Below are 230,686 nucleotides of genomic sequence, written 5' to 3' on the forward strand. Positions count from 1 at the left end.
TTACACTTTGAACCGGTTGACCCCAACTTAAATCACCTCCCTGTTGTGGAAGCACTACCCGATTCCAGAGATGTTAGTCTGCTACAGGAAAAGCTCGACAATCACGACTGGCTCCGAGGCCGCTATATCATCCTTCCCAATGTCACACCTGATGGACATAAAACATTTCTACGGACAAGTTTTCAGTCGATATATCGAAACTTACCGTCAGTCGGAGGATATATTGATGGTTCTTTCGATGCGAAAAAGCTGGGCAAAAAACAGATCCTAGATGGCAAGAACCGGGAGTGGGGTTCTAAGCGTTTAGCGTTCTTCCAAACATCGGACACTCGTGACTCTGAGTTTTCGAAACTGGGTGAGCATACAACTTGGGTCAAATGGTCAAAGCCTACGGCCGAAGCCCTTCGCCAAGCTTGTCTTGCACAGGACTCGCGCATCTCCCAGGCGCCTCCGGCTATGCCTAATGCATGGATCTCACGTGTCATCGTGTCTGACAGCAAGTTCATGGGGCCAGTCGATGTCAAGATCAACCCGCAGTACACCGCCCTAATCGGAGGTCGTGGGACCGGAAAATCGACAATTATGGAATATCTCCGCTGGGCTCTTTGTGATTCCCGCGTGAATGAAAATGACAACGTCGAGGACACAGCGTTAGCGAAACATACACGCAATCTCATTGAGTCAACGCTCAAGGACCTAGATGCCTATGTGGAGGTTCACTGTGTAGTTAACGGGGTTACGCATGTCGTTCGCCGCTATGCTTCCGATGGCAAAGTTGATCTCAAGATAGGCGAGAGTAAGTTCGACAACGTCACCAGCTCGGAGGTTGAAAGCTTATTACCAATCCAGGCCTACAGCCAGAAGCAGTTGAGTAGCGTAGCGGTCCGTACTGATGAGCTCCTCCGGTTCCTAACCACACCAATCCAGCGCGAGTTGGAAGAAAATAGCAACCAAGAGAAGGAAGTGATTAGCCGGCTACGAAAAAACCACGACGCAGTTCAGCGCCACCAAACCGTCTCCTCCGAAATCAATAGCGAGACCCTTCGAAAAGACTCCCATACCACCCAGATACTAGCCTTGCGCCAAGGCCTTACAGGGCTATCCCAGGAGGATCATAGAATCCTCGACCACAAGCCCGACCTCGACCATCTAGTCTCCTTGCAGTCTGCCTGGCACCAACAAGCAGCTTCCACTCAAGACAGCCTAACGACCCTGTTCGACTCACTCGATTCATGGTTACAGCGAAACCCTACTCCACCAACTTTGCCAAAATCTTTGTCCACGGATCTATCTAATGACGTCGATGCGTTGTTCACTGCAACAAGAGAAGCTCTGGCCGTCCTTCATGAAGAAGGCAGCCGGCTGCTAGACAACTTTCGCGGACTCACTAGAGCAGGCGGCAAGATAGCTAAGCTCTCTCAAGCGCTGGAAAGCAAGCTCAGCGCGTGCCGCAACGAGTATGCGGCCGTGAAACAGCGCTCGTCTACCCACGAGACCACGCTAACCGAACTCGCTAGATTAGAAGCACAACAACAGACATCGCACCGGCGCTTGCAGGAGTTGCGCGTTGAGCTCGAGGGGCTTGGGGATCCCCACGGTGAGCGTCTTAAACTCCGCTCAAAGTTGGCAGGCGTCCGGGAGGAACGCGCAAAACTACTACACACAGAATGCGAGAAACTAAAATCGTCGTCGGAAGGCATGATTCGCGCAACTTTATCGAGCAATTGCGGGTTCCAAGCTCTCCAGGAAGAATTCAAAGGACTCATACAGGGGTCTCGCGTCCGCTCAGATAAGGTTGAGAGTTTTTCCAGAACCTTTCGTCCGAGCCGAATCCGCAGGATGCCTGGGAGCAAGTTTTGGTAGAGCTTGAATACCTAAGCCAACTGCAACAGGATGATGAGGTAGACCCAAAGCAGACCCCAACTCTCGACAAACTCGGTTTGCCAGCTGATGTTCAAAAACGACTGCGCCCCTATGTCACACCAGATAAATGGCTTGATCTATCTCTGATAGAACTGCATGTCATCCCTGAGTTTGAGTACCGCACCAAGGAAGGGGCATATATTTCTTTCAGCGCTGCCTCGGCTGGGCAGCAGGCCTCTGCTCTGCTTGGCGCTCTACTCTTACAAGAAGGATCTCCTTTGCTCATCGACCAGCCTGAGGACGATCTCGACAGCAATACGATTTCACAGATTGCCCCTAAAATTTGGGCTGCTAAAGGTCAACGTCAACTGATATTCACCAGCCATAACGCAAACATGGTCGTAAATGGCGATGCGGACCTCGTCCTGGTCTGCGATTACTTGACCGCAGACGATCAATCAAACGGCCATATCAAGGAGCAAGGTTCGATTGATGTCGCGCCTGTGCGGCGCAGTATCACCTCTGTTATGGAGGGCGGCGAGCGAGCTTTCCGTTTGCGCAAGGAGAAGTACCAGTTCTAGAAAGTCTTCTAGGCTATTACGCCCTATGGAATCTCTCACGACCCACTGGGACTGACGCGGCTAGGTTCAAGTAATAAAGGTCTGCCCGCAATAGAAAGGCCCCGGGATCGTTTTGAACTGCTCCCCATTAGTTGGACTGAGAAATCAGTTACCGATTAGTGGGGAGCAGTTTTATGCATTCACGTAGTTCGTTGAGTGAGTCTCAGCGTGAATGGTTGGTGGCGTGTTTCGAGCTGGGCATGGGGAGCCAAGCTGCTGCGAGGGTGGTCCGGGTTTCAAGAGATGCAACGCGCGCCCTCTATCGGCGGTTTCAGTTGCATGGCAGGCTGTGTCTTGTGGAGAAACGAACTAAACAGCAGTACAGCTTTGAGACCAAGAAAGAAGTTGTTCAGCGTTTCCTGGCTGGCGCGACACGGCAACAGTTAGCTCGTGAGTACCAGTTGAGTGCTGATGAGACCGTCACGAAGTGGGTAAGTGCTTGGCGTAAAGACGGTGACGAGGCGCTACGCCCGAAGCCGAAGGGCAGGCCCAAAGGCTCGACCGCGTCAAGGCCGCTTACCGAAGAGGAAAAGCTACGTCGCCAGGTTGAGCGGTTGGAAGCGGAAAACGCCTATCTAAAAAAATTGCGGGACTTGAGGAATCAGGGACACGCTTGAAAGTCCAGGCGATTGTCATCCTCAAGTCGCACCACCGCTTGGAATATCTCTTAGAGGCAGCAGGTATCCCACGGTCGACGTTCTTCTACCACCAGAAACGACTCAGCCAGCCAGATAAGCACGCGGCACTCAAGCAAGCGATCCGGGAAAGCTTCGAGCGCAACAAACATCGCTACGGCTATCGGCGAGTATTACTAGAACTGCGTAACCAAGGCTGGGTGATCAACCACAAACTCGTCTACAAGCTCATGTGCGAGATGGGGCTTCGAGCTAAGATCCGCCAGCGCAGGCCGTATGTTTCCTATGCTGGGACGATCAGTCATATTGCTGAGAACGTACTTGACCGTAAGTTCACTCCGGATAAGCCAAATACCGTCTTTGTCAGCGACGTCACCGAGTTCAGGGTCACGGGCCGCAAGGTCTACCTGTCACCGGTAATGGATCTGTTCGACCGCTCAATCGTTGCCCACACTGTGGCTACATCGCCGTCGACAGCGTTTACCGCTGACTCTTTGACCAAGGCAATCGCGGTTTCTACGCCTGAACCCGGGTGGATGATCCACACTGACCAAGGCTTCCAGTATCAGCATTCGTCCTGGCGCAACTTGATTCATAACAACGGTGGTATTCAGTCGATGTCGCGCAAAGCTAACTGCTACGACAACGCGGTCATGGAGAACTTCTTCGGCCACGTGAAAACCGAGATGTACCACGGCCAAGTCTTCGACACCGTCACAGAACTCACTCAGGCGATCGATGAGTACATCGGGTGGTACAACACCAAACGCATCCAACAACGACTCAAGGGCCTGACCCCGATGCAATACCGGAATCAGACCCTTGAAGCCTCAGCCGCCTAAAATAAAACCAGTCCAACTTTCGGGGGCTAGTTCATTTCGTTCCCGGGGCCTTCCGCCTACCTGGTTCACCGCGACCAAGCTAGGGTGGTGAACTGGACGCCAACGCCGCCCCGCCTACACAACCGAAGCTACACAGACTCAGCCACCACTGAGACACCAGCCATGTGCCTCACTCAGTGAAGAACCCGTTCGGGCCTACCGGCTTGCCGTTCTCGTCATAGATGTAGAAGCCCTTGCCGTCCGCGATACCGCTGAACCCGGCATCGATCGCTTCCTTGAGTTTTTTACCGAAACGCTGGCGGGTCTCATCCTCGGACGTGCTTGCGATGTTGGAAGCCACGTGGAAACCAACCACGTCGTACACCTCGAACGGGCCGCGGGCGAAGCCCGTTCCGAGCTTCCACGCGTTATCGATGTCCTCAGGGGTACCCACGCCGTTCATGTACAGATCGCTACCTGCGTTGAGCCATGGGATCAGCAACGAGTTCAGGAAGTAACCAGGGGTTTCCTTCTTCACGTGAGCCGGAACCATGCCGGTCTCCTTGGCATAGGTCAGCGCCTTCTCAACGAAGGCCTGCTCCGTCTTCGGGGTCTCCATGACCTCCGCGAGGTTCTGCTTCCAGATCCGGTTCGCGTAGTGGATCGCGACGAAACGCTCCGGAGCGCCCGTCGAGTCAGCAAACAGCGACGGCAACAAAGACGACGTGTTGGTCGCCAACACGGTCCGTTCATCAGCCAGCTTGCCGACCTTAGTCCAGGTTTCGCGCTTGAGCTCAAGGTTCTCCGGGACAGCCTCGATGATGATGTCGACGTCGGAAACCGCCTCTTCGAGGTCAGTTGTTGTCTTGATGCGCGCTACAGCTTCCTCGAACTTCTCATCCGTGAAGTCGGCCAGGTCCTCGCTATACCCCTTGCGCATCCACGCCCAGCGGGCTGGCAGCTTGTCGATTGACTCCTGGAACGGATCGTAAATAATGACGTCTTTACCGTGGTAAGCGGCCTGCATCGCGATCTGCGATCCCAGCACGCCTCCACCCAGAACTGTGACAGTTGTGAATTCAGCTGCGTTGTTAGATTCCGACATCATCCGCTCCTTCGCGAAGACCAACTTTACACTTGTAAGTTTACTCCTCCGTAGGTGCGTAGATTGCGTTTTCAACCCACAGCGAACCCAGCCGCAGGACTCATGCCGCTAAGGAATAAACCCGGTCCCGGAACCGGTTAAAACACATGAGCTTGCCTCATACGCAAACACCTACCTAAGGCCCCAACCGAAGGAGCGTCATGAGCACCACCGTTGACTTCTACTACGACCCCTGCTGCCCCTTCTGCTGGGTCACCAGCCGCTGGCTCGTCCGCGTCCAAGAAGACCGCGACATCACCGTCACCTGGCGCCCCTTCTCACTCGCCATCAAAAACGACGAACTCGGCAACGGTACCGCTGACCACAACGGCCGCGGGCACATCGCCGGCCACCGCGTACTGCGCGTCATCGCCGCCGCCGAAAAGAACGGTGCCGACGCCGGCGAGCTCTACACCGCATTCGGCCGCGCCTACCACACCCAAAACAGCAACATGGATGACACCCTCATCGCCACCGTCCTGGCGGACCACGGGCTCGACGCGTCCCTCGCCGACGCCGCGGACGATGACTCCTGGGACGCTTACCTCGAAGCCGAACAGCAAGCAGCGCTCGATGCGGTCGGCAACGATGTCGGCGTGCCAATCGTTCTCTTCACGAAGGACGGCGCGGAACCACAGGGCTACTTCGGGCCGGTCATCAACGCACTGCCAAGCCGCGAAGAAGGCCTCGACCTGTGGGACGGCCTCGAAAAGCTCGCCCCAGTCCCTTCCTTCTACGAGCTCAAGCGAACCCGGCCAAAGGGTGGGCCAGACACAACCGGTACCGACGCCATCTAGCCGCGGCTAGGCAACACACTCTGGGCGGGCCCGGTGACCTTCCCTTAGCGGAAGGTCGCCGCGGCCCGCTCGAAGTCTGGATACTCGAACACAGGCCCCACCACCTCAACCGCGTTCGTTTCCGCCTTCACACCATGCAACAGAAGCCCCGGCTCAAGCCCCGCCAACCCGCCAGCGGCACGCATCACACCAGCCGGAACCGGCAACCGAACACCCTCACCAGACTCGGAACTAAGTAGCCGTAGCGCTTCCGAAAGCCTGATCGGCTCCGGAGCCGCCGCCACCACAACCCGGTCATTCAACGCTTGGAGAGCACCAGCATCGGCCGTCTGCTCTTCCTGCATGAGTAACGCGTGCACAACAATCCGCGCCCAGTCCTCCACGTGAATCCAGGACAGCCACGGGTCCACGCTCGGCCGCACACGCGATGCCGCAACAGCCTTCAACCCTGCAAGCCCCGGCATCCCGGAACCCAGAACGGGCGCGGTCCGCACCACCACGGCATTTTCAGGTGCATCGTTCTCCCACTCACGCAACAACACGGCCATTCCCTGAACCGCTTCCGGCGCCCAGTCCGGCGCGGTCTGCGCGGTATATGCCGGGGCATCCACATCGGTAGTCAAGGCAAGGGCCGATGCGTGAACCCACCCCGTCACGCGCCTCGCCTTCTGCGCCGCCTGAGCCAGCGCACGCGCCGCCGTCAGTCTGGCCACGCGAAGTTCCGCCATCTTCGCGGCCGTCGCTTTCTTGAACATGCGCGGCCCCACCATGTTCACAACCGAAACCCCGGCAGGGTCAGCGAAAACCTCCGCCCACTCCCCAACGCTCACACCGTCCCACTGGCGCCGCGGAACCAAACCCCCAGTACGCCGCGAACGGCTCAAAACCACCACGCGGCGGCCCCGCGACATCAACGTGTGGGCAAGCCTGTTGCCCAAGAACCCCGTGCCGCCTGCGATCACAACCAGCGGCAACTCACGTGCGGCATCGTGATCGGCAGGCTCCGCGAGCATCTCGAAAAGACGCGCACCAACCTTGGATAGATCACTATCCAGCAAGCCACCGAAAGCCGCCCCACCAGCAGCTGACCCGAGAGGCCCCTCAGCCTCGATCCGCCGCTCGACCACGGTCCCGCGACCATCCGCGGAATCAATCAGCGACCACGTGACCCGCGTGAACCCGCCCGGCTGATCCTGCTGCCACGCAAAACGCAGACCCTCATGCACCTCCACAACCCGCGCAGGCGGTGCCGTCAAGGCGTGCACCGTGCCCCGCGCCACCGCGCGAGGAACCACCATGATCCGCTGCCCCACCGTCAGGTCACCGGTCTCACCCGCGGCCACATCGTCCAGAACCGTGCCATCCTCAGCCACCGGCGCGCAACGCTGAACCGCATCGTCCATGACCGGCCACACGTCCGGGGTCATTAAGGCACCCCATACGGCCTCACGGGGGACGGCAACACGAACCTGCTGTACACGCTGAAAGGTCATGAAACCAGCCTACCCACCAACAACCTAAGTCACTGTCACAGCCACAAGAACCAAAGCGACATCCGATGCCACATCTTGTAGTGTTATATATGATCGATCAGGGATAATCATGCATAGATCCAGCAAGGAGGTGACCCAGCCATGACGCCGATTCGCGAACGCGGCCAGCTGGAACGCGAAGTCCTGGACATTCTGCGGGAGAACGGCGCCCCCATGAGCGCCCGCCAGCTGCAGGACGCCTTCGAGGAACCCACGCCGGCATACACGACGCTGATGACGGTGCTCACCCGTTTAGAGAAGAAAGACGAAGTCACCCGCGGCGGTCCCTCTCCACGCAAGACAACCTTCCAAGCTGTCCGCAGCGATGAAGACGCCGCGAGCCACGGAATGCTCGCAGCCCTCGGCCAAGCCAATGACCGCAAGGCGGCCCTGCTCGCTTTCGCCGGTAACCTCGATGCCGCAGACGTCGCCCTGCTTAACCAAGCGTTCAGTTCCAAGAAGTAACGCCGTTTCCTGACATACTGCGACTATGCTCTGGTGGGTTCTCACGTGCTTCGGCACCGCAACAGCGCTCGCTTGTGTAGCACCCATCGTGCTCACCAAGGGCCACTGGCATGTACGCCGCCCGAGACTCGCCCTGACTCTGTGGTTCGGCGCGTTCTTCACCGGTCTTGGGTTGACTCTGCTCGGCCTCATCTTGAGCGCAGGTACCGCCGTCTCCACCCCTAAAGCGGAAACCGGGCTGGAATCACTCACGCTCTCGATGCTGGCGTGGGTTGGCCTGCTCGCGCTCGGGGCGGTCACCGCGCTGATCTATACCGCGACCGAACCACTCGTGGAAATCCAGAGATCCACAGTCTCGCATCTAGAATCAGCGAGCTATCAACGCATCCAGCACCGCGACTACGAACTCATCCTCTTCCACGCCGCCGAACTGCTCGCATGCGCAGTGCCCCTCAAGCACGCGACCGTTTTCATCTCCTCCGGCCTGCGCGAAGCCCTCACAGACGCGGAACTCGACGCGGTCATAGCGCACGAACACGCCCACCTCACCCAACGCCACGGGCTCGCGCTACGCATCGCCCACGTGAACTCGATTGCCCTCGGCGCGTTACGGGCCGGCCGCGAGCTACGCCGCGCCTCACTCCTGCTGGTTGAGCTAGCCGCCGACGACGCCTCAGCCAAAGCCACGAGCCCCACCGCACTCGCAGGGGCCTTAACCACGATGGGCACGCAGCTTGGTGACGCCGGCATGCTCGCACGCGCGCAACGGCTCTCAGCTAAAGCCAACGCCAAAACAGCGGCGGCCTAGCCGCGCTGGAGGCCTGGCCTCGCTGTGCGCTCCAGCGGCGCCCTGAGGACAGTTACGCGAAGAGGGTTTCGCCGATGAACCCGCCGTCTTTGCATCCTGGCGGGATCGCGAACACTGCCGAGCCGATGTGGGTGATCCACTCGTTGAGCAGATCAAGCTCATCAAGCCGCTTCTGTAGCGGCGCGTACTGGGTCACAGGGTTGTGCTGGAACGCGGTGAAAATCAACCCGGAATCTGAGACTTCGGTCCCGGTGGGGTGCACGTCGTAGTTATAGACGCGGCGGAAGATCCGCTCGTGCGGGTTATCCGAGCGTGCCCGGCGGATGTGCGCGAAGTCCGCGATCACCGGGAACCCGGCCGCGTTGTTGGCCTCAAAGTCAGGTTCGTCGTGCTCCTTCTGGCCCGTCAACGGGGCGCCGGAAGCCATGCGGCGGCCTACAGAGGCTTCGCGGCCATCGCGGTCCAGGCGGTCCCACTTATCCAGCATCATCTCGATGCGGCGGATCACCAAGCTCGTCCCACCATCAAGCCAGGCAGGGTTCGCCTTAGGCCCTTCCCACACGACGGAAGCGAAATCATCCGTCTCCGGCGCCATATTCACGGTGCCGTCCAGCTGCCCGAAAAGGTTGCGCTGCGTGTGAGTGTCTTTCTGCGATCCATAGGCGCGCCGGAAACCCTGCTGAACCCACGCGACATCCATAAAATGTCGCGAGTCCTTGAGCAACATGCGGGTTGCGTGAGCGACCGTCACCGGATCATCCGCTGCCACCTGAATCAGGAAGTCCCCGCCAGTCCACTCCGGTTTCAGGGTGTCACGTTTGTATTTCGGCAGCGGCTTGAGCCAGTCCGGCATGACCTTCGGGTCAGGGTTGATCCGCTTGACCATCTCAGAGCCGAAACCGAACGTCACGGTGAGCCGCGAGGGATAGAGCGCGAGCTCCGGCTCCGTATCCGCCAACGCACCGTCACCCTGCGTGAGGCGGGACGCATCGTCGGTAAGAATATTCAGCATCCGGTGGAGACCTTCGCGGTCCGCTGTCTTCTTCAGCGTCAACCCCACCAGAGTCTGATGCGCCTGCGGGTACATCTCGATGCCGGCTTGGTGTTTGCCATAGAACGGTAGCTTCTTGACGCCTTGGATGACGTCAGCATCCGCGAGAGCTTCTTGCCTCGCCTGATCTTCTCGATTGCTTGCGAACGCATCGACGCCGACAACGGCCGCAGCTCCCGCTACGGTCGCGGCACCCCCGAAGAGCAATGAGCGGCGTGATAAGCCACCCCGACCTTTCTGGTCGTCTTGTTCCGCGTGGGTCATACGTGCCTCATCCTTTCTGTCGACGCCGATGCGTAAGCAGGAAGGAACTTACTTGTCCTTCTTGTCTTCCTTGTCACCGTGATCATGGTCGCCGTGGTCGTGGCCGCTGTGATCGCTGTGCTCGTCCTTGTCCTTCTTATCGGACTTATCACCGTGTCCACCGTGATCGCCGTGGCCGGCGTGGTCGTCATCGTAGTTTTCGTTGGCGCCGGTGAATTCCTTGGCTGGGGCCTCAATGTCGAAGCTTTCGCCGTCGGTGGTCTTGAGTGTGATCTTGATCGTGTCACCCGGCTTGATCTCCTTGGACAAGCCCATGAACATCAGGTGGTCAGCGCCCGGCTCGAGAGTGATGCTCTTATGCGCAGGAACAACGAAGCCGCCTTCCTTCTCCTGCATCTTCTTGCTGCCATCCGGGGTGTCGATGACCTCGTGCAGCTCTACCTTCTTCGCGTACTCGCTGGTTGCGGACTCGATAGTGACGTCTTTATCAGTCTTGTTCTCGATGACGCCGAATGCGGCGGTCATGCCTTCAGAGGCCGCCTTTACCCAGGCGTCCTTGGCCACGAGCGCTTCCTGCGAGGCCTCCTGCTTGGTCTCTTCCTTCTTCGTCTCACCCGAGCATGCGGACAAGCCGAGAAGGGCGGCTGCACTCAGTGCGATTGCGGCGGAAATACGACGGTTCATGATGGTCCTTTACGAAGGTTGTGCCTCAGTTAGTTTTTTGGCCTCGGCTGGCGAAATACCAGACGGCCAGACCCGCTATCACAACGCCTGCGCCGGCGGCCGCGATAACCCAGACAGGGACACCAGATTCCTTCCCGGAATCAGCGCTAGCTGAGGCTTCGGCAGCACCGTCATAGATACTGCCGCTATCGACGTCCTTACCGTCAAGGGCAGGAACCTTGGGCGCGTCAGTGACATCACCTACAGAAAACGGGATAGTCCCCGAGATGGGGTGTCCATCCTCAGAAACCACACGCCACCGGATTTCGTAGTATCCATCCGGCAGTTTCCCGTCCAAGGGCTGGGTGACTTTGAAGTCCTTGATCTTCGCGTCAAGGCCCTCAGCGTGGTTCTTCTGTTCGGCATCCACCACCATGATCATGGTTCCCAAATCCATGGGGCGCCCCGAGAACTCAAGCGTGATGTCCTGCGGAGCCTGATCAAGTGCCTCTTGGCTGGCAGGGGTGGAGTCAACCAAACGGTCATGAGCGTGCGCGGCTGGCGCACCAAAGATCGAGGCGACGAGCAACAACAGCGTGAACGCCACCGCACCTAATGCGACGGCAAGGCGCTGTGCACCAACAGCAGAGGCCCATGCAGCGACAGCAGAGCCCGGTGTAGCGACGGGCGCCGATGCAGCGGTAGACCTCGCTAGTGTGCGCGTCATGCTTCCGATCTCCCCCATGAGTTATACATGTTTGAACACTGTGATATCGAGTACGCGCCTAACTCTACAAGATGTAGTCACTATTTCCTATTGGCGGTCACATCAACGCAGTCACTAAGCCCGCGCAGCCACCAGTTCCGCGCAGATCATCAAGGCGCACACCCACAGCTTTAATTATGGAGCATGCCTCGAACAGAAACCTGTTCCACGCTTGTAATATAGAGTTGATTATTTGGCAAGCCCTCGTTCACCTAGGGCCACAAGGCCGTTACCTACCCCATCATGTGCGCGCCCTCATTGTGAGTGAGCCCTCGTTCTACGTTTATGCAGGAGTCCTGTGGAAAAGCAGCTGAAGAAGTTCGCCCGTAAAATTTTCCGGTCCAAAGCCTGGAAAGCCTCCAGCCAGTGGCTGCGAGGCACCCGCGACTACAACCTGACCGCTAAAGAGTACGCAGACTCCGCCGCTCCGGAAGCACAGATCCTCGCATACTTCGGCGATACCCGCGCCAAGCTCTACCAGCTGCGCCAGTGGATCCCCGTGCTTGAAGAGCTCAACGAAACCGTACCGACCGCGATCTTCCTGCGCCGCCCATCGGCCATTAAAGCGGTAGAAGAAATGACGAGCCTACCGGTCGTCTACCGCGGCAGCTTCGACCGCATGATCAGCTACTACGAAGAACACAAGCCAAAGCTGTTCCTCTACGTCAACAACGGCCGCTCCAACTTCCAGACCCTCAGCTACGCACCAGCCGTGCACGTGCACATCAACCACGGCGAATCCGACAAGCTCTCGATGGTATCCAACCAGGCGAAAGCCTACGACGCCGTCTTCACCGCCGGCCCGGCCGCGCTACGCCGCCACCGCCGCGCACTCATCGACTTCGACGAATCCAAGCTCATCTCCGTCGGCCGCCCACAGCTGGACCTCGACTACGAGAACGAACTGCCAGAAACCACCCTGCGCACCATCATGTACGCACCAACCTGGCAGGGTGAAAACGACAACAACAACTACACCTCGATCGACTGCTACGGCCCACAAATCATCGAAGCCGCCCTCGCAACCGAAGGCACCCGCGTGATCTACAAGCCACACCCACGCGTGGCAGGGGCACGCCAAGCCGACATGAAGGCAGGCCACCGCCGGATCATGGAACTCATCGAAGCCGCAAACGAAGAAGGCGGCGAGCACCTCGTGTTGCGCAACGGCAACATCCTCGCGATGTTCGCTGACGTTGACCTCATGATCACCGACATCTCCAGCGTGGGCCTGGACTTCCTCTACCTCAAGGCCCACAGCCCGATGCTGTTGACCGACCGCCGCACCAACCGTAAACAGCTCACCGACGAATCCCCGGTCGCCTCCGCTGTACCAGTGATCGACGCAGACACCGTGGATACGCTGCCTGAGATGATCGCCGATGCGCTGGCCAACGGTGGCGATAAGGACGCTCGCGCTGAAGCCCGGGCACTGTACTTCGGTGACTACGGCGTCGGCGAATCCCGCGTCGCTTTCATCGACACCGTGCAGCGGCTCATCGCTGAACGCGCGGAGAAACTCAAGCACCTCGACCTCCCGGTAGCCACCGCAGCCGAAGCCGGCGACGACCCAGAGGAAGACAACCTCGAAGGCGAGAACACGGCCGCTGAAAACCCAGCCGAAGAACACTAAGCCACAGCAAGTCCAGCCCCAACCGGGCTAGGACTTACAACACAGCAACGCCCCGGGGCTAGTTCACTGCACCCCGGGGCGTTGCTGTATCGCTGTAGCTCTGTGACTCTGTGGCTTTGCGGCTAGTACGTGATGAAGTGGGAGCGGCTCAGGAATACACCGCGCCCGGTTTTGCTGTTCCAACAGGTGAGGCCGTGCTCTTCAGAGACGCACACGAAATCACCGTGGACAACGGATTCGCCGTATCCGAGCTTCTGACCCTTGAACCCGTCTTCACAGCCGTTCTTCTCGAAGCAGAACTTACCTTCGTGGGAGCCGCCGTAGCTCGCCAAAGACTTGTTGGCACCCAAGAACACGTACGGGGTGGTGCCTTGCTTAGGTTTCGGGTTCGCGGCTACCGGCGCCCGGTCCTTCCACGACTTCACGGAGCACGCGATCGAGTCGCCAGCATCCCCGCTGTCATCGTCACTGTTTTCACGCAGGCGAATGTCACAACCGATATTGCCGGTCGGGGTCATGACCGAGGCGATCGTCATGCCGTCCTTCTCGACCGTGGCCTGCGGCTGCTGGGCATCATCCGGGGCGGGGCCGCGAGCACCCGCATACACCTGCGGCGGCAACGGAGTCTGGTCCTTCTCCTCGGGCTCTTCCTCGTCCTCATCCTTCGCGGGCTCGTCGCTTGGCTCCTCGGATGGGCTCGCGTCCGTGGCTTCAGCGACCGTATTCGGCGCGGGGTCCTTGTCTTTATTGCCTCCAAAGAGAGTTGTCGCCGCAAAAACCACGGCAACGATCGCCAAGACCGCCACAATCACGATGGGCAACACGGCCCCGGAACGGCGGCGCGGCTCTCGATCTTCCTCAACATATTGGTCTTCCTCAACATATTCGTCGGAGTGATCATCGTAGGAATCCTCCGGCGGATAAAAGCCCGCGTACCGAGTGGGTTGCTGTGGAGCAGGTTGTTGGGCTGGTTGCTGCGGGTTTGAAAATTGTTGCGGGGCCGCTGCCGCTTGGGCGTTGAACTGCTGGGTTGCTTGCGCATCCCCGGACTGCTGGGCGCCGTATTGCCCAGCCCCATACTGCTGCGGGTTGAACTGTTGAGTAGCTTGATCGTCATGCTGCTGAGCATTGAACTGCTGCGTTGCTTGATCATCAAACTGTTGCGCAGCACCGTATTGCTGAGCCCCATACGACTGCGGGCTGTGTGGTTGAGCGTTGTGTGGCTGAGCTGGCGGGTTGGGAGGCATGTCCCCCACCGCCGCATCCTCTGGGTTGACCGGCGGCAGGATCGGGGAAAACACAGGCCCTTCGGCTGGGCGAGGAGGCTCGCTGACGGCCTGCATGTGCTGCGTAGCCTCAGCGTCAGAGGCGTCTGCCCCAGGGATTTCGGCGAGGATCTGAGCCACCAAACCGGCGGGGCAGTTCGGGTGCATGAAGACCTGGCTCCTCAGCTGAGGATATTGCTCAGCGATACGAACCAGTTCATCAGCAGAAAGTTGCGGATCTTGCAAACGCGAACGCGCCTCGTCCATCTCCCCATCCTCGAACACGACGTCAAAAACTCCTCAGCTGTGCTATTCACACAGCTAAAGAACAGTGCAAACATTGATTGTAGACTGTTTCGCCCCGCCCTGAGGAGAGCACTATGAACAGCCAGAACCCTCAACAGTCGGTGCCACCATCCTCCACCCCACCCTCTCGCGAGCAGAAACGCTCAGCCCGGGTGATAGCGATTGTGAGCGCCGTGGTCGCTGTTCTCGTATTGATTGCGGGGATCATATGGATCGTGGTTCGCGGCGGATCCGACGACAACGCGAAACAGCCTTCACCTGAAAACCCAGCCGCCACAGCAACCACTGGCGCAGAAAATGGCGGGGCGGCTCCCTCGGATACTCAGGCCTCGGCTACGGACGCCACCTCAGAAGAACCCGGCGAGAACGGCACCGGCGACGACGGCGGCGACGGCGGCGACCTGGGCAGCAACGAGCCCGGCGGCGGCTCGGACAGGAAGCCAGACACGGGCGTGGACGTTCAGGCCGGGAAACTACCGAAAGCTGGGGCACCCGCCCCACGCTCCGCTATCGAAGCGGAACGTACCCGTAAGGTACGCGGCAGCCTCGTTGCTTCGATCCAGGTACCGAGCGGCAACATCGGATGCAACATCTATAAACCTGAATCAGACCAAGACCGCATGGGCAATCAGCTGATGTGCACCGTCGACTCCTGGAAAACCAACCCGCCTAAGAACTTCAGCGAAGAAGCCCCGCACCATACCCCGGATGACGATGCGATGGTCGCGATCACCGAAGCCGACCGGAAACCGTTCTACGGAAGCGGCCGTGTAGAAGATAAGTGCTACAAGAAAGACGTGTGCGAGAAAGGTTTCGAAGGCCAGGTACTCGAGTACGGGACCGCCGTGAAACATGGAGACTACGTATGCCAGTCCGAAAAGGCCGGCCTCACGTGCTGGAACACCAAGACCGGCCGCACAGTATTCATGAGTAAAGAAGACCTGCGAGTCTTCTAGATTTATGAGCACAGAAGACCTCCGCGTTTTCTAACAACGAAGGTCTTCTGCGCTAGCTAAGCCCAGCGGTCTAGCTTCGGGGCTCAGTTCTTAGCCGAGTCTCAGCGCTTAGTCGGCGAATTCGTCAGCGAGTTTATCCATCGCCGCGGCTTCACGGGTGTATTCGTACTGCCGCTGAATGTAGGACTCGAGCTCGTCGCGTTCGATGCGCCAAATGCCGCGGCCACCAACCTTAATGGCTGGTAGAGCGCCTGTTCGCACCAGCGAGCGGGCCTGCTGCATGCTGACGTTCAACTCATCAGCTACGTCCTCTAGACGTAGGAAACGAGGCTGTTTTTTCTCCATACGGTTCTCCCCCAAACGGTTCTCCACAAGCTCACAACTATCCCCGATGGACAGGTCATCGAACAGATGTGGATGCACCCCACCAGGTCTTTCTTATGGAATTAGATACAGAATATCACCGCCAGGCGCCAGCAAGAAAGAGCTAACAGCATAAAAGAGAGGCAAAGCGGGCACACAGCCAGGCGCGGCGCTTCAAGGTGAATGTGACCGCCACATTAAGGCATGATGTGTGTGATAGGTCACAGCTTTACTACGGCCACTCCACGGACCACATTTCGAACAGTCACGGTCTAAACAGGCACAGCCTAACCAGACACAACCCAAGCAGATACAACCCAACTATGAGTACGGAGTCCACATGCGCATCGGTGTCCCCACTGAAGTCCTCAACAACGAGTCCCGCGTAGCGATCACTCCTGCCGGGGTATCCGAACTCGCGGCTCAAGGCCACGAGGTCCTGGTCCAGTCCGGCGCTGGCATCAACGCAGGCCATAGCGATGACGACTATGCGGCCGTGGGCGCCACAATCGTTGACGGCGCCACCCCAGCGTGGGACGCCGAACTCATCCTCAAGGTCAAAGAGCCACAAGCGAACGAATACGACCTGCTGCGCAAAGACCAGATCCTCTTCACATATCTGCACCTTGCCGCATCGCGCGCCTGCACCGAAGCCCTACTCGAAGCCGGAACCACCGCGATCGCATACGAAACCGTGACCCAAGGCCGCACGTTGCCGTTGCTGTCGCCGATGTCGGAAGTTGCGGGGCGCCTCTCCGCGCAGATCGGTGCGACGCTGCTGCAGCAGCCAGCCGGCGGATCCGGAATCCTGATGGGCGGCGTGCCCGGAACCCGGCCCGCGAAGGTCGTGGTGATCGGCGCCGGCAACGCGGGCGAACAAGCAGCGCGCACCGCGCAAGGCATGGGTGCCGAGGTCACGATCGTGGACATTTCAGCCTCGAGGCTGCACGACATCGACAACCTCGCGCGCGGCCACATCAAAACGATGGCCTCAACCAAGCTCGCGATCGCTGAGCTTGTGAAGGACGCCGACCTCGTGATCGGTTCCGTGCTCATTCCGGGTGCGGCGGCCCCTAAACTCGTGACGCTCGACATGGTCGCGACGATGCGGCCCGGTTCGGTGCTTGTGGACATCGCGATCGACCAAGGCGGCTGCTTCGAAGGTTCCAAGCCAACCACCCACGACAACCCGACCTACCGCGTCCACGACGCCCTCTACTACTGCGTGACCAACATGCCGGGCGCCGTCCCGCAAACCTCAACCGCCGCGCTGACCAACGCGACGTTGCCGTACGTTCTGAAGCTCGCGAACAACGGATGGCGCGAGGCACTGGCAGCAGATGAAGGCTTCACTTCCGGCCTCAACACGCACGACGGGAAGGTCACCAACCGCGGTGTCGCTGAGGCACACGGAATGGACTTTGTTGCACCCGCCGATGTGCTTGCTAGCTAACGCTGATGTGCTTGCTGGCTAAAGCTGGGGTGCCGCGCCGGGTTATTTGAGCGCCGGTGCCGCGCCGAGCGCGATGCACACGATCACCACGAGGACGATCACCACAGTCGAAGCCGCACCGAGCACGAGCGGGCGGCCGCCGAGCTTGATGAGCGACTTCACGTGCACGCCGAGACCGAGCGCGAACATCGCCGAAGCCAACAGGAGGGTTTGCGCGATCTTCGCGACATCCAGCACCGGCTGCGGAACGATGTGTAGCGAAGCGATCAGGACCATCACGATAAAGCCGAGAACAAACAGCGGCATGATCGGAGGGAGCTTCGTGTCCGCGCCCGCGCCACCGTCTGAGCCGTTCCCTGCGGCACGGCGAGCGCCAAGCGACACGGTCGCGATCATCGGCGCCAGCATCAGGACCCTCGCCAGCTTGACCGTCACGGCCGTCGACAAGATGACCCCGCCGCGCGCGATACCGCCGGCCGCAACCACCTGAGCGACCTCGTGAACCGTACCGCCGATGAACATGCCGGCCGCACCGTCGTCATATCCCAGCAACCGAACCAGCAGCGGAGCAAGCGGAATCATGAGCGTTCCGCACACCACCACCATCGCGACCGCAGCCGCAACCAGCTCCTGCTTAGCGCGAGTCACACCCTGCATCCCGGCGACGGCCGCGGCGCCACAAATCGAGAAACCGGCGGCCATCAGCATCCGCAGATCCTTCTCTATGCCGAGCGCTTTGCCGAGCCACAGCGTCGCAACAAAGGTGATCGCGACCGCCGCGACAGCGACCACAACCACGCCCCAGCCCAAGCCGATGACCTGCGTGAGGGACAGCTGCAAGCCAAGGAGCACAACGCCGAGCCGCAAAACCCTCTTGGCGGCAACAGCGATGCCGGGGTCGAAGATAGCGGGCACTGGCGCAACATTACGCCACACCGCACCCAGCAGAATCGCGACGAGCATGACCGGGATCGAAGCATTCAACGCACCCAATCCGATACACACAGCCCCCACCGCGAACGCGAGCCCAAGCCCCCACCACACCGATGGTTTCGCGGCTGCATTGCCGTTTTGTTGGGCTTGGATCTGGGCCACGTGGCGCTCCTTCGAAGGTGGCGGGCTGGAAGTGTCGCGATCTTCAGGCTAGACCTTGCCTTGTTCTTTCTCCACAGGCATGGTTCATGATTCTGCAAAAGAACTAGACTCAAGCCCATACCTGGCCGAACGGCGGCGACAAGAGAAAGGTTCCGGTGTGACAGGTTCGACTTCCGTGCGAGCTAAGAACTCGGCTTCTGTATTGCTGGTCCGCCCGGCCGCCAAGTCCAATAGCGGCGTTGGGGCCGGTAGCGGCGTTGAGGTTTTCGTTCACGTCCGCGCGAACAGCATGGAGTTCGCGCCGGGCGCGGTGGTGTTCCCCGGCGGAGGCGTTGATCCGAGCGATGCGGAAGGAACCGCCTCGTGGAGCTTGCCTGATGCCCTTGCTGCGTCCCTAACCGACGACGCCGCGGAAGCTTCCGGTGTCACCGCGGCTGATCGTGGTGAACCGGTCACGCCGCAAACCCTCGTGGCTGCCGCAGTGCGGGAAACCTTCGAAGAATGCGGTGTTTTGCTCGCCGAGCCAGCGAACCCAGCCACCGGCACTGAGCTGCATCCCGACAGGGAAGCCCGGCGTCGCGAGCTAGAAGAACACCGCATCGGAATCAACCAGGCCATGACCGCGCTCGATGCGGCCCCCTACCTTGAGAACATCGTGTGCGTTGACCGCTGGATCACCCCAACGGGGCTACCTAAACGCTATGACACCCGGTTTTTCGCGGCAGTTCTGCCGGAAGGGCAGATCGCGGACGGCCACACGAGCGAATCGGTCGATAGTTTCTGGATCCGCCCCGAAGAAGCGTTGCGCCGCTATAAGGAAGGCACGCTGATGGTCATGGCCCCCACATGGGCACAGTTAGAGCGGCTAGCGCGAGCAGAAACCGTTGAGGACGCCCTCAAACCAGCCACCACCGGCGTGACGATGCCAAGCATCACGCGCCAACCCGGTGCTAAACCTCGCATCGAATTCTGGGGCGAAGACGCCTACCGGGACGCCGGAAAACCGATCTACAGCTAACCTGCCCTGCATCTATCCCAACCAATCCGACCTCCACCCGAACGAACAGCACAAAGCGAGCGAAACCTTGAGCACCGAAGCACCACGTACCGTCTACGTTTTCAACGGCCCCAACCTCAACCTTCTAGGTACCCGCGACCCGGAAACATACGGGACCACGACCCTCAGCGACGTCAAGGATCTGTGCGAGGCCGCTGCCACCGAGCACGGGCTGACTCTGGATTTCCGGCAAAGCAACCACGAGGGCGAGCTCATCGACTGGATCCACGAAGCCGGCGCCGCCGTCATGGACGGAAACGCGGTGGGCGTTGTGTTCAACGCCGGGGCATACACGCACACGTCACTCGCGCTCGCGGACGCGATCTCGGGCTCCTTCTGCCCCACGATCGAGGTGCACATCTCCAACGTTCACGCGCGTGAAGAGTTCCGCCACCACTCCTACCTTTCTCCTGTAGCAAAGGGGATCATCGTGGGACTCGGGGTTGCTGGCTACGAGCTCGGGATCCGCGCACTCGCACAGTAAGGGCCGGCTCACACAGTAGAACCCGGCCGGCGGGCGCAGTAAGGCCTCAGAAAACCTCCCCCTCCTAGAGATAGTTGACAATATGCAACTACCTTGGGTTATTGTTGACTTTCGTCAACAACATACGTCATGGGCTCCGTGACCCTTCCAGGAGGTTGAGTGGCCAAAAACCCAGCGCCGGAATCAAAATCTGCAGCTACCGATAGTTCTGCGCCTGCAACTGAGACAACGCCGATGTCTCACAGCGCCAAAATCCAGTCCCTGACTGCGCTGATCATCGCGATGTTCGTGGGCATGATCGCCAACACGGTCGTCTCAACCTCGATGCCGCGCATCGTTCACGACCTCGGCGGTACACAGGCACAGTATTCGTGGGTCATCGCCGCTTCAATGCTCGCGATGACGGTCACCGTCCCCATCTGGGGCAAGCTATCTGACCTGCTGGACCGCAAAATGTTGATGCAGGTTTCGCTCGCGATCTTCGTCTCAGCAACAGCGTTCGCCGGCTTTTCACAATCCATCGACATGCTCATCGGTGCCCGCGTATTCCAGGGCATCGGCATCGGCGGAACCATGACGTTGTCGCAGATCGTGATGGCGGACGTCATCTCGCCACGCGAACGCGGCAAGTACATGGGTGTTTTCGGCGCCGTCATGGCGTTCGCTACCGTTGGCGGCCCACTGCTGGGCGGGTGGATCACCGACACGTTCACGTGGCGTTACAACTTCTACATCGCGCTCCCGGTTGCGATCGTCGCGTTCGTCATGCTCCAGACGCGCCTGCACCTTCCGGAGCAAGAACGTCGCCGTTTCCGCCTCGATGTGTGGGGCCTGGTTCTGCTCTCTGGCGGCATCTCCTTGTTCCTCATCTGGGTCACGATGGGCGGCAGCGGCCCCAGCGCGATGTTCCCTTGGAAGTCCGTTGAAACGCTGTGGATGACCAGCGCATCGGCTATCTTGCTGATCGCATTCGTGTTCGTTGAGCTGCGCACCGATGAGCCGCTTTTGGACCTGCGACTGTTCAAGAACCGTACGTTCACGCTTTCAGTGGTCGGTTCGATCGCTGTTGGGCTCGCGATGTTCGGTTCGACCGTGTACTTGTCTCAGTTCATGATCATGGCGCGCGGCGCAAGCCCAACCATGGCGGGTGTCATGACCATCCCGATCATGGCGGGAAGCATGATCTCCGGCAACGTCGTCGGTTTGATCATCACCCGCACGGGCGCGTGGAAACCGTATGTGATCGCGTGCTCGGTCATGTTGGTGGCGGGTCTCGGGTTGATGTCTGTGGTTCGCGCGGACACGAATTACTGGTTCATGGCGGCGCTCATGTTCCTCATGGGCGCGGGCATGGGCGGCACGATGCAGAACTTTGTACTCTTGACCCAGAACGCTGTGCATCCGCGGGTCATGGGGGTCGCGTCGTCGGCTGTGGCTTTCTTCCGTTCGATGGGCGGAACCGTTGGTATCGCGTGGCTCGGCGGTGTGCTCGCTAACCTTGCGCCGTCGTTGATCGCTGATCGTCAGCAGGATCTGATGGGCGCTATCGCTAAGCTTCCTGCCGGTGAGCGGGCCTCGATTATGGAGATGCAAAGATCGGGCGAGCTTCCGGCGCCAAGCATGTTGCCTGATTCGGTTGCGACCATCATCGAGCACGCCTACGGCGAAGCGATTGCGCATCTGTTCCTGTATGCGGCCCCGATTGCCGCACTTGGCTTGCTGGCGGCGATCTTTATTCCGAACCTGAGCTTGTCGACGCACACCCGTCATGAAGAGCTAGCTCGCGCGGCTGGAGAATCCGCCGATAAAGTTACGGATCATAGCGGCAAAGCTGAAGAGCTTGACGGCCGAGTAGCACGGCAGGAGGTGCGCGGCGATGTCTGATGTGCATAGCGATGAGTTCGCAGAGCAGCTGCGTTCACTGACCCGCGAGTATCGGATTTTGTTGGCTGCGGCTCGCCGGAGTTTCCGCGAGCAGGCGGCGGCTTTGGATGCGTCACTTCAACCGTTCGATGGGGCTGTTGCCTCGGCGCTGTACCGCCAGTGCATGGAGACCGATAGTGAGACCCCTGATACCGGGATGACGGTCACTGAGATTTCCGAGGTTGTTGACGCGGATAAGTCGATGGTTTCGCGTGCGATCAAGCGGCTGGAATCGGCGGACCTGTTGGTTCGGACCACGGATCCGAAGGATGCCCGAAGCTTCCTGTTGTCCCTCAGCGATGTAGCCCGGGAGCGGCTCCAGGAATATGCTCTGAAGCGGCAAAAAGAGTCGGCGGCCATGTTTGAAGAGTGGACTCTTGAAGAAGTTTCGACGTTCGCAGCGCTCATGAAGAAACTCAACGACAGCCGCGTCCGTCCCTTGGGCAAAGAGCCTCAGTAAACGGGCTTCGGTGTTCCACACTGGTCTTTCACGAGAGCTTTATCCACATTATGAGGCCAGCCTATTCCGGCCCCTCACCGTACTGAGAAGCTGGAAGTCCAACGCATAACTTAGACCTCCAGGAGACCACTGTGGATCAGCCAGCAACCGGCAGCGAGAACCGACCCCGCACAGCATGGGCATTGCAAGACCCGCTTCTCACCGAGTACTACGACACCGAATGGGGCCGCCCCGTCACGAGCGAGCGCGGACTCTATGAGCGGATAGTCCTTGAGTCCTTCCAGTCAGGGCTTTCGTGGCTCACGGTTTTGAAGAAGCGCGATGCCCTCCGCGAGGTCTTCGCAGGCTTCGATCCAGAGGTAGTCGCCGGGTTCACGGAAGAGGACATCGACCGGTTGCTGGGCGACGCTCGGATCATCCGCAACCGTGCCAAGATCGAGGCCGCGATCACCAACGCTCAAGCCACGGTTGCTCTGCGTGATGCGGGAGGGTTGCCAGCGTTTGTGTGGCGGCACACACCCGAACAGAGTTGCGTACCTACAACCGAAGATGAGATCCCGTCTCAGAGCGTGGAGTCACGCGAACTCGCGAAGGATCTTCGTAAGCACGGGTTCCGTTTCGTCGGGCCAGTCACCGCATTCGCGCTCATGTGTGCAGTCGGGATGGTCGACGCCCACGTCACGTCGTCCCACCTACGTGGCGTGTGCGGTCTGCGCGACGCCGCCGGCCAGCTGACCGAAGATGGCAGGCGCTTTGTATACGAGCTAACCGCTACTTCTCGCTGATGAACCCCTCTTCGACCATCCAGTCATAAGCCACATCCGCCGGATCCTGGCCCTCAACGTCGACCTTGAGGTTCAACTCCTGGAAGGTCTCGTTGTTCATCTCACAAACCCTTCGGGCGGGCAACATGTTCAACCACACGCCCCACCCCGTCGATAACCAAAGCCAGCAGCGCAACCAAAACCGCTCCGACCACAAGAATCGTGGTCTGTGACACGTTCACGCCAGACGTGATGAGCAAGCCCAGACCCCCGCCGTCAACGAAGGTTGCAAGCGTTGCGGTACCGACCAGCAACACCAACGCAGTACGGATGCCGGCGAGCATCACCGGAATTCAAATGCGATCAATCATTTCGATGTGACTCACACGGCCCGATGCGGCGCCCCCTTAGAACGCAAACGCCGGCTGCCACACAAAGGTGGCAACCGGCGTGAAAACGGCTCGGATAACTCCGCCTAGGACACTCGATTACTGACGATAGAACTCGAACGCAGACGGCCCAGCGCCCGTCGCGACGCGCTGCGTCGGGTTCAAAACCCCATGCTCGGTGATCCGGTACACACTGATGTGTCCCGAAAGCTCGCCGCCCACCAAAACCAGCTCACGGCCCGGCGCAACAGCAGCCGCACGCGGACGCTCCTCCGTCCGCGTCCTAGCCCTACGGCGAGGCTGAGCCCCCGTATCAAACACAGTCAACGCGCTCGTCGTGCGCTCGGTGGCCAAAATATAGCTCGCGTTACGCGCATGCATCAGCGCACCCGCCCACATAGGGCGCTCCGGAACCTCAACGCCCTCTGCCAAGCCAGCGTCGCCGCTATCGCGGGCGACACCCGGGGCAAGCTGATCCTCCGGCTCATCAATGCGAACCCGCGCGAACTCAGCCAACTCGCCCGTCTCGGCGTCGCGATGGAACGTGGAAACCTCACCGCTCATCTCCGTCAACAACGCAACATACGTGCCATCCGGATGAACCATCACATGCCGCGGACCAGAACCCTCAGCAACATTCACTGCACCCGCGCGCACCAACGGCGGCTCACCAGAGGCGCCCCGGCGATACATCACCAAACGGTCATCGCCCAGGCTCGCCGCATACACATGCTGGCCATCAGGCGACGGCACCACGCAATTCATCGCACGGCCAGCCGCATCATCGATCCACGCCGGTTGCCCCTCCTGAGGCAAACCCTGGGAATCCAACATGACACGGAACACCGCATCCCCGAAATAGCTCGCCCCCAGCAAGCCATCCCGGCCCACCGAACCAGCGACCGCCGGATGCTCATCCCCCGACGTCGGATCAAACGCCAAATACGCAACCGAACGCGGCAAATGCGCAGTCCCACGCAACGCCAAACGGCCGCCAGCCACCACAGTGAAAACCCACAACAGCGGGTTCTCATGCTCGGAGCCGCCCTGCGCCGCATACAAAATCCCGCGACGATGATCCATCGTCACAACAGCGACATCATCAAGGCCCTCGATGACCGCGAAACGGTTCAGTCGGCCCTCAGCCTCATCCAAAACATAGGCCTCGATGCTGCCCTCGTCACGGCACGCAACATACGTATACGTCGTCGACATCAGGCGTTCCACAACCCATACGAATCCGCGAGCTGCGCAATCTTCTGCGCACGCTTCAAACGAGGCAAATACGAGCCGTCCGTCATCGGCGCGCCCTCAGCATGCTGATCCAACAACTCATGAGCCCACTTCAGCTCATCTTCGCTCGGTGAGAGCCCAGCGTTCACACGGTCAACCTGATCAACATTCAAAACCAGCTTGCCCGTCATACCCATCTTCGACGTCACCGCGCAATCCTCGATGACCTCCGCATCGTCAGCGGAAGGCACCGACGGACCATCAATCGGGCCAGGCAAGCGCCCCACACGCGAAGCCACCACAAGCTTGCCGCGCGCATAGGCCAACGCCAACGGATCCCCACCAGCACCCGTATCCTTACGGAAATCATTCACACCGAACGCCAACCGGAACGTACCCGGCGCAGACGCGATCGCCGTCGCATTCTCGATCCCCAAAGCCGACTCAATCAAAGCCAACACCGGAGTACCAGCCGCCAACCGCATCGCAGTTAACGCAACCTGCTCAGGCTTCTCAGTCTCCGCAAGCATCACCCCACGCAAACCCGGAGCACCCTGCAAAGCCTTCAAATCATCAGCCCAAAACTCAGAACGAATCGGGTTCACACGAACCCAACCGCTCATCCCCGCATGCAACGCCTCCACGACATTCTGGCGGGCCTCTTCCTTCTGATCCTCAGGAATCGGCGCCTCCATATCGAAAATCACCGAATCAGACTCAGACGCCAACGCCTTGCCGAAAATTTCAGGCTTCAACGCGTTGACGAGCAGCCAAGACCTCGAAAGCTTGGCCGGAAGAGCAGCAGCACGAATATTACGGATGGGCATACCTCAACCCTATAAGGACAAGACGGCCGCGTGAACACTTAGCTGTTGCTGGCCATGAGGTTGTTGACGTTTCTTGGGGGTAGCGGCACAGACGGGTAGATTGGGACGCATGTCGAGCCCTGAATCGGACACTCAGGGGCTTTCGGTCACGCCGTCAGCCCCTCACCTTCGCTGAGCCCTCAGCTCTCTGCTGCCCTGTGCTGTGTGCAGCACGACATTCGGGTGTCCTCTGGGCGCTGACCGTAGTGACGAGACGTTCTCTTGTTCGCACTCTCGCTTCGGAGCTACCTCGATGCCTTTCGCTCTCTATCTTCTTGCCCTGGTGGTCTTCGCCATGGGTACTTCCGAGTTCATGCTCGCCGGCCTCGTGCCCGACATTTCCACATACTTCGGCGTTCCCGTGGGGACAGCTGGTCTCCTGACATCGGCATTCGCCGCGGGCATGGTGATCGGCGCACCTGCGATGGCCGCCCTCACTCGTCGCCTCCCCGTGAAATCGACACTCTTGGGTTGCGTGACTGTATTCGCGGCGGCTCATGTCGTCGGGGCGCTGACGCCCGACTTCACTGTTCTGTTCATCACGCGCGTGATCGCCGCGATTGTCAACGCAGGCTTCTTGGCGGTCGCACTGGGCGCGGCGACGAAACTCGTGGCACCCAACGCCAAAGGTCGGGCCGTATCGATTCTGCTGGCGGGCACCACCGTCGCAACCGTCGCCGGCGTCCCCGCGGGTGCCGTACTTGGTACGGCCCTTGGCTGGCAGTCGACGTTCTGGGCGATCGCTCTCCTCTGCGTCCCCGCTGCGATCGGCATTGCCGCGGGCTTCACCACTCAAGCTGGCGACACGTCCGAGAAGGATTCGTCCTCGCTGCGGATGGAGTTGGCGCAGCTTGCCTCTCCGCGCCTCGTTCTGACGATGATGCTGGCTGCCCTGGTGAATGCCGGCACCTTCGCAACGCTGACCTTCCTTGCGCCGATCGTTACGGGAACCGCCGACCTGAGCCAGTGGTGGGTGTCGGTGGCGCTTGTGCTCTTCGGCGTCGGTTCCTTCATCGGCGTCACCGTTGCGGGACGGCTCGCTGACGCCCGACCTCGCGTCGTCATCATGGGCGGTGGAAGCGTCCTTGTACTCGGCTGGGTCGCCTTGGCGCTCTTCGCGACGAACCCCGTTGCCCTGCTCGGGCTCGTTTTCGCTCAGGGTGTGTTGGGGTTCGCTGTCGGCAGCACGCTGATTACGCGAGTGCTCTATGCGGCGGCGGGTGCACCCACCATGGCGGGTTCGTACGCGACCGCGGCACTCAACGTCGGCGCAGCAGTCGGTCCCATACTTGCCGCTGCCGCGCTCGGCGTGATACCCGGTGCGCTCGGGCCCGTTTGGGTGGCCGTCACCACGACCGCAGCGGCATTGCTGCTCACCATTCCCCTTCTCCGGCTGATCGCGCCCGCCGAGAGCGAAGTGGTCAAGTGACGCACGCTAACTCGCCCTTGACAGTCGAAGGCCGTCGCCGACTCATTGAGCGCTGCCGCTCTCGACCCCTCGCGCATGTCGCCGCAGAGATGGGCATCTCCCGCGCAACCGCATCGAAGTGGGTAACCCGGTACCGCAAGTTCGGTCAACTCGGCCTGCTTGACCGCTCATCTGCTCCAATCCGGCAGCCAAGCGCGACACCTGGCGAGACGCTAGCGCGAATCGAGGAACTACGGCGCGAGCACAAGTGGTCAGCATCCCGCATCACCTTCGAACTGCATGGAGATGGCGTTGCGATCAGTCGGCGCACCGTCACTCGGCACCTAGCCGAGCTCGGCCTGAACCGCCGTCGATTCATCGACCCAAACGGCGAGACGAACCGGCAAGTGCAGACGATCACGGCAAAGCATCCCGGGCACATGGTGCATCTCGACGTCAAGAAAGTCGGACGCATCCCCAACGGCGGTGGTTGGCGGGCTCATGGCAAAGGCAGCCCTGAGGCTCGTGCCGCCGCCCGAGCGAGAACCCGCGGGGCACGCGCCGGGTACGCCTACCTCCATTCCGCAATCGACGGGCACACCCGCCTGGCATACACTGAATCGCTCGAGAACGAACGGGCCACCACCGCCGTCTCGTTCCTGAACCGCGCCCGGGTGTGGTTCGCCGCTCACGGCATCACCCGGATCGAGCGAATCATCACCGACAATGGCGCTTGCTACCGCTCCGCGGCATTCGCCGCCGCTCTGAATGGCGCGGAGCACCGCCGTACGAAGCCCTACACGCCCAAGCACAACGGGAAAGTCGAACGCTACAACCGCATCCTCGCTGAAGAGTTCCTGTACGCAAGGACCTGGAACTCAGAAGACCAGCGCGAGAAAGCGCTGGAAACCTGGAACCTGCACTACAACTACCACCGGCCCCACGGTGTGCATGACGGGAAGCCGCCCGCATCCGCGACACCATTACGCGTCAACAACGTCCTGGCCTCATACATCTAACCGTAGTGAGCCGGTTACCGAGCGGACAGTGAACCCGCCGAGGACTTTCGCGTCGATCAAGTCCTCCAAGTCTCTCGGGTCGCGTACCGCACGATCCAGGTCGTAGGCGACCATCACCTGCGCCTCACCAGTGCCCAAGTGTTTGAGCATGGCGCGGAACTGGGGCCGGATCACTCGCCGCACCCGCTCACCCGACGGCAACGTGATCGTACGCTGCTTGAACGCTGACGTGTCGTTCTCACGAAACACCGCCGCTACTTCCCACCCGTGCGCAGCGGCGTAAGCGCGACAGTCGACCTCCTGCCGGTCAACGCCACGCTCGCTACCCTCGGGATCGTCGCTGATCCTGACGTACACCACTGCCCGCAAAGGCTCCGTGGTTTGTTCTTGCTTGTTGTGGCCCATGCTTCGGCCCCACCTTCCTACTCGTGTGAGAGGTAGGTGCGTTTAGGGAACCTCGGCTAGCCCAGGTCGACGTGCTCGACGACGTAGCTCGCGGGCAGCGTGATCGTGGTGCGACGCCGTGACCCTGCCCGCCGTACGGTGAGGGATCCGTCGTCGTTCGCATGGGCGACGTTCCAGCGGTCGCCGTTTTTCACCCAGCTTCGCCCGAGCGAGAGGCGCCGATTGTTCTCCCGTGTGATGATGAGATCTCCGCGAGACGCCTCATTGCCGTCGTGAAGCTTGATACCGTCCACGGCGACGTCGCCCTGGAGGATTCGGTCGGTGCGGGCGCGGGTGTTGAGCGCGGAGACCGTGTCGAGGGTTTCCGCGATCAGCACCGTACTCTTTCCCGCTGCGAGGTCTGTGCGCCAGGCTTGGTAGGCGGCTTCGAGGATCTCGTCATATCCGCCCGGCGTAACGCGCTCGTGCGCAATGTAGGTATCGATGACGTCGGTGTCGCCGATCCGCAACTGCAGGGACGCCTGCTTCTCCCAGTCGTTCTTGAAGCGGCGCACATCGACCAGTTCCGGGGCGTCGCCGCGATCACGCACGAGCATCCCGAACGCGCCGCCCGCGTCGACGGCGGCGAGTTGCGCCCAATCGCCCACGAGCAGCACTTTCGCGCCGACCTGCTGGGCGTGGCTGGTGATGGCGTCGAGCGCGAACGTGCCACCGAGCGAGGCTTCGTCGATGATGACGAGCTGCCCGCGCGTGAGGTTCCATTTCCCGAGGCGATGCTCATGCAGCCACTTCGCCGTGTTCTCCGTACCGATCTCCAGATCCCCGGCGAGGACGTCGGCGGCAGCGGCAGAGGGTGCGAGCCCGGTCACCGAGCCCTGCCCGTAGCGTCGCTCCCAGGCGCGGCGCAGGGCACGCATCGTCGTGGTCTTCCCGGTCCCTGCGGGGCCGACGAGGACGTCGAGGACGCGGCCGGAGACGCCGATCTTCGCGATCGCCTGCTCCTGATCCACCGACAGGGTGTGCCCGTCGCGGTTCTTCGTTCTGGCGGCGTCCTCAATCCATGCCAGCGGCACGGTCGGCGCCGATCGATCATTCGACGCGGCAAGGAGCCGGTCTTCTGCCGCGAGCACCTGCTCGGAGGAGAACACCGTTCCGCCTTTGGGTCGGAACACGCTCGACCCGTCCGCACGGCGAAACCGCGATGAACTCGTCGCGAGCTCGGGCGGGGTGAGACGCAGCGAGACCCGTTCAGCGGCATCGACGATCTGCTGGGTGATAGCGTCCCGGTCGTTCGCGGACGCGAAGCGAAGATCCATCGTCTGCCGTATCGCCTCCGCGTGAAGGTTCCACCGTTTCCACGTCGCCCGCCGGTCACCTACCTGCTGCACCACAACCTCGGCGACCTGCTCGAGATCTTCCAACGGGATATCGTCCGCCCGCAGCAACGGTTCCTGCTCACTACCGGCGAGCAGTGCCGACGCCCAGGTTGGCGCGTCCTCACCCAGCAACGTGGTCGCGCGTTCTCGCCACTGGGAGGTGAGGTCGCTGAGGGAGTGCTGCTGCTTCGGGGGCCGGGTCTCGAGCGTGGCCTGCTGCCGGAACTGCCACACCAGCTTCGGGGATGGCTGCCTGCCATGCTTCGAGACGTACTCGTCGACCAGCCGGTCTTTGACCTGCTCGATATCGCGTGTGCGGGAAGAGAACTCATCCATCAGCTCTTGCGGCACGCCGACGATCTCCCACGCAGTGGAGCGTCCGGCTCCGCGGTCGCGGGCTTCCCACCCGACGCCGAGGATCTGGGTGAGATGGTCGGAGAGGACGGCGTTGTAATGCTCCGATAGGCCCGTGACGGCGGCGTGGATAGCGCGGGAATCGAGCGTGCGCCACTTCCCGTCATCGACGGCTTGGACGCGGTTGGCGATCACGACGTGCGTGTGGAGTTGCGGATCCGCGGCGCGGGAATCGTAATGATCGTAGGCGGTCGCAATCACACCCCGCACGTCGACTTGCGCGACAGCTCCGCGCGGCCCTTTCGCGCCGACCCTGGTCATCGCGACGTCGCGCTCAAGCAGGGCGATCACGTCTCGGATCGCGGCGTGATGGGCTTGAGCGACGAGTGCCTGAGTTCCGCCATCGGCAACTGCCCAGAGGGTCGACACGGACTTCGGCACCGAGAACGTGAGGTCGAACCCCGCGACCGGCGCATTGGTCGGCTTCTGTGCCTCCTCCGCCTCGATCAGCGCTTGCTGCGCGGCACGCTCACCTGCGGTGAGGGACTTCGGGAGCTGATCGAGGCGGCGCTGCGTCCGCTCGCCCGCGGTCGCGAACTTCCGGTACGGGCGCCCCAGTTGCTCGCCACTGTTCGGATCCTGCCCGTGCCCCATGAGGCGCCGTAACTGCTCCTCGCTCACCGAGGCACCGACGGCGATCTCTCCGGCGAGTCCTGGGAGGCCGGCCCCGAGCCAGATGCCGGGAGGCGTTCCTGCTTCAAGGTAGTACCTTGTCAGCGCTGACGACGCATCGCGATCCCCGTCGCCAGCGACAACTGCGTTCAGCAGGTACCGGTACCCGTCCCCAGCGGTCATGACCCTGATCGAAATCGTCACACTGGGCAGGTGCGCCGCAGATCTTGGGATCTACCCTCGGAAGGCGGAGAGCGCGATGTTTGCGTCAATGCAGGGAGATAGCGAAGAGCGCGCTTCAACGGAGATGCTCGAATGGGTCCACGACGGATTGGAGTCCGTGGTCGCGGCAGACGTAGATGATTCGCACGCCGTACCCGTCGGCGCCGCTCGGCTCGGGGTCGCATTCTGCGCGGCAGACGTTACAGAACCGGTGCTCGTTGCTCCCCCAGACCGTGACCTCGATATCGTCGGGGATCTCCATTCCGTCGAACTCCATATGCGGAGGTTAGCTGTCGCGGATTGAGTCGGGTCAAGATGCGGCACCGATGCTAAACCGCCGTTACCTATGGTCATCGCGCCGGTCGCGCACTCGACGCTTAGTTCTTGAGGTACTCGAGGACGGCGATGACGCGCTTGTTCCCTGTGCGCTCGTTAAGGTCGAGCATGGTGAAGATGCTGCTGATGTGCCGTTCCGCGATCGCGACGCGACATACACACGGTCCCTGATTTGCTCGTTTGTGAGCCCCGTAGCCATGAGCGAATCGTCAGTATCGCGGAGGAGGTGCTGCGGGAGCGGGAAAGGATTGACCTTACTGACGCAGAGACCCAAAGTGCGAGCATCCCTCATCGCTTTGATGCCAGCCCTTCAACCATTGCAACTAACCCGAACTCGAAATCTAGGTCTTGATCGACAGGCTCACATCCGTTGTCGAGCGCTGTTTGTTCTTCTAGTACGAAACCGACCGTATAGCGGCTGATAGCCATGAGAGCTCGGACCGCAGAGCCCTCAGCGAATCCTTCGGACACGAGAAACTCGATCTGACTTTCGGGGGCATCCGAGCCCGCTGGCATCTGGTCACTCTTTTGACGGTGAAACTCTGCGTGCAGCCGTGCTCCATCCCGGACTGCCAGAAGCGCTGTCCGGAAGCTCCGCGCGTTGCGCAGGAGAAAGTCGTCCCAGCGCTCCCCTGACTCTGGGAGTGAGGCGTGGTGTTCGCGATCAAGCACATCAGCTGCGAGCGATCCGAGCAGGTGGGCCTTTGTCCGAAAGTGCCAGTAGAGCGCTGGCTGCTGCACCCGCAGATGCGCAGCCAGCGCCCGCGTGGTGAAACCGTCGATCCCCGTGTTATTGAGCACATGCCTCGCACCGCGCAAGACTGCTGCACGATCGAGTCGCGCTTGTTTCTGAGCCATGCTTGCACTTTATCATCGATAACTTTATCGTTGATAAGGTGTCATTTCTCACTTCCGCTCGTGGCTCGTTGGCCACGGTCCTCATCACGGCTAGCCTCGACGCCGCCGGCATGGGCCTGGTGATGCCGATTCTTCCCGCACTGCTACACGAGGCAGGGGTCACCGCTGATGCGGTTCCGCTGAACGTCGGAGTGCTGATCGCGCTCTACGCGGTAATGCAGTTCATCTTTGCCCCCGTACTGGGAACGCTGTCGGACCGATTCGGCCGCCGCCGGGTGCTGCTTGTTTCCCTAGCCGGTGCGACCGTCGACTATCTCGTGCTCGCCACGACGTCCGCTCTGTCGGTGTTCTATATCGCCCGCGCAGTGGCTGGGATAACCGGAGCGACCAATGCGGTCACCGCCACCGTGATCGCCGACATCACGCCACCCCACCAGCGCGCCAAGCGTTTCGGTTTACTCAGTGCCTGCTATGGCGGCGGAATGATCGCGGGGCCAGCCATGGGTGGACTGTTCGGTGCCATCTCGCCACATCTGCCGTTTTTGCTCGCTGCTCTTCTCTCAGCGAGCAATCTGGCACTCACCTTTATCCTGTTACGCGAGACCCGTCCTGATTCCCCTGCGCGCTCTGCGTCGCTCGCTCAGCATCGTGGTCGCCCCGGCCTCAGCGCGGTGCCTGGGATTACCTTCCTATTAGTCGCATTCGGCCTTGTTCAATTCATTGGGCAGGCTCCAGGTGCGACCTGGGTGCTGTTTACTGAACACCGCCTCGACTGGAGTCCCGTCGAAGTTGGAATCTCCCTGTCCGTCTTCGGGATCGTACAGGTTCTCGTGCAGGCCCTCCTTACTGGCCGCATCGTGGAGTGGATCGGTGAGGCAAAAACAGTCATCATCGGGTGTGTTACCGACGCCTTGGGTCTCGTAGGCCTGGCGATAGTCACTGACGGATTGTCCATGGCGCCTATCTTGGCGGCATTGGGGATCGGTGGCATCGGCCTCCCCGCTCTGCAAACCCTTCTCTCCCAGCGCGTCGATGAACAGCGGCAAGGGCGCCTCCAGGGTGTGCTCGCCAGCATCAACAGCGTCACATCGATCTTCGGACCGGTCGCTTTCACAACGATCTTCGCGTTCACCTACATCAACGCCGACGGCTTCCTCTGGCTCTGCGCCGCAGCACTCTACGTGCCCTGCGTGATTCTCATCGTGCGTGGTACAGCGGCGTCCCCGAAGTTCGGCTCATGGGCGAGCGGCGACTCGATGTGAGTTGTGAGCAGGAGCAACATGACGGCGACACGTCTTCGCCACGGCCGACGAGCGAGTCGGTGCCACCGGGCAACTCGGCATCATCTGCCAAGGATAGGTCAGCTGGGAGTCTAAAGACCCATTGAAGTGTGCGTGCCGATCGCGGAGAAGGCCAAGGGAGAGCCGGAGGCCCTCTCCGAGTAGCTTGCCGATGACATGAGCTGGACGCTCATCGAGAAATCCACACACAGCGGCCCCAGTGCAGCCCGAGAGGTGCGCCCGCCGTCCTCCCGAGCGGGTGGAAGTCATTTCGGTCATCGCCCACGGACGACGCGCTTCCTACGATGGATACCTCGAGTCTGTAGGAAGGCACGTCCGTTTCAGCCATGCGTTCCGCTTCGTCTAGCACCCGAAGACCGCGATGTTCGCAGAACTGCGAAGCTACTGTATCGAGACGTAGGTTGGCTAAGGCCTCTGTGGACAGCATGAGCGACTCTTGAGTCCGTAATCTAGGAACCGCAGAAACCACCCGATCGAAACGCAACTGCTTTTGAGCCGCGACCGTGCGCAGAAGGTGCTAGTAGCCATCCCTCGCGATCATCACGCGCATCGAAACCGTCACGACGCCACTGCCTTCGAGGTCAGGTGAGCGGGAACTGATTGCGAACGCGCTGTCCACTCTGGTTGAAAGATTGCGCCGCTGTAGACGACCGCCATCTGGATCCCGACGGTGACCGTGCTCTCGAGTGTTCCACTACCCAGCATTAGCGCGGTCAGGGTCGGCTTCAGGTGATGAGTCCGTGTCGGTAGGCGGTGATGGCGGCGTGGACACGGTTGTCGATGCCGAGGGTGTTGAAGAGCTGGGAGACGTACTGCTTGACGGTGCCTTCGGAGAGGTGCATGGCCCGGCCGATCTGGGCATTGGAGAGTCCGCGAGCGATGTGGGTGAGGAGCTCGATCTGGCGCTCGGTGAGCAGGGCAGTGAGTTCGTCTCGCGCGGTTCGGGTGCGGTGGCCCGCCTGTTGCTCGGTGGCGAGCCAGCGGGCGACTCGGGGGGAGAACGCGCCGCCGCCGTGCGCGAGGGCCCTGACGCCGGCAATAAGCTGCTGAGGCTCGTCGGATTTGAGGAGGAAACCGAGGGCGCCGGCGTTGATCGCATCGGCGATGAGATGGTCGTCGGAAAAGGTGGTGAGCATGGCGATCGGAAGCTCGGGCTGTCGGTGCCGGATCTCACGGAGAGCTCCGATGCCGTCGAGTCGTGGCATCTGGATATCCAGCAGTGCGACGTCGACGCGGTGTGTTGCCGCGGCGTCGACGGCCTCGTGGCCGTTGCTGGCGAGGGCGGTGATGTCAAGGTCAGTGGCGGAGGCGAGAATAGCGGCGACGCCGGTGCGGACGAGCTGGTCGTCATCCGCGATCAGGACACGGATCGGTGGGGTGTCGGTGCGATCCTCCGGGGTCATGGCGCAGGAACCGTTCCGATCCTGCTGACCTGGTCGGAGGCGAAGCAGACGACGTGGACGTCGACTCGTTCGAAGAAGCTGATTTCCGCCTCGTAATAGTGGCAGGTCTCGTCGGGGCGAGGCGGGAACTCATCGCGTGGAGGATCGAGCATCTCCAGGGCGGGGAGGGAACGCTCGACCGTCTCCTGGGTGTCTCCGACGGAGATGTCCGCAAACTGTGCCGTGGTCATCACCGATAGCGTGTTGGCGAGCACGAAGTAAGCGACCGCGATGAACACGAGTGCGCCGAGGATGGCTGAGGGAACGGCGATGGCAGCACGCGTGGCGCGGGATCGAAGGGTCGCGGCATCGTCCTCGGCGGCGACGATGTCGCCATCAGATGCTGCGCTGTCCGCAGATGGGCGTGCGTGCGCCGGAAGGGTGAGAGTCAGTGCGAACTGGGTCGGCATCTGATGGACGGTGAGGGCGCCGCCCAGCATCGCGGCGCGATGCCGCAGGCCATGCAGTCCGAATCCACCATCGAGCGGATGGGCTGAGGACGCCTCCTCGTCACGCGGATTGCAAACGATCGCAGTGACAGTATCGCCCTCGACCTCGACGCGCACGGTGACCGGTTGCCCAGGAGCGTGCTTGGACGCGTTGGTGAGTCCTTCCTGCACCACCCGCGCGACAGTGTTGAGCGCTTCATCGCTGAGTCGGTCAGTCAGATCTGCGGCGATGTGCGTTTCCACGTGCATCTCGGCCTGACGAGCACCGATCACTGCTTCGTCGATGCTCGGGGCGCTCCATCCGGCAGCCGGGTCTTCGGACTGGCGCAGCAGTCGAACGGCGAGGCCGAGCTGATCCGCCGCGTCCGCTGCGATCGTGCGGATACCGGAGACCTCTGCTCGGTCGGTATCCGGAAGCGTGGGCGTGAGGGAGAGCTGTCCGAGCCGGACGGCGATGAGCGTCAAGGAGTGGCCGAGGCCGTCGTGCATCTCCGCGGCAAGGTTCATCCGCTCTCGTTGCAGGATCTCACGGGTCTGGCTTGCTCGTCGTCTGGATTCGATCGCGGCAAGCTCCCAGCCCCGGCGGTGAAACTCTCGCCGCTGCGACACCGCGCGCCGCGTGGTCAGCGGTGCGGCGAGCACCAGGGCGGTCAGCAGACCATACACGAGGCCCTCGACGATCTCCTCAACTCGCAGTTCGGGGAGTCTGACGACGGTAGCGGCGAGTACGGAACCGGCAAGGACCACGCACACCCGCGCAGCCGGGGTTGCGAACATGAGCACGATCGCAGCAGTCGCAATAAGGCTCAGCACCAGCACGGGAGCATCGGGCAACCAACGCGTCGACATGCCGCCGCTGATCGCGACGACGCATCCAACGATGGTCTGCCGACGGCGGAGTGCCGCAGGATCATTGGAGCTACCACTCATACTCCCAATCTATGCGCGCGGCTCCAACCGGTGAACTCACGATCGTTAGGTCATGAATGGGCATTCGGCAATATCGGCACGTTGACCCATGAATCTACCGTCGTATGCATGGTCGATCTTCTCCGCATGTTCCTTGCACAGGCAGGCGAGCACGTCACGCTCGTGCTCGCCTGCATGCTCCTGTTCGCGGCCGTTGACGCAGCCCTCGGTATCGGTGCTGTCCTCCCAGGGGAAACGGGCATCGTCCTGGCCGCGGTTACGCTCTCTGACCGTGCCGAGCTGCTCGCCGCCGGCGTGTTCGTCGCTGCGCTGGGCGCATTTCTCGGAGACCATGTGGGGTTCGCGGTCGGACGCGGTCTTGGAGCCCGCCTCGGCGACACCAGACTGATCAAGCGCCTGGGTCGGGATCGCTGGGAGAAGGCACGATATTACGTTGCCGGCCGATTCTGGATCGTGATCCTCGCCCGTCTGCTTCCGGGTATCCGCACCCTCGTCGCTGCTGCAGCTGGCGCCTCAGCGGTGCCATACTCGCGGTTCGCAACCGCTTGTAGTGTTGCGGCGTTGCTTTGGGCGGGGCTTTGGGTCGTGGGTGGTGCGCTCATCGGCAACGCACTGCTCGATGTCGTTGAGCGCTACACTCTGCCCGCACTCATCGTCGTGGCCGCTGCACTCGTCCTTTGGCTCTTCGCACGCCACAAGCGGGGGGTGCGCGCATGAACCGCATGTCCTCGGCACACCCGCACCCCGACTGGGCGACTCTGCCCAATCTCATCACCTTGCTGCGGCTTGGGTTCGTGGTTCCGATTGTCATCCTCGTCCTCAACCATGCCCAGCCCGTCCTCACTGTCGTACTCCTGGCGGTCTTCGGCGCAAGCGACTGGATCGACGGCTATCTCGCTCGCGCCCTGAACCAGGTCAGTGCCACGGGAGCGGTACTCGATCCTGTCGCAGACCGCATCGGCGTTGCGATGATCGCACTCGCCCTCGCCGTAGCAGGGCATCTCTCCCTCGGAGTCGTTCTCACCATCGCAGCCGTCGACGCTGCACTCGCCGTCACCTACCTGGTGACTCGTCCTGCACGAGCGCCGAAGGTCTCCCGCGTCGGCAAGGTACGTACCGCGGTGCTCATGTCAGGCCTCGCGCTCATCGGACTCAGCCTGGTCCCCGCGCTCCTTCCAGTCGGAACCGCAGGCAGAATCCTTTGCGTCATAGGAGCGTTCCTCCACGCCGTCGCAGGGTTTGGCTATGTCCGTGCTCTCCTCCGTGACAGCCACACAGATCCGCCCGATATGTGAGCTCAGGTTGTTCAACTATCTTCTCCGGCGTCCACGCTGAGAGCCTGGGGGCTGGCCGTTGAGCCGGGTGAAGGCGCGGTTGAATGCGGCCTCGGACTGGTAGCCGAGTTCGGAGGCGAGGCGGGCTATGGTGATGTCTTCTTCGCGCAGCCGTGATGAGGCGATGCTCATGCGCCAGCGGGTGAGGTAGGCGATCGGTGCTTCACCGGTCAGTGCGGTGAAGCGGCTGCTGAATGACGATCTGGACATTGTGGCGACCTTGGCGAGACGACCGAGGTTCCAGTCGTCGCCGGGGTTTTGGTGGATCGCTTCGAGTGCGCGACCGATCCTGTCGTCTTCGAGTGCGCGCAACCAGCCTGTGGGGGCCGTCGCGTCGCTGATGAGCCAGGAGCGGATCGCCTGTACGACGAGAACATCGGCAAGTCTGGTCGCAATGGCCTCGCCGCCGATCTGCGGGTGGCCGAGCTCGCCGGCCATGAGGCGCAGCGTGTCTTTGATCGAGGACGCAGCCGAGAGCGTGTCGCCACCGATGAACATCACGGCGGGAAGCGTGCGCATCAACTCTCGTGCGGCGGGTTCGTCGAAAGACACGACACCACAGATCAGCTGCGCTGTTCGACCACCGCCTCCGTGCTGGAGGATCGAGTAGTTGGTGCTCAGGTACTCCTGGGGCAAAAGGTCGACTCTTGGGCCACGACGCGCATCGGCTTCGCTCAGCAGGTGGTGGCCGAGGCCGTGCGGCACGAGTGCGAGGTCTCCGGCGCGCAGCTCGATTGAGTTGGCCTCGGGCAGGCGCAGCCAGCAAGTCCCTGCCGTGACGACGTGGAAGCTCACTGAGTCGGCGATCGCGGGCATTTCCAATGCCCAAGGCTCCGAGAGTTCGGCGTGGCAGTAGAAGGTGCTGCGCATCCGCAGCGTGTGGAGCACGCGCGCCACCCGAGCCTGGTGTTCGAAGCGTGGGATGACCTCCATGTTGCAATCGTGTCACACCTCTGAGCAAATACGCTCACTGAATCGGACGAATGAGCAAGAAATCTGGATATATAAGCATGCTCCTGCCGCATGGAGCCGCATAGCGTCGAAGAACAATCAATCGATGCTCACAGGAGGAAACAACATGTACATCATCGCTGGGGTCACAGGAAGGGTCGGATCGGTCACTGCACGAAGGCTGCTGGATGCCGGTGCCGACGTGCGTGTTCTGGTGCGCCGCCAGATAGATGCGGAAGCGTGGACAGCGCAGGGTGCCGAGACCCGCGTCGTGGAGCTGAGCGACCAGACGGCGTTGAGCGACGCGCTTGAGGGAGCGACCGGGGTCTTCGCGCTGCTGCCGTTCGATCTGACCGCCGACGACCTCGATGCGCACGCCGATGCCCTGATCGCTTCGATCAGCGGCGCGGTCGTGAATCGACGGGTTCCGCACGTCGTCATGCTGTCCTCGGGCGGGGCGGATCTGGCCGAGGGTACCGGTCCGATCGTGGGGTTGCATCGGCTCGAGCGGGCGCTGCTCACCACTGGTGCCGTGGTGACGGCCCTGCGTTCGGGGCACTTCCAGGAGAAGGTCGTCGACGTGGTCGGCGTCGCTCGTGACAGTGGCGTCTACCCGGTGTTCGCAGCGTCAGCCGAGGCGCCGATTCCCATGATCGCCACTCGCGACATCGGTGTCGCCGCGGCCCAGATGCTGCTCTCCCCGCCAGCTCGCAGCGAGAGCGTCGATATCGTCGGCCCTGCCTACTCGGAACGCGATGTCGCCAGGGTGCTCGGTACCGCCCTCGGGCGCGAGCTGCACGTTGCGACGATGCCCGAGGACACCTGGATCGAGGTACTGGTCAATGCGGGATTCCGTCCGCATATTGCCGAGAGTCTCGCCGAACTGTACCGGGCTGACGAGCAAGGGTTGCTTGCCCCGCGCGGAGACCGCATTATCCGTGGGGAGTCGAGCCTCGAGGTCACGATCGATCGTCTGCTCACCTCCGGCTTGGGGTGACGATTGTGTTCGACTGTATTTTCACGTCCGTGCTTGTCGCCGGTGTCGTCACCAACGGACTGCTGGCCGGGGTGTTCTTCGCGTTCTCCTGTGCGATCAACCCCGGCTTCCGACACATCGACGATCGCAGCTACGTCGGAGCCTTTCGCGCCATCAACGGGGTAATCCTGAACGGCTGGTTCCTCAGCGTTTTCCTCGTCGCACCACTCACTGCCGTCGCAGGCGCGATCCTGGCCGTCGGCCGAGAGGACGTCTCGGCTTTCGGATGGCTCGTCGTGGGCGCTGCCTGCTCGGTGCTCTCCTTCGGCATCACTGCCGCCGGGAACGTGCCGCTGAACCGCGCGCTCGACCGGGCACCCGCAGACACGGCACAGCGGCTCCGCGACACGCGCAAGGGTTTCGAGGCTCCCTGGAACAGATGGAACCACACCCGAACCGTCTTGAGCACTGGCGCACTCGTAACGCTGGTGATCGCCGCATCCGGTCAGAGTTGAAGGGAGCCTTCGCAACGCAGGCATATCGGGTTCAGATGAGTTCCATCACCGGCCCCTCGTGGACGGCGCGGTAGATCGTGTTGCGGATCGAGTTGGCCTGATCTGCGGTGAGTGTGCGGTCGATCGGGCGAAGCACGATCCGCAGCAGCACATTGACCTGCCCCGGCCGCGTCCCCAACCGCGCTCGTGCGGTCTCGGGTAGGTTCTCATGCTCGGTACGGCTGAGCACTGCGACGGTCTCGATCAGGTCAGTGTCGTCACCGAGCGCCGTGCGTATGCGATCGCCAAGGGTCTCCTCGTCCTCTTCGTCCGTGACGACTACGGAGATATCACGTCGGGCCGGTGGCAGCGAGGATACATGTTGCCACGGTTCCAGGGTCAGCATCTGCTCGGCTATCCTCGGGTCGGCGGCTCGCAGATAGCGGATGTCCGGGATCGCCTTGCGCAGCATGAGCGCCCGTTCGAGCCCCATCCCGAGCGCCAGTCCCGACCACTGCTCGGGGTCGAGCCCTGAGCCGCGCAGCACCTCTGGGTGAATGCGTCCGCACTCGGCGAGTTCGAGCCATTCACCGTCATGTCGAACATCAATCTGACGCCCGCCCACGGTGTAGGGGTGGTCGGCTTCGGTGATCCTCCACTCGGCTCCTGGGAGAACGGCATCGACCAGTTCTTCGATCATGTCGAGCATGTCCTCGTCTCTGGTGTCTGGTGTGCTGCGGATGCGCCAGAGGTCGACCTGGTGAGGTTCTCCTACGTGGCTGCGGTCGACGGCGTCGCGTCGATACACGAGCCCCGGCGCGACGATCAGCTCATCGACATCTCCGCAGCCGGCGTAGGCTTCCAGCGCGGTGGGGAGCTCCGCACTCATGTGGCTGCGCAACATGGCCGTCGGGCTGATGTATCGGGTGTAGCGGCGGGCGCGGGTAACGTCGCCTCGGGCGTAACCGAGGCGGTCGTAGTTCGCGGTGATTGAGACGATGGGAGAGCTGCGCACGTACCGGATCGTGCTGCCCCAGGTGTATTCGAGGCTTGCGACGACGGCACTCAGAAGAGCTTGGATGGCATGCTCGCCCTGGGCGGGATCGGTGAGATCCCGGAGGTCGAGGGCGCGGCAGAGTTGTTCAGGGGTCAAGTAATCGGCATAAGCCATGAGAGTCTCCAACAGGATCGTGGGCTGATGAACGAGGAGAACACCCCCGGCCGCGCCTGCGGAGACCCAGTGAGCTATAGGCGCACGTCGAGAACCCCGCGGCCGTTACCCGGCCGGGGGCTGGAAAATCGCTGCTGCCAACTCATGGGAGGAATTCTAGCAGGAATCGGCACCGCCGTTCGGGATGTGTCCGCTCTTCATTCACGTCGATGTGCACCATGTGAAGCCGACCACTTGTGGTGACGTCGCATGGTTTCGATAATCATCACGAGTTCGTTCCGCGTTGCCGTTGGCTGGCGGATAGGTGCAGACGCACGGTCGTGCAAGCCGAGTTCACCGAATCAACGGTAGCGTCCAACCCGTTTGGATGCGGTGGCTCGAGAGATGCCCATCTCGGCGGCGACATGCGCGAGAGGTCAAGTCCGACAACGCGCGATGAGCCGGGGACAACCTTCGACCGTCAAGGGTGAGTCTGGGTGCGTCACTTGACCGCTTCGCTCTCGACAGGTGCAATCAGTCGAAGAAGCGGAACTGCGAGCAGCAATGCCGTTGCGGTCGCGAAGACGGCCACCCAAACCGGCCCGAGCGCGCCCGGCGTAACGCTGAGTGCGGCAGCGGCAAGTACGGGACCGACGGCTGCGCCCACGTTGAGCGCCGCTGTCGCGTATGACCCGGCCATGGTGGGCGCACCCGCCGCCGCATAGAGCACTCGCGTGATCAGCGTGCTCCCGACAGCGAAGCCCAACACTCCCTGAGCGAAAACGAGACCGAGCAGGGCAACGGGGTTCGTCGCGAATATCGCCAAAGCGAGCCACCCGAGCACAAGAACACTTCCACCGCCCACGATGACGACGCGAGGTCGGGCATCCGAGAGCCGTCCCGCAACGGTGACACCGATGAAGGAACCGACGCCGAAGAGCACAAGCGCCACCGACACCCACCACTGGCTCAGACTGGCGGTCTCCGTAACGATCGGCGCGAGGAAGGTCAGTGTGGCAAAGGTCCCGGCATTCACCAGGGCAGCGAGCAGCATCGTCAAGACGAGGCGCGGGGAGGCAAGCTGCGCCAGCTCCACCCGCAGCGACGTCGAGGACGGATCCTCCCTTGATGAGCTGTCAGTTCGAGTGGTGAAGCCCGCGGCGATGCCGATCGCAGCGGGGACGCAGAGAAAAGCGATCGCCCAGAACGTCGACTGCCAACCGAGTGCCGTACCAAGCAGAGCGCCCGCGGGGACACCGGCGACGGTGGCGACGGTGGTACCCGCCAGCAGAACCGCCACGGCCCGACCTTTGGCGTCCGGTGCCACGAGTTGCGTCGCCGCTCCCAGCGCGACCGCCAAAAAGCCCGCATTGACGATCGCGGCGATCACGCGCGTGACGAACAGAACAGTGAAGTCCGGCGTGAGTGCGCCTACGACATGGGACAGCGCGAACACGATCACGCAACCCAGGAGTGTCCCGTTCACGGGGAGGCGACGAGTGAGCGCGGCCATCGCAGGTGCGCCGATCATCATCCCTGCGGCGAATGCCGAGGTCAGAAGGCCAGCAGTCCCCAAGGAAACGCCGAAGTGAGTGGAGATGTCGGGCACGAGGCCAGCGAGCATGAACTCGGAAGTACCCATGGCGAAGACCACCAGGGCAAGAAGATAGAGAGAGAAAGGCATCGAGATAGCTCCGAAGCGAGAGTACGAACAAGAGAACGTCTCGTCACCACGGTCAGCGCCCGAAGAAACACCCGAATGTCGTGCTGCGTGCAGTACTGGGCGGCAGAGCTAGGGGCTCAGCTGAGGTGAGGGGCTGACGGCGTGACCGAAAGCCCCTGAGTGTCCGATTCAGGGCTCGACATACGGCTCAGCTTACCCGTCTGCGCCGCAGTTCCCAAGAAGCATCAACAACATCCTGGCCAGCAACAACTGTTGCTGGCCATAACGTTGTGGTCACGTAGGAAGGTCGCGGCAGGAGGCTCCGCCTCTGCGCGCGTCATCTCGGATTGGCTACAGGTACCTGCAGACCTCGTCGGCGTTGCAGGTCTCGGGTTCGGGTTCTGCGGCTGCGTCGCGGAGGGCGGCAACGTTGTCGCGGAGGGAGACGAGATCCGAGATCTGGCGCTCAATGTCCTTCAGACGAACGTCTAGGAGGTCCCGGACGTGGCCGCAGGGAATCTCGCCTCCATCGCGGATGTCGAGGATCTGTTTGATCTGCGCGAGGGTAAGTCCGGCAGCCTGGCCGCGGTGGATGAAGTCGATCCGAGTCGCTGCTTCCGGATCGTAGTCGCGGTATCCCGACGCGGTGCGCTCGGCCGCGGGAAGCAGGCCCTGCTCCTCGTAGAACCGCAGGGTCTTGGCGGTGGTGCCGGCCGCCTCGGCGAGTTCGCCGATCCTCATCTGGGTCTCCGATGTGTCACAGGTCGCACTTGACCTTCCCCCGTACTGGAAGGTCCATTGTGGCTGCATCAAGAGCAATTCTCAAGACTCAGGGGAGGAATCGGGATGCAGTCCAGGTACGACCTTGCGATCATCGGATCGGGTGGCGCCGCGTTCGCCGCCGCCATCCGCGCGACCACGCTCGGCAAGTCGGTGGTGATGATCGAGCGCGGCACTTTCGGCGGCACGTGCGTGAACACCGGCTGCGTGCCGTCGAAGGCGCTCATCGCCGCCGCTGAAGCCCGCCAGACCGCTGCCGAGGCGGGCAACCGTTTCCCGGGGATCGCCACCACAGCGGACGACGTGGACATGCCCGCGCTGATCAGCAGCAAGCAGGACCTCGTCGAGGAACTTCGGGGTGAGAAGTACGTCGACGTCGCCGACGCCTACGGCTGGCAGATCCGCCACGGCGACGCTGCGTTCGCCGGCACGCCAGAAGCGCCCGTTCTTGAGGTCACCGCGACTGACGGTGCGGTCGAGACGATCGACGCTGATCACTACCTGGTCGCCACCGGCGCCAGCGCATGGGCCCCACCGATCGACGGTCTTGAGGAGGCCGGCTACCTGACCTCGACCACGGCGATGGAGTTGACCAAGGTTCCCGACTCGCTGCTGGTGCTCGGCGGCGGCTACGTCGCCTTGGAGCAGGCCCAACTGTTCGCCCGGCTCGGGTCGAAGGTCACCCTGCTGGTTCGTTCCCGGCTGGCGTCGAAGGAGGAGCCGGAGGTATCCAAGGCGCTGCAGGAGGTCTTCGCCGACGAGGGCATCCGCGTGGTCCGCCGTGCGGTCCCGACCCACGTTGCCCGTGACGACGTCAGGGGCCAGGTTGTTGTCACCGCTGACATCTCCGGCGGCGAGCAGGAATTCCACGCCGAACAGGTCCTCGTCGCCCTCGGCCGCCGACCGGTCACCGATGGGCTGAACCTCGATGCGGTGGAGGTGAAGACCGGCGACACGGGCGAGATCGTGGTCACCGACCAACTGCAGTCCTCCAACCCCCGGATCTGGGCAGCCGGCGACGTGACCGGGCACCCCGAGTTCGTCTACGTCGCCGCCCACCACGGCAACATGGTCGCTGAGAACACGTTCGCTGGCGCTGAGCGGTCGGTGGACCACAGCCGGCTGCCGCGGGTGACCTTCACCAGTCCGGCGATCGGCGCGGTCGGGATGACCGAGGCCCAGGTGCTCGCTGCCGGGATCCGCTGCGACTGCCGCGTCCTGCCGCTGGACTACGTGCCCCGGGCGCTGGTCAACCGCGACACCCGCGGCTTCATCAAGATCGTCGCCAACGCTGAGACCGGCGAGATCCTCGGCCTCACCGCCGTCGCCAAAGACGCCGGCGAGCTCGCCGCCGCCGGTGTCCACATCCTCGGCAAGACCGTCACCGAGGTCGCCGACGCATGGGCGCCCTACCTGACCATGACCGAAGGCATCCGGATCGCCGCCAAGGCCTTCACCACCGACATCTCCAAGCTGTCCTGCTGCGCGTGACCCGCAGCCGACAGCCTCCACCCGACTCATGAAGAAGGTACCGCCATGTCGGAGCTCACGACGCAACTGCCCGAACGACTCAACAACACCGAAGAGACCGGCCTTGACGCCGTCCTATTGATCCCGCTGCTGCGGCTGATCGTCGAGGGCGGCCCGGTCACCGTCGAGCAGTTCGCCGCGGCCGCCGGCCGTCCGGTCGACGCCGTACGCACGGGTCTGGCCGCGGTGCCGGACACCGAGTACGACGACCAGGGCCGCATCATCGGCCAGGGCCTCACCCTGCGCCCCACCCCTCACCGGTTCACCGTGGCCGGTGAGGAGCTCTACACCTGGTGCGCCTGGACACCCTGATCTTTCCGACCCTGCTCGAGCGCGCGGCGAGCGTGGAGTCGGTCTCCCCGACCAGCGGCGAGCCGATCCGGGTCACCATCGACCCCGTCGCCGGCGTCACCAGCGTCGAACCCGCCACCGCGGTGGTGTCGCTGGTCAACCCCGACCAGATCACCTCGATCCGGTCCTCCTTCTGCAACCAGGTCCACTACTTCACCTCCGATGAGGACGCCGCGGGCTGGCTGGCCGAGCACCCCCGCGCCGAGGTCGTGCCCGTGGCCGTTGCCTATCGGATCGGTACCGACCTCACGACCGGCTTCCTCAACCAGTTCCAGGCCAACGCGGCAGTGGCCGACGACGGCCACTGCCGCTGCTGACCAAGAACACCGAAGGGAACTCCACTCCGATGAAGTCCAACCACGACGACCAACCGGGAGGCAGCGGCCTGCTCCTCGGAGCCGGGGCCGCGCTGCTCATGGTCGCCTGCTGCGCCCTACTTCCCTTGCTCCTCGCCGGTGGTCTGCTGGCCAGTGTCGGCGGGTTCCTCGGCAACCCCTGGGTGATCGGCACCGGCATCGCCGTCCTGGTGCTCGCGGTCCTCGCGACCACGCGGCGCCGCAGCGGCGGCAACAACGCCAGGCATGGCTGTTGCCCGCCTGTGAACTCCACCCACCCCAGCGACACGAAGGACGACCAGAACCGATGACGCTTACCCGCACCCGCCGCGCGACCCTCTCGGTCGCCGGCCTCCTGCTTGCAGGCTCCCTGGCTCTGACCGCCTGCGGAAACACCGACGCCACACCAGCCGCAGATGCGGGCACGCCAGCGGCGGTTACTAGCATCGACGGCCAGATGGTCAGCCTGCCCGCCAGCGGGAAGCCGACCGCGGTGTTCTTCTTCTCCGTCGGCTGCGGCGAATGCGTTGAAGGCGTCCGCTCCCTCGGCGAGGCCGCCACCGCTGCCGAGAAGTCGGGTGCTGGGGCGAGCTTCCTCGCCGTCGACATGGACCCCGGCGAGTCCAAGGAGACCATCGAGGGATTCATGGAGTACGTCGACGCCGAACACGTCCCGGCCGCCATAGACGAGGGTGCCGCCTTGTCCCAGCGATTCGACGTTGCCGCCCTGTCCACCCTCATCGTCATCGACGGCGACGGCAAGGTGACCTTCCGTGCCACCGAGCCCGACGCGAAGACGATCACCGCCGAACTCGTCAAGGCCGGAGCCTGATCCATGGGCGGATTGCTCAGCCTCGCCTTCGCCGCCGGCATGGTGGCGCCGGTCAACCCATGCGGGTTCGCGCTGCTGCCGGCCTGGATCAGCCAGACCCTCGGCGACGCTGACGCCTCGCCCGTCCCGGTGCGGCTGCTGAGGGCCCTGCGGTCCGGAATCGCACTGGCGATCGGGTTCGCCGGCACCCTCGCAGCTGCGGGCCTGCTGGTGAGCGCCGGGGCTCGGGGCCTGATCCAGGCAGCGCCCAAACTCGGTCTCGCCGTAGGCGTCCTACTGGTGCTCCTCGGCCTGTGGATGCTGGCCGGCCGTTCGATCTCCGTGCGGTTGCCCCGGATCACCGGCCGAGCAACCGAAGGCCTCCGCCAACCGCCCGGATGCTGGTCTTCGGGATCGGCTACGCCCTCGCCTCCCTGTCGTGCACCTTCGGAGTGATCCTTGCTGTCATCGCCCAGGCACAGGCCACCGCCAGCTACGCGGGGCTGCTGCTGGTCTTCGGTGTCTACGCCGCCGGCTCAGCCAGCATCCTGCTGCTGCTCGCACTCGCGACCACCGCCGCGGGTACCGGCCTAACCCGCCACGTCGCACGCCTCGGGAGTTATGGCCCCCGGATCACCGGCGCCGTCTTGCTGCTCACCGGCGTCTACCTCGCGTGGTACTGGTGGCCCGCCGCCACCGCCGACAACAACCTCGTCGCGACCGGCCGTGCCGGCGGTGTCGCCAGGCTCTCAACGACCCTGTCCGGCTGGGTTCAGGCTCACACGGCGCCGATCGCGGCGCTCGCGGTCATCTCCCTCCTCGTAGTACTCGCCCTTGGCGCCGCCCATAGGCGGCGTCGAGCCAGTTCCGAATCGCCGGAGGCCTGCTGCGACACCACGAACGTCGGGCTCGGCGTGTCAGGCGGCGACCACGAGGGTCAGTAGCCGACGGCTGAATGGGGGGCTTGGTCCGGGACTCAGCGACTCGACTGGAACATTCTTCGAAGGACGTGCATGACTCACCGCAACTCGCCACTGTCAGTCGAGGGACGTCGGCGGCTGGTCGAGCGTTGCAAGACCCGGCCGATCGCTCACGTGGCAGCTGAGATGGGAATCTCCCGCGCTACCGCGTCAAAGTGGGTCCATCGCCATCGTGAGTTCGGTGAGGTCGGTCTGCTCGACCGCTCATCGACGCCTAAGCAATCCCCGACAGCCACCCCCAACGTCGTTGTTCGCGAAGTCGAACGCATGCGGCGCGAGCACAAGTGGTCAGCGGCTCGGATCACGTTCGAGCTCGAACAGGTCGGCATTCAGATCAGTCGGCGCACGGTGAGTCGCATCCTCACCGACCTGCAGCTCAACCGGCGCCGCTTCATCGACCCGACCGGGGAAAGTAACCGCGAAGCGAGGAAGATTGTCGCTCGGTGCCCCGGCCACATGGTTCACCTGGACGTCAAGAAGGTCGTCCGAATCCCCGATGGCGGCGGATGGCGGGCTCATGGCAAGGACAGCCCGGAAGCTCGCGCCGTCGCGCGGACGAAAACCCGCGGCACGCGAGCCGGCTACGTCTACCTCCACTCAGCGATTGACGGCTACTCACGCCTCGCGTACACCGAGGCTTTGCCGAACGAGCAGGCCGCGACGGCCGTTGCGTTCCTCGCGCGAGCGCGGGCATGGTTCGCGGCTCATGGCATCACGCACATCGAACGGATCGTGACCGACAACGGATCCTGTTACCGCGCCTCAGCGTTCGCCGATGCACTGGCCGGGTCGCGGCACCAACGGATCACGCCCTACACGCCCCGCCACAACGGAAAGATCGAGCGGTACAACCGGATCCTTGCCGAAGAGTTCCTCTATGCACGGACATGGACCTCAGAAGACGAACGCGCCAACGCCCTCGAGCGCTGGAACCTGCACTACAACTACCACCGCCCGCACGGTGCCGCGGACGGTCAGCCGCCGGCCACGCTCGTGCCAATTCGCGTCAACAACGTCCTGGCCTCATACACTTAGCCGTAAGGATGAAGAAACAACAAGCAGATGCGGACTAGTCGAGAAGCAGCGCCGGCTCCTCGAGGATCGCCGCGATATCCGCCAAGAACACCGCGCACTTATCGCCGTCAACAATTCGGTGATCAAACGAGCCACCTACCGTGGTGACATACCGTGGAACCACCGCGCCATCGACCACCCACGGGCGCTCGCGCACCGTACCGAACGCAACAATCCCCGCCTCTGGAGGGTTGATGATCGGCGTACCCGTATCGATGCCGAGCGTTCCGACGTTCGTGATCGAGATCGTGCCGTCGCGCATATCCTCCGGCTGGGTCTTGCCGTCGCGGGCGTTGAGCGCAAGATCATTCAACGCGATCGCGAGCTCCTTGAGGCTCAGCTCATCAGCGTTCTTGATGTTCGGGACGATCAAGCCGCGGTCCGTCGACGCCGCGATACCAAGGTTGATGTAGCCCTTCTGGTGGATCTCCGCGCCGTTCTGCGTCTCAACCCACGTCGAGTTGATCTCCGGATTACGCTGCGCCGCCCACATCACGGCCTTCGCGACCACCAAAAGCGGGGTGACCTTGACACCCTCGAAGTCACGCGAAGCCTTCAAGCGGCGCACAAACTCCATGGTGCGGGTCGCGTCCACATCCACGAATAGCGACACATGCGGTGCCGAAAATGCAGAACGGACCATGGCAGCTGCGGTCGCCTTGCGCACGCCGCGCACCGGAACCACCGTGACCTCGCCCGCAGGCGGCTCCGCCGAAACACCGTTCTGGGCGCCCGCACCGAACGATGCGGCAACAGCACCCCGCGGAACCTCACTCGACGCCGCAGGGGCCGAGCTACGGTAGGTTCCCAAACGCTTATCCGCGAACGACGCCAAGTCCTCCCGCGTCACCTCACCACGAGGGCCAGTCGCCGGGACATCACGCAGATCCACACCCAAATCACGCGCCAACTTACGCACCGGAGGCTTCGCGAGCGACGGAACATCCGCCGACCCTGGGAGTGAACGTTGAGCACGCGCCGCCGGACCATCAAACTCCACGCCACGCTCAGCAGAACGCTGCGGGGCACGCCGGCGACGAGCACGCAACGACGCCTTATCCGCAACCGGACCAGAGCCCACCAGCGGGCCAGCTTCCTCGGCCGCACCGGCTTCGTCACCGCCAGCGGAAGCCGCGGACGCAGCGGAACCGCCACCCGCATCGTCGGCGGTCTCCTCACCCGGGCGAGCGATATCGATCAGCGGCTGACCCACCTCAACCACCTCACCGACCCCGGCGTGCAGGCGAGTCACCGTCCCCTCAAACGGGCACGGCAACTCAACCAGAGACTTCGCGGTCTCAATCTCAACGAAAGGCTGATTCAGCGCGACCTCATCGCCCACCGCAACCTTCCACTCAACGATGTCGGCCTCAGTGAGACCCTCGCCCACATCAGGCAAATTGAACGTCGTCATCTCAAAATCCTTCCAAAGTGCCTAGTGTTCGAACGTGCGGTCCAACGCATCAACGATCCGGTCAATGTTCGGCAGATAATCTGCCTCAACCCGCGACGGCGGATACGGCATGTGATAGCCGCCCACCCGCTCAATCGGGGCCTCCAACGCGTAGAAGCAACGGTGCCCGATGCGCGCCGCGATTTCCGCTCCGAGGCCCTGGAACGTTGGGGCCTCGTGTGCGATGACGAGGCGGCCGGTCTTAGCCACGGAGGCTTCGATCGCGTCGAAATCGATGGGGTTCAGGGAGCGCAGGTCGATCACTTCGACGTCGAGGTCTTCCGTCTCCAGCGCTGCTGCCGCGGCGAGCGCGGTAGGCACCACTGGGCCCCACGCGAGCAGCGTCGCATCCGTGCCTTCGCGGACGACCATCGCCTGATCCGGCGTGGCCTCGCGGTTCTCGGTGTCGACCTCGCCGCGTAGCCAGTAGCGGCGCTTCGGTTCAAAGAAAATCACCGGATCATCCAGCTCAAACGCTTCCTGGATCATCCAGTACGCATCGTGTGGCGAGGACGGCGTCATGATGCGGATACCGGCGGTGTGCGCGAACAGCGCTTCCGGCGATTCAGAGTGGTGCTCCACCGAACCGATCCCGCCACCGTATGGAACGCGGATCACGACGGGGAGGTTGACCCTGCCGCGCGTACGGGCGAACATCTTGGCCAGCTGGGTCGTGATCTGGTTGAAGGCCGGGAAAATGAAGCCGTCGAACTGGATCTCCGCGAGCGGGCGGTAGCCGCGCATCGCCATGCCGATGCTCGTGCCGATGATGCCGGATTCCGCGAGCGGGGAATCCACGACCCGGTCTTCACCGAAGTCTTTCTGGAGGCCGTCCGTCACGCGGTACACGCCGCCGAGCTTGCCGATGTCCTCACCGATCAAGAGCGAGCGCGGGTTGGTTTCGAGGATGCGGCGCAGGCCAGCGTTGATCGCGCCAGCAATAGTCATGCGTTGCGTGCTCACGTTCACGCCCCCTTCCCGGCGTCGGCGGCGTCGGCCTGGTTAGTTTCATCGTCTTCAAGCGATTCCATGAAGGCCCGATGCTCGGCTCGCTCTTGCTCGACGAGCGGGTGTGGGTGTGCGTAGACGTGCTCGAATTGCTCGTCGAGCGTCGCGCCGGCAAAGTTCAGGACGGCGTCGCGGACTTCGGCGGTGCGAGCTGCGGCTTGTTCTTCGACCTGGTCGAAGAATGACTCATCGACCCCGCATTCCTCGAGGAACGTGCGTGCACGCACGAGCGGATCACGCGGAGCCCAGCTTTCCTCTTCCGGACGGCCACGGTACTTGGTTGGGTCGTCGGCGGTCGTGTGCGCGCCGAGGCGGTAGGTTTCCGCCTCGATCAGCACCGGGCCCTTGCCGCTGCGAGCATGCTCGAGCGCCCACTGAGTCACCGCGTGGACTGCGAGCACATCGTTGCCATCAACACGGACGCTCGGGAAGCCGTAACCCGCGGCACGCTGCGCGAGCGGGACCTTGGATTGGGTTTCGAACGGAACCGAAATGGCCCACCGGTTGTTCTGGCAGAAGAACACTACGGGTGACTGGTTGCTCGCCGCGAAAACCATGGATTCGTGGACATCGCCTTCAGACGACGAACCGTCACCGAAGCATGCGATGACAGCCTCACCATCTTGCGCGAGCTTGGCTGGATCCCATCCGGCCTGGTCCCGCTGAATGCCCATCGCGTAGCCGGTTGCGTGCAGAGTCTGGGCCGCGAGCACGAGCGTGTAGACCTGGAAATTGTGCTCGTTAGGATCCCATCCGGAGTGGCCTTCACCGCGGAAGAGACGGAAAAGGTCAGTGATGCTCACGTCGCGAGCGAGCGCCATCGCGTGTTCACGGTAGGTCGGGAAAACAAAGTCGCTTGAGCGTGCAGCGCTAATGGCGCCGACCTGCGCGGCCTCTTGGCCTTGCAACGGAACCCACAGGACGAGCTCACCCTGTCGCTGAAGGATTGAACCTTCTTGGTCAACACGGCGAGCGATCACCATGTCCCGATAGAACTCTTGATAGTCCTCGACCGTGAGGTCCGTGACCCAATGGTCCCAATCAGGGTTGGCGATTCGCCGACCTTCTGCATCCAGCATCTGCACAGGCTCCGAGTTCAGGACCTGTTGCATGACCTGGCGAGAGTCTGGCCCGCTGTTCGCTGGGATGACCGTCATACCGCTCCTCACGTGCTTCGATTCAGCGGCGTATGTGATGCAACCGAATCCCGCACAGGCTATTCATATTCCGTCTGCGGAATATGACTTCTTAGCTTTTACATTCCTTGTGAGCCTACCCGCATTCACGGCACAAAAGGAAGTGCTTTGGGCCGCAGAAATCGCGTATTTCTGCGGCCCAAAGCTGTATTTAGTTTGCCTCCCTAGATATTCCTCTTTTGGAATATCTAGCGGTTAGCTGCGCTTGATGAACTCTGCACAGAGCTCAATGAAGCGCGCATTTCCTTCTGGTTCGCCGATGGAAACGCGCACGCCCTCGCCTTCGAAAGCACGCACCGAGAGCGCCTGCTGGCCGGCGGCCTCTGCGAACTCTGCGGCGCGCTCACCGAGTGGGAGCCAAACGAAGTTCGCGTGCGTCTCTGGGATCTTCCAACCTTGCTCCGTCAGCGCAGCGACGACCTTATTGCGTTCCTGCACGGTCTCTTCGACGCGTTCGAGCACTTCGTCAATCGCATCGAGCGAGGCGACTGCGGCGGCTTCTGCCACGGAGGAGACACCGAAAGGTACTGCGACCTTGCGCAGGTATTGGGTGATGTGCGGCTGGGATACCGAGTATCCGACGCGCAGGTTGGCAAGCGAGTGCGCTTTGGAGAAGGTGCGGAGCGCGACCACGTTGGGGTGCTTGCGGTATAGCTCAAGCCCGTTGACGGCTTCATCGTCGCGCAGGTATTCGAGGTAGGCCTCATCGATCACGACGAGGACGTTGGTTGGGACCTTGCTCAGTAGGTCTTCGACTTCGGCGGTGCGCAGCACGGGGCCGGTCGGGTTGTTGGGGGTGCAGAGGATCATGACGGATGTGTTTTCCGTGACGGCCTCCACCATCGCATCGAGGTCGATGCGGTGGTCTTCGGTCAGGGGAACCTGCACCGAGGTGGCGCCTGCGGTTTCCACGATGATCGGGTACGCCTCGAAGGATCGCCACGGGTAGATGACTTCGTCCCCTGTGCCGTCTTCGTTGGTTCCGGCGAAGGCGTTGATGATTTGGGTCAGAGCGCCAAGCGATCCGGTTCCGGTGACGATGTCCTCGGCTGGGATGTCGAAGTGTTCTGCGAGCCGGTTGCGTAGCTTGGTGGAGAGCGGGTCCGGGTAGCGGTTGTAGTCCTCATAAGCCTTGATGGCTTGGGCTACGGATGGGACTGGGGTGCCGGGATTCTCGTTGGAGGAGAGTTTATAGGGCTGGAGTCCCGGAATCACCACGGGCGGTTTGCCCGCTTTATAGGCGGGGAGGCGGCCGATTACGGGGCGTGGTGAGGGAGTTGCAGCGTTTTCTGTGACATCAGACATATCGCTAGGGTATTCCTTCTACGGACGTTCGCGCACCTTAAGTTTGTGAGGCTGGACACATTGCCGGTTGTGTCCGACTTGCTTCGTATGATGCGTCGCTTTCTTCTCGTGGCGATGCCAGCTCGTCTATGAGTTTCGCTTGAATTTTGCCTCGATTCATACTCGGGGTTGAGGATCTGTTGAGGGCAGCGTGGGATGCTGTATCTATGCGTCTCTTGATTAGTGCTATCGTCAACGCGCTTGCGCTTGCTGCGGCGGCTTCTATCGTCAGCGGTATCCACATCGGCCCTGTTAATGGTTCGGATCATTCGGGTTCTGTGATGGCCTCCTATCTTTTCGCGGGAGCGTTGTTCGGCGTTGTCAACGCGGCTTTGGGGAAGTTCATTCGGATTATTTCGATTCCGCTCTATTGCTTGACGTTGGGTCTTTTCGCGCTCGTGGTCAACGCGCTGTTGTTTGAGCTCACGGCGTGGCTTTCCAACCTCACGGGCCTGATCGTGTTCTCGATTGGCTCGTTCTTCTGGGACGGCATCCTGGGTGCGCTCATCGTCTCGATCGTGTCCGCACTCATCGGTTTGACGATGCGCGCGCTCCGCCTGGGAGCCTGACCTGCACCCGGTTCAGAAGCGTATACGGAGCGGCCGCAAGACTGTGGGTGGCGGGATTATAGGAGGTAATCGAACCTTTGAGCCGTTGGAGGTTTTGAAGCGGTAGGTTTCGGTGATCTTCAGATCATCGAGTTCCATCTGCTTCTTAATGTCCGAGAGTGCGGTGTCTTGGACTCCATCGGCCACCCGGGCATGGTCGAGATAGTTATGGGAGCCGTGGTCTGAACCGAGCAAGTCAGGTTTGCTGGATGCGACCCGATCCCTACTCTTAGAGAACACGGCAACGCGATTCGGTGAAACTTTGAGCGGGGCAGTTGCCCCGAGTGCTGGAATCGCATCATCAGGGTCGATCAGCATCAATTGCGGCGCATCCGTTGGCGGATCGTCATCCCCGTGAGGGGCGCCCGCCGTAAACGTTCCTTTGAGCTTGTACTGTTCTTTGAACTCTTGGTCGTGCGCCAGGTTCAAGGAATGCGTCCCACCTTGCGAATGGCCATTCAGATACACGCCGTCCCCCGGCATCGCGCCAGCTTCTTTGAGGGCTGCTTCGACTGCGTTGCGCACGTCGTCGGTGTTGTTGTCGAATGCTTGAGCCATACGTCGCAATCCCCACGTTGAGCCCCCGGACATGTTGGTTCCTGGAATCGTGACAATCCACCTGTGTTCCCCGGACGAAGTCACAGCTTTACTCACCATAATGGAACCGTGGCCTTCCCCTGCCAGTTGTTGGTGTTCAATCCATGTGGTGAGTTTCGTAGCATCCGTACGCATAGTTGTTACCTCTTCTTTTCCTGCCACCACAATGTTCGGGGCGAAATCGAACAACACGGAGAACAGAGTTCTGACAGTCCTAGCACCGACTTTTTTCAGCTCAGCCGCATTCATTTCGTTTCGCAGGTTCATGCTGAGCAACCCGGGTGAGTAAATGGTGAAAGCTAAAATCGCCATTTCCTCTTTCCACTCCGGCATCGCCTGCATCATATTGAGGACAGCCCCCACTGATGCGTCCGTATCCGCGTACCCGATCGTGGACAGGTTCTGCGATTCAGCTTGCTCATAATTCTCTGCCGCGCGACTCAGGCTCTGTTCAAGTTTGTCGACGCTAGCAGAGGAATGCATCATCTGTTCAGAAGCCTTGCGTGCCGCCTCTCTAACCTGTTGCAACGCGCGAAAGATCTCAAGATACTCGTCCCCCTGCAGGCCGTTCCCCTCCGGCACGTCTGAGCACGCCCTGCTCAAACGCCCCCAATCTGGTTGATAGGCTCGCATCTCGCCGGCAGCTAGTTTGAGTGAACCGCTCACAACCTCTATCGAGTGACCACCGCCAAACACCTGCATCCCGTGGTCCCCACCGGCACCGTTGCCGCCTGCGTCGTTACCACCGGGGCCATTACCCACGGTCAAACCACTCGCCACAACCACCGTCACTGCACCCCCGTCAGGTCTAGCCCGATTCCCAACCTGATGCGCTGCTCGTTGATGGCCGCTAAAGCTGCCGCTGCACAAGCCTGCACATCCTTCAAGGACGCTCCAGCACCGTGCATGATGAGCGATGCCTCATCTCGTGCCGATTCGTAGCGGTGCTTAGCTTTCCCTTTCCAATCCGGAATCTGACACCGATTCACAGCCGCATGAGCCGCTGTGACATCAGACTCCATGCCATACAACATGTGGATATAACACTCAACGCTGATACGCAGATCGTTCAACGCATGCATCACGGCCTCCTTCCGTTTTCGTAGCGTTTCCTCAACGGTAGAAACCTGCACCCTCCCCCGGGAGGGCATGTGGATAAGATGCTCTGCTTGAGGCGCTTGTGGGCAACGAAACCCCGCGCTGGGGCGAGTCATGGGACAATAGGGGCATGTCTGCCTCTCGTGTTTCCTTGTCCGACTCCACACTCGCCCTCAGCTCCCTCGACGGCCGCTACCGTTCCGCAGTCGCCGGCCTCATCGACCACTTGTCCGAGGCCGCACTGAACCGCAACCGCATCCACGTAGAAGTCGAATGGTTCATCTACCTGTGCGAAAACAGCGTCTTACCCGGCCTCAAACCACTCACGGACGAACAGAAGTCCGGCCTGCGCGCCATCGTGACCGACTTCAACACCGATTCCGTTACTGAACTCGCAGAAATCGAAGCCGTCACCGTACACGACGTCAAAGCCGTCGAATACTACATCGGCCGCCGCCTGGAAGCCCTCGGCCTAGAACACCTCAAAGCGCTCGTGCACTTCGCATGCACCTCAGAGGACATCAACAACCTCTCCTACGCGCTCGGCATCCGCGACGCGATCCAAGACGTCTGGCTGCCAGCCGCGTGGGACTTGGTGAACCAACTGTCCGAGATGGCAGAAGCTGACCGAGAAACGCCGATGCTCTCGCGCACCCACGGCCAGCCAGCCACCCCGTCCACCCTCGGCAAGGAGATCGCGGTCTTCGCCTACCGCCTCGCCCGCCAGCTGCGCCGCATCCAGAACACCGAATACCTCGGCAAAATCAACGGCGCCACCGGAACCTACGCGGCACACCTCGCCGCCGCACCAGCAGTGGACTGGCAGTCCATCTCGCGCGGCTTCGTCGAAGGCCTCGGGCTGAGCTGGAACCCGCTCACAACCCAGATCGAAAACCACGACTGGCAAGCGGAACTGTACTCCGACATCGCACGCTTCAACCAGATTCTGCACAACCTCTGCACCGACATCTGGAGCTACATCTCCATCCGGTTCTTCCAGCAGATCCCCGTTGAAGGCGCAACCGGCTCATCCACAATGCCGCACAAGATCAACCCGATCCGCTTCGAAAACGCAGAAGCCAACCTCGAAATCTCCAACGGGCTGCTCAACACGCTTGCCTCAACACTCGTGCAGTCCCGCTGGCAGCGCGACCTGACAGACTCCTCGAGCCAACGCAACATCGGCACCGCAATCGGCCACTCGCTACTTGCCATCAGCAACGTGTCCAAGGGCCTCGAACGCCTCGACACCGCAGTGGACGTGATCGCCGCTGACCTCGATGAGAACTGGGAAGTCCTCGGCGAAGCAGTACAGACCGTGATGCGCGCCGAAGCGATCGCGGGGGTCGAAGGCATGGACAACCCATACGAACGCCTCAAAGACCTCACCCGCGGCCACCGCGTAGACGGCGAACGCATGCGCGAATTCGTCAAGAGCCTCGGCCTGAGCGCCGATGCGGAAGAACGCCTCCTGAACCTGACCCCACAGACCTACACCGGCCTAGCGGACCAACTGGTCGACTGGGTCTCGCAACGCGTCTAACCCAACGCTGCCGGGCACCGAAAGCATCGACTCCCAGGATTCTCACAGGTACTTTTACAGGTTTACCCTGGAGTGCTCAAGGATCTCACCAGGATATGCGGGTAGTGTCGTAGACACCTCAAGGGTGCGAGTGATGACGCAGAAGGCCCCAGCCGAAAGAATCGGCCGGGGCCTTCGTCATTTAAGCCTGGGTTTCTAAGCTCGAGGTTTCTAAACCGGGGATCGCGGGGCGCTCGCGCGCACGGCGCCGCTCAACCCGCTACAAGGCAGATCTACTCTAGATCTACTCTGCGGAGTCAGCTTGGGCTTCCTCTTCGGCGATCTTGCGCCGCACCTCGTCCATGTCGAGTTCCTTGACCTGCCCCAGGATGTCCTCCAGCGCTGCAGCTGGCAGTGCGCCTGCCTGACGGAATACGAGGATCCCGTCACGGAACACCATGAGCGTTGGGATCGACGTGATCTGAGCGGCTGCAGCCAGGCCTTGTTCGGCCTCAGTGTCTACCTTCGCGAAACGAACATCCGGATGCTTCTCAGACGTGGCCTCGAAGATCGGGGCGAACTGCTTGCACGGCCCGCACCATTCAGCCCAGAAATCGACGATCGTGATGCCTTCAGCCTGAACCGTCTCCTGGAACTTCTCGCCAGTCAATTCGAACGTCGCCATGGGTTGGCTCCTTACGTGATCGATACATCGTCTCCCGCTATACAACCGGGACGCGGGGCCCGCTATTCCGCAGGCGCTGCACGGTGACCCACGGTGGCGCCCAGGCAACTACCCGAGCACAGCGCTACTCAGCGCAGCGTTACTCAGCGGCGGCGAGCTGGCCGCATGCGCCGTCGATCTCTTTGCCGCGGGTGTCGCGCAACGTGGTCGGGATTCCGGCGGCCTCGAGGCGCTGGATGAATTCGCGGGTGACTTCCTTTGTTGAGGATGTCCAGATCGAGCCTGGGGTGGGGTTGAGCGGGATCGGGTTCACGTGCGCCCAGCCTCGGCCGCGCTCGTTGAGCTTCTTGGCGAGCAGGTCGGCACGCCAGCCGTGATCGTTCATGTCTTTGATCAGCGCGTATTCGATCGAAACGCGGCGGCCCGTGGTCTCGAAATAGTTGTAGGCGGCATCCAGGACCTCATCGACCTTCCAGCGGGAGTTCACCGGGATCAGGTCATCACGCAGGTCATCGTCCGGGGCGTGCAGGGACAGCGCGAAACGCACCTGCAGGTTCTCTGCGGCGAGCTTGCGGATGCCCGGCTCCAAGCCCACGGTGGAGATCGTGATGCCGCGGGCGGACATCCCGAGCCCTTCCGGCGCATCGGCGATCATACGATGCACCGCATTCATCACACGCTTATAGTTGGCTAGCGGCTCCCCCATCCCCATGAAAACGATGTTGTTCACGCGGGCTGGCGGCTGGTCGTCGCCGCGGATCTTACCGAGCCCACCCTCAGCGATCACGCGGTTGGCTTTCACGATCTGATCGATGATCTCGGCGGTAGACATGTTGCGGGTCAGCCCGTTCTGGCCCGTCGCACAGAACGGGCAGTTCATGCCGCAACCGCACTGGGATGAGATACACAGCGTGATGCGGTTCGGGTACCGCATCAGAACGGACTCAACGAGGGCGCCGTCGAAGAGCCGCCACAAGAACTTGATGGTCGCCCCGTCATCCGTCACGAGCCTGCGGACCTCGGTCAATAACGGCGGGAAGAACACCTCCCCGATCGCTTCACGCTTATCCTTCGGAAGGTCCGTCATCTCTTCCGTCTGATCCGTGTAGTGCTGAAAGTAGTGTGTGGAAACCTGCTTGGCTCGGAACGCCGGCAGGCCAAGTTCCTTCATTTTCTCTTGCCGCTCAGCAAGCGTCATGTCGGCAAGATGCTGCGGCGGCTGCTTGACACGTGGCCGTTGCGCGAACTGGAGTGTCGGGCGGCCGTCGGGGCCCATCGGCTGCTTCCAGCCCTCCGCAGTGGGTCGAACCTGCGGACGCTGACGCTTGGATGGAGCGGACTGCGGATGCTTCTGCGAGGGTTTCTTGGAAGTGCTCATGGTGTCTCCATCATCCCACGCGGTAGGTTGGAGACATGATCAAGGAACAAGCTCTCCCCACAAAACCCACTCACACGGGTGCTTTCACGTTAGAACCCGCGCAGCGGCAGGCCCGCGCCGTGATGCGCGGAGGCGGTATTTCTTTCCTCGTTTTGGCTGCGTGGTGGGGTGTTGCCGCCGCCTTGTTCCAGTGGGGCTCCCCTATCACTGGCCAGATCGCGTTGCTGGTTGGCGCCGTGGTGGCTCAGCCGATCACGTGGGCGCTGCTGAAGCTCTTGGGTGGCCCTGCGTGGCTTCCTAGCGAGAACCCGTTGCGTGGGCTCGCGCTCGCTAACGCCGCGATCCCCGTGGTGTGTGTTTTGGCCGCGATGGCGATGGCCACGAAAATCCCGGAAGCGTTCTTCGCTGCCGCGATGGTTGGCTGGGCCGCCGCTGCTCTCCCCGATGCGACCTTGTACGGTATGCGGATCCACTGGCTCTTCGGTGGCTTGCTGATCCTGATCCCTGTTCTGTTGTGGTTCGCGCTGCCCGCGATTCTTCCGTGGGCCGGCCTGATCGGCGTTGTCATGTTCACACTGTTCGGCCCGCTGATCCTGCGTTCCGGAAACCTCTTGCCTGCCGACGGCAGTGTTCCGTCGATGACCCAAGCCGCCGAACTCTCCACCTCCGCTAAGCCATCCGCTGACACGAAGGATGCGGAACGTAAGGACGCTGACGGCAAGGCCGGTTCCGTGCGCAACGCTGAGGCTGAGAAGAACGGTGCAGGGAAGAAGGCCGAACAGAAGACCGTCGCGACCAACAACGATGCGGCGCGGAACGATGCGGCTAAGGGCTCGGTGAAGGATCCCGCGCGCAAGGACGGGCGCAAGAGCATGCAAGAGGGCGCACCGAAGACCCCTGGCACCTCCACACCGAACGCAGGTTCTCCCGATGCTGGCTCCCCTGAGGCAGGTTCGCTGGGCGGGCAGCCACCGCGCCCACCACGCCCCTAACGTCAGGCGTTTAGACGTGTTGTAGCGGCAACCGTGGGACCATGACCCACGCGACCAGCGTGGATCCCACGGGGACCGCGAGCAACAGGGCGATCAGTTGCGTCCATGGGATCCACGTGAACGTGTAGAGGTCAACGAGGCCGTAGCCGATCAACGGAGGCAGCGCCACCGCTATACCGAGCACCACCCCCAGGGTCGAGAGCACGAACGCTTGAATCGCGGAGAACCTGCGGCGTAGTGAACCCGTGGCCCCCATGACCATAACCAAGAGTTGTTCACGGCGGGCGTCGGTGATCCCGATCCCGGCCGCCAAGGATGCGACCGTGATGATCATGAGAGCCGCGCCACCTGTGACCGGCCACGTGAACGGGTCAGCCACCGGCTCTAGGTTCGCGTTCGTATCCATCTGAAGGTTCGAGGTCGTGAGCTCTTCGTTGACCAGTTGCGTCTGTGAATCTGTGATCGGCTCATTGAACTTGACCAGCAAGCCGCCCAAGCCCATCCGCTGCTTGGTCCCCTCAAGCGCTGTGGACGGCACCACAACAATCGGGTGTGCACCCATGCTTGTCGGCTGATACACCTCGGCCTGCAAGCGCCGCTCAGTCAATGGAGCCCACAGCGGCCACCGAACATTGAGCGAACTGACGCCGACGTCGGGGTCAGCGCCCTTACCGATGCTGATGCCCTCATCGGCCGGATTCATGCTGAACTCACCCAACCGTACGGTGCCGTCAGCGGCGAGGTATTGAGGGTCAAAGACCAACGCTTGCCCCTCACGCAAGGCGCGTTCGGCGCCTTCGTCTTCGCCCCACAGCGAGCTCGGCATCGTCTCCGGGCGTTCAGGGTCCACCACCACAACCGTCTGCGTCGGATATTGCAGGTCAATCTCAGGGATCACCCCGGAGGCCGCACCACCACACTTAGTCTTCTGCTGCCGGGTCAGCTGGGCTATCTCGTTCGACAAAGCATCCACCCGGCCTTCCAACGTCGTGTTCGTAGGGACCGGCAAACTGCATAAGCTACCCACCGGATACATCGGGTACAGCTCAGTACACGAGCTCGAGAACTGCGTGGCGCAGGTAGGCATCGGCTGATAAACCTCCCAGCCTCGTTCAGCCTGCGGAGCGCCAGGGATCTGCATGATTTCAGCGATCTTGGTGTGGACACCGGCCGCGCCACCAGCATAGATGCCCTCGTTAGCGGCCAATTCCTCAACCGTGATCTCGCGGTCCTCAATCTGGCCTTGAGTGAGTGCCTTACGTTCCAACGTCGTGCGGTCATCCACCGCGATCCAGCCGGTACGTTCATCCGGAGCCAGAGCGTCCGCCGACGGCGCAACCAGCGATGCCTTGGTCACCGCAAGCAACATGATCCCGTACACGCCCACCACCGTGATCGAAACAACCACAGCCAAAACGGGTACCGAACGCCCTCGGCGGCGGCTGATGTCACGCACCGAGAAACGCAGCGCGAACGGCAAATATCGGTCCCACTTAGAGAAGGAGCTCGCCACCAGCGGAAGCAAAAACATGACGCCAGCGAGCATGAAGAACAACGCCAGTACCTGGCCCCCACCCAGCAGAGCCTGCGCGGTCTTGAGCTGCTCTTCCGTCTCGATCGACATCCCGTGAATCGTCAACGCGATCGAACCGATCAGGCCGATGGTCACAAGCGTCCAGCCGACCCACTGATACATCGAACGCACCGGATGCACCGTCTCAACCTCGACGGCCGGAGCCACATCAAGTGCGCGGCGCGAAGCCCGCACACCAACCCACCACGAGGTCACCCACGCCGCCAACAAAGCCAACGCCGCCGCGAAGAAGATGGCCTCCCACGGAATGTGCAGCCCGTACGTTGGAACGTGCCGGGCCTGTGCCAAACCGATCCAGATCCGTCCCGCGAGCGCGCCCAGCGCGCCACCCAGCAACGAGCCCGCAGCGCCACACGTGAGGCCCACCAAAAGCACCACGCGACGCAACACGGCAGGCTCAGCGCCCATCGTGGACAGCTTGCGAAGCAACGCACCCTGCCGGCGGGCGGAGATCGTCAACGCGAAACCGCTCAACAGGATCGCCTCACCGAAGGCGACAATCGCCAAGATCCCCACCGGCAAAGCGCGGTCCGTGTCCGACATGCTCGTGAACGGGTAGAGAAGGTCGATGGTTTTCTTGTTCGTCGCATGCCCGTATTCATCCACGACGGGGCGGAACAAAGCCGGAACACCTGCGCGATCAAAAGCGAGGAACTGCGCGTACGTATCCGGCACATCACCGCTCAAATACAGGCGCTGGGTACCCTTACCGGAAAGCTGCTTCGCGATCGGGCTACCTTCCTGAACAAACAGGATCGGCTCCGAATTCGGTTCCAGCCGCAAAATATTAGACAGCTGCGGCCAGCCCTCCGTATTGTCCACAACCTCGCCGGTGATCTTGAACGTCTGATACGTCCCGTCCTGGCCGGTACCGCCCGGACCGAGGATCCCCACCTGACCTGCGGACGTGGTGCTCTTACCGCGCGCCTCGGCACGCTCACGCGCCTGCTCCAAAAGCCTCGCCAGTTGCGGGGTCACCATGACCTCATCCGCACCCGAGTCAGCTACCTTGCCGTTCAACAGAGTGAAACGGGCGTCCTCGCCGGTGAGTTTAGGGTTGTTGAAGTCCGCGATCACGGTCTGGACCGTCGAATGCTGGCCCAACCCCAGCAAATCCACCGTGACCGTCTCAACGGTCGTCACGGACACGCCCGGCGGGATGACCCTACCGAGCTCACACGGCGGCTTCCCGCACAGCGTGTGCTGGCCGGCCTCGTGATCGGCCTGCCCCACGTCGATGCCCATGTCCGCGAGCTTCTGCGCATCCAACCGGATGTTCGGGTTAGCAGGTGCTGGGAATGTGGACGCCGGATCTTCCTCAGAGCCCGCTGCCCCGGAGTCTGTGACGCCCGAATCCGTTGCGGCGGGACCCGATGCGCCCGCGGCCGAATCAGCGCCGCTGTTGCCGGCGGTGCTGTTGCTCGTCATGGACTGCGCGAGGCTGAACGTGGGATCCGATGGGTCGATGAGGACCCCATCGAAACCGGTCAGCAACCGGTTGGCGTACTCAGTCGGAGAAGGCTTACCCGAGGAATAAAGCAGGGTCCCGATGGTGCCCACAAGGAACACGGGAACAGCGACGATCAATGCGATGATCCCGTGCCGCATCGGATTGGTGCGGATGATGCGCATCGCCAACCGCCACGGCGTGTAACGGAAACTGTGCCGCGGGTTGGGTTCCGTCAACGGGCCGGACGCTCTGTGTTTCACTCGGCCCCACCCAGCGGAGCATCAAGGTTGATAGCGCCCGTTTCGAGTTTCAGCAACGCTTCAGCGGAACGTGCCGCGACCGTCGCGTCAGAAACGATCTTGCCGTCGCTCAGTTCGATGACCCGGTCACCCCACGGCAGGGTCTCAGGCTCGTGCGTCACCACAATCACCGCCGAGCCCGCGTCCGCTTGCAAACGCAACAGCTTCATCGTTTCAAGGCCGGCCGCCTGATCGAGCGCACCGGTCGGCTCATCCGCGAGGACCACGTACTTCTCACCGACGATCGCGCGCGCAATAGCGACCCGTTGCTGATACCCGGCAGGTAACTCCATGACCCACCGGTCTGCGGCGTCTTTAAGCCCCACCGCATCGAGTGTTTCCAGCGCGGCAACCCGCGCGGCACGCGGCCGCACACCATCCAATTCGAGCGGCAACGCGACGTTCTCTGCCGCTGTGAGAATGTCGATGAGGTTGTGGTCCTGGAACACGAAACCGATCGCCCTGCGCCGCAAGCGTGCCGCCTGCGTGCGGGTCAAGCCAAATAGGTTAGTGCCAGCGATGTGGATGCGGCCAGAATCCGGGCGCTGCAGCCCGCCCATCAAGGACAGGATCGAGGACTTACCGGACCCCGAAGGCCCCGTAATCATCACGAGCTCGCCCGGGCTCACCTCGAAAGAAATGTCGTCGAGGGCCTTCGCACGGGCGTCCCCCACCCCATAACTCTTAGAGACCTTGTCGACAACCACCGCGGATTTCGGTGGGGCCTCAGGCGCGGTGCGGCGGGGCCTCATGAGCGGCCCTCCGCGTCATCGTCGTCGTGCTCGGGCGCGTCGGCGTCGTGTTCGGGTGCGTGGGCGGCGTGGAAGCCTGCGTTGAGGCGGGCGTGGGCGGTTTTGGCGTTGTGGATGAACTCTGCGATCTTGTTCATCGACTTAATGCCGCGTTCCGATTCCACGCCGGAGGACACATCCACGCCCCACGGCTGCGCATCAGTGATGGCTTGGGCCACGTTCTGGGCGTTGAGTCCCCCAGCTAGAAGCCACGGTTCAACAAGCCGCGCGTTCTCAAGGGCCGCCAAGTCCCATGTGCTCCCTGAACCGGGTACGGCCGTATCGATCAGCAAGACGTCTTCGCCGCTGTCCCCGCTGGTCACCTCGGGATGGTGTTTGAGGGAGGTCGCCCACCACACTTGCCGCGGCGCGTATTCCGCACCTAGTTCGGGGGCTTTATCGAAAACGTCGCGAGCGGCCGCAACATCCTCGGAACTGTAGTTGCCGTGGAGTTGCAGCACGTTCGCGCCGATCTCGATCGCATCCCAGGCCGCCGCGACCGCTGGGGTGTCGAAAACAACCAGCACGATGTGCGCCGGGCGTTGGTGCTCAGCGAATGTTTCGCGTGCGGCATCGGCTACGCGCAGGGATTGTTCGTGGTCTGCGTGGCGGGGGCTGGGTTCGTAGTGGACGATCCCGACCGCGTCCGCACCGGATCTCACTGCGTGACGTGAGTCTTCGGCTGTGGTGATCCCACAGATCTTGACGAACACTGTGACGTACCCCTTGTCGCTGTGCTTTCGATGCGCAGCTATTGTTGCGCTGGATCCTCTCGCGTTATTGTCTCACGTGAGTTCAAGCCAACCCGGGGTTGTTCGGGTTTCCTAATGAGCAGCACCGCAATCATCGCAACAACCGCGGCACCGGCATAGAAGATGAAGACTCCCGGGTAGCCGTTGCCTGATGCGATCATCCAGCCGGTGATGGCTGGGCCGATGATCGCGCCGAAGCGGCCGATCCCGGCGGTCAACCCCATACCGGTGGAGACCAGATGCGCCGGGTAGACGTAGCCGACGAACCCGTAGAGCATCACCTGGGCAGAGAACACGAAGATGCCCGTGACGAGCAAGAATCCGTTAAGTACAAGCCCGCTGTTGAATCGGATCACGAGCGAAAGCAAGAACAGTGCGGCCAGCAAGAACCAGACGGCGTTGGTTCCGCGGACACCGAAGCGGTCGGCGGTTGCGCCACCGACCAACAAGCCCACGACCGCGCCGACGTTGGTCACGAACAGCATCACGAGCGAATCCGCGACCGGGTAGCCTGCCGAAACCATGATCTTAGGTAGCCACTGGTTAAGGCCGTACACGAGCAGCAAGCCCATGAAGGACGCGATCCACAACGCGAGCGTCGAGCGTGCCCGGCCGTGAGTGAACAGGGCACCGATCCCCGGCTTCGTGTCGGCCGCCGGCTTGGCATCGGCGCCAGTTTCGACCGGTTCCGCGTCGAGGCTGTCCGGCAAGTAACGGTAGATCAGCGGCATCACGACGAAGCCGAGGGCACCGCCGATGTAGAAGACCCATTCCCATGCGTTCCCGACGGCGAGCGCGACGAGGGAGGCGGCGACGGCGCCGGCGTGGTAGCCGGTCATAGTCACGGTGGAGGCGTGGGCGCGGCGGCCGCTGGCCATGGTCTCTTGCATGAGGGTCAGCGCTACCGGCATCGACGCGCCGAGCCCGACACCTGCAATCAAGCGGAAGAGCGCGATGAGTTGCCACGCGGGCATAAGCGGTAGAGCGACCGTGAAGATGCTGAAGAGGGCCACGCACGCCAAAAGTGTGCGGCGGCGGCCCCACCGGTATGTGAGCGGGCCGATCACGACCGCGCCGACGCCAACGCCGATGAGTGAGACGGTTGCGACGACCGTCATCGCCTCGGTGGTGAGGCCGGCGTGCGGTGCCGCTGGATTCGTGAGGATCGGGGTTGTGGCGCCGAGCGCTACGAGGTCGAAACCTTCCAGGGCTACCGTGGTCCAACACAGAATCATGATCCACATACGTGAGATCGGGGCACCAGATTTAGTGGTGAAAGTGCGCGTGCGCATGCGTCTCCTCAGCAAGCGTCAGATCCCGGAGTATGCGCGTGGTTCGCGCCCGGCTGCCTCCGGAACACGCGTCATTCTATGGTGCTGAAAGTTATGCGCGCGAGTTATTGACGGATCAAGTTTGAATGTTGAGACGGTTCGCAATGTTGCGGCCGTCATGCGTGCGTGTCGTTTTTATTCACAGTTGCACCCCAGCGTTTCCTCAGACTTTTTGCCCACAAGGCATATTTGCACAGAGTGCACGTATTGATAAAATGAGCCCATGGCCACCCCTGAATCACCCAATACCGCGGGTTGCGTTGTAGCGCCTGCGAACCTAGCGCAAGCCGTTGAGGCGCTGGGCCGGCGTGAACTCAACCGGATGGCAACAACCGAGGGGATCGTGAACGCGTGCCTCGACCTCGGGGAAGAACTCGGGTGGGACGCGGTCACCGTCGATGCGGTCGCTGATCGGGCCGGGGTTTCCCGCCGGACGTTCTTCAATTACTTCAGCTCACTTGCCGAGGCCGTTCACTATCCGTTGACCGTGATCATCCAAGACGCCCTCATCCGCCTCAAGGTCCCGCAGGGAAACGGCGGCGCATCAGAAGAAACCTCAGGCACTGGAGGGCCACTCGATTACACGCAGGCGCTCACCGATTCGATACGGCTTGAACTATTAGCCCCCGCGACGCGCACGCTCTTGCTCGCCCGCGCTTCTTCCGCGTTACGCACCGAATCTTTACGCACATGGGAGAACAGCATCACCCAGCTCATCGAGCCGTTTCAGGGACTTTCACCGAATGCGCGGCTCGTGATCGAGGTTCAGGTCAGAGCCGCGGTCACCGCAGTCCAGGTGGCCTTTGAACACTGGGCCGCAGCACTGACCGGCCGCCCCACCAAGGCAGACGTTGAGGCTTTGCGACTCAACGCAGTCCGGGCGGTATCACTCATCTCACCGCTAGGGATGCTGCCCGCATCGGATGCTGGAGGCACCGCCGACACAAGCGGCGGCCAGGACGACGGCGAGGACAGTAGCCGCAAGCAGGGCAACCACGGCAACGGTCAGTATCTACAACACAGCGCGTGGGCGAGCTGGCTCACCAGCGACGAACGCGAAGAGATCTACAGTTCCAACTTCTTCGAGGACTCACGGAAATATGGCACATAAGCTCTATCAACTCGCCAAGCTGGCGGCACGGCGGCCCTGGGCATTCATCGTGTCCTGGGCGGTGATCATCGGCCTTCTGGTTGGCTCTGCGGGCCTGTTCATGGGCAAGCTCACCAACGATTTCGCGATCCCGGGAACCGAAACCCAGGACACCCTGGATGAAGTCGAAAAGATCTTCCCCGAGTTCAGCGGCGGCACCGGCTCCGTGGTTTTCACGACCGCTAACGGGAATGAGCTCACGGACGAGCAGAAGCAGGAAATCTCCTCGATGCTTGCCGGCCTTGAAGAGGACAAGACTGCGCTTGTAGCGGCTGACCCGTTCAAGAACCAAGCCGAGATCGCCAACGCCGGCAACAAGATCGAAGAAGGCAAGAAAGAGCTCGCGGCGAATGAGAAGAAGCTCGCCGACGGTCAGAAGCAACTCGACGGCGCAAAGAAGAAAATCAGCGACGGCCAGAAGCAACTCGATGACGGCAAGAAACAGCTCGAAGCTGGGCTGAAGCAAGCCCAAGACGGCGCGAAGCAGCTTGAAGCCGCCGGCATGACCCAGACCCAGCAGTACATGCAGGCGAAGGGCACCATCCAAGCGCTTGAACAGCAGCAGGCCGGTTTGAAGGCCAAGCAGGCGGAGCTCGATGAGGGCCGGGCCGAGCTCGAAACCAAGCAGAAGGAAATCGACGAAGGCAAGAAGAAGCTCGAGGAAGGCCGCGCCGAGCTGGCTCAAGGCCAGCGGCAAGCGGAATCCACCGAAGGCATGAAGTTCGTCTCTGACAACGGGGCGAGCGCTGTGGCCCACATGCAGTTCGAAGGCCAAGCCGAAGCCATGGAAACCCAGAAGCGTGAGCATCTGCTCAGCGAGCTGCACAGTGTGGAAAGCCTCGGGATCGAGGTCTATCCCTCCACCGAGATCTCCTCCGATCTCAACAGCGTCTTCGGCATTGGTGAGGCGATCGGCCTGGTTGTTGCCGGGTTGGTCCTGTTCATCATGATGGGAACTTTCGTGGGCGCCGGCCTGCCGCTGGTGCAGGCAGTTTTGGGTGTGGGCGCGGGTGTCGCGGGTACGCTCGCGTTCTCCTCGGTAGTGGACATGGCCTCGATCACCCCCGCGCTCGCTCTCATGCTGGGCCTGGCCGTGGGTATCGACTACACGCTGTTCATCGTGCACCGCCACCGCCGCCAGCTCATGCAAGGCGTTGACGTTAAAGAGTCCATCGGCTTGGCCGTCGGGACCTCCGGAAGCGCAGTGGTGTTCGCTGGTTTGACGGTCGTGATCGCGCTGGTTGCGCTGCTCGTTCCGGGCCTGCCGTTCCTCTCGGTGCTTGGTCTGTCTGCCGCCGCGACCGTCGCGTTGGCCGTGCTCATCGCGGTCACGCTGACCCCTGCGTTGCTTTCGCTGATCGGTCAGCGCCTGGTGTCCAAGCGTGCGCAAAAAGCGTTCGATGCGAAACAAGCGAAGCAGCGCGCCCACCTCGCTGGTGCTGAGGCAGGCGCTGGCGCTGAGGCTGATGCTGGGGCAGGTGCTGACACTGAGACTGACGGCGATGCGGATCGGGGCGGCCACAACGGCTGGAGCCGCTTCACGACCGGCAAGCCGTGGCTCGCTGCCCTGGCCGGGGTGCTGTTGCTCGGGATTATCGCGATCCCCTCGCTCAAGCTCACCACCGCGCTGCCGGATGGCGCGTCAGAGCCGTACGGTTCGGATGCGCAGGTCGCCTACGAGAAGACCGCAGAGGATTTCGGTGCCGGCTTCAACGGCCCCATCTTGGGGTTTGTGACATTGCCTGAGGGTGCCTCGGAGGCTGAAGCGCAGAAGGCGCTCTACGAGACGGCCACGAAGGTCCGCGAGATCGAGGGCGTGATCGCGGCCTCCCCTGTGGAACAGACCGACGACAACCGGTACGGCCTACTGCAGATCATCCCAACCACCGGCCCGGCAGATGACAAGACCGTGGATCTGGTTGAGACGATCCGTGCCGCTGAGCACCAGTTCGAAGACGAAACGGGTGCGAAGCTCGCGTTGACCGGGCAGGTGACCGCGATGATCGACGTGTCAGAGAAGATGGCGGAAGCTTTGCCGCCGTATCTGGTGATCGTGGTGGGCTTGTCGCTGGTCTTGCTGCTGCTCGTGTTCCGTTCGATCGTCGTTCCGCTGATTGCAACGCTGGGCTTCCTGCTGTCGCTCGCGGCCGCGTTCGGCGCCACGGTTGCGGTGTATCAGTTCGGCTGGCTCGGCGAACTGTTCGGGGTGCACGTTCCAGGTCCGATCATGTCTTTCCTACCGATCCTGTTGACCGGTATCTTGTTCGGCTTGGCGATGGACTACCAGATGTTCCTCGTGACCGCGATGCGCGAAGCGTTCGTGCACGGCGCCTCGCCGCGTGCCGCGGTCCGTAAGGGCATGACCGCCGCCGCACCGGTCGTGGTTGCTGCCGCACTCATCATGATCTCGGTGTTCGCAGGCTTCATCTTCTCCGAGCTCTCGATGATCAGGCCGATCGGTTTCGCACTCGCGTTCGGTGTGCTCTTCGACGCGTTCGTGGTCCGGTTGACCATCACACCGGCGATCATGACGCTACTGGGCAAGCATGCGTGGTTCATCCCGGGCTGGCTCGATAAGGCCCTGCCGAACGTGGACGTTGAAGGTGAATCCCTCAGCGAAGAGATCGCGGCAGCCGAACGCACCGCAACGGAGTCTAAGGACACCGATACCGCCGATAAGAATGCCGCCCGCGCATAAGCGCGCCGCTGTGCGCGGTAGCCGCTAACGTAAGGGTGGGGTTTCACACGAAACCCCACCCCGCATCGTTTGCAGACCCCGCATCGATGTATAGAACTTGATTGTCCTTCTGGAGGTTCCGTGTCCACTCACCTTCGTGCCCTCGACCTTCCAGACGGGCTGCTCGCGTTCGTTGGGAACCTGCGTTCGATGGATGCGCCCACGTGGGCCGGTATTTCCACGTTGCGGCAGAACGTTTTCATCGTCGAGCAGGGATGCAACTACGCGGACCAGGACCTCAACGACCTCGAGGACACCACGGAACACTTGTGGGTTGAGGACGGCGCCGGGGTTGTGTTCGCGACCCTGCGGATCATGAACGAGCAACCCAAAGGCACCGGCCTCGGCCTGCCGCTGCTAGGGAATGCACAGGCCGGGAATGCGCAGGCCGGGAATGCACAGACCAAGGATGCGCAGAGCATCAACATCTTCAACCCCGGCGGCAACGCCGGCGCCAACGGGACGGGTTCCGCGCCGCAAACCAACCAGCAGACCAAGCGCATCGGCCGGGTCGCGGTGCACAGCAAACGCCGCGGGCAAGGCATCGGGCATACGCTCATGAAGACCGCGGTAGCCCGGTGCGGTAAGCGCCGCATCGTGCTCAATGCGCAATCCCACCTGGCTGACTGGTACACGCAGTTCGGTTTCGAGGTGGATGGTGAGGAGTTCCTCGAGGTCGGGATCCCGCACGTGCCGATGGTGCGCGAAGCCCTGTAGCTATTGGGTGCGTGGGGTACTGTAGCTATTGGGTGCGCGAAGTGCTGTAGCTAACACCGGCGCCGGCGCTCGGGCGGGCGGCGGATATACTCGGGCACATGGCTGAACCGACTTCCCCACTGAATAATCCCTTGATTAAAGCGCGTGAAATCAGTGCCGATGAGCACCGCGAGTTCCTCTCCCAGCACCCTGATGCGAGCTTTATGCAGACCCCTGCTTGGGGTGCGGTGAAGTCGGATTGGGATTCGATTTCGCTCGGCATTTACGCGGGCGAAAAGCTCGTTGGTGCTGCCCTGGTTTTGTTGCGGTGGGCGCCGGTTGTGAAGCGGTGCCTAGCGTATGTACCAATGGGGCCGGTGATTGACTGGTCTGAATACCCAGCGGACGCGGTGGTCGATGCGCTGGTTGAGGATGTGAAGCGCCGTGGCGCGTTCGCGTTGCGTTTCGGCCCGAACGTCAAAGCTAAGCGGTGGGGTGCCGCTGGTGTCCGTAAGGTCCTGGGTGCCGGGACCATGCAGAGCCTCGATGAGCTTGAACCGACCGAAACCTATGAGGTGGGTACGCAACTGATCGAGGCTTTGACCGCCCGCGGCGCGCGCCCTCTGGGTGGGGGCATGGATTTTGAGGCCGGCCAGCCTGCATACCTCGCGCTTGTTCCGCTCGTGGATGAGGGTGGAAACCAGCTGGACTTAGATGGCGTGTTGGCTGCGTTTTCGGGCAATAATCGCCGCGATACACGCAAGGCGATGCGCGCAGGTTTCATAGTGCATGAGAACCCGGACAATGGTTTCGAGCGTTTCACCGCACTGATTGAGGAGACCGCTAAGCGGCAGGATTTCACGGCGCGCCCGGCATCGTATTACAAGACCCTCTATAACGAACTCAACGCGTCAGAGAAGGGTTCGTGCCGCATCTATATCGCGTCCGCCCCGGAGGATGAGAACCACGACCTTGCCGCCGCGATGTTGGTGATGCACGGCAACCAGTCTTGGTATCTGTACGGGGGTTCGGTTCTTGACCGAGCGTACGCGGGCGCCCCGCGCTTGCTTCAGGCCGTGATGATTGAGGCCGCGATCGAGCGCGGTTGCGTTGTGTTGGATCAGGGCGGGCTGACTGCGACCTTGCAGATGGGTGGCGACCACGCCGGCGGTTTGACGCGGTTCAAGACCGGCGTTGGCGCGGATGTTTTCCGGATGGTTGGCGAGTGGGAGATCGCGATCAACAAACCTATGACGTGGGCGTTCAATAAGTACATGCAGCTGCGTTCCAAATAACGCTCAAGCATACGCGCCCGCGCCCCCTGTCAGCGACCTTCAAGGAGACACCCTGTGACGACCGTGAGCCCTGAACAGCCTTTTGTTCCCGTTTTGTATGGCGGCGACATGGGTACGTACGCGATGGCCCGCGCGTTCCACGAGAACTATGGGGTCACGTCCGTGATCGTCACGGGAGATCCGAACGGTTCGATCAACCACTCCGCAATCGTGGACCTGCGTCCGGCTGGAACCATGAAGGACGAGGCCCGCGTGATCCAGTTCCTGCTGGATCAGGGCCGCGAACTGGCAGGCCCCAACCGCAGGCCGCTGTTGCTGCTGGGGTCACTGGACCTGCACATCGGGCAGTTGGTGCGTAACCGTGAGGCGCTTGAGGAGTTCTATACCCTCCCCTACCCTGACGAGCAGACCATTGCCCAGGCGGCGAGTAAGTCGGAGTTCTATGCGGTGTGTGAGAAGTTGGGGATCCCGCATCCGCGCACCGTGGTGATTGATCCGCGCAAGGTGGCAAGCGAGGGTGCGGAGGCCGCCGTACCGGAAGAGTTACCTGAGTTCCCGCTGATCGGTAAGCCGGCCGATTCCGCGGCGTGGGTTGATGCGAGCTTTGAAGGTAAGCAGAAGGTTTTCCGTTTCACAGACCGCGATGCCGTAGTCACGATGGTGGGTCGGATGGCCAAAGGCGGGTACACGCAGCCGTTCATCCTGCAGGAGATGATCCCTGGCGGGGATGAGAACATGCGGCTGTGCTCAATGTACGGGGCGAAGGATGGCTCCGGGACTCTGTATGTCGCGAACGCGAACGTTGTGGTTGAGGAGCATTCCCCGATTGTCGAGGGGAACTCAGCGGGCATTGTCACCACCGACAACCCGGATATTGTGCCTTCCGTCAAGGCCCTGGTTGAGCATTACGGTTGGACGGGCTGGGCCATGGTGGACGCCAAGCTGGATCCGCGCGATGGCGTGGTCAAGCTCTTCGAGATGAACCCGCGTTTGGGCCGGAACCACTACTACATGCAGGCCGCAGGCCTCGCGGCCTCACGCGTGTATGTTCAGGAATGGCTGGATGCTAACGAGTTCGGGTTGTCTGATGGCACCCCGGTTGTGTCCGATGCGGACTCCCGCGTCGAGGGTGGCACGCGCGTGCTGACGCGCGAGCACCTCTACACGGTGTTGCCGCTGTGGCTTCTGAAAAAGTACGCAAAAGGCACCTCCGGCGCACAAGCCAAGGAGCTCATCAAAGCCCGCAAGGTCACGAATCCCTTGTTCCATAAGGCCGAACGCCATCCCCGCCGGTGGCTCTATATCGCGATGGCGATGGTCAACTACGTCAAAAAGTTCCGCGACTTCCCGCCCGCGTAAACAGCGCGGCGGAGACCGTTTCATTCCGCGTTGCTGCCGGTAGCGCGGGGCCAGCGCCCGCTGTAGCGGCCCGCAGCCGCAGCCCCGCCCGAATCTGCCGCCCCCGCACCGGCTGCCCCCCGCATCTTGCGGAGCAGCAAGAGCACTCTTCACATACCCCTAGGGGGTATTGGTATAGTAGATGGCATGGCTGATTCAACGCATCACGATCCGCACGCCGGCCACGGCTATACGCAAGACAAGACGGCCCTGCTGAACCGGCTGCGGCGCATCGAAGGGCAAGTCCGCGGCATCTCCCGCATGGTCGAGGACAACACGTATTGCCTCGACGTCCTGACCCAGCTCGCGTCCGTGAACTCGGCCCTGCATAAGGTTTCGCTTGAGCTCATCAAGGACCACATCAACCATTGCGTGGTGGACGCCGCGCAAGAATCCATCACGACCGGCGACTCCACCATCGTGCAGAACAAAGTCGATGAAGTCACCGCCGCCGTCGGCCGTCTGCTGCGCTAACTGAACACTTCCCTCCAACCGAAGGAGAACCCCTATGGCTGTCACCCTGAACGTCACTGGCATGACCTGCCACCACTGCGTCTCATCCGTCAAGGAAGAACTCGGCGAACTCGACGGTGTGGCCAACATCAGCGTCGAACTCAACACCGGCGGCACATCCGTGGTGACATTCGACGCTGAGGCGACCGTGACCGATGAGCAGATCCGCGGCGCGATCGAAGAGGCAGGCTACGAAACCACGGAGTTGAGCCGCGCATGAGTGAAACGCAGCGTGTACTCACCCTCGATATCGAGGGGATGACGTGCGCGTCCTGCGTCAACCGGATCGAGCGGAAACTCGAGAAACTCCCCGGCGTCACCGCGGCCGTGAACCTCCCGCTTGAGACCGCGCGCGTCACCGCGCCGGCAGACGTCGAGGATGGCACGCTCATCGAAGTGATCCGGAAAGCAGGCTACGATGCGCGCATCCACTCCCCCAAGAAGACCCGGACAGAGGCTCAAACCAGCACGGCGTCGCATCCGTCGGCCGAGCAAGCACACGCCGACCCAGCGCTTTCTTCCGACACAGGCCAGAAGAACCCAGCGCCTTCCGAAGCAGGCCAGGCTGATCCGACGGGTGAGTTCGGCTCTTCGGCGGGCTACCGGATTCCGTTGTTCAAGCGGTTCCTGATCGCCGCGATCCTGACCGCGCCGGTGTTGCTGATTTCGATGGTTCCGGGGCTTCAGTTCCGGCATTGGGGCTGGGTTGCCGGCTTGTTTTCGTTGCCGGTGGCGACGTGGGCTGCGTGGCCGTTCCATAAGGCTGCGGCGATCAACGCGCGCCACGGGACGTCCACGATGGACACGCTCGTCTCGATCGGTGTAATTGCCGCGACTGTGTATTCGTGGGTTCAGTTATTGCGTGATCCGGCGCTCACGGCCGATGCACGCCTCGGTGACCTGCATGCGATGCACGGGCACCACCTGTATTTCGAGTCCGCAGCGGTCATCGTCACGTTCTTGTTGCTGGGGCGTTGGCTTGAGTCGCGTGCTCGGCACGGCGCAGCGGATGCAACGCGCGCGTTACTTGAGCTGGGAGCGAGCCACGCGACGGTCGTTGACGCCGATGGAGGCCACCGTGAGGTCCCGGCGGATGAGCTCACCGTGGGCACCGTTATTTTGGTGCGGCCTGGTGAGAAGATCGCTGCCGACGGCGTTGTGCTCGAGGGTGACTCCGATGTGGATGCCTCGATGATCACGGGCGAATCCGTGCCCGTGCCGGTCTCCCCCGGTTCAGAGGTCACGGGCGCAACCATCAACACGTCCGGTCGCTTGCTCGTGCGGGTGAGCGCGGCCGGTGAGGATACGACGTTGGCTGCGATGGGCAGGATGATCGCGCAGGCGCAGTCGGAGAAGACTCCGCTTGTGCGGCTCGTGGACCGGATTTCCGGTGTTTTCGTTCCGATCGTTTTAGCACTAGCGGTGCTCACGTTTGTGGGGTGGTGGCTGATTGCCGGCAACCCTTCGGGCGGTTTCATCGCGGCCGTAACGGTCCTGGTTGTCGCGTGCCCGTGCGCGCTCGGTTTGGCGACCCCGGTTGCACTCGTCGCCGGCATCGGTAACGGGGCGAGCCGCGGAATCCTCATCTCCGGGCCTGCCGTGCTTGAAGAAGCACGCAACCTCGATGCGGTGGTGCTCGATAAAACCGGCACCATCACCGAAGGCCGTATGACACTCACCTCCACAACCCTGTTGCCCGGCGCTAGCGCTGCCACCTCCGCTACAGCCTCCCCTGCCGCAACAGTGGACATCAGCGCCAACACTGCGCTGGCTTATGCCGCCGCACTCGAGCAAAATTCGGAGCACCCCATCGCTCGCGCGATTGTCGACGCCGCCACCGGCGCGACGGGCGAAGCCGGCGGCGCTAATGGCCGTCAGCTCACGGTCGAGGACTTCGCCTCGCACTCCGGAAGTGGCGTCACCGGGGTCGTGAGTGATCAGAACGGTATGCGCCAGGCGGTCGCGGTCGGGACGCTGGACCTGCTCACTGAGCAGGGCATGCACGTGAGCGATGACGCCCGCGCTGAGCTTGCGCGGCTTGAACGCGAGGGCATGACGGTGGTCGCGCTCGGCATCGGGGGCTCCGGAACCGGCGGCACCGATGCAGCTGACACCAGCACAAGCGGCCGCGCGGTCGCGTTGCTCAGCGTCGCGGATCAGGTCAAGCCGGATTCCGCGGAGGCTGTCGCCCGGCTCACTGGGATGGGTGTGACCCCGTGGATGGTCACGGGTGACAACCGTGAGGTCGCGGCCGCGGTCGCGCGTGAGGTCGGCATCCCGGAGGCACACGTCATGGCCGGGGTGCGGCCTGAAGGTAAGGTCGACGCGGTCCGGGATTTGCAGGCGGATGGCACGAAGATCGCGATGGTTGGCGACGGCGTCAACGATGCCCCTGCCTTGATGACCGCGGACCTTGGGCTTGCGATGGGCGCCGGAACGGATGTTGCCCGTGAGGCCGCCGGGGTCACCCTCATGGGGTCTTCGCTGGGGCAGGCCGCGGATGCGATCGAGCTGTCCCGGCAGACCTTGCGCATCATTCGGCAGAACATCTTTTGGGCGTTTTTCTATAACGTCGCCGCGCTCCCGGTGGCCATGTTGGGGCTTCTGAACCCGATGATCGCTGGGGTTGCGATGGCGACCAGCTCCGTCATCGTGGTGTTCAATGCGTTGCGTCTGCGCCGCTTCGGGAAACACAGTCCTGGCCCGCATGCCGATGTGAGAGGATACCAACCGTGAAGGCTCATGAGTTGGTGATGCAGTGGGTGACCGACGAACTTTCGGCAGGCCGCCTCAACATTGGCGATCACCTGCCGAGTGAACGGTCACTCGCCGAAACGCTCGAGGTGTCCCGCGGTACCATCCGTGAAGCGTTACGCGTCTTGGAGGCGCTGGGTTCTATCCGGAGTTCCACGGGGTCTGGGCCTCAGTCTGGGACGGTGATTACCGCGGCACCCGAGCAGGCGCTTTCGCTGGCGCTGAACCTCCAGTTGGCGACCAGCCAGGTTGAGCATCACCACGTGTTTGAGATGCGGCTCTTGCTTGAAGACTGGGCGGTACGCAACTCCGAACCCGAGCATGCCGACCCTGAACATCCCGATTGGATGAAAGCGGAAACGCTTCTGGACATGATGGATCAGCCGGGTCTGTCCGTCATTGACTTCCTGAACCTGGACGCGCAGTTCCACGTAGCGCTATCCAAGGCCGCGAATAATCCGCTCGCCTCAACACTCATGGATGCGATGCGCACCGCGATCGAAGGGCACACGGTTGAACGCGCCAAGGCCCTGCCCGACTGGGAGGCGACATCAGCGCGGCTGCGGAGCGAGCATCGTGCAATCCTGGAGGCTGCGCGCCACGGCCGGGCAGACGCGGCCGCGGACCTACTCAAGGAACACATCAGCGGCTACTACGCCGAAACCGCTGGCTGACGGCAGGTAGCGTAGCGCGGCCTCACCGGCGCCACTGCGGGCGCCTTAAGAAAAATTACCTCTTGCGCAAATGTGACCGAGGCCATAGTGTCTGTGGTTAGACCACATGGTCTGACCACATCTATCCTTGACATTGGCACCTATCCCCAGGAGTAGCTTTGAAGCCTTCATCGCATCCGAACTCCGCCGCGGCGAACCCGGCACACTCTGCCACGAACCCACAAGCTGGCAACAACGCCGCATCAGGCTCCAAAGCCCGCAGGCCACACAACGGAACGCAAGAAAAGCAGCCCCTGAACTACCGGGTGCTATTCGGAAGCCTCAGCGGCTCCGTCATCGAATGGTTTGACTTCCTCATCTACGGAACGGTCGCGGCTCTTGTTTTCAACAAGATCTACTTCCCCAGCGACAACCCGTTCATGGCCACCTTCCTGGCCTACGTGTCATTCTCACTCACGTTCTTCTTCCGCCCGCTCGGTGGCGTGATCTTCTCCCACATCGGCGACCGCATCGGCCGCAAGAAAACCCTGTTCATCACCCTGTGCCTCATGGGCGGCGGAACGGTAGCGATCGGTTTGCTCCCGGATTATTCGATGATCGGGATGTGGGCTCCGCTTCTACTGTGCCTGTTCCGTATCCTGCAGGGCCTCGGCATCGGCGGCGAATGGGGTGGGGCGCTACTGCTCGCCTACGAATACGCGCCACGCAACCGGCGCGGCCTCTACGGTGCGGTACCGCAGATGGGTATCTCGCTCGGTATGTTGCTCGCCTCCGCCGTGGTGGCGTTGCTGACCCTCATGCCGGAAGACCAGTTCATGCTGTGGGGCTGGCGCATCCCATTCGTGGCCTCGATCGTGCTCGTGTTGATTGGTTTGTGGATCCGCAACGGCCTCGATGACACCCCTGAATTCCGCCGCATGCGCGAACAGGGCAAGCAACTCAAGCTGCCGATCAAGGAAGTTGTGACCAAACACTGGGGCGCGGTCCTGGTTTCGATCGCCGCGAAAGCCGCGGAAACTGGACCATTCTACATCTTCGGAACCTACATCGTCGCCTACGCGACCGATGTCCTCGGCGCCCGCAACAACACGGTCCTGCTCGCAGTCGCGGCAGCCGCTTTCGTCGCAACCATCTGGATGCCAGTCTTCGGCGCGATTTCCGACCGCATGAACCGCGGAGCCCTCTACCGTACATGTGCGCTGAGTACCATCGTGCTCGTGTTCCCGTACTATTGGATCCTCAACACCGGCGAAACCTGGGCGCTGTTCGTATCCACGATCCTCGGCTTCGGTATCCTCTGGGGCTCCGTCAACGCAATCTTGGGCACCCTGATTGCTGAAAACTTCGCTCCACAGGTCCGCTACACCGGCGCATCGCTGGGCTACCAGCTGGGTGCCGCGATCTTCGGTGGTACCGCGCCGCTCATCGCTGTCTGGCTGTTCGAAATCTCCGACGGCCAATGGTGGCCGATCGCCTGCTACGTCATCTTCTGCTGCTTGATCTCCGTGATCGCTAGCTTCTTCATCAGCCGCGTGGCCTACATTGAAGAAGAGAACCTCGCACACGAACAGGCCCCGGCGCAGTAATGACTGACGCAGCGGTGGCCTACGCAGTGAAGACCTACACAGCGATGACTTGCGCAGTGCTGTCTTGCCGCTGCGCGCCGGCCGCCTGTTGGCGCACTTACAGACTTGCCCCTGGCAACTAATTTAGAGAAAGGAATACAGATGATTCGCCGTCAATTCCCTCACCCCAACGAGATTTTTGATCTGCTGAAGTTCAAGAAGCCCGAGCTCAACCCGAAGAAGCGTCGTCTGAGCAACGCGCTGACCGTGAGCGATCTGCGTAAGATCGCTAAGCGCCGCACCCCGGCCGCCGCGTTCGACTACACCGACGGTGCCGCTGAGGAAGAGATCAGCATGCACCGCTCCGTGCAGGCGTTCCGTGACGTCGAGTTCCACCCGGACATCCTCAAGCCAGCCGAGCACGTCAACACCTCGGTACAGATTCTGGGCGGTAGCTCCGCGCTTCCGTTCGGCATTGCGCCAACCGGCTTCACCCGTCTCATGCAGACCCAGGGTGAGCACGCTGGTGCGGCCGCCGCTGGTGCCGCTGGTATTCCGTTCACGCTTTCGACGCTGGGTACGGCTTCGATTGAGGATGTCAAGAAGGCGAACCCTCACGGCCGTAACTGGTTCCAGCTCTATGTGATGCGGGACCGTGAAATCTCGTACGGCTTGGTTGAGCGCGCCGCTAAGGCCGGGTTCGACACCCTGATGTTCACGGTCGACACCCCTATTGCTGGCCACCGTTTGCGCGACTCCCGCAACGGCTTCTCGATCCCGCCGCAGATCAGCCTGGGTACCGTGCTGAACGCGATCCCTCGCCCATGGTGGTGGATCGACTTCCTGACAACCCCTAAGCTCGAGTTCGCTTCGCTGTCTTCCACCGGGGGCACCGTGGGTGAGTTGCTGAACTCGGCGATGGACCCAACCATTTCCTACGAGGACCTCAAGGTCATCCGTGAAATGTGGCCTGGCAAGATCGTTGTCAAGGGTGTTCAGACCGTCGAGGATTCCCACCGCCTGCTGGATCACGGCGTGGACGGCCTGGTGCTCTCGAACCACGGTGGCCGCCAGCTGGACCGCGCACCTGTTCCGTTCCAGTTGCTGCCGAAGGTTGTGCGTGAGGTCGGTAAGGACGCTACCGTCATGATCGACACCGGTATCCGTACTGGCGCGGACATCGTCGCTTCGATGGCTTTGGGCGCTAAGTTCACGCTGATCGGCCGCGCATACCTCTACGGCCTGATGGCTGGCGGCCGCGAAGGCGTTGACCGCACCATCGAGATTCTGCGCACCGAGATCGAACGCACCATGGCCCTGCTGGGTGTATCCACGGTCGAGGAGCTCGAGCCACGCCACGTGACCCAGCTCCAGCGCCTGACACCCATCCAGAACGATGCGGTAGAAGCCGCCGAACGCACGCTCTGATGCTCAGCGCTTAGCCGCGAGCACAGACGTAGCTTGATCTAGAAACTGCTCCCCATGAGTTGGACTGAGAACTCAGTCACCAACCATGGGGAGCAGTTCGTTTAAGGCCTAACACTCCGTAGATGCGGGAGCCTTGAGTGTGATGCAATCCAATGTGCCGCGTCCGGATTGAGCCACATGGTCAAAAGCCTAATGGCTTCCTGCGCACTATCAAGACAAGCATCTTCCTGCTGCCTGTTCCGCCTGATAATCGGTTCGTGATGGGCGCAACGGTTACGTAGTTTATAGACCACGTCAACCTCACACTTGAAATCAGTCAAGGACGGCACGTAGGTGCCGTTTCCGCCCTTTCGCGTAGTGGAAGCCGGTGTGGCTACAAGAGTCTTATGAACCAGCGGCCAAATGGTCGCCGCGTACCTATTGGTAAAAAGGTACGCCCAGAAATCGAAGTTCAGCTCAGCAATCACCCGCCCCGGTAGCGGCTCCGGTTGTCGGCCGCTCCCCGACCTTCCGTCCGCCTTCCTACCTGCGCGTTTACTCGCCTTCCTAACAGAGTTCTCGGCATGCCAATCAAAAGGAATAGCAGAGTGGACATACCACCGCTCGCCATATCTTGAGGAAACAGCAGTATCGACATGGTTACGCAAGAGCACCTCGACATGCTGAATATCTTCCAGGAACGCCTTGGTCACGCGAGTATTCCACAGGTATAGGGCTTCCGGATCCGGATGAAAGCTGTAAGTTTTCATCCGTTCGAATGAAAACCAGGCTTCAAGATCGCTGTGCGGGTTGTTCTTGGGCGACATACACACCAGTGTTACACTTAAAACTGAAAGCCCCGGAGCGATCCCTGCGTTTTAGACGTATATCACCGGGGTTATTGCTTTCCCGGACCCACCTTCCCGGGGAAGACAGCGGGGGCAGGACACCGGTTGGTGTCCCGCCCCGACTGCACTAACGAGGCACCTCAGTAGGATTCGAGGTTGTCGTCGCCTTTGTTGGGCATGAATTCGTTCGCGAGGTTTTCGGTGCCGCGGGCGAGGATGCTGACGTCCGCGCCGACGTTGACGAAATGCGCGCCGGCTTCGAGGTAGTCGCGCGCCTGGTTCGGGGCGAACGCGTTGACGCCCACAATCTTGCCGGCATCCCGCACCTTGGAGATAACCTCCTTGACGGCCCCAACCACCTCCGGGTGGGTTTGCTGGCCGAGGTATCCCATGGATGCCGCGAGATCGGATGGCCCGAGGAACACCGCATCAACGCCGTCAACCGCAGCGATCTTATCCGCGTTACGCACCGCTTCCGCGGATTCGGCTTGGACGATGAGGCTCACGATCTCGTGCGCCCGCGTCAAGTACTGAGGAACGCGCCCCCAACGCGCCGAACGCGCGAGCGCGGAACCAACCCCACGCACACCTTCAACCGCAGACCCCGAGGCTTTAGCCCCGCCTGGCTGCGGATACTTCATCGCAGCGGCGGCCGCACGCGCATCTTCAACCGTATGGACCATCGGGACCATGATGCTGGTCGCGCCGGCATCCAGGACCTGCTTGATGATCGCGGCGTCATTGCGCGGGACGCGGACCACGGACAAGCTCGGGTACGCGGCAATCGCGCGCAGCTGACCGATGAGCCCTTCCAAGTAGAACGGGCCGTGTTCGGCATCCAGCAACAAATAGTCGAAGCCGGCACCCGCACAGATTTCGGCGGCCGTCGGGTCCCCGGACGCGACGAACATGCCCACGACAGGGCCAGCAACACCATCGGCCCGGCCGCGCGGCTGATCGGCCATGCTCGGCTGGGTAAAGAGGTGCTTGAAGCTGCGTTCGGTGTGGTTTAGACGAACTGGCATGTCACAACCCCTAGCGGCCCGTAGTCGGCCATCACGGTGTCGCCCTTGTCTACCCACATCGGGCGGGTGAAGGAACCTGCGAGGATGATCTGGCCTGCACGCAGGACTTCGTCGTGCTCGTGGAGACGGTTCGCGAGCCAGTGCACGCCGTTGGCTGGGTGGCCAAGCACGCCGCCGCCGAGGCCGGTTTCCTCGATCTCCTGGTTCTTATACAGCAGGCCGCCGAGCCACCGCAGGTCATGCTCGTCCGGACGGACCGGGCGTCCGCCGACCACCATGACGCCCATCGCGGCGTTGTCTGCGATGGTGTCCACGATGGTGCGACCTTCCATCTCGACGCGGGCATCCAGGATCTCCAGGGCCGGGACAACGTATTCGGTTGCGCGCAGGACATCGAAGATGTCAGCGTCTGGGCCGCTCACGTCGTCTTTGAGTTTGAACGCGAGTTCCATCTCAACGCGCGGCTTGGTGTAGATGTCCCACTCAAGCGTGGTCCCGGATTCCAGCACCATGTCTTTGAAGATCACGCCGTAATCCGGTTCGGAGATGCCGGTCGCGTACTGCATCGCCTTGGAGGTCAGTCCAATCTTGTGGCCTGCCACAACGCGGCCTTTTTCTTCGCCGCGTTCACGCCAGATGCGCTGGATCGCGTAGGAGTCAGCGATTTCCATATCTGGGTAGCGCTTGGTGAGCAGCGGAACGGGAACTTTGGTTTCGCCGGCGGTGACGAGTTCGTCAGCGATTTTCACGCGGGTGCTTTGATCCAGCATGTGTTCGCTCCTTAGTTCAGCTCGTTTTCGCGGTTTGCGAGGTATTCCTCGAACTTGACCTTCCATTCACCGGTTGGCGGGAAGAGGCCTTCGATCGGGTTGCCTTCCTTGACGCGTGCCATGACCCATTCGTCCTGAACTTCGGTCTTGAACGCGTGATCGGCTACCTGCTCCACGACTGCTGGTGGGATCACGACGATGCCGTTGGAGTCAGCGACGATGATGTCGCCCGGCTGCACTGCGGCACCGCCGCATGCGACGGTTTCGTCCATGGTCCATGGGACGTGCTTGCGGCCCAGCACAGATGGGTGCGCGCCGTTGTGGAAGGTCGGGATGTCGGCCTCCACAACCTCGGAGAGGTCGCGGACCGCACCGTCAGTCACGATGCCTACCGCGCCGAGAAGCTTGGCGCGAGTTGCGAGGATGTCACCCAGGGTTGCGGCACCTTGTTCGCCGCGGCCCTCGATGACGAGGATCTCGCCTTCCTTGAGGTCGTCGAACATCTGCTTCTGGGTGTTGTAGCCGCCACCGTGCTGCTTGAACAGGTCTTGGCGTAGCGGGATCATGCGCAGGGTGCGTGCACGGCCTACGATCTTCTGGGTTCCGTGGGTGGCGGTGAGGCCCGCGATGGTGCACGCCTCGATACCTGCCGCCTTGACCGAGGAGGAGAGGGTTGCGGTCGCGGATGCCATGAGCTTGGCGCGGACCTCATCGGTGAGCGGGTCAGCGCCGGTTGCAGCATCGGCGTCGGTTGTAGCGTCAGCGTCTGCGAGGCCTGCGGCTTGAGCGTCGCCCCATGCGTCGATGCGGTCAGCGTCAGTGACCTTGGTCGGGTTGCCGAAGTCCTTGAAGCCTTCAGTGCCCTGGACCGCGGTGGTGCGCAATTCGCCAGTGGACTGCTCGCCGGCCTGAACTTCAACGGTCACGACGTCTTCCGGCTTGAAAACCGAGGAGCCGGCTGGGGTTCCGGTGAGGATCACATCGCCTGGCTTGAGCGTCATCTGCTGGGACAAGTCAGCCACGATCTGACCGAACGAGAACAGCAGCTCCTGCGTGGTGGCGTCCTGGACGGTTTCACCGTTGAGCTTGGTGATCACGCGCAGGTGCATCGGGTCAAGGTTCTCGGCAGGGATCATGACCGGGCCGAGTGGCGTGTAGCCGTCGCCGGACTTGGAGCGGACGTTGGAGCCCTTGTCGGCGTACTTGATGTCCTGAATACCGATGTCATTGGAAGCGGTGATCCAGCCGACGTGCGCCCAGCCTTCGTTAGGGGTGATGCGGCGGGCTTCCTTGCCGATTACGAGCGCGATCTCGCCTTCGAACTGCAGCAGTTCGGTATCCGCTGGGCGTTCCACGGTCTCCCCAGTCAAGGCGAGCGAGGAGGTCGCCTTCATGAAGTAGGAAGGGTACTTAGGGGTACGGCCGCGCTGTTCGGCGCGGGACGAATATGCCAGGTGAACGGCGATGACCTTGCCGATATTGTCCAGAACGTCCTGGGTTACTTCGATGGGCTGGTTAGTTGTGCTGAACACTGACACTCCTACTGACATTCTTGGTAGATGCGCCCCTGATGAATGCGCCGGTCGTATTCATCATCGTATACGTTTTGAGTGCTCTCGTATACGATCCGTATATGACCTCCGCACAGCAGCATCCGCGCCAGGCCCGGGCCACATCGAAGTCACAGGCCGCCTACGATGCCGTGCGTGAACGCATCCTGGACCGCACGTATGAACCGGGCTATCGCCTGGTTCTGCAGACCATCGCTGATGAGTTGAAGTGCTCCGTGGTGCCGGTGCGTGAGGCGATCCGCCGGCTTGAAGCCGAAGGCCTCGTGGTGTTCACCCAGAATAAAGGGGCCACTGTCGCGGAGGTGGATGCGGAGCTGTATCTGAACACGATGCAGACCCTCGCGATCCTAGAGGGCTCCGCCACCGCGCTGGCCGCGGAGCATATTTCAGCCGCCGATGTGCAGGCCGCCCGGGACTTGAACGAACAGATACGTGCGTTGCTGGCCGATTTTGATCCGGCAGAGTTCACGCGCTTGAACGCTGAATTGCATGCGCTGCTGTATTCGGATTGCCCCAACACTCACCTACTGGATTTGGTGCATCGCGGTTGGACGCGCATGGACGCGATCAGGGTTTCCAGTTTCGATGCGATCCCGGCCCGCGCCCAGGATTCCGTGAAAGAGCATGCCGAGTTGATCGAGGCGATCGCCGCCAAGAAGCCAGCCCACCAGATCGAGGCGCTAGCCCGCGCCCACCGCATGCACACGCTCAACGCGTACCTTCACGCCATGGGCCAGCCACCCTCCTCGCTTTAAGCTCCGCGCGGAGTCAGCCCGCGTCGTCATTTAAACCCTTTTCACGCCTCCACGGATCGTATACGATTGCAAATATGTGGGGCATCACCCCACCAACAAACCGGCCCGCGCGGCCGCACCGGCATCAAAGCCAGCGCCACGTCGCGCAGCCAACAGGCCGCACCGGACCACTACCGGATTGAGGAGCTTCATACATATGGCACAGCAAGCAGTCCCGGAGAACCTTCCAGATCAGATCCGCCACTACATCGGCGGCAAGTGGGTTGACTCGATCGACGGCGACACCTTCGACGTCCTCAACCCAGTCACCAACGAGGCCTACATTAAGGCGTCTTCCGGCAAGGTCGCAGACATCGATGCTGCGGTTGCCGCCGCGAAGGACGCTTTCGAAAACGGCCCGTGGCCAACCATGCTCCCGCGTCAGCGTTCCCGCATTCTGCACAAGATCGCCGATGTTGTGGAGACCCGCGCGGACGAGCTCGCAGCGATGGAGTGCTTCGACACCGGCCTGCCGATCTCCCAGGCGCGCGGCCAGGCGCACCGTGCAGCTGAGAACTTCCGTTTCTTCGCTGACCTGATCGTGGCTCAGCATGATGACACGTTCAAGGTTCCAGGCCGTCAGATCAACTACGTCAACCGCAAGCCGATCGGTGTTGCAGGCCTGATTACGCCGTGGAACACCCCGTTCATGCTCGAATCCTGGAAGCTCGCGCCAGCGATCGCAACCGGTAACACCGTGGTGCTGAAGCCGGCAGAGTTCACGCCGCTGTCCGCATCGCTGTGGCCAGGCATCTTCGAAGAGGCCGGCCTGCCAGCTGGCGTGTTCAACATGGTCCACGGCTACGGCGAAGAGGGCTTCGCGGGTGATTCGCTCGTCAAGCACCCAGACGTTCCGCTGATCTCCTTCACCGGTGAGTCCAAGACCGGCCAGATCATCTTCGGCAACGCCGCACCGTTCCTCAAGGGCCTTTCGATGGAGCTCGGCGGCAAGTCCCCAGCCGTCGTGTTCGAGGACGCGGACCTCGAGACCGCGATCGACGCGACCATCTTCGGCGTGTTCTCCCTCAACGGCGAGCGCTGCACCGCAGGTTCCCGCATCCTGGTTCAGCGCAGCATCTATGACGAGTTCGTGGAGCGTTACGCTGCGCAGGCTAAGCGCGTCAAGGTTGGCCTGCCGTCGGATGAGACCACCGAGGTCGGCGCGATTGTGCACCCTGAGCACTTCGAGAAGGTCATGTCCTACGTCGAAATCGGTAAGGAAGAGGCCCGCCTCGTTGCTGGTGGCGGCCGCCCTGACGAGTTCCCTGAGGGCAACTTTGTTCAGCCAACCGTTTTCGCTGACGTCTCCCCTGAGGCCCGCATCTTCCAGGAAGAGATCTTCGGCCCAGTTGTTGCGATCACTCCGTTCGACACGGAAGAGGAAGCGCTCGAGCTCGCTAACAACACCAAGTACGGCCTCGCCGCATACATTTGGACCAACGATCTGAAGCGTGCCCACAACTTCGCTCAGAACGTTGAGGCCGGCATGGTGTGGCTGAACTCGAACAACGTTCGTGACCTGCGCACCCCATTCGGTGGCGTCAAGGCCTCGGGCCTCGGCCACGAAGGCGGCTACCGCTCGATCGACTTCTACACCGATCAGCAGGCCGTCCACATCAACCTCGGCAAGGTGCACAACCCGGTTTTCGGTAAGCAGGAAAACTAACCCCTACTCCGGCTGGTGACCTCGCGGAACGTCGCCGCGGGGCGCCACCTCAACCTCAGGAGAACAAACATGAGCAACCTGGAGAACCGCCAGAAAACCTCATCCGGCTTCTATGTAGGCCAAGAGGGTCCAGTCAAGACTGACAACCCGATTCCAACCCCACAGGCCGAGGCGCCAGATGTGCTTCGTTGCGCCTACATGGAAATCGTGGTGACGGACCTTGCTAAGTCCCGCGAGTTCTACGTGGACGTCCTGGGCCTCGTTGTCACGGAAGAAGACGAGAACACCATCTACCTGCGGTCGATGGAAGAGTTCATCCACCACAACCTGGTGCTGCGCAAGGGCGATGTAGCGGCTGTCGCTGCGTTCTCTTACCGTGTGCGCTCCCCAGAAGAGCTCGACAAGGCAGAGGCTTTCTACAAGGAGCTCGGCTGCCGTGTTGAGCGTAAGAAGGACGGATTCGTCAAGGGCATTGGCGATTCGGTCCGCGTTGAGGACCCGCTCGGCTTCCCGTACGAGTTCTTCTACGACGTCGAACACGTTGAGCGGCTCGCATGGCGTTATGACCTCTACACCCCAGGCGCCTTGGTGCGTCTGGACCACTTCAACCAGGTCACCCCGGATGTCCCACGCGCCGCGAAGTACATGCAGGACCTCGGCTTCCGCGTCACCGAAGACATTCAGGACGACAAGGGCACCGTCTACGCAGCGTGGATGCGCCGCAAGCCAACCGTGCACGACACCGCGATGACCGGTGGCGACGGCCCACGCATGCACCACGTCGCGTTCTCGACCCACGAGAAGCACAACATCCTCGCGATCTGTGACAAGCTCGGTGCGCTGCGTATGTCGGATGCGATTGAGCGCGGCCCGGGCCGCCACGGCGTCTCCAACGCGTTCTACCTGTACCTGCGTGACCCAGACGGCCACCGCGTCGAGATCTACACCCAGGACTACTACACCGGCGACCCAGACAACCCGGTCGTTACCTGGGACGTGCACGATAACCAGCGTCGCGACTGGTGGGGCACCCCAGTTGTGCCGTCCTGGTACACCGACGCCTCGCTCGTGCTCGACCTCGACGGCAACCCACAGGAAGTGGTTGCACGCTCCGACGAATCCGAAATGAACGTGACTATCGGCGCTGACGGGTTCTCCTACACCCGCAGCGACGAAGACGGAGAAATGCCGGAGTGGAAGCAGGGCGAATACAAGCTCGGAAACCAGCTCTAGACATGGCTTATAGCCAGTAAAACACCGGTTTCTAACCGGCTCAACACCGGCTAGAAACTACTGAATCGCCCCCGCGGCGCCTGCATCTAGGCAGGCACCGCGGGGGCGATTTTTGTTGTCTTATGCCATGCATCGTCCGCAGGCCCGCCCGCTCATAATCCCCGGAGAGGTGCGCGAACCGCTACCCAGAGGGGCTCCAACTCCGAGCCCCACGCCAAACTCCTGACAAAATCAACCATTGACAATCTCAACTAAATGCCTTTCCATAGTTTTGTGACGTCTGCCACATCCCGGCCGTCCTGAGGACTCCTCCGGGAGCGCCTCGCCTGAACATCCCCGTCCCGAGCATCCCCATCCCGAACTTCCTTTGGAGTAGCCTCATGAACATCGGAGTAGGCACCTACCCCCGCCGCCGTGCCACGGTCCGTCCTGAAGCCGTCGCCCTCGAGTTCGAGGGCACCACCTGCACCTACGGCGAGGTCGCCGAGCGCGTCGAGCGGCTCGCCCACGCCCTCCTGGCCGGCGGAGCCAGCCGCGGGGACCGGATCGCCTATGTCGGGTTCAACCATCCCGCTCTGCTGGAGACGTTCTTCGCCACCACCCTGTTCGGCGGCACCGCGGTCCTCGTGAACCCGCGGCTATCCCCGGCGGAAGTGCAATTCATCGTGGAGGACTCCGGCGCGTCCGTCGTTGTCTACGGCGGCGACCAGGTGCCCACGGCAGAGCGCCTGGCATCCAAGGTCACCGGGCTGCGTCTGATCGCCGTGGAGGGTGAAGACGGCCCCGGCGAGCGCTACGAGGCGGTACTGGCCGCCGGCTCCGCAGATCCAGTGGACGCGGAGGTGGATGACGACGACGTCGCCCTCATCATGTACACCTCCGGCACGACGGGCCGCCCTAAGGGTGCGATGCTCACCCACCGCAACCTCACCTTCCAGTACCTGAACGCTTTCACCGGCACCGACCTCCGCCAGGACGAAGTCATGCTGTCCGTGGCCCCGCTGTTCCACATCGCCGGGCTGAACATGACCACGATCCCCACGTTCATGATGGGCGGGCGGATCATCATCCAGCGCGCCTTCCGGCCGAAGGACGTGCTTGACGCGATCTCGCACTCCAAGGTCACGGGGACCTTCATGGTTCCCGCCATGCTGGACTTCCTCTCCCAGGACCCGGGCTTCGCCGAGGCTGACCTGGGCTCGCTGCGCTCGGTCATGGTGGGCGGATCCCCGCTACCGGAACGCACCATCCGCCTCTGGCAGGACCGCGGCGTGAAGATCGTCCAGGGCTTCGGGATGACGGAGACCGCCCCCGGCGTCTGCCTCCTGGAAGCCGCCGATGCGCTGTCCCATGCCGGGACTGCCGGCCGCCCGCATTTCTTCGCCGAGGTCCGCGTGGTGGACCCCGTCACCGGCGAGGACGTGGAGGACGGCACCGCCGGCGAGGTCTTGGCCCGCGGCCCACAGGTCATGAAGGGCTACTGGAACCGCGAGGAGGCCACCGCGGCCGCACTGGAGGGCGGCTGGTACCACACCGGCGACATCGCCGTCCGGGACGCCGAGGGCTTCTTCACCATCAAGGACCGGATCAAGGACATGTACATCTCCGGCGGGGAGAACGTGTACCCCGCGGAGGTGGAGAACGCCCTGCTCTCCCTGGACGGCGTGGCCGAGGCGGCCGTCGTCGGCGTCCCCGACGAGCGCTGGGGCGAATCAGGCGTGGCCTTCGTGGTGCCCGCAGACAGTGCGTCGTTGGACGCCGAGGCGATCCGCAAAGACCTGACCGAGCTGCTGGCCAAGTACAAGGTGCCCGCACAGGTGCGGCTCGTTGACGAGCTACCGCGTACCACGACCGGCAAGATCCGCAAGACCGTGCTACGTGAGAGCGCCTGAGCGCCCCTGAACCCTTTCCCTATCCCACCCCCGAACGAAAGACACAGAGGTCACCATGGCCACCATCAACCCTGAGAGCCGTCCCACCGGCACGGCCACATCCGCTGGAGAGAAGCAAGACACCGTAGATGCCTTGCTGAACATCTCCCCCGAGGAGCGCCGCCGCGAGTCCCGCAAGGTCATCCTCTCCAGCTATCTGGGCTCGACCATCGAGTTCTACGACTTCCTGCTGTACGCCACCGCGGCCGCCGTCGTGTTCCCGCACGTGTTCTTCCCGGCCTCTGACCCGCTGGCAGGATCCATCGCCGCCTTCGGCACCTTCGCGGCCGGCTACGTCGCCCGCCCGCTGGGCGGGGCGCTCTTCGGCCACTTCGGCGACCGGCTAGGCCGCAAGAAGATGCTGGTGCTCTCCATGCTCCTCATGGGCCTAGCATCCACCGCGATCGGTTTGATCCCGTCTGCAGAGATGATCGGCATCTGGGGCGTGGTGCTCCTCGTGATCATGCGCATCTTCCAGGGCATCGCGGTCGGCGGTGAATGGGGCGGCGCCGCCCTGATGGCGCTCGAGCACTCCGAAACGAAGAAGCGTGGATTCGCCGCATCCTTCACGAATGCCGGCGCTCCATCTGGCGCCGCGTTGGGCACCTTCATGATGGGCGCCGTCTCAGCTCTGCTCCCCGAGGAGCAGTTCCTCTCCTGGGGCTGGCGCATCCCGTTCCTCGTCTCCTTCCTGCTGCTGATCGTGGGCCTCATCATCCGCTCCAAGGTCTCTGAGTCCCCGGTCTTCCAGGCCGCCATGATCAAGGCCGAAGCCGAGGACAAGAACAAGCCAAAGGTGCCGTTGATCTCAGTGCTTCGCCGCCCGAAGGCGCTCCTGCTGACGATGTTCGCCGGCGCCGCCGGCTTCGCCCTCCAGGTACTGCTCCCGACATTCGCCGTCGGCTACTCCGCGGCCGGAGGAACAGCCCGCTCGGATGTCCTCTACGCTTTTGCCTGGGCCTCGGTCATCTCCATCTTCATAGTCGTCGGGTCCGGCCGGCTCTCTGACGCACTGGGCCGCCGCCCGGTGATGATCGCAGGGCTCGTGCTCTACGTCGCCTTCCTGTTCCCGATGTTTCCGATGCTTCGCTCGGACAGCTGGCTCGTCATCCTCGCAGCGTTCACCATCGCCCTTGCCCTGCACGGCCTAATCTACGGCCCTTTGGCAGCATTCATTGCAGAACAGTTCGGAACCGAGTCCCGCTACACCGGCGCCTCGCTGGGCTACCAGCTGGCCACCCTGCTGGGTGCCGGCTTCACCCCAACGATCGTCGCGTCTCTCTATGCCGGCCCCGGTGGTGGAGAGAGCACACTGCCGGTCATTGCCTTCATCGGGTCGATCGCAGCCGTCTCCGCTATCGCGATCCTCTTGACCCGGGAATCGAAGGATCATGACCTGCTGATCCACGAGCACTAACTACACCAGATAGGACGCAAGGCCGCGGTGGGCGTTCGCCCACCGCGGCCTTTCTGCGCTCCACACCCGAAGGATCTGTTCAGACAAGCCCTCAAGCCAGCCCCGGACGCAGGCTCCCCTCCCAGGCAGTCGGCGTGGCGATGACGGCCGGTGAGATCAGGGCACCATCGGCCCTGTACAACCACGTCAGGGGGAAGAAGGAGCTGCTGCAGCTGCTTCTTCCGTCATCCTCTAAGGCCCGAGGCGCCGTGCCCGGCAAGCACCGCAGGCACGGTGGGCAGGGCGGGCACGGCAAGCACCGCAGGCACGACGGAGGCCCCGCTCCCCCACATAGGGGAACGGGACCTCTATACGCCGAAGGTCGGCCGCCACATCGACGGCCGACCTCACGGCACGACGCTGATCAACAGCAGAGATCAGCGGTAGAAGCGGGCCAGGAATACGGCCACGACGGCCGGGCGTTCCTCGCCCTCGATCTCGAAGGTGGCCTCAACCACCAGGTGCAGGCCATCGCCCTTGACCTCCTGGACGTCGGCGAGCTTCATAACTGCACGGACGCGGGAGCCGACCTTCACCGGGGAGGTGAAGCGGACCTTGTCCAGGCCGTAGTTGACCTTGGTCTTCACGTCGGAGACATCGAACAGCTCACCCCAGAACGGAATGATCAAGGACAAGGTGAGGAAGCCGTGGGCGATCGGGGCGCCGAAAGGGCCGTCCTTGGCGCGTTCAGGGTCCACGTGGATCCACTGGTGGTCATCAGTTGCGTCGGCGAAGGTGTTCACCATCTCCTGGGTGATCTCGCGCCACTCGGTGGCGCCCAGCTCGGTGCCTGCCATGGTCTTGACGGCGTCGAAGTCGACGACGGTGCGGGCGGTGGTCTCAGTCATGATGCGGTCCTCTCGGGGAAGGGGTGGAAAGGGTGGTTAGATCGGTGGGCCAGCGTCCCGCTGGCCTGGTGAATCAGACGAAGGCGCTGACGCCGGTGACGGCGCGGCCCACGATCAGCGCGTTGATCTCGTGGGTGCCTTCGTAGGAGTAGACGGCTTCGGCGTCCGCATGGAAGCGGGCCACGTCGGTGTCCAGGGTGATTCCGTTGCCGCCGCAGACCTCGCGGGCCAGGGCCACGGTCTCGCGCAGACGCAGGGAGGTCATCATCTTGGCTAGGGCGGAGTTCTCGTCCTTGTAGATCCCCTGCTCCTCTTGCTCCGTGAGCTGGACCATCAGGCCCAGCGAGGATGTCAGGTTGCCGAGCATGATGGCCAGCTTCTCCTGGATGAGCTGGAATCCGGCCAACGGCTGGCCGAACTGCTGCCGCTCGCGGACATAACGCAGCGCGGCCTCATAGGCGCCCGCGGTGGCGCCCACGGCCATCCAGGCCACATCCGAACGCATGGCCCGCAGACAACGCGCCACATCCTTGAAAGAGTTGATCCCCTCCAGACGGGCCGAGGCGGGTACGCGTACGCCGCGGTACTCGATGTGGGCGTTCTGCATGATGCGCAGGGAGGCCTTGTTCGGGATGATCGACATGCTCACCCCTTCGGCGTCCCGCGGAACCAGGAAGCACTTGACCTGGCCATCGGCGGTGTCGCGGGCGAAGGTCGCGACGACGTCCGAGATGGTCGCCCCGCCGATCCAGCGCTTGGCGCCGTCGATCACCCAGGTGTCCGTCTCCGGATCATAGGTCGCGGTCGTGGCGAGTCCGCCGGCCACATCGGAGCCGTGGTCGGGCTCGGTCAGCCCGAACACGCCAGTCAGCGAGTAGTCGAGGATCTTCGCATCCAGCTCCTTCGCCTGCTGTTCCCCGCCGCCCAGGGTGCAGGCCGTGCGGAACAGGCCGGCGTGCGCGTTATACAGGGTGCCGACGTTGATGTCGCAGCGGGCCAGCTCGAAGTTGCGGAACCCGGTCAGGATCCTACGGATGGGCTCTCCAGCTTCCTTGAGGGCTGGCGGGTCCATCAGCGGCAGCGCGCGGACGGCGTCCACCAGCTCCTGGGGAAGCTCCGCAGCGTCCCAGGCCGGGTTGACCAGCGGCTTCACCGTGGTCTCGAGCCGTTCCCGGAGGTCCAGGATGACGGCGCGCTCGGCCTCAGTCAGCCGCTCGGCGTAGCCATAGAAGTCGGATGGGATGATGCTTCCGGTCACTGGTTCAGCCATCTCAGTCCTCCTTCGTCTCGGTCGCGGCCCCGCGGTCCAGACCCAGTAGGCGCACCGCGTTGTCCTTGAGGATCCAAGGCCGAACCTCGTCCTTGAGCGGCAGCTCCGCGAAGGCGGCCAGCCACTTGTCCGGGGTGATCAGCGGGAAGTCGGTTCCGAAGAGCACCTTGCGAGCCAGTACGTTATTCGACTGGCGGACCAGGGACTCCGGGAAGTACTTCGGGGACCAGCCGGAGAGGTCGATGTGCACGTTGGCCTTGTGGGTCGCGATCGAGTTCGCCTCATCCTGCCAAGGCACCGAGGGGTGGGCCATGATGATCTGCAGGTCTGGGAAGTCGGCGGCGACGTCGTCCAGCAGCAGCGGATTGGAGTACTTCAGCTTGATGCCGCGCCCGCCGGGCAGGCCTGCGCCCATGCCGTTCTGCCCGGTGTGGGAGACCATGGGCAACCCCAGCTCCTGGAGCCGCTCCCAGAGCGGGTAGTACTCACGGTCCGAGGGGTCGAAGCCCTGCACAGACGGGTGGAACTTGAAGCCGCGCACTCCGAGCTCCTCGGCCTGGCGGGTGGCCTCCGCCAACGCGTCCACCCCGGTGCGGGGATCCACGGAGCCGAACGGGATGAGGACGTCGTTGTTCCGGGCGCAGCCGGCCACGAGGTCATCGATGGAGTTCGGCTTGTGGCCAAACTGGGTGCGCGCGTCCACGGTGAAGACGACCGCGGCCATCCGGCGTTGGCGGTAGGTCTCCGCGATGGTGTCCACACTTGGGGTCCGCTCCGCGGACTTGAAGTACTTCGCGGAGGCCTCGAAGAAGTCCTCCGGAAGCGCCTTGTGGCCGCACGAGTCCACCTCGAGGTGCACGTGCATGTCCACGGCCTCGATGGCCGAGGCGTCCACCCCCAGCTCGTAGCGGACTGGGGCGGGGCCGGGAGCAGAGGTTGAGGCGGGGGCAGGGGCGCCGCTGTCGTTCCCGTGGGCTGGCCCCTGCGGAGCCGTGTCCTGGGTTTCGGTCATCGTGCTTGTCCTTAGTTCTTCTGCTCGGGCTCGAGCTCAGCAGGCAGCGGAGGCATCTTCTCGCCGACTTCCTGGAGGTTGCCCTTGACCAGCTCGGCGCCCTGGGTCTGCATGGTGGCGTAGTCCCAGCCGCCCTCGTGGTACTCGGTGGCCACTGGCTCTGGGTGGGACCAGACCTGCAGGCGATCGCCACCGACGCCAATGGCCTGGCCGGTGATGCCCTCGGCCTCCGGGGAGGAAAGGAAAGCGATCAGGCCGGCGACGTCGTCGGCGGTTCCGAAGCCGAGGTCATGGCGGAAGAAGGACGGCATGGCCTCGCCGCGCTCGTCCGCCTCGACGGCCTTCTGGAAGTAAGGGACGGTCTTGGTCATGGCGGTGGCCGCCACTGGGATGACGGCGTTGACCATCACTCCGGCCCGCTTCATCTCGAGGGCCCACGTGCGGACCATACCGACGATGCCCGCCTTGGCTGCGGCGTAGTTGGTCTGGCCGAAGTTGCCCCGCTGGCCGGTCGGCGAGCCGATGCAGACGATGCGGCCAGCCACGCCGTTCTCCTTGAAGTAGGCGTAGGCGGCGCGGACGCAGGTGAAGGTGCCCTTGAGGTGGACGCCGATGACCAGGTCGAAGTCCTCGTCAGTCATCTTCAGCAAGGACTTATCCCGCAGGATGCCGGCGTTATTCACCAGGATGTCCAGTCCACCGAAGGTGTCTACGGCGGTCTTGACCAGCTGGTCGGCGGCCTCGCTGGTGCCAACAGGGACCACGGCGGCCACGGCTTTGCCGCCGGCTTCGGTGATGGAGGCGACAGCAGCGTCCGCGGTCTCCTGGTTGACGTCGTTAATAACCACGGAGGCTCCCTGGCGGGCGAGCTCCTGGGCGTAGGCGAGGCCCAGGCCTGCGCCCGAGCCGGTGACGATGGCTACCTTGCCGTCGAGGGACATGGGGTTCTCCTTCGGTGGTGACGTGCTAGATGTCTGTTCTGGTCTGAGAGCCTGCGTGCCGCCTCGCGGCGGATACTCTCGGATGGCCCTGGTGTGGCGTTCACCACACAAGAACCATGACAGTACATATAATTGAAATTGTCAATTATTTTTCGAGGCTTGCATTTCGAGTACGATCCTCTGCAAGGGACAAGCCTCTATATGGGCAAGATCAGCCGGATCACTCCCTCGAGTACACGGACCAAGGAAGCAAGCACATGACGACCACAAAGGACACCTCCGGAGCCGCAGTGAACCCGGCCGAGGCCGCCCAGCGCTTCCCCGCCCCCTCCACAGCGCTTGCGGCCGAGCGTATGGCGGAGTTCACGTCGTCAGAGCTCGCCGGCCAGGTCCAGTTCCTGGCGGCCCGGCTGCGCAGCATCGGCCACAGCCACGCCAACCGCGTCCTGCAGGAGGAGATGGGATTGAAGGTCCGCCAGTACTCCGTGCTGGCCCTGGCCGCCGCGGACGTGAACCCGTCCCAGCGCGAACTCGGCGACTTCCTGAGCCTGGACCCAAGCCAGATAGTGAACCTGGTGGACTTCCTGGAGAAGCGGGGATGGGTCGAGCGCCAGGTGGATCCGCGTGACCGTCGTTCCCGGATCGTCATCGCCACACCGCAAGGGCAGGATGCCTACCGGAGGGCACGCGCGCTGACCATGGCCTCCGACGACGTGGTGCTCGCCGCGCTCACCTCCGACGAGCGGCACGAGCTGAGCCGGCTGCTGGAGAAAGTCGCCTTCTAATCCCGCCTGAAACGCCCCCGCGGCGCCTGCGATGCAGGGCGGGCATCCGTAGGCACGGGGCAAGCAGCCGCTGGCGCAGGGCGATTCTTTTTGTCGATTTATGACACAAACAGGCCTGCGGGCGGTTGACATGGCTCGGGGGCGGGCTATAAAAATGATGCTTGTAACCCATCCAGAGCGACTGAGAGACCTGGCTCGTTGACGTCGCAGCAACCGGTTTGTACACGGTGCTCCCGCCAGGAACGATGGAAAGGAATAACTGTGTCATCGTTGTCCACGCACACCCCTGCCCACCCTGCAGCAGTAGCCGATGCGGCCGGAACTGACGCTGGAACCCCGGCTGCTACTGGCGGCGCTAGCAACACCAGCACCACTGCTTCTTCGGCTGACTTGAGTTTCGCTGAAGGGCTTCGTTACGTCACCACCCAGGATGCTCCGGTCACCCCGTGGGAAGCCGGCCACAAGCCAAGCCTGGCTGAGCTGCGTGAGCATTTCGGGCCGATCTTTGACCGCATCGCGCTCGGCGCTTCGGAGCGGGAGGCGCATCGTGTTTTGCCGTTCGTTGAGATCGCGGAACTCAACCGGGCCGGCTTCACCGTACTGCGGGTGCCTACCGAGTACGGCGGCCCGGGCGTGAGCTTCACCGACTGGGTGCAGTTGCTGATCGACCTGGCGGCAGCTGACCCGAACATCGCGCATCAATACCGTTCGCACGCAGGTTTCGCGGAGACGCTGCGCTACCAGAATGAGCAGACGCGCGAGTTCTGGTACGCGAAGGTCCTTGCTGGCGATACTGTGGGTAACGCGTCCACTGAGGTGAGCGGGAATACGTTGAATACGCTCAACACCACGTTGGCTGTGCAGGCGGACGGCACTGGGGTGCTCAACGGCGCTAAGTATTACTGCACTGGCACCGCGTACGCGACGCATACCCGGGTTTCGGCCACGCTGCTTGATACGGATGGAACACCGACCGAGGGTCGACAGTTCGCTGTCGTTTCCACTCGGGCTCCGGGTGTTGAGCTTGAGGATGACTGGAATGGTTTCGGTCAGAGCCTCACCGGTACGGGAACCACGCGTTTCACCGATGTGCGTGTAGCGCCCGAGCACATTCTGAACCGTGTTCCCGGTAGCGCTGAGGCGCAGTTTGAGGCGCCGCTGTTCCAGATTGTTTTGCTCGCCGTGTTGGCGGGTATCGCCCGCAATGTTGTGAACGATGCGGCGGCTGGCGTGCACCGGCGGACGCGTTCGTTCAACACCGGTTTGGGTGTTCCGCACTCTGAGGATCCGCAGATTCTGGGAGTTGTGGGGCGGCTTTCGGCGCAGGCTTTCGTGGTGGAGTCAGCTGTGGTTGAGGCCGCGCGGCGGCTCGAGGCTGCCGAGGGTGTGCTCTCGCTCGAAGATCCAGATGCGCAGCGCTTGCTGACTGAGGCGGAGCTTGCTGTTGAGCGCGCGCACGTGACTGTACCGAGCATCGTGACCAGCATTTGCTCTGAACTGTTCCTCACGGGTGGCGCTTCGAACACGTCGCGGGAGAAGAACCTGGACCGGCATTGGCGCAATGCACAGACCGTCGCGACGCATAACCCGATTGTGTTCCGTGAGCGGATCATCGGCGACTACCTGGTCAACGGGACTGTCCCGGAGGGCCTCAACGCGATCGGTGAGGTGACCCGTGCTTCTTAACGCGTTTGAGATGGCCACGCCGGTGCATCAGTCCCCTGGTTTGTGGCGGCATCCGGAGTCTCGGGCGGCTAACTTTGATCAGTTGAGCTACTGGACCGACCTGGCTCAGACGTTGGATCGCGGCGGTTTCACGGCACTGTTTTTGGCAGATGTGTTGGGAACCTATGACGTGTACGGCGGAAGCGACGCGGTCTCGCATGAGCGCGGCGTGCAGGTTCCGTTGCTGGATCCGTTCGCTGCAGTGTCTGCAATGGCGGCGGTGACGCGCAGGCTCGGTTTCGGATTGACGGCTTCCTGCACGTATGAGGACCCGTTCCTGTTGGCGCGCCGGTTCGCGAGCCTGGACCACCTGACGGGTGGCCGGGTTGGCTGGAACATTGTGACCTCGTATCAGGATTCCGCTGCCCGGAACCTCGGTTTGGAGCGGCAGCTACCGCACGATGAGCGTTACGACCGCGCGGACGAGTACATGGATGTTATGTACAAGCTGTTCGAGGGCAGTTTCGCTCCGGGTTCGGTGCTCAAGGATGCCGATGCGGGTGTATTCGTGGATCCGGCGGGTGTTCGGAAGGCTGAGCATAAGGGCGAGTATTTCTCGGTTGATGGTGCGTTGTTGACGCATCCGGGGCCGCAGCGGACGCCGTTCTTGTTCCAGGCGGGTGCCTCGGCGCGGGGCTTGCGTTTTGGTGCCGAGAACGCTGAGGCCGTGTTCATGATCGGTTCTGAGCCAAGTGTCGTGCGCGGTTATATTGACCGCTTACATGAGGCGCTTGAGGTCGCGGGCCGGCCCGCCGATGCGGTGCGCACGTTCGCGATGGCCACCGTGGTGACGGGCGCGGACGACGAGGAGGCGCAGCGCCGCTTCGAGTCCTATCAGCAGTATGTCGACGTCGAGGGGGCTTTGGCTCTGTTCGCGGGCTGGACCGGCGTTGACTTGGCCGGACTGGATCCCGATGCTCCGTTGGCTGAGGTTGAGACGGAAGCGAACCAGTCCGCCCTGCGTTCGGTGACCTCTGGCGACACAGCGCGCGAGTGGACCGTGCGCGACATTGCCGCGTTCGTGACGTTGGGTGGCCGCGGCCCTGTGATTGTGGGTGGCCCCGAGAGCGTTGCGGATCAGTTGGAGGGGTGGCAAGCGGCTTCCGGTGTGGATGGCTTCAACGTGTGCAGTGGCGTGCGGCCGGCTGATCTTGAACGGTTCGCTGAATACGTGAGCCCCGAGCTGAGGCGCCGTGGTCTGTTGGCTGATGCGGGCGAGGCCGCCGATGCCGGTGCCGGAGCGGCCGATGCTGCTGCCGGAGCGGCGGCAGAGCCCGTGACGTTGCGTGCCTCGGTGACGGGGCAGGATTGGTTGCCTGATTCGCATCGTGGTTCCTGCTTCCGCACTGGCGCTTCGGCGGGAGCTGGCTGCTAAGCATTTCCCCACCGTCCGTGCATAGCCGGCGGGCGGGTGCCGTGGGACGCCCTACGGTGCCTGCTGCCGCATCGTAATTCTGCAGCCGCGGATTGTGATGACGTGTTGTGACGGTTGCCGGCTTGCGCGGCGCGGGAAGGGCGATAACGTTACGGAATGAAGAATTCTTCGCATGACGGCGCGAGCCAGCCGCTTCCGGAGCACTCGCGCCCAGTGGCGGGCGTTGCGGCGCGGGCTGTGAGCCCGGCTTTGGCGATCGCAGGTATTTTGCTGATCGCTACGAATCTGCGGATGCCGATGACCAGCGCGAGCCCGCTGCTCCCCCGCATTAAGGAAGACGTGGGGCTTTCGGCGGCGTCCGCATCGTTCCTGATTTCCTTGCCGCTGCTGTGTTTCGCGGTGTTTTCGCCGATCGTGCCGCGGATCGCGGCGCGTTTCGGGTTGGCGCATTCCCTGTTCGGCGCTTTGATTGCGGTCAACGTGGGGATCGTGTTGCGTTCCTGGGTTGGTTCATTCGGTTTGTGGGCCGGCACCGTATTGATCGGTGTTGGGATCGCGATCATGAACGTTCTGTTGCCGGCGCTGATTAAGCGTGATTTCCCGGATCATGCCGGCACGCTGACGGGTGTGTATTCGGCGTTTCAGTCGCTCATGGCCGCACTCGCGGCGGCGGTCGCTGTCCCGATCGCTGGGTTGCCGGGTTGGGGTTGGCAGGGCGCTCTCGGTTTGACGTTGGGCGCCGGTTTGATTGGTGTGGCGGTGTTCGCTCCGCAGGTTCGTGCGGACCATGTGATGCGGCGAGCACAGATCCTGGACCGCCAAGCAACTGACGCCGCGGGCAACCCTGCGGCCGCATCGGCGGCTGCGTCACCAGCGGCTGTGGCACGGCCGCGCAGTATTCTGCGTTCCCCGTTGGCGTGGGTCATCACGGCGTTCATGGGTTTCCAGTCGACCCTGTTTTATTCTGTTTTGGCGTGGTGGCCGGCTATCGAGATGTCGTCGGGGATTTCTGAGGAGAGCGCCGGCTTCCATATTGCGGTGATTCAGGCGTCCGGCATTGTGGGTTCGCTCGTTGCGGGCTGGTTGATGAAGCGCGACGTGGTGGGCTCGACTGTTGCTGTGGCGGTTTCCACGGTGATTGTGGTGCTTGTGGGGACCATGCTGGCTCCACAGTTGGCGTTGCTGTGGGCGCTGTTGATCGGCACGGCCCAGGGCGGGTTGTTCACGGTCGCGTTGACGTTATTTGGGGCGCGGGCGCGGACGCCGATGTCGGCGGCACGGCTCTCGGGTATGGCGCAGACGTTCGGTTATGTGATCGCGGCGTCTGTTCCGCCGGTTTTGGGCGTGGTGCGTGAGGCGACGGGTTCGTGGACGGCCTCGTTGTGGATCCTGCTGGGAATCGCGGTGATCACGTTGGTTTCGGGGCTGGTTTCAGCTAAGCCGCGTTACGTCGAGGAACACTAGCCGCGGTTCTGTTGAAGAGCACGGTTCGTCGTGGAACACTAGCCTCGTTTTTCGTGGTTTTCGCGGTTTTCGCGGGCGCGTTGGGCCCGTTGTGCCCGTTCGCGGGCTTCGATCGCGTCGAGTTCGGCGTCAGTGAGTTCGGATGAACGGTTGACGCCGGAGCCTTTGCCGAGGTCGTCCGGGTTGTCTTTAGCGACCATCATGAGCAGGGAGATCACCAGCAGGCCCGCGACGAACGCGATGAGGAAGAACGTTGCACCGATCTGAAGGTTGAGGCCGTTGCGGGTTCCGCCTGCACCGGCGAATGCGGAGATGACGCCGGCGACGATACCGAAGGTCAGCGACAGCGCGAGTGCAGGTTTTACGCTTTGCTTCCAGCCGGACTGCTTCGAGCCAGACGTGGATGGCTTGTTGGCCACGGATTCTCCTTTACGCGGGTTTCGTGCGAGGTCTGTGTACAGGTTTGTGTGCGGTGCGCTCTGGTGTTGTTGTGTGTTTTCAGTCTAGTTGCCGCGGCGTTGGTCTTGCATGTAGCCGACCGCGGAGATCAGCAGGTGCACTGCGATGAGCGCGGTGATCATGGAGGCCATACCGAAGACGCCGTGGGCGTCGCTGGTGGTCATGAACACCATGATGATGCCGCCGATGACGCCAAGACCACCGGAGATGGTGGTGTCTTTGCTGGGGCGGCCGGTTTCGCGGGTTGTGAGCCCGCCGTAGAGTTCTGATGCTCCGCCGATGGTGTAGCCGAACGCTACGGCGAGTGCCATGCCGGCTGGGTCGCGCATGATGATGGCGAGGACGCCGGCGATGGCCCACGCGAGGACCGCGGAGGTGACGGCGGTGCGGTAGCTGGGTGCGAGGGCGAGCCGCATGATGGGCCAGTAGAAGAGGGCGCTGGTGAGGAAGAGGATCGCGAAGGCTGCACTGATGGCGCCGACGGTTGGGGTGGTGTTGAAGAAGACGCCGACGAGTGCGAAGAGCGCGCTGACGATGCCCCGGTAGAGCATCGGTTTGGCGAGAACTCGTTTATAGTCCGCCGTGGTTGCTTCTGTGCGGGTGTTGCTGGCGCTACTGTTGTTGGCGCTGGCCTTGCTGGCACTGTTCGCGTTGCGGCCGTTCTTCGCGCGGTTACTGCTGGCACCGCTGTTGTTGGCGCTGTCCACCATGTGGTTTGTTCCCCTTGTTTTTCGGGTGTGTGGGTGCGGGTGGGCACCAACTTTCAAGTTTATCTGATGCCGATTGTGTGCTTATTTCTGTCGGAGTTTGCGGTTGGTGAGGTGGGTTGGTTGCGCGGTGAGTGGGTCTTCCGGCCAGGGGTGTTTCGGGTAACGGCCACGCATTTCCGCTCGGACGTCGGCGTATGGGCCGGTAAAGAAGGAGTGCAGGTCCGAGGTAACCGCGAGAGGCCTGCCTGCCGGTGAGAGCAGGTGGAAGAGGACGGGCGCGCGGCCGTCTGCTAGGCGTGGTGTTTGGGTCCACCCGAAGGTTTCTTGCAGTTTCGCGGCGACCACCGGTTGCGGAGGCTCTGCCTGCCTCTGCGCCGTGCTGGTCTCTTCTGCGCTGCTCTCTTCTGTGCTGGCCCCGTCCCCGCTTGCTTCATCCTTCTTGCCGTTCGGTCCGCCGCCCCTCGGTTCGCCGCCGTTACTGCCAGTATCTTCGATCCCGTATTCGGTGGCGTCCGGGTACTTGATTGCGGCGGTGTTCCCGGAAGGGAGGGGCATCCGGGCGGGCGCGAGTTCGTCGAGGTTCGCGGCTTCTGGCCATGGGAGGAGCCGGCGTAGGGGTTCGGTGAGGTCGATGCTGTTAAGGCTCGCGCCGAGTGCGACGTCGTTGAGTTCTGGGCCGAGCCATTCAGTGACGGTCGCGGCTAGGTGGTGTTCGTCCATCGCTGGCCATGGGTCGCCGATGTGGTGGTGGAGGAACGCGAGCCTGTTGCGTAACGCGGTGGCGGTGCTGTTGAAGGTGAGCGCGTTGAGGCCCTGGGTTGCGAGGTGTTCAGCGAGCGCTTCCGCTGCTTGGGTGGGATTGGGTTTGGTGGGGGTTGCGCGCAGTTCGATCACGCCGATCGCTTCGATGTTGCGTGCGCTGATGGTGCCTTTGGGTGTGATGGTGATGCGGGTTGTGGTTCCGGCGAGGTTCCCGGCGGCGTCGGTGGCTTCGTCGAGGGTGAGGGGTGCGGCTGCACGGATGATGGCGCCGGTTCCGGCGGCGGCGTTCCCGTGTGCTCGGGTGACGTCGGCGATTGCGAGCCATTCGGGCCGACCGAGCGTGGCGTCTGGTGGGAGTGCGGCTCGGGTTCCGGAGGCGAGGAGGTAGATCCCCTCCCCCATGTGTTTCGCGATCCGATCAGGCCACGCGGTTGCAGTGACGATGCCCGCGAGCTCGGCGGCATTGGTGCGGGCCGCCGCGTGTTTGCGGGCGAGCCAGGTGAGGCGCTGCGTTTCGCGTTGGATCGGGCGGTGGGGGTCGCGTTGCTGCTGGCGGACCGCGTCGGGGAGGTTGGCCCCGGTGATGCGCTGTTCACCCGTCGCCACCGCAATCACAGCCGCGACTTCTGCAGCGTCAAAACGCGCCGCGTTGTGTGTGAGTGCGTGTGCCCATCGTGGGTTGAGTGGGATTGCGGCGAGGGTTCGGCCGTGGTCGGTGATGCGGCCTGCGCTGTCGATCGCGGCGAGGGCGTGGAGTGTTTGTTCGGCGTCGTTGAGGGCGGCGGCGGGTGGTGGGTTGATCCAGCGGAGGTTGTGTCCGCGAGGTGCGCCCCATGCTGCGAGGGTGAGGGCGGTTTCGGTGAGGTCTGCGGTGGTGATTTCGGGGGTGATGTGTGCGGGTGCGGCGGCGTGGGTGCGTTCGCTGTAGCAGCGGATCGCGGTTCCCGGGCCGAGTCGAGCGGCGCGGCCTGCGCGTTGTTCGGCGCTGGCTTGGGAGGCGGAGACGGTGACGAGCCCGCTCATGCCGCGGGTTGCGTCGCGGCGGGGTTCGCGGGTGAGGCCGGAATCGATCACGAGGTGCACGCCGGGGACGGTGAGCGAGGATTCAGCGAGTGTTGTGGAGACGATGATGCGTGGTTTCCCGCCGGGTTGGCGTCCGCGGATCGCATGGTCTTGTTGTTGGACGGGTAGTTGCCCGTGGAGCGGGAGGACCTCGATGTCTGTTGTGGCGGCGCGCAGTTGTTGGGTGATGTGGTCGACTTCGCGGGCGCCGGGCGCGAACACGAGCGCGTCGGTCTCCGGGTTGGTCGCGAGTGCTTCGCGGTGTGCGGTGAGCGCGGTGGTTGCGATGTGGTTGAGGAAGCTGGTTTCGACACCGCGCGGTCCGATCCGGTCGCCAGTGTGTGGCGCGTAGATGACGGTGAGTGGGTGGAGCGCGGTCGCGGAGCTGATGTGCGGTACGGGCTCCACACGTTCAAGATCAGCGCCACCGCCTGAGCCGCTACCCCCATCGTTTTCTGTGCCGTCGCTTGCGAGGAGGCGTGCGAAGGTTGGGGCGTCGACTGTTGCGGACATCGCGATGATGGTGAGGTCTTCGCGGACTTGTTGGGTTTCGCCGGTGAGGGCGAGGAGGAGGTCGGTTTCGAGGTGGCGTTCGTGGACTTCGTCGAGGATGATCGCGGCGGTGCCGTACGCCATAGGGTCTGCGAGGAGCCGGCGGACGAGGATTCCGGGGGTCACGAATTCGATGATGGTGGCGGCGCTGGTGTGGGAGTCGCCGCGGACGGTGTAACCGATGTAGTCGCCGAGTTTAGTTCCGGTGAGTTGGGTGAGGCGGTGGGCAGCGGCGCGGGCGGCTACGCGGCGTGGTTGGGTCACGATGATCCGGCCAGGCGGCGTGCCGGCGCCTGCGGTGTCACCGGCGTTTACACGCGCGAGGTGGTTCGCTACGGCAGGCGGCACGAGTGTGGTTTTACCGGTTCCGGGTGGCGCTTGGATGACGGCGGCGCGGTGGCTGCTGAGGGCGGCGTCGAGTTCGGGGAGGGAGTCCGCGAAGACGAGCCCTTCCCCGATCACATCCAGGTCAAACAGGGGATGCACGTTTGAGCTGTTCCCGGTAGAAGCCATGCATCCATTGTGAAGGAGGGGTCTGACAGTTTGGTCCAGGGTGACGTGCTAGTGCGCGGCCGGTTCGAATTATCCCTTCCGTACGCCCTAGCGTATGTCGCCTACGGAACGTCCTAGACGTTAAGGGTGGCGGGAGGCATTTCTCCGTATCTCGCCGGTTCCGCGATACCTTGTGCAAGCAGACGGTTCTTGTTCAAGATCGGTTCAACGCTGTCTCGCAACCAGTTATGTGAGATCCCAGAACGGGTAGCGAGGTCATCCAGCGCGATCAGGATTTTGTATATCGAGCGCTCCGCGAAGTTTCGATAATCTTGCTTGATCCGCCTGCCGATTTTGGGTTGTAGCCTTGGAGCGTCAAGCACCCAGTGGTTCCATAGTTGGGCAAAGTGGGCCACGCGGTTGCGTAGGTAGACGAATGATTTCACTTGGCCTGGCAGCAGTCGGCGCGAAGTGTTCATCGAGTCAGCAATGTCATCTAAAACGCCAGAGGTACCGGATGCCTGAATGAAGCGAGACAGACTGCCAAACGAGAAAGCTTCCACCGCGACCCAGATCGGCATCCGTGCATACGCCTCAGGCTTGTATACGTGGCCCTGCTTGATGTCATCACGGTAGTGCGCAACGAAGGCTTCTTTGCTGCGATCGAGGTCAGCGAGAGCATACTCTTCGACACGTTTGAGATGACCATGAGGTGGTTGGGTAAAGCCCTCACCGTGCGCAAAGTGTCCCGTTACCCCAATTCGACGTCCGTAGGCGTACGCAAAACGGGTACGGAGAAGAAGCTCAAGCCGGTGTAAAAGTTCATGACAGACGCCCGCCAACTCTTGCTCTGATTCGTAGAGGTCGCGAATCTTATTGAATGTGGTGCCCTCGAAAAACCGGTTGTCGCCTTGCGCTGGGTTGCGCTGCCAGTGCCGGAAGTATCCGGAGAAGCGATAGTAGTTGACCTGTGAAAGGAACTGAGCGGCATCTTCGGAGTCGGTGATGAGCATGCCGCGTTGGGTCAGTAGCTCTACTTGTTGCTCGTAGCTGAGCCAGTCCTTCGGCATCGGGTATGCCTCCATGGAAAAGAAAGGCCCCGGTCATTTGTGCATTACCCGCAAGGGATAAGAGGCCTGACCGGGGGTCTATCGCCAGCTATTCTATAACAGCGGCCTAGAGTGTGCAATGTGGCGGCGTACCTTACATATATTGATCGCGTAGCTACAGTCGTGCCTCACATACTTTGAGCGCGTACTCCTACGCTGAACAAGTATGAACAAGGGTGTGGTCTCAATGTCGACACGTATCGAAGTCACCAAACAACTCAAACGGGCCTACAAAACCGCGACGAGGTCCGAGAAGTCTGTGATTCTGGATCAGTTCTGCGCAACCACCGGGCTGTCCCGAGTATCAGCCAGACGGTATCTCACCAGCCCACACCTGGGCGTGAAGAATGTGACGAAAGTTGATCGTCGTCGGCATCGCCCGACGAAGTACTCGGCAGCCTCGAAACGGGTGCTGGTGTGGCTGTGGCGGGTCATGATGTACCCGTGCGGGAAATACATGTGTCAGATGCTCCCCGAATGGATCAGCCGGCTTGAAGCACATGGCGAACTCAGCCACGGTGAACACGACTACACGCCTGCGGTACGTGCCGAACTGCTTGAGATGTCTGCCGCGACGATCGACCGATATTTACGAGAGCACCGGCAGTCACTGGAGTTGAAAGGGATCTCTGCCACCCGTTCTGGCGCGCTGTTACGCACCTCGATCATGATCCGGAAAGCCGGCGACGAGGCAGAGCATGAGCCCGGCTTTCTGGAGTGTGACACGGTCGCGCACTGCGGCCCCACACTGAAAGGTGAATTCGCCAGAACTTTGACCGCCACTTGTGTGCAGACGGGATGGACCCACCTGGAAGTGTTACGGAATAACGCACGTGTACACATGCTCGCCGCCCTCACCCGCATGGAAGCTGCGTTACCGTTTGATATTGCTGGGCTCGACTGCGATAACGGGTCGGAGTTCATCAACGACCAAGTGATCGAGTGGGCAGGTGACCGGAAGATCTTCTTCACAAGAGCCAGGCCTTACAAGAAGAATGATCAAGCCCTCGTCGAGTCAAAGAACAACCATATTGTCCGTAAATACGGTTTCTACTACCGTTACGACACCCCAGATGAGCGGGACGTGCTGACACTGTTATGGCAGGCAGTGATGCTGAAGATGAACTTCTTCACCCCCACCAAGAAACCTGTCGGTTGGAGCGTGGACGGGCAGGGGCGTAGACGGCGCGTGTATGACGACCCGAAGACCCCGTACCAGCGTCTGCTCGACTCTGGGCTGCTCTCTGTAGCTCAAGAACGAGCGCTGCGGGCGCAGTACGCGAAGCTCAACCCGGTCGAACTCACGCGTGACATTGTCCGGTATCAGGACATGCTCATCACCAAAGCCAGTTGGAAGACTGAGGTCCTCACAGCTGAGGTCGAAGACGCGAAACAGAACCGACGGAAACGACAAACCGGTGGGGTGAAACTCCATACTGCCTAAGCAGGGCTACGCAATCAATCTCTGTGAGGCACGACTAGGGCTACGCGATCAACTTGACATGAGGCACTACGTGTGGCGTAGCCGCCAGCCTTACTCGCGCACCCAGACGCCGCCGGTGTCGTGTTCTTTAAGAACCCACCCAACGGGGCTGCCGATGTGGTTGATGCGTGGCGTGAACCAGTAGGTTGTGTCGGGTCCCCAGCCGGCGATGACACTCGCCGTGTCCGCGTCGACCGTGTCCGCATCGGTGGGATCGCGGTGCCCGCGGCGGCGAGGTAGGTGGCGACGGGAAGGTGGACCGCATCGTAGTGTTGGGCGATTTCGGCCCAGTCCGGGGTGACCCATTTACCGTTGCGTCCGGTGGTGCGGTACCAGTCGTGGCGTTTCTGTGCGGTCTGGTTGAGCGGGAAGCGGCGGCATAGTTCGGCCCAGGCTTCTGCGGAGTCGATCTCGTAGATACGCAGCCCTTCGGGGATGCTCAGGCGGAGTGTTTCGGCGGTTTCCCATCCCATACTGTCTTCGACGAGCCACAGCCCGGCGGGGGTTGTGTCGCAGAGTTCGCGGGTGGATGCGGGGACGCCGTGGGGTGTGGACCACCATTCGCCGCTCCAGGATGCTGTCGGGTCGGTGGGGCGTTCGCGGGCAGCGAGGCGTCCCTCTTTAACGGCGTGCGCACGCGCTGCTTTCAGCACGGCGAGCGGATCAGGCGGGATGGTGTCGGGTTCGTTGTCCCATTGGACGGTCCATTGTGTGGATTCGTCGATGGGGGTGTTCCACCAGGCGGTGTGTTCCGATGCGGCGATGTGCTCGGCGACGCGGCGCAGGCCGTCACGCATGGCTTTGGTTGCGGCGAGGGCGTCGGTGCCGTCGGGTTCTTGCCAGTATGTTGCGGTTTCTACTGTGTTGACGAGACACGTCAGTAGGAGCCGCGGGGTCACGTCGGCGAGAGGGACAGTTTCGAGCCGCGCGGCGACTTGCGCGGGGGTGATGGCCGGGATTTTTGGTGTGGAGTCGCCGGGGCCGACGACGTGGAGCGCGCCTGTTCCGTTGCGCGGCTCGAGGCGGTAGGACGCGAAGAACTGGAGCTCAGCGAGTGAGCCGTCGTGCTCATCTAGCCCTGCGATCCGTTCCGATTCGAGGGCATACTCGAGCAACAAGCGCCGCCCACGCGGGCCGGCGAGCAGCATCGAACTAGAGAGCGTCATATCCGCACTCCCTCCTGGAAAAGGAAAGGCCCCGGTCATTTGTGCATTACCCAAAACGGGAAAGAGGCCTGACCGGGGATCTATGAGGATCAATCTATAACACCGTCATACCTGTGGCAACGTTGCCGACGGCTGGGGCGCGAACCGCTCAAACGGTCCGCGCCCCATCGTTTATGTAGTTATGTACTGAGTTCCGCGCTGGTTAGTTCAACGGGATGATCAATCTTTGCTGAATCGCCAGACACCCTTTTCTTGTTCGGCTTCGTTGGCCACGGACAGGTCGATTCCTGGACGGTCCTTGACCAAGCTAACCGCGACCAAAGAAATGAGTGCCATAAGCAGCAGATAGATGGATACCGATGCGGTAGTTCCGGTCGCTTCCAGCAGCGCCTGTGCGATCGTTGGGGCGAATGCGCCGCCGAGAACCGCGCCGAGAGCGTAGGAGATGGCAACGCCGCTGAATCGAATCGATGCTGGGAACATCTCCACATAGAGCGCGGCCTGCGGCCCGTAGGTGAGGCCCAACCCGAGGGAGAAGATGCTCAGTGCGAGATAGAGCGCGCCCAGATTGCCGGTATCGATGAGCCAGAACAGAGGGAAGGCCGTGAGAATCAGGAGGATGAACCCGATAACGTAGGTTCGCACTCGGCCGATGACATCCGCGAGGGTACCAGCAATAGCTGTAGTAACGAGCCACACAAATGAGCCGAAGGTGATTGCCAGGAGCACATCCGTGCGGTCGAGTCCTACTGGGTCCGTTGCATACTTGGTGACGAAGCCGCCGGTGGTCATGTAGCCGCTCGCGTTGTTGCCTGCAAAGATCAGCGCTGCGACAAGCACCAGCGGGAAGTGTTTCTTGAACAGCACCGCAATCGGTGCTTTCTGCTTAGCCGCTTCTTTAGTCATCTCCTGATATACCGGGGTGTCCTCGACTGCGCGGCGCACCCAGTAGCCAATGCCGATCAACACAATCGAGAGCAGGAATGGGACACGCCAGCCCCACTCGAGGAACGCATCGCCCGGGGAAATCCAACCGGTCATCAGCGCAACCACGGCGGATGAAAGCAACATACCGAGGGGCACACCAAGCTGTGGCCAGGATCCTGCACGACCGCGGCGGTCATCATTCGCGTGTTCCACCGCGAGCAGCGCGGCGCCGCCCCACTCACCACCAGCGGAAAGCCCCTGGATGATGCGCAGAAAGATCAGCAACAGCGGAGCTGCCACGCCAATGGATTCATACGTTGGCACCAGGCCGATGAGCGCGGTTGCCAAACCCATCGTGATGAGCGTGACCACGAGGACGACGCGGCGTCCGTACCGGTCACCGTAGTGTCCCGCTAGGAACGCGCCCAGTGGGCGGAAGAGGAATGAGATTCCGATGGTCGCAAACGAGAGCATCTGCGCAACAGCTGGTCCCGCTGGGGCAAAGTAGAGCTGCGCGAAAACCAAAGCCGCCGCCGCGGAATACGTAAAGTAGTCATACCATTCGATGGTGGTACCGACGATGGTTGCGAAGGCTACACGCCGTTGATTAGTTTTACGGTCCATCGAACCTGTTGGCGGTTTCGCATTAGATACTTGTGTAGACATGTGGTCTCCTTGACCCTGAACATTCCCGAAAGCGGAAACTTAAGCGGTGAACTCTTTGTCCGCTGCACCAACTGTTGACAGAATTCCTTCTGCCCATTCACATGCGGCCTCGTCAGCTGGGATGAGTCCTCCAGCGTCGTGGCGCCCATATTCACCGAGGCGGGTTGCGCCCCTCGCTTCCATCGCTTCGGCAACGAGCTCGCTACCTCGCGAATAGGTTTTGGCGTAGCTGGAATCTCCCAGCCCGAAAACACCGAACCGTACGCCGCGCAGGTCTGGCCCCTCGCTCACGAGTTGTTCGTAGAACCCCTTGGCGGAAGCCGGCACTTCACCGTCGCCGTAGGTCGAGCAGATGACCATGTAGAAACGCTCGGCGCCTAGTTCTTCCGGCGCGATCTCGGCGAGGTTTTTGACCTCTAGGTCCGGTTGCGCGCCCAGGAACTCCCCTAACTCCTCAGCGATAAGCTCGGCGTTACCGGATTCAGTCCCGTACAGGATGCTGATCGGCTGGCTCACCGTTATGTCTGCTTCCGCTTCCGCGTGGACTGAAGCTTCAGCGGTGTCCAAGGACTCATCGCAGGCTGTCTCCAACAGCGCGTCCCAGGCCACGATCTTTTCGCGGCAACGGCCTGCCCGCGCGGTCATCTTCTCTTTGAGGTCGATGCGCTTCCAGCCACGGAAATCGACCGCATCGTCGCCAGGTTCAATACCCGCCGCGCCGGTGGAGATGCGTCCCGCCGAAACCTCGGAGGCGATCTTGGTGGCGAGTTCTTGTGCCGCAACTCGCTGGTCCGGGATGGTTCCACGGCCGTTTGTCCTAACCCAGCCGATGGCGTAAACGTCCTGGGCCAGCTGGCCGTCGGCTGGGATCACTTCCGGAAGATGCGAAAGTCCATGGGAGCCGTACTCACGGTTTTCGAAGCCCACAGCCGTAATGACGGAATCAACATCCAGTGAAGCTACTACCCCAGTGTGGTCCTCGATCTGGACGGCCTGAACGGCCTCACTACCTTCGAAGGTTAGCGGGGACGCACCGAAGTGCCAATGAACCTCGATGGGGTGACCGCCAGCAGCGAGCGCTGCGCTACCTTCCGTCAGGTCGCGTAGCGCGTCGAGGCGGGCGTCCTTACCTTCCGGTGTTGCGGCTAGATCGACACCGTGCAGCGTGTGGGTCATGCTCGGTACGCGGGCGACTTCCCGCACCATCACCGGATCGAATTTCGCGTGATGCGCCGGGGAACGGCCGATGACGTGGATCCGTTGGATTCCCTCGCGCAGGTGACCGTGCACATCGTCCCGGACGTCACTGCCATGCAGTTCCTCGGTGCTCTTCCCGAGGAGGCGCAGAAGGTCGATTGCGACATTTCCTTGCCCGACCACAGCGACGGTAGAGCCTAGTTCCGGGAGAGTCGCGGCAGCTTCAGTGGTCTGGAACTCGTCCGGATGCCCGTTGAGTAGCCGCGTCACGCGGCCTGCCGTATAGACATGCTTCAGGTCAGCCCCTGGCAGGGCCAGCGCGCGGTCGTCGGCGGCACCAGTTGCAAGTACTACCGCATCGTAGTTTTCGCGTAGCTCTGCCAGGCCCGCATCCAAGTCGATGGATGTGTTCCCGATGAAACGTACGCGTTCGTTGCTGTAGACCTTGTCGAATTGCGCTTCCACGGTTTTGGTTCCCTGGTGGTCCGCTGCGACACCGAAGCGCAGAAGACCATATGGAACGGGTAGCTTGTCGAACACGTCGACCTTGCTGCCGTCAACCGTGCGCAGAATCTCCTTTGCGGCGAAGCTGCCCGAAGGCCCGGAACCGATGATCGCGACCCGCGGCCCGTCCGCGTTGCCAGAACCGGCAGTAATGCCAGAGGAACCGTAGCCAGGGGTCCTAGCTACTGACTTCCATGTCACCGGTAGGCTCAACATTCCGCGGAAGACCCAACCTCCGGCCTCCGATGGCTTATCCGGTTGGAGGTCCAAGCCTTCGAGCGTGTTGAACAGCAGTGGTAACGCGACGTCGGCAATTTGCGAGCGGGCAGCCCAGCTACCCAAGCACACGTGCACGCCCTTACTGAAGGCAAGGTGCGGTTTTGCTTCCCTGTGGATATTGAATTTCTCTGGGTTCTCCCAAACGTTCTCATCACGGTTAGCCGAAAGCACGCAGATACCCAGGCGTGCCCCTTGCGGTAGAAAGGTTCCGTCGAGGACGGTGTCGCGGGTGACTTGCCGGGAATACATGCCAATGGGCGCGACCCAGCGGATGGTTTCTTCAAAGACTGTTGGCCACAACGCCTGGTTGGCCATAACGTCGGCACGCTGTTCGGGGTGCGTCATGAGAGCGTAGGCCGCTACACCGAGGGCGTCGCGGGGCTCGTTGAGGCCGCCGCCGATGGTCATTTTGATGTTGGCGCGGATCTGCTCGATCGGCATGCGATAGTCCGGGATGGACAGCAGACCTGAGATCAGTGAATTGTCACGGTTTTTCGCGTGGTAGGCCAGCATCTCGTCGAGCGCTTCATCGACCTCGTCGAAAGAGCGTTTGCCTGCGGCCCACACTTCTGGGTCATCAGCGTAGTTACCCGTGGCATCAATCATTGTTTGGGACCAACGCTGAAGATCCTCTTGGGTTGCGTTGTAGAGGCCCATCATGTTTCGGAGGGCTTCCGATGCGAACGGGGCGGCGAAGTCCCAGATCAGGTCTGCGCCTGGGCCTTTCTCGATGAGTTTTTGGAGCTGTTTTTCTGCGAGATCCCGGTACATGCTGGCCCAGACGCGCCGCACATAGCCGGGTTTGAGCGTTGGCTGCCATGCGGCTCGCTCGATGTAGTGTTCCGGATCGTCCTTGCGCAGCATCGAGTGCCCCATCGCGCGGATCTGCAGGGATCCTTCTTCGTTGGCGGAGTAGGTTTCTTGGTCGTGCTCCGTTGCGCTGACAGCGCTGTAGGAGGTGATGAGGTAGCGGCCTACCGCGGGAACCCAATGCACCCCGCCTTCCGCGCGTAGCCGTTCATAGATGGGGAACGGGTCTTTGTAGAGCTCCGGGATGGTTACCCAGTCAGCTACTGGCGCTTCTTTTGCTCCTGAAGGAATACGCGATTGGGTGCTCGTGCTCGTTTCTTCCCGCGTCAGCATGGTCCACTCCTTAGTCCAAACCTTGCTGTGATGTATCTCACACACTTAGTGTGGACAATCAGGGAAAGAAGGAAAAGCGGATTATTCCGCTTATGAAAGAGGGAAAACCGAATTATGGCGTGGGAGCAGCCACCTGGTTTCACATTGCGGCAACTTTCGTACCTGCTGGCGGCGGCCCGCCACGGGACCATCGCGGGCGCCGCATCGGAATTGCATGTTTCGCCTTCCGCGGTCTCGGACGCGATTACGCAGTTGGAGCGGATGTTCACGGTGCAACTGTGCGTCAGGAAACAGGCGCAGGGCTTGACCTTGACGACGGCCGGGAGGCATCTTGCGGCTCAGGCTAGGCCTTTGCTTGCTGCGGCCAAGGATATTGAGGCTCAAGCGAAAGCTCCGGAGGGTCAGCTCGCGGGACCGTTGACTATTGGCTGTTACCCGACGCTTGCGCCGAAGGTTTTGCCGGTTCTTTTGGATGAGTTCGGGGCGGCACACCCGTTTGTGACGCTCGAGATACGGGAAGATTCGCAAGATCGCCTGTTTGCGCAGATGGAGGCAGGCGAGGTGGATGTGGTTTTCGCTTACGAGACGTTGGTGCCGGGGAAGCCGCGCCGAGCCAAACTCATGGAGCGTCCCGCCTACGTGGTGCTTTCACCTGACCATCCGTTGGCTGTTGAGGATGCGGTGCGGCTCGAGCAACTGGCTGACTGGAACATGATCCTGCTTGATTCCCCACCGTCAAGAGAACACACGCTTTCGCTGTTTGCCGAGCGTGGGATTGAGCCGAAGGTCCGCCACCGTACATCGAGCTTCGAAGTGGTCCGCACCCTCGTGGCTCGTGGGCTGGGCTACGGGATCCTCGTGCAGCGGCCAGAAAATAGCGCAAGCTATGAAGGCCTCCCCCTCACCACTAGAGAAATCGAACCTCCTGTAGCCCCTGTTGCAGTAGAAGTCGTTTGGCCGGCCACACACAAAACCTCAACGAAAGTCCAAGCCCTCGTCGACTTCGCCCAGACACGCGCTTGGAACCTGTAGGTGCGGACGGTGGCGCGGCAGAGCGTGACCTGGTAGGCGCGCCAGGTCAAGGCCTGTTTTCAAACTGTCAGACCCCCACCGGATACTCAAAGCAGGTGAAGAACGTGGGCTATATTCCTCAATAAGCAGATCAATCTATAGGGGGCATAGGTGGACATCACAGATGTAGAGTCGCTGTGGGCTAAAGCGCGCCCTTATGCATCGAGTGACCTCGAGCCGCTCCAGACTCTCTCAATTCGGCAGCACCTCGAAGACACCGCCGCCGTTGCCGGGCACATTTGGGATGAGTTCCTTGCCCCGCATCTTAAAGACATGCTTGCGGCTGAGCTTGGGGCCGATGATGTGGCCCGGACGTCATTCGTCTTCCTCGCCGGCGCGCATGATGTTGGGAAGGCGGCCCCGGCTTTCTCGGCGCAGCATCGCCGCGCAGCTGATCAAGCGCAGGCCGCAGGTTTCATCCACCCGCCACAGCTCGCCCCTGGCACGTTACTAACACCCCGGTTACGTCACGAAGTTATCTCCGGTGTGGCGTTGCGCGAGTGGCTACGGAACACGTTTGCAGTCAAGCGGCTCCCGATTGTGCATAGCTGGCTCGGCCCCGTTCTTGCGCACCACGGAGCGCCCGCATCCAAGGAACTATTCAACGCAGCCCTGCTCGACTCCTTGAGCCTCGGGGACCAAAAATGGGCCGATGCCCGTACCGCCCTACTTGACCATATGGATTTCGTGACCGGGTTCTCGGAAGTCATCAAAGCAGAACTGCCCGCTCTCCCCCGTCTGACCGCTCACGCGCAAACGATCCTTTCCGGAGCGGTCATCATGTCCGACTGGATCGCATCAAACGAGCATTATTTTCCCCTCGAATTTATCGAGGAAACCCAGCAACGCGCTCAAGACGGCTGGGGGTCACTAGCCCTGCCTGGGCCTTGGACATCATGGGATCACCCCGCCGATGCCGATGAACATCTCCGAGAGCGTTTCAAACTGGATGCTTCCGCCCAGGCCCGCCCGATGCAGTCGGCGGCCCGCGAGCTCGCTTCAGAGTCGCAAGAACCCGGACTGGTCATCATCGAAGCCGGCATGGGTGAAGGTAAGACCGAAGCCGCGCTCATGTGCGCAGAGATCCTTGCAAAGAAATTCGGCCACGGCGGTCTCTTTATTGGCTTGCCAACCCAGGCCTCCACCAACGCGATGTTTGAACGCGTCACCCATTGGCTCGAGCAGTTCCCACTCGAGGAAGGCCAAGCACCTCCCACTACCTTCCTGGCTCACGGAAAGCGGGACCTCAACGAGACATACCATTCCGCATATAAAGAGGCATGGCGCCGTTACTTTGGCCCTCATGTGGGAGATGAGTCAAACAAGAAACAGCGTCACAGCTCCGTTGTGGCCCACTCATGGCTGACAGACCGCCGCCGCGGCTTGCTGGCACCTTTCACTATCGGCACCATCGACCATGCGTTGATGCTGGCCCTCAAAATGCGTTTTGTGACCCTGCGCCATCTTGCGTTCGCAGGCAAAGTTGTTGTGCTGGACGAAGTTCACGCTGCAGACACCTATATGTCCCAGTTCCTCGAAGACGCACTCGACTGGCTCGGCGCGATGGGCGTTCCCGTGGTTATGCTCTCCGCAACCCTGCCAGCCAGCAGAAGGGAGGCGTTCATCCGCGCCTACCAGGGGCACACGAACCGGAACCAAGCGCCCCGGCAGCAGAGCCTCCCTGTCGAGGCTTATCCGCGCCTGACCTTGGCGGAACGTTCGGGCCGTGTTGTGGAGCGTTCCTCGGAAAGCACCGGCGTGGTTCGCGAGCTGACTGTAAGACGGCTAGGCAATACCCCGGCCGACCTCATCGAACTCATTAGGGTGAAAGGCCGCGACGGAGGCCGTGTTGCTGTCATCCGCAACACGGTGCGCGAAGTCCAAGAGACCTCAGAGTTACTGCGTGAAGCGTTCCCGGATGCTCACCACTACATTTCTCATGCTCGGTTCATGGGCAATGACCGTGCAGAGCGAGACAACGTGTTGCTGGAGCAATTCGGCAAGGGCGGTTCCGCACCCGAGGGTGAGCTAAGCATCGTTGTGGCAAGCCAGACCATTGAGCAGTCGCTGGACCTGGACTTTGACCTCATGATCACCGACCTCGCCCCGGTGGACTTGATACTGCAACGCTCGGGGCGTCTCCACCGCCATACACAACGGGACGCTATCCGCCCACCCCTGCTGCGTCAGGCTGAACTGTGGATCAGCGGAGTGGACTGGAATACAACTCCGTTCGCTCCATCGCGAGGTTCCGTTGCGGTTTACGGCGAGCACCTCCTGCTGCGTACAGCCCTGGCACTCGGCCTCGTCGACAAGAGCGAAGTCCAAGTTCAGATCCCGGCAGACATCCCCGATCTGGTCGACAACACATACGAAAAGCCTGTTCAGGCGCCCGCCGGCTGGGAGGATGCACTCGCCAAAGCTGAACAGAAGTTTCTTGAAGAAACGAAGGAGGCTCGCAGAAAACCTCAAGCGGCCCTGCTTCACGAACCTTCCACCATGAAAGACATTTTCGGGCTCGTTTCAGGTGGCTTGAGCGAAGACGGCACCGATGAGCGGGTCTCGGTTGGTGTGCGGGATGCCGCAGACAATGTGGAAGTTCTGGTGGCTCAGATGATTGATGGCCAGCTGTGCATTCCTGCTTGGGTCGCCGAGCACGGAGGAACACCATTGCCGATTTACGAGGCACCTCCCGCTGACATCGCGCGTTTCCTCAAACGGTGCAGCCTCAACGTCACCGAACACATGCTCCATAAGACAAGCATTGATTCGTTCATCGAGCACCTGGAACGGACTTCTGAATTTGATTGGCAAGATTCACCCGAACTGCGTGGCGAACTCATACTTATTTTTAATGAAGATCTAACGTATTCAACAGATTGGTTCACCATGCACTATGACCCCACCTTCGGTTTGAAAGTGAATAAACATGACTGAAGCAACTTGTGAGCGACCCACGTTTTCGCTCATCAGCCAGCCGTGGATTCCATGCCTTGGAATGGACGGCGCCGTCAACGAGTACTCGCTTCTCGATGTGTTCAAGGAAGCGAAGAACCTCAAAGCGATCGCAGCGGAGCTACCGATCACCGACTTCGCTCTACTGCGCCTCTGCCTCTCGATCATCTACGCTACGCACCGTGGTCAAGTTCTGGATACCGAGCTCTGGGCTGACTGGTTCGAGGAAGGGCTTCCGGTCGACAATATCGAGCGCTACCTTGAAGAGCACTCAGAATACTTCGATCTGTTTCACCCAGAAACACCGTTCTTCCAGGTAGCAAACCTGCGTAACTCTAAAGACGAGCGTTTTGGTCTGGAACGCCTGATTCTGGATGTCCCCTCCGGCAAGCCCTACATGACCACGCGCATCGGAGCAGGCCTAGATTCGGTCTCCTACAGCGAAGGCGCCCGGGCCCTCGTCACGTTGCACGCCTTCGATATTGCCGGCATCAAAACCGGTGCCGTAGGTGACCCCCGGGTCAAAGGCGGTAAGGGCTACGGCATTGGGACTGGCTGGACTGGCCGGCTTGGAGGAATCTTCTTCGAAGGCGCCAATCTTCATGACACGTTGATGCTCAACCTGGTCGGAACTCACCCGAGCAGCGGCACTCGTTGGGCCAATGATGCGCCCGCGTGGGAGACCTTCCACTGGGATGCCGGTGATGCTCAGGCCGCAGAGAATCCAAGCCTTGAAGCCACAGGGCCACAAGCGCTGTACACATGGCAAAGCCGGCGCGTCCGCCTCTTCCCGGAGGACGGGGTCATCAAGCATGTGATCGTCGCTCAGGGAGACCCTCTAGCACCGCAAAACATGCTCGATCTTGAGCCTATGTCCGGCTGGCGCAACAGCCCCGCTCAGCAGAAAGCCCTCAAGAGCCCCACCCCCGTCTATATGCCTCGGGACCATGACCCTGCTCGAATGCTTTGGCGCAACGTAGGTACGTTGCTACCTGCTGGGCGAACCAACACCTCAGTAGAGGAACGATTTAGAACTTCGGTTAGCTCTGAGTGGCTCGGAGAGCTCTACCTCGATGAGATGCTCCCCCACGAATATCCGGTGCGCCTACACGGTGTTGGTCTTGTCTATGGGAGTCAGCAAGCAGTCGTTGACGAACTGTACGACGACGTTGTCAGCGGCCAACTGGCAACATTCGCGAGCACAAATCCACAGGTGCAGCAGGCGATTAGTAACGCCGTCGAAGCGTCCGAGCAGGCCGTTCTGGCGTTGCGTAATCTTGCGGCAAATATTGCCACCAGCCGGGGCCTTGATCTCGAGGGGCCACGCGAGGAAGCGAGCACCCTTGCTTATGCTGCACTCGACGCATCCTTCCGTGAATGGTTTTCCCGAGCCACCCCGGAGAACATCGTTGAGCTTCTTCCCGAGTGGGTCGAGCGGGCTCTCTCACTAATCCTGGCTATCGGTCTCGATATGACCTCCCGCGCCGTTTCGATTTCCTTTTTCGGCAGGGAGCATCAGGACCGCCGCTATAACGCCCCATTGTCTGAAGCCTGGTTCCGTTCCGCGTTGGCGAAAATTCGTAAATCTTTTATCCCCACCACACATACTGAAGAGAGGGCGTAAGCATGTCTACGGTTTCATCTGGAAGCCGCGGGACCACCGCGTCAGAGCTCGTTCGTTTCGTACTTCACCGCTCCCACGCACTGAGCGAGGGTTACTGTGCTAATCGCGCAAGCGCAGTCGAAGCTATCGCGGTTCTCGCTCAGGCGGCAGGGCGTCCCATCGGTTCTTCTTTACAGGCGTTGAAATGGACCATCGACGAGGCCCCCTCCGGCTGGGTCAGCAACGATGGCCAAGCCTCCCGGGCTGAGTTGGCGGCTTATGCCACTCTGACTTTGTTTGCTGTTCATCACCGTTCCCGGAAGGATACCTCGCCTCACACCGATGCCGTGAAGTTCGGCCAGGCGGTGCGCCAGGCTGTTGATCCGGCCACCAATGGCACCGGTGTTGAACGCCGTTTTGAACAGCTCGGTGCAGCGACCTCCTGGGAACAGCTGCTAGGCCGACTCCGCTCCCTGATTCAACTGCTGAAACAAGACCGCCGCGCCTTCGACTATGGGCAGCTGGCTAAGGACCTTTTCGACTGGCAGTTCCCTGAACGTCGAAACACAGTGCGGCTCCGTTGGGGCCGTGACTTCTACAACCTTCCCTCATCAGCTTCTCTAAAGACTTCCGTTTCCTAATCCACTCAGAAAGGCCCATCCCATGACCCGCACCATTATCGACATCCACGCTTTGCAGACGGTCCCACCTTCTAACTTGAACCGTGATGAGACGGGATCTCCTAAGACGGCACTTTTTGGAGGCGTGACTCGTGCACGGGTTTCTAGCCAGGCTTGGAAACGTGCAACTCGCGTGATGTTCCGTGACATCGCAACTGACGATCTACTAGGTGTTCGAACCAAGAAGGTAGTGGCTCTTCTAGCTTCGAAGATGCTCGAAATCAACCCGGATATCGCTCAGGAACAGGCTGAAGCGGCAGCCATCGAGGTCGTGACAGCTGCTGGCATTAAGGTTGCTAAACCAAAGGGCCGCAAGGAGGAGGGAGAGAAGCTCGAAGAAGCTGGCTACCTGGTTTTCCTCTCCACAGCGCAGGCGACGAACCTTGCGCAACTTGGTGTGGATGCCCTCGCCTCGGGCGATGTCAAGGCCTTCGTGAAGGACCGCGAAAATAAGAAGAAGATCCGCGAGGCCGCAGTCCAGGACGCGTCGGTGGACGTCTCGCTGTTTGGCCGGATGGTCGCAGACGATGCATCCCTCAACATTGATGCGGCAGCTCAGGTTGCGCACGCCATCAGCGTGCACGATACCCCTACAGAAGCTGACTACTTCACGGCCGTAGATGATATCCGCGAAGCCGATGAAGATGGGGGCGAAGATGCCGGCGCAGCGATGATCGGCACCATCGAGTTCAACTCATCGACGCTGTACCGTTACGCGACTGTGGATGCGAACGCGCTTGCTGCCAACCTTGGCAATGTTGAAGCCACACGTATTGGTGTCGAGGCTTTTGTGCGTGCGTTCTTGACGTCAATGCCTTCAGGAAAAATGAATACGTTCGCGAACCGTACCCTGCCTGAGGTGGTTGTGGTTCAGGTCCGTGATTCGCAGTCAGTCAACTTGGTGGGCGCGTTTGAAGAGCCCGTCCGTGGTACCCATATCAGCGATGTTGCTGCAGCTCGCTTGGCCGCGTGGTCGCAAAAGATCGACGAAAAGTACGGCACTACCCCAGTGAAGTCGTGGGTGATCAGCCTCAACGACGGCCTCAAGGAGCTGGGCGAAGCGTCCTCCCTTGAAGGGCTCGTTACGGCACTGGGTGAAACCGTAGAGAGCCGTCTGGGGGCTTAGTGATGACGCACACCCTCGTACTTGTCTTGCGGGGTCCGCTGCAAGCGTGGGGTGCCCGGAGCCGGTTCAATCGGAGAACAACGCAACCTCAACCGACCAAGAGCGGGGTGGCCGGCCTGCTGGCTTCAGCGCTTGGCTATGAGCGGAACGCTAATCTCTCCGAGTTCCGTGACCTTCGTTTCGGTACACGGACAGACGTTCCGGGCACTTTAACTGTGGACTTTCAAACCGCTAGAACCTTGGGGCCAAAACCATCACGTATGCCCCTGACGCACCGTCACATGCTTGAGGATGCTGTTTTTGTGGTCGGATTCGAATCATCCGACCACAAACCGCTTGAACGATATGCCAAGGCCGTCCAAGCACCCGTTTACCCCTTGTACTTGGGGAGGCGGGCTCTTCCTCCTGCAGGGCCTATCCATACGGAAGTTTGTGTGGGTAGCCTCGAGGACGTTTTGAAGAGTTATCCGTGGCAGGCGTCTGATTACCAGGCAAAACGGTTAGCGAATCTGCAGCGGAATGGCTCAGAACGCCTACATCTGACGTTCGAGTCGCGTCCGGGTGACCCGACTTTCGCTACCGCGGAAACGATTTCCGATAACCCTGTGAGTTTCTCGATGGAGCATCGCCAATACGATTTTCGGGCTATGTCGCATGACTATGTCCCGTTGTCTGCGATCACGACTGATGACAATGGCTCGGCGGATTCTGGTGATGTTCATGATCCGATGGCATTGCTTGCTCCGGTTGATGACGAAGGAGCGTCTTGATGTCTATCACTCTGACCCGGGTTCCGCTTGATCTGACTCGTAGCGGTACGCGACGGAAGCTTGCAAGCGAGCAGGTGATGCACGCCGTTATAGCCGCCGCAACGGATGCTGGGGCTGAACGTCGTGTTTTGTGGCGCATCGACGGCGAAGCTGCGCAACGTACGTTGTATGTCGTTTCGCCCGATGCTCCAGATGTCTCTCACCTGTCGCAGGAGCTGCTCGTCGACGAAGACGCGATCGATTCGCGGGATTACCAGCCGCTGCTGGATTCCCTATCGAATGGGCAGGAGTTCCGTTTCCGTTTGCGTGCCAACCCGATCATTAATAAATACCGGGAGGGGCGGGATCAGCGGTCTGCCCGTGTGCCTCTTGTGGGGCTGGACGCGCAGCTTGGTTGGCTTGAGCGTCAAGCTGATCGTCACGGTTTCGAGTTGGCGCGTTCACGCATGGGGCAGCCTGAAGTTCTGGTCTATGGCCAGGAAAACATGCAGTTCTCTAAGCAGAGTGGACGGATTGTCACTATTCGTGCGGTGGTGTTCGAGGGGATTCTGAGGGTCACTGATGCGGAGCTTGTCAGATCTGCGCTGGTTTCGGGTATTGGTCCTGCGAAGGCGTACGGCTGTGGCTTGCTGACGTTGGCGCCTGTGAGTGCTTCGAACGATGTCTAGAACGCCGCCGGGATTCGTCCCGCCCGAGCTTCCTCAGTTGGCTCGGGCGGCTGACAGGTTGACTTTCGTCTACTTGGAGCGGTGCCGTGTACACCGTGACGCTAATGCGATTACGGCGACGGATGAGCGCGGCACGGTTCATATCCCGGCGTCTACGCTTGGGACGCTGATGTTGGGGCCGGGTACGACGGTGACGCATCAGGCGATGACTTTGCTTCATCAGTCGGGTGTTTGTGCTGTCTGGACGGGTGAGGAGGGTGTCCGTTATTACGGTCATGGGCGTCCTTTAGCGGAGTCTTCGCGGCTGCTGGAGGCTCAGGCGAAGTTGTTCTCAACTACGCGGGGGCGACTCAAGGTAGCTAAAGCGATGTATCAGATGCGTTTCCCTGGCGAGGATGTTTCTGGGTTGACGTTGCAACAGTTGCGGGGGCGTGAGGGCGTTAGGATGCGCCGCGCCTACCGTGCGGCCGCAGAGGAATATGGCATCCAGTGGTCTTCGCGTGAGTATGATCCGAATGATTTTGATAACTCTGATTCAGTAAACAAGGCTCTTTCCGCCGCAAATGCTGCTCTCTATGGTGTCGTACATTCTGTAATTGTTGCTTTGGGGCTTTCGCCGGGCTTAGGGTTCGTGCATGCCGGCACGGTAAGAGCATTTGTTTACGATGTCGCAGACCTATACAAGGTTGACCTCGTAATTCCGCTGGCGTTCCGCTTGGCGTCAGAGCAGCCGCCAGACATCTCTTCTGCGGCTAGACGTGGTTTACGGGACCTCATGGTTGATGGTCAGTTTCTTAAGCGGTGCGTTCAAGATATCCGAAGTCTTCTCTTGGAAGAGTCGGAGCAGGAATTAGACGAAGACGAGACCACGGAAGTAACGCTGAAGCTTTGGGGTGGTTTCGGGCCAGAGGCTTCGGCGAAGAGAAATTACGGAGGCACATAGCAGTTGCTAGTCCTAGTTTTATCGGCAGTGCCTGCAGGGTTGCGGGGGCATGTGACTCGGTGGTTGTTAGAGATTTCTCCTGGCGTTTTCGTTGGGAGCGTTTCCCGGAGGGTGCGTGAGGCTCTTTGGGAAGAGATCCGGGGTTCGGTCCGCACTGGCCGGGCGATCCTGGTTTGGCAATCGAATAGTGAACAGGGTCTTGAGTTTTTGATTCACGGGCATCATTGGGAGCCTGTGGACTTTGATGGGATAACGCTCATGATGCGCCCGCATCAGCCTTCCTCGAGCTCAGCCAAGGTTGGTTCCAGCAACGCGTCGAAGTGGCGCCGTTACGGACGCAGATCAAACTAATGATTCCCGGTTGTTGTCTAAAGTGAATCTTTTGACCACAATAAGGTACATTGACCCCAATGGGAACCAAGTGAGTTCCCCGCGCCTGCGGGGATGATCCGGGCGGCGCGGCGGGTGTGAAGTCGATGCTCGGGAGTTCCCCGCGCCTGCGGGGATGATCCGGCTACCTGTGAACATCTCCGTCACAAAGAACAGAGTTCCCCGCGCCTGCGGGGATGATCCGAGCAATGCGGACGCGAAGGCTCGCCTCGATGAGAGTTCCCCGCGCCTGCGGGGATGATCCGAAGAAGAAAGGCCCGCGTCCATAAGACGCGGGGAGTTCCCCGCGCCTGCGGGGATGATCCGGTAAACGAGAGAGAGGACGGAGACCTCATGAAGAGTTCCCCGCGCCTGCGGGGATGATCCGCTCAAGGGGCCGGGGTCAAATACCTCGCGCCTGAGTTCCCCGCGCCTGCGGGGATGATCCGAGGGCGTGAAGGTCAAGTCCCGCGTGGTATGCGAGTTCCCCGCGCCTGCGGGGATGATCCGACCGAGGAGACGAAATGACCCGCCCCCACAAAGAGTTCCCCGCGCCTGCGGGGATGATCCGGACCCCCATGCCAGACCCCACCCAACCCCCCGGAGTTCCCCGCGCCTGCGGGGATGATCCGTGTTCCCAGTGACCTACTACACCGTGAACGGCGAGTTCCCCGCGCCTGCGGGGATGATCCGGACCGTCTCGGGCGGCCACTAGAGGGTTTTGGGAGTTCCCCGCGCCTGCGGGGATGATCCGACGTCACCCCACCGAAGAAGAAGCCACGCCCGGAGTTCCCCGCGCCTGCGGGGATGATCCATCCTGACGGCGATATTCGCGGCCGTCTCAGCTGAGTTCCCCGCGCCTGCGGGGATGATCCGACCGGGTATCCGGTGGTTGAGGTTGGCGGATGGAGTTCCCCGCGCCTGCGGGGATGATCCGTGTCTGGATGCCTCCTGAAACTCTCGCGAGAGGAGTTCCCCGCGCCTGCGGGGATGATCCGGAACTGAGGGCGAAGAGGAAGGAGCTGAGCCTGAGTTCCCCGCGCCTGCGGGGATGATCCGGGGAAAATATGGCAAGCATACCTACCTGCTCGGAGTTCCCCGCGCCTGCGGGGATGATCCGTTGCCCGAAGCATCATAGACACCGTGGCGAGGGAGTTCCCCGCGCCTGCGGGGATGATCCGATCTCGGAGACCTGGCGAGCCTGTTCGGTCAAAGAGTTCCCCGCGCCTGCGGGGATGATCCGGGCCAATGGTTGTGATCTGAGTACATCAAAACGAGTTCCCCGCGCCTGCGGGGATGATCCGGATCTCGGTATTGCGTTGCCTCCACAGTTGAAGAGTTCCCCGCGCCTGCGGGGATGATCCGTCGATACCGGCGTGCGGGTACCGGCCCCTGGAGAGTTCCCCGCGCCTGCGGGGATGATCCGGACATCGCCTGGCATGCCGGTAATTACGGCATGAGTTCCCCGCGCCTGCGGGGATGATCCGCTACCACCTACTGAGGCCGCTGGCGATCAGATGGAGTTCCCCGCGCCTGCGGGGATGATCCGAAGCACGCGAGAAGGCTGAGCAGGCTGAGAAGGAGTTCCCCGCGCCTGCGGGGATGATCCGTCAGTGACATCAGCACCGAAACCAAGGTTAGGGAGTTCCCCGCGCCTACGGGGATGATCCGTCTTGGTAGGCGGTGGCGTAGGGGAGGGCGGCGAGTTCCCCGCGCCTGCGGGGATGATCCGGATCGGCTCACGGCGTACAGCACGCCCGGCGGGAGTTCCCCGCGCCTGCGGGGATGATCCGGCTCCTCCAAGGGTGTGGGGTTATTGGGTGGTGAGTTCCCCGCGCCTGCGGGGATGATCCGACTAATCGACTCAAAGACCACTTTCTACCCCGGAGTTCCCCGCGCCTGCGGGGATGATCCGGTTTGGAAGTCGTCGGGGTAGGTGCGCGGCTTGAGTTCCCCGCGCCTGCGGGGATGATCCGTACGGGTAGGCGACGAGCAGCGGGGTCGCGGAGAGTTCCCCGCGCCTGCGGGGATGATCCGTGTTCGCTAGTGCCATCGGTATTCCTCCGCCTGAGTTCCCCGCGCCTGCGGGGATGATCCGTCATTGATCACCCGTAGCCGGGTAGTGCCAGGGAGTTCCCCGCGCCTGCGGGGATGATCCGGCAGCGCTAGAGCTAGGCACCGTATTCGCGGGGAGTTCCCCGCGCCTGCGGGGATGATCCGGATGTACTGCTTCAAATAGGTGTTAGTGCTTGGAGTTCCCCGCGCCTGCGGGGATGATCCGGTTTCTGCGTCCTTGTTGATCTGGCCGCGGATGAGTTCCCCGCGCCTGCGGGGATGATCCGATACCCCAGCCCCGTCACCGCCTTCACTCATGGAGTTCCCCGCGCCTGCGGGGATGATCCGAGCTGTTGCTGGGCCTTGATGAAGACGTCTTTGAGTTCCCCGCGCCTGCGGGGATGATCCGATAGACCCGAATTTCTCGGCACCCGCTTTGAGGAGTTCCCCGCGCCTGCGGGGATGATCCGCTGTTTCAACTCAGGCGCTTTACCTTCGTCATGAGTTCCCCGCGCCTGCGGGGATGATCCGCAGTCCCACAGATACAAGCCGATTAAGTGTTCGAGTTCCCCGCGCCTGCGGGGATGATCCGGCATGGGCGCCCGCCATATGCGGGACGGTCACGAGTTCCCCGCGCCTGCGGGGATGATCCGACGGGTACGATCCAGCAGTCCGATGAGGGCGAGAGTTCCCCGCGCCTGCGGGGATGATCCGTCATTGGGTGTCTACGAGAGTGATGATTGTGAGAGTTCCCCGCGTCTGCGGGGATGATCCGAGCACGCCTGTAATTCGCGTATTTACAGGGATGAGTTCCCCGCGCCTGCGGGGATGATTTGACCGTCGACGATGCCGCGGTAGTATCCGAGATGAGTTCCCCGCGCCTGCGGGGATGATCCGTTTCCTGGCGTTCGCGGCCTTCACCGGACGGGAAATCAACGGATTCAAGGGACTAGTCATCTCGCTGATCGTCTGCGTCCTGGCGATTAGCGCGGGAACGATCATCAACGTCTTCGTCTAAGCACCGGTGAACCGTCTGAGAGAAAGAGAAGATCCTCATGGCTGAAACTGATCCATTAGGCAGAAGCTGGAAACTCTGGGGCGGTATCCTCGCCTTCATCGTGGTCATTGTGATCGCGGGGCTAGTCATCTTCCCCCGCGTCAACTCTGAACCAGAAACAGCTCCGACCGCTGCTGCCCCGTCGGTACCAGTTGAGTCTGCGTCCCCGCCCTCCCCTTCGAATTCGCCTTCGGCTTCGGCTTCCAAGCCAGCTTCTGGGGATTGCCCTGCGCTAAGTACCGACAATTCATTCCCGAACGATGCCCCGGAGGCTGAATGGAAGCGGCACCCTGTGGGTATGCTGCTGCCGGTATCGGCGGAGCATGGGCCTGCGAAGATGGATGGGGATTTCTGGCGTTGTTTCAGCCACACACCATCTGGCGCAGTTTTTGCAGGATTGACTCTAAGCCTAGAGTTTTCGGGAGCCGGCATCATCGAAGCCGCAGTTGAATCACCAGAACGCGATCAACTTTTTGAGCAGCAGATGGCCCTGGAAAACGACTTCGAATACCCCGTAATCTCTGGCTACCGCATTATGCATAGCTCAAATGATGCTGCTTCTATCGAATATATCGCCCCAGTGGGCAGTCAGTATGTTTCTATTCGTATAGATCTTCTATGGGATGAAAATGCTAACGATTGGCGGGTGGATCTTTCATCCGGTGAACCGGCTTCGGCCATTGTAAACGATCCCAGCACGTTTACCGATTGGAAGTAGGTGCAATTATGGCCGATTCACAATGCGATTTCTGGGATTTTTTTGCAAAGGCGGCGAAGTAGCAAAGGACCTTGCGGATAGTGTGATTTCTGGCTTCGTGCAGTCGCTCCTTGAAGGTGCCGTGGCCTTCGGAGTTCCCCGCGCCTGCGGGGATGATCCGGCCGAGACCACCGAGAACCAGGTCACCGGCGAGAGTTCCCCGCGCCTGCGGGGATGATCCGCTGCGCGGCCGCAGAGGCTCGCATGCAAGGCACAATTGCAGCCGGGGGGATACGTTAGTCATCCGCGCCCTGGATCGCGTCGCAGGCGAAGAACGAATGACCATCGAGATTATCCGCGAGCTGGCAGAGCGCGGCGTAAGGATCAAAAGTCTTACCGAGCCATTCTTAGACGTGGACATATCTACGCCGATGGGTGAAGCCATTGTGGGCATCATGGCCGTTATGGCGCAGCTGCGCGTCTCTATGATCAGGGAGAACACCAACAGGGAATTAGCGCACGCGCACGCCCAGGGCAGAATCGGAGGGCGGCCGCCCGTCATGGATGCAGACCGCACAGCCATGGCACGGCAGCTGCGCGAGGAAGGGAAAAGCTACGCACAGATCGGCAAAATTCTTGGTGTCAGCGCAGCGAACATTCATAGAGCTTTGAACCTATAACCCTAATAATCGCCTATAACACATATTATAATTGAAGTGCATGGATTCTGATTTCCCGTCTTAGGAGGTAGTCATGAGCCAGGTTCTTGAATCGCCACGGGATAGTGAGATGGCAGCTGATTTACTGCGCGCCAGAGAGCTATCGGAGGTTGCGCTACTGGACTATAAGCGGAATCTGAAGGTGGCCGCTAAACAAATGACACAGAAACAAATTGCGGAAATCGTGCGCTTATCGCAGCCAGCAATTGCTACAGCTTTGAAGCGTGCCGCAAAGGTTCCTGATGCTATTGCGGGCTTCAAAGCCGCGTCACCGCATGAGGTGTGCCAGCGGTACGCTGCTGGGCTGATTAGCCGCAAAGAAGTTGTGCGCCAGTTGGTAGCGTGGCCGTACAACGATACGCCGAAGTTCAATGAATTTGGCGAAGTCCAGGGCGACACCTCCGGTACGTTTACGGACGTGGAGAACGCTGTCATGTTTGGTTTGATTGATGACTCAATCTATGAGGAAGTTTTCAACCAACTGGCCGACTAGTCGCGCGCCCTAAAGGAGAGTTTCCCGCGCCTGCGGGGATGATCCCGGATCGCGACGGCGCGGCAGCTGCGGCAGGAGGGCAAAAGCTATGCGCAGATGGCCAGCATTCTCGGTGTCAGCTCCGCCAACGTATACCGTTCTCTGACCCACGAAACCCCTTGAAACCACATGATAACACAAGTTATAATTGAAGTGGAGGAAGTCTCCCTTGAGGAGTTGAGGAGGGTGTTATGAGCCAGTTGGTGGAGCGGCCGCGTCATGGTGATATGCGTGCGGAGCTGCTGCGGGTGCGGCAGCGGATGGAGGTCGACACGTTGGATTACAAGCGCACGTTGAAGACCGCTGCGAGGTGCATGTCTCAGCGGGAGATGGCCGAGGTGTTGGGGATGTCTCAGCCGGCTGTGGCGAAGGCGTTGCAGCGTGCCCAGGCAGTACCGGCTGTGGTTGGTGAGTTCAACGCTGCAAGCCCTTATGAAGTGTGCCAGCGGTACGCGGCCGGGTTTATTGATCGTACCGAAGTGGTGCGCCAGTTGGTTGCATGGCCGTATAAGCCGACTCCTTGGGCGAACGAGTACGGTGAGTACGAAGAGAGCAGGGACGGAACCTGGCGAGAGGTTGTCGAAGCGGCCGATAACGGCTTGATTGACGATGCGATCTACGATGAAGTTTTGAAGAAGACGGCCGGTTAGACGCGCGCCCTAAAGGAGAGTTTCCCGCGCCTGCGGGGATGATCCGAATTCACGGTCGTGCTCATGAAACACGACATTAGCGGTAACGGCTAGTTGAAGCCAGCAAGGCCCCGGGGTGATCCGCTCCGGAGCCTTCGCCTATTGAGAGGAAAGCATGGATAACAGCTTGTTCACCTCAGCGGAATTCAAGACCCTGCGAACCCTCCTAGGGTACTCAATCACTGAAATCAGCCGATACCTCGATATCGGTCCCGCTACCGCCCGCGACTGGGACCGGGGCCGCTATAACCCGCCCCCGGGCGTAGGCGAAGAGATGAGGGATCTAGCAGACCACACCGACGAGATCGTCGCGCGCCTGGTACGGCACTATGAGACACACCCGCGCGATTGGCCGATCCGCACGCCGAGGCGCTCCTGCGACATCGCTACCGCGTTCCCCGGTGTCGAGCTGCCACACTATGTGTCTCTTGATTGGTGTCGCATTGTTGTAGCGAGGGTTGCGCGGGAAATCCCAGGGCTTGGCGTCGATTGGTTCTAACTAACACTTGCAGAGCTCCCCGCGCATGCGGGATCTCCGGCTGAGAAACGCGGGAGCCATCAGTTCACAAGGAGCCCCCGGCCCTGTATGCCATAGCTTCCACCCAGAACCTCCCTTGTGACCCCCTGGACTCTGAGAGGAACAGTCCACGCATGTTTTGAGACAGTCTTTAAGGGAGCGCTTTCGTGGCCATTTTCGATGTTGAATACACCTACATCGACAACGCCGAACTCATCCAGAAACACCGGCCCGAACACCGCGCGTTCCTCAGCGAACAACGCGAAGCCGGCACCGTGCTCCTCTCCGGCCCCAAAACAACCGAACCAGCCAGCGCCCTCATCATCGTCCGCGCCAACACCACCGAAGAAGCCGGCCGCATCCTCGACGCCGACCCCTTCAACGACCACGGCATTATCACCCACCGCGCCATCGCGGAATGGAACGTCGTCATCGGCGAGCTCTAAACCACCCACCCAAGCCCTAAAGCGACAACCGCGCGACGAAAGCCGTATAACGAAAGGTAGCCAGCCGTGGTAGCCCCAGCCCTCAGAACGCATCGCCTCACCGACCCAGCAGCAAACAAGCCGCTGCTGCTCGTCGGGCCCGGAATCGGAACAGGCGTGCAGGAACTGTGGAACACCACGGCGCAACATCTCGCCGATGATTTCGAAGTGATCGGGTACAACCTCCCCGGTCACGCCGGAGCCCCCGCCCACACGGATCCCTACAGCGTCAAGGAACTCGCAGACGCAGCCGCCGCACTCGTCGCCGACCAACCCGCGGAGAGGCGCATCTACTTCGCCGGCGTCTCCATCTCCGGCGGGGTAGCCATGGAACTCGCCCTCCACCACCCCGAGCGGTTCGCCGCGGTCGCAGTCGTGTGCTCGGCACCGAAAATCGGTGAACCCGAAGCCTGGGAAGAACGCGCCCAAGCAGCCGCCGCCAACGGAACCGAGATCATGGTCCCGTTCTGCCGCGAAGGCTGGTTCGCGCCCGGATTCATCGACGAAAACCCCGCCCAGTCAGACGCACTGCTCGATAACCTACGGCAAGCTGACCTCGCCTCCTACGTCACCATCTGCCGCGCACTCGGCACCTACGACGTCCGCGCAGATCTCGCCACCGTCACCATCCCCGTACTCACCATCAACGGCGCGCACGACCACGTCTGCCCACCGAGCGAAGGCGCCACCATCGCCGCCGGCGTACCCCACGGCAAAGCCGTTACCTTCAACCACGTGGCCCACCTCGCCCCCCGTCGAAGACCCCGAACGCACAGCCGCCGAACTCCGACACTTCTTCCTCGCGTAGGGCTAGGAGACGGCGGGGAGAGTAGCGGCAGCTGGGGAAGCCGGCTCAGTTGAGCACCGGCTGCTCGGCGAGCGTGTAGCGGTTGCCTGTGCGTGCCACTGAGATGGGGCCGTGGTACTGGGTTGCGGCTTGTTCTGCCCACCACTGCTCGGTCGCGACTCCGGCGAGGTGGGACAACACCAAGCGGCCCACGCCGGCTTCCTGCGCCACCGCGCCCGCATCGGCGGGGGATGTGTGGGAGCATGCCTGGTGGTTCAGGAACGCTCCAGAGAAACCTTGTTCCTTATAGAAGTCGAGGTTCACGGCCTCGTGCACCAGAATGTCCGCGCCGCGGGCTAGCTCGACGAGGGCCTCGGATTTAGCGGTGTCTCCCGAGAACACGATGGAGCCTTCGTTTGTGTCGAAGCGGAACGCGAACGCCGGGTAGACCGGCGGGTGCTCCACGAGGGTCGCGTTCACCGTCACCGCATCATCGCGATACACCTGGAATATCGGTTCCTCAGGGACCGTGATTTCCTCGGTCTGCACCAGCTCGTGCAGGTTGGGGCGGGCCTCATCCTGGATCCGGATGTCGATGTCGTAGGAGAACCCCTCAAGGGTCTTGCCCACCAGCTCCGCGGTCCCGGCCAGGTCCTCGCCGCCCTCGCGGTGCGGGTCCTTACCTGGCCCCACAATCCGGAACGGCTCCGTGAACCCCTCGACCGGTTTACCCCAGTTCCACAGCAGGAACCCCGGTAGCTCCACCACGTGGTCGGAATGCAGGTGAGTCACGAACCCGGCCGTGAAGTGCTTGCCTTTCAACCCGGCTTCGGCGGCGGCTCGTGTGCAGCCCAGCCCGAAGTCGATCAGATAAAACCTGTCCCCTACCCGTACCGCGGAGCAAATACCGGGTTCGCTCCCGCGGATTGCCGGGCCTGCAGCCGTGCCTAGGGTGATCAGTTCAACGCTCATGTCAATGTCCTTTTAGTTATGTGCACGTTATTGATATGCACGCCAGTTGACGGTGGTCGGCTCCAGGTAGGCGTCCAAGCCCCAACGGCCGCGCTCGCGGCCAATCCCGGACTGTTTCCAGCCACCGAACGGCGCATCCAGCTCAACAACCGTGTGCTGATTGATCCATACCGTGCCGGCCTCCAGCTCAGGCGCGAGCTGCCGTGCCCGCTCCATATCCGGCGTCCAGATCGAAGCACCCAACCCGAACTCGGAATCGTTCGCGAACTCGATGGCTTCCTCAACCGAGCTGTAGGTCACGATCGGCAGCGCGGCACCGAACTGTTCCTCCCGCACGATACGCATGCCCTGTTCCGCACCCGCCACGATGGTCGGGGTCTGGAAATAGCCTGGAAGTTCGCACCGCTGATGCCCGGCAAGAACAGTGGCACCGTCGGCTGCGGCCGCATCGACCAGTTCCCGCACATAGTCACGCTGGCTCGCGTTATGCATCGGGCCCAGCGTGGTTGCCGCATCAATTCCGTGGCCGAGCACAAACTTATTGACCTCAGCCAGCACAGCGTCAGTGAAGTCCGCGCGCAACACTTCCGGCACATACACGCGCTTGACCGCCATGCACACTTGTCCGGCATTTCGGAAAGCACTGCCGATGATGCCGCGTGCGGTCACCTCGATGTCGGCATCCTCCAGCACGATGGCGGCGTCATTACCGCCGAGCTCCATGGTCACGCGGGTGACGTTTTCAGCGGCCTGCTGCATCAACGAGGTGCCCACTTTGGTGGAGCCGGTGTAGGAGATCTTGTTGACCAGCGGCTCGGAAGCCAATGCAACGCTCACGGTGCGGTTGGATCCGGTCAGGACCTGCACAACATGCTCGGGCAGCACGGTGTTCATCAGCTCAATCAACGCGATAGCTGAAGCCGGGGTGGTCGGAGCCGGCTTCGTCAGCACCGTGCAACCGGCGATCAGCGCGGGAGCCAGCTTGACGCACAGCAGGGAGATCGGGAAGTTCCACGGAGTGATGGTCCCCACCACCCCCACCGGGCGGTTCAGGACCTCGACGTTGCGGCCATCGCGCTCCGGGAGGCTGATCACTTCATCCCAGTCCAAGGTTGCGTAGTAACGGAACAGGCCAGCTGCGACCGTGAACTCCATCTTCGCCTCACCCACCGGTTTACCCTGCTCACGCGAGAGCACCTCGCCCAAAGAATCGAGGTTCGCCTCGATCTTCTCCGCGATCTTCACCAGCGCCTCAGCGCGCGCCCCACGGTCACGCCGCCAACCACGCAACGCCGCACGGGCGCGGAGCGCTGCCTGCCGCGTCTCTTCGGCCGTGTTTTCCGGTACCTGCGCAACAACTTCCAATGTTGCCGGGTCAAAAACCTCGTAGTGGCTGCTCACGTGTACCTACCTTCGGGGCTAGAACTGGACGGATGTAAGAAGTGGACGGGACTAGAGTTAGACGGATCTAGAGTTGGATGGGGTTAGAGGCGGAATTGGCGTTGGCGCCGCCAGCGCCGCCGCAATTTCTCTACATCATGGAAGATTCGAGGCACCCAATGGCGTTAACTTTCCAACCATTGGAAAAAGCTCTGCGCTAATGAGGCAGAATGGTGACCATAGAACCAAACGCATGATCCAGCTCACATGAAAGGTTCTATCCAATGAAAAAGACCATTGTTGTCACCGGCGCCTCCTCCGGAATCGGCGCACAGACCGCCGCGCAACTACTCGAGGCCGGCCACCGCGTAATCGGCGTGGACCGCAACCCACCCGCCACAGCCAACGCTGGCACCGCGACCCAGTCCGGCGCTGCGCCGGCCGACGCAGCCCAGACCAACGCCGATGCAGGCCAGGACTTTGTGCAACTGGATCTCTCGTCGGCCGAGTCCATCCAGGCGGGCGTCGCTCAGATCACCGAGCTGGCTGGCGGCCCTATCGATGGGCTCGCGAACATCGCCGGGGTCCCCGGCACCGCGCCAGCCGAGGTTGTTATGGCGGTGAACGTACTCGGCCTACGCGACTTCACCCAGGCGCTGTTGCCGCAGCTAGCAACCGGTGCCGGTATTGTGAACCTCGCCTCGTCCGTGGCCTTTGACTGGCGTAGCAACGTCGAGCAAGCCAGCCGTGCCGTGCAGGCCGAAAACGTCGAGGAGTTGAAAGCCGATGAGCAGGTGTGGGCCCTGGTTCAGGATGAGTCCTACCTGTTCTCCAAGCAGTGCGTCCGCCTCCTGACCGAAAAACTCGCCGCCTCCCTCCTGCAGCAGAAAGTACGGGTCAACAGCGTGAGCCCCGGCCCGGTATCGACCCCGATCCTGGAGGACTTCAAGACCGACCATGGCCGCGAGAAAGTCGAAGGCGCCTCGAAACTGCTCGGCAAATACGGTGAAGTAGCCGAAATCGCTGACGTCATCGAATTCCTCCTCAGCGACTCCGCCCGCTGGGTCAACGGGACCGACATCCGCGTAGACGGCGGCCTCGTGGCGTCCCGCCGGAGCGGAAACCTCTAACCATGGCTAACCGTGCACCGCAGCGGCAAGGCAACCCGGCCGGCCGTTCGACCTCGAAGTCGGAGGCACCGTCCATCTCGGTGACCTCGCGGGCGCTACGGATCCTCGACACCTTCGACAGCACGCAACGAGAACAATCCCTCAGCGGCATCGCCCGCCGCGCGAACCTACCGTTGGCGACCGCTCACCGGCTCGTCAACGAGCTCACGATGTGGGGCGGCCTGGAAAAGAAATCAGGCCGCTACCGCATCGGCCAGAAGCTGTGGCGCATCGGCCTGCTCGCTTCCGCCCAGCGGGATGTGGCCGAAGTCGCCTCCCCCTATATGCAGGATGTGCTGTTCGTGACCCACAACGTGGTCAACTTATTCATCCTGGACCAGAAAGAAGTCCTACTGGTGGAGCGCATCTCCGGGACCAACACGGGTGCCCCGTTCCGCCGGGTCGGCGAGCGCATGGACCTGCACTCGAGCGCAGCCGGTAAGTTGATGCTCGCCTACGGCTCCCCACACCTACTGGATGATCTACCGGCGGAGCTACCTCGGCACACGAGCCACACGATCGGCCGGAAAACCGAGCTGATCCAGCACATCGCCCGGATCCGTTCGCAAGGATTCGCGACCACGCAACGGGAAAGTGGGGAGAACAACTTCGCGATCGCGGTGCCGGTTTTCTCGCCGGCCACCGGGCACATCATCGCAGGGCTGGGGATCGTGACCCAGGATGCGATGGCGCCCATCGGCAACGTGGTGCCCGTGTTGAAGATCGCGGCGCGCGGCATCTCCCGAACACTCGAAGTCGGCGACTAGCTGTAGTTCCCCGTGAGGTTGTGAACGCGTTGGGCGGGGGTTTGGCCTCCGATTCCGGTGTGGGGTCGGTGGTGATTATAGTGATGTAGCCAGGCTTCGTAGGTCGCTGCTCGGGCTTCGTCACTGTAATAGGTCTTAGCGTAGGCCCATTCTTGGGTCAGAGTACGGTTGAAGCGTTCGACTTTGCCGTTGGTCTGAGGCCGGTAGGGCTTGGTGAACTGGTGTTTAATCTTTGTCCCGAGCGTGTTGTTGAACAGGCGTGAGCGGTAGCAGGCGCCGTTATCGGTCATCACTGCCTGTACGGTGATCCCAGCTTGAGCGAAAAACTCCTGAGCGCGTTGCCAGAACCCGGCCGCGGTCTGTTTCTTCTCATCGGTAAGGATCTCTGAATACGCGAGTCTCGAATAGTCATCGATGGCGTGATGTAAGAAGGCATAGCCCCTGCCGTGTTTTCCATACCCACCGTTCTTGCGCGCCTCGGGTCCAAGCATACGGTGGCCACCACCATCGGGGATCCGCCCAAGTTTCTTGATATCAACATGCACCAGCTCACCTGGGGCTTGTTTCTCATACCGCGCGATGTGCGGTGTCCTGATGGGCAGTCCTGTTCCTCGATCGATATGGGCCAGTAACGGCATCTGGTACCGGGCCAAGACTCTACCAACCGTGGACCGTGGGATACCCAAGTGGTAACTGATCCGGTGTGGGCCCCACTGGCGGGTGAACCGCAGCGCAATAATCCGGCGTTCTCGGCGAACAGACAACCGGTTAGGACAGCGACGTGGCCTGCAGGACCGATCCGTCAGTGGGGCGCCGACGAGGTAGCGTTTGGCCCATTTCGATGCGGTAGCCGGTGAGACTTGGAAACGTTCGGCGGCTCGACGAATCGTCCAGCCTTCCTCGACGATAAGCACGGCAAGACGCCGGCGACCCTCAGCAGTCAAGGGTGCATTAGGGTGAGACATGAAGACCTCCGGGTCAGGCAGGAGTTGTGGTAACCCCATACTGCCCGGAGGTCTTCACCTACCGCGAACGTTCACAACCTCCCGAGGAACTACAACTAGCTCTCGCGTTCCGGCTTCTCTTTCAGCAAGATCATAGTGCCCGCGATGCCGAGCAGGCTGAATGTCCCTGTGAGCATCCAGGAGCTCTCCCAGCCGCCGGTTTGGACCGCGAACCATGCGATCAGGAACGGGCCCAGGAAGTTTCCGAGGTTGAAGATCTGCTGCATGAGCCCCATCACCACGGCACTTGAGCCGTTTGGTTGGGCTAGCTCGCCGATCATTCGCGTCAACAGCATGGGTGCTGCGCCGCCGATCGCGGAGAACGCGACCGCGAAGAGGAACGTCGCCAACGCCGGGTGGGATGTCTGTTGCCACGGGATCGCGAAAAGCCCGAACGACGTCACCGCCATGGCACCCAAGGCCCCGATCAGCAGGTGCTTTTCCTTCACGCCCTTGTGCGCCAGCACGCCAGCCCCCAGGGCACCGACGATGTTGGCCCCGCCCACGAACGCGGACATGAGCCCTGCGCCCGGTTGCTGGATCCCGTACTGCTCATAGATACGCGGCAAGAAGCCCAGAACCGCCATCCACTGGATGCTGTAGCACGCGAAAATGGCGCCGGCCAGCCACGGCCCTGGCCTGGATATGGTGACGCGCACCAGCTGCCACGTCTTGGTTGCCCCGGACGCGGCCGCATCGCCGACGCTGCCCGCCGGGTCTTTCGGCACCAGGAAGATCACGAACGGGATCAAAAGCAGGGTGATGCAGGCCGCGCCAATCCACATCGGCCGCCACCCGAACTCCGGAACCACGAACGTACCGACCGTAAAACCGATGAACGCCGCAAGACCCTGAAAGGTCGCCCAGGCAGTCAAAGCCCGATGCACGTGCGGCGGTTCGAAACGATCCCGAAGTAGCGCTGGCCCCAGGACCACGCAAAACAGGAAGCCGATCCCCTCGACGGCCCGCGAGATGAAGATCATCGCGGGCGAGGACGCCAACGCGCCCAGTATGGAGCCGAAGCTCAACAGGACCATCCCGGCCAGGATGACCCTGCGCAACCCGAGGCGCTCCCCCATCCACGCTGTTGGCAAGCCACCAATGATGCTGGCCACCTGGATGATGCCGATGAGGATTCCCGCTTGCACCAGCTGGATGCCAAGCTCTGCACTCAGCGAATCCAGGGATGGCGGCAGCTTCCAAATGTGGACGGCACTGATGATGCCCATCAGGACTATGCACAGCCATGAAACAGTCTCACTGTGAGAAGAACTCTGCCTGCGCATCGTTGTCATGGCCCCACCTTCAATACCGCTGATTGCCTTATCTTATTCCGACAATCATGCACACCTTGACTCATCAACAGGTTAGATCTTCCATTAGCCGGAAAGCATGGCTCCAGGCGGCGAACCGCAACACCACACCGGTGTTTCCATTGGATGGAATGTTTTGTGATGCGTGACACAACTAGCCCTAGGGTTGCTTCACGAGTAACCGCTACCCCGCGTATCAAGGGGTAGCCCCAACGAATCTTGTTCCCCACTGACCCACGAGGCTTGTTCTAGGAGTGAGCTCATAGTGACACCCACAGCTACCGAAGAAACCCCAGAACTCATCGACGTTGTGGTTGACGAAGTCGATGACATTGCTGAGGGCGTTCTGTCACTCGTGCTGCGCCGCCGCGATGGCCAAGAGTTCCCGCACTGGACTCCGGGCTCCCACATTGACTTGCATCTAGGCAATGGTCTGATCCGCCAGTACTCCCTGTGGTCACCTATGGATGATTTGACCCAGCTACGCGTTGGCGTGCTGCGGACCCTCGATTCACGCGGCGGCTCGGAATGGATCCACGACAACCTGCGCGCCGGCGAGCGCCTCAGCATCTCAGCGCCGCGGAATAACTTCCCTCTGGTTGATTCCCGTAAGTACATGTTCGTGGCCGGCGGCATCGGCATCACGCCTCTGGTTTCGATGATCCAGCAGGTTGAGGAGCAGGGCCGGGAATGGCAGCTGTACTACGGCGGCCGCAGCCGGGCATCGATGGCGCTAGTTGAGCAGCTGGAGGAGCAGTACGGCACCGAGAAGGTGCACATTTTCGATGAGGATGGCCGGGGTCGCCTGGATCTGGAAAGCATCCTCGCTCTGCCGCGGGCTCACATGCTGATTTATGCGTGCGGCCCGGGCGGGATGCTGGAAGCGATCGAGGATTTCTGCATGGGTTGGCCTCCAGGCTCGTTGCACACCGAACGATTTGTTGCCGGCACGCTGGGTGCGGCCGGAAACCAGGATCCGTTCTCTGTGGAGCTTGCCCGCAGCGGTAAAGAGTTCACCGTTCCACCTGAGAAGTCCATCCTCGAAGTCATGGAGGAAAACGGCACCCGGGTGCTATCCAGTTGCCGCGCTGGCCTGTGCGGTACGTGCGAAACCCGCATCATCTCAGGCGAGGTTGAACACCGCGATGCCGCCCTCACCCAGGAAGACAAGGACGCCGGCGACGTCATGATGGTGTGCGTTTCACGTGCAGCGGCCGGCTGCAACCGACTCGTTCTAGACCTATAAACCCGCGCCGAACTTTTAGCCCCTGCGCTGGCTTTGTTACCCGTGTGCTGGACTTATAAAACCTTGGGAGTAGAGCAATGAAGACGTTAGAGAACGTACCTGTTTTCACCGAAGACCCCTACAGCGAATCAGCGCTGCTGGACCCTTACCCCTTCCTGGAACGGCTCGCAGCAGCAGGGCCGGTCAGCTACCTCGAAGCCACCGGGATCTACGCGATCACCGGTTATGAAGAGGTCTATGAGGTGCTCAAGGACTTTGAGACCTACGTTTCCTCCGGCGGCCTCGGCCCTCGCGATATCCGCAAGGACGAGGGTTGGCGTCCGCCAAGCATCCTCGAATCCGATCCACCCATCCACACGCTCATGCGGCGAGCGCTGACCGGGGTCATCAACCCTGGCACGGTACGTAAGCTGCGTGAACCGTTCACCCCGCCAGCGGCGGAACTGGTTTCTGAGCTTGCGCATCGTACCCATTTCGACGCGATCAAGGACCTCGCTGAGCTCTACCCCATCCGGGTCTTCCCTGACGCGGTGGGCATTCCGGAAGAGGGACGGGAGCATCTTCTGCCGTACGGCAATATGGTTTTCAACGCTTTCGGCCCGGAGAACTACATCTACGAACAAGCCTTCGCCCACGCGGATGAACACTCCGCGGTCGTGATGAAGGCGTGCGAGCATGAGTCCCTCTCCCCCGGCGGTTTCGGCGCCAAGATTTGGGAACGCGTCGAGGATGGGCTGATTACCGAGCAGCAGGCAACCCTGCTGGTGCGTGCGTTGCTGTCTGCGGGAGTGGACACCACCATCTTCGGGATCGGCAACGTTCTCTCCGTGCTCGCCGGCGAACCAGAAGCATGGCAAGAGCTACGCAAGCAGCCGCATCTAGCGAAGTTCGCGATCGATGAGGCGCTGCGCCTGGAATCCCCGTTCCAGAAGTTCCACCGAACTGTCAGCACTGACACGACCCTCGGCGGAGTGGACCTTCCGGCCGGGACTAAAGTGCTCGTGTTCTTGGGTGCCGCTAACCGTGATCCGGAGAAGTGGGGCCCAGACGCAACCAAGTTCAGCCTGGACAGAACGTCCTCTGGACACGTCGCTTTCGGTATGGGCCTGCACCAGTGCGTCGGCCAGCCGATTGCGCGGCTAGAAATGGAGATCGTGCTGCAGCAAATGCTGGAACACGTCGACACCATCTCCCTGGCAGGAGAACCACAACCGATCCTGCACAACGTACTTCGCGGCTTCGAATCGCTGCCAGTAGAGATCAGCGCCGCTAAGTAAACCTTTTCCTCACCCCATCACAGCCTGCGCGAGCCGTGCAGGTTATCACCCCCTGCCCAAAAGTAGAGATAGGAAAGACATGTCAATCGATGCGAAAAAAGTCGAGGTGAATACGCTCCCTCCTCTCGATGCCTCGGACCCAGCCAACTGGACCGCACGCAAACGCAACGCTTACGGCTGGTCCATCGCAGTCATGTTGCTGATCCTGATGATGATCAGCTGGGCTGATAAAGCGATCCTCGGCATTGTCGCGATGCCTTTGATGCGTGACCTGGGTATCACGCCAGCACAGTTCGGCCTGTTGGGTAGCGCCGTTTTCATGCTCTTCGGTGTCGCCCAGTTCGTGGCAGCACCCATCGCAAACCGGATCCAGGCCAAATGGATCCTGCTGGTGCTGTGCCTGGTTTGGTCGATCTCCCAGGTTCCAGTCATCCTGTTCGCATCCCTACCGGCACTGTGGATCAGCCGCCTCCTGCTCGGCGCAGGCGAAGGCCCGCTGGCCCCGATCACGATGCACGCGGTCTACAAGTGGTTCCCCGCCAAGCGCTCCGCAACACCAGCGGCGCTGGCTTCGGCTGGCGTGACCCTCGGCATCGTCGCTTTCGCGCCAGTCATCGCGTGGATCACCGCCGCGCACGGCTGGAAAGCAGCCTTCGTTTTCGTCGCCCTCATCGGTGTTGTCTGGGCTGTGATCTGGCTCTTCATCGGCAAGGAAGGCCCATACACCTCGGTTGAGGCCGAGCACCGCATCGAAGGCACCACCCCTGACGAAACCACCATCGCCGCTGACTCGAAGGTCAAATACCTCAAGTCCTTCCTGACACCAAGCTGGCTGCTCGCGGTCCTCTGCTCCTTCCTGGGCTACTGGACCTTCACCGTGGCAATGACCTGGCTGCCGGCATACTTCGAAACCGTGTACGGAATGTCCACCCAGCAAGCCGGGTCGATGATCGCGCTGCCAGCTATCTGGGGCACCATCTGCACGGTCGGTTTGAGCTGGCTCACCGAATACCTCGGCAACCGTGGAATCGCTACCCGCTTCTCCCGCGGCTGGGTGCTCGGCCTTGCAGCAGCCTTCTCCGGCATCATGGTCCTGGCGGGCACGTGGGCAGACAACCCGACGCTTGCACTGGTGTTCTTCACCTTCGGGTTCGGTACCGCCCCAGCCCTGTTCGCTGTCACCTACCTCGTCGCCGCCGAGACCACGAGCATCGCCCAGCGCGGCGCCGTACTGCAGATCACTAACGCATTCCTGACCTCGGGCGGCCTGCTAGCCCCAGCGATCGTCGGGCTCCTCGTCAGCGCGGCAGCAACTGAGGCGATCGGCTACGAGAACTCGTTCCTCCTGACCGGCGCGATGATGGTCATCGCCGGCATCATCGGTTGCCTCGGCATCAACCAGCAGCGTGACCGCCGCAAGCTCGGCCTCGACCAGCCAGTACCAGCCGCCAAGTAGGCCGCCACTCAGCAGGGCGTGCTGAACTAAACCGTGCTGGGTTGAATCAAAGCAACGTTGCTTCAACGCTGGGCTAGATTGACGCGACGCTGCGCTAGGCACACAAGCAGCGCAACCCAGCCGCACCGCCGCCGCTGACAACCACCCGGTTGTCAGCGGCGGCTTTGTGCACCAAGCAGGCCGGTTCGTCGTTCTACGAAGGTCCGATCTTCCCGTCGCGAGCGAACTCCGTCAGCTTCTCCTGCGCATCCGGCGAGTAAATAAGGTTCGTGTACGGCCCGTTCTTCCCTTGACCTTCGTAGAGCGCGATACCGTAGTCCACACCACGTGCGGTGGGCTTCCAACTTGAGCCGGTGCGCGTGATGAGGCCGTACCTTGATAACGCTTCATTCAGATGAGAAGCGTTGACCTTTTGATCCGCCGATAGAACGTTAGTTTCACGCCACTCTTTAAGTATCTCCGCAGCAATGCGATATCCAGGAGCGTGACGATCAACGAACGGAATCACAGCTTCGCGAGGCTCTGAGACTTCACTTCCAAGCTCTAGTTCCGCTGCTGCTAATGTGCGAGGCTGTGCGTTTTCAAGCTCAACTTCACCAAGCTCGCAAGCACCGCTTGTGTGGCGTTGCGCGAAGTCGCCGTCATCTAGAACAGCATGCTTCTTGACAAGACTGAATACAGGCCCAGTGTCGTTCCAGCGCTTTACACTGCCGAAAACAATAAAGAGATCTTTCGCACGCGACACCGCTACGTTCATGAGTTCGAGCGTTCCGTCGATGAAGCCCGCTTGGCCTGAGTTGTCCCCATACACCGGAGAGAAGAGAACAACTGAGCGTTCTGCCCCTTGAAGAGTGTGTGCAGTTCCAACCGTAATCTTGTCCCGGACGCTAGGGTCCACAATGCTAGCGATACGTTGCTTAATCACACTCGCTTGAGCGGCAAAGGGAGTGACCACTCCGACGATTGTTTTGTCCTTCTGCACATCTTCTTCGGGATTATAGATTGCGCGGAAGAAATCGAAGTTATCGCGAACCCACGTTGCGATCGCTGTAGCTTCTTGGAAGTTAACCCGGCTCGGGCCTTTCCGTTGGTCCTTAGAATTCGGAACTGTCTTAAACAGGAAGGGGCTGGCCGTCTTGTTTCTGAGCTTGTAGCCATCCAGAGGACGGCTTGGCTTGAGCATGCCCTTATAGAGCAGGTCATTGCAGTATTCGATGATGTCTGTGTGACAGCGGAAATGTTCTGCCAGGAAAAGGCCCGGGTCCAAGTCTGGTCCATAGCACCAACGGCTTGCCGAGCTCGCGGCCGCCATCACTGAAGAATGATCGGACGACGTTATTCCACTATCACCCATGTGGTCCCAGTGGTCACCCAAACCGAAAGTCGATGCCATTTCTCGGTCGCTTTCCGGGTCAATGCTCCACACTGGTGCAAGTTGCAAGACATCGCCCACAACGAGAGCTCGTTTCGGAAGCGCAAAGGCAGAAGCCCCGACTGAAATATCAACTTGGCCAGCTTCATCTACGATCAGGAGGTCTGGTCGCCTCAGGTCAAACCGCGGCTTTTCGCCCTTCTCAGTCCACAACTTGAAATACTTGGGTAGCTGATAAACCGTCATGACAAAGCATGGCGTCAAAGCGGTGACTTGTTGCCAGTACTTCTCCATGTGGGAAGCGGTTGTGCGATAACGCTCATCGTGCGGTATGAGTTCGTCACCCGCGGCCGCGAGCAACCATTCAGCCTCGTAAATATGGATAGCTAACCAGAACTGAGCGTAACGGACCGTGACATCAAGCTGCTGATCAAGCTCATATAGGTCGGTGGCCTTTTTCAATTCCTCAACCTGCTCAGGCGACAGCAGGCCGAATTTCTCAACAGCGTAGATCGAGGTGGCGATGTTCTTCAGGTACTCTTCGTGGGCACGATATGCATCGCGCTTTACTTGCTCAATCTCCCGGTTCAGGCTAGCCATTTCGTGTGTTAGTGACGCCACGGTACGACGGTAGAAAGCCACGAACTCATCGAGCGTGCCGAACCTTTCGGCTGGCTCGGCCTCGTCGTAGTGCATGTCGATAACAAACTCTTGCTCAATGAGGCTGGTGTTTTCTTCGTCTTCTACACGATGTAGGTGTTGGCTCCACGCTTGGAGTTGACGTTGATGATCCGCAAGTTGCTGGGCCACCTCGCTGGCCTTGGAAGTAAAGGAGCCCAGCTGAGTGTTAGCTCGGCGATCGGCTAGAGTGCGCTTCTGAATGAGGTCACGGCGAGCGGCTTCGCACTTGCTCAGTGCTTTGCGTAGCGTTTTCAGGGCTTTCTTCAGATCGTTAGTCGGACTCACCGTTATCTGAGGTAAGTACTCAGCGCATTCTTGCAAGAAAAAGCTCGTTGCATCCGGCACATATTCTGGCTCCGAGTAGTCGCTATAAACGCCACCCTTGCGTGTGTCCTCGAGTAGGTATCCCTTTTTCTTAGCGTCTTGCACCTTCGCTTGAGACGGACAGTACGTAGCAATACCGTTGAGCGACTCTTTTGATGCTCTGCCCTCTGACGCTACCGGCAGCCAGCGCTTGTCGAGTATCCCAGGGTTTTTCTTCGTGACTTTGCTAAACGAATCGATGATGTTGGTGACCGCTTGATTGTTGGTCGACGTGCCGACGATCAGGGGCGCAGGTTTCTCTTCGAGTGCGTGCGAAACGATGAGGCTAGCAACAACGGATTGCAACATAGTAGTTTTGCCGGTGCCCGGAGGGCCACTGACTGCGGTAATAGATGCTGGACCGTCTAGGTGAAAAGCATGCACAGCTCGGCGCTGAGATTCAGTCAGAGGGAACTCATCACTCATACTGCCTGTTGACCTCGTGGCCGCCTCTTGCAGTGTGTCAATGTAAAGGTCTATGCCATCAGATTGAATGCGCTGGTCCGAGCCCCCTGATAGGAGCTGTTGGTAAACAGGGGCGTCAGAATAAGCTCCGTTCTCCAGGAATCGGTACAACTCCAGCACGGCTCCGTTTGCCGTAATCACTTCACCTGGTGATATGAAACATTTGTCCTCGATGATCTCGGTCGAAACATCTGTGTTGAGGCTCGCGTGATTTCGCTTGATTTGCGAAAAGTTGTCGTCAGCGACGCTACGAAAAAGATCAAAACTGAGGTCAACAACATCGCACCACTCCTCAGCTGTTGACGTTAACTCTTGCCCTTCCCCTATTCGCCATTTCCAGAATGAAGACAAGTTACCAACCATGACTTCGCGTTCGGTCATACCTGGAGTTCGCATACGACTGGCAGGAATCCATGGTTCTGAGCTTTGCAGATCAGCTGAGAGGCCACCGTCTGGTGACAATGATGCGGGAACTAACAACAGACCGGTTGTCTGCGCGTTCTGACGTAGAGTCACGCACGAGATGATGACTTGGATTGGCTTCGCTTTCGGGTCCGGAGACTCCAGTTCGGTTGCCGATTCGCTTAACTTCGCTTTTCTCTTTCGTTGTGCACCCTTCGTTTCTTGAGCAAGTGCGAAAAGCTGAGCGACAGACTGTTCATTCAGTTTGCCCTCTCGGAATTCGTCAACATCGACAGTGACGTGGGGAGCGTCCGAGCCGAAGTCCACATCGTGAAGGTTAGAGCGACGCTGGACTTCAGAGTAGTAGCGGGTAAGTTCTAAAACGTGTGATGGCATGTCATTTCCCGAGGTGTTTTCTGGCCTTATGCGAGGCTCCAATGGTGCACGAATCCAGCCTCAGACTACATCGATCCGGGATAAGCACCCTGTTCTCGCTCTGGGTTCGGCCTTTATGATCGAATGTGAACCGAGACACACGCGAACGGAGGCCCTCTCATGGAATTGACCACCGCCAACGGAACATTGATCCCCGCGCTCGCGTTCGGAACGTGGCCGCTCCAAGGCGCGGAAGCCACTGAAGCGGTCCGCCACGCCCTCGAGCTCGGCTACCGGCACATCGACACCGCCGAAGCCTACGAAAACGAAGAAGCAGTAGGGGCAGGCCTGCGCGCGAGCGGCCTCGACCGGGACGAGGTCTATCTGACCACCAAATTCCAGAAGAAATGGCACGGCCGCAACGAAGTCCGCCAAGCACTCGAAGCCACCCTCTCACGCTTAGGCGTCGACACCGTCGACCTGTACCTGGTGCACTGGCCCAACCCGGACCAGGACCGCTACGTTGAAGCCTGCCAGGGCCTCGAAGACCTCCGCACGGAAGGCAAAATCCGCAACTGGGGTGTCTCCAACTTCAAGCCACACCACCTGCAGAAAGTGCTCGATGCGGGCCTGGCTCCGCAGGTCAACCAGATTTCCGTCAACCCGTACGGCGCCCAGACAGAGATCCAAGAATTCAACACCGAGCACAACGTGCTGACCGCCGCCTACTCACCACTCGGCCGCGGCGGCGAACTACTCGAAGACGCAACGCTGACCCGCATCGGGCAAGAACACGGCAAAACCCCCGCCCAAGTGATCCTGCGTTGGCATCTGCAGCATGGCCGCATCGCCGTCCCGCGTTCATCCAACCCGGAACGCCAAGCAGAGAACCTGGCCGCCCTCAACTTTGAACTGACCCCCGCTGAGATCGAGGCGATCGACGCCCTCAACCGCAACGATCCCCCACGCCTCGACGCCGACGAGTTCGGCCACTAGGCCTACAAAGCATGGCTAATTCTCCCTCCGGGGATTCGATGCTGGAGAGGATCATCCGGATCCTCTCTGCTTTCGATGCGGACCGTTCTTTGCTCTCGGTCGCGTCCCTAGCCAGCCGCGCCGAGATCCCGCTGGCTACGTGCTACCGGCTGGTCAATCAGATGTGTGCCACGGACCTGTTGCGCAAAGACGCGGACGGCAACATCAGCCTCGGTATGCGGCTGTGGGAGCTGGCTTCCCGTTCCTCACCCGCGCGTGACTTGCGGGTTGCGGCGATGCCTTTCCTCGATGACGTCCAGGCGGTGTTCCGCCAGCACACCCAGCTAGCGGTGCTAGAGGGCGATGAGGTGCTCGTTTTGGAGCGGTTGTCCTCCCGTAACTCGGTGGTCAACCAGGCGACCATCGCGGGCCGTATGCCGATCCATCAGGTCTCGCTCGGGCTGTCGATGCTGGCGTTCCAGCCCTCGGCCGTCATCGACGCCTACGTGCAGCAGCATCCGGAGGCCGGAAACATCGCGTACTCGAACACCGGGAACCTGCGCAACACGTTGGCGGCGATCCGCCAACGCGGTTACGCACAACTGGACGGAGTCATCGATCACGACACCGCCGGGGCCGCCGTACCAGTCTTCGCGGCACTCACCGGGCGTGAACGGTCCAAGGTGATCGCCTCCATCGGCGTGGTGGTGCCCATCGATTTCGAACAACGCGCCGCACTCGTACCCGTGCTTTTGGCGGCGAGCCGCGGCCTGACCCGCGCGATATCAGCGCCGGAGCCTGAAGACAACCCGTAACGACCCATAACGACCCACACGAATTTTCATTCAATGAAAACGACTATTGAAGTTTGTGTCTACTAGATCACACTAGTAGAACTACAGAAACACACTGCCCGGCGCCACTACTTGGCCCGCGCAGATCTGAATCTCCCACTCTTCCGTTATTTTCAGGAGCTAACTTCGTGGCACCAACCATTGAGAAAACCAAAGTCGGCATCGTAGGTGGCGGCCCAGCCGGCCTCATGCTCTCCCACCTGCTCTCCCAGCAGGGCATCGAGAACATCGTGATCGAAAAACGCGATCACGAGACCATCGCCAACACCCACCGCGCCGGCATTCTCGAAACCGGTGCCGTGAAGATGCTGACCGAAACCGGCGTGGACTCCCGCGTGAAGACCCACGGCTACGAGCACGAAGGCATCGACCTGCGCTTCGGCGGGGTCTCCCACCGCATCAACTTCAAAGAACTCATCGACGCGACCGTGTGGCTCTACCCGCAGAACGAGGTTTTCGTTGACTTGGCCGCAGCTCGCAAGCGCGATGGCGGCGACGTCCGTTTCTCGTGCGAGGTCACCGAGGTCCTCGATCACCTGACGGACACCCCTAAGATCCGCTATACCGACAGCGAGGGCGGCGAACACGAGATCCACTGCGACGTCCTGGTCGGCACCGACGGCTCGCAGGGCATCTGCAAGTGGTCCATCCCGCAAGAGAAACGCACCGATAACTTCATCGAGTACCCGTTCGCTTGGTTCGGCATCCTCACCGAAGCCCCACCGAGCGCACCAGAGCTGATCTACGCGAACTCCCCACACGGCTTCGCCCTGATCTCCCAGCGCAACGAAGACGTGCAGCGCATGTACTTCCAGTGCGACCCAGAAGAGAACGTGGACGAATGGGATGAGGAACGCATCTGGGCTGAACTGCAGCGCCGCGTTGACGGCCCGGACGGCTTCCAGCTCAAGCGCGGCCCGATCTTCGAAAAGGTCGTTCTGAAGTTCCGCTCCTACGTATGCGAGCCGATGCGTTACGGCAACATGTTCCTCGCCGGCGACGCCGGGCACACCGTCCCACCAACCGGCGCGAAGGGCCTCAACCTCGCCTTCGCTGACGTCCGCGTGCTCTTCGACGCCCTCAAGGCCTACTTCATCGACGGCAACAACGAAGGCCTGGAAGGCTACTCCGAGAAGGCACTCAAGCGTGTATGGAAGGCCCAGAACTTCTCGTTCTGGATGACCCAGATGCTGCACACCCGCAAGGACGCCAACCCGTTCGAAGCCAAGCGTGCACTCGGCGAGCTGAACACCGTCGTCAGCTCCAAGTACGGGCAGGCGTACCTCGCTGAGTCCTACACCGGCTGGCCACACGAAGACTAAATCCACGCCCCAGGCTCACCGCTTACGGTCTGGAACTAAGACGAGAGAAGGAGCAAAACATGGCAGAGGAAAACTTGCCCGTGCTTGACCCGCTGGCCTCCAGCGACTCGCAAGAGCAGATCAGCCAAGAGATGGCAGACATCCACGCCAGCTACGAGGCCGTCAAAAAGGCAGACCCAGCCAAGGAAGAAACCCAGCCACGGGTGAACTTCCCGCCGTACCGGTCCTCGTTGCTGCGCCACCCAACCAAGAACATGCACCACGCTGACCCGGAAACCATCGAACTGTGGTCCCCGGCGTTCGGCCACCGCGACGTGCACCCGCTCGAAGCCGACCTCACCATCCAGGGCAACGGCGAACCTATCGGCGAGCGCATCAAGATCCGCGGCAAGGTCCTCGATGGCGACGGCCGCCCGGTGCGTGGCCAGCTGATTGAGATTTGGCAGGCCAACGCTGCGGGCCGTTACGTGCATAAGCGGGATCAGCATCCGGCGCCGATCGACCCGAACTTCACCGGCATCGGCCGCGCCATCACCGGCCAGGACGGCTCGTACGAGTTCACGACCATCAAGCCGGCACCGTACCCGTGGAAGAACCACCACAACGCGTGGCGTCCGGCGCACGTGCATTTCTCGCTGTTCGGTACGGACTTCACGCAGCGCATGATCACCCAGATGTACTTCCCGGGGGATCCGCTGTTCTCGCTGGACCCGATCTATCAGGCGATCACTGACCAGAAGGCTCGCGACCGCCTGGTCGCTAACTATGACCACTCCGTGACCAGCCACGAATGGAACACCGGATACCAATGGGACATCATCCTTACCGGTTCCAACCGGACCTGGATGGAGGACGGAGAAGACCATGCCTAAAGAGAAGCTTGTACCTACCCCTGGCCAGACGATCGGCCCGTTCTTCGGTTACGCCCACCCTCACGAGCAGGTTCACTTGCCGTGGTGGGATGGCCAGAACCTTGTTCCGCCGGGCCACGCTAAGGCTGTCCGCCTGACGGGCACGGTGTACGACGGCGCGGGCGACCCGATCCCGGACGCGATGCTGGAGATCTGGCAGGCCGACGAGGACGGCAACATTGTGCAGAAGGACGGCTCGCTGGTGCGTGATGGCTTCACGTTCACTGGTTGGGGTCGCGGAATTGTCGATAACGTCGGAACCTACACGTTCTCGACCGTGAACCCGGGCCCTACCGAAGAAGGCAAGGCCGCTTTCATTGCGGTTGTCGTGTTCGCACGCGGGCTGCTGAACAAGCTGCACACCCGCATCTACCTGCCAGAAGATGAGGAAGCGCTCGCGAATGACCCGGTGTTGCAGTCCCTGGATGAGGAGCGCCGCAAGACCCTGATCGCTACCCGCGGTGAGGACGGGTCCCTGCACTTCGACATCCACCTGCAGGGTGAGAAGGAAACGGTGTTCTTCCAGTTCCCAGGTATCGAATACCCGGCCAACGAAAACTAGAACCCCGCTCCCCCGGTAAGGGACACTGCCGCGGTAAAAACACTGCCGCCGGTAAGTAACACTGCCTCCGGGTTCCAATAAAGCAAGGGCCATAGTAAACCGGGGCCTCGAATAAACACTAGTACTGTCCGCCTACGTCTGCCGTGGGCGGACATACTAGTGTTAGAAGTAATCAACCAGCTCCCAATACGAGCTACCTGATATGAGGAGTGATGCGCGTGCTGCACGGCGATTACGGAGTGCTCAGCCCCGCGTGGGCCGGCAGCCAGGCGGCCGCGATCACGAGTGATCACGCATTCATCCAGGCACTGCTCGATGTCGAACACGCGTGGTCTGCCGTGCTGGCTGAGGCGGGGCTCATCCCGCAGGAACACCTCGGTGCGATCACCGACGCCGCTAACGCTGACGATTACGATCTAGCCGCGATCGCCGCTGAAGGTGTGGGCGGCGGCAACCCGCTCATCCCCCTGCTGGGCGCCTACCGAGCCAACGTAGCGAAAACGAACCCGGCGGCGGCATCGAGCATCCACATCGGCGCCACAAGCCAAGACATCATGGACACCGCGATGATGCTGATCATCAAGCGTGCCGGAGAGCAGACGTTGGCGACCATCAAGAGTGCGGCGGCCGCGCTCGTGAGCTTAGCCCACGAGTACCGGGACACCCCGATGGTGGCCCGCTCTCTGACCCAACACTCGCTGCCAGCGACCTTCGGTTGGCGGGTCACCCACTGGCTCCAAGCCCTCGCCCAAGCAGGCCAGAACCTCGAACAAACACTGACACAAACCGCCCTGCAATGGGGCGGTGCCGCAGGCACGCGGGCCTCCCTCCAAGACTTCCTGACCCGCACCAACAGCACCGTCACCGCTGATGAGCTGGTGGCTGACCTCGCGAACAAGCTGGGTCTGCAGAACCCGCCGCCGTGGCAAGCGAACCGGGTTCCGGTTCTGGTGCAGGCGGACTCGTTCGCGCAGGTGGTGGCCGCGTGCGGCAAGATCGCCAACGACGTGCTGATCAGCGTGCGTAGCGAGAACGGCGAGCTCGGCGAGCCTCTCGCCGCCGGCCGCGGGATCTCCTCAGCGATGCCGCATAAGCAGAACCCGGTGTTGTCCGTGCTCATCAAGAACGCGGCCCTCACCGCCCCGCAGCTGCTCGCCCAGGTCTATACCGGGGCGGTCGCCAACGTGGAGGAACGCGCCGATGGCGGCTGGCACACCGAATGGGAGGCGCTGCGTGGACTCGTGCGCACCAGTGGTGCGGCAGTAGAGAAGACGCACGAGCTGGTCTCTGGCCTGCGTGTTTTCCCGGACCGTATGGCTGAGAACTTGGCCCGCCACGGTGAGCTGTTGGCGACCGAACGCATGGTCGCGCATCTTGCGCCGCGGCTCGAAGAGCGCGGTGTTGCCGATGCGGGGCAAGACAAGAAGTACCTGCAGGGGCTGATCTCGCGCGCACTCACCGAAGGCGCGGCCGGAGAAACCCAACTGAAACCTCTATTGCTGGCGGAGTTGCCGGCGGAAGTTGTGACCGAATCAGAACTGAACAACTTGCTGGACCCTTCGGCCTATACGGGGGATGCCGCCATGCTCGTTGACCAGATCACCTCGACCTATATTGACTGGAGTCATTCATGAGTGCACCGAACATCGTTGCCGTCCAACTCACCGAAGCCGACGAAAACAAGCCCCTCCTGTTGGTAGGGCCGGGTCTAGGTACGGGCGTCGAGGCGCTCTGGAACCTGTGTGCCGAAGAACTCGCTACCGATTTCGAAGTGATCGGCTACGACCTGCCAGGGCACGGCCGCTCACCTGCTGCATCGGACGAATTCACCCTCGAAGAACTCGGGGACGCCGCCGCTGAGATCATCGCCGAACAGGCCGCTAGCGGCCGGAAGGTTTTCTTCGCCGGGGTTTCCGTCTCCGGCGCGGTTGCGCTCGAGCTCGCCCTGAAGCACGGCGATAAGTTCGCTGCGGTCGCACCGATCTGCTCGGCAGCTAAGCTCGGCACCGCCGAAGCGTGGCAGGAACGCGCCGACCTGGTTTCTAGGGCCGGGACCCCGACGATGGTGACCGGTTCCGCGCAGCGCTGGTTCGCCCCAGGCTTCATCGAGGAGCATCCGGAACGGACCACCAACCTGCTGCACACCCTGCAGAACGCTGACCGGTTCGCCTACGCATACACATGCCTCGGTTTGGCCGGCTACGACGTGCGTGACCGTTTGGGTCAGATCCAGATCCCGGTTCTCGCTATGGGTGGCGCGGTGGACCCGGTGTGCCCACCGGAAGACATCGAATTCATCGCCGCCAACGTCCCGAACGCTACCACGGTGATCATCGACGACGCCGCCCACCAGGCACCACTCGAGAAGCCGGAAGAGACCGCAGCCGCCCTGCGCGAGCACTTCCTCAGCGCTGGCAAGAACGGTGCGGCATCCAACGGTGGCGCGGCCCAGGATGGCGTGGCTAAGAACGGTGACGCGACGTTGCAGGAAGTTTTCGATAACGGCATGAAGGTGCGCCGCGAGGTGCTCTCCGATGCGCACGTGGACCGCGCGAACGCGAATAAGGACGAGTTCAGCGAGGACTTCCAGGACCTCATCAGCAAGTACGCGTGGGGCACCATCTGGACCCGCCCTGGGCTGGATCGGCGCATGCGTTCGGCAGTGACCCTGACCGCGATGGTCGCAGGAGGTTACTGGGAAGAGCTCGCGATGCACGTGAAGGCCGCCCGCCGCAACGGGGTCACCGTCGAGGAGATCAAGGAAATCCTGCTGCAGACCGCGATCTACTGCTCGGTACCGGCCGCCAACGTCGCCTTCAAGACCGCGAAAGAGGCCCTCGCCGAATACGACGCCGAACAGTAGGCCTGCCTGAGGCAACGGCGGCTGCACGCCAACCGGCTCGCGGCCGCGGGCTCTTAGGGGATCGCGGAGTACACAGCTAGGTCGCGGACGTCACCGCGCAGAACTTCGCCGTTGCGGCGAACGCCTTCGTAAGTGAATCCGGCTTTTTCTGCGACCCTACGGGAGGCGCGGTTGCCCGGGTGAACACACAGTTCGACCCGGGCGGCCCCGCGCTCCAGAGCCCATGCCGTCGCCAACCGGACCGCCTCCGTCATGAGGCCGCGTCCGCGCGCCCACGGGGCGGTCATGTAGCCCAAAGAAACATGATGCTCGTTGTGGACTCGCAGCTCGATCTGCCCCATCAACCGGCCACTCTCTGGCCCGTCGGGGACGGTGATAACCCAACGCGTTCCCGGCGACTGGGTGCACCAATTCAGCGCCATCTCGCGGGTATAGTCCAGCGGCACCCGCGTCCACTCGACCACCGCAGGGTCTTGGCATGTGGCTAAAAGATCGTCCACATCGTCAGCTCGGAAATGACGTAGCACCACACCACCGCCGGACAGCTCGGCTGCCTCACTCTGGGTGCGGTCGCCGTTGAGGGCCGCGGTCAGAAGCTCGGTCATGTTCTGTTCGGTTACAGCCACAGGGTTCGATGCCGGGGCCGCCTTGAGCACGCGCTCCACGGCCTCCGGAATGCCTTTGGCTGTGAAGCCGTAGTCAGCCAAACGGGACGGCGCATCCACTGCCTCATACAACTCACGCAGAGCATTCACCGCGGCAGCAGCCGGGTCACTAGATACTTCCCCGCCGAGTGCCGCCGCCAAGCGGCCGGCAAGCTCCAGCACCGCTGGGGCGTTGAGCTCCAAAACATAAGGCAACACGGTCGCGTGGGTTTGGGCGTGCGGCAGATCAAACGTGCCGCCCAGCACGTGGCAGATCTTGTGATGCAGACCAGAACCCGCGCCAGCGAAAGACACCGCCGCCAAATAACAGCCGTAGAGGGCCTGTTCACGCGCGTCCATGTCATCGGCATCGGCCACAATCCCACGCAGAGCCAACGCCAACGCACGCGCACCCTCAAGCGCAAGCGCCTGGTTGATCGGGTCAGTGCGCGGAGCCCACAGTGAATCCACGCAGTGCGCCATACCATTCAAACCAGACGCGACCGACATCTCCACCGGCAGGGTCTTAGACAGCTCTGCGTCATAGATGACCGTGACCGGCAGAACCTTATCGTCCACACCGGTGGTCTTGGTGCGGTCATCGGTCAGCCCCCACACGTTGGTCGCCTCAGAACCCGCATACGTGGTCGGGATCGCGATCACAGGGATCCCCGTGGTCAACGCGACAGCCTTCGCAAGCCCGGTCGTGGAGCCGCCACCCACCGAAACCAAAACATCCGCATCGGCCTCACCGGCCGCGGCGCGTGCACGTTCAGCAACCTCAACTGGAACGTGCATCACCACCTCGTCCCACCACACGGCGGGAGTGACCTTAGCGGTGGCGGTTTTGGCGAGTTCGGTCTCGAATTCGCCGGCGATCACCATAGGGCGGGACGCGCCCAACCGTTCAAGCTCGGCCGCCAAGTGTTCGGTGGCCTGGCCCGTACCGAACAGCACACGCTGCCCCAAGGTGGTGTGTTCAAAACTCATAGACATGCTGGAAGCCCTCTCGAAGCCCTACATATAGGTCTTCAATATTCCAGCAGACTCTGCGCTTATCTGGCACCCCTCGAAATCTTTAGCGCTCTCAGAACCGCTAGCAGCCCTCGGGACCTCTAGCAGTCTTTGGAAGCCGCTGCCTTGGCCGCCTTGAGGGACTTCTCTGCGGCAGCCACATCGGCCTGAGCTGCGTTCAATGCCTTCTGAGCTTCAGCGACCTTGCCCTTGCCGCTGACAAGATAGTTCTCGTACGCGGAGATCAGCGCAGCGTACTCGCCCGTGGTGTAGGACGGTGCGTTACGGTCAGCGTTCATGTAGTTCTTGGTGTCGAAAACCTGGCCGTGCGCGATGCGGTAGGTGGTTCCCGGCTTATCGACAACCGCGAAGCCCGTCACCGTGTACCGGCGGTCCGTGAGGTTCAGGTAGTGCCCGACGTCGTGGAACGCAGCCTTCTTATTCTTCTTGTACAGCTCTTTTTCCTTGCTGTACCAGCCCTTGAACGGGTCGCTGCTTCCCCACGAGAGGTTCTCGGCAGGGACGATGTGGCCCCGGTGGCCCATATGCGCGTGGGAGGCGTTGGTCTGAACCTGGGAACCCGCCATCAGCAGTGAGTTGATCTTCAGGCTACCCCCGCCCGGGAAGACCTCGTCGCTACTGCGTAAAGCGTTACCACGGTCGATGTGCCGCAACGTGGCCTTGAGGTTCTTCAAGGTCGTGGCGTCACCTGGCTTATTAAGCTCGGTCTTTGCGAGGAACTTGCCCGCTTGGTCGGTCTTGTTGTTGAAGTTGTGCTTCTTGCCTTTGGCGTCCGTGTACCCGCCGGTGGTCAGCAACTGGTAGGCGCGATTCGCGTCAGCATCGTTCTTTTGAGCGCCAAGCCAACGGAAGAAACCGGCGGTGCCCAGCTTCTCGTCCTTGATGGCCTGCTGCGCGCTCTTCTGCGCGGCCCCCACAGCAGCCTGGTGCGAGTTCTGCGCCGCACGTGCGTTATCGAGCTTCTTCTGCGCGGCAGCTACCGCAGACTTACCCTCAGCCGCATCGCATGTAGCGCCACGCTGGGCCTTCGGCTTGCTCATAGACTGCCGGGTTGTACCGGCACTCGACTGCGGTTCATCAGACTTCTTCGCAGCGTTGCCCTCAGACTTTTTCTCAGTCTTTTCCCCAGCGGCCTTCTCAGAACCCTCCGCCGCGTCGTCCTTGGCATCATCGGCGGCATCCGGGCTCTTCTTCGCCTCGGTGCGCTGAGCCTGGGCCTCGGAGGCTTCCTCAGCAGGAGTCTCCTCCGCCAGTGTTTCCTTGGCCTCAACCAGATCATTCTCCGACGGCTGAGCGTCAGCCTTCTGCGTGTTCGCAGCAGGCGAGTTCCCATTCGAAACGGCAATGGCGATTCCGCCGAATGCCACCCCACCAATCAATACGCCAGCAGTAATCGCGCCAGCAAGGCGTTTAGACATCGCCACAGTTGTTCCCCTTCACAAAAGTTCGCAGCACAGCCATCATCTATAGCACCCGAAACAGGCATAACGCCAGGCGTGTCCGTGATCTCGGACAGGGGCGAAAATCTGGGGATATTTGTAAGTTCAGACCTATCTTCAGCTCAGCAAACGGCCATACTTCTTGGGGTGCGCATAGCTTAAAAACCGTCCAGGGTCACGATGCGCACCGCGCCTTCCTCAGCGGTGTCCACGAGCCGCTTGCGCATCACTTCGATCGCTTCCGGATTCTGGTCAACCAACAAGAACTTCCGGCCTAACTCCCGCGCCGCAGCGCCCGTCGTTCCGGAACCGCCAAAGAAATCCAGAACCGTATCGCACGGCTTGGAGCTCGCCGCGACAATACGCCGCAAAACACCCAACGGCTTCTGCGTGGGATACCCGGTTTTCTCTTTACCCATCGGAGAGACGATCGTGTGCCACCACACGTCCGTCGGTAGCTTCCCGCGTTCCCGCTTCTCCTTAGTCACCAGCCCAGGCGCCATATACGGTTCACGGTCAACCTCATCGGAATCAAACCAGTACCGCGCCGGATCCTTGACATACACCAGGATGTTGTCGTGCTTAGCGGGCCACCGTTTAGTGGTGCGCGCCCCATAGTCATAAGCCCAAATGATCTCGTTCAGGAACCCCTCACGCCCGAACAAGCCATCCAATAGAACCTTCGCGTAATGCACCTCGCGGTAATCCAGGTGCACATACAACGTCCCATCCGGGCTCAACAGCCGGCGCGCTTCCGCCAGGCGCGGGCCCAGAAAATCCCAATACTGCGCAAACGCATCGTCATAAGCCAACGCCGCCCCGCGTAAGGTCACATACGAATGCCCACCAAAACCGACGCGGTCCCCCACCTCATCCGCACCCGCTCGCTGAGTACGCAGCGACTGCCTGGTCTGCTTACGGCCCGTATTGAACGGCGGGTCCACATAGATCAGCCGGAAACTCTCATCCGGTAGCTGCCGCAAGACCTCGAGGTTATCCCCCAACACGATCGTGTCCGGATCCCCCGGCGCCCACACCGCGCCGCCATCAACTTGTTCCGTCACCTACACGCCCTTCGCCGCCGCACACGCCACTGCAGATCCGCTGACACTGCACAACTGCTAGCTTAGACACCATGCGTACCCCCGTACCGGATTACCTCCACGACATCATGGAGTCCTGCATCGACGACGGCGAAGTCGCCAGCTACATCCCCGAACTCGCCAACGCGAACCCCAACACGTTCGGTATCGCGTTGTGCATGGATGACGGCACCGTGTATGAGGTCGGCGATTATCAGCATGAATTCTCGCTGCAATCCGCCGCTAAACCGTTTGCGTACGCGCTCGCTGTTGAACACCTGGGGCCCGATGGGGTCGAAGAACACGTGGGCGTGGAGCCGTCCGGTGACGCGTTCAACTCGGCTTCGGTTGACGCTAAAACAGGTAAGCCCAGCAACCCGATGATCAACATCGGCGCGATCACCACCTACGCACTCACTGGGCCAATCAGCCTCACGCCCGAGGAACGCTACGAGAACGTGCGCCTCGGGATGTCCCGCTTTGCAGGGCGTGAACTCGAACCGGACATACCCGTCTATGAATCGGAGATGGCCAACGCGTGGCGCAACCTCTCGCTCGCCTATCTTGTGCGCTCGACCGGGCACTTCACCCTGCCACCGCACGATGTTGTGGACGGCTACACCAAAGTCTGCTCCCTCAAAGTCACCCCGCACGACCTCGCCGTGATGGGCATGACCCTTGGCAACGGCGGGATCAACCCCATAACCCAAGAACGCGTGGTCAGCGAAGACACCGCCCAACGCGTGCTGTCCGTGATGTCGACCTGCGGAATGTATGACGCCTCTGGCGACTGGATGACCGACGTCGGCATCCCCGCTAAATCCGGGGTCTCCGGCGGCATCGTCGGCGTGCTGCCCGGCCAGGCATCGCTCGCGACGTTCTCGCCGCGGCTAGACACCTACGGCAACTCCGTGCGCGGCCTGCAAGCGTTCACGCGGCTCTCCCAGGACCTCGGCCTGCACATCATGTCGCTACCACCCACCGGCGAATCCACGGTCCGCTCCGTTGCCCGCCGCGACCAAGGCGACGGCCCGGAACTGCACGTGGACATTCAAGGCCCGCTGCGGTTCTCGTCTGCCGAACGCGTCATGCGTACCCTTGCGGCCCTCCCGGTCGGCGAGGAACCCGTGGTCCTCGATGTCTCCCGCGTCGGTTCCGCCGACCGCATCAGTGTGCGCATGATCCACGAATCCATGCACCGCCTCCACACCGACGGCCACCAAGTTATGGTCCGCGACCCCAACGGCGTACTGCGCGACCGCTGGGACTACAACTGGGAAGAATAAACCGCCCACCCATCAACCGTCCGCCTACAAGCAGGCCGTCCACTGAGTCAACCAGCCAGTGAGTCAGCCAACCGCTGAGTCAGCCAACCCACTGTGTCGGTCAATACAGAGAGCAGGTCACGATGTTCCACATCCCTCCGCAGCCGTGGACCGGCCGCATCGACGGTGACGGCCCCGAACACGCCCGCTGGCACTCCACCATCCAGCCGCTCCACATGCACGATGCGCCGGGCACAGTAGCGCCGGGCAGTACCCTACCGCCCGGTTCCGGGGCGCCCGGCGCTGAAGAACCTGGCTTGGTAGAACCCGGCGTGGTAGAACCCGGCACCGTGTTGCTCGGGTTCGCATCGGATGAGGGGGTGAGGCGTAATCAGGGCCGCGTGGGTGCCGCGGAAGGACCGCAGAAACTCCGCGAGATGCTCGCCTCGATGGCGGTGCACCCTAAGTCCGGCCAACCGAACTACCCGAGATACGACGCCGGGAACATCAACGTCACTAACAGCGACCTTGAGAGCGGTCAGGCGGCTTTCGGCGAGCGCGTCACGGAGCTTCTGGACGCTGGCCATTTCACGGTGGGGTTGGGTGGCGGTCACGAGATCGCGTACGCGAGCTATCTGGGGGTGGCTGACCACCTGGCCCGGGTGCATGGCGGGGAGCCGTTCACGCTCGGGGTGCTCAACCTGGATGCCCATTTCGACCTGCGGGAGGCTGAGCGGCCCACGTCGGGGACGGGTTTCCTCCAGATGTATCAAGCGGAAGCCGCTGCGGGTAGGGCGCTGCACTACGGCGTCGTAGGTATCAGCCCCGCGTCCAACACCACTACTTTGTTCCGGCAGGCTAAAGCGATGGGTGCTGAGTTCCTGCTCGATACCGAATGCGGCCATCGTGAGGAAGTCACCGGTTTCATCCGCGATTTCAGTAGCAGCGTCGATTACCTCTATCTCACAATCGACCTCGATGTGTTGCCTGCCGCGACAGCGCCCGGGGTTTCCGCGCCGGCCGCCTACGGTGTCGATCTGCCCACGGTCCACGCCGCGGCCCTCACTGCGGCGCGCACCAAGAAACTCGTGCACCTCGATGTAGCCGAACTCAACCCGAGCCTGGATGTGGATAACCGTACCGCCCGCACGGCAGCGCGCCTCATCGACGAAATTGTGCGTGCCCACGAAAGCACCCGCAAGTAGGCTTTAACCCAAACAGGCACGCTCGCGCCAACACGCACACAAACGTAAGCGACAATGTAGGAGGGCCAGCATGCACCCGGTCTTTGGGAACGCACCGCCACCTGGTGGCGCCCCGCAGCTCGCCCCCTACATGCGCGCGCCGCAGCACCCTGCCTATTCTCAGAGCGCCGCTTACGGTCACAGCCCTGCTTATCCGCACGGTTCTGCTTACGGCCAGCATCCAGGCTTCCCCGGGCCCCACCGTGGGCGTCCGGCGCGCAGGCGAGGCCGCGTCGGAAGCAACATCGCGGCCCTCTTGGTGGTCATGCTGGCGATCACCGCGTGGCTGGTGCCCAGCATCGTGTTGGACCCATCCACCATCAGCAACCCCGGGCCTGACACCACACAGCAACAGCCAGGGCAACAAAAGCCTGATCCGGGGACGCAAGGCGAAGCCGCCGTCCCCGCTCAGCCGGGAAACCTCGCGAAAAGCCTCAGCGAGGCCAAGCCGCCCACGGTTCGTTTCCCACCTGAACCTAAAGGCCCAGAACCCCGCGAAACCGGCCCCATCAAAGAAGGCACGGTACTGAATAAGGGCGTGCCGGGGCTCGTCATCGTTGAATCCACCATGCCCGGCTACCTCGCCGGCGGCGGGACTGGGCTCATCGCGACACCGGACGGCTACGTCATCACCAACTACCACGTGGTGCAAGGCTCCAGCGGGATCACAGTCCAAGACACCCACACAAAGAAACGCTACGAAGCCACGCTCGTGGGGCATAACGCGCTCAAAGACATCGCGGTCCTCAAACTCAACAACGCCTCCAACCTGCGCACCATCGCAACCCGCTACGACGAAAAAGTCACGCTCGGTATGCGCGTCACCGTGATCGGTAACGGCGGAGCCAAAGGCGTGCTTCAGCAGCTCTACGGCAGGATCACGGACCTCAGCGTCAACATCAGCACCCGTGCCCAAGGCTCAGTGCCGGGTGGTTCCCTCAAGAACTTGCTGGCCACCAGCGCCGACGTGGTCCAGGGCTATTCGGGTGGGGCGATGATGAACCGCGATGGCCGCGTGGTCGGTATGACCGTCGCCGCTTCCGAAGGCCCCAACGCCCGTATGGTTTATGGTTACGCGATCCCTATCAACACCGTGATCGATGAAACCCAGCGCATCCTCGACGGAAACGGCGGAGACGGCACCGTGATCGGCCGGCCGGCCGCCTTCGGCATCACGATCCGCACCGACGAAAAACCCAACCCCCGCGCACCCGGGCTCATCATCGAAAGTTTCCTCGAAGATTCGCCGCTACCGGCGCTCGGCATCAAAAAAGGCGACCGGATCACGAAGCTCAACGGCAAAACCATCGAAAGCTACACCGACCTCAAACGCGCCCTAGCCCCGCTGGAACCCGGCCAGAAAGTCAGCATCGCGTGGAGCGGCAAAGGCGGCGGGAAAGACGGGGCCGGTCAAGGAACCGTAACCCTCATCCGCTCAAGTGTGAACTAACCGCAGCGTGAACTAATGTGCGGCGGGTGCGGCTGGCGGGCGTTAGGCCTCAGCGGCCGATGCGGCGCCGAGCGGGCGCGCATACATCGCCGTGAGCTCTGCCTCCAGCAGTGCGGAACCGTCTGCGGCGATGCCGGCTCCCGCATCGTTGATCTCGACGCGGGCACCCGGCTGGACACCCACCGATTCCAGCCTGCGCAGAACCTGCGGGTCATCGTCAGCGATCCGCACCACCTCATACATGCCCGGGCCCAGCTCAGCGAGCGCTGCGACGTCATCCATGGGCGGCATCGTGAGGTCCGCGCCGGGGATCGGGTCCCCATGAGGGTCCATGCGTGGATGCCCGAGTAGGGCGTCGATCCGGTCCACGAACCGCGCCGATGCGGCGTGCTCGAGGCGTTCGGCATCCTCGTGCACCTCGTCCCACGTGTAGCCGAGCGATTCGACCAGGTAGGTTTCGATGAGGCGGTGGCGGCGCACCATCATGAGCGCAACCGCACGCCCCTTCTGTGTGAGAGCCACAGGCTTATACGGCTCGTACGTGATGAGGCCCTGCCGCGCCAAACGGCGCAGAGTCTCAGACACGTTGGGCGCAGAGGTTTGGAAACGCGAAGCCAACATGGACGTGGAGATCGGTTCCCCACCCCACTCGATGGATGCCCAAATCTCCTTGACATAGTCCTGGGCGACCGGGGAAATCTGATCCAGCTCAGCCGGGGACAGCCCGTTTGGCGGCCGTTCAGCCGTAGCTCGCTCAGGTGAGGGCACAGCGTTCTCGCCAGAACTCATGAGTTGCACTCCCCTCGCCCCAAACATCTAAGCCAGCCACACCACCGACGCGGCATCACGGCCACGGCACTACTGCTACGTGCAACCCTATCGTTCCTGCCGCCCCGGAACCCACCGCCAGCGATGCAGGATGCTGCGAGCTATGCGAGATGCTGCCACCCGTGCGAGATACTAGGGACATGAGCCACACGCACGATCACGAGCACAGCCATCAGAACCCCGGCCATCAGAACCACGGCGAGAACAACCCGAGCCAGCCGCGGATGAGCGACACCCGTAGCGAGGCCGCGATCGCGCATCAAGAGAAGTTCCCGCGCCCGGAGAAGGACCAGCCGGGCGGGGCGCTGTTGCGTTCCTATATCGCCTACGATCAGGGCCCCAACGGGGACACTCTGCTCGCGTTCGGTTCCGACTTTTTTGGCACCAAGCTCTACGTTCCGGTGGCGGCCCGTAGCGCATCGGGGGCTGTGACCCAGCTGGTTGCGCACGGCTTCGAGGAGCTGCGGGTGGTGGAGGCCGCGTTCTCCGAAGAGGAGGCACGCAGCCTGTGGACGCAGATCCGCCCCGACGATGAGGTGCCCGAGTTCGCGGGCCTGTACGGGGATGAGCTCGCCGAGATCGCGTTCAAAGACACCAGCTTTGGCGCAAGCGGAATCACCGGGATTGTGGTGGACCCGATGGACACCGGGATGCTGATCCGTCCCGAAGACGAAACCATGCAGTTCCCTCTACGCAACGGCCGGTTACGTGCCGCGGTGCTTGCAGGCCACGACGACGCGGTCCAGGCCCTCATGGGTGAGGGCGAGGTGGTCTTGATGACCCAGAAAACCGGTGAGGGTGAACGCGAGGGCGTTGCGTTCATGAAGAATAAAGAGACCGGCGAGATGATCCTGCCGGTGTTCTCCTCAACGCTTGAAGTGTTCCGGCACAACCCTGACGCCGGCTCCGTGATGGTGCCGCTAACCAGCCTGCGCACCACCGTGAAACCTGGGATGGGCATGGTCATCGACCCAGCCAGCCCCGAAGCCGTCGAACTGCCGAGCGCCGAGCTGGAAGAGGTCGGCTACTACCAAAGCTAGGCTCGCGTGGCCGGGCGCCGGCATTCGCACGACGCTCAAGTAGTCAGCTAGGCGGTGAGGTGCTTGAGGAGTTCTGCTTCTGCGTTCGCAAGCACTTCACGCCACGCTTGGGCCGCACCGAAAGGCTCCCCCGCATCGAGTAGCTCGGCTACTTTTCGGTGCCCTTGAACATACAAGGCGTGGAAGGCCGGGACGGCGGACATCGAATCGAAAAGCAACCGCATCGCCGCCTGGATCCGCCCCATGAGGCCATTCAGAATATCTGAGCCGCCAACGAGCATCAGCACCGTCTGGAACGCCTGGTTTTCGGCCGCCATCCCGTCCAGGTCCCCCCAGCGTTGGGCAAGTTCCGCGCGTTCGGCATGCATGCGTAGCGTATCCAGCTGCCCGGAATCGAACTCGCCCCACGCGAGCGCGGCAGGCTCCATGAGCCTGCGGGCGGCGAAGATGCGGCGCACATCGTCGGCTTTCGGGACCGCAACGAACACGCCGCGGTTCCGTATCCGTTCAACAAGGCCCTCCCCGGCGAGCGCGGTGAACGCTTCACGCAGCGTGTTGCGTGAAACATCGAGTTCGGCCGCCAACGCGACCTCCCGCAGCTGATGCCCCGGCGGCATCTGCCCGGCGGCGATCAACTCCCGCAAGCGCGCGGCCGCGGACGCCGCCGCTGAAACGCCGTATCCAGCCACTGTCAAACCCTCTCGAATTGAACTACCCGTTCGAACTGCACCCTGGCGCCAGGCGGTAGTTGCGCGGCGAGGCGAATATCGGCCTCGATCACCACGCCGATCACCGGATAGCCGCCCGTGACCGGGTGGTCGGCCAGGAACAGCACCGGCTCACCACTCGGCGGGACCTGAAGCGCGCCCGTGACCATGCCTTCGGTCGCCAGCTCGCCTGAACGCACGCGCTTGAGCGGCTGGGCATCCTCAGCCGGTTTCAGGCGCGCGCCCACACGGTTTGAATCCGTGGAAACCTCCCACACAGTCTCTTCTAGATGCTCAAGCCCCTCGGGCCCGAACCAATCATCGCGTGGGCCCGGCGAATACCGCAGAACCGTGACCTCGCCGGCGACCGGATAATCGATCGGCTCGATCACCTCAACGGTGTGGACTGCTGTGGCGGCGGGGTCTGGTGCTGGGTCTGCATTCGGCCCGCCGTCGCCTTCTCCCGCGAGCACACCGAGCACATCGCCTGCGGCGAGTGGGGCGGGGCCTAGCCCCGAAAGCGTGTCAGTCGAGCGCGATCCCAGAACCTCTTCGGCTATGAAGCCGCCCTTGACCGCGAGGTAGCCGCGCACCCCTTCTGGAGTGAAGCCGATGTGCAGGCTCTCCCCCGCCGCGAGCTCGAACGCCTCCCCCACAGGGGCCTCTGTCGCCGGTTGGCCCATCGATGCGCCGCCCCGCACTATCTGCGCGGGGCCAACGGCTCCACCGAGGGCGATCGTCACGTCGTCCCGGGCCGTGAACTTCGCGTTACCGAGCAGGAACTCGATCGCGGCGGCACCGGCGTGGTTGCCCACCGCGTTATTCGCCTCCGCAAGCCCCCACACGTCAGCCGCGCCAGCCTGCCCCGCACCCAGCGAACCGACCGCTGGCCGGCCCACGTCCTGAACCAAGGCCTGCGGCCCCGAGGCATCCACCACGATGCGCGCCACAGCATCCTCGGCACCGGCACCCTCAACGCCGGCGTCAGCGCCGCGCGTTTCGCTCGCGGATATGTGTTCGCGGACGGCCTCGAAACGGACCGTGTCGCCGGGGACCAGCAGCGAGGGCTGCTCACGCGACACATCCCACATGCGTTCGGTAGTGGAGCCGATGAGTTGCCAGCCGCCGGGTGTCGGTTGCGGATAGACCGCGCTCTGTTGCCCGGCCAACGCGACTGAGCCTTCCGGGACGCGGGTCCGTGGGGAATCTCGGCGTGGAACCTCGATCACGGGTCCGCCGTTGAGTTCGCGCGGCTTGAGATACATGAATCCCGGCGCGAATCCGGCAAAATCGGCGAGCCAATCAATGCGGGTGTGCGCGTCGATCAACGCATCCACGCTCATACCGGCAAGTTCGGCGGCGTGCGCGAGGTCCTCGCCGTCATAGACCACCGGGATCGTCACCAGCCGCGCGGCATCGGCTTCCAAGGGCTGCGGTTCCCGGCCCTGCAAGCTCACTCCGGCGAGCATCAACGAAACCGGGTCAACGAACGTCAACAGGATCGACTCAGCCGCCATGACCGCATCGACCATGCCGTCCACGGGCTCGCGCTGTATCTCGCGGTTCCACGCCATCCGGGAGGCCGTGTCATCAAACTCCAGCAGCAGGCCCGAGAACCCCACGCGCAGCATCCGCGGGCGGGCTACAGCGTCTGGGCTAGCACCGGAGCTAGTCATGCGAACGCCTCGATCTTCACGCCGGCCTCGGTGAGCCCGGCGCGGACCTTCGCCGCGATCTCGACCGCGCCCGGGGTATCGCCGTGCAGGCACAGCGACTCCGCCGCAACCTGCACCCGCGAACCATCCACGGCAGTGAATTCGCCCGTGCGTGCCCAATCCACCACCCGCTCAACCACGGCCTGGGCATCATGGATCACAGCCCCCGGCTCGCGGCGGGACACCAGCCGGCCCTCCGGCGTATAGCCGCGGTCGGCAAAGGCCTCCCCCACGCCACGCACACCCTTCTGCGCGGCAATATCCAACGCGACCGAACCCGGCAACAACAAAACCGCCACGTCAGCGGAGAAAGCGCGCACCCCATCGATCACTGCACGCGCCTGCTGCTCATGATGCGCAATCGTGTTATACAGCGCGCCGTGCGGCTTCACATACGTGAGCTTCCCGCCAGCGGCACGCACCATCGCATCCAACGCACCGATCTGATACAAAACGTCATCCGCGAGTTCCCTCGGGGAAACATCCATGAACCGGCGGCCAAAGCCAGCCAAATCCCGGTACGCGACATGTGCACCCACCGCAACGCCGGCTTCAACCGCGGCGCGGGCCGTGGCGCGCATATGCGAGGGGTCCCCCGCGTGGAAACCGCACGCAATATTGGCCGAACTCACGTGCTGCAGTAGCGCGGCATCGTCCCCCATCGACCACGAGCCGAAAGACTCGCCCATGTCACCATTCAAATCAACACGCACGCCACTGCCTCCTTCACACCGTCAGCCGCTCACGAGCCACGCACCTGAACGTGACCGCACTTCCAACGTAACCCACCGCGCCACCATATAGACGCCAAACGCAACCCAAATCCACGCCAAAACCAGTCCCGGCAGCGAAACCAACGCCGCAACCGCCAGAAACGGCACGTACACGGCCAGTTGAATGCACGATGCGATCGCAAGATAGCGGTGGTCCCCCGCCCCGATCAGCACCCCGTCCAGAACGAACACGATCCCGGCTACCGGCTGCATCACCGCAAGAATCACCAGCGCGACCGTTGCGGCGTGCGCGACCTCACCTGAGGGGGTGAACGCTCGCGGCAGCCACACGGCTGTTGCGGCAAGCACTGCGCCAACGATGGCGCCGAACCAGAAACCCCACCGCACCATCGTGGTGGTCAACGCCTGCGCCCGGTCTGTGTTGCCTGCACCGAGTTCTTTGCCGATGAGTGACTGCGCGGCGATCGCGATCGCGTCCAACGCGAACGCAAGCGTTGAGAAGAACGTGAACGCGAGCTGATGCGCTGCCAGCGTCACGGCGCCGTGGGCGGTGGCGGCCCACACCGTTAGCAACAGTGCTATCCGCAACGCCGCGGTACGGATCATGAGCCATCCGCCTGCCTGGGCTGAGGCCCGCAAACCAGCCCGAGATGGAGCTAGCCCCACCCCGCCTGCACGGATCCGCGGAACCAGCAACACGAGGTAGACGGCCGCCATGATCCATTGAGCGATCGAAGTCCCCAGCGCAGCGCCCGCAACCGACATGCCCGCCAGATACACGAGCGAAAAATTCAGGACAATATTCAAGCCGAAGCCCGCGCTCGCAACGATCAGCGGGGTCTTGCCGTCCTGCAGGCCACGTAAAACACCGGTCGCAGCCAGCACCAGCAGCATCGCCGGGACGCCCGGCATGGACCAGCGCACATAATCGATCGCGAACGCGTGCGTGGCCTCATCCGGGCCGAACAGCCCCGTGAGCCACGGCACCGAAACATAACCCAGGAGTGCAAGCCCTACACCTAAGAACAGCCCGAGCCACATCCCGTCACGGCCCGCGGCGAGCGCCTTCGGCATATTCCGTGCGCCGTATGCTCGGGCGACGGCGGGGGTGGTCGCGTACGCGAGGAAAATCATGAGCCCCACCGCGGTGTGCAGGATCGTGGTGCCCAAACCTGCGCCGGCGAGTTCCCCCACCCCGAGGTGCCCGATGATCGCGGTATCAGCCAGAAGAAACAGCGGCTCCGCGATCAACGCCCCCAACGCAGGCAGCGCGAGCGCGATAATCTGCCGCGCCAAGCCAGGGAACTCAACTGTCTTCTTCACGGGCACGGCCTCCTTCACGGGCACAGTTTAGTTGGCGGCGGTTGGGTCGCTAGCGCCGCGTTAGGCGACAGTGGCGCCGTCGCGTGGCGGTAGATCGCGTGGCAGGAGCTTGACGGCGGCGAACACGGCAACGCAGATGAGCACGCCCACGAAGATCACGACCCCGCCCCAGTTGGCGGCTTGGAACGCGAACCCGACGGCCCACCCGAACAGGGATGAGCCGGTGTAGTAGACGAGGTTATAAAGGCTTGAGGCTTGAGCTCGGCCGCGTGTTGCGATCGCCGGAACCCAGCTGGATGCGACTGCGTGTGCGCCGAAGAACCCGCCGGTGAAGATCGCAAGCCCCACGATGATGCCCGGGATCCACGGAATCAGGGTGATCAACAGCCCCGTGAACATCACGAGTGCCGCACCGACCAGCACCACGAACCTGCCTTTGCGGCTCGCAAGCCGCCCCGCCCACGCGGAGGTGTATGTTCCGGCGAGGTAGGTCAGGAACACGAGGGAAGCCAACGATGTGGGAACCAGGTACGGCGGGGCCTCGAGCCGGAAGCCCATGTAGTTATAGACGGCGACGAACCCGCCCATAAGCAAGCCACTTTGAACGAAGAGCGCTAGGAGGTGTGGGTTCTTCAAACCCCAACCGAGTTTGGTGATGAGCCGGATATCGCGCGCAGATTTACGTTGCACGGGCTCGAAACCGCGGGGTTCCGGCGCAGTCAGGAAGAACACGAGCCCCGCAACAGCGGCACTCAACGCAACGGAGAAGCTACCTGCCCGCCAACCGAAGATTTCGCCCAGCGGCCCGGCGAGCATCCGTCCGAACAGGCCGCCCAACGTCGTGCCTGCAATATATGTTCCGGCAGCCACCGAGGCGACGGCCGCCTCAACCTCATCGGCAAGATACGTCAACGCGACCGCGGGGATACCACCCAACGCGAGACCTTCAAGGAACCGCAAACCCAACAGGACCTCGAAAGACGGAGACCACGGAACCAACAGACCCAACGCAACGGCCGCGACGATCGCCACACGCATCGTCGCGCGCCGTCCACGCCTATCCGCCACGATCGACCACGGCAACACCGCCACAGCCAAACCGAGTGTGGCAAGCGAAACCGTCAGAGCCGCGCTCGCCTCGGAAACGTTCTGCTCTTGAGAGATCTGCGGAAGCACACCCTGGAAGGAATACAGTTGCGAGAACGTCGCAACACCGGCGGCGAACAACGCGATGATCATCCGCCGGTACCCGGAAGAACCGCGGCGATGCCCACTAAAGGCGGCAGATGCGCTCATGCGTGCATCAGCCAACCCATCCACAGCGTGCTCGGGGGAACATCTGTGAGGCCGCTGGGCTCCACGAGGTATATGACCGCTAAAGAAACCGCGTTATTGAGCGTGTGCAAAACCCACGAATACGCGATCGATTTACCGCTCAAAATATATGCGGTGCCGAAAACCAGGCCCATCACCAGGTACGGCGCACCTGTGGAAACGGTCGGGACCTCGCCGGCACCCACAAAGTGCAAACCCATGAACAGTACGGAGGAGCCCACCAGCAGAACCCACTGGTTGACCCAGCGGGATAGTTTGCCGATCATCAGGTGCCGGAAGAAATACTCTTCAACGAGCGGGCCCAACGGAACGATCGCAAGCCCGATGAGCCACCATGGGACAGCGGTAGCGAGGCCTTCGGCGATCTGCTGATTCTGCGATTGCCTTGGCATCTCGCCCGAGATGTGGTTCCACACCGCCTGGATCATGACGTTCACCAACTGGGTCCCCAGCCACAAACCCGGGATGCACAAATACTTAACGAGCGGATACCAACGGAACGTCCTGAAGGACTTCCACAGCTCGTTGCCCAACGCGATCATCGCGAGCACCGCAACCACCGCGTACGTGAACAGCAAAACCACAACGTTCGCTAACGCCTCGTTGCCGTTGAACAGCGGCGCGACACCCGGAATGAACAGGATCAACGCGCCCAGACCAATAAACAGCAGGAGGACGTAGGCGATAGCTGCCCCGAGGTCCCACCACGTGAACCCATCCAGTTGCGCTACAGGATGCGGGAAACGCTTACGCTTACCCTGCGGCTGTTGATGTGCAGGGTGGGGTTGTTGCGGATGCTGTTGCGGTTGTTGCGGCGGCTGACCGCCCGCCTGCTGGTGTGCAGGCCCAGGTTGATAAGCGGGGCCGGGTTGATAGGCAGGGTGGTACTGCGGTTGACCGTGCGGCGGTGGGCCTTGCGGTGGGGTTGAAGACATACCTTTAACCCTAAACCCCGCCCCCTCAAGCCCGGCCCTAGGAGATGCTGACCTCCGCAACTTCCTCCCAGCCTGCCTCGGCGAGCGCTTCTTTCTCGCTGGTTTTCACGACTGTATAGACTTCGTCCGCGCCGGCGTTCCACGCTTCATCCGCGGCCGCGAACCGCAGTTGCTGCACCACGGCCTGCATCTGTTGCCGCGCGGCTTCCGCATCGTCTGCGCTTTCCCCACCGTCGGCGCCGCCCGTGTTGCCTGTCCTGAAGTGATTGCCGGGCAGGGCTTTGACGGTGCCGATCATGCCGGCGCCCTCGTCGGGGTCGGCTACCCAACGGATGCGGGCCGCGGGCTGATCGAAGATCGCGACCTCCACGACGTCGTAGTCCCCCATGGGTGCGTGTGTGATCACACTGTTCGATGCCGCGGCAGGCTCTGCTAGCTCCTGCGGCGAAACCTTCATCACAACGTGGCTCGCGCCAGAGGATGCTTCCTCGATGCTCTCCGGCTTAGCGCCGTTCAACACCGCCCACGCGTTCTTCCAATACTCGCTACTCACGCTCATCACCTCACCCATACCTAGTTGTAGTTCCCCGTGAGGTTGTGAACGCGTTGGGCGGGGGTTTGGCCTCCGATTCCGGTGTGGGGTCGGTGGTGATTATAGTGATGTAGCCAGGCTTCGTAGGTCGCTGCTCGGGCTTCGTCACTGTAATAGGTCTTAGCGTAGGCCCATTCTTGGGTCAGAGTACGGTTGAAGCGTTCGACTTTGCCGTTGGTCTGAGGCCGGTAGGGCTTGGTGAACTGGTGTTTAATCTTTGTCCCGAGCGTGTTGTTGAACAGGCGTGAGCGGTAGCAGGCGCCGTTATCGGTCATCACTGCCTGTACGGTGATCCCAGCTTGAGCGAAAAACTCCTGAGCGCGTTGCCAGAACCCGGCCGCGGTCTGTTTCTTCTCATCGGTAAGGATCTCTGAATACGCGAGTCTCGAATAGTCATCGATGGCGTGATGTAAGAAGGCATAGCCCCTGCCGTGTTTTCCATACCCACCGTTCTTGCGCGCCTCGGGTCCAAGCATACGGTGGCCACCACCATCGGGGATCCGCCCAAGTTTCTTGATATCAACATGCACCAGCTCACCTGGGGCTTGTTTCTCATACCGCGCGATGTGCGGTGTCCTGATGGGCAGTCCTGTTCCTCGATCGATATGGGCCAGTAACGGCATCTGGTACCGGGCCAAGACTCTACCAACCGTGGACCGTGGGATACCCAAGTGGTAACTGATCCGGTGTGGGCCCCACTGGCGGGTGAACCGCAGCGCAATAATCCGGCGTTCTCGGCGAACAGACAACCGGTTAGGACAGCGACGTGGCCTGCAGGACCGATCCGTCAGTGGGGCGCCGACGAGGTAGCGTTTGGCCCATTTCGATGCGGTAGCCGGTGAGACTTGGAAACGTTCGGCGGCTCGACGAATCGTCCAGCCTTCCTCGACGATAAGCACGGCAAGACGCCGGCGACCCTCAGCAGTCAAGGGTGCATTAGGGTGAGACATGAAGACCTCCGGGTCAGGCAGGAGTTGTGGTAACCCCATACTGCCCGGAGGTCTTCACCTACCGCGAACGTTCACAACCTCCCGAGGAACTACACCTAGTCACTACGCCACACCAGCACTGGGCCACATCACATCAACACAGAGCTGTGCCATACCAAAACAGAACTGCGCCATATCAACAGAGTTCTGTGTGTGCACTATGCGCCAGTTTGACGACTCATGCCCCACACCGCCTAAGCTTAGGGGGCACCTTCTAACAATAGACGCCCGCTTGGAGCGCCGAATCAGGCCGCACCCACGAATGCGTGGCGTCACCATAGAATCAGTGCATCGTCATCACTTTCACGGCCGGCCCCGCGTCCCTCGAGAGCGGGGCCGCTGCCCTTAACCCCGAGTTCACCTTTGCGGGGACGATGGCGGGCGTGCGGCGACGCTGGACCTGGTTGCGAGGCTTGGTCGCGGGGCTGGACCTGGTTTCGAGGCTGGACCTGGTTGCGAGGATCTAGACTTGCTCGAGTGGAAACTACGGCTTTTCTCGCTTCCCTGCTCCCGTTACTTGTGACGTGGGCGGCCGGGCTCATGTCCCCCGGGCCGGATCTGTTCGTGGTTCTCTACCGTTCCTTGGCGGGCTCGCGGCGTGAAGGTATCGCCGCGGCACTCGGTATCACCACGTCCGTTGGGTTCTATCTCGCGTTAGCGTTCGCGGGCCTCGGTCTATTGATGCGCACCGTCCCGTGGCTCGGATCGGCGTTACAGATCGCCGGTGGCGCAGTTCTCATCTGGATGGGCTGGGGCGCCCTACGCGGCTGGTATGCAGCCCGCAACAACCCGGCCATCATCAACGCCGGCGGCGACTGGGAAAAGCGAGCCAAGGAACAACAAGACGCCGCGGATCAAGCATCGAACGCCGCCCCGTCCGCTAACCCAGCGCACTCTTCCAGTACGGCGCAGCCGTCTCGTACAGCGCCCCAGGGCGGGCCGGCAATACTGGGTTTCTGGGGTTCGTGGTGGCGCGGCTGTGTCACTAACCTCGCCAACCCTAAGTTCCTGATCTACATCACCGCGATGTTCGCGCCCTTCATCGCCATCGAGCGGCCGCTGTGGCAGGTCAGCGCACTACTCGTGTTGTTGCTTGCGTGCACGTTCGGTTGGTTCGCACTCATCGCGTTCATCGCTGGCGCCCCGGCCCTGCGTACGCGCATGGAACGATGGCTGCAACACCTCGACCTGTTCGCTGGCCTGGTCTTTTGCGCGCTGGGGCTGTGGTTCATGATCCACGGGATCATCGAGGTTTTCTCCTAACGTTTTCTAGCCGCTCCAACGCTTAGAAACCCAGCGTTAACCCGCAGTTTCCGCCTCTACAGCATCCTGGGTGGCATGGCTACGTCTCACACCTCTGAAGCATTCACCAGAAAGCGGGCGTTCGCGCGGAAGCTGACCGCGGCATCGTTCGCAACGGCTCTGGCAACCACCCTCACGCTCTCGCTCAGCGGCGGCTTCTCCCCTGCGTACGCAACCACCGCGCCGGAAGCCCCAGCGTCGGAATCCGCGGCAGCAGAGTCTGCCGCCCCGGAAACAGGTGCGGCTGAAGCCGCTGAGCTTGCGGTGGTTGTCAATGAGGTTGAGTCCAACGGGGATGACACGGACTGGGTTGAGTTCGGCAACCCGAGCGGCCAAGCTGTGGACCTCACCGGCTACATCTTCACCGATAATGAACCCACGAAGGCCGGCCACACCTATGTTCTGCCGGAAGGCTCCGTGGTCCCAAGCAACGGATTCTTTGTGCTTGACCAAGCGCAGGGTTCCACCCCAGGGTTTGATTTCGGGCTCGGTAAAGACGATTCCGTGAACCTCTACGCCCCACCCGCTGAGGGTGAATCGGTCGAAGACGCGATCGCGAAAAACCCTGTCCTGACCTACAGCTGGACCAGCCACGCCGCGATCACCTACGGCCGCTGCCCAGACTTCACCGGCGAGATGATCGACACCTTCGCATCCACCAAGGGTGCCGCGAACCAGTGCGAAGAACCCCCGGCAGAGCCAAGCGAGTCGGCTGACCCATCGGACCCATCCACCCCTGCCCCGCTGAGCCCGTCGGCGTGGCCGGGCGGGCAGACCGTCAAGCCACTGCACGATGCCGATGAGGCCCGCGGCGACTGGTCCGGCCTGTTCTGGGAAGCGGCCGGCGCGTTCGGTAGCGACAAGCCATACCTGTGGGTTGCCGAAAACGGCAACGGAACGCTGCTGCGCCTGGACGGCACCGAAGCTAACCGCGGGGCTGAACTGCAGACGTTCACCCTCAAGTACGCTGACGGCACCGGAACCCCGGATGCCGAGGCCGTGACCCGCGCGGCCGGCGCCCCGAACAGCATCTTCGTGGGCACCGAACGCGACAACTCCAACAAGGGCACCTCCCGCCCGTCCGTGCTCGCGTTCACCACGCCATCCATCGACGATGCCGACGGTGAGCTGAAAGCCGCGAAAGAGTGGAACCTCGCACCTGACTTCCCGGGCCTGGGCGCTAACTCCGGCATCGAAGGCCTCACATGGATCCCGGACTCCTGGCTCGTTGAGAACAAGATCCACGACGAATCCACCGGCAAGCCATACGACCCATCCGCTTACCCCGCCCACCACGGCGGTGTGTTCGCGGTCGGCATCGAAGGCACGGGCCACGTCTACCTCTACGTCCTGAACGAAGACGGCTCCTTCCAGCGGATCGCCGACATCGAAACCGGCCTCGACGTGGTCGCCGAAGTCCTCTTCGATGCGCACCGCAGCCAACTGTGGGCTATCTGCGATGACGCATGCGAAGGCCGCATCGCCGTCCTCACCCCGGAAGCGGGCGCTGACACCGCAAGCGAGACTGATGCTGCAACAGACACAGACGCTGACAAGAAGGTGAGCGCTCGCTCGGCCACCACACAGTCCGCTGACGATGCGGCGGTAAAGCTCGCTGTAAGCCAAGTTCTGAACCGTCCAAGCGAAACCCAGAACTACGCTAATGAAGGCTTCGCGATCGCTGACATGAGCCAGTGCAAAGACGGCGCACTCCCAGTGTTCTACGCGGACGACAACAACACCGACGACGTCTCGCTACGCGAAGGCACCCTCACCACGAAATGCCCAACCGAGCAGCCACCAGTAGAGGAAGCACCGAGCGAAGACGCGCCGAGCGAGCAACCGAGCGAGGATGCTCCGTCGGATGAACCGAGCGAGCAGCCTTCCGAAGAGGCTCCATCGAGCCCGGCACCATCCTCGCCAGCACCTAGCACTCCGGTTCCAGATAACGCTGCCGTAACCACCCCAGGTAGCGGTTCCACGGATGCCGGTGCCAACACCGGTGGCGGTGACCTGGCTCGAACGGGTGCTGATGTCGCCTCGTGGATCACGCTCGCTGCCGCCGCGATGGTCGTCGGCGGCGCAGCCACCCTCGCCCTGCGCCGTAAGCATAGCGGTGCCGCGCAATAGGCAGGAGCGTAGCGGTAGACAGGAGCGTGCCGCCGCGTAGTCAGAGCAGTGCTGCGCGGTAGACACGCACCTCGTGGAGCCAAGCAACGACGAACTCGCCGCGAGCCTCCGCGACAACGGGCTACTCGCTGACTAGTTCGGCGAGCGCCTCCCACCCGAAGGTTGCGAGCCAGTGGGAGGCCATGAACTCGTCCGTGGTTGCCGCGGCCAGGCCGTTGCGCATGAGCCGCGGGGCGGCGGTACGCAACGTGTCCGCTAGCTCGGGTTCGGCATCGAGGGCATCCAGCGCCCGCGCCACACGCAGGCCCGATGCGGCGAACGTGAGCCCTAGCCCGTCCAGGTGGGACTGGTGGCCGTCGCTCGCATCGATCGGCGCGACCGCCTGCAGAACCCGCGGCAGCTCACCCTTACCGGCTTCAAGCGAGCCGGCATCAAGCGAGCGGGCGTCCTCAGCAAGCTCCGCCATGAACCCAGGCAACCAGTCCGTCAGTTCCGCGGCGGACTCTGCCGAAGGTGCCGCACCAGCCTCTGCTGCCAGTACCTCGCACATGAGGTCGGCTTCGCACATCCCGGCCGAGAGGAAGTCGTGCCCAGAACGTTCGAAAGAGAACGGCCACCGGGTATCTGCGCTGTAGAAACGCCGAGCATGCTCGACAATCAGGTCCGCGACATCCGCATAGCCGCGCCTCCGGGCAACCAACAGGAACCGCCGCAAACCGAACGCCGTATTCGAGTGCACGCCGTGGCGGACCGGCTCCGGCATCGCCGGCAACCACGCCCGCACCGCGTCCATGACCGCATCCAGTAGCGGCCGGGCGCCCTCGGCGAGCGCGTTGACCTCCGGCACGCGACTGTCATGGAGCGCATCGACCAGTTGCGCGGCCCACGCCCACCCGTAAGGGCGCTCCCACGAGGGGTTCGCGGCCACATATTCGGCCTCAGCGCGCATGTTGTCGGCGCTGAGATGCTGTTGCAGCACATCCACGATGCGGCCGGAGGTCTCCGCCTCCACATGCTCGATGAGCTGCGCGCCAAGCCAGTGCATGTGCACGCTTGAATGCCAGTCGAACGAGTTCGCGAACGCGGGATGCATCTGCCGGGGCTGCAACAGGTCCGCTGAGTCGCGTTGCACGTGATGCGCGGCGTAGGGGAACTCGGTTGTGAGGTTATCGATCACAACCTGGGCGAACGGTTCGGCATAGTTTGGCAACGCGAATTCAGGCATACAACAATTCTTGCACTGGCGGCGGCGAGGCAAGAAGCAGGGTTGCCCGCGCCGGACTCACCGGCCTGGCTTGCCCCGCCAGGACTTCCGCCAGGCCAGGCCCTGCCTCTCTATTTGGCGAGGAGGCCGCGATAGGAGCGGTGCACCAGAAGCGCTACTGCGGTGGCAATCACGGCTTTAGCGGTATCACCCGGGATGAACACGACGTTGCCTTTCAGAGCGGTACCGATGTCCATGCCGGTGGTCATGCTGAGCCACCCCGAACCCATCAGGTAGACGACCAGCACGCCACCTACGATGCATGCCGCGAACAGGATCACGGCGTTGATCCAAGCGGCCCGGGCACGGTCATAGAACGATACCGTGATCAAACCGATCACGAGCGCGCCGAGGACCCAACCGAAAATGTAGCCGCCCGTCGGGCCCAATAGGGCACCCATACCGCCGCGGCCACCGGCCAGCAGCGGCAGGCCAGCTGCGACCAGTGCGATCAGCAGGACCTGCGAAAGCGCGCCGCGCCAAGGGCCTAAGAGCGCGCCTGCGAGCATGACCGCGAGGGTCTGCAACGTGATCGGGACAGGCAAAATACCGACCGTAATCGGCGGAATGAGCCCCATGACGGCGGTCAGCGCGGCGAACATCGCCACCAAAACCACATCCAGCGTCGGGTTCGAACGGCGAGCGTTGCGTACCGGCTCACCTGCCACAGTCGTAGTCATCGTTTACGGTTTCCTCTCTCTTGGGTGTTGAACGAGCGGGCATCAAGGGCTTGAGCCACCTGTTCAGACGTTTTCAACGTGCGGAAAATCAACGGAACAATCAGCGCGACCGCGTTCCGCTCCATGCCGCGAGCGATCTGCGCTTCGCGAATCTCCTGATACATCCCCATCAGGTGTGGGACAAAGCGGATGGTCAACGCCATCGCCATCGAAATGTTCTCCGTGTTGACCCCAACCCACCGCAGCGGGGACACGATCTTCTCGAAGACCCGCAGCATCTGCGGGAACGTGGTCGATGCGGTCACCGCGAACGCAAGCAAAACCAACGTCAACAGCCGCATACCAAAGTGGATGCCGCGCGCGAGGTCCTGCTGCCACGCCATGATCGCCACCACAAGCCCCACGATCATCACCGAAAACAGCACCGACTTCACGAGCCGCATGAACGGGACCCGCGGAAGCAACGCGATCACAAACGCTGCGATCAACAGGCCCAGTTGCACGCTCATCCACGGGATCAGGTAGGTCACGATGCTCAAAACGAACAGTGCCGCGAATTTGAAGCCGGCCGGGAGCCGCTCCAGCACTCCGGGGTTGTGCGGTGCCGCGCCCGTCTGGATCAAGGAATAGGAACTGTTCACAGCTCACACATCCTGCGGTAGGCCGCAATGCTGTCAGCGGGCGTCCCGTCCTCAACGATCCGGCCCTCATGCACCACCAGAACCCGTTGCGCATCCGCTGCAAGCTCCAGATCGTGCGTCACCACGATGCTGCGCTGGCTAAGGCCCGCGATCACCGAACGCATCCGGTGTCGGTTCAGTAGGTCCAGCATCGTGGTCGGTTCATCCAAAATGATGGTTTCGGGGCGCATGGTCAGCACGGAAGCCAACGCGATCATCTGCTGCTCGCCGCCAGAGAGCGCATGCGTTTCACGCTCGTAGAACTCCCCCATCCCCAGCTGTTCCAGAGTCTCGCGGGCTCTCTCAACGCGCTCACCCCGAGGGATTCCGATGTTCTTCAACCCGAACAGCATGTCTTCGCCCACGGTGGGCATGATGATCTGGTTCGCGGGATTCTGGAACACGAAACCGACTTTGCGGCGTACCCTCTTGGTTTCTTTCATCGTGCACGCCCCACCCACCGTGACGCGGCCGTAGGTGGGCATCACGAGGCCGTTGATGAGGCGCACGAGCGTGGATTTACCGGAGCCGTTGAGCCCGATGATCGCGATCCGCTGCTCATCCAAGGTGAGCGAAATATCGTCAAGGACCCGCCGGTCATCGTATTCGACAGAGACGCGCTCCATCTCGATGCGGTTGTCGGCTGTGCTGTCCGCGAGGCTGCGCTGTGCGGGAACGCTCGCTGACAGATCACTCGCTGGCAGATCGCTCGGCGATGGCTCGCTGCTTGGTGGGTTGTTCACTCGGTTCGGCTCACTCGGGTTGGGTTACCCACCTATAGTGCCCCAGATTGTTCAACAATGTCTACATGGGTATCTATCTGCGCTTTTTGAGCGCGGGATCGCGGTCCACTTCCTCCAGCGATTTACCCGCCATATCCCGCATGAGCCACAGCAACACGGCACCGAACAGCACCACGACCGCCGTGGCATAGTACGCCGGGGCATACAGGTTGCCGGTCGCCTCGATCAACGCTGTAGCGATCATCGGAGAGAACCCACCGAAAACCGCGGCAGCGATGTTGTAGCCGATCGCCATCCCTGCGAAACGCCCCAGCGCACTGAACTGTTCTGGGATCGCTGCCGCCGCGACCGCGGACCATCCCGCCGCCGGCACCGCAAGCAAGGCAACACCTGTAGCGGCACCCGCGTTGCCGGAGCCGGCCAACAGCAGGTATGCCGGCAACGTCGTGACCACAAGCACGAGCCCGAGCGTGAGCATCATCGCGCGCCGCCCAAACCTATCTGAAAGCAGGCCTATGAACGGGGTCGCGATAATCGCAGCGACCATCGCAATAGCGCCCAGGTTCAGCGCGAGCTGATTGGAAACCTCCGCCGTGGACTCAAGATAGGTGGGGATGTTGGTGATGTTGAGGAAATACGTGACCGAACCGATCGAGGAAAACAGGAAAGCGACCAGCACCGCTTTGGGTTGGTGCTTCAAAACGTCGATGAGGGGCGATCCTTTGCGCCGCTGTGTAACCCCGGCTTCCTGGAGTTTTTCGAAGGTCTGCGTCTCGTCCATGGACCGCCGCAACGGAATCATGACGGCCGCTAACAGCCCGCCCACCACGAACAGGATCCGCCAACCCCAGGTATCCATCTGATCAGCGGTGAGCCACTGCGCTAACAGTGCCGCCCCACCCACGGCAAGGAGGGAGCCGAGTTCAGAGTTCGCTGCAGCCCAGCTCGCGGCGACTCCGCGCCGGTTCTGTTTCGCGGACTCCATGAGGTACACCATGATCCCGGTGTATTCAGCGCCCACCGAGAATCCCGCGAGGCATCGCAGAGCCACCAGCAGGATGCCTGCCCACACCCCGAGCACGTCATAGCCGGGCAGGGCCGCGATGCCGAACATCGCTACCGCCATCAGCATCGCGGAGATCACAAGGGCTTGTTTACGCCCGATGCGCTCCCCCAGGTGCCCGAAAACCATGGCTCCCAGCGGGCGGAAGAGGAACCCTGCCGCGCCAACACCGAGGGTGAGCAGTAACGAGGAGGTATCCCCGTGGAAGAACGTGCGGGTCAGCGAAGTGGATACATAGAAGAAAATCGAGAAGTCATACCACTCGACGACCGTCCCGAACGCCGCCACCGCGAGCGAGCGTCGCCGCCGCTTGGGCGTACGGGAAGCCAACGGCCTGTCCACATCTACCGGATACCGAGTGTGAACAGGCCGTTGGTGCGAAGCGCTGGGCTGGTTATGGGAGCGCGTCGTAAACCTTCTTAGCGTCAGCCGCAGCCTTCTTAGCGTCGCCAACGATCGATACGACGTAGTCGCCCTTTACTGCGTAAACGTATTCGACGTTCGTGCCTGCGAGGTTCGTTGCGAAGCCTGCAGTCTCGTCGAAGCCGAACTTGTCCTTGATCGGCTTGATGGTCACGGTCTGGCCCTGGATCTCGATCTTGCTGCAGACCGAGTTCTCGTTTTCCTTCCGGACCCGCTCCAGAACGTTCTCCGCCTGGTCACCGGAAGTGTACTTGATCACGTTGATGCCCTGCATCGCGACGCCAGACTTGGATGAGGACTGTTGCTTCAGGGCAGTCACAATCTGGGAGCCGTCTTCAACGAGCTCTGCTGCACCGAAGGCGGAAACTGGGCATTCCTTGACAGCCTTGCTGTTACCCAGGTCAGGCTTCTGCAGGTAGGGCTTGAGGTCTGCGACTTGGTAGTCCTTGCCGACGTTCTTCTTCACGAGCTGAACGAAATCACGGTCGGCATCCTGTACGTCCGCAATGCCGTCTGGGGTCTTCTCAGAGCTTTCCGAAGACGACGGGGCTGCGCTCTCGGTAGGCGTTGGGGTTTCCGAGTTCTGTGGCGCGGCCTGCGTGGTCTCTTCTGCTGGCTTTTTGTCGCCGCCATCGTTGCTGGAGCAGCCGACTAGCGCCGCCGCGAGCAGCGAAGGCACAGCGAGAATCGCCAGGGTACGGCGCGCGGTTTTTGTCTTGTTGAGCACTGTGAGAATCCCTACATGTCAGAGGATTGTGTGGAGCCTAGTGAGACACTAGCTGTGCTTAGCCTTGCGCAGATTGCCCGCGATCGCAACATCACTTCTAGGTTGCTAAAAGCTCACCGATCCACTAGGGGCGTTATGAAACCGAAGCGCTGGGTTCGCTATGGCAACGCGTCATAGACCTTCTTGCCGTCAGCAACTACCTCGTCGAGGTCTCCGATCATGATCACCATGAATTGACCCTTCGTTGCGAACAGGTTGTCGATGTCTTCACCCTGGACACCCAGGGTCATCCCCGCGGCCTTATCAAAGCCGTGCGTATCCTTGAGCGGTTCAATCTTGATCGATTTACCGTTGATCGGGGTTTCCTTACATTCCGGCTTATCCAGTTCCGAGTTGACCTGATCGAGGGCAGCATTCGCCTTATCAGCCGATCCAAACATGAGCACGGTGACGGCCTTCTGCTTTGGGCCCGACTGCACAGCAGTGACGACCTGAGCGCCATACTTGACGAGGTCCGCTGCGCCATAGACCGTGGCTGGGCATTGATCCGCGGCTGCGCCGGCACCCACGTCCGGTTTCGACACCCTCGAGCTAAGATCCACGACCCTATAGTCGGAGCTCACATTGTCTTTCATGAACTCCATGAACTTCGGGCTTGCAGGCGACGCTCCGGATGCCGATCCGCTGCCTTGTGAATCCTGCGGAGTTGAAGCCTCAGAGCTCTGGGACTCAGGGCTCTGAGACTGCTGACCCTGAGACTGTTCGCTCGAGGCGCCTTCCGGGCTCGTCTCGTTGCCGTCGCTCTTATCGCCGCAACCCACGAGCGAGGCTGCAAGCAGTGGTGGCACAGCAATCATTGCTAATGCGCGTCGTACAGTCCTCGTTTTATTAGTCATTGCTAGCCCTTACGTATCGTCAAGCTTCTAGTGAGACACTAGCTTTGCCTACCTTTGCGCAAATTGCCAGTGATCGCAATAAATTTTCTAGGCTGACTTATAGCTCGTCCATCCACTAGGAGGTGTTTATGCAACCGAAGTTCCTTATCGGTCTTCTCTTTGCTTTGGCGTCGTCCTTTGCATTCGCTCTTCCTGGACCGGTGGGGAAAGCGCTCTACGGTTCCGGCTGGTCGCCAGGTTCTGTGACTTTAGTGCGTTTGACCGGTTGCGCGCTCGTCCTCCTAGTGCCCACCTTGATCCAGTTGCGCGGTAAGTGGGGTGAAGTGCGTGCGCACTGGCGGCTTGTAGTCGCGTTCGGCCTGTTCTCGATGACCGGCGTTCAAGCCACGTATTTCGTGGCGGTGGAACGCCTGAATGTCACGATCGCGATCCTGCTTGAGATGACCGCACCCATGATGATCGTTTTCTGGCTGTGGGCCCGCACCAAGGCCCGCCCTTCCGGGCTCACGTTCTTTGGGCTTGCGATCTCGATGATCGGCCTGGTTGCGGTGCTCGATGTGGGCTCGGTCATCGGCGAAGGCTCAGGTTCCCTCGACGCACTCGGCGTGGTCATGGGGCTGGCCTCAGCGGTGTGCCTGGCCGTGTACTTCATGATTTCTGCGAACGACTCGGTCCGGATCCCCTCCACCGCCCTGACGGGGCTGGGCTTCGCGGTCGGCGCCATCGGCACGGTCCCGTTCGTAGCACTCGGTTTACTCCCATGGAAGGCAACCACGGATCCCGTTGCGCTCGGCCAATGGAGTGCACCCTGGTTCATCGCCCACAGCATCATCATCGTCTTCACCGTCGCCGCCTACGTCCTCGGTGTTGTGGGCCTGCGGCTCATGGGTGCCGGCGTAGGTTCGTTCGTGAACCTCACCGAGGTCCTCTTCGCAGCCGTTGTGGCGTGGTGGCTACTCGGCGAGACGCTGGCGAGCATCCAGTTCGTGGGTGGTGCGGCGATCCTCGCCGGAGTCGTCTTCATCAAGCTCGGTGAGCGCCCACGCGGCCGTTCGCCAATGTCCAAGAAGATGCCAGGCATCGAGCCTCGCCGCCGCGTCAAATGGCGGCCAACACGGAAGAAGAACCACAAACGCAAAGACGGCACGCCTGGCAACAAGACCCAGAACGGCGATAAGGGCCAAAGCCAGAAGAAGGTGCAGGAGGGCAACCAGAAACGGCCTCAACGCCGCGAGGTTACCCCGCTCTAAAGTCAGCCCGCTCTAAAGCCAGCCCCCGCTGATGCGCTGATGTCTCCCGCTCTAGCGCGTTGCTAGATGCCGGCGTCGGCGGATTCATAGGCCATGTTGTTGAAGCGCGAGTAGTGGCCCTGGAACGCGACCACGATCGTCTTGGTCGGGCCGTTTCTGTGCTTAGCCACGATTACGTCGGCTTCACCTGCGCGTGGGGACTCTTTGTCGTAGATGTCTTCGCGGTGCAACAGGATGACCATGTCGGCGTCCTGCTCAATCGAACCGGATTCACGCAGGTCGGAGACCTGTGGGCGTTTATCGGTGCGCTGTTCGGAGCCGCGGTTGAGCTGCGAGAGCGCGATGACCGGAACATCGAGCTCTTTAGCCAACAGTTTGAGCGCACGCGAGAACTCAGCGACCTCTTGTTGGCGCGATTCAACGCGTTTACCTGAGGACATGAGCTGCAGGTAGTCCAGCACCACGAGCTTGAGGTTGTGTTGTTGCTTGAGGCGGCGGCATTTCGCGCGGATCTCCATGAGCGTCATGTTCGGTGAATCGTCGATGAAGAACGGCGCGTTATTCAGTTGCGGGAGGGTGCGGGCGATCTTGGTCCAGTCCTCGTCGCGTAAGTCACCTTTACGCAGGTTTTGAAGCCCGACGGCGGTCTCAGCTGAGAGCATGCGCATCGCGATCTCGGTGCGGCCCATTTCAAGCGAGAAGAACACGGTGGTCATGCCGTTCTTGATCGCCGCGGAGCGGGCGATATCCAGCGCGAAGGTTGATTTACCAACTGCGGGGCGGGCCGCGACCACGATCATCTGGCCACCCTGGAACCCCTGCGTCAGCTCGTCCAGCTCATAGAAGCCCGAAGGCACGCCAGTGATTTCGTCGCCGGTCATCTGCCCTGCGGCCTCGATCTCATCGACCGTGGACTCCATGATCTCTGAGAGCAGCACGTAGTCTTCCGCAGTGCGCCGTTCAGCAACCTGCATGACCTCGGACTGGGCGTCGTTGACGATCGCATCGACCTCACCGTCGGCTGCGAAGGCCATCTGCGTGATGCGATCGCCCGCGTAGACGAGGCGGCGCAGGATGGCGCGCTCCCTCACGATCTCGGCGTAGAAACTCGCGTTCGCGGCCGTCGGAACGGATTGGATCAGCTCGTGCAGATAGGCCGCGCCACCGGCACGGTTGAGCTCACCGCTCTTGGTCAGGTGGCTCGAGACGGTCACCGCATCAGCCGGTTCCCCGCGGCCGTAAAGATCGGTGATCGCATCAAAAATGATCGAATGCGCGGGCTTATAGAAATCCGATGAGCGCAGAATCTCTACACAGTCGGCGATCGCGTCCTGGGAGAGCAACATGCCACCCAGAACCGACTGTTCAGCCGCTACATCCTGAGGCGGGACGCGCTCAGCAAGTGAGGACGCACCCGAGGATGATGCGCCTGCATCGCTGTAGTCGGCGTCGCTGTACTGATCCACTGTGCTCCTTCAACCTGTACTGTTCTCAGGCTCAGTGTAGGGCGAAAAAAACACAACACAACCCGAGTTATCCACAGCCCCTGTCGATAGTGTGTGGACTATTGTGGAACACACCGGTGGATATCCACTACTTCTGTGGATAACCTGGGGAAAACATCGCTGTGATCTTGCTTAAAATTAGCTGTATCCCGCGAGATTCCGCGGTTTTTTCTTGTGGATTATGAAGATGCTCTAGAAACTTTTCCCCAACCTTCAAGCACACGTGTCATGTTGACAAGAAGGATATCCACGCGATACACGCCTGAAACCCTAAGTTATCCACAGGTTTGGGCTAGTTACCCACAGACTCGCCCGAGTAGAGGTTGAAGGTTCGCCAACTCACCCTCGTGGAAGGTTGACGTGCCCACAAATGGGACTACATGAAATGGGGCTACATGCACATGGGGCGGGCCCGAAAGGGCCCGCCCCACAAACTACCTTGCACTATTGCTTAGGCTTTTCCGTGCTTATTTGTCCTTCTTGAGGACCTGTCCGCTCTTGACGTCCACATAGACCGTCACGTCGGCGCCGCCACCCTCTGGGTAGATATCAACTTCCCACATGATCTGGCCTTGCTCCTCGTCAACACTGACGTCATCGAGGGTGCCTGGGGTGTCCTTGAGCGCGGTCTCGATCGCCTTAGCGATTTCTACCTTGATCGCGTCATATTCGCGGCGGTCATCGCTGTCTACGTCTTCGACTTCATCCTGGTTGGTGACCTTGGATCCGTCAGCGGCTACCTCGAGCTCGTGACTCTTATTGCCCTTGACAACATCTACGCTCCAGCCGCTCTTATCGTCATCCCAGTCGAGGTCAACGACCTTTCCGCCAACTTCCTTTTCAGCGGTCTCGATCGCCTTGAGAGCGTTCTGTTGGCTGCCACCCTTGGTTGGGGCTTGCGCGTTGTTGTCTGCAGAGTCCTTATCATCAGCATCGTCAGCGTCATCGGCGTCAGTGTTCTGCGCCTGCTGAGTCTCAGTCTGCTGAGTTTGGGTCTGCTGGGCGTCCTGGGTGGATTCGGAGGTTTTGTCCTCCGTTGGAGCACCGCAAGCGGCAAGAACCAGCGCGAGGGTTGCTACGGACGTGAGGGCTACATGTTTTCTCTCCATGGCCTCAATATACGCAGATCGGGACTCAGATAGCACTGCTTTTTTGCTCAGCTCTAAGCCAATCTGGATTAACTGCCCGCGTTTGCCCTATGATCAGCGCCTCCAAACAGCAGGCTTTAGGCGGTTACGAGTGCGCGGTCTGGAAGCTGCGCAAGGTCGCGGAACGTCTTGCCGTGCAGCACGATCGGCTCTCCGTGTTCCTCGCCTTGCGATACAGCGTGGACCTTCAACAGCACGATGGTGTGGTCGCCTGCCGGGACCGTGTCATAGATCGAGGTCTCAAGCCACAGGGCGGCGCGGTCCAGGAACAAAGCACCGGAGTCAGCTAACGTAACGTCGAGGCCGCTGAAACGCTTGGATACGTCGCGGGAGGCGAGCTGATAGCAGACCTCGCGGTGTTCATCGGCCAGAATCGAGACGCCGAGCCGGTAGCCGTGCTTGAGGCGCTGCCATGTGCGGGATTCGTTGCGAACTGAGAAGGATACGAGCGCTGGCTCATATGAGATGCCGACCGCGAAGCTCGAGGAGACCATGCCTTCGTGGTGGCCTCCCACGCGGGAGCAGAGGGCTGCCACGCCTACAGGGAAACGGTCGAATGCCGAACGCAGGGTTGCCTGGTCGATGGTGTGGGTCAGGGACATAGCGACTCATCCTTCGCAAGTATCGGCCGTCCACTATGGCCGGCGCAGCTTGCCGCCGGCATTCCCGACGGCCGAATCGTCACCTGGGGCACCCCACCTACGCGAGAGGGTTGCCGACGGATTAGCCAGGGCCTAAAAATCCGTACTCATGATTCGTGTGTTAAACGATAAACAGTTCAGCGCACGCCGTGCAACTGAATGTGTCCTGTAGTTCATTTAATGAGACGAACGCCGCACCCTTGCCGGGTGCGGCGTTCGTTCACGCCCCTCGCGGGGCGCGTCTCAGACTGTTTCACACGTGAGCTGACACGCGGTTCACATTATGGTTCCGCGCGCTGAGTGCTTGAGTGTTACTTGCCCTTTGGTGCTGCAACAACGTGCAGCGTGGTGTTCGCGAGAACGTCTTCGTGCAGGCGGACGGTGGCCTTGTAGTGGCCAGTTGTCTTGACCTGCTGTGCGATCTCGATGGTGCGCTTGTCGACCTTGCCCAGGCCGGCAGCCTCGATTGCTGCTGCAACGTCGGCCTGCTTGACGGTACCGAACAGGCGGCCGGTGTCACCAGCTTTAACCTCGATGCGGATCTCAGCGTCCTTGAGGCCGTCTGCGATCTTCTGTGCTTCTTCGAGATTCGCGATGCGGTGGGCCTCGCGAGCAGCCTTGATGGACTCGATGTCCTTCTCGCCACCCTTGGTCCAGGTGATCGCGTAGCCGCGTGGCAACAGGTAGTTACGTGCGTAGCCGTCGCGTACTTCGACGATGTCGCCAGCAGCACCCAGGCCGGTTACCTCATGCGTGAGAATAAGCTTTGCCATGTTTCTTCTCTCCTCCTTCTTGCTTAGCCGCGGCCAGCGCCGGAGTATGGAAGCAGGGCAACTTCGCGCGCATTCTTGATCGCCTGAGCGATCTTGCGCTGCTCCTGCACGGTCACGCCAGTTACACGACGAGCGCGGATCTTGCCGCGGTCGGAGATGAACTTGCGAAGAAGGGCGACATCTTTGTAGTCAATGTAGTCGATGTCGGCGGCCTTGAGCGGGTTGGCCTTAGGCTTAGGCTTGCGAATTTCAGGCTTAGCCATCGTGGAGCTCCTTAGTTTGTTTTGGAGCCCGCAGTGTCAGCTGCGGGATGGGTATTGGTTTGAAAACGATTTAGAACGGTGGTGCGGACTGGCCGGGGTTTGCGCCCCAGTCGCTTGAGCCGCCAGAGTTACCCCACGGGTCGTTAGCTGGAGATTGCTGAGGCGCACCCCAGTCTCCGCCGCCGCCCTGGTTCTGCTGGCCGCCGAAGCCTCCGCCTTGGTTGCCGCCACCAAAGCCGCCGCCGGTGTTTCCACCGAAGCCGCCCTGGTTGCCGCCGAAACCGCCTTGGTTACCCCCGCCGCCTCGCGGGTTGCGGGTGACTTGTGCGGTTGCGTAGCGCAGGGCTGGGCCGACTTCGTCGACGTCCAGTTCCCATGCGGTACGGCGGTTGCCGTTCTGATCGTCATAGCTGCGGGCACGGAGACGACCCTGGGCGATGACGCGCATGCCCTTGGTCAGTGATTCCGCCACGTTTTCGGCGTGTTCGCGCCATACGCTGCAGCGCATGAAGAGGGCTTCGCCGTCTTTGAACTCGTTGGCCTGACGGTCGAAGATCCGCGGCGTAGAAGCGACCGTGAAGTTCGCTACCGCGGCACCGGAGGGCGTGAAACGCAGTTCCGGATCAGCGGTGAGGTTACCCACCACAGTGATGATGGTTTCTCCAGCCATGATTCCCCTTAGCGTGAAGCGTTGAAACGTGGTTGTGCCCGCTGAGGACGCGCTTACTTGATGCGCTGGTCCTCTGGGCGGATGATCTTGGTGCGCATGATGGACTCGTTGAGGCCCAAAACACGGTCAAGTTCGGATGCGGTCTGTGGCTCAGCGGTGAAGTTAACCACTGCGTAGATGGCCTCAGCCTTCTTGTTGATTTCGTAGGCCATGCGGCGACGGCCCCAGATGTCGATGTTCTCGACGGTTCCGCCGTCCTTGGTGACGACCTCGAGGAACTTGTTGAGCGTCGGTTCAACGGTGCGCTCGTCGACCTCGGGGTCAACCAGCAGCATCAGTTCGTAGTTACGCAAGTGAACCCACCTCCTTTGGACATAAAGCGGGCACGGTCTTTCCGTACCAGGAGGTTCTATTGCGGTAGCCCCTACCCTGCCATGCAGGGCGTGCAAGCCTGCTGAAGTGCGCATCACGATGCGGTTGCCAGCAAAACTTGAAAGTGGGCAACAGCACCAGTCTACCCGCAGTACGGCTCAAGCCATAACTCTTCACTGTGCGTGTGGGTGCCATCATGCACTGCGATGTGCAGCGCGCGTGGGCGGGAGGAGTCAGTCCTTGTGGTCGCGTAGCTGTTGAGGGAGGCGGCGCTCCAGGACGGGTGCGAGGCTTCTCAGGTACGTGTTGGTCACGTGATTTCCATCCCTGTAGATCAGCGTGTTGCCCGCGACCACGGAGCATTCGTCTTTGCTGCAGAAGTAATCGGTCATATCAAGGAAGTAGACGTCATCGAGCCGCCCGGCCGCCTCTACCGCCGGGTCATCAAGCAAACCTTGTTCAACACTGAAATCGCACTCGTGTGGCTTGTCCATGCTCCCGGAAACGCACGTGCGTGGAATCGGAATATCGTCATCACGCGACGGGACCGGGGTGTCTCGAACCACCACAAGCTGCGCCCCGCTCTTCTGCAGTTCCTTGAACGTGCGTTCGTAACCGTCCGCCGCATCGCCGCGGAATGTTGATCCTGCAAAGTTCTTGGTGATGATCACATCAGGCTCATCCTCAACGACCCGCTGGATGGATTCCTTATTCGGTTCAACGCACCGCTCATCAGCTTTACCGAGCTCACGAGGTTCAAGTGACATGGGGCATGAAGCCTTGGTGTAGGTGATGATCCGCCAATCGTGGTGCTTCGCTAGCTCCTCTAGCGGCTCCACGAGCATCCGGGCGTGAGAATCACCCATTATCGCGATCGTCTTCTCGCCGTCTTCCTTACCCTTCACGCAGCGCGGCGTGTGTTTCTTGCCGTTGCCCGCGAAACACTCCTGATCCGTGCGCGCATCGTCCTCAGCTTCCGCAGGGGTGGGCGTGATGACCGAGCCATACGTGAGCGCCGCTGGAAGCTCATCCGCGCGCTCCTCTTCGGTGACCAACCGGCCGCCCGGGCTATCCGGATGCCCCGCATCGAGCTTTTGAGCCCCGGACTTCTTGATGACTGGGTCCCAACTACCGGCAGCGAACTCCGGCCGCTCACCTTTTAGAAGCTCCGCGGCGAGCTCCTTCTGTTCGCGATTGATCGCATCCGCACGCACAATCGGAGTCACAGCAACCGCAACAGCAACGAGCGTTGCCACGCCACCTGCGATCCACGCTGGCGCGGGCGAGACCTTCAAACGCTTCCACTGGCGTGCAGGCTCCTCAACCCAACGCCACGAAACGTGCGCGAGCACACACGAGATCAGCATCAGCACGGGCACTTGCCACCAATACGGCTTATGCTCCGTGATCTGCACGAAAACCATGTACACCGGCCAGTGCCACAAATACAGCGAGAAAGACACCTTGCCCAGCCACTGAACCGGCGCCCAATCAACCAGCCAATTCAGCGACAACGCACCACTGGTACGGCCCGCGATGATCACCGCCACAGCCCCCAGTACGGGAACCGCCGCGCTAGCACCCGGGAACGGGGTCGCGTGCGTGTACGTGAGGATCGACCAGCACATCGCCGCAAGACCTGCCAGCGCTAGCACCGCACGCCACGAAACGCCGCCGCCCATCCGTTGCTTGCCCTTGCCGGAATCGTCCTTGAGGATGTAGGGCGCCAGGGCTGCGATCAAGCCGCCTAAGGCGAGCTCCCACACGCGCGTTGTCGTGATGAAATAAGCCGCCGGATCGTTTGAACGGACCCTATATTCAGCCCACACGAACGAGGCGAGGATCACCGCCGAAAACAGGACGATCGCATAGGCACGCACAGTGAGCCCGATGCGGCGGGCGAGCCATACGGCCAGGATCACCACGAGCGGCCAGAGAACATAGAACTGTTCCTCAACGCTGAGTGACCAATAGTGTTGGAAAGCGGTCGGCGCATTGTCTGAGGCCAGATAATCCACGGAATCAACGGCCAAAACCCAGTTCACGATGCTCAACAGGCTCGCGATGCCTTGCCGCGAAACCTGTTCCCACTGCTCCGTGGGCCACCATATGAACGTTGCAACGATGATCACGCACGCGGTCACTGTCGCGGCCGGCATGATGCGGCGGATGCGGGCAGCCCAGAACTCAGCGAGGTTGATCTTGCCGTGCACTTCGGCGTCCCGCAGAAGCTTCGATGTGATCAAAAACCCTGAGATCACAAAGAAGATATCGACACCAACAAAGCCGCCCGGAACTGCCCTGGGGTAGAAATGCCACGCCACAACGGCGAAGACGGCAATCGCCCGCAGGGCTTGGACCTCCGGGAGGAACTTCCGGCCGTCTCTGCGTTTCTGGGGCGCATCCTGCCCATGCGTGTTCTGCCCTCGCCTATCTAGTCCGCGAGCACCGTCCCCTTGGATCGTTGTGGCGTTGTTGGACATGCACGGCATTACATCACGTCTGGGTCCCCATCTCTACAAGCCCAGGTGAAGCGCAAGTGAACTAAGTTATGCGGTATAGAAAACCTTCGCAACCTTATATAGGTCGTGAAGATCGCTCACGCCTGCAAGCTCGCGGGCCGAATGCATCGACAGAATCGGGATACCCACATCCACGGTGCGAATCCCTAGGCGGGTCGCCGCGATCGGGCCGATCGTGGAACCGCACGGGATATTGTTATTCGACACGAACTCCTGGCTCTCAACCCCAGCCTCGCGGCACCAGCTAGCCCACGCTGCAGCACCGAGCGCATCAGTCGCATAGCGCTGATTGGCGTTGATCTTCAAGATCGGGCCAGACCCCAGAAGTGGCTTGACCACCGGATCATGATGCCCCGCATAATTCGGGTGGATCGAATGCCCCACATCCGATGACACATGCCAGGATTCTGCGTACGCCCGCGCCTGATCCACAGCGGATGCACCCAAACCCGCATAAATACGGTTCAAAACATCCTCAAGGAACGGGCCAGCAGCACCCGAACGGGACGCCGAACCCAGCTCCTCGTGGTCAAAAGCCGCGAACATCGCAATCCGCTGAGCATCCTGGCCCACACCTGCATCCGCTACCTCACCGAGGGCAACGCAACCGGCGTGAACGGAAGCCAAGTTATCCAGGCGGCCCGCCGCGAAAAACGCTTTATCCTTGCCGAAAGCCTGACCACGAGCCGAGTCAGCGACCACCGCATCGAACCCATCGATCTGTTCAGGATCAACACCGGCGGACGAGGCGAGCTCGGCCAACAGATCATGCTCAGCAGGCACACCCAGACCCCACACCGGCTGAGTCTGGACCTGCTTATCCAACGCGAGTTTCTCATTCACGCCGCGGTCCAAGTGGATCGCAAGCTGCGGCAAACGCAGCAGCGCGCCCGTATCAGCCAAAACCACAGAACCGTCACGCATCGCCAAGCGGCCCGCCAAGCGCAGTTCACGGTCCAGCCACGAATTCAAAAGCGGGCCACCATAGATCTCAACGCCGGCCTGCAACCAGCCGTGGTTACCCGTGGTCGGCTTCGGTTTGAGCTTGAAGCCCGGGGAATCCGTGTGCCCACCAAAAATATTCGCTGGTGTACACGGGTCCGCATTCGCCGGGACCGTCCACGCGATGACCGCGCCATCACGCACCACCACGAACTTCCCGCCCGGCTGCGCGGGCCACTCATCGTGCTCAGCGAGACGCGTGAAACCCTGTTCTTCGAGGCGTCGAGCGCTTTCCTCCGCCGCGTGATAGCTCGAAGGGGACGCATCAATAAAGTCCGCGAGGTCCTCTACATGGGTCAACGCCTGGGTCATGACTCTCCTTGTTCACTCGAAGCCGCGCGGGATGCGGATGCGCGGGCTCTTGTTGGCTCGCTTGTGCCTGTTCTGGCCCGGGACGGCTCGTTTTTGCTTGTACGGGGTTTGGTTCCGGCTTTGCGTCGGCCTTTAGCGGCCCTGGCACCTCGCCGTTGTGGGCTCGCGAACAGGCCGCCGAGCGGATCATCCAGCCCCACGCGCCGTACAGGGTCTTCCTCAGGGCGGAGGATGCATCTGATGACGAGGAACATCAGGGCCCCGAGCGAGGCGATGTGGCCCAGGACGGTCATGCTGAAGATCCAGTCTGGGAAGAAGCCGCGCGCTTGATCCGGCTGCGCCATCCCGTAGAGGCGCATCCAGATCGCTACAAAGTGGAACACCTCAAACAGTTGCCACAGCAACAGTGCGCGCCAGCGCGGATACGCAAGGACAGCGAGCGGGACGAGCCACATCACAAACTGCGGCGAGTAGACCTTACCGATCAGCACGAACATCGCCAGGATCAAGAACGAAAGCTGTGCAACGCGCGGCCTATATGGAGCGATGAGCCCCAGCATCAAAACGCCGAGGCACCAGAAGCCAAAGAAGATGATGCCCAGCAGGGAGATCGTATCCGCCGTCAACACAAGATCAGGTGCGCTGCGGCCGATCGTCATGTTCCACAGTTCCCACGTCGAGGAGAAGCCCGCGCCTCGGTCGGAGGAGAACGTATAGAAAACGGCCCACCGTTTCGGGTCAATCAGATAGACCGGCAGGTTGATCACAAGCCAACCAATGCCAGCACCGCCTGCGATCTTGCCGAAAACATGCCAGCGGCGGGTGCGCCACGCCAACGTGAAAAACGCACCCAAAACCAGTAGTGGGAAGAGTTTGACCGCCCCACCTATACCGATCAATATCCCGCCAAGCCACGGATGCTCGCGCGCAACCGCGAACAAGCCAGTGACCATGAGGGCGATCGCCCACATGTCCCAGTTGACGGTCAACGCGAGGATGATCGCGGGAGACAACGCAACCATCGCGGCATCCCAGATGCGGCGAGAACTCATCTTCGCAACCGCGATAACAACAACCGCCCACAAAACCACCGCGAGGAACGCGTTGATGTCAAAGTAAAGGAGGCTCTGTTGGCGGGGTTCAAGTGAACGCGGCACAAACAGTGAAACGAGTGAGGCGATGATCGCCATGCCCGCCGGGTACTCGAAAGGCTCCTGCCCGGAATCGAACGGCGCGAACGGGGTCTCGTTGAACCCGCGGGCCCCCCACAGTGCCGTCCAGTCCGAATAGCACATCCCTATATAGCGGTACGGGTCACCCCAACCGTTGATGCGGCACGTGGTCTTGGTGAAAATAGCAATCACGCCAGCGATCGCGACCAGCACCAACAACACCCGTTCGATGCGCCAGAACCCAGGCGAAACAACCCCCGGAGCGGTTCTGCGCCCCAGCGGACCGCCGATCGCTCCCACCAGGGACTTCACCACGGAGTCGTTGCGACTCGGCACCGTTACACGCAACGGCCCCTTCTTAGGTCCTTTACTCATGCCTCTAAGCCTACTTTGAGCTAGTTAATCTGTCGTTCACGCTGGCCGCGATGAGCTTCATTTACAGTTCACGTCGAGCATGAACTCCGGACACATCAAGCCCATACCTTGTCATATGTGACCACAGAAACGACTCCCCCACAGCAAGCCGCTGCACCGCAGGCCACACCGGCCAGTGTAGCCGCGCCAGACTCCCGAAGCGGCGCGACCGTCATCATCCCGGCCCGCGGAGGTTCCAAAGGTGTGCCGTTGAAAAACCTGCGCCCTATCGCAGGCCGTTCACTCGTAGGCCGCGCGATCGATGCCGCACTTGCAGCGGAATCGGTCACCACAGTCTACGTATCTACCGACCACCCAGGCATCGCTGACGAAGCCCGCCGATGCGGAGCCGGAGTCATCGAACGCCCCGCGGCCCTCTCCGGTGACACCGCATCGAGCGAATCCGCTCTGCTTCACGCCCTGGAAATCCTCGAAGCCCGCGGCGAACGCCCAGCCGTGACCGTGCTAGTGCAGTGCACATCGCCGTTCATCCGGCCAGAAGACCTCCAGGCGGCCGTGACCGCGGTAGAGACGAAGTCGGCTGATGTAGCGTTCTCGACCGTCGAAGACCACGGCTTCCTCTGGACCCGCACGCCCAACGGCAACGTGACCGCGGTAGGCCACCAGGTCGCCTACCGGCCGCGCCGCCAAGACCGTGCGCCTCAGATGCGTGAAACCGGTGCGTTCTACGCGATGAACACTGAAGGGTTCATCGAAACCCGCCACCGTTTCTTTGGAACCCTCACCGCGATCGAGGTTCCAGCGTGGACCGCACCGGAAATCGACACCCTCGATGACCTCGAACACGCAATCCGCATCGCCGAACTACACGAAGCACCCGTCCAAGCGCTCGATGTTGACGCGCTCATCATGGACTTCGACGGCGTCCACACCGATGATTCGGTGACCATAACCCAAGACGGAACCGAATCCGTGAAGGTGTCCCGCTCTGACGGCATGGGAATCAAGATGCTGCGCCAAGCGGGCGTTCCGATGGTCATCGTCTCCACCGAAACCAACCCTGTAGTGACAGCCCGGGGCAAGAAGCTCAAGGTCGAAGTCATGCAGGGCGTGGAACACAAAGCCGAAGCCGTATCCACGTGGATCAAAGAACACGGCCTCGACCCGGCCCGGGTCGCGTTCCTCGGCAACGACATCAACGATCTACCGGCGTTCGCTGAGGTCGGCTGGCCGCTGGCTGTCGCAGACGCGCAGCCGCTGGTGACCCGCGCGGCCCGCATCTCCATCTCCGCACCCGGCGGACACGGCGCAGTACGCGAAGTATGTGACCGGATTCTGGCGGCACGCAACGAAAACCGCGAAGTCAATGACCCAGCGGGACTACTGCCACGTTCCATCCCCCAACCGGCACATCTTGCCTAAACAGTTCAAACGTCCAAACAGTTCAACAACCAAAACTTCAAGCCATAACGGCTCCCTTGTGAAAGGACTCAAAGAAATGACGAAGCACCCAGCTAAGACCGTTCAGATCGGCGAGAAGACCCTCGGCGTAGACCAGCCTGTCTACGTCATCGGTGAAATCGGCATCAACCACAACGGTGACGTCGACATCGCAAAGCAGCTCATCGACGTGGCAGCTGACGCCGGCGCCGATGCAGTGAAGTTCCAGAAGCGCACCCCGGAGATCGCTGTCCCGGAGCACATGCGCAACAAGCCACGCCAGACCCCATGGGGCGAAATGACCTACATGGAGTACAAGCACCGCGTCGAGTTCGGTGAGAAGGAATACAAGGAGCTCATGCAGTACGCGGCAGCGCAGGACCTGCACTGCTTCGCTTCCCCATGGGATGTCCCATCCGTCGAATTCCTCGAAGACTTGGGCGTTGTCACCCACAAGATCGCGTCCGCATCCGTGACCGATAAGGAGATGTTGCGCGCCCTTCAGCAGACCGGCAAGCCACTGCTGCTCTCGACCGGCATGTCCACCCTGGCTGAGATCGACGAGGCCGTAGCGATCCTCGGAACCGATAACCTCGTTCTGATGCACTCGTGCTCGACCTACCCGATGCCACCAGAGGAAGCCAACCTCCGCTCGATCACGACCCTCGAAGACCGCTACGGCGTCCCAGTGGGCTACTCGGGCCACGAGGACGGCCTGCAGATCTCCCTGGCGGCTGTCGCTCTAGGCGCTGTGACCGTGGAACGCCACATCACCCTCGACCGCACGATGTGGGGCTCCGACCAGGCCGCTTCCCTTGAGCCACGCGCTTTCGAGCAGCTGGTCACCGACATCCGCATCCTCGAAAAGGCAATGGGTGACGGCCGCAAGCGCGTCATGCCAGGCGAGGCAGCTAAGAAGGATTCGCTGCGCCGCGTGACCGAAGACCCAATGGCAGTCAAGGTCGGCTAAGCGCACATCAACCCAGACCGCGTAGATATTGCAGTAGATATTGGAGGAGCCGTGACTGCTGCCGCAGCACCAACCGAGGCACGCTCGGATCAGCCCGAGCAGATCTCGCTGATTGTGACAACCCACAATCAGAAACACCTGCTACCGGACACGCTCGTCTCCACAACCCGGCAGATGCCTGCCGGTCAAGAAGATCAGCTGCACGTCATCGTGGTCGATGACGGTTCCGAGGAAGACGTAGAGGACGTCATCGATTCGTTCCGTCCGCTGCTTCCGCGTCTGACACTTCTGAGGAACCCGGTTGCGCTCGGCGTCTCTGCCGCCCGCAACCGGGGCCTCGAAGTGGCCCGTGGAACCTATATCGCGTTCCTGGATGGGGACGACTGGCTTGAGCCACTCAGCCTAAGTGTTCGGGCTGAGGCGATGCAGAGGCTCGGCGTGGACTTCATCCGTGTGCCGATGATCGAGGAGAAAAACGGGACACGCACTGTACGCAACTTACCAACCGGGCGCATCGGGACCGTAGAAAACCCGCGGGACTTCATCATGCCGCCCAACAACAGCACCATCATCGATAACCCGTGGGTCGCTGCCGGAATGTATCACCGCCGCCTCCACGACGAACTCGATGTGATGCGTTTCGACGAAAGCCTCTCGACCGCTGAAGACCGCTTGTGGCTGTGGGGCGTGATGCTCGCGGCATCCACGTGCGCTTTCATCGAAGGCCCCACCACGATGTGGCGCCGCGGCCTTGCCACAACGCTCACCCAGGTCGGTGACGAACGTCAGCTGCACTTCGCCCGCGCGTTCGGGAAGATGGCTGACCTGCTCATTAAGGACGCCGAAGGCGAGCGTTTCATGCCGAAGCTCGCCCGCCAGTTCCTGGCGATCACGTGCTTCCAGCTTGAACGTAAGGATCGGTTGAGCAGCGAACTCCAGGAGCAAATGAGAACCGAGATCCGGGCCACTGCAGGCAAATTCGATCGCGAGCTCATCATCCAGACCGTGAAAGAGATGGGCCCTAAACGCCTCAAGCTCCTGGGCCCCGTGCTACCGGAAGTAAAAAAGGAAATTGAGGGCGCAGGTTTCATGGCCGCTTTGCTCTCGTTCCGGCCTTCCGCCTCCCCTTCTTCTGATACCGCCCCCGCTTCTGATACAGCAAAGAGCAGCCGATGACTCAGCTTTTCCAGGCTTCAACCCTCTACCAGGTGGCCTCTCTCGCCGCGATGATCGACGCCGGCGCAGTCCCTGAAGACGGCGACCGCGTGCTGTGCGTGGTTGACTCAACCCGCCAACCAGAACTGGTCCCCGGGATCACCGGGGCGACCGGTTTCGAAGAGCTTGCCTCACGCTTTGACCGTGTCATCAACTTCGGCGAATTCATTCGCCCGCTGCGTCCGCACCAGTTCTCCCCACGCCAGGTAGAGGCGCCGATGTGGCGGAAACTGTTCTGCAAGTATTTCGATCTGCCCCTGACCCAGCCGGGCCACGCATCGGAAATCTCTTTGTGGCTTGAATCCCTCCAGGTCAACCCTGGCCGGGCGCTCGCGACCGTCTTCCACGACGCGCCTATCACCGTCCACGCCGACGGGCTCATGGCCTACGGGCCGCTGCGTGATCCCCTGCCCATCGAGATCGGTTCGCGTTTGGACCGCGTGGTGCACCTGGACATCGTGCCTGGCCTCAAGCCGCTCTACGGCGCGGAATGGGGTGCAGCCTCCGATGCGGTGGGGCTTGAACACTTCACTCGCGTGATCGATGCGTGGGCTAACAAGGTTGAACCGTCAGCTGCGTGCGCGAGCATCATGGCCTCGGGTAAACCTGCCGGGCTGATCCTGGGGCAATACCTCAATGAGTTGCGGCTCATCACCGATGAAGAAGAGCACGAACTGACCACCCGCATGGCGCAGGCAGCGCTCGATGCCGGTGCAGAGGTCATCGCGTTCAAGCCGCACCCATCGGCCTCCTACACTTCACGCATCGTGACCCGGGAAGTCGTGGAATCCCTCGGCCTCGAATACGTCGAGATCACCGATACCGTGCCGGCAGAAATCGTCGCCACCTGGATCAAACCAGTCGTGGCGGTCTCGATCTTCTCGACCGCACTAGCAACACTGCGCTACGGCTACAACATCCCCGCGGTAGCGGTAGGGGCCGAGGATGTGATCCACAACCTCAACCCGTACCCGAACTCCAACCGCGTACCCGTCATGCTTGCTGACGCGCTGTTCCACCGCGGCATCCCAGCACCAGCGGACGACCCTTCCAAGGAAGGCCGCCTCCAGGCACTTCTGAACACGGTCGCTTACACGATGCAGCCCGAGCGGATGAAGGCCCTCTACCCAGAGGCGTTCGAGTTCTGCACCTCAGACCCCGAGCTGCGAAAGCTCTACCTGCGTAAAACCCGGCTGTATCAGCTCAACCTCATGAAAACCAACCCGACCAACACCTACGAGCGCCTCGTAGGTCACCTCGGTAACGCGATGGGGGCCAAAAACTTCAACGCCCTCAAGAACAAGGTTCAGACCTCCAAACTGCTGAAGGTTCCATCCAAGGCGGCCGTCAAAGCCCTCTCCGCGCTGGGTAACCGGAACGCACAGGGTAACCGAAAAACACAGGGCAACCAGACAGCACAGGGTAACCGGAAACCGCCAGGCCACCAGAAACAACAATGAAAAACTCACGCAAGCCCCGGTCACCGCGCGCGGCTCGCGCCCAACAGGAAACACCTCGCCCCAGGCTCGGCACGAGCGAAATCTGGGTTGAATCCCCGCTCCAGCTGCTCAGCGCCATCGAAGCTCACGCGGCCGGCCTCACCGGAACCTCAACCACCGTGCGCATCCGCCCTGGTATTCCAGGCATCGAGAAAACGGTCGAGGTCCTCAACCGGCACGTACCCGAAGGCGTCACCATCAGCGCCGAAGGCCAAGACATCACCCCCATCGGCTCAACACCCATGAACCGGTGGGGTGCCGGGGATATGCTCTCCGGGCGAGTCCAAAGAGCGATGCTGGGCCCACTCGGCGAGCGTGAAATCATCATCGTCGATGACGGCCTCGCCACGCTCGCGTTCCTCGACAAACTCACCGACCCTAAGCCCACGCCGCTCGTGCGAGACCGAGGTAAGAAAACCATCGGGCGCCTCGCCCTCGGGCTCACGGCGTGGCACCGGCTCCGGTGGGCCGCCAAAAACAACCGCGTACTGCTCATCACCGCGCTACCGCTCGTACCGGAGCTCTCGCAGCGGCTCACCAACATCGGCGTACGCGTTGAACACCATGCTTTCGAATGGGCCAGGAGCCAGCCTGCAGAAGAGACCTTCTGCGAACAAACCATGCTGATCGGTTCAGCGCTCGCCTATGACGGCCTCATCGGTGCCGAACCCTACATCGACTGGATCACCCAACTAGCCGCCGACACCCCGTTGGCCTACTTCCCGCACCGGCGAGAAAAAGGCGAACTGCTCGAGAAGATCCGCGCGATCCCGGGCGTCAACGTCCAAGACGTCACAACCCCGGTAGAACTGCGGCTCAGCGGTTTACGCCCCCTCCAACGCGTCATATCCCTGCCCTCAACCGCGGTGACTTCGCTACGCATCCTGCTGGCCGGGCGCGGCATCGACGTGACATATAAACGCATCCCAGACTCGTGGTGGACCTCGCAGGCGACACCAGCACTCAGGCAACACCTTCTTTCATCCGTCTCACTCAAACAAGGTAAGGAAAAAACATGACGGTTAGGACCATCGCGGCCATCGCAGACTCCGACTCATACCTCAAATACGCCGTCCATTTCCTTGACCAGCTCAAAGACTGGCGGCGCCAAGTAGTGGTCGTGCGCTCACACGTGATCCCGACCTCCGTACAAACCCGTGCGGCACTAGCCGGAACGTTCCTCGAAGGCCGGCCGCCCGCCGTCGTACCGGTGCGCAAGCTCTCCACCAACCTCAACCCGATGCCGGACGTGGTGCTAGTTGCCGCTACCGGGCCGATCGCCCGCGAAGTACTCATCCACTTCGCATCCCTCAAAAACCGCCCGGCACTGATCACCGCGCTACCAGGCATCGCTTTCCCGGCAACCTCGCGCGCGCTAGGCTTCCGTGAACTCTCCGACACGTTCATGGTCCACTCCCTCGCAGAAGCCGACGCGTTCGCGATCCTCGGTGAGAAGATGAGCCTCGACGGGATCACCCCGCGCGCAGTCCTCCCGAACGGTAGCTTCGACAGCGGATTCGCTAGCCACAGCAGCTTTGGCGGCAATGGCTTCGGTGGCGGGACCTACGATGGCGGGGCCTACGATGCCGGGGCCGCCGGTAACGCTGAGGCCGACGAGGACGCGGAGGCTGTGGAGGAGGCCGGCTTGGACCCTGAACGCCCAGCGATCGACGAGCCAGACCCAGCCGACGCGCCAGAAATCGTCAAAGCGGCTCAAGAGCAAGGCCACGCCCCCACCCCGCCGCTCGAGGAAGAGAATATCCTTCCGCCGAGCTTCGCAGTCGGCAGGCTCCCGATGCTCAGCCACCACGAGCCGCCCGAGCCAGACATGACCAGCGTCAACCGCATCGTCTTCGCGCCACAAGCGAAAATGCCATTCAAGCAATTCCAGCGCCTCGAAATCCTCAAAGCCCTGGCAGAAACCAAGCGCAAACATCCTGAGGTTGAGGTTATCGTCAAGCTACGTGCGTTGCGTGGGGAACCGCAGACCCACATCGAACGCTTCCCTTACGACTACCTGTGGGAGAACTACTGCGCCGAAACCGGCGAAGACCAGAGCCTGCTGGACTTCCAGACCGGTTCACTCGCCGAACGCCTCACGCCAGGTTCGGCACTCGTGACCGTGTCGTCGACGGCGGCGGTCGAGGCGATCGACCGCGGGCTGCGGGTCGGGATCATCTCCGACTTCGGAGTCACCAAGAAGCTACTCAACGCGATGTTCAGCGAATCCGGCCTCCTCATGACACTCGAGGAAATGCAGGACCTCAACATCCCGCACGCCAACCAACAGTGGCTGCGCCGCAACTACTTCCACACCCCGGAAGACGTCAAGGCCGCACACCGCCGCGACATGGAACACGAACTCGCTGCACTAGCCGATGCGGCACGCAAGGGCTACCTCGACGTCTCAGCAGCCGCGATGGCCCGCGCCCGCACCCGCGCATGGCGCGCACGCCTGAAAACCGCCCTTCCGGCACCGGTGTGGAAAGCGGCACGCAACGTACGCAACGCCGTCCGCGCCTAGCCGCTTCAGCACTCGCGCTCAATACGGCTCACGCGTGTGTGGGATGCCGCACACGCGTGAGCCGCGTTGCCCGGCGACATGTTGCCCCTGTGACGACGTGTGGCGCCTAGTGACATAGACGAACTTTGCGCGGGCCATGAACTAAACTGAGCGCAGATCTCAAGTGCCGCTTTCGCGGTGCCTTTATTCTCTATTTCCAAGGAGACGGTTTCCGTGTCGGATAACGCAATCCGCGTCGCCATCGTGGGCGTCGGCAATTGTGCGACCTCGCTCGTGCAAGGCGTTGAATACTACAAAGACGCCGCAGTAGACCAGACCATCCCGGGTCTGATGCACGTGCAGTTCGGCGACTACCACGTCAACGATGTGAACTTCGTTGCGGCATTCGATGTTGACGCCAAGAAGGTTGGGCTCGACCTCGCCGACGCGATTCAAGCATCCGAAAATAACACGATCAAACTCTGCGACGTCCCGAAAACCGGTGTGACGGTCCAGCGCGGCCACACCCTCGACGGCCTCGGCAAGTACTACCGCGAGACCATCGAAGAGTCCACGGAAGAACCAGTTGACGTCGTCGCGGCTCTCAAGGAAGCCAACGTTGACGTTTTGGTCTCCTATCTGCCTGTCGGCTCCGAGGAAGCGAATAAGTTCTACGCCCAGTGTGCCATTGACGCCCGCGTCGCGTTCGTCAACGCGCTCCCAGTATTCATCGCCGGAACCACCGAATGGGCCGAGAAGTTCCGTGAAGCCGGCGTGCCCATCGTCGGTGACGACATCAAGTCCCAAATCGGCGCAACCATCACGCACCGCGTCATGGCCAAGCTTTTCGAAGACCGCGGCGTGATCCTTGACCGCACCTACCAGCTCAACGTGGGCGGCAACATGGACTTCAAGAACATGCTCGAGCGTGAACGCCTCGAATCCAAGAAGATCTCCAAGACCCAGGCCGTCACCTCGAACACGTCCGCGAAGCTCGCCGAACGCGACGTTCACATCGGCCCATCCGACTATGTTGGGTGGCTCGATGACCGAAAGTGGGCTTTCGTACGCCTCGAAGGCCGCAACTTCGGCGATGCCCCGGTCTCGCTCGAATACAAGCTCGAAGTGTGGGACTCCCCTAACTCCGCTGGTGTCATCATCGACGCGATCCGCGCCGCGAAGATCGGCCTGGACCGCGGCATCGGCGGCCCGCTGCTTTCAGCTTCCTCCTACTTCATGAAGTCGCCTCCAGTGCAGGTCAACGACGAACAAGCACACGCCGACGTCGAAGCCTTCATCCGCGGCGAAAAAGACTCCTAAACTTGAAGTCTTGGCCCCAGGGCAACGGCCGATAGGGAGAACGATGCGGGGCGCCACCAACAGTTGGTGGCGCCCCGCATCGCTGTAAGTAGTTGGCCTAGGCGTCCTGTTCAGCCCACCACTCGAGCAACTCTAGTTTCGCTTGCTCCTCTGAAACCGGCCCGCGGTCCAGGCGCCTCTCAAGCAAGAACTTATAGGCCCGCCCCACAACAGGGCCCGGCTTGATGTCTAGGATCTCCATGATCTGTTGCCCATTCAGGTCTGGGCGGATCGCATCCAACGCCTCCTGCTCGGCGAGCTCCTCGATGCGGCGCTCAAGATCGTCATAAGCATGCTCAAGCCGTTCAGCCTTACGCCGATTCTGCGTCGTCACATCAGAACGGGTGAGCAAATGCAGGCGGCTCAAAACATCACCGGCATCATTCACGTAACGGCGCACCGCAGAATCCGACCACGCGACATCCGCATAACCATAAAAACGCATATGCAACTCAACCAGCCGCACCACGGCCTTGATCGTCGCATTGTCATAACGCAACGCACGCAAACGCTTACGCGCCATCTTCGCGCCCACAACCTCGTGGTTACGGAAACTCACCGCACCGTTCTCGAACCGGCGCGTAGCCGGCTTACCGATATCGTGCAGAAGTGCAGCCAAACGCAACACCAAGTCAGGGCCAGGCACCGCATCGTCAGCAGACGTGCCCTCATGCTCGATCGCTTGCCGCAAAACAGTCAACGAATGCTGATACACATCCTTATGGTGATGATTCGCATCCGTCGCCATCTGCAACGCAGGCAACTCAGGGAGCACATAGTCAGCCAAACCCGTTGTCACCATCACATGCAACCCCGAGGCGGGATCAGAACCCAACATCAACTTATTCAGCTCGTCCCGAACCCGCTCAGCAGAGACAATCTCCAAGCGCGCTGCCATTTGCTGCATCGCCGAACGCTCCGGCCTAGCCAACTCAAAACCCAGCTGAGACACGAAACGGGCGCCCCGCATCATCCGCAAAGGATCATCCGAAAACGAAATCTCCGGGCCAGACGGGGTACGCAAAACCCCGGCCTCGACATCCGCGCGCCCACCAAACGGGTCCACCAACTCACCTGCAGGCAAACGCAACGCCATCGCATTGACCGTGAAATCACGGCGAGCCAAATCATCCTCGAGCTTCTCACCAAACCGCACATGCGGCTTACGCGAACCCGCATCGTAGACATCAGCCCTATACGTAGTGATCTCAATATCCTCACCACGCTTGCGCAAAGCGATCGTGCCGAACTCACGGCCCACATCCCACGTCGCCTCAGCCCAACCACGCACCACATCCAGAATCTGATCCGGAGTCGCGTTCGTCGTAAAATCCAAATCAGGTGCCGCCCGCCCCAAAAACAGGTCACGCACCGGCCCACCAACCAGCGCCAACTCAAAACCGGCAGCAATAAACCGCTCACCCAACTCAAGGGCAAGCGCCGGCAACTGCACATCACGTAGCTGAATCACGCTCCTTATCTTTCCAGATATCGCGGAAAGAACCCGAGCCGAGCCAACCAAAATTACCTCTAAACGGCACGGCACCCTGAGAGCCTCAAGCTGTATTAGCTAAAGTGTCCGATATGAGTGACCACGTTCCGAACCCACAGCGCCGCACGCCGTTGACGGCTGCTTTGGCGTGGGAACGTACCCGCACACTGCGGGCATCACAGCGTTTATCCCCCTCAACACCAACAGTTGAAGAGGTATCCGCAGGCGGAATCGTCATCGATCCCGACTCCCCTGACCTGCGCGTAGCCATCATTGCGCGCTACAACCGCGCAGGCCGCCTCGAATGGTGTCTACCTAAAGGACACCCAGAAGGCCAAGAAACACACGAACAAGCCGCAGTACGCGAAATCGCTGAAGAAACCGGCATCCAAGGGCAAATCCTCGTGCCCCTCGGATCCATCGACTACTGGTTCATGGTCCCCCAATACAGGGTCCACAAAACCGTTCACCACTTCCTTCTTATAGCAACCGGTGGCGAACTCACCATCGAAAACGACCCAGACCATGAGGCTGTTGACGTGGACTGGGTCCCCCTAGTCGAGCTCCCGCGCCGACTCACCTTCCTCAACGAACGCAGAATCGCCGAAATGGCCCGAGAGGTAATCGAGACGCATGAGCTCTGAGAGCACTAACGCCTCCGCACAGTCCAAGACCCCCGACCTCGGAAACGAAACAAGCGCAGGCGCATCCAATCGCCGAGGCAAAGCAGTCGCCCTCATGGCCTCCGGTACCCTCATCTCCCGGGTACTCGGATTCATGCGCACCGCGATGCTCGCCATCGCGATCGGCTCAACAACCCACGTGGCAGACATCTTCGAGAAATCGAATACGATGCCCACGATCATCTTCATGCTGCTGGCAGGCGGCGTTTTCAACGTCATCCTCGTGCCGCAGCTGATCAAAGCGTCAAAGAACGCTGACCGCGGCAGCGAATACACGTCCAAGCTACTGACGCTCACGATCCTCGTGATGGCTACGTTCACCGCAGTCTTGACCGCCAGCGCCCACACACTCACAAGAATCTTGTCCTCCGGGTGGTCAGAAGCGATGATCGCGCTCGGAACCGTATTCACCTATTGGTGCATGCCGCAGGTCTTCTTCTACGGGGTATACGCCGTTGTGGGCCAGGTCTTGAACGCCCACCACCGCTTCGGCGCCTACATGTGGGCACCTGTGGCTAACAACGTCATCCAGGTCGCATCACTAGCGATCTACATATTCTTCTTCGGCGCCTATACCGGCCGTTCTGATCTGTACTTCGCCAACTGGACCACCCACCAAACCGTGGTGCTTGCCGGTGGCGCAACCCTCGGTGTGGCAGCGCAAGCGCTCATATTGTTCTGGCCATTGAAAAAGCTCGGACTCAACCTACGTCCTGACTTCCGTTTCCGCGGAATGGGACTGCGTAAAGTCGGCCAGATGGCTGCCTGGACTCTGTTAGCCATGGCGCTTGGCAACATCGTCAACCTCTACACCGGTAAGGTCGTCTCCGGCGCAACCGCGGTCCGTGAAGGCAACCCGTCCATCCCGGGTGAAACCGCGTTCAACCAGGCCCAGTTGATTGTGGTCCTCCCCCACAGCCTTTTCGCGCTATCGCTGGCTACCGTGCTGTTCAACGAGTTCAGCAACGCGTTCAGCGAGAAACGCGACAAGGACGTAGGCCACTTGCTTTCGCATGGCCTGAGGACCATCGCCATCCCGATGCTGTTCTCAACGGTCGCTTTGGTCGTTTTGGCTGGTCCGCTTGGAAGGCTTTTCGGCGGTACCAGCGTGCAGTCCGCAGCAGCCGGTTCCGCAACGGCGACGTTGATTCTTTTGATGGCGCTGGGGCTGCCATGGCAGTCCTATAACTTCTTCCTTATGCGCGTCTTCTATGCGAAAGAAGATACTTTTACGCCGATGTTGTTGCAGGTGTTCTACTCGGCGTTAACCCTGGCAGCCGCCATCTTGGTCGCCTACAGCGTGCCATGGGAAATCCGCGCACAAGCCCTGTGCATCTCATTCCCCATCGCGCACATCTCACTCACCATCGTCGCCCACCTCACCATCCGTAAAAAATACGGCCACTACGGGGCCGGGCACGTCATGGACCAATACATCAAAATCGGGTGGTGCGCCGTCGGCGCCGGCCTCATCGGAGCAACACTGGCCTACAGCTTCGGCGCCTACGACTACGGGTGGGCCTGGAGCGGCTACCTGCCAGCCATCGCCACCATCTGCATGACCGGCATCGTGATGCTCGCCGCCTACCTCGGAATCCTCAAACTGGCACGCATCCCAGAACTCGACGACTTCCTCGCCCCTGTTTTGCGCAAACTCAAGGTTTCGCGCTAACGCATCCGCGGGAACTTCCCCGGTAGCATGAACAATAGAAACAGTTTCCAACACAAACGCACCAGCCGCACCGCACACCAACCAGGACCGGCAAGGCTGGTCGAGTTCGAGGAGTAAACGTGTCGGAAGAGATCGACAGCGGCACCGTATTAGGCGGGCGCTATCAGGTTGGCGAGCTCATCGTCGCGACCGAAGAAGGCGACCGCGTGTACGCAGGCACCGACCAAGTCCTCAACCGCGCCGTCTCCATCCTCACTGCGGCACCGCATAACGCGACCCGACTCGCCGTAGCCGCCCGCGAAATCGCGATCGAAACCCGGCCCTCCCCGGTGAAGGTCCTCGACCTCGGCATCAGTCAGTCCACTACCTACCTCATCGCCGCTGACGCTGAAGCGGCAGACATGCTTGACCTGGTCATCGAGAACGGCACTCCCTACGTTGAACCGTTCATGACCGACACACTCGGTTCCGAGATCTTCGGCGAATCCCGCTCCTACGAACCACAGGTCTACGACGACGACGCCGAATACTACGAAGAACTCGCCCACGAACAAGCCCGCAAACCATTGTTCTCAGGTTTCGCCGGCCGGTTCCGCAACCGCCGCAACAGGAATCAGGACGTCTACGACGACTCCTGGGATACCGATGATGAGAGCAATGACGAGCAGGGTTCCGGCGCCTGGGCAGCAGGTTTCGGCGCTGGCGCACCGGCAGGTACCGGGGCAGGTTCTGGCGCCAGCAGTGGCGCCGGGGCTGGGGCTGGGGCTGGCAGTGGCAGTGGCGCCGGGGCTGGGGCTGGATCGCAGCATCCAGCGATCAGCGACCCACACGAGACTCAGCCCGAGAATCTAGGCTCCTCGGAGCTTCCACCTGTTGAGCCATCGTCTGCCGGTGCTTCTGATTCTTACCAGAGCGGCCCGATCGCGAGCGTGCCCACCTCAGCCAGCGAGGCTTCCCAGGAGTCCGCACGGAACCGGGACACTGGTCGGGGTACCGGTCGCAGCGGTAGCAGGGGTACTGATGGGAGGGGTACTGGCGGGGGCGCAGCCGCGGGTGGTTTCACTGGGTTCGGCGGCTTTGACTTCGCTGATGTCCCGACTGAGATGAACCCCATCGTCACCCCCGGCATGCGTGAAAGCCGTGAGGATGCAGATGCGCGTGCCGCCCGTGAAGCTTCTGAGCGCGATGGCGAGATGCGTCCTGCATCTCGTTTCCCACGCCAGGCGTTCGGTGCCGGAGCTGCTGCGGGTGCTGGCGCGGGCGCAAGCGGCGCGGCCGCTTCCGCAGATGGCACTCAGTCGCAGGCGTTCGAAGATGCTGAACCGGAAGATAGCGGCAACAAGTTGACCCGTGTAATCGTCGGGGGTCTGCTTGGCCTGCTGATGATCGGCGGTGTCGTCTTCGCTGTCGGAAACCTCACCAAAGACAAGGAATCCCCGGCACCTGTTGCTTCTGCTTCTCAGGAGAACAAGAAGAAGCCGGAGAACTCAGGGGGTTCTGAGTCTCCATCTCCTTCCGAGAAGGAAAAGGAGAAGGAAGTTAAACCGGCTGTTCAGTCCATCAGCCGTCTGGTTCCTGGCGCGCCTGAATTGAATGCGGATACTGACGGCGAGTTGCCGAAGGCGATCGATGGCTCGCTAGCGACGTCCTATCAGACGTACAGCTACACCACGCCGCAGTTCGGTAACTACGCTCAGTCGATGGCTTTGGTTCTGGAGCTTGAAGAGACCGCCTCTGTCAAGCAAGTCAAGCTTGAGGGCTTGAATGGCGTTGGCGGAAACATGCAGATTCTAGTGGGTGACACGGAGAACATTTCTGATGCTAAGGAAGCCTATTCAGGCTCGTTCTCTGGCCCAACCCTAGAAGCCGGGCTCGGTAAGGGCGTTGAAGGGAAGTATGTTTTCGTGAACATTACCGAGCTTCCAAAGATTGCTAGCGGTGGCCCTTCTGGACGCCCTTATGGTTTCACTGTCGCAGAGATCAACGTCGAGTAAATGTACCGTTCCGCGACACCGTGGACGCCGTGCTGGACCGCTTTGTAGATTCAGCACATCAGAATGAATAACGCGCCTCAGTGGACTAGCACTGTAGGCGCGTTATTCGTTTCTGCTCTGGAATAGCTCACCTGCGTTTCTTGTTTCTATTAACGAGTGAGCGCAGTTCGTGTTGGCGTTGCATTCTGCCCACGCTGGGCGGTCCTCCTAGGGTTTTGTAACGTCATGTGCGGCTGCCGGTCAGTACCGTGGAACCCATGACGGTGGGTCCTCTATGAAAGGCCATGTTAGGTGAGCACTGAAAAGATTCATGATGTGGTGATTGTCGGTTCCGGTCCTGCCGGTTACACGGCAGCGATCTATACCGCCCGCGCTGATCTTAAACCGATCGTTATTGCAAGCTCCGTCGATGCCGGCGGTGAGCTCATGAAGACCACTGAGATCGAGAACTTCCCTGGCTTCCCTGAAGCGATCATGGGTCCTGATCTGATGACGAATATGCAGCAGCAGGCTGAACGCTTTGGCGCTGAAGTTATCTACGATGACGCTAGCGCTCTTGAGCTCGATGGCGAGGTCAAGAAGGTTGTGCTCAGTGACGGCACTATCTACCAGACGCGTTCTGTGATTGTCGCATCTGGCTCGGCGTATCGTGAGCTTGGGCTGGAGTCGGAGACGCGACTCACCGGTCATGGTGTGAGCTGGTGCGCCACGTGCGATGGTTTCTTCTTCCGTGATCAGGAGATCGTTGTTGTTGGCGGCGGAGATTCTGCCATGGAGGAGGCGCTCTTCCTGACGAAGTTCGCTTCCAAGGTTACGATCGTTCACCGCCGTGATTCGTTCCGTGCCTCGGAGATCATGGCTGATCGGGCACTGAACCATCCTTCCATCGAAGTTCGGTGGAACAGCGAAGTCACAGAGATTCTGGGTGATGACAAGGTTTCAGGTGTTCGTCTACGTGACACGGTGACGGGCGCGGAGAGTGAACTGGACGCGTCTGGCGTTTTCATCGCTATTGGTTCCGATCCTCGCGTTTCGTTGGTTGCCGGGCAGCTCGATATCACCGACGAGGGCACTATCGCAGTTGAAGGCCGTACCTCTAAGACCAAGATCCCTGGCGTATTCGCTGCGGGTGATGTTGTGGACCCAACCTATAGGCAAGCCATCACGGCTGCAGGTTCTGGTTGTACCGCAGCCATTGACGTGGAGCACTACTTGGCTTCGCTGAAGGAGAGCTAGGCCGCCCTCCCCCAGAACTAGGCCGCACTCTCCCCCATAGATTTGTACATCGAGTTCCGTACATAGAGATCCGTACACAGTTCCGCAGCCGCCTCGCTGGTAGAGCGTGCGTCTGTCCCGAACCCAACAATCTTTTCCCATCGAGTTTTAGGAGTAGATATGAGCAACGTTATTGATGTAACTGAAGCAGATTTCGAGGAGAAGGTCCTCAAGAATGAGAAGACCGTTCTGGTGGACTTCTGGGCAGAATGGTGCGGCCCTTGCCGCGCCCTTGGACCGGTTCTCGAGGAGATCCAGGAAGAGGACGGAGGGAAGCTGCAGGTAGTCAAGGTCAACGTTGACGAGAACCAGGGTATCGCCGCGAAGTACGGGATCACCTCGATCCCTGCTGTGTTCGCTTTCAAGGGTGGCCAGCACGTCGCTACCTCTATCGGTGCGAAGCCAAAGGCTCAGCTACTCGACGCCTTCAAGGACTACATCTAATCGACCGGGTTTGTTTCACATGAAACATGCCGCAGCTCGGCCGTTCCTTTGTTCCACGTGAAACACGGCGGATACTAGCTAGCGTTTCACGTGAAACGTAGACATGCATGAGGGAGTCAGTTCCAGTGGGAACTGACTCCCTCATTTCTTATCCACTCGCTTCGCATACGCAATCACGTTCCTAACCTATCCTCCGTTCCGACCCTCCTGCTCCGGTCTGTTGTTCGGAGTTATCTGCTCTGAGTCTGCTGTTCGGAGCCTTCTGTTCGGCGTCTGTGTTCTGAGTCTTCTGTTCTGAGGCATTGAGCCGCCCCGATACTCCGTTCCTTTCCGTGTCTCCTACTTGGCCTGCGCGTCGATGGAGAGACCCTGTTGTATGTGCAACGAGCCTGGCTTGTTCGACCGTCGCTTGCAATCACTTGTTTGTGCCTTCTTCAGCTTTCACAGCGTGAACTTGGTCTGGGCACACGGGTACGAGTGCGCACGCATGTGGACGCCCACGAAAGACTGGCAATCAGGACGCGTGAGTGACAGTGCTATCTGCAGACAGGCGCCGGTCCTATTAGCTGATGTAGCCGCCATGTACTGGCCCAGCGTTCCTTCGTCCTGTCTTATCCGGCGCCTCTACCACTCCCCCGCATCGGCCTCGAACGTACCGCTTCTGATATTCCACGCAACCTATGCTCGCCTCGCATAGCGTAACGATGACGCGACTCAGTACATTCTGTTTCGTGCTGACTAACAGTCTTCTTCTGTTGTATCTGCAGTTGATGTGCACTGCCGACGCCACTCATTACTTCTGTCCTGGAAACCAGATTCTGCGTCTTGCTGCGTGGTCCTGCGTCGACGTGGTTGCCAGGAACGGCCGGCACACCTTGCCTCATGAATAATCTGAACGCTGCCCGACGGACAATCCGCGTCCAATGTTTCACATGAAACAACCACTCCCCTGCTACCGCGTATCTCGGTGGGCGCTCATTTCATACAACGGGATCCACACCGTCTGCAACTACGAAGTCAATGGCACGGATCAATGTGTTGAGGTCATGACCCACTGCAGCAACAATGTGCAGGTCTGAGAAGTGTTTGGTTTCCCGACAGGGTTCACCCGCAACCACCCTGTCCACCCCAGAGATCTCTCATGACACCCTTCCAATCACGTCTCACGACTTCTTCACCCATGTGTCACGACATCGTTCACATCACGAGGCGAGGTGCGAGCCTTCCGTCATTGCATCCCACGTCAAGACACGGGCGGCGGCAAAATGAGCTTGTCCCGGCGGTCAGGAACAACGAATACATCAGTGTGCAGTAGCGGCAACCGGAACAAAACAGCCCTGGGAACACCGGAATCCGCAATACTGCAGAGAGGTTCCCTGGCCGTCTTTGCTGACCGCACAACGCGGAACGATGTCCTGAAACATCCACCAAGAAGCGGAAGGCGGAACTACCACATCAATACAGTCACGACACATCACCACTATGGGACACAAAAGGTAGGGCCTGGTTCGGATAGCTTCCGAACCAGGCCCTACCTCGTTTCACGGTCAACACGTCAGTCAAGGACTCACGCGGGCAATACAAGAGCTACTCTCCGAGACCCGTCTCGCCCTTGATGATGCCCATGATGCGGTTGAGGTCATCAACTGAGGCGAAGTCAATTTGCACCTTACCCTTGCGGGCGCCAAGCGTAATCTTGACGTTAGTCTCGAGCCGGTCTTGGAGTTGGTTGGCGAAGAAGTCCAACCGCTCCTGCCTGCGAGGCTCAGCAACCTTCCGACGTTTCTGAGGCTCACCCTGACGTTCAATAGCCTGAGCGAGCTCTTCAGTCGCACGTACAGAAAGGCCTTCGTTGACTACACGTTGCGCCAGCTTTTCCATATCCTCGGTGCTGCTCAGGGCCAGGATGGCGCGCGCATGACCTGCCGAGAGAACCCCTGCGGCCACACGGCGCTGTACCAACGCTGGCAGGCGTAGCAACCGGATCGTATTGGAGATCTGAGGACGGGAACGACCGATGCGTTCAGACAACTCCTCCTGAGTACACTCAAACTCAGCCATCAACTGCTGATACGCGGCTGCTTCTTCAAGCGGGTTGAGTTGAGACCTGTGAAGGTTTTCAAGCAGGGCGTCCCTGAGCAGGTCAGAGTCATCGGTCTCCCGAATAATGGCAGGGATGACATCGAAACCTGCTTCTTGGGTGGCGCGCCAGCGGCGTTCACCCATCACCAACTCATACCGTGGTCCACCTTCTTCGCGTGAAGGCCGCACGACTACCGGTTGAAGCAGGCCGATCTCTTTGATCGAATGAACTAGCTCAGCGAGTTCTTCTTCGTCGAATACCTGCCGCGGCTGTTTACGGTTCGGGTGAATGTCATCGACGGGAATTTCGCTGAACGTCGCGCCTGGCACTGCAACTAAGTCGTCACCTGCCGTCGCCGTCTCAATGTCGCCGCTACCAGCAGAGCCTCTCGTTCCACGTGAAACACTCTCTTGACTCCGAGTCGAGAGCACGTCTGGTACAGACATTCGTGATCGCGAGTCTCGCCTAGTCTCGTGGGCGCCACTGCCGTCTACTGAATCATGTTCAGTGCTGCGATCCGCCTCGGTGGTGAAGAAGAAGTCCACAGGGCGCCGCTTGTGGTTAGCTTTATCCCCCGTTGCTTTCCGCGCGGATTTACCACCCTGGACATTGGAGGCTGAAGTTGCCTGCGTTTCACGTGAAACTTCAGACGCCTTAGAGCGTCCAGTTGTGTTGCTTGCTCTAGATTTCTCAGCGGGTGTACGCGCCTCACTCTTGGTTGCTTTCGCATCATCTTTGGTCGACGTAGGCTTACTCTGCGACGCCTTAGCGCTACCTGTCTTGGTCGTCGCAGATTTCGCCTTAGTGGTGGAAGACTTTTGTGTTGCTTGAGTCTTCGACTTTTTAGATCCGGTCTCCGCAGATGTAGCCGAGGACTGAGAAGATGCCTTCGTACGAGTCGCGCCCTTCGCGGCCTCTGTACGGGTCTTGGCTCGTTGCTCTGTATCTTCGTTGTTCGCTGTAGTTTCGTTGGCGGATTGTTGTGGGGTGCTCGCCCCGATGAGTGCACCTAGTCCCCTACCGAGACCGCGCCTACGTGGTGTGGCCATCTAAACGCTCCTTCGCTCGCAACTAGTTTATCCGCTTTGGCGCGAATCCCGGCCTTGGACTTGGTAGGTTTCCCCGCAATTCATTTTTCCTGATCAGTACAGTGAGCCGCGGGCTCCCGCCTCATACGGTTTCCATCCCTATCGCAGGCTAGTTTCATGCCTGGGTTTCACGTGAAACGGTCCAACGAGCTCGTGCATCTCTTCCGGGTTCGCTTGTTCTGGCAGGGAATAGCCAAGAAACGCCGTCTACTATCACCTTGCGCCCGTCCTGTCTCTACCTGGTTTCACGACATCACTCACCCGAAATCACCTCTTTCAGCCCAGAGATGTGTCACGACACCCCCCAACTATGTGTCACGACATCGTCCCGCACAAGACAAGGTGCGACCAGTCCACTGCCGCAGACCAAGTTGAGACGGGCCGGCGCAGAAACTGGCTGTTCCGGTGGACCGCGAGTTGCGACTACACCGGAATAGACCAGCCGCTGCGGCAGCAAGATAGCCCAGGGAACACCGGGAACCGCATGAGTGCCGGTACGTTACCGGGGCGCCTTGGCCGTGCCCAAAAGCGGAACGATGTCCTGACACATTACATTCCCGTCCCGTCTTCCTTTGGTACGCAAGCAGGGATCCCCTTCGTTGCAGGCGTCCCCGCATAGCTCTCTGAGGTCATGTGCGCGAGAACTGAGACGCCTTCAAACGCACAAGACCCTATTTCAGTTAGCGTTGCAACGCTGCAACAATTCGCCTTGTCGCTTACCTGCTAACCACTCTCTACTCCCTGCGTTTCACGTGAAACGGGCACTGGCATTCAGCATCACCGGGTTCTCATAACATCACCTAGTTGCCACGTTCCTGCGGAAACAAGAACTACGCTCCTGCCGTTACTGAAGAACGCCGGGCTTCAAGGACAGAAAGCCGAACAACCGGGAAGATTGTCTGCCTATTGTTCAGACGCACTCACGCACAGTGGAACCTACTCACCTGGCTCAACAGCTACGTGCGTGGCTCGTGCAGGTCGGAAGGGACCCTCCTACCCCACCGACGCAGTTTAGAACAGTGAACTAGTGCACATACGCAGTCAGCTAATTAGACCAGAGCCATTCACGAGCTAGCGGCATAAACCTAGACGAGTCAACATCTCCAGTGACGCCCGGAGAATCCCTGCAGAATGTATCCGGAAGTCTAACTACCTACAGCATCTACCTCCGGCACCGCTTCTGAACGCACGAACTCTAATAGAACTGACTCCACGCTGCAGCAAACCGCTATGGATTCCGTCCGCTCCCCTACCAGTTCGAGTGGCCCCGATCTGCGCCCATCGTATTGATGGGCCCGCCGCATTCAGAAGCGCGTTGCATTCATGAGTCCGTCTTACTCGTAGACGCGTTGTATCCGTAGGTCCGCGTTTCACGTGAAACGCCCCGAAAGACTCGAATGGCCGAGAAGTGAGCCGAAATACGGAAATTGCGCCTTGGATACCCTTAGGGCAGGTCAGGTAAAAGGACTCGATCCAGGAATCCACTGTTGACAGCGGATCAACAGTGCACTCAAGTAAAAATGCTTTATTTGTTCAGAAGTTCCCGCGCAACGTTGATATATGCCAAGGCGCCAGTGGACGTCGGGTCATACGTCAGCACAGTCTGCTGGAAACTTGGCGCCTCTGAAATACGCACCGAACGTGGAATCACGGAATCTAGGGCCTGATCAGGGAAATGCCCCCGAACCTCTTCGGCAACCTGCGAGGACAAGTTGGTGCGGCCATCGTACATGGTCAACAAGATAGCGCTCACCGCAAGCTCAGGGTTCAGATGCTCACGGATTAACTCGATATTGCTCAACAGCTGGCTCAAACCCTCGAGTGCATAGTACTCACTCTGGATCGGGATCAGAACCTCACGCGCTGCAACGAAAGCGTTAACCGTCAACAGACCCAACGACGGCGGGCAGTCAATGAAAACGAAATCGAGACGAGGGAGGCCGTTGGCCTCACGGTACTCGGCGTAGTCCCGGATAGCTGTAGCCAACCGCACGTTACGGTCCTCAAGAGAGACCAACTCAATTTCGGCGCCAGCAAGATCGATCGTCGCAGGAGCAACAACCAAGTTGTCCACGTCAGGGCAATCCTGAACCACATCAGACAACGGTGTCCCCTCAATCAGGACATCGTAGGTCGAGGGAACTTCAGAAGAGTGAGGAACATTCAACGCGGTAGAGGCGTTACCCTGGGGATCGTTATCGATCACCAGAACCTGCATGCCCTCTAAAGCAAGCGCGGCAGCCAGGTTAACGGTTGTGGTGGTTTTCCCCACGCCGCCCTTCTGGTTACTCACCGTAATAACGCGGGTCGCTTCGGGACGCTTCATATCGCCTGCAGGAAAAGAGACCTCAGCGGCAGAATTTGAATCACCAGAAATATTGTCGCCGGCCTGATTATTATCGAGCATTCCTGCGCCTCTCATCCATAACCTTCAGAGTTCAACCTTATCGAGGATCAACCACGATCCGCACTACGGTTGACGGCTCGGCGAGCCATTCCTCACCCACAGTTTCAATCCGGACATCCCGGCCCTTATATTTCCGGATCACCTTCGCAGCCTTTTCAACCTCAGCCGCAGCCGAACGGCCCTTCAACGCGATCAGCTCCCCTCCCCCACGCATCAGAGGAAGAGTCAAAGGAACCAGCTGACGCATCGCAGTCACTGCGCGGGCCGTCACCACATCGACATCTAAGGTTTCGGCCATCTGTTCGGCGCGAGCCTGAACCACATCGACTCGGTCGCTCAGGCCTAAGTCCTCGATCACTTCATCAAGCCACTGGCAACGGCGCTGCAGCGGTTCAATCAAGACAAGAGTCAGGTCAGGGCGCGCTAGAGCCAAAACGATGCCCGGCAAACCAGCTCCGGAACCGACGTCAGCAACCAGTGCGCCTTCAGGCATCACATCGGCCAAAGCCGCACAGTTGAGAACATGCCGCGACCACAGAATAGGGATCTCGCGTGGACCAAGCAGGCCACGCTCAATACCGGTTGAAGCCAGATGCCCCACGTATCGCTGAGCGAGCCCCGCGCGGTCACCAAAATAGTGTTCAACCGCGGGAAGCTCCTGCTCATTCGGTCGCGGTGCATCTTCAGGAGCTACCGCGATCTCCGAGGAATCAATCCGCGGGCCTTCCGGGCCAGTACCGGGACGGCGCTGCTCATCATCCTGTGGACGATGCTGCTCACCGTTGGTCTGTGGAGTCATTAGCTCGCGTCCTCAGCAGGGTGCACGACGACGTGGCGGCGGGTGCCTTCACCTTCAGATTCGGAAACAAGCCCAGCTTCAGCAATGACGTCGTGAACGATCTTGCGTTCATACGGGGTCATCGGTTCCAGAGCTTCCGACTCACCTGTCTCGTTGACGGCGTCGATAGCTTTCTTCGCGATGTCCTTGAGTTCTTCGGCGCGTTCCTTGCGGTAGCCGGCAATGTCTAGAACGAAACGTGAACGCTGGCCGGTGTGCGCCAGAACTGCCAGGCGGGTTAGTTCCTGCAGGGCGTCCAAGACCCGGCCGTCGCGGCCCACGAGTTCTTGAAGGTCCGCATCGTCATCTTCGGTTTCTACTGAAACGTAGACGCGTCCGCCACGAACCTCGATGTCGATGTCGCCATCCAAGTCAGCGATGTCGAGGAGTTCTTCGAGATAGTCAGCTGCGGCGTCGCCTTCTTCTTCCAGGCGCTGCATCGTGAGGGATTTACCGGTTTCACGCTCAGGCTGGGCATCATCCGAGGCGCGCTCGGCGTCATTTTCGGAGGTGACTTCGAGGTCCTGCAACTGTTCGTTATTCATCACTTACGCTTCCTCCGGTTCTTACGCTGCGGCTGGATACGCTGGCCACGCACGTGCGTCTGATTTGTTTTAGTGTTCTCTTCTTTTGCAGGTGCATCCTTCTGCCCGATGGGCGGAAGACCGCGTGCGGCGCGGCGGATGTTGAGTTCCTTTTCGGCAAGCGAACCAGGCGTTGGGTTGTGCTTGATAACCCACATCTGCTGGGCCAGTACCCACATGTTGGTTGCAGTCCAGTAAACCAGCAGACCCAGTGGGAAGTTAATACCACCGATACCGAAGACCACTGGCAGGAAGTACATCATCATGCGCTGTTGGCGTGCGAACTGGCCCTGCTGGGATTCAGGGGTCATGTTCTTGGTCATCAGCTGGCGCTGCGTGATGAACATGAGGGCGACCATCGCGATGATCAGGATGATCGCGACGATGATCACGGATGCCTTAGGTGAGCCGCTACCGAGCGTGCCAACGAAGGTGTCGGAGAGGCGGGCGCCGAAGATCGTGGCGTCGTGGAAGGAGCGGACTTTCTCTGCGGAGAGTGCCGCGATGTTTTCGTTGGCGTTAGCCGCGTGAGTCGAGCCGTTCAGCACCTGGAAGAGCGCGAAGAAGAACGGCATCTGAATCAGCAGCGGCATACAGGACGCGAACATCGAGGTGTTGTGCTTCTTGAACAGTGCACGCTGTTCGGCAAGCATCGCCTGCTGCGAAAGCTGGTCTCGTTTGCCCTTGTATTTCTGCTGGAGCTTGCGTAGCTCTGGCTGCACAACCTGCATTGCGCGCTGGGCACGGATTTGGCGTGCGAACACAGGGATCAAAGCGGCGCGGACCGTGACCGTGACCAGCACGATCGCGAGAGTCCAGGTCCAGCCGGAGTCCCGGTCCATCCCAATCAGGGTGAAGAAGCTGTGGAACATGTCCATGAGGAAGGACATGACCCAGCGGAATGGGGTCAGAAGCCAGTTAAAGAAATTCATAAAGCGCCGCTTTGCTCCTTAGCCGCGGTGTGCGGCTGAGATGAATTCAGGGGATGGTTTAACACCATGATCTTCGGTGCCTTCGACTCTGGCCAAATCCGTTTGCCGGGTGGCACCGGGTCGATTCCCCCTTTGGTCCATGGGTGGCATCGAGCGATTCTCGATACGGTGAGCCACGAGCCTTTGATGGCGCCGTGGCTTGTTACTGCTTCTAGCCCGTAGGCGGAGCAGGTTGGATAGTAGGGGCACACATCTCCGTAGAGCGGGGAGATGGCTAGCCGCCAAAACTTGATGAAGCCGATGATGAGGTTGCGTGGGATGTCCACGATGTGGCGCCACCACGGTACTGCGGGTGCCTGGTTGTCAGGGACGATGGGTGCGGGACCCAGCTGCTCGGCAAGGCTACGCTCATCATTGCGGCTGTGAAGTTCCGCTGAACTGTGTTGTTCAGCTAAGCCGCGCTGTTCGGCTGAGTCGCACTGTTCAGCTGCTTTGTGCTGTCGGGTTGAGTTTGATTCCGTTGCGCAGGCATGGTTGAGGTGGGTGTGTGGTGTGCGTCTATTTTTGTTGCGTGCCACTGATGTCCACCCCGATTCTGCGTAGTCCGTTGCGGAGGTCGGTGTTGAGGGTGTTGTAGTCTGCGTGCGCTGCGGCGGGTAGGCCACGTACCACCACGTCGTGGTTTGAGATGCCTTCTTTAATGATCTCCCATGCGCTGGCGCGTAGTCGACGCTTGACTTGGTTTCGTACTGCCGCGTTTCCTACTTTTTTGGAGACGATGAATCCAAAGCGTGGAACCGGGTTGTTGGTAGGTCTAGCGAAGACAACGACGTTCCGGCACCCTTTACGGGTACCGGAACGCATTACGTTTCGCAGTTCGTTGCCTTTGCGTACTCGATGTTGTTGTGGGAGCACGAAAACACCCGTTGTTGGGTTCGCTTGAGCTGGTCCGGTTACCGTGTGGTTCCGGACGCGGGCTCGAGCGGGTTAGGCAGAGAGGCTCTTGCGACCCTTGTTGCGGCGGGTCGAGAGGATTGCGCGGCCGGCGCGGGTGCGCATGCGCAGGCGGAAGCCGTGCTTCTTGCTGCGGCGGCGGTTATTCGGCTGGAAAGTCCGCTTGGTCACGTTGAACACTCCGAGACGTCAGTTAGGGCATCGCCCGCTGTGCCTGAGGGGTTGTGCCTGAGGAATGTAACGGGATGGATGCGTTGTATCACGTTTACAACCGTGCTCTAACGAGGACTAACCGGGACGATGTTGTATCCGTTTGGCCAGTTCATTGTCAGGTTCGCGGATGCACCTTTTGGGCACGCCGCAACGCACGGAACTGATCCAGTGTAGCCAGTTTGATTGTTGCGGGTCAAACCCGGGTTAAGTGAATCACGCTGATGTGCGCAGCTGCATGCACGAAACAGCTCAAATCACCTTAATTAGGCATTCTTTTCACACCCTGTTTACGAAAGTTATCCACAGCCTGGGGAGAACTCTGGGGATTACTTGCGTTTACAGTCCAAGTTATCCCCATTTTCCTGTGCATAAGTTCGTCAACCTGTGGTGGGTACGGGTACGGTAGTGCCGTTGGGGTCTATCTTTTGCACAGGCTGTACCGTAGTCTCAGCTGTGTGTTCGCTGTGTCGGCGCCGAGTCCTTTCTCGACTCCTCGCCTGATCGCACCGTTCACGTCATCTATGCGCTAACAGAAGGGAAACTGGGATGAGCACTCAGGACGCAACCGCCGATCAGTGGCGGAAAGTGGTCCAAGAGTTGCGTGCAGACCCGCGCGTTACACCCCGTCAGCGCGGCTACCTCGAATTAGCGCAACCACAGGGGCGTGTTGGAACCACGTTCCTGGTAGCTGTCCCTAACGAATTGACTCGCGACACTCTGCAAAGCGTGCTGAGTGAACCGCTCGATGATGCTCTGCGCACCGTTTTTGGTCAGGACATGCTGTGCGCTTTCTCAATCGATGCAACCATCGAAACCCGTGCTGACGATGCGGATACCTCAGTTGCGGAAAGCCCCGACCGCTACCGCGGCAACGAGGTCTCCCCCGCCAACGAGCTGCAAATCCTGGATCCACACCCCGTTTCTTCGAATGTCGATCCGCGCCGTCGGTTCGATCGCGGTGAATATGATGACCGCGGCGAGTATGCCGCAGCTGAGCGGCCGCGCGAGAACTTCAACCACCAGGAATTTGATAGCAACCGCTATCAGACAATTGCCCCTTACCCTCTTGAGCACGAGGACACATCGAGACAGCCGCACGATAACGGTGAATTCTTGCGTGCAGAAGCGGATGTGCAGCGTTTCCAACGCGCGGCTGAAAGGCTCGATGCGAGCCAGGGCGCGGCATCTGGCTCAGCCATGCTTCCGGTTGGCCGTGCCGTGCCGCAGCCCCCATCGACATCGGCGGAATTTGGGCGGCTGAACCCTAAATACGTTTTCGATTCGTTCGTGATCGGTTCATCGAACCGTTTCGCCCACGCCGCGGCCGTGGCTGTAGCGGAGGCGCCCGCTAAGGCATATAACCCACTTTTCATATACGGGGGTTCGGGGCTCGGTAAAACCCACTTGTTGCACGCCATCGGGCACTATGCACGCGATCTGTATCGCGGAATCCGGGTGCGCTACGTCAACTCGGAAGAGTTCACGAACGACTTCATCAACTCGATTCGTGATGACGAGGGCACCAGCTTCAAGGCGATGTACCGCAACGTAGACATCCTGCTGATTGACGACATCCAGTTCCTTGCGAACAAGGACGCAACTCAGGAAGAGTTCTTCCATACGTTCAACGCGTTGCACAACCACAACAAGCAGGTTGTGATCACCTCGGATTTGCCGCCCAAGCAACTCTCAGGCTTTGAAGACCGCATGCGTTCGCGCTTCGAGTGGGGTTTGACCACTGATATTCAGCCGCCTGAGCTGGAGACGCGTATCGCGATTCTGCGTAAGAAGGCTGAGGCTGAAGATCTTTCGGTGCCTCCCGAGGTTTTGGAAGCGATCGCCTCGCGAATCTCAACGAACATCCGTGAGCTTGAGGGCGCACTAATTCGCGTGACGGCATATGCCTCGTTGAACCAACAGCCCGCCACTTTAGAAGTGGCCGAACATGTGCTGAAGGACCTTGTCACGGATGAGGGCGCGCAAACGCTGACGCCTGAAACGATCATTCACACAACTGCCGAGTACTTCGGGTTCACAGTGGCTGAGCTCAATTCCAAGTCGCGTACCCGGGCTCTGGTTACCTCACGGCAGATCGCGATGTATCTGTTGCGTGAGCTGACAGAGATGTCGCTTCCGAAGATCGGTGAGTTGATGGGCGGACGCGACCACACAACTGTGATCCATGCTGAGCGCAAGATCCGTGAGCTGATGGCTGAGAGGCGCGAGATCTATAACCAGGTCACGGAACTGACCAATACGATGCGGCAGCAGCAGCGGGATTAACCCTGTAACTACGCGGTTAAATCCGAATATTTTGTAGTTATCCGCAAGAAATGTGCAAAGAGCTGTGGATAACTGTGGGTGACATGCCTTTCGCTTCGCATAATCCTAGCTCACTCTTATATGCTTCACAGTGATGGGAATAATGCGTTAGAGTTCTCCACACTTTATCCACACTCAGTGGATAGCTGAATCATGCGGATCTGACGGGTTTTACACAAACTCCACAACGGTTACTACTCCTCCCACCTTTAAACATCTATCCAAATTACATTTTGTGATTCGACCGGCCCCGGCTCGAACTACACGCCCCTACAGGCTGATTTCTAAATCTCAGTGAACAAGTTATTTGAACCAGGTAGGCTAAACACGTGCCCTGTGTGACTTTTGAGCACAAGAGTGAATAAGGTCTTACTCTTGTGCTTGAATCTCATGCGCACCGAAAGCCTCGTATTTCGCATCGGAAGGTGAATCTGTGAAGATCAGCGTGGACCGTGATGTGCTCACTGAAGCCGTGACGTGGACTGCTCGAGCACTCGCTCCTCGTCCAGCGACCCCTGTACTTTCCGGTATTTTGATCACTGCCGCGGATAACACTCTGACGTTTGAGGCTTTTGACTACACGACTTCGGCACACCTTGACGTGGATGCCAACATCGAAACGGAAGGTTCGGTGCTTGTCTCTGGCAAGATGCTCGCCGACATCGCCCGTACTTTGCCTGCGGCTCCAGTGACTCTTGAACTTGAGAACGCTAAGCTCACGGTTTCGTGTGGCCGTTCCCGTTTCCACTTGGCCACCATGCCGGTTGATGAATACCCGAGCCTGCCTAAGATGCCCGATGTTCTTGGCACTGTTGATGGCACAGAATTCTCTCGGGCTGTTGCTCAGGTTTCGGTTGCTGCTGCTCGTGATGAAACCTTGCCGATCCTCACTGGCATCAAGGTTGAGTTTGAAGATGACACGATGACGCTATTGGCGACTGACCGCTATCGTCTTGCGATGCGTGAGTTGAATTGGAAGCCAGCTGGTTCGAGCGTTTCAACTTCGGCTCTCGTGAAGGCTAAGACCCTCTCGGATGTCGCTAAGACGTTAGGTTCTGCTGGTGAGCTCAGCATCTGCATGGAGGAAAACGGCGATATTGTCGGTTTCGTTTCGGGTTCGCGCCGCACCACTACGCTTTTGGTTGATGGTGATTACCCTAAGATTCGCTCTCTGTTCCCGGAGGAATCGCTTATTCACGCATCGGTTTCTACTCCTGAGCTGATTGAGGCCGTTCGCCGTGTTTCGATTGTGGCTGAGCGAAACACCCCTGTGCGTTTGCAATTCACTGATGCCCAGGTCGCGCTCGATGCGGGAACGGGTGAAGAAGCCCAAGCTGAAGAAGCCATCGAAAGCCAGCTCAACGGCGATGAGATCACGGTCGCTTTCAACCCTCCGTTCTTGTCCGAGGGTTTGTCTGCTTTTGACACTGAGAATGTTCAGTTTGCGTTCACTACCGCGCCGAAGCCTGCGATGTTGACCGCGCTTGATCAGGAAACCGGCCAGCCGGATATGTCTTTCCGCTATTTGGTGATGCCGGTGCGACTGCCTAACGCGTGATGTTTAGGTGTATCTGACGCATCTTTCGCTGCACGATTTCCGTACGTATCAGCATCTCGAGTTGCCTTTGAGCCCTGGCACTACTGTTTTGGTGGGGCCCAATGGTGTGGGTAAAACCAACATTGTTGAGGCAATCGGCTATTTGGCTACACAGGATTCTCACCGTGTGAGCCAGGATGCACCGCTAGTGCGTTTCGGTGCGGAGCGCGCGTTGATCGCGGGCCAGGTTAACCGCGGGGACCGCCTGACGCGTGTTGAAGTTGAGATTAATCCGCGGCGTCGGAACCGGGCACGGGTCAATCGCGCTGATTTTTCGCGAGCTCGTGAGGCTTTAGGCATTCTCCGTTCGATCCTGTTTGTCCCTGAAGATCTGGAGCTGGTCAAGGGCGAGCCGGAGGTTCGGCGCCGTTTCCTTGATGATCTTGTGGTGCAGCTTCGGCCGGATCAGGCCGCGGTGCGCAACGAATTTGACCGGGTATTGCGTCAACGCAACGCACTTTTGAAGTCGGCTCGCGCATCGGGCGGTTTCACTGAAGCCCACGAGGCCACTCTTGATGTGTGGGATATGCATTTCGCGCAAGCTGCGGCACCGCTTATGCGGAACCGGATTCATGTGGCGAAATTGTTGGCTCCGCATGTTGCCCAGGCTTATTCGGAGCTGACGAATGGGGCTAAGGCGGCTACGTTGCGTTATTTCGCGACAGTGGTTGATGAGGCGGAAACGCTGGGTTCGGTTGATGGCCCGGTCGCGGAGCAGACGTTGTTGACCCCTGATATGGTGCACATCACTGATGTGGTGAGCCAAGCGTTGGAGGCTTCCCGCGCCCGTGATATTGAGCGTGCCACGACAACGGTTGGTCCGCATCGTGATGATGTGATGTTGGGGCTCGGGTCCGCGCCGGCTAAGGGTTTTGCCTCTCACGGGGAGACGTGGTCGTTGGCGTTGGCGTTGCGGTTGGCGGCGTTTCGGGTTCTGATGGAGGATGACCCTTCCGATGCGGCGCGTCCTGTATTGATTCTGGACGATGTGTTCGCTGAGTTGGATGAGTTCCGGCGGCAGCGTCTGGTGGCGGCGCTGGCGGATGCCGAGCAGGTTGTGGTCACTGCCGCGGTGGGTAGCGAGATTCCTCAAGGGTTGGATGCCACGGTGGTGCGTGTTTCGCCTGGGGAGGTGATGATCGATGACGCCACAAACGCCTGAGCCGCGCCCTGAAGAGGACAGTTTTGAAACGCAGGGTGGTGATTTTGAAACGCAGGGTTGTGATGCGCAGCCGAATGAGGTTGAGGTGTTCGAAGCTGAACTTGAGGGGCTTGATGCTTTGGTGGATGATGCCCCGGCGGTGGTTTTGGCTCGCGCGCGGAAGCTTGCTTTGTCCCAAGGTGATGTGCGCCGTGATGCGGCGATGGTTCAGCGCGCTAAGCAGAAGGCGCGGGCCCGTAAGAGCCGTAAGCAGAAGTGGGATGATCCTGATGCTGGCGGGCGTGATCCGGTGGGTTTGGGTGAGCTGCTGGAGCGGATGATGCGTTCGCGGGGCTGGGCTGAACCGGTTGCGGTGGGTTCTGTTTTGGCTCGGTGGCCTGAGATTGTGGGGCCGCAGGTTGCCGCGCACGCGGTTGCTGAGTCTTTTGAGGATTCGGTTGTGGTGGTTCGGTGTTCTTCTACTGCGTGGGCTACGAATCTGCAGCTGATGCAGCATGATTTGTTGAAGCGTTTGGATGCTGCGGTGGGTCATGGCGTGGTGACGCGGATCAAGGCTTTGGGGCCGGCGGCGCCTTCGTGGCGTAAGGGGCCGCGGTCTGCTCCGGGCGGGCGGGGCCCGCGGGACACGTACGGGTGAGGCACGCGAGGCATCGTGTGTTTCGCACCCGGCGCATCGTTCCCACCACTGCCCTCCCGAGCCCCGCATTCTGAGCCTTGTATCGCGTACTCCGCATCCCGCTCGATCGGTTCTGAGGGGATGGGAGGGCCGGAGGGGATGCCCTACATATAAAGGGATGCATCGTGTCTAAGGGGCGTTTACGGGCCTGCTAACGCGACGAACGTACTTATTCCGCGCTAGAATGGATCTAAATTGGCGTTTTTGTGTGCCCGCGTGCTTGTTGTTGTGCGTGTGGTGCAGGCGCTCGCTGTAGATGATTGAAGAACTGGGAGTACCGTGGCGGAGGATATCCAGCCGGAGAACGGCGTTTCGGAACACCATGAGGGGTCTGGGGATCAGACTCATGGTGAGACACATGAGGGCACCGGCCATGTCGGCAACCATAAGGTGACTGAGGAATACGGTGCGTCTGCGATTACGGTGCTTGAGGGGCTTGAGGCTGTCCGGAAGCGCCCGGGTATGTACATCGGTTCGACCGGCCCGCGTGGTTTGCATCACCTCGTGTATGAGGTGGTTGATAACTCGGTCGATGAGGCGTTGGCCGGGTATGCGGACACGATCCGGGTGACCCTGCAGGACGATGGTGGCGTCCGTGTTGAGGATAACGGCCGCGGTATCCCGGTGGATATGCACCCGACGGAGGGCCGCCCGACCGTTGAGGTCGTGATGACCATTTTGCATGCTGGCGGTAAGTTCGGCGGCGGCGGTTATGCGGTTTCGGGTGGTTTGCACGGTGTTGGTATTTCGGTTGTGAACGCGCTTTCGCGCCGCATTGACACGTGTGTTAAGCGTCAGGGTTACGAGTGGAATGTGACGTTTGAGAACGGCGGCCACGTTGTGGGTGAGGGGCTCACGCGTGGTGCTGCGACTGATGAGACGGGCACGATCCAGACGTTCTATCCGGATCCGGAGATTTTCGAATCGGTTGAGTTCGATTTTGAGACCCTACGTGCGCGCTTGCAGCAGATGGCGTTTTTGAACAAGGGTTTGCGCATCGTTTTGACTGATGAGCGCAGTCTTGATGATGCCGGTGATGAGGTTGTTGATGAGGCCGATGCGGACGCAGGCGAGGCTGAGAAGAAGCCGCAGCATCGCACGGTGGATTATAAGTATGACGAGGGCTTGCTTGATTACGTCAAGTTCCTGAACGCGTCGAAGAAGGCTGAGCTGATCCATGAGGATGTGATCGCTTTTGAGGCCGAGGATACTGACCGGAAGATTTCGGTTGAGATCGCGATGCAGTGGACTTCGGCGTATTCGGAGTCGGTGCACACGTATGCGAACACGATTAACACTCATGAGGGTGGTACTCATGAGGAGGGTTTCCGTGCCGCGTTGACCTCGTTGATCAACCGTTATGCGCGTGAGAACAACCTTCTGAAGGAGAAGGATGACAACCTCACGGGTGACGATATCCGTGAGGGTCTCACCGCGGTGGTTTCGGTCAAGCTGGGTGAGCCGCAGTTTGAGGGTCAGACCAAGACGAAGCTGGGTAACTCGATTGCGCGTGGTTTTGTGCAGGGTGTTATTCACGACGGTTTGGGTGACTGGCTGGAGCGTAACCCGATGCCGGCGCGGGATGTGATCCGGAAGGCGATGCTTTCGGCGCAGGCTCGTATGGCTGCGCGGAAGGCTCGTGATCAGGCTCGGCGTAAGTCTCCGTTGGAGACGTTCGGTATGCCGGGTAAGTTGTCGGATTGCTCGTCGAAGAACCCGGCTGAGTGCGAGATCTACATTGTTGAGGGTGACTCCGCGGGTGGTTCGGCTAAGCGTGGCCGTGATCCGCGGACTCAGGCGATTTTGCCGTTGCGCGGCAAGATTCTCAATGTTGAGCGTGCGCGTCTGGATAAGGCGTTGGCTAACCGTGAGGTTCAGTCGATGATTACCGCGTTCGGTACGAACATCGGTGAAGAGTTCGATATTGAGAAGCTGCGGTATCACAAGATTGTTTTGATGGCGGATGCGGATGTTGACGGTCAGCACATCACCACGCTGTTGTTGACGGTGTTGTTCCGGTTTATGCGTCCGCTGATTGAGCGCGGTTATGTGTATTTGGCGCAGCCGCCGCTGTATCGCATCAAGTGGTCGAATGCCCCGCACGATTATGTGTTTACTGACGCTGAGCGTGATGAGGCGTTGGAGAAGGGCCGCGCGGCTGGCCAGCGTTTGCCTAAGGATAATGCGATCCAGCGTTATAAGGGTTTGGGCGAGATGGATTATTCGGAGTTGTGGGATACAACTATGAACCCGGAATTCCGTACGTTGAAGCAGGTCACGATGGATGATGCTGCGGCTGTGGATCAGGTGTTTTCTGTTCTGATGGGTGAGGACGTTGAGTCTCGCCGTGAGTTTATTCAGCAGAATGCCCGTGATGTGAGGTTCCTGGATATTTAGGTTCGTCAGGGTGCACGGCGTTCTATGGTGTGGATCGAGTACATGGATCTGACGGTGGCGCTGTTGCTGAGGAAGACTTTTGGATTTTGAGGCTAAGGAAGAAGCTGTAATTCGATGAGTGAGAACAACACTCCTGATCCGGATGTGAACGCTAAGGGCGTCGGGGAGTCTTTGGCTCCAGCGGTGGTTGCTGGTGACCGTGTTTCGCAGGTTGATCTGCAGACTGAGATGCAGCAGTCGTATCTGGATTATGCGATGGCTGTCATTGTTGGTCGTGCGTTGCCGGATGTGCGTGATGGTTTGAAGCCGGTGCATCGTCGTGTGATTTATGCGATGTATGACGGCGGCTATCGGCCGGATCGCGGATTCAATAAGTGTGCTCGTGTTGTTGGTGAGGTGATGGGTCACTTCCACCCGCACGGTGATTCGGCGATTTATGACACGTTGGTGCGTCTGACTCAGGATTGGGTCATGCGTTACCCGTTGGCTACGGGGCAGGGTAACTTTGGTTCTCCGGGTAACGATGGTGCTGCGGCTCCTCGTTATACGGAGACGAAGATGGCTCCGTTGGCTATGGAGATGGTTCGGGATATCCACGAGGACACCGTGGATTTCATGCCGAACTATGACGGTAAGAATCAGGAGCCGACTGTTTTGCCGGCCCGTTTCCCGAACCTGTTGGCAAACGGTTCGGCTGGTATTGCCGTTGGTATGGCTACGAATATTCCTCCGCATAATATGCGTGAGCTTGCCGATGGCGTGCAGTGGGCACTGCAGCATCCGGATGCGAGCCGTGAGGAGTTGCTTGAGGCGCTGATGCAGCGCATTCAGGGCCCGGACTTCCCCACGGGCGCCCGTATTTTGGGGCGTAAGGGTATTGAGGATATGTACCGCACTGGTCGCGGTTCTATCCCGATGCGTGCGGTGGTTAATGTCGAGGAGATCGACGGCCGTACGTGCTTGGTTGTGACTGAGCTTCCGTATCAGGCGAATCCGGATAATTTGGCGATCAAGATCGCTGATCTTGTGAAGGACCACAAGATTCAGGGCATCGCGGACTTGCGGGATGAGACCTCTGGCCGGACTGGTCAGCGTTTGGTGATTGTCCTGAAGCGGGACGCTGTGCCGAAGGTTGTTTTGAACAACCTGTATAAGCACACGGAGCTGCAGCAGAATTTCTCGGCGAACATGTTGGCGCTCGTGGACGGTGTTCCGCGCACACTTTCGCTGGATGCGTTCATTATTCACTGGATTAATCACCAGATCGATGTGATTGTCCGCCGCACTAAGCATCGTTTGAAGAAGGCCAAGGCTTTGGCGCATATTCAGGTTGCTTTGTTGATGGCGCTGGATGTGCTCGATGACGTGATTGCGTTGATCCGGAAGTCACCGACTGTTGATGAGTCGCGTGAGGGTTTGAAGAAGCTCTTGGGGATCGATGATGATCAGGCGAACGCGATTCTGGATATGCAGTTGCGCCGGCTGGCTGCGTTGGAGCGTCAGAAGATCCAGGACACGTATGACGCGTTGATGGAGGAGATCGCGCGTTATGAGCGGATCCTTGCTTCTGAGACGTTGCAGCGTGAGGTGATTTCTGAGGAGCTCACGGATATTGTGGAGCGTTTCGGTGATGACCGCCGCACTGAGATTGTGCGTGGCTATGACGGGGATATGTCTGTTGAGGATTTGATCCCTGTTGAGGAAATGGTTGTCACGATCACTCAGGGTGGCTACGTCAAGCGGACGCGTTCTGATAATTATCGGGCGCAGAACCGTGGCGGTAAGGGCATTCGTGGCGCGCAGTTGCGTGGCCAGGATGTTGTGGAGCATTTCTTTGTGACCACGACCCACCATTGGATTGCGTTCTTCACGAACTTCGGCCGCGTCTATCGCTTGAAGTGTTACGAGTTGGCGGAGGCTGCGCGCGATGCGCGGGGTCAGCATGTGGCGAATGTGTTGGCTTTCCAGCCTGGCGAGCAGATTCAGCAGGTTTTGGCGCTGGAGAATTATGAGCAGTCGCCGTATCTGGTGTTGGCTACCCGTAATGGTTTGGTTAAGAAGACTCGTTTGGAGGAGTACGACACGAACCGTACGGCCGGTGTGATCGCGGTGAATCTGCGTGAGGGTGATGAGCTTGTTTCGGCTGGTTTGGCCAGCGAGCATGATGATCTGATGCTGGTTTCGAAGAAGGGTATGTCGGTTCGTTTCACGGCTACTGATGACGCTCTTCGCCCGATGGGTCGCGCGACGTCTGGTGTTACGGGTATGAAGTTCCGCGCAGGCGATGAACTGTTGGGTATGAGTGTTGTTCGTGACGATGAGGCTTCGTTTGTCTTCACTGTCACGGATAGCGGTTATGCCAAGCGCAGCCCGGTATCGGATTACCGTGTTCAGGGTCGTGGCGGCCTCGGGATTAAGGTTGCGAACTTGCCTGAGGATCGTGGCGAGCTGGTTGGTTTCAAGGTTGTTCAGGAAGATGACGAGATCCTGGTTGTGATGCAGTCGGGCAAGGTTGTCCGTACGGCTGTGAACCAGGTTTCGCCTACTGGCCGTGACACGATGGGCGTGATTTTCGCTAAGCCGGACAAGAAGGATCACATTCTTGCGGTTGCGAAGAACGCTAATCATGACTTGGAAGCTGCCGGTGAGGAAGCCGGCGATGACGAGACTGATACTTCAGGTGTAGACGTGGAGGGTACCGAAGCGGGTACAGTTGCTGAAGTGCAGATAGATGATCAGGGCGAGGGCGCTGATTCTGAGCCAACTGACGGAGGAG

General features: G+C 61.1%; 193 protein-coding genes, 4 pseudogenes, 1 CRISPR repeat array and 2 riboswitches (2 of these 200 running past the window's edge). Of the genes and pseudogenes, 105 read left to right on the forward strand and 92 right to left on the reverse strand.

The window, feature by feature from the left end; translation table 11 throughout:
• The 3 genes and pseudogenes from J2S67_RS08150 to J2S67_RS08160 form a co-directional block, all read left to right on the forward strand.
• Window positions 1-1,863, forward strand: partial view of an AAA family ATPase gene (locus J2S67_RS08150; RefSeq protein WP_310248019.1) — the 3' portion only. Its footprint begins 393 nt before the window's first position; the window shows 1,863 of its 2,256 coding nt (coding positions 394-2,256); the start codon falls outside the window, past its left edge; it ends in the stop codon at window positions 1,861-1,863.
• Entirely contained in the window at window positions 1,857-2,444 is a 588-nt protein-coding gene (locus J2S67_RS08155; RefSeq protein WP_310248022.1) for an AAA family ATPase, read from the forward strand. Before J2S67_RS08150 ends, J2S67_RS08155 begins: the two co-directional genes overlap by 7 nt.
• Before the next feature lie 326 nt (window positions 2,445-2,770).
• A pseudogene (locus tag J2S67_RS08160) lies at window positions 2,771-3,960 on the forward strand (IS3 family transposase); the annotation flags it as partial.
• Between the two features lie 169 nt (window positions 3,961-4,129).
• Here J2S67_RS08160 and J2S67_RS08165 read toward each other — a convergent pair.
• Entirely contained in the window at window positions 4,130-5,044 is a 915-nt protein-coding gene (locus tag J2S67_RS08165) for a 3-hydroxyacyl-CoA dehydrogenase (RefSeq protein WP_310248024.1), read from the reverse strand.
• Window positions 5,045-5,244: 200 nt separating this feature from the next.
• Between J2S67_RS08165 and J2S67_RS08170 the strand changes: the two genes are divergently transcribed.
• Window positions 5,245-5,880, forward strand: coding sequence for a DsbA family protein (locus J2S67_RS08170; RefSeq protein ID WP_310248028.1), 636 nt, complete (start codon window positions 5,245-5,247; stop codon window positions 5,878-5,880).
• Between the two features lie 44 nt (window positions 5,881-5,924).
• Here the strand turns inward: J2S67_RS08170 and J2S67_RS08175 are convergent, their stop codons facing one another.
• A complete protein-coding gene (locus tag J2S67_RS08175) occupies window positions 5,925-7,373 on the reverse strand; it encodes an NAD-dependent epimerase/dehydratase family protein (RefSeq protein WP_310248031.1) in 1,449 nt (482 codons plus the stop codon).
• 141 nt (window positions 7,374-7,514) lie between these two features.
• On the opposite strand from J2S67_RS08175, the gene J2S67_RS08180 reads away from it, so the two are divergent.
• Window positions 7,515-7,877, forward strand: coding sequence for a BlaI/MecI/CopY family transcriptional regulator (locus J2S67_RS08180; protein ID WP_310248033.1), 363 nt, complete (start codon window positions 7,515-7,517; stop codon window positions 7,875-7,877).
• A gap of 25 nt (window positions 7,878-7,902) precedes the next feature.
• On the forward strand, window positions 7,903-8,685 hold the full coding sequence (locus J2S67_RS08185; protein ID WP_310248036.1) for a M56 family metallopeptidase: 783 nt from the start codon (window positions 7,903-7,905) through the stop codon (window positions 8,683-8,685).
• Between the two features lie 52 nt (window positions 8,686-8,737).
• Here the strand turns inward: J2S67_RS08185 and J2S67_RS08190 are convergent, their stop codons facing one another.
• The 3 genes from J2S67_RS08190 to J2S67_RS08200 are packed head-to-tail and all read right to left on the reverse strand — an operon-like array spanning window position 8,738 to window position 11,390.
• Window positions 8,738-10,000 carry a Dyp-type peroxidase gene (locus J2S67_RS08190; RefSeq protein ID WP_239447167.1) on the reverse strand — a complete coding sequence of 421 codons (1,263 nt, stop codon included), beginning with the start codon at window positions 9,998-10,000 and terminating at the stop codon, window positions 8,738-8,740.
• 48 nt (window positions 10,001-10,048) lie between these two features.
• Entirely contained in the window at window positions 10,049-10,684 is a 636-nt protein-coding gene (locus tag J2S67_RS08195) for a copper chaperone PCu(A)C (protein WP_310248041.1), read from the reverse strand.
• 25 nt (window positions 10,685-10,709) lie between these two features.
• Complete coding sequence (locus J2S67_RS08200) at window positions 10,710-11,390, reverse strand: copper resistance CopC family protein (RefSeq protein WP_070507366.1); 681 nt, start codon at window positions 11,388-11,390, stop codon at window positions 10,710-10,712.
• Between the two features lie 337 nt (window positions 11,391-11,727).
• Between J2S67_RS08200 and J2S67_RS08205 the strand changes: the two genes are divergently transcribed.
• The gene (locus J2S67_RS08205; RefSeq protein ID WP_310248044.1) at window positions 11,728-13,062 is read left to right on the forward strand and encodes a CDP-glycerol glycerophosphotransferase family protein; all 1,335 of its coding nucleotides are present in this window, start codon (window positions 11,728-11,730) and stop codon (window positions 13,060-13,062) included.
• A 122-nt stretch (window positions 13,063-13,184) separates the two neighbouring features.
• Here the strand turns inward: J2S67_RS08205 and J2S67_RS08210 are convergent, their stop codons facing one another.
• The gene (locus J2S67_RS08210) at window positions 13,185-14,612 is read right to left on the reverse strand and encodes a variant leucine-rich repeat-containing protein (protein WP_310248047.1); all 1,428 of its coding nucleotides are present in this window, start codon (window positions 14,610-14,612) and stop codon (window positions 13,185-13,187) included.
• 95 nt (window positions 14,613-14,707) lie between these two features.
• Here J2S67_RS08210 and J2S67_RS08215 point away from each other — a divergent pair, with 95 nt between their 5' ends.
• Complete coding sequence (locus J2S67_RS08215) at window positions 14,708-15,589, forward strand: hypothetical protein (RefSeq protein WP_310248050.1); 882 nt, start codon at window positions 14,708-14,710, stop codon at window positions 15,587-15,589.
• A gap of 108 nt (window positions 15,590-15,697) precedes the next feature.
• Here J2S67_RS08215 and J2S67_RS08220 read toward each other — a convergent pair whose 3' ends face one another.
• Window positions 15,698-16,012 carry a helix-turn-helix domain-containing protein gene (locus tag J2S67_RS08220; protein ID WP_377649241.1) on the reverse strand — a complete coding sequence of 105 codons (315 nt, stop codon included), beginning with the start codon at window positions 16,010-16,012 and terminating at the stop codon, window positions 15,698-15,700.
• 280 nt (window positions 16,013-16,292) lie between these two features.
• Between J2S67_RS08220 and ald the strand changes: the two genes are divergently transcribed.
• Window positions 16,293-17,405, forward strand: a complete 1,113-nt coding sequence (gene ald / locus J2S67_RS08225; RefSeq protein ID WP_310248051.1) for an alanine dehydrogenase — start codon at window positions 16,293-16,295, stop codon at window positions 17,403-17,405.
• 42 nt (window positions 17,406-17,447) lie between these two features.
• On the opposite strand, the gene J2S67_RS08230 is transcribed toward ald, so the two are convergent.
• On the reverse strand, window positions 17,448-18,500 hold the full coding sequence (locus tag J2S67_RS08230) for a YeiH family protein (protein WP_310248054.1): 1,053 nt from the start codon (window positions 18,498-18,500) through the stop codon (window positions 17,448-17,450).
• A gap of 157 nt (window positions 18,501-18,657) precedes the next feature.
• Between J2S67_RS08230 and J2S67_RS08235 the strand changes: the two genes are divergently transcribed.
• The 5 genes from J2S67_RS08235 to J2S67_RS08255 all read left to right on the forward strand — a co-directional run bounded on the left by J2S67_RS08235 (window position 18,658) and on the right by J2S67_RS08255 (window position 23,209).
• Entirely contained in the window at window positions 18,658-19,518 is an 861-nt protein-coding gene (locus J2S67_RS08235; protein ID WP_310248058.1) for an NUDIX hydrolase, read from the forward strand.
• 67 nt (window positions 19,519-19,585) lie between these two features.
• Window positions 19,586-20,041, forward strand: a complete 456-nt coding sequence (gene aroQ / locus J2S67_RS08240) for a type II 3-dehydroquinate dehydratase (RefSeq protein WP_304273487.1) — start codon at window positions 19,586-19,588, stop codon at window positions 20,039-20,041.
• 234 nt (window positions 20,042-20,275) lie between these two features.
• Window positions 20,276-21,925, forward strand: a complete 1,650-nt coding sequence (locus J2S67_RS08245) for an MDR family MFS transporter (RefSeq protein WP_310248065.1) — start codon at window positions 20,276-20,278, stop codon at window positions 21,923-21,925.
• Complete coding sequence (locus J2S67_RS08250) at window positions 21,918-22,424, forward strand: MarR family winged helix-turn-helix transcriptional regulator (protein ID WP_310248067.1); 507 nt, start codon at window positions 21,918-21,920, stop codon at window positions 22,422-22,424. The genes J2S67_RS08245 and J2S67_RS08250 overlap by 8 nt, the downstream gene beginning before the upstream one ends.
• A gap of 131 nt (window positions 22,425-22,555) precedes the next feature.
• On the forward strand, window positions 22,556-23,209 hold the full coding sequence (locus J2S67_RS08255) for a DNA-3-methyladenine glycosylase I (protein ID WP_278201543.1): 654 nt from the start codon (window positions 22,556-22,558) through the stop codon (window positions 23,207-23,209).
• Here J2S67_RS08255 and J2S67_RS08260 read toward each other — a convergent pair.
• The 4 genes and pseudogenes from J2S67_RS08260 to J2S67_RS08275 all read right to left on the reverse strand — a co-directional run bounded on the left by J2S67_RS08260 (window position 23,196) and on the right by J2S67_RS08275 (window position 25,637).
• Window positions 23,196-23,309 carry a glycine betaine ABC transporter substrate-binding protein gene (locus tag J2S67_RS08260; protein WP_260077053.1) on the reverse strand — a complete coding sequence of 38 codons (114 nt, stop codon included), beginning with the start codon at window positions 23,307-23,309 and terminating at the stop codon, window positions 23,196-23,198. The genes J2S67_RS08255 and J2S67_RS08260 overlap by 14 nt on opposite strands.
• 1 nt (window position 23,310) lies before the next feature.
• Window positions 23,311-23,541, reverse strand: a pseudogene (locus J2S67_RS08265) (ABC transporter permease subunit); the annotation flags it as partial.
• A gap of 135 nt (window positions 23,542-23,676) precedes the next feature.
• Window positions 23,677-24,792: a lactonase family protein gene (locus J2S67_RS08270; RefSeq protein WP_310248072.1), complete on the reverse strand. Its 1,116-nt coding sequence runs from the start codon at window positions 24,790-24,792 to the stop codon at window positions 23,677-23,679.
• On the reverse strand, window positions 24,792-25,637 hold the full coding sequence (locus J2S67_RS08275; RefSeq protein WP_101630889.1) for an HpcH/HpaI aldolase/citrate lyase family protein: 846 nt from the start codon (window positions 25,635-25,637) through the stop codon (window positions 24,792-24,794). The genes J2S67_RS08270 and J2S67_RS08275 overlap by 1 nt, the downstream gene beginning before the upstream one ends.
• Before the next feature lie 292 nt (window positions 25,638-25,929).
• Between J2S67_RS08275 and J2S67_RS08280 the strand changes: the two genes are divergently transcribed.
• Entirely contained in the window at window positions 25,930-27,105 is a 1,176-nt protein-coding gene (locus J2S67_RS08280; protein WP_005882743.1) for a Cmx/CmrA family chloramphenicol efflux MFS transporter, read from the forward strand.
• Window positions 27,102-28,103, forward strand: coding sequence for an IS481 family transposase (locus J2S67_RS08285; protein ID WP_040347806.1), 1,002 nt, complete (start codon window positions 27,102-27,104; stop codon window positions 28,101-28,103). The genes J2S67_RS08280 and J2S67_RS08285 overlap by 4 nt, the downstream gene beginning before the upstream one ends.
• Here J2S67_RS08285 and J2S67_RS08290 read toward each other — a convergent pair.
• Both J2S67_RS08290 and mobF read right to left on the reverse strand, forming a co-directional pair.
• A complete protein-coding gene (locus J2S67_RS08290) occupies window positions 28,092-28,508 on the reverse strand; it encodes a recombinase family protein (RefSeq protein ID WP_005882741.1) in 417 nt (138 codons plus the stop codon). The genes J2S67_RS08285 and J2S67_RS08290 overlap by 12 nt on opposite strands.
• A 56-nt stretch (window positions 28,509-28,564) precedes the next feature.
• Window positions 28,565-31,093 (reverse strand): MobF family relaxase, encoded by a 2,529-nt coding sequence (gene mobF, locus J2S67_RS08295; protein WP_456320567.1) that lies wholly within the window; start codon window positions 31,091-31,093, stop codon window positions 28,565-28,567.
• A gap of 88 nt (window positions 31,094-31,181) precedes the next feature.
• Here mobF and J2S67_RS08300 point away from each other — a divergent pair, with 88 nt between their 5' ends.
• Window positions 31,182-31,436 carry a hypothetical protein gene (locus J2S67_RS08300; RefSeq protein WP_011867692.1) on the forward strand — a complete coding sequence of 85 codons (255 nt, stop codon included), beginning with the start codon at window positions 31,182-31,184 and terminating at the stop codon, window positions 31,434-31,436.
• A 320-nt stretch (window positions 31,437-31,756) separates the two neighbouring features.
• Here J2S67_RS08300 and J2S67_RS08305 read toward each other — a convergent pair whose 3' ends face one another.
• Window positions 31,757-32,326, reverse strand: a complete 570-nt coding sequence (locus J2S67_RS08305; protein WP_005882738.1) for a TetR/AcrR family transcriptional regulator C-terminal domain-containing protein — start codon at window positions 32,324-32,326, stop codon at window positions 31,757-31,759.
• Window positions 32,327-32,364: 38 nt separating this feature from the next.
• Between J2S67_RS08305 and tet(33) the strand changes: the two genes are divergently transcribed.
• Window positions 32,365-33,588 (forward strand): tetracycline efflux MFS transporter Tet(33), encoded by a 1,224-nt coding sequence (tet(33), locus tag J2S67_RS08310; RefSeq protein ID WP_074436872.1) that lies wholly within the window; start codon window positions 32,365-32,367, stop codon window positions 33,586-33,588.
• Window positions 33,589-34,352: 764 nt separating this feature from the next.
• Here the strand turns inward: tet(33) and J2S67_RS08315 are convergent.
• Together J2S67_RS08315 and J2S67_RS08320 are read right to left on the reverse strand one after the other, a co-directional pair.
• On the reverse strand, window positions 34,353-35,030 hold the full coding sequence (locus tag J2S67_RS08315) for a response regulator (protein WP_005882736.1): 678 nt from the start codon (window positions 35,028-35,030) through the stop codon (window positions 34,353-34,355).
• On the reverse strand, window positions 35,027-36,448 hold the full coding sequence (locus tag J2S67_RS08320; RefSeq protein WP_239271272.1) for a sensor histidine kinase: 1,422 nt from the start codon (window positions 36,446-36,448) through the stop codon (window positions 35,027-35,029). Before J2S67_RS08320 ends, J2S67_RS08315 begins: the two co-directional genes overlap by 4 nt.
• A 108-nt stretch (window positions 36,449-36,556) precedes the next feature.
• Between J2S67_RS08320 and J2S67_RS08325 the strand changes: the two genes are divergently transcribed.
• Window positions 36,557-37,165, forward strand: a complete 609-nt coding sequence (locus J2S67_RS08325) for a DedA family protein (RefSeq protein ID WP_005882734.1) — start codon at window positions 36,557-36,559, stop codon at window positions 37,163-37,165.
• Complete coding sequence (locus J2S67_RS08330) at window positions 37,162-37,743, forward strand: CDP-alcohol phosphatidyltransferase family protein (RefSeq protein ID WP_005882733.1); 582 nt, start codon at window positions 37,162-37,164, stop codon at window positions 37,741-37,743. Before J2S67_RS08325 ends, J2S67_RS08330 begins: the two co-directional genes overlap by 4 nt.
• Before the next feature lie 15 nt (window positions 37,744-37,758).
• Here the strand turns inward: J2S67_RS08330 and J2S67_RS08335 are convergent, their stop codons facing one another.
• Window positions 37,759-38,715, reverse strand: a complete 957-nt coding sequence (locus J2S67_RS08335; protein WP_005882732.1) for an AraC family transcriptional regulator — start codon at window positions 38,713-38,715, stop codon at window positions 37,759-37,761.
• A gap of 145 nt (window positions 38,716-38,860) precedes the next feature.
• Here J2S67_RS08335 and J2S67_RS08340 point away from each other — a divergent pair, with 145 nt between their 5' ends.
• Both J2S67_RS08340 and J2S67_RS08345 read left to right on the forward strand, forming a co-directional pair.
• Window positions 38,861-39,730, forward strand: a complete 870-nt coding sequence (locus tag J2S67_RS08340; RefSeq protein WP_040347804.1) for an NmrA family NAD(P)-binding protein — start codon at window positions 38,861-38,863, stop codon at window positions 39,728-39,730.
• Window positions 39,727-40,224 carry an anthrone oxygenase family protein gene (locus tag J2S67_RS08345; RefSeq protein ID WP_005882729.1) on the forward strand — a complete coding sequence of 166 codons (498 nt, stop codon included), beginning with the start codon at window positions 39,727-39,729 and terminating at the stop codon, window positions 40,222-40,224. The genes J2S67_RS08340 and J2S67_RS08345 overlap by 4 nt, the downstream gene beginning before the upstream one ends.
• Window positions 40,225-40,255: 31 nt before the next feature.
• On the opposite strand, the gene srmL is transcribed toward J2S67_RS08345, so the two are convergent.
• The 4 genes and pseudogenes from srmL to J2S67_RS08365 form a co-directional block, all read right to left on the reverse strand.
• The gene (gene srmL / locus J2S67_RS08350) at window positions 40,256-41,374 is read right to left on the reverse strand and encodes a PheS-related mystery ligase SrmL (RefSeq protein ID WP_005882727.1); all 1,119 of its coding nucleotides are present in this window, start codon (window positions 41,372-41,374) and stop codon (window positions 40,256-40,258) included.
• A 209-nt stretch (window positions 41,375-41,583) separates the two neighbouring features.
• Window positions 41,584-41,838: pseudogene (locus J2S67_RS08355) on the reverse strand (helix-turn-helix domain-containing protein); the annotation flags it as partial.
• 17 nt (window positions 41,839-41,855) lie between these two features.
• Complete coding sequence (locus J2S67_RS08360) at window positions 41,856-43,037, reverse strand: Cmx/CmrA family chloramphenicol efflux MFS transporter (RefSeq protein WP_310248117.1); 1,182 nt, start codon at window positions 43,035-43,037, stop codon at window positions 41,856-41,858.
• A gap of 330 nt (window positions 43,038-43,367) precedes the next feature.
• Window positions 43,368-43,757, reverse strand: coding sequence for a heavy metal-responsive transcriptional regulator (locus tag J2S67_RS08365; protein ID WP_040347802.1), 390 nt, complete (start codon window positions 43,755-43,757; stop codon window positions 43,368-43,370).
• Between the two features lie 105 nt (window positions 43,758-43,862).
• Here J2S67_RS08365 and merA point away from each other — a divergent pair, with 105 nt between their 5' ends.
• The 6 genes and pseudogenes from merA to J2S67_RS08405 all read left to right on the forward strand — a co-directional run bounded on the left by merA (window position 43,863) and on the right by J2S67_RS08405 (window position 48,838).
• Window positions 43,863-45,287 carry a mercury(II) reductase gene (merA, locus tag J2S67_RS08370; protein ID WP_005882720.1) on the forward strand — a complete coding sequence of 475 codons (1,425 nt, stop codon included), beginning with the start codon at window positions 43,863-43,865 and terminating at the stop codon, window positions 45,285-45,287.
• A gap of 45 nt (window positions 45,288-45,332) precedes the next feature.
• Window positions 45,333-45,994 (forward strand): annotated as a pseudogene (merB, locus tag J2S67_RS09880) (organomercurial lyase MerB).
• Window positions 45,995-46,023: 29 nt separating this feature from the next.
• Window positions 46,024-46,323: a hypothetical protein gene (locus J2S67_RS08385; RefSeq protein ID WP_005882715.1), complete on the forward strand. Its 300-nt coding sequence runs from the start codon at window positions 46,024-46,026 to the stop codon at window positions 46,321-46,323.
• Window positions 46,320-46,844 carry a TlpA family protein disulfide reductase gene (locus J2S67_RS08390; protein WP_005882713.1) on the forward strand — a complete coding sequence of 175 codons (525 nt, stop codon included), beginning with the start codon at window positions 46,320-46,322 and terminating at the stop codon, window positions 46,842-46,844. The genes J2S67_RS08385 and J2S67_RS08390 overlap by 4 nt, the downstream gene beginning before the upstream one ends.
• Before the next feature lie 377 nt (window positions 46,845-47,221).
• A complete protein-coding gene (locus tag J2S67_RS08400) occupies window positions 47,222-47,767 on the forward strand; it encodes a hypothetical protein (protein WP_005882709.1) in 546 nt (181 codons plus the stop codon).
• Window positions 47,768-47,836: 69 nt separating this feature from the next.
• On the forward strand, window positions 47,837-48,838 hold the full coding sequence (locus J2S67_RS08405; RefSeq protein ID WP_310248136.1) for an IS481 family transposase: 1,002 nt from the start codon (window positions 47,837-47,839) through the stop codon (window positions 48,836-48,838).
• A gap of 34 nt (window positions 48,839-48,872) precedes the next feature.
• Here the strand turns inward: J2S67_RS08405 and J2S67_RS08410 are convergent, their stop codons facing one another.
• The 4 genes from J2S67_RS08410 to J2S67_RS08425 all read right to left on the reverse strand — a co-directional run bounded on the left by J2S67_RS08410 (window position 48,873) and on the right by J2S67_RS08425 (window position 53,839).
• Complete coding sequence (locus tag J2S67_RS08410; protein WP_310248139.1) at window positions 48,873-50,291, reverse strand: dihydrolipoamide acetyltransferase family protein; 1,419 nt, start codon at window positions 50,289-50,291, stop codon at window positions 48,873-48,875.
• Window positions 50,292-50,312: 21 nt separating this feature from the next.
• Complete coding sequence (locus tag J2S67_RS08415) at window positions 50,313-51,278, reverse strand: alpha-ketoacid dehydrogenase subunit beta (RefSeq protein ID WP_101630905.1); 966 nt, start codon at window positions 51,276-51,278, stop codon at window positions 50,313-50,315.
• Window positions 51,279-51,295: 17 nt separating this feature from the next.
• The gene (locus tag J2S67_RS08420) at window positions 51,296-52,495 is read right to left on the reverse strand and encodes a thiamine pyrophosphate-dependent dehydrogenase E1 component subunit alpha (RefSeq protein ID WP_310248142.1); all 1,200 of its coding nucleotides are present in this window, start codon (window positions 52,493-52,495) and stop codon (window positions 51,296-51,298) included.
• Window positions 52,496-52,729: 234 nt separating this feature from the next.
• Complete coding sequence (locus tag J2S67_RS08425; RefSeq protein WP_310248144.1) at window positions 52,730-53,839, reverse strand: histidinol-phosphate transaminase; 1,110 nt, start codon at window positions 53,837-53,839, stop codon at window positions 52,730-52,732.
• A gap of 206 nt (window positions 53,840-54,045) precedes the next feature.
• Here J2S67_RS08425 and J2S67_RS08430 point away from each other — a divergent pair, with 206 nt between their 5' ends.
• A complete protein-coding gene (locus J2S67_RS08430; RefSeq protein WP_310248146.1) occupies window positions 54,046-54,447 on the forward strand; it encodes a phage holin family protein in 402 nt (133 codons plus the stop codon).
• Window positions 54,448-54,459: 12 nt separating this feature from the next.
• On the opposite strand, the gene J2S67_RS08435 is transcribed toward J2S67_RS08430, so the two are convergent.
• Entirely contained in the window at window positions 54,460-55,875 is a 1,416-nt protein-coding gene (locus J2S67_RS08435; protein WP_310248149.1) for an alpha/beta hydrolase family protein, read from the reverse strand.
• Window positions 55,872-56,165 (reverse strand): hypothetical protein, encoded by a 294-nt coding sequence (locus J2S67_RS08440; RefSeq protein WP_035756384.1) that lies wholly within the window; start codon window positions 56,163-56,165, stop codon window positions 55,872-55,874. The genes J2S67_RS08435 and J2S67_RS08440 overlap by 4 nt, the downstream gene beginning before the upstream one ends.
• Before the next feature lie 146 nt (window positions 56,166-56,311).
• On the opposite strand from J2S67_RS08440, the gene purB reads away from it, so the two are divergent.
• Window positions 56,312-57,724 (forward strand): adenylosuccinate lyase, encoded by a 1,413-nt coding sequence (purB, locus tag J2S67_RS08445; RefSeq protein ID WP_310248151.1) that lies wholly within the window; start codon window positions 56,312-56,314, stop codon window positions 57,722-57,724.
• Between the two features lie 283 nt (window positions 57,725-58,007).
• Here the strand turns inward: purB and trxA (J2S67_RS08450) are convergent, their stop codons facing one another.
• Window positions 58,008-58,388, reverse strand: a complete 381-nt coding sequence (gene trxA, locus J2S67_RS08450; RefSeq protein WP_070491612.1) for a thioredoxin — start codon at window positions 58,386-58,388, stop codon at window positions 58,008-58,010.
• Window positions 58,389-58,527: 139 nt separating this feature from the next.
• Window positions 58,528-59,766, reverse strand: coding sequence for a 23S rRNA (adenine(2503)-C(2))-methyltransferase RlmN (gene rlmN / locus J2S67_RS08455; RefSeq protein WP_239447140.1), 1,239 nt, complete (start codon window positions 59,764-59,766; stop codon window positions 58,528-58,530).
• A gap of 35 nt (window positions 59,767-59,801) precedes the next feature.
• Here rlmN and J2S67_RS08460 point away from each other — a divergent pair, with 35 nt between their 5' ends.
• Entirely contained in the window at window positions 59,802-60,758 is a 957-nt protein-coding gene (locus J2S67_RS08460) for a DUF7010 family protein (protein ID WP_310248155.1), read from the forward strand.
• A 10-nt stretch (window positions 60,759-60,768) separates the two neighbouring features.
• Here the strand turns inward: J2S67_RS08460 and J2S67_RS08465 are convergent, their stop codons facing one another.
• The 4 genes from J2S67_RS08465 to J2S67_RS08480 are packed head-to-tail and all read right to left on the reverse strand — an operon-like array spanning window position 60,769 to window position 66,936.
• Window positions 60,769-64,062, reverse strand: a complete 3,294-nt coding sequence (locus tag J2S67_RS08465; RefSeq protein ID WP_310248157.1) for a hypothetical protein — start codon at window positions 64,060-64,062, stop codon at window positions 60,769-60,771.
• The gene (locus J2S67_RS08470; RefSeq protein WP_310248159.1) at window positions 64,059-64,853 is read right to left on the reverse strand and encodes an ABC transporter ATP-binding protein; all 795 of its coding nucleotides are present in this window, start codon (window positions 64,851-64,853) and stop codon (window positions 64,059-64,061) included. Before J2S67_RS08470 ends, J2S67_RS08465 begins: the two co-directional genes overlap by 4 nt.
• Entirely contained in the window at window positions 64,850-65,605 is a 756-nt protein-coding gene (locus tag J2S67_RS08475) for a phosphoribosylanthranilate isomerase (RefSeq protein WP_310248161.1), read from the reverse strand. The genes J2S67_RS08470 and J2S67_RS08475 overlap by 4 nt, the downstream gene beginning before the upstream one ends.
• Window positions 65,606-65,643: 38 nt before the next feature.
• Entirely contained in the window at window positions 65,644-66,936 is a 1,293-nt protein-coding gene (locus J2S67_RS08480; RefSeq protein ID WP_310248164.1) for an MFS transporter, read from the reverse strand.
• Window positions 66,937-67,198: 262 nt separating this feature from the next.
• Between J2S67_RS08480 and J2S67_RS08485 the strand changes: the two genes are divergently transcribed.
• The 11 genes from J2S67_RS08485 to J2S67_RS08535 all read left to right on the forward strand — a co-directional run bounded on the left by J2S67_RS08485 (window position 67,199) and on the right by J2S67_RS08535 (window position 81,185).
• Complete coding sequence (locus tag J2S67_RS08485) at window positions 67,199-68,086, forward strand: TetR/AcrR family transcriptional regulator (RefSeq protein WP_070507913.1); 888 nt, start codon at window positions 67,199-67,201, stop codon at window positions 68,084-68,086.
• Window positions 68,076-70,823 (forward strand): MMPL family transporter, encoded by a 2,748-nt coding sequence (locus J2S67_RS08490; protein ID WP_310248168.1) that lies wholly within the window; start codon window positions 68,076-68,078, stop codon window positions 70,821-70,823. Before J2S67_RS08485 ends, J2S67_RS08490 begins: the two co-directional genes overlap by 11 nt.
• Before the next feature lie 120 nt (window positions 70,824-70,943).
• Entirely contained in the window at window positions 70,944-71,579 is a 636-nt protein-coding gene (locus tag J2S67_RS08495; protein ID WP_310248171.1) for a GNAT family N-acetyltransferase, read from the forward strand.
• 98 nt (window positions 71,580-71,677) lie between these two features.
• Window positions 71,678-72,853 (forward strand): lipid II:glycine glycyltransferase FemX, encoded by a 1,176-nt coding sequence (locus tag J2S67_RS08500; RefSeq protein ID WP_310248175.1) that lies wholly within the window; start codon window positions 71,678-71,680, stop codon window positions 72,851-72,853.
• A gap of 54 nt (window positions 72,854-72,907) precedes the next feature.
• Window positions 72,908-74,212, forward strand: a complete 1,305-nt coding sequence (locus tag J2S67_RS08505; RefSeq protein WP_256174193.1) for a carboxylate--amine ligase — start codon at window positions 72,908-72,910, stop codon at window positions 74,210-74,212.
• A gap of 186 nt (window positions 74,213-74,398) precedes the next feature.
• The gene (locus J2S67_RS08510) at window positions 74,399-74,725 is read left to right on the forward strand and encodes a metal-sensitive transcriptional regulator (RefSeq protein WP_035756152.1); all 327 of its coding nucleotides are present in this window, start codon (window positions 74,399-74,401) and stop codon (window positions 74,723-74,725) included.
• 34 nt (window positions 74,726-74,759) lie between these two features.
• Window positions 74,760-74,984: a copper ion binding protein gene (locus J2S67_RS08515; protein ID WP_035756150.1), complete on the forward strand. Its 225-nt coding sequence runs from the start codon at window positions 74,760-74,762 to the stop codon at window positions 74,982-74,984.
• Entirely contained in the window at window positions 74,981-77,500 is a 2,520-nt protein-coding gene (locus tag J2S67_RS08520; protein WP_310248183.1) for a heavy metal translocating P-type ATPase, read from the forward strand. Before J2S67_RS08515 ends, J2S67_RS08520 begins: the two co-directional genes overlap by 4 nt.
• Window positions 77,497-78,192, forward strand: coding sequence for a FadR/GntR family transcriptional regulator (locus tag J2S67_RS08525; RefSeq protein ID WP_310248186.1), 696 nt, complete (start codon window positions 77,497-77,499; stop codon window positions 78,190-78,192). The genes J2S67_RS08520 and J2S67_RS08525 overlap by 4 nt, the downstream gene beginning before the upstream one ends.
• 158 nt (window positions 78,193-78,350) lie before the next feature.
• The gene (locus J2S67_RS08530) at window positions 78,351-79,778 is read left to right on the forward strand and encodes an MFS transporter (protein WP_310248189.1); all 1,428 of its coding nucleotides are present in this window, start codon (window positions 78,351-78,353) and stop codon (window positions 79,776-79,778) included.
• A gap of 141 nt (window positions 79,779-79,919) precedes the next feature.
• Complete coding sequence (locus tag J2S67_RS08535) at window positions 79,920-81,185, forward strand: alpha-hydroxy acid oxidase (RefSeq protein WP_035756144.1); 1,266 nt, start codon at window positions 79,920-79,922, stop codon at window positions 81,183-81,185.
• Between the two features lie 101 nt (window positions 81,186-81,286).
• On the opposite strand, the gene J2S67_RS08540 is transcribed toward J2S67_RS08535, so the two are convergent.
• The 4 genes from J2S67_RS08540 to J2S67_RS08555 all read right to left on the reverse strand — a co-directional run bounded on the left by J2S67_RS08540 (window position 81,287) and on the right by J2S67_RS08555 (window position 85,339).
• Entirely contained in the window at window positions 81,287-81,991 is a 705-nt protein-coding gene (locus J2S67_RS08540) for an Abi family protein (RefSeq protein WP_070507901.1), read from the reverse strand.
• 161 nt (window positions 81,992-82,152) lie between these two features.
• On the reverse strand, window positions 82,153-82,977 hold the full coding sequence (locus J2S67_RS08545) for an HpcH/HpaI aldolase family protein (protein ID WP_232219281.1): 825 nt from the start codon (window positions 82,975-82,977) through the stop codon (window positions 82,153-82,155).
• A 44-nt stretch (window positions 82,978-83,021) separates the two neighbouring features.
• The gene (locus J2S67_RS08550; RefSeq protein ID WP_035756137.1) at window positions 83,022-83,807 is read right to left on the reverse strand and encodes a 2-keto-4-pentenoate hydratase; all 786 of its coding nucleotides are present in this window, start codon (window positions 83,805-83,807) and stop codon (window positions 83,022-83,024) included.
• An 11-nt stretch (window positions 83,808-83,818) separates the two neighbouring features.
• Window positions 83,819-85,339 (reverse strand): fumarylacetoacetate hydrolase family protein, encoded by a 1,521-nt coding sequence (locus J2S67_RS08555; protein WP_256174187.1) that lies wholly within the window; start codon window positions 85,337-85,339, stop codon window positions 83,819-83,821.
• A 101-nt stretch (window positions 85,340-85,440) separates the two neighbouring features.
• Here J2S67_RS08555 and J2S67_RS08560 point away from each other — a divergent pair, with 101 nt between their 5' ends.
• The 5 genes from J2S67_RS08560 (at window position 85,441) to J2S67_RS08580 (ending at window position 92,419) form a co-directional block, all read left to right on the forward strand.
• Entirely contained in the window at window positions 85,441-86,133 is a 693-nt protein-coding gene (locus tag J2S67_RS08560; RefSeq protein ID WP_070490184.1) for a GntR family transcriptional regulator, read from the forward strand.
• Window positions 86,134-86,329: 196 nt separating this feature from the next.
• A complete protein-coding gene (hpaE, locus tag J2S67_RS08565) occupies window positions 86,330-87,838 on the forward strand; it encodes a 5-carboxymethyl-2-hydroxymuconate semialdehyde dehydrogenase (protein WP_070507892.1) in 1,509 nt (502 codons plus the stop codon).
• Window positions 87,839-87,907: 69 nt separating this feature from the next.
• Window positions 87,908-89,071, forward strand: a complete 1,164-nt coding sequence (hpaD, locus tag J2S67_RS08570; protein WP_310248205.1) for a 3,4-dihydroxyphenylacetate 2,3-dioxygenase — start codon at window positions 87,908-87,910, stop codon at window positions 89,069-89,071.
• Window positions 89,072-89,451: 380 nt separating this feature from the next.
• The gene (locus tag J2S67_RS08575) at window positions 89,452-90,963 is read left to right on the forward strand and encodes an acyl-CoA synthetase (RefSeq protein ID WP_035756129.1); all 1,512 of its coding nucleotides are present in this window, start codon (window positions 89,452-89,454) and stop codon (window positions 90,961-90,963) included.
• A gap of 55 nt (window positions 90,964-91,018) precedes the next feature.
• On the forward strand, window positions 91,019-92,419 hold the full coding sequence (locus J2S67_RS08580; RefSeq protein WP_310248211.1) for an MFS transporter: 1,401 nt from the start codon (window positions 91,019-91,021) through the stop codon (window positions 92,417-92,419).
• A 416-nt stretch (window positions 92,420-92,835) separates the two neighbouring features.
• Here the strand turns inward: J2S67_RS08580 and J2S67_RS08585 are convergent, their stop codons facing one another.
• The 4 genes from J2S67_RS08585 to J2S67_RS08600 form a co-directional block, all read right to left on the reverse strand.
• A complete protein-coding gene (locus J2S67_RS08585; protein ID WP_310248214.1) occupies window positions 92,836-93,306 on the reverse strand; it encodes a MaoC family dehydratase in 471 nt (156 codons plus the stop codon).
• A gap of 73 nt (window positions 93,307-93,379) precedes the next feature.
• The gene (locus J2S67_RS08590) at window positions 93,380-94,576 is read right to left on the reverse strand and encodes an acyl-CoA dehydrogenase family protein (protein ID WP_310248217.1); all 1,197 of its coding nucleotides are present in this window, start codon (window positions 94,574-94,576) and stop codon (window positions 93,380-93,382) included.
• 1 nt (window position 94,577) lies between these two features.
• Window positions 94,578-95,441, reverse strand: a complete 864-nt coding sequence (locus tag J2S67_RS08595) for an amidohydrolase family protein (protein ID WP_310248809.1) — start codon at window positions 95,439-95,441, stop codon at window positions 94,578-94,580.
• Window positions 95,442-95,599: 158 nt separating this feature from the next.
• Window positions 95,600-96,529: an SDR family NAD(P)-dependent oxidoreductase gene (locus tag J2S67_RS08600; protein ID WP_310248219.1), complete on the reverse strand. Its 930-nt coding sequence runs from the start codon at window positions 96,527-96,529 to the stop codon at window positions 95,600-95,602.
• 257 nt (window positions 96,530-96,786) lie between these two features.
• Here J2S67_RS08600 and J2S67_RS08605 point away from each other — a divergent pair, with 257 nt between their 5' ends.
• From J2S67_RS08605 to J2S67_RS08620, 4 genes are all read left to right on the forward strand, one after another.
• Window positions 96,787-97,314 (forward strand): MarR family winged helix-turn-helix transcriptional regulator, encoded by a 528-nt coding sequence (locus J2S67_RS08605; protein ID WP_310248223.1) that lies wholly within the window; start codon window positions 96,787-96,789, stop codon window positions 97,312-97,314.
• A 165-nt stretch (window positions 97,315-97,479) separates the two neighbouring features.
• Window positions 97,480-97,566, forward strand: a riboswitch (SAM riboswitch).
• 9 nt (window positions 97,567-97,575) lie between these two features.
• Complete coding sequence (locus tag J2S67_RS08610; protein WP_310248226.1) at window positions 97,576-99,000, forward strand: acyl-CoA dehydrogenase family protein; 1,425 nt, start codon at window positions 97,576-97,578, stop codon at window positions 98,998-99,000.
• Window positions 98,990-100,414, forward strand: coding sequence for an LLM class flavin-dependent oxidoreductase (locus J2S67_RS08615; protein ID WP_310248229.1), 1,425 nt, complete (start codon window positions 98,990-98,992; stop codon window positions 100,412-100,414). The genes J2S67_RS08610 and J2S67_RS08615 overlap by 11 nt, the downstream gene beginning before the upstream one ends.
• Before the next feature lie 156 nt (window positions 100,415-100,570).
• On the forward strand, window positions 100,571-101,878 hold the full coding sequence (locus tag J2S67_RS08620; protein WP_310248231.1) for a CynX/NimT family MFS transporter: 1,308 nt from the start codon (window positions 100,571-100,573) through the stop codon (window positions 101,876-101,878).
• 38 nt (window positions 101,879-101,916) lie between these two features.
• On the opposite strand, the gene J2S67_RS08625 is transcribed toward J2S67_RS08620, so the two are convergent.
• The 4 genes from J2S67_RS08625 to J2S67_RS08640 all read right to left on the reverse strand — a co-directional run bounded on the left by J2S67_RS08625 (window position 101,917) and on the right by J2S67_RS08640 (window position 106,985).
• A complete protein-coding gene (locus J2S67_RS08625; protein ID WP_310248234.1) occupies window positions 101,917-102,297 on the reverse strand; it encodes a hypothetical protein in 381 nt (126 codons plus the stop codon).
• Window positions 102,298-102,381: 84 nt separating this feature from the next.
• Entirely contained in the window at window positions 102,382-103,047 is a 666-nt protein-coding gene (locus J2S67_RS08630) for a hypothetical protein (protein WP_310248237.1), read from the reverse strand.
• Window positions 103,048-103,128: 81 nt separating this feature from the next.
• Window positions 103,129-105,936: an ATP-dependent RNA helicase gene (locus J2S67_RS08635; RefSeq protein ID WP_310248240.1), complete on the reverse strand. Its 2,808-nt coding sequence runs from the start codon at window positions 105,934-105,936 to the stop codon at window positions 103,129-103,131.
• 113 nt (window positions 105,937-106,049) lie between these two features.
• Entirely contained in the window at window positions 106,050-106,985 is a 936-nt protein-coding gene (locus J2S67_RS08640; RefSeq protein WP_310248242.1) for an Abi family protein, read from the reverse strand.
• Between the two features lie 226 nt (window positions 106,986-107,211).
• Here J2S67_RS08640 and J2S67_RS08645 point away from each other — a divergent pair, with 226 nt between their 5' ends.
• Window positions 107,212-108,468 carry an integrase catalytic domain-containing protein gene (locus tag J2S67_RS08645; RefSeq protein WP_176744705.1) on the forward strand — a complete coding sequence of 419 codons (1,257 nt, stop codon included), beginning with the start codon at window positions 107,212-107,214 and terminating at the stop codon, window positions 108,466-108,468.
• Window positions 108,469-108,482: 14 nt separating this feature from the next.
• Here the strand turns inward: J2S67_RS08645 and J2S67_RS08650 are convergent, their stop codons facing one another.
• The 3 genes from J2S67_RS08650 to J2S67_RS08660 all read right to left on the reverse strand — a co-directional run bounded on the left by J2S67_RS08650 (window position 108,483) and on the right by J2S67_RS08660 (window position 114,389).
• Window positions 108,483-109,673 carry a hypothetical protein gene (locus J2S67_RS08650; RefSeq protein WP_310248245.1) on the reverse strand — a complete coding sequence of 397 codons (1,191 nt, stop codon included), beginning with the start codon at window positions 109,671-109,673 and terminating at the stop codon, window positions 108,483-108,485.
• A gap of 219 nt (window positions 109,674-109,892) precedes the next feature.
• Window positions 109,893-111,266, reverse strand: a complete 1,374-nt coding sequence (locus tag J2S67_RS08655) for an MFS transporter (RefSeq protein WP_310248247.1) — start codon at window positions 111,264-111,266, stop codon at window positions 109,893-109,895.
• A 39-nt stretch (window positions 111,267-111,305) separates the two neighbouring features.
• Entirely contained in the window at window positions 111,306-114,389 is a 3,084-nt protein-coding gene (locus J2S67_RS08660; RefSeq protein ID WP_310248250.1) for a cytochrome P450, read from the reverse strand.
• 114 nt (window positions 114,390-114,503) lie between these two features.
• Between J2S67_RS08660 and J2S67_RS08665 the strand changes: the two genes are divergently transcribed.
• From J2S67_RS08665 to J2S67_RS08740, 16 genes are all read left to right on the forward strand, one after another.
• Window positions 114,504-115,421: a LysR family transcriptional regulator gene (locus tag J2S67_RS08665; protein WP_035755862.1), complete on the forward strand. Its 918-nt coding sequence runs from the start codon at window positions 114,504-114,506 to the stop codon at window positions 115,419-115,421.
• Window positions 115,422-115,571: 150 nt separating this feature from the next.
• Window positions 115,572-118,397, forward strand: a complete 2,826-nt coding sequence (locus tag J2S67_RS08670) for a CRISPR-associated helicase/endonuclease Cas3 (RefSeq protein ID WP_052048404.1) — start codon at window positions 115,572-115,574, stop codon at window positions 118,395-118,397.
• Entirely contained in the window at window positions 118,390-120,039 is a 1,650-nt protein-coding gene (gene casA / locus J2S67_RS08675; protein WP_310248252.1) for a type I-E CRISPR-associated protein Cse1/CasA, read from the forward strand. Before J2S67_RS08670 ends, casA begins: the two co-directional genes overlap by 8 nt.
• Before the next feature lie 2 nt (window positions 120,040-120,041).
• Window positions 120,042-120,659, forward strand: coding sequence for a type I-E CRISPR-associated protein Cse2/CasB (gene casB / locus J2S67_RS08680; protein WP_310248255.1), 618 nt, complete (start codon window positions 120,042-120,044; stop codon window positions 120,657-120,659).
• Window positions 120,660-120,681: 22 nt separating this feature from the next.
• A complete protein-coding gene (cas7e, locus tag J2S67_RS08685) occupies window positions 120,682-121,824 on the forward strand; it encodes a type I-E CRISPR-associated protein Cas7/Cse4/CasC (protein WP_070507451.1) in 1,143 nt (380 codons plus the stop codon).
• A 2-nt stretch (window positions 121,825-121,826) separates the two neighbouring features.
• Window positions 121,827-122,594, forward strand: coding sequence for a type I-E CRISPR-associated protein Cas5/CasD (gene cas5e / locus J2S67_RS08690; RefSeq protein WP_070507452.1), 768 nt, complete (start codon window positions 121,827-121,829; stop codon window positions 122,592-122,594).
• Window positions 122,594-123,262 (forward strand): type I-E CRISPR-associated protein Cas6/Cse3/CasE, encoded by a 669-nt coding sequence (gene cas6e / locus J2S67_RS08695; RefSeq protein WP_083285453.1) that lies wholly within the window; start codon window positions 122,594-122,596, stop codon window positions 123,260-123,262. The genes cas5e and cas6e overlap by 1 nt, the downstream gene beginning before the upstream one ends.
• On the forward strand, window positions 123,255-124,205 hold the full coding sequence (gene cas1e / locus J2S67_RS08700; RefSeq protein WP_070507454.1) for a type I-E CRISPR-associated endonuclease Cas1e: 951 nt from the start codon (window positions 123,255-123,257) through the stop codon (window positions 124,203-124,205). The genes cas6e and cas1e overlap by 8 nt, the downstream gene beginning before the upstream one ends.
• A 3-nt stretch (window positions 124,206-124,208) precedes the next feature.
• The gene (cas2e, locus tag J2S67_RS08705; RefSeq protein ID WP_083285454.1) at window positions 124,209-124,556 is read left to right on the forward strand and encodes a type I-E CRISPR-associated endoribonuclease Cas2e; all 348 of its coding nucleotides are present in this window, start codon (window positions 124,209-124,211) and stop codon (window positions 124,554-124,556) included.
• A gap of 72 nt (window positions 124,557-124,628) precedes the next feature.
• A CRISPR array of direct repeats spans window positions 124,629-127,527; the repeat unit is 29 nt; unit sequence GAGTTCCCCGCGCCTGCGGGGATGATCCG.
• Window positions 127,528-127,684: 157 nt separating this feature from the next.
• Window positions 127,685-128,404, forward strand: coding sequence for a hypothetical protein (locus J2S67_RS08710; RefSeq protein WP_070507458.1), 720 nt, complete (start codon window positions 127,685-127,687; stop codon window positions 128,402-128,404).
• A 152-nt stretch (window positions 128,405-128,556) separates the two neighbouring features.
• Entirely contained in the window at window positions 128,557-129,063 is a 507-nt protein-coding gene (locus J2S67_RS08715) for a recombinase family protein (protein WP_407682074.1), read from the forward strand.
• Window positions 129,064-129,136: 73 nt separating this feature from the next.
• Window positions 129,137-129,595, forward strand: a complete 459-nt coding sequence (locus J2S67_RS08720; RefSeq protein WP_035755841.1) for a hypothetical protein — start codon at window positions 129,137-129,139, stop codon at window positions 129,593-129,595.
• Between the two features lie 230 nt (window positions 129,596-129,825).
• The gene (locus tag J2S67_RS08725; protein ID WP_070507462.1) at window positions 129,826-130,284 is read left to right on the forward strand and encodes a helix-turn-helix domain-containing protein; all 459 of its coding nucleotides are present in this window, start codon (window positions 129,826-129,828) and stop codon (window positions 130,282-130,284) included.
• A gap of 154 nt (window positions 130,285-130,438) precedes the next feature.
• Complete coding sequence (locus J2S67_RS08730) at window positions 130,439-130,822, forward strand: helix-turn-helix domain-containing protein (RefSeq protein ID WP_035755835.1); 384 nt, start codon at window positions 130,439-130,441, stop codon at window positions 130,820-130,822.
• Window positions 130,823-131,007: 185 nt separating this feature from the next.
• Window positions 131,008-131,286 carry a YciI family protein gene (locus J2S67_RS08735; protein ID WP_070507465.1) on the forward strand — a complete coding sequence of 93 codons (279 nt, stop codon included), beginning with the start codon at window positions 131,008-131,010 and terminating at the stop codon, window positions 131,284-131,286.
• Between the two features lie 66 nt (window positions 131,287-131,352).
• Window positions 131,353-132,186: an alpha/beta fold hydrolase gene (locus J2S67_RS08740; RefSeq protein ID WP_083285455.1), complete on the forward strand. Its 834-nt coding sequence runs from the start codon at window positions 131,353-131,355 to the stop codon at window positions 132,184-132,186.
• On the opposite strand, the gene J2S67_RS08745 is transcribed toward J2S67_RS08740, so the two are convergent.
• Together J2S67_RS08745 and J2S67_RS08750 are read right to left on the reverse strand one after the other, a co-directional pair.
• A complete protein-coding gene (locus J2S67_RS08745) occupies window positions 132,179-133,084 on the reverse strand; it encodes an MBL fold metallo-hydrolase (RefSeq protein WP_070491236.1) in 906 nt (301 codons plus the stop codon). The two genes, J2S67_RS08740 and J2S67_RS08745, sit on opposite strands and share 8 nt — an antisense overlap.
• Before the next feature lie 27 nt (window positions 133,085-133,111).
• The gene (locus J2S67_RS08750; RefSeq protein ID WP_310248272.1) at window positions 133,112-134,485 is read right to left on the reverse strand and encodes an aldehyde dehydrogenase family protein; all 1,374 of its coding nucleotides are present in this window, start codon (window positions 134,483-134,485) and stop codon (window positions 133,112-133,114) included.
• Window positions 134,486-134,748: 263 nt separating this feature from the next.
• Between J2S67_RS08750 and J2S67_RS08755 the strand changes: the two genes are divergently transcribed.
• Together J2S67_RS08755 and J2S67_RS08760 are read left to right on the forward strand one after the other, a co-directional pair.
• Window positions 134,749-135,594 (forward strand): SDR family oxidoreductase, encoded by an 846-nt coding sequence (locus J2S67_RS08755; RefSeq protein ID WP_310248274.1) that lies wholly within the window; start codon window positions 134,749-134,751, stop codon window positions 135,592-135,594.
• Window positions 135,595-135,596: 2 nt separating this feature from the next.
• Entirely contained in the window at window positions 135,597-136,400 is an 804-nt protein-coding gene (locus tag J2S67_RS08760) for an IclR family transcriptional regulator (RefSeq protein WP_310248277.1), read from the forward strand.
• On the opposite strand, the gene J2S67_RS08765 is transcribed toward J2S67_RS08760, so the two are convergent.
• Together J2S67_RS08765 and J2S67_RS08770 are read right to left on the reverse strand one after the other, a co-directional pair.
• Entirely contained in the window at window positions 136,397-137,365 is a 969-nt protein-coding gene (locus J2S67_RS08765) for an IS481 family transposase (RefSeq protein ID WP_310247107.1), read from the reverse strand. The two genes, J2S67_RS08760 and J2S67_RS08765, sit on opposite strands and share 4 nt — an antisense overlap.
• A gap of 95 nt (window positions 137,366-137,460) precedes the next feature.
• Entirely contained in the window at window positions 137,461-138,633 is a 1,173-nt protein-coding gene (locus J2S67_RS08770) for an MFS transporter (protein ID WP_310248279.1), read from the reverse strand.
• A gap of 349 nt (window positions 138,634-138,982) precedes the next feature.
• On the opposite strand from J2S67_RS08770, the gene J2S67_RS08775 reads away from it, so the two are divergent.
• From J2S67_RS08775 to J2S67_RS08785, 3 genes are all read left to right on the forward strand, one after another.
• Window positions 138,983-139,963: a PDR/VanB family oxidoreductase gene (locus tag J2S67_RS08775; RefSeq protein ID WP_070507473.1), complete on the forward strand. Its 981-nt coding sequence runs from the start codon at window positions 138,983-138,985 to the stop codon at window positions 139,961-139,963.
• A gap of 77 nt (window positions 139,964-140,040) precedes the next feature.
• Window positions 140,041-141,240: a cytochrome P450 gene (locus J2S67_RS08780; protein ID WP_239446803.1), complete on the forward strand. Its 1,200-nt coding sequence runs from the start codon at window positions 140,041-140,043 to the stop codon at window positions 141,238-141,240.
• A gap of 79 nt (window positions 141,241-141,319) precedes the next feature.
• Window positions 141,320-142,696 carry an MFS transporter gene (locus J2S67_RS08785; protein WP_310248284.1) on the forward strand — a complete coding sequence of 459 codons (1,377 nt, stop codon included), beginning with the start codon at window positions 141,320-141,322 and terminating at the stop codon, window positions 142,694-142,696.
• 193 nt (window positions 142,697-142,889) lie between these two features.
• On the opposite strand, the gene J2S67_RS08790 is transcribed toward J2S67_RS08785, so the two are convergent.
• Complete coding sequence (locus tag J2S67_RS08790) at window positions 142,890-146,306, reverse strand: DEAD/DEAH box helicase (RefSeq protein ID WP_310248286.1); 3,417 nt, start codon at window positions 146,304-146,306, stop codon at window positions 142,890-142,892.
• Between the two features lie 228 nt (window positions 146,307-146,534).
• Between J2S67_RS08790 and J2S67_RS08795 the strand changes: the two genes are divergently transcribed.
• The 7 genes from J2S67_RS08795 to pcaDC all read left to right on the forward strand — a co-directional run bounded on the left by J2S67_RS08795 (window position 146,535) and on the right by pcaDC (window position 153,841).
• Window positions 146,535-147,350 (forward strand): aldo/keto reductase, encoded by an 816-nt coding sequence (locus tag J2S67_RS08795; protein WP_310248289.1) that lies wholly within the window; start codon window positions 146,535-146,537, stop codon window positions 147,348-147,350.
• Window positions 147,351-147,361: 11 nt separating this feature from the next.
• A complete protein-coding gene (locus tag J2S67_RS08800) occupies window positions 147,362-148,144 on the forward strand; it encodes an IclR family transcriptional regulator (protein WP_035755814.1) in 783 nt (260 codons plus the stop codon).
• Between the two features lie 167 nt (window positions 148,145-148,311).
• Window positions 148,312-149,505: a 4-hydroxybenzoate 3-monooxygenase gene (locus tag J2S67_RS08805; protein WP_310248292.1), complete on the forward strand. Its 1,194-nt coding sequence runs from the start codon at window positions 148,312-148,314 to the stop codon at window positions 149,503-149,505.
• 59 nt (window positions 149,506-149,564) lie between these two features.
• On the forward strand, window positions 149,565-150,377 hold the full coding sequence (gene pcaH, locus J2S67_RS08810; protein ID WP_310248294.1) for a protocatechuate 3,4-dioxygenase subunit beta: 813 nt from the start codon (window positions 149,565-149,567) through the stop codon (window positions 150,375-150,377).
• Window positions 150,370-150,978: a protocatechuate 3,4-dioxygenase subunit alpha gene (gene pcaG / locus J2S67_RS08815; protein WP_310248295.1), complete on the forward strand. Its 609-nt coding sequence runs from the start codon at window positions 150,370-150,372 to the stop codon at window positions 150,976-150,978. The genes pcaH and pcaG overlap by 8 nt, the downstream gene beginning before the upstream one ends.
• 212 nt (window positions 150,979-151,190) lie before the next feature.
• Complete coding sequence (locus J2S67_RS08820) at window positions 151,191-152,612, forward strand: lyase family protein (protein WP_310248297.1); 1,422 nt, start codon at window positions 151,191-151,193, stop codon at window positions 152,610-152,612.
• A complete protein-coding gene (gene pcaDC / locus J2S67_RS09905) occupies window positions 152,609-153,841 on the forward strand; it encodes a bifunctional 3-oxoadipate enol-lactonase/4-carboxymuconolactone decarboxylase PcaDC (protein WP_455566634.1) in 1,233 nt (410 codons plus the stop codon). The genes J2S67_RS08820 and pcaDC overlap by 4 nt, the downstream gene beginning before the upstream one ends.
• A 53-nt stretch (window positions 153,842-153,894) precedes the next feature.
• Here pcaDC and J2S67_RS08835 read toward each other — a convergent pair whose 3' ends face one another.
• From J2S67_RS08835 to J2S67_RS08845, 3 genes are all read right to left on the reverse strand, one after another.
• Window positions 153,895-155,481, reverse strand: coding sequence for a GNAT family N-acetyltransferase (locus J2S67_RS08835; RefSeq protein ID WP_310248299.1), 1,587 nt, complete (start codon window positions 155,479-155,481; stop codon window positions 153,895-153,897).
• 119 nt (window positions 155,482-155,600) lie between these two features.
• On the reverse strand, window positions 155,601-156,938 hold the full coding sequence (locus J2S67_RS08840) for a CAP domain-containing protein (RefSeq protein WP_310248301.1): 1,338 nt from the start codon (window positions 156,936-156,938) through the stop codon (window positions 155,601-155,603).
• A 179-nt stretch (window positions 156,939-157,117) separates the two neighbouring features.
• Window positions 157,118-158,023, reverse strand: a complete 906-nt coding sequence (locus J2S67_RS08845) for a DNA-methyltransferase (protein WP_310248303.1) — start codon at window positions 158,021-158,023, stop codon at window positions 157,118-157,120.
• 71 nt (window positions 158,024-158,094) lie between these two features.
• Here J2S67_RS08845 and glsA point away from each other — a divergent pair, with 71 nt between their 5' ends.
• The 3 genes from glsA (at window position 158,095) to J2S67_RS08860 (ending at window position 162,000) form a co-directional block, all read left to right on the forward strand.
• The gene (glsA, locus tag J2S67_RS08850; RefSeq protein ID WP_310248305.1) at window positions 158,095-159,327 is read left to right on the forward strand and encodes a glutaminase A; all 1,233 of its coding nucleotides are present in this window, start codon (window positions 158,095-158,097) and stop codon (window positions 159,325-159,327) included.
• 122 nt (window positions 159,328-159,449) lie between these two features.
• Entirely contained in the window at window positions 159,450-160,511 is a 1,062-nt protein-coding gene (hutG, locus tag J2S67_RS08855) for a formimidoylglutamase (RefSeq protein WP_310248307.1), read from the forward strand.
• Window positions 160,512-160,581: 70 nt separating this feature from the next.
• Window positions 160,582-162,000, forward strand: coding sequence for a S1C family serine protease (locus J2S67_RS08860; protein WP_310248309.1), 1,419 nt, complete (start codon window positions 160,582-160,584; stop codon window positions 161,998-162,000).
• Between the two features lie 42 nt (window positions 162,001-162,042).
• Here the strand turns inward: J2S67_RS08860 and J2S67_RS08865 are convergent, their stop codons facing one another.
• Window positions 162,043-162,789: a metal-dependent transcriptional regulator gene (locus J2S67_RS08865; protein ID WP_310248312.1), complete on the reverse strand. Its 747-nt coding sequence runs from the start codon at window positions 162,787-162,789 to the stop codon at window positions 162,043-162,045.
• A 179-nt stretch (window positions 162,790-162,968) separates the two neighbouring features.
• Here J2S67_RS08865 and J2S67_RS08870 point away from each other — a divergent pair, with 179 nt between their 5' ends.
• On the forward strand, window positions 162,969-163,868 hold the full coding sequence (locus J2S67_RS08870) for an SseB family protein (RefSeq protein ID WP_310248314.1): 900 nt from the start codon (window positions 162,969-162,971) through the stop codon (window positions 163,866-163,868).
• A 47-nt stretch (window positions 163,869-163,915) separates the two neighbouring features.
• Here the strand turns inward: J2S67_RS08870 and J2S67_RS08875 are convergent, their stop codons facing one another.
• From J2S67_RS08875 to J2S67_RS08910, 8 genes are read right to left on the reverse strand one after another with little or no spacing between them, the layout of a single operon-like run.
• Window positions 163,916-164,557 (reverse strand): GntR family transcriptional regulator, encoded by a 642-nt coding sequence (locus J2S67_RS08875; RefSeq protein WP_052048394.1) that lies wholly within the window; start codon window positions 164,555-164,557, stop codon window positions 163,916-163,918.
• Window positions 164,558-164,559: 2 nt separating this feature from the next.
• A complete protein-coding gene (locus J2S67_RS08880; RefSeq protein ID WP_310248318.1) occupies window positions 164,560-166,251 on the reverse strand; it encodes a 5-oxoprolinase subunit B/C family protein in 1,692 nt (563 codons plus the stop codon).
• Entirely contained in the window at window positions 166,248-167,003 is a 756-nt protein-coding gene (locus J2S67_RS08885) for a LamB/YcsF family protein (RefSeq protein WP_310248321.1), read from the reverse strand. The genes J2S67_RS08880 and J2S67_RS08885 overlap by 4 nt, the downstream gene beginning before the upstream one ends.
• 21 nt (window positions 167,004-167,024) lie before the next feature.
• Window positions 167,025-168,353, reverse strand: coding sequence for an MATE family efflux transporter (locus J2S67_RS08890; protein ID WP_407682075.1), 1,329 nt, complete (start codon window positions 168,351-168,353; stop codon window positions 167,025-167,027).
• Between the two features lie 54 nt (window positions 168,354-168,407).
• Window positions 168,408-169,643 (reverse strand): MFS transporter, encoded by a 1,236-nt coding sequence (locus J2S67_RS08895; RefSeq protein ID WP_070507500.1) that lies wholly within the window; start codon window positions 169,641-169,643, stop codon window positions 168,408-168,410.
• On the reverse strand, window positions 169,640-170,617 hold the full coding sequence (locus J2S67_RS08900; protein WP_310248328.1) for a CPBP family intramembrane glutamic endopeptidase: 978 nt from the start codon (window positions 170,615-170,617) through the stop codon (window positions 169,640-169,642). The genes J2S67_RS08895 and J2S67_RS08900 overlap by 4 nt, the downstream gene beginning before the upstream one ends.
• A 37-nt stretch (window positions 170,618-170,654) precedes the next feature.
• On the reverse strand, window positions 170,655-171,170 hold the full coding sequence (locus J2S67_RS08905; RefSeq protein WP_310248331.1) for a hypothetical protein: 516 nt from the start codon (window positions 171,168-171,170) through the stop codon (window positions 170,655-170,657).
• Window positions 171,171-171,190: 20 nt separating this feature from the next.
• The gene (locus tag J2S67_RS08910; protein WP_310247537.1) at window positions 171,191-172,159 is read right to left on the reverse strand and encodes an IS481 family transposase; all 969 of its coding nucleotides are present in this window, start codon (window positions 172,157-172,159) and stop codon (window positions 171,191-171,193) included.
• A gap of 516 nt (window positions 172,160-172,675) precedes the next feature.
• Between J2S67_RS08910 and J2S67_RS08915 the strand changes: the two genes are divergently transcribed.
• Complete coding sequence (locus J2S67_RS08915) at window positions 172,676-173,461, forward strand: LysE family translocator (protein ID WP_310248334.1); 786 nt, start codon at window positions 172,676-172,678, stop codon at window positions 173,459-173,461.
• A 75-nt stretch (window positions 173,462-173,536) separates the two neighbouring features.
• Complete coding sequence (locus J2S67_RS08920; RefSeq protein ID WP_310248338.1) at window positions 173,537-175,630, forward strand: lamin tail domain-containing protein; 2,094 nt, start codon at window positions 173,537-173,539, stop codon at window positions 175,628-175,630.
• Between the two features lie 121 nt (window positions 175,631-175,751).
• On the opposite strand, the gene J2S67_RS08925 is transcribed toward J2S67_RS08920, so the two are convergent.
• The 7 genes from J2S67_RS08925 to J2S67_RS08955 all read right to left on the reverse strand — a co-directional run bounded on the left by J2S67_RS08925 (window position 175,752) and on the right by J2S67_RS08955 (window position 182,106).
• On the reverse strand, window positions 175,752-176,855 hold the full coding sequence (locus J2S67_RS08925; RefSeq protein ID WP_310248340.1) for a DUF2891 family protein: 1,104 nt from the start codon (window positions 176,853-176,855) through the stop codon (window positions 175,752-175,754).
• 110 nt (window positions 176,856-176,965) lie between these two features.
• Complete coding sequence (locus J2S67_RS08930) at window positions 176,966-177,574, reverse strand: biotin transporter BioY (RefSeq protein WP_310248344.1); 609 nt, start codon at window positions 177,572-177,574, stop codon at window positions 176,966-176,968.
• A complete protein-coding gene (locus J2S67_RS08935; protein ID WP_310248347.1) occupies window positions 177,571-178,215 on the reverse strand; it encodes an energy-coupling factor transporter transmembrane component T family protein in 645 nt (214 codons plus the stop codon). The genes J2S67_RS08930 and J2S67_RS08935 overlap by 4 nt, the downstream gene beginning before the upstream one ends.
• Window positions 178,212-178,997, reverse strand: coding sequence for an energy-coupling factor ABC transporter ATP-binding protein (locus tag J2S67_RS08940; RefSeq protein WP_310248350.1), 786 nt, complete (start codon window positions 178,995-178,997; stop codon window positions 178,212-178,214). Before J2S67_RS08940 ends, J2S67_RS08935 begins: the two co-directional genes overlap by 4 nt.
• Before the next feature lie 73 nt (window positions 178,998-179,070).
• Complete coding sequence (locus J2S67_RS08945) at window positions 179,071-180,390, reverse strand: MFS transporter (protein WP_310248353.1); 1,320 nt, start codon at window positions 180,388-180,390, stop codon at window positions 179,071-179,073.
• Between the two features lie 64 nt (window positions 180,391-180,454).
• Window positions 180,455-181,210: a hypothetical protein gene (locus tag J2S67_RS08950; protein WP_310248355.1), complete on the reverse strand. Its 756-nt coding sequence runs from the start codon at window positions 181,208-181,210 to the stop codon at window positions 180,455-180,457.
• 158 nt (window positions 181,211-181,368) lie between these two features.
• On the reverse strand, window positions 181,369-182,106 hold the full coding sequence (locus J2S67_RS08955) for a hypothetical protein (RefSeq protein ID WP_310248358.1): 738 nt from the start codon (window positions 182,104-182,106) through the stop codon (window positions 181,369-181,371).
• 128 nt (window positions 182,107-182,234) lie between these two features.
• Here J2S67_RS08955 and J2S67_RS08960 point away from each other — a divergent pair, with 128 nt between their 5' ends.
• The gene (locus J2S67_RS08960) at window positions 182,235-183,356 is read left to right on the forward strand and encodes an EamA family transporter (RefSeq protein WP_070507512.1); all 1,122 of its coding nucleotides are present in this window, start codon (window positions 182,235-182,237) and stop codon (window positions 183,354-183,356) included.
• Window positions 183,357-183,418: 62 nt separating this feature from the next.
• Here J2S67_RS08960 and dnaB read toward each other — a convergent pair whose 3' ends face one another.
• The 10 genes from dnaB to J2S67_RS09010 all read right to left on the reverse strand — a co-directional run bounded on the left by dnaB (window position 183,419) and on the right by J2S67_RS09010 (window position 194,111).
• Window positions 183,419-184,822: a replicative DNA helicase gene (gene dnaB, locus J2S67_RS08965; RefSeq protein WP_052048389.1), complete on the reverse strand. Its 1,404-nt coding sequence runs from the start codon at window positions 184,820-184,822 to the stop codon at window positions 183,419-183,421.
• A gap of 506 nt (window positions 184,823-185,328) precedes the next feature.
• Window positions 185,329-185,970 carry a PepSY domain-containing protein gene (locus tag J2S67_RS08970; protein ID WP_310248364.1) on the reverse strand — a complete coding sequence of 214 codons (642 nt, stop codon included), beginning with the start codon at window positions 185,968-185,970 and terminating at the stop codon, window positions 185,329-185,331.
• A 116-nt stretch (window positions 185,971-186,086) separates the two neighbouring features.
• Complete coding sequence (locus tag J2S67_RS08975) at window positions 186,087-186,611, reverse strand: flavin reductase family protein (protein ID WP_310248367.1); 525 nt, start codon at window positions 186,609-186,611, stop codon at window positions 186,087-186,089.
• Between the two features lie 40 nt (window positions 186,612-186,651).
• A riboswitch (SAM riboswitch) is annotated at window positions 186,652-186,765 on the reverse strand.
• Between the two features lie 196 nt (window positions 186,766-186,961).
• Window positions 186,962-187,423: a 50S ribosomal protein L9 gene (gene rplI / locus J2S67_RS08980; protein ID WP_070491295.1), complete on the reverse strand. Its 462-nt coding sequence runs from the start codon at window positions 187,421-187,423 to the stop codon at window positions 186,962-186,964.
• 23 nt (window positions 187,424-187,446) lie between these two features.
• The gene (gene rpsR, locus J2S67_RS08985; RefSeq protein ID WP_035755765.1) at window positions 187,447-187,686 is read right to left on the reverse strand and encodes a 30S ribosomal protein S18; all 240 of its coding nucleotides are present in this window, start codon (window positions 187,684-187,686) and stop codon (window positions 187,447-187,449) included.
• 70 nt (window positions 187,687-187,756) lie between these two features.
• Entirely contained in the window at window positions 187,757-188,356 is a 600-nt protein-coding gene (locus J2S67_RS08990) for a single-stranded DNA-binding protein (RefSeq protein ID WP_310248371.1), read from the reverse strand.
• A 53-nt stretch (window positions 188,357-188,409) separates the two neighbouring features.
• Window positions 188,410-188,709 (reverse strand): 30S ribosomal protein S6, encoded by a 300-nt coding sequence (gene rpsF, locus J2S67_RS08995; protein WP_035755761.1) that lies wholly within the window; start codon window positions 188,707-188,709, stop codon window positions 188,410-188,412.
• Window positions 188,710-188,961: 252 nt separating this feature from the next.
• Window positions 188,962-191,211, reverse strand: coding sequence for an acyltransferase family protein (locus J2S67_RS09000; protein ID WP_310248375.1), 2,250 nt, complete (start codon window positions 191,209-191,211; stop codon window positions 188,962-188,964).
• A gap of 66 nt (window positions 191,212-191,277) precedes the next feature.
• Window positions 191,278-192,564 carry a M18 family aminopeptidase gene (locus tag J2S67_RS09005; protein WP_310248377.1) on the reverse strand — a complete coding sequence of 429 codons (1,287 nt, stop codon included), beginning with the start codon at window positions 192,562-192,564 and terminating at the stop codon, window positions 191,278-191,280.
• Window positions 192,561-194,111 (reverse strand): glycosyltransferase family 87 protein, encoded by a 1,551-nt coding sequence (locus J2S67_RS09010; protein ID WP_310248379.1) that lies wholly within the window; start codon window positions 194,109-194,111, stop codon window positions 192,561-192,563. Before J2S67_RS09010 ends, J2S67_RS09005 begins: the two co-directional genes overlap by 4 nt.
• A gap of 117 nt (window positions 194,112-194,228) precedes the next feature.
• On the opposite strand from J2S67_RS09010, the gene J2S67_RS09015 reads away from it, so the two are divergent.
• From J2S67_RS09015 to J2S67_RS09045, 7 genes are all read left to right on the forward strand, one after another.
• Window positions 194,229-195,533 carry an acylneuraminate cytidylyltransferase gene (locus J2S67_RS09015; RefSeq protein ID WP_310248382.1) on the forward strand — a complete coding sequence of 435 codons (1,305 nt, stop codon included), beginning with the start codon at window positions 194,229-194,231 and terminating at the stop codon, window positions 195,531-195,533.
• A gap of 76 nt (window positions 195,534-195,609) precedes the next feature.
• On the forward strand, window positions 195,610-196,521 hold the full coding sequence (locus tag J2S67_RS09020) for an N-acetylneuraminate synthase family protein (protein WP_070491302.1): 912 nt from the start codon (window positions 195,610-195,612) through the stop codon (window positions 196,519-196,521).
• Between the two features lie 51 nt (window positions 196,522-196,572).
• Window positions 196,573-197,697, forward strand: coding sequence for a glycosyltransferase family 2 protein (locus tag J2S67_RS09025; protein ID WP_310248386.1), 1,125 nt, complete (start codon window positions 196,573-196,575; stop codon window positions 197,695-197,697).
• The gene (locus J2S67_RS09030) at window positions 197,694-199,196 is read left to right on the forward strand and encodes a polysialyltransferase family glycosyltransferase (protein ID WP_310248389.1); all 1,503 of its coding nucleotides are present in this window, start codon (window positions 197,694-197,696) and stop codon (window positions 199,194-199,196) included. The genes J2S67_RS09025 and J2S67_RS09030 overlap by 4 nt, the downstream gene beginning before the upstream one ends.
• Entirely contained in the window at window positions 199,193-200,254 is a 1,062-nt protein-coding gene (locus J2S67_RS09035) for a hypothetical protein (protein ID WP_239446845.1), read from the forward strand. The genes J2S67_RS09030 and J2S67_RS09035 overlap by 4 nt, the downstream gene beginning before the upstream one ends.
• The gene (locus tag J2S67_RS09040) at window positions 200,251-201,759 is read left to right on the forward strand and encodes a DUF6716 putative glycosyltransferase (RefSeq protein WP_239446846.1); all 1,509 of its coding nucleotides are present in this window, start codon (window positions 200,251-200,253) and stop codon (window positions 201,757-201,759) included. The genes J2S67_RS09035 and J2S67_RS09040 overlap by 4 nt, the downstream gene beginning before the upstream one ends.
• A 213-nt stretch (window positions 201,760-201,972) precedes the next feature.
• Window positions 201,973-203,058 (forward strand): inositol-3-phosphate synthase, encoded by a 1,086-nt coding sequence (locus tag J2S67_RS09045; protein WP_310248393.1) that lies wholly within the window; start codon window positions 201,973-201,975, stop codon window positions 203,056-203,058.
• A gap of 97 nt (window positions 203,059-203,155) precedes the next feature.
• Here the strand turns inward: J2S67_RS09045 and J2S67_RS09050 are convergent, their stop codons facing one another.
• Window positions 203,156-204,568, reverse strand: a complete 1,413-nt coding sequence (locus tag J2S67_RS09050) for a CCA tRNA nucleotidyltransferase (RefSeq protein ID WP_310248396.1) — start codon at window positions 204,566-204,568, stop codon at window positions 203,156-203,158.
• A 113-nt stretch (window positions 204,569-204,681) separates the two neighbouring features.
• Here J2S67_RS09050 and J2S67_RS09055 point away from each other — a divergent pair, with 113 nt between their 5' ends.
• From J2S67_RS09055 to trxA (J2S67_RS09075), 5 genes are all read left to right on the forward strand, one after another.
• Window positions 204,682-205,233 carry an NUDIX hydrolase gene (locus J2S67_RS09055; protein ID WP_083285482.1) on the forward strand — a complete coding sequence of 184 codons (552 nt, stop codon included), beginning with the start codon at window positions 204,682-204,684 and terminating at the stop codon, window positions 205,231-205,233.
• On the forward strand, window positions 205,223-206,944 hold the full coding sequence (gene murJ, locus J2S67_RS09060) for a murein biosynthesis integral membrane protein MurJ (protein ID WP_310248401.1): 1,722 nt from the start codon (window positions 205,223-205,225) through the stop codon (window positions 206,942-206,944). Before J2S67_RS09055 ends, murJ begins: the two co-directional genes overlap by 11 nt.
• 119 nt (window positions 206,945-207,063) lie before the next feature.
• The gene (locus J2S67_RS09065; protein ID WP_310248403.1) at window positions 207,064-208,938 is read left to right on the forward strand and encodes a hypothetical protein; all 1,875 of its coding nucleotides are present in this window, start codon (window positions 207,064-207,066) and stop codon (window positions 208,936-208,938) included.
• Between the two features lie 291 nt (window positions 208,939-209,229).
• The gene (gene trxB, locus J2S67_RS09070; RefSeq protein ID WP_310248406.1) at window positions 209,230-210,174 is read left to right on the forward strand and encodes a thioredoxin-disulfide reductase; all 945 of its coding nucleotides are present in this window, start codon (window positions 209,230-209,232) and stop codon (window positions 210,172-210,174) included.
• 159 nt (window positions 210,175-210,333) lie between these two features.
• Window positions 210,334-210,657, forward strand: coding sequence for a thioredoxin (trxA, locus tag J2S67_RS09075; RefSeq protein ID WP_310248408.1), 324 nt, complete (start codon window positions 210,334-210,336; stop codon window positions 210,655-210,657).
• Between the two features lie 1,587 nt (window positions 210,658-212,244).
• Here trxA (J2S67_RS09075) and J2S67_RS09885 read toward each other — a convergent pair.
• From J2S67_RS09885 to rpmH, 8 genes are all read right to left on the reverse strand, one after another.
• Window positions 212,245-213,186: a ParB/RepB/Spo0J family partition protein gene (locus J2S67_RS09885; RefSeq protein ID WP_407682070.1), complete on the reverse strand. Its 942-nt coding sequence runs from the start codon at window positions 213,184-213,186 to the stop codon at window positions 212,245-212,247.
• A gap of 2,167 nt (window positions 213,187-215,353) precedes the next feature.
• Window positions 215,354-216,154 carry a ParA family protein gene (locus J2S67_RS09085; RefSeq protein WP_052048410.1) on the reverse strand — a complete coding sequence of 267 codons (801 nt, stop codon included), beginning with the start codon at window positions 216,152-216,154 and terminating at the stop codon, window positions 215,354-215,356.
• A gap of 118 nt (window positions 216,155-216,272) precedes the next feature.
• Window positions 216,273-217,034: a 16S rRNA (guanine(527)-N(7))-methyltransferase RsmG gene (rsmG, locus tag J2S67_RS09090; protein WP_310248413.1), complete on the reverse strand. Its 762-nt coding sequence runs from the start codon at window positions 217,032-217,034 to the stop codon at window positions 216,273-216,275.
• Window positions 217,034-217,618 (reverse strand): Jag family protein, encoded by a 585-nt coding sequence (locus J2S67_RS09095; RefSeq protein WP_377650282.1) that lies wholly within the window; start codon window positions 217,616-217,618, stop codon window positions 217,034-217,036. The genes rsmG and J2S67_RS09095 overlap by 1 nt, the downstream gene beginning before the upstream one ends.
• Window positions 217,618-218,589 (reverse strand): membrane protein insertase YidC, encoded by a 972-nt coding sequence (gene yidC, locus J2S67_RS09100; protein WP_035755736.1) that lies wholly within the window; start codon window positions 218,587-218,589, stop codon window positions 217,618-217,620. The genes J2S67_RS09095 and yidC overlap by 1 nt, the downstream gene beginning before the upstream one ends.
• Window positions 218,586-219,167, reverse strand: coding sequence for a membrane protein insertion efficiency factor YidD (gene yidD, locus J2S67_RS09105; RefSeq protein WP_310248418.1), 582 nt, complete (start codon window positions 219,165-219,167; stop codon window positions 218,586-218,588). Before yidD ends, yidC begins: the two co-directional genes overlap by 4 nt.
• Complete coding sequence (gene rnpA, locus J2S67_RS09110) at window positions 219,148-219,504, reverse strand: ribonuclease P protein component (protein ID WP_083285471.1); 357 nt, start codon at window positions 219,502-219,504, stop codon at window positions 219,148-219,150. Before rnpA ends, yidD begins: the two co-directional genes overlap by 20 nt.
• A 72-nt stretch (window positions 219,505-219,576) precedes the next feature.
• Window positions 219,577-219,714 carry a 50S ribosomal protein L34 gene (gene rpmH, locus J2S67_RS09115; protein WP_035755734.1) on the reverse strand — a complete coding sequence of 46 codons (138 nt, stop codon included), beginning with the start codon at window positions 219,712-219,714 and terminating at the stop codon, window positions 219,577-219,579.
• A 588-nt stretch (window positions 219,715-220,302) separates the two neighbouring features.
• Here rpmH and dnaA point away from each other — a divergent pair.
• The 6 genes from dnaA to gyrA all read left to right on the forward strand — a co-directional run.
• Window positions 220,303-222,039, forward strand: coding sequence for a chromosomal replication initiator protein DnaA (dnaA, locus tag J2S67_RS09120; RefSeq protein ID WP_035755733.1), 1,737 nt, complete (start codon window positions 220,303-220,305; stop codon window positions 222,037-222,039).
• A gap of 472 nt (window positions 222,040-222,511) precedes the next feature.
• Window positions 222,512-223,636, forward strand: a complete 1,125-nt coding sequence (gene dnaN / locus J2S67_RS09125; RefSeq protein WP_035755732.1) for a DNA polymerase III subunit beta — start codon at window positions 222,512-222,514, stop codon at window positions 223,634-223,636.
• Window positions 223,637-223,643: 7 nt separating this feature from the next.
• The gene (recF, locus tag J2S67_RS09130) at window positions 223,644-224,837 is read left to right on the forward strand and encodes a DNA replication/repair protein RecF (protein WP_070507525.1); all 1,194 of its coding nucleotides are present in this window, start codon (window positions 223,644-223,646) and stop codon (window positions 224,835-224,837) included.
• Complete coding sequence (locus tag J2S67_RS09135) at window positions 224,818-225,474, forward strand: DUF721 domain-containing protein (RefSeq protein WP_310248425.1); 657 nt, start codon at window positions 224,818-224,820, stop codon at window positions 225,472-225,474. The genes recF and J2S67_RS09135 overlap by 20 nt, the downstream gene beginning before the upstream one ends.
• Before the next feature lie 429 nt (window positions 225,475-225,903).
• Window positions 225,904-227,910: a DNA topoisomerase (ATP-hydrolyzing) subunit B gene (gene gyrB / locus J2S67_RS09140; RefSeq protein WP_310248817.1), complete on the forward strand. Its 2,007-nt coding sequence runs from the start codon at window positions 225,904-225,906 to the stop codon at window positions 227,908-227,910.
• Between the two features lie 114 nt (window positions 227,911-228,024).
• Window positions 228,025-230,686: the 5' portion of a DNA gyrase subunit A gene (gene gyrA / locus J2S67_RS09145; RefSeq protein WP_310248427.1), read on the forward strand. The gene runs 8 nt beyond the window's last position; 2,662 of the gene's 2,670 nt are visible here — the first part of the coding sequence; the start codon lies at window positions 228,025-228,027; the stop codon falls past the right edge of the window.

It is taken from the genome of Pseudoglutamicibacter albus (genome assembly GCF_031458175.1).
Taxonomy (GTDB): domain Bacteria; phylum Actinomycetota; class Actinomycetes; order Actinomycetales; family Micrococcaceae; genus Pseudoglutamicibacter; species Pseudoglutamicibacter albus.

Excerpts from the sequence above, each read along its gene's own strand:
- J2S67_RS08595 (WP_310248809.1), bottom strand. The coding sequence starts at position 95,441 with ATGCACGTGCACCTCGAGGTGGACTCGTGCGGCCACAAGGCGCTTCCG.
- cas5e (WP_070507452.1), top strand. The coding sequence starts at position 121,827 with ATGACGCACACCCTCGTACTTGTCTTGCGGGGTCCGCTGCAAGCGTGG.
- rlmN (WP_239447140.1), bottom strand. The coding sequence starts at position 59,766 with ATGAGCACTTCCAAGAAACCCTCGCAGAAGCATCCGCAGTCCGCTCCA.
- J2S67_RS08765 (WP_310247107.1), bottom strand. The coding sequence starts at position 137,365 with ATGTCTCACCCTAATGCACCCTTGACTGCTGAGGGTCGCCGGCGTCTT.
- J2S67_RS08185 (WP_310248036.1), top strand. The coding sequence starts at position 7,903 with ATGCTCTGGTGGGTTCTCACGTGCTTCGGCACCGCAACAGCGCTCGCT.
- J2S67_RS09030 (WP_310248389.1), top strand. The coding sequence starts at position 197,694 with ATGACTCAGCTTTTCCAGGCTTCAACCCTCTACCAGGTGGCCTCTCTC.
- J2S67_RS08340 (WP_040347804.1), top strand. The coding sequence starts at position 38,861 with ATGTACATCATCGCTGGGGTCACAGGAAGGGTCGGATCGGTCACTGCA.
- J2S67_RS08325 (WP_005882734.1), top strand. The coding sequence starts at position 36,557 with ATGGTCGATCTTCTCCGCATGTTCCTTGCACAGGCAGGCGAGCACGTC.
- J2S67_RS08200 (WP_070507366.1), bottom strand. The coding sequence starts at position 11,390 with ATGACGCGCACACTAGCGAGGTCTACCGCTGCATCGGCGCCCGTCGCT.
- J2S67_RS08430 (WP_310248146.1), top strand. The coding sequence starts at position 54,046 with ATGCGTCTCTTGATTAGTGCTATCGTCAACGCGCTTGCGCTTGCTGCG.
- J2S67_RS09005 (WP_310248377.1), bottom strand. The coding sequence starts at position 192,564 with ATGACCCAGGCGTTGACCCATGTAGAGGACCTCGCGGACTTTATTGAT.
- J2S67_RS08800 (WP_035755814.1), top strand. The coding sequence starts at position 147,362 with ATGGCTAATTCTCCCTCCGGGGATTCGATGCTGGAGAGGATCATCCGG.
- J2S67_RS08165 (WP_310248024.1), bottom strand. The coding sequence starts at position 5,044 with ATGTCGGAATCTAACAACGCAGCTGAATTCACAACTGTCACAGTTCTG.
- J2S67_RS09040 (WP_239446846.1), top strand. The coding sequence starts at position 200,251 with ATGACGGTTAGGACCATCGCGGCCATCGCAGACTCCGACTCATACCTC.
- J2S67_RS08960 (WP_070507512.1), top strand. The coding sequence starts at position 182,235 with ATGCAACCGAAGTTCCTTATCGGTCTTCTCTTTGCTTTGGCGTCGTCC.
- J2S67_RS09020 (WP_070491302.1), top strand. The coding sequence starts at position 195,610 with ATGACGAAGCACCCAGCTAAGACCGTTCAGATCGGCGAGAAGACCCTC.
- J2S67_RS08330 (WP_005882733.1), top strand. The coding sequence starts at position 37,162 with ATGAACCGCATGTCCTCGGCACACCCGCACCCCGACTGGGCGACTCTG.
- J2S67_RS08725 (WP_070507462.1), top strand. The coding sequence starts at position 129,826 with ATGAGCCAGTTGGTGGAGCGGCCGCGTCATGGTGATATGCGTGCGGAG.
- trxA (WP_070491612.1), bottom strand. The coding sequence starts at position 58,388 with ATGGCGACGTTCGAATTGACTGGCGAGAAGTTCCAGGAGACGGTTCAG.
- J2S67_RS08925 (WP_310248340.1), bottom strand. The coding sequence starts at position 176,855 with ATGCCTGAATTCGCGTTGCCAAACTATGCCGAACCGTTCGCCCAGGTT.
- J2S67_RS08420 (WP_310248142.1), bottom strand. The coding sequence starts at position 52,495 with ATGACGGTCATCCCAGCGAACAGCGGGCCAGACTCTCGCCAGGTCATG.
- J2S67_RS08895 (WP_070507500.1), bottom strand. The coding sequence starts at position 169,643 with ATGAGCGCATCTGCCGCCTTTAGTGGGCATCGCCGCGGTTCTTCCGGG.
- J2S67_RS08835 (WP_310248299.1), bottom strand. The coding sequence starts at position 155,481 with ATGTCTATGAGTTTTGAACACACCACCTTGGGGCAGCGTGTGCTGTTC.
- J2S67_RS08640 (WP_310248242.1), bottom strand. The coding sequence starts at position 106,985 with ATGCCGAAGGACTGGCTCAGCTACGAGCAACAAGTAGAGCTACTGACC.
- J2S67_RS08360 (WP_310248117.1), bottom strand. The coding sequence starts at position 43,037 with ATGCCTTTCTCTCTCTATCTTCTTGCCCTGGTGGTCTTCGCCATGGGT.
- J2S67_RS09055 (WP_083285482.1), top strand. The coding sequence starts at position 204,682 with ATGAGTGACCACGTTCCGAACCCACAGCGCCGCACGCCGTTGACGGCT.
- J2S67_RS08630 (WP_310248237.1), bottom strand. The coding sequence starts at position 103,047 with ATGGTGGACAGCGCCAACAACAGCGGTGCCAGCAGTAACCGCGCGAAG.
- J2S67_RS08260 (WP_260077053.1), bottom strand. The coding sequence starts at position 23,309 with ATGAACAACGAGACCTTCCAGGAGTTGAACCTCAAGGTCGACGTTGAG.
- J2S67_RS08795 (WP_310248289.1), top strand. The coding sequence starts at position 146,535 with ATGGAATTGACCACCGCCAACGGAACATTGATCCCCGCGCTCGCGTTC.
- J2S67_RS08515 (WP_035756150.1), top strand. The coding sequence starts at position 74,760 with ATGGCTGTCACCCTGAACGTCACTGGCATGACCTGCCACCACTGCGTC.
- cas6e (WP_083285453.1), top strand. The coding sequence starts at position 122,594 with ATGTCTATCACTCTGACCCGGGTTCCGCTTGATCTGACTCGTAGCGGT.
- J2S67_RS08865 (WP_310248312.1), bottom strand. The coding sequence starts at position 162,789 with ATGAGTTCTGGCGAGAACGCTGTGCCCTCACCTGAGCGAGCTACGGCT.
- J2S67_RS08405 (WP_310248136.1), top strand. The coding sequence starts at position 47,837 with ATGACTCACCGCAACTCGCCACTGTCAGTCGAGGGACGTCGGCGGCTG.
- J2S67_RS08920 (WP_310248338.1), top strand. The coding sequence starts at position 173,537 with ATGGCTACGTCTCACACCTCTGAAGCATTCACCAGAAAGCGGGCGTTC.
- J2S67_RS08270 (WP_310248072.1), bottom strand. The coding sequence starts at position 24,792 with ATGTCGACGACGTATACGTATGTTGCGTGCCGTGACGAGGGCAGCATC.
- J2S67_RS08710 (WP_070507458.1), top strand. The coding sequence starts at position 127,685 with ATGGCTGAAACTGATCCATTAGGCAGAAGCTGGAAACTCTGGGGCGGT.
- cas7e (WP_070507451.1), top strand. The coding sequence starts at position 120,682 with ATGACCCGCACCATTATCGACATCCACGCTTTGCAGACGGTCCCACCT.
- J2S67_RS08280 (WP_005882743.1), top strand. The coding sequence starts at position 25,930 with ATGCCTTTCGCTCTCTATCTTCTTGCCCTGGTGGTCTTCGCCATGGGT.
- J2S67_RS08635 (WP_310248240.1), bottom strand. The coding sequence starts at position 105,936 with ATGGCTTCTACCGGGAACAGCTCAAACGTGCATCCCCTGTTTGACCTG.
- J2S67_RS08715 (WP_407682074.1), top strand. The coding sequence starts at position 128,557 with ATGATCCGGCCGAGACCACCGAGAACCAGGTCACCGGCGAGAGTTCCC.
- J2S67_RS08460 (WP_310248155.1), top strand. The coding sequence starts at position 59,802 with ATGATCAAGGAACAAGCTCTCCCCACAAAACCCACTCACACGGGTGCT.
- J2S67_RS08755 (WP_310248274.1), top strand. The coding sequence starts at position 134,749 with ATGAAAAAGACCATTGTTGTCACCGGCGCCTCCTCCGGAATCGGCGCA.
- glsA (WP_310248305.1), top strand. The coding sequence starts at position 158,095 with ATGCGTACCCCCGTACCGGATTACCTCCACGACATCATGGAGTCCTGC.
- trxA (WP_310248408.1), top strand. The coding sequence starts at position 210,334 with ATGAGCAACGTTATTGATGTAACTGAAGCAGATTTCGAGGAGAAGGTC.
- J2S67_RS08730 (WP_035755835.1), top strand. The coding sequence starts at position 130,439 with ATGGATAACAGCTTGTTCACCTCAGCGGAATTCAAGACCCTGCGAACC.
- J2S67_RS08485 (WP_070507913.1), top strand. The coding sequence starts at position 67,199 with ATGGCCACCCCTGAATCACCCAATACCGCGGGTTGCGTTGTAGCGCCT.
- J2S67_RS08780 (WP_239446803.1), top strand. The coding sequence starts at position 140,041 with ATGAAGACGTTAGAGAACGTACCTGTTTTCACCGAAGACCCCTACAGC.
- J2S67_RS08365 (WP_040347802.1), bottom strand. The coding sequence starts at position 43,757 with ATGAGGATCGGCGAACTCGCCGAGGCGGCCGGCACCACCGCCAAGACC.
- J2S67_RS09085 (WP_052048410.1), bottom strand. The coding sequence starts at position 216,154 with ATGAAGCGTCCCGAAGCGACCCGCGTTATTACGGTGAGTAACCAGAAG.
- J2S67_RS08990 (WP_310248371.1), bottom strand. The coding sequence starts at position 188,356 with ATGGCTGGAGAAACCATCATCACTGTGGTGGGTAACCTCACCGCTGAT.
- J2S67_RS08550 (WP_035756137.1), bottom strand. The coding sequence starts at position 83,807 with ATGCTGGATCAAAGCACCCGCGTGAAAATCGCTGACGAACTCGTCACC.
- J2S67_RS08470 (WP_310248159.1), bottom strand. The coding sequence starts at position 64,853 with ATGAGGCCCCGCCGCACCGCGCCTGAGGCCCCACCGAAATCCGCGGTG.
- J2S67_RS08900 (WP_310248328.1), bottom strand. The coding sequence starts at position 170,617 with ATGTCTTCAACCCCACCGCAAGGCCCACCGCCGCACGGTCAACCGCAG.
- purB (WP_310248151.1), top strand. The coding sequence starts at position 56,312 with ATGTCTGCCTCTCGTGTTTCCTTGTCCGACTCCACACTCGCCCTCAGC.
- J2S67_RS08335 (WP_005882732.1), bottom strand. The coding sequence starts at position 38,715 with ATGGAGGTCATCCCACGCTTCGAACACCAGGCTCGGGTGGCGCGCGTG.
- J2S67_RS08560 (WP_070490184.1), top strand. The coding sequence starts at position 85,441 with ATGACCTCCGCACAGCAGCATCCGCGCCAGGCCCGGGCCACATCGAAG.
- J2S67_RS08195 (WP_310248041.1), bottom strand. The coding sequence starts at position 10,684 with ATGAACCGTCGTATTTCCGCCGCAATCGCACTGAGTGCAGCCGCCCTT.
- merA (WP_005882720.1), top strand. The coding sequence starts at position 43,863 with ATGCAGTCCAGGTACGACCTTGCGATCATCGGATCGGGTGGCGCCGCG.
- J2S67_RS08175 (WP_310248031.1), bottom strand. The coding sequence starts at position 7,373 with ATGACCTTTCAGCGTGTACAGCAGGTTCGTGTTGCCGTCCCCCGTGAG.
- J2S67_RS08975 (WP_310248367.1), bottom strand. The coding sequence starts at position 186,611 with ATGTCCCTGACCCACACCATCGACCAGGCAACCCTGCGTTCGGCATTC.
- J2S67_RS08180 (WP_310248033.1), top strand. The coding sequence starts at position 7,515 with ATGACGCCGATTCGCGAACGCGGCCAGCTGGAACGCGAAGTCCTGGAC.
- rpsR (WP_035755765.1), bottom strand. The coding sequence starts at position 187,686 with ATGGCTAAGCCTGAAATTCGCAAGCCTAAGCCTAAGGCCAACCCGCTC.
- J2S67_RS08660 (WP_310248250.1), bottom strand. The coding sequence starts at position 114,389 with ATGCTGACGCGGGAAGAAACGAGCACGAGCACCCAATCGCGTATTCCT.
- J2S67_RS08745 (WP_070491236.1), bottom strand. The coding sequence starts at position 133,084 with ATGAGCGTTGAACTGATCACCCTAGGCACGGCTGCAGGCCCGGCAATC.
- J2S67_RS08215 (WP_310248050.1), top strand. The coding sequence starts at position 14,708 with ATGAACAGCCAGAACCCTCAACAGTCGGTGCCACCATCCTCCACCCCA.
- J2S67_RS08880 (WP_310248318.1), bottom strand. The coding sequence starts at position 166,251 with ATGACTAGCTCCGGTGCTAGCCCAGACGCTGTAGCCCGCCCGCGGATG.
- rsmG (WP_310248413.1), bottom strand. The coding sequence starts at position 217,034 with ATGACTCCACAGACCAACGGTGAGCAGCATCGTCCACAGGATGATGAG.
- cas1e (WP_070507454.1), top strand. The coding sequence starts at position 123,255 with ATGTCTAGAACGCCGCCGGGATTCGTCCCGCCCGAGCTTCCTCAGTTG.
- J2S67_RS08665 (WP_035755862.1), top strand. The coding sequence starts at position 114,504 with ATGGCGTGGGAGCAGCCACCTGGTTTCACATTGCGGCAACTTTCGTAC.
- J2S67_RS08840 (WP_310248301.1), bottom strand. The coding sequence starts at position 156,938 with ATGTCTAAACGCCTTGCTGGCGCGATTACTGCTGGCGTATTGATTGGT.
- J2S67_RS08410 (WP_310248139.1), bottom strand. The coding sequence starts at position 50,291 with ATGACGACGTTCAATTTGCCTGATGTGGGCGAGGGTCTCACTGAGGCC.
- J2S67_RS08820 (WP_310248297.1), top strand. The coding sequence starts at position 151,191 with ATGCGCGTGCTGCACGGCGATTACGGAGTGCTCAGCCCCGCGTGGGCC.
- J2S67_RS08480 (WP_310248164.1), bottom strand. The coding sequence starts at position 66,936 with ATGCGCACGCGCACTTTCACCACTAAATCTGGTGCCCCGATCTCACGT.
- J2S67_RS08305 (WP_005882738.1), bottom strand. The coding sequence starts at position 32,326 with ATGGCTCAGAAACAAGCGCGACTCGATCGTGCAGCAGTCTTGCGCGGT.
- J2S67_RS08720 (WP_035755841.1), top strand. The coding sequence starts at position 129,137 with ATGAGCCAGGTTCTTGAATCGCCACGGGATAGTGAGATGGCAGCTGAT.
- J2S67_RS08860 (WP_310248309.1), top strand. The coding sequence starts at position 160,582 with ATGCACCCGGTCTTTGGGAACGCACCGCCACCTGGTGGCGCCCCGCAG.
- pcaG (WP_310248295.1), top strand. The coding sequence starts at position 150,370 with ATGCCTAAAGAGAAGCTTGTACCTACCCCTGGCCAGACGATCGGCCCG.
- J2S67_RS08930 (WP_310248344.1), bottom strand. The coding sequence starts at position 177,574 with ATGACTACGACTGTGGCAGGTGAGCCGGTACGCAACGCTCGCCGTTCG.
- J2S67_RS08415 (WP_101630905.1), bottom strand. The coding sequence starts at position 51,278 with ATGACTATTGCTGGCGCGATCAACGCTGGCCTGCGCCGCATCCTCGAA.
- J2S67_RS08275 (WP_101630889.1), bottom strand. The coding sequence starts at position 25,637 with ATGCCCATCCGTAATATTCGTGCTGCTGCTCTTCCGGCCAAGCTTTCG.
- J2S67_RS08190 (WP_239447167.1), bottom strand. The coding sequence starts at position 10,000 with ATGACCCACGCGGAACAAGACGACCAGAAAGGTCGGGGTGGCTTATCA.
- J2S67_RS08600 (WP_310248219.1), bottom strand. The coding sequence starts at position 96,529 with ATGTCCCTCGACGGCAAGGTAGCCATCGTCACCGGCTCGGGCGCAGGC.
- J2S67_RS09035 (WP_239446845.1), top strand. The coding sequence starts at position 199,193 with ATGAAAAACTCACGCAAGCCCCGGTCACCGCGCGCGGCTCGCGCCCAA.
- mobF (WP_456320567.1), bottom strand. The coding sequence starts at position 31,093 with ATGACCGCTGGGGACGGGTACCGGTACCTGCTGAACGCAGTTGTCGCT.
- J2S67_RS08870 (WP_310248314.1), top strand. The coding sequence starts at position 162,969 with ATGAGCCACACGCACGATCACGAGCACAGCCATCAGAACCCCGGCCAT.
- J2S67_RS08580 (WP_310248211.1), top strand. The coding sequence starts at position 91,019 with ATGGCCACCATCAACCCTGAGAGCCGTCCCACCGGCACGGCCACATCC.
- J2S67_RS08170 (WP_310248028.1), top strand. The coding sequence starts at position 5,245 with ATGAGCACCACCGTTGACTTCTACTACGACCCCTGCTGCCCCTTCTGC.
- J2S67_RS09000 (WP_310248375.1), bottom strand. The coding sequence starts at position 191,211 with ATGTCCAACAACGCCACAACGATCCAAGGGGACGGTGCTCGCGGACTA.
- J2S67_RS08315 (WP_005882736.1), bottom strand. The coding sequence starts at position 35,030 with ATGACCCCGGAGGATCGCACCGACACCCCACCGATCCGTGTCCTGATC.
- J2S67_RS09010 (WP_310248379.1), bottom strand. The coding sequence starts at position 194,111 with ATGAGTAAAGGACCTAAGAAGGGGCCGTTGCGTGTAACGGTGCCGAGT.
- J2S67_RS08440 (WP_035756384.1), bottom strand. The coding sequence starts at position 56,165 with ATGCATGCGTTGAACGATCTGCGTATCAGCGTTGAGTGTTATATCCAC.
- hutG (WP_310248307.1), top strand. The coding sequence starts at position 159,450 with ATGTTCCACATCCCTCCGCAGCCGTGGACCGGCCGCATCGACGGTGAC.
- J2S67_RS08520 (WP_310248183.1), top strand. The coding sequence starts at position 74,981 with ATGAGTGAAACGCAGCGTGTACTCACCCTCGATATCGAGGGGATGACG.
- J2S67_RS09135 (WP_310248425.1), top strand. The coding sequence starts at position 224,818 with ATGACGCCACAAACGCCTGAGCCGCGCCCTGAAGAGGACAGTTTTGAA.
- J2S67_RS08910 (WP_310247537.1), bottom strand. The coding sequence starts at position 172,159 with ATGTCTCACCCTAATGCACCCTTGACTGCTGAGGGTCGCCGGCGTCTT.
- J2S67_RS08400 (WP_005882709.1), top strand. The coding sequence starts at position 47,222 with ATGCTGGTCTTCGGGATCGGCTACGCCCTCGCCTCCCTGTCGTGCACC.
- yidC (WP_035755736.1), bottom strand. The coding sequence starts at position 218,589 with ATGAATTTCTTTAACTGGCTTCTGACCCCATTCCGCTGGGTCATGTCC.
- J2S67_RS08390 (WP_005882713.1), top strand. The coding sequence starts at position 46,320 with ATGACGCTTACCCGCACCCGCCGCGCGACCCTCTCGGTCGCCGGCCTC.
- srmL (WP_005882727.1), bottom strand. The coding sequence starts at position 41,374 with ATGGCTTATGCCGATTACTTGACCCCTGAACAACTCTGCCGCGCCCTC.
- J2S67_RS08290 (WP_005882741.1), bottom strand. The coding sequence starts at position 28,508 with ATGGGCCACAACAAGCAAGAACAAACCACGGAGCCTTTGCGGGCAGTG.
- J2S67_RS08535 (WP_035756144.1), top strand. The coding sequence starts at position 79,920 with ATGATTCGCCGTCAATTCCCTCACCCCAACGAGATTTTTGATCTGCTG.
- J2S67_RS09885 (WP_407682070.1), bottom strand. The coding sequence starts at position 213,186 with ATGTCTGTACCAGACGTGCTCTCGACTCGGAGTCAAGAGAGTGTTTCA.
- J2S67_RS08645 (WP_176744705.1), top strand. The coding sequence starts at position 107,212 with ATGTCGACACGTATCGAAGTCACCAAACAACTCAAACGGGCCTACAAA.
- rplI (WP_070491295.1), bottom strand. The coding sequence starts at position 187,423 with ATGGCAAAGCTTATTCTCACGCATGAGGTAACCGGCCTGGGTGCTGCT.
- murJ (WP_310248401.1), top strand. The coding sequence starts at position 205,223 with ATGAGCTCTGAGAGCACTAACGCCTCCGCACAGTCCAAGACCCCCGAC.
- J2S67_RS08585 (WP_310248214.1), bottom strand. The coding sequence starts at position 93,306 with ATGACTGAGACCACCGCCCGCACCGTCGTCGACTTCGACGCCGTCAAG.
- J2S67_RS08970 (WP_310248364.1), bottom strand. The coding sequence starts at position 185,970 with ATGGAGAGAAAACATGTAGCCCTCACGTCCGTAGCAACCCTCGCGCTG.
- J2S67_RS08655 (WP_310248247.1), bottom strand. The coding sequence starts at position 111,266 with ATGTCTACACAAGTATCTAATGCGAAACCGCCAACAGGTTCGATGGAC.
- hpaD (WP_310248205.1), top strand. The coding sequence starts at position 87,908 with ATGAGCAACCTGGAGAACCGCCAGAAAACCTCATCCGGCTTCTATGTA.
- J2S67_RS08300 (WP_011867692.1), top strand. The coding sequence starts at position 31,182 with ATGCAGGGAGATAGCGAAGAGCGCGCTTCAACGGAGATGCTCGAATGG.
- J2S67_RS08490 (WP_310248168.1), top strand. The coding sequence starts at position 68,076 with ATGGCACATAAGCTCTATCAACTCGCCAAGCTGGCGGCACGGCGGCCC.
- ald (WP_310248051.1), top strand. The coding sequence starts at position 16,293 with ATGCGCATCGGTGTCCCCACTGAAGTCCTCAACAACGAGTCCCGCGTA.
- J2S67_RS08500 (WP_310248175.1), top strand. The coding sequence starts at position 71,678 with ATGGCTGAACCGACTTCCCCACTGAATAATCCCTTGATTAAAGCGCGT.
- J2S67_RS08770 (WP_310248279.1), bottom strand. The coding sequence starts at position 138,633 with ATGGGCATCATCAGTGCCGTCCACATTTGGAAGCTGCCGCCATCCCTG.
- J2S67_RS08385 (WP_005882715.1), top strand. The coding sequence starts at position 46,024 with ATGAAGTCCAACCACGACGACCAACCGGGAGGCAGCGGCCTGCTCCTC.
- J2S67_RS08785 (WP_310248284.1), top strand. The coding sequence starts at position 141,320 with ATGTCAATCGATGCGAAAAAAGTCGAGGTGAATACGCTCCCTCCTCTC.
- J2S67_RS08620 (WP_310248231.1), top strand. The coding sequence starts at position 100,571 with ATGAAGAATTCTTCGCATGACGGCGCGAGCCAGCCGCTTCCGGAGCAC.
- pcaDC (WP_455566634.1), top strand. The coding sequence starts at position 152,609 with ATGAGTGCACCGAACATCGTTGCCGTCCAACTCACCGAAGCCGACGAA.
- J2S67_RS08955 (WP_310248358.1), bottom strand. The coding sequence starts at position 182,106 with ATGACTAATAAAACGAGGACTGTACGACGCGCATTAGCAATGATTGCT.
- J2S67_RS08545 (WP_232219281.1), bottom strand. The coding sequence starts at position 82,977 with ATGGCCGATCAGCCGCGCGGCCGGGCCGATGGTGTTGCTGGCCCTGTC.
- casA (WP_310248252.1), top strand. The coding sequence starts at position 118,390 with ATGACTGAAGCAACTTGTGAGCGACCCACGTTTTCGCTCATCAGCCAG.
- J2S67_RS08540 (WP_070507901.1), bottom strand. The coding sequence starts at position 81,991 with ATGTCGCCCAAGAACAACCCGCACAGCGATCTTGAAGCCTGGTTTTCA.
- J2S67_RS09095 (WP_377650282.1), bottom strand. The coding sequence starts at position 217,618 with ATGAATAACGAACAGTTGCAGGACCTCGAAGTCACCTCCGAAAATGAC.
- J2S67_RS08425 (WP_310248144.1), bottom strand. The coding sequence starts at position 53,839 with ATGTCTGATGTCACAGAAAACGCTGCAACTCCCTCACCACGCCCCGTA.
- J2S67_RS08510 (WP_035756152.1), top strand. The coding sequence starts at position 74,399 with ATGGCTGATTCAACGCATCACGATCCGCACGCCGGCCACGGCTATACG.
- J2S67_RS08760 (WP_310248277.1), top strand. The coding sequence starts at position 135,597 with ATGGCTAACCGTGCACCGCAGCGGCAAGGCAACCCGGCCGGCCGTTCG.
- J2S67_RS08245 (WP_310248065.1), top strand. The coding sequence starts at position 20,276 with ATGTCTCACAGCGCCAAAATCCAGTCCCTGACTGCGCTGATCATCGCG.
- J2S67_RS08250 (WP_310248067.1), top strand. The coding sequence starts at position 21,918 with ATGTCTGATGTGCATAGCGATGAGTTCGCAGAGCAGCTGCGTTCACTG.
- casB (WP_310248255.1), top strand. The coding sequence starts at position 120,042 with ATGTCTACGGTTTCATCTGGAAGCCGCGGGACCACCGCGTCAGAGCTC.
- J2S67_RS08575 (WP_035756129.1), top strand. The coding sequence starts at position 89,452 with ATGAACATCGGAGTAGGCACCTACCCCCGCCGCCGTGCCACGGTCCGT.
- J2S67_RS08590 (WP_310248217.1), bottom strand. The coding sequence starts at position 94,576 with ATGGCTGAACCAGTGACCGGAAGCATCATCCCATCCGACTTCTATGGC.
- J2S67_RS08320 (WP_239271272.1), bottom strand. The coding sequence starts at position 36,448 with ATGAGTGGTAGCTCCAATGATCCTGCGGCACTCCGCCGTCGGCAGACC.
- pcaH (WP_310248294.1), top strand. The coding sequence starts at position 149,565 with ATGGCAGAGGAAAACTTGCCCGTGCTTGACCCGCTGGCCTCCAGCGAC.
- hpaE (WP_070507892.1), top strand. The coding sequence starts at position 86,330 with ATGGCACAGCAAGCAGTCCCGGAGAACCTTCCAGATCAGATCCGCCAC.
- J2S67_RS08650 (WP_310248245.1), bottom strand. The coding sequence starts at position 109,673 with ATGACGCTCTCTAGTTCGATGCTGCTCGCCGGCCCGCGTGGGCGGCGC.
- dnaA (WP_035755733.1), top strand. The coding sequence starts at position 220,303 with ATGAGCACTCAGGACGCAACCGCCGATCAGTGGCGGAAAGTGGTCCAA.
- J2S67_RS08605 (WP_310248223.1), top strand. The coding sequence starts at position 96,787 with ATGACGACCACAAAGGACACCTCCGGAGCCGCAGTGAACCCGGCCGAG.